This is a genomic window from Xanthocytophaga agilis, assembly GCF_030068605.1.
GTDB lineage: Bacteria > Bacteroidota > Bacteroidia > Cytophagales > 172606-1 > Xanthocytophaga > Xanthocytophaga agilis.
On the sequence record NZ_JASJOU010000011.1, the window covers coordinates 1 to 230,686 of the forward strand.

171 protein-coding genes (1 of these 171 cut by a window edge) are annotated in these 230,686 nt (G+C 39.1%); 60 read left to right on the forward strand and 111 right to left on the reverse strand.

All coding sequences use genetic code 11. From position 1 onward, the window contains the following. Both QNI22_RS26200 and QNI22_RS26205 read right to left on the reverse strand, forming a co-directional pair. Positions 1 to 7,939, reverse strand: a 7,939-nt coding sequence (locus QNI22_RS26200; protein WP_314515230.1) for an Ig-like domain-containing protein, incomplete at its 3' end; no start/stop codon positions are given. A 17-nt stretch (positions 7,940 to 7,956) separates the two neighbouring features. Beyond that, positions 7,957 to 8,322: a hypothetical protein gene (locus QNI22_RS26205; RefSeq protein ID WP_314515233.1), complete on the reverse strand. Its 366-nt coding sequence runs from the start codon at positions 8,320 to 8,322 to the stop codon at positions 7,957 to 7,959. 606 nt (positions 8,323 to 8,928) lie between these two features. Here QNI22_RS26205 and QNI22_RS26210 point away from each other — a divergent pair. Further along, positions 8,929 to 11,196 carry an aconitate hydratase gene (locus QNI22_RS26210; RefSeq protein WP_314515236.1) on the forward strand — a complete coding sequence of 756 codons (2,268 nt, stop codon included), beginning with the start codon at positions 8,929 to 8,931 and terminating at the stop codon, positions 11,194 to 11,196. Between the two features lie 146 nt (positions 11,197 to 11,342). Here QNI22_RS26210 and QNI22_RS26215 read toward each other — a convergent pair whose 3' ends face one another. Continuing rightward, complete coding sequence (locus QNI22_RS26215) at positions 11,343 to 15,935, reverse strand: T9SS type B sorting domain-containing protein (protein WP_314515237.1); 4,593 nt, start codon at positions 15,933 to 15,935, stop codon at positions 11,343 to 11,345. A gap of 553 nt (positions 15,936 to 16,488) precedes the next feature. Between QNI22_RS26215 and QNI22_RS26220 the strand changes: the two genes are divergently transcribed. From QNI22_RS26220 to ppk1, 5 genes are all read left to right on the forward strand, one after another. Beyond that, positions 16,489 to 17,526, forward strand: a complete 1,038-nt coding sequence (locus tag QNI22_RS26220; protein WP_314515240.1) for a PorP/SprF family type IX secretion system membrane protein — start codon at positions 16,489 to 16,491, stop codon at positions 17,524 to 17,526. Positions 17,527 to 17,747: 221 nt separating this feature from the next. Next, a complete protein-coding gene (locus QNI22_RS26225; RefSeq protein ID WP_314515242.1) occupies positions 17,748 to 18,476 on the forward strand; it encodes a head GIN domain-containing protein in 729 nt (242 codons plus the stop codon). A 383-nt stretch (positions 18,477 to 18,859) separates the two neighbouring features. Then, positions 18,860 to 20,884 (forward strand): alpha-ketoacid dehydrogenase subunit alpha/beta, encoded by a 2,025-nt coding sequence (locus tag QNI22_RS26230; RefSeq protein ID WP_314515244.1) that lies wholly within the window; start codon positions 18,860 to 18,862, stop codon positions 20,882 to 20,884. A 502-nt stretch (positions 20,885 to 21,386) separates the two neighbouring features. After that, positions 21,387 to 23,597 carry a sensor histidine kinase gene (locus QNI22_RS26235; RefSeq protein ID WP_314515246.1) on the forward strand — a complete coding sequence of 737 codons (2,211 nt, stop codon included), beginning with the start codon at positions 21,387 to 21,389 and terminating at the stop codon, positions 23,595 to 23,597. 129 nt (positions 23,598 to 23,726) lie between these two features. Beyond that, positions 23,727 to 25,820, forward strand: a complete 2,094-nt coding sequence (ppk1, locus tag QNI22_RS26240) for a polyphosphate kinase 1 (protein WP_314515248.1) — start codon at positions 23,727 to 23,729, stop codon at positions 25,818 to 25,820. Positions 25,821 to 25,861: 41 nt separating this feature from the next. Here ppk1 and QNI22_RS26245 read toward each other — a convergent pair whose 3' ends face one another. After that, the gene (locus tag QNI22_RS26245; protein ID WP_314515249.1) at positions 25,862 to 29,611 is read right to left on the reverse strand and encodes an ATP-binding protein; all 3,750 of its coding nucleotides are present in this window, start codon (positions 29,609 to 29,611) and stop codon (positions 25,862 to 25,864) included. 192 nt (positions 29,612 to 29,803) lie between these two features. On the opposite strand from QNI22_RS26245, the gene QNI22_RS26250 reads away from it, so the two are divergent. Continuing rightward, the gene (locus QNI22_RS26250) at positions 29,804 to 33,184 is read left to right on the forward strand and encodes a DEAD/DEAH box helicase (protein WP_314515252.1); all 3,381 of its coding nucleotides are present in this window, start codon (positions 29,804 to 29,806) and stop codon (positions 33,182 to 33,184) included. A gap of 54 nt (positions 33,185 to 33,238) precedes the next feature. Beyond that, positions 33,239 to 33,826, forward strand: a complete 588-nt coding sequence (locus QNI22_RS26255) for a Crp/Fnr family transcriptional regulator (RefSeq protein WP_314515254.1) — start codon at positions 33,239 to 33,241, stop codon at positions 33,824 to 33,826. A gap of 48 nt (positions 33,827 to 33,874) precedes the next feature. Here the strand turns inward: QNI22_RS26255 and QNI22_RS26260 are convergent, their stop codons facing one another. From QNI22_RS26260 to QNI22_RS26295, 8 genes are all read right to left on the reverse strand, one after another. After that, positions 33,875 to 34,327 (reverse strand): DsrE family protein, encoded by a 453-nt coding sequence (locus QNI22_RS26260; RefSeq protein WP_314515256.1) that lies wholly within the window; start codon positions 34,325 to 34,327, stop codon positions 33,875 to 33,877. Positions 34,328 to 34,395: 68 nt separating this feature from the next. Continuing rightward, entirely contained in the window at positions 34,396 to 35,466 is a 1,071-nt protein-coding gene (locus QNI22_RS26265) for a c-type cytochrome (RefSeq protein ID WP_314515259.1), read from the reverse strand. Between the two features lie 28 nt (positions 35,467 to 35,494). Beyond that, positions 35,495 to 36,037: a YeeE/YedE family protein gene (locus QNI22_RS26270; protein WP_314515261.1), complete on the reverse strand. Its 543-nt coding sequence runs from the start codon at positions 36,035 to 36,037 to the stop codon at positions 35,495 to 35,497. Between the two features lie 34 nt (positions 36,038 to 36,071). Beyond that, complete coding sequence (locus tag QNI22_RS26275) at positions 36,072 to 36,641, reverse strand: YeeE/YedE family protein (RefSeq protein WP_314515262.1); 570 nt, start codon at positions 36,639 to 36,641, stop codon at positions 36,072 to 36,074. Between the two features lie 69 nt (positions 36,642 to 36,710). After that, positions 36,711 to 38,117, reverse strand: coding sequence for an MBL fold metallo-hydrolase (locus tag QNI22_RS26280; RefSeq protein ID WP_314515265.1), 1,407 nt, complete (start codon positions 38,115 to 38,117; stop codon positions 36,711 to 36,713). Between the two features lie 100 nt (positions 38,118 to 38,217). Beyond that, a complete protein-coding gene (locus QNI22_RS26285; RefSeq protein WP_314515268.1) occupies positions 38,218 to 39,021 on the reverse strand; it encodes a sulfite exporter TauE/SafE family protein in 804 nt (267 codons plus the stop codon). Positions 39,022 to 39,107: 86 nt separating this feature from the next. Next, positions 39,108 to 39,752, reverse strand: coding sequence for a Crp/Fnr family transcriptional regulator (locus QNI22_RS26290; protein ID WP_314515271.1), 645 nt, complete (start codon positions 39,750 to 39,752; stop codon positions 39,108 to 39,110). A gap of 374 nt (positions 39,753 to 40,126) precedes the next feature. Then, positions 40,127 to 40,516 carry a winged helix-turn-helix transcriptional regulator gene (locus tag QNI22_RS26295; RefSeq protein WP_314515274.1) on the reverse strand — a complete coding sequence of 130 codons (390 nt, stop codon included), beginning with the start codon at positions 40,514 to 40,516 and terminating at the stop codon, positions 40,127 to 40,129. Between the two features lie 97 nt (positions 40,517 to 40,613). Between QNI22_RS26295 and QNI22_RS26300 the strand changes: the two genes are divergently transcribed. Further along, the gene (locus QNI22_RS26300) at positions 40,614 to 41,441 is read left to right on the forward strand and encodes an alpha/beta hydrolase (protein WP_314515276.1); all 828 of its coding nucleotides are present in this window, start codon (positions 40,614 to 40,616) and stop codon (positions 41,439 to 41,441) included. A gap of 376 nt (positions 41,442 to 41,817) precedes the next feature. Continuing rightward, positions 41,818 to 42,879 carry a DUF6340 family protein gene (locus QNI22_RS26305; RefSeq protein ID WP_314515278.1) on the forward strand — a complete coding sequence of 354 codons (1,062 nt, stop codon included), beginning with the start codon at positions 41,818 to 41,820 and terminating at the stop codon, positions 42,877 to 42,879. Between the two features lie 73 nt (positions 42,880 to 42,952). On the opposite strand, the gene QNI22_RS26310 is transcribed toward QNI22_RS26305, so the two are convergent. Together QNI22_RS26310 and QNI22_RS26315 are read right to left on the reverse strand one after the other, a co-directional pair. After that, on the reverse strand, positions 42,953 to 43,351 hold the full coding sequence (locus QNI22_RS26310; protein ID WP_314515280.1) for a hypothetical protein: 399 nt from the start codon (positions 43,349 to 43,351) through the stop codon (positions 42,953 to 42,955). Between the two features lie 14 nt (positions 43,352 to 43,365). Next, a complete protein-coding gene (locus tag QNI22_RS26315) occupies positions 43,366 to 43,719 on the reverse strand; it encodes a hypothetical protein (protein ID WP_314515282.1) in 354 nt (117 codons plus the stop codon). Between the two features lie 272 nt (positions 43,720 to 43,991). On the opposite strand from QNI22_RS26315, the gene QNI22_RS26320 reads away from it, so the two are divergent. Then, on the forward strand, positions 43,992 to 44,408 hold the full coding sequence (locus QNI22_RS26320) for a hypothetical protein (protein ID WP_314515285.1): 417 nt from the start codon (positions 43,992 to 43,994) through the stop codon (positions 44,406 to 44,408). 81 nt (positions 44,409 to 44,489) lie between these two features. Further along, the gene (locus QNI22_RS26325; RefSeq protein ID WP_314515288.1) at positions 44,490 to 45,308 is read left to right on the forward strand and encodes a hypothetical protein; all 819 of its coding nucleotides are present in this window, start codon (positions 44,490 to 44,492) and stop codon (positions 45,306 to 45,308) included. Here the strand turns inward: QNI22_RS26325 and arsN2 are convergent. The 6 genes from arsN2 to QNI22_RS26355 all read right to left on the reverse strand — a co-directional run bounded on the left by arsN2 (position 45,283) and on the right by QNI22_RS26355 (position 50,008). Beyond that, positions 45,283 to 46,227, reverse strand: a complete 945-nt coding sequence (gene arsN2, locus QNI22_RS26330) for an arsenic resistance N-acetyltransferase ArsN2 (protein WP_314515291.1) — start codon at positions 46,225 to 46,227, stop codon at positions 45,283 to 45,285. The two genes, QNI22_RS26325 and arsN2, sit on opposite strands and share 26 nt — an antisense overlap. 75 nt (positions 46,228 to 46,302) lie before the next feature. Continuing rightward, positions 46,303 to 47,175, reverse strand: coding sequence for an arsenite methyltransferase (locus tag QNI22_RS26335; RefSeq protein ID WP_314515293.1), 873 nt, complete (start codon positions 47,173 to 47,175; stop codon positions 46,303 to 46,305). 122 nt (positions 47,176 to 47,297) lie between these two features. Then, positions 47,298 to 47,984 (reverse strand): low molecular weight phosphatase family protein, encoded by a 687-nt coding sequence (locus QNI22_RS26340; protein ID WP_314515295.1) that lies wholly within the window; start codon positions 47,982 to 47,984, stop codon positions 47,298 to 47,300. A gap of 10 nt (positions 47,985 to 47,994) precedes the next feature. Then, positions 47,995 to 48,942: a thioredoxin-disulfide reductase gene (gene trxB / locus QNI22_RS26345; protein ID WP_314515297.1), complete on the reverse strand. Its 948-nt coding sequence runs from the start codon at positions 48,940 to 48,942 to the stop codon at positions 47,995 to 47,997. 43 nt (positions 48,943 to 48,985) lie between these two features. After that, on the reverse strand, positions 48,986 to 49,597 hold the full coding sequence (locus QNI22_RS26350; RefSeq protein WP_314515299.1) for a sigma-70 family RNA polymerase sigma factor: 612 nt from the start codon (positions 49,595 to 49,597) through the stop codon (positions 48,986 to 48,988). 78 nt (positions 49,598 to 49,675) lie between these two features. Continuing rightward, positions 49,676 to 50,008: an ArsR/SmtB family transcription factor gene (locus QNI22_RS26355; RefSeq protein WP_313982454.1), complete on the reverse strand. Its 333-nt coding sequence runs from the start codon at positions 50,006 to 50,008 to the stop codon at positions 49,676 to 49,678. A gap of 436 nt (positions 50,009 to 50,444) precedes the next feature. Here QNI22_RS26355 and QNI22_RS26360 point away from each other — a divergent pair, with 436 nt between their 5' ends. The 4 genes from QNI22_RS26360 to QNI22_RS26375 all read left to right on the forward strand — a co-directional run bounded on the left by QNI22_RS26360 (position 50,445) and on the right by QNI22_RS26375 (position 56,965). Then, on the forward strand, positions 50,445 to 50,900 hold the full coding sequence (locus QNI22_RS26360; RefSeq protein ID WP_314515301.1) for a response regulator: 456 nt from the start codon (positions 50,445 to 50,447) through the stop codon (positions 50,898 to 50,900). A 123-nt stretch (positions 50,901 to 51,023) separates the two neighbouring features. Next, positions 51,024 to 54,833 carry an ATP-binding protein gene (locus QNI22_RS26365; RefSeq protein WP_314515304.1) on the forward strand — a complete coding sequence of 1,270 codons (3,810 nt, stop codon included), beginning with the start codon at positions 51,024 to 51,026 and terminating at the stop codon, positions 54,831 to 54,833. A 10-nt stretch (positions 54,834 to 54,843) separates the two neighbouring features. Next, positions 54,844 to 55,290, forward strand: coding sequence for a response regulator (locus QNI22_RS26370; protein ID WP_314515306.1), 447 nt, complete (start codon positions 54,844 to 54,846; stop codon positions 55,288 to 55,290). Positions 55,291 to 55,405: 115 nt separating this feature from the next. Then, complete coding sequence (locus QNI22_RS26375) at positions 55,406 to 56,965, forward strand: GH3 family acyl-acid amido synthetase (protein ID WP_314515307.1); 1,560 nt, start codon at positions 55,406 to 55,408, stop codon at positions 56,963 to 56,965. On the opposite strand, the gene QNI22_RS26380 is transcribed toward QNI22_RS26375, so the two are convergent. Further along, positions 56,917 to 57,516: a hypothetical protein gene (locus tag QNI22_RS26380; protein WP_314515310.1), complete on the reverse strand. Its 600-nt coding sequence runs from the start codon at positions 57,514 to 57,516 to the stop codon at positions 56,917 to 56,919. The two genes, QNI22_RS26375 and QNI22_RS26380, sit on opposite strands and share 49 nt — an antisense overlap. 310 nt (positions 57,517 to 57,826) lie before the next feature. Between QNI22_RS26380 and QNI22_RS26385 the strand changes: the two genes are divergently transcribed. Continuing rightward, positions 57,827 to 60,223 (forward strand): ABC transporter permease, encoded by a 2,397-nt coding sequence (locus QNI22_RS26385; protein WP_314515313.1) that lies wholly within the window; start codon positions 57,827 to 57,829, stop codon positions 60,221 to 60,223. 115 nt (positions 60,224 to 60,338) lie between these two features. On the opposite strand, the gene QNI22_RS26390 is transcribed toward QNI22_RS26385, so the two are convergent. Then, positions 60,339 to 61,310 carry a phytanoyl-CoA dioxygenase family protein gene (locus tag QNI22_RS26390; RefSeq protein WP_314515314.1) on the reverse strand — a complete coding sequence of 324 codons (972 nt, stop codon included), beginning with the start codon at positions 61,308 to 61,310 and terminating at the stop codon, positions 60,339 to 60,341. Between the two features lie 151 nt (positions 61,311 to 61,461). Between QNI22_RS26390 and QNI22_RS26395 the strand changes: the two genes are divergently transcribed. After that, the gene (locus tag QNI22_RS26395) at positions 61,462 to 62,304 is read left to right on the forward strand and encodes an AraC family transcriptional regulator (RefSeq protein ID WP_314515317.1); all 843 of its coding nucleotides are present in this window, start codon (positions 61,462 to 61,464) and stop codon (positions 62,302 to 62,304) included. A 51-nt stretch (positions 62,305 to 62,355) separates the two neighbouring features. On the opposite strand, the gene bla is transcribed toward QNI22_RS26395, so the two are convergent. From bla to QNI22_RS26430, 7 genes are all read right to left on the reverse strand, one after another. Further along, complete coding sequence (gene bla / locus QNI22_RS26400; protein WP_419836246.1) at positions 62,356 to 63,099, reverse strand: subclass B1 metallo-beta-lactamase; 744 nt, start codon at positions 63,097 to 63,099, stop codon at positions 62,356 to 62,358. Positions 63,100 to 63,282: 183 nt separating this feature from the next. Further along, positions 63,283 to 64,137, reverse strand: coding sequence for a glycoside hydrolase family 16 protein (locus QNI22_RS26405; RefSeq protein WP_314515319.1), 855 nt, complete (start codon positions 64,135 to 64,137; stop codon positions 63,283 to 63,285). 87 nt (positions 64,138 to 64,224) lie between these two features. Beyond that, entirely contained in the window at positions 64,225 to 65,136 is a 912-nt protein-coding gene (locus QNI22_RS26410; protein WP_314515322.1) for a PKD domain-containing protein, read from the reverse strand. Between the two features lie 62 nt (positions 65,137 to 65,198). Beyond that, positions 65,199 to 66,704 carry a RagB/SusD family nutrient uptake outer membrane protein gene (locus QNI22_RS26415; protein ID WP_314515325.1) on the reverse strand — a complete coding sequence of 502 codons (1,506 nt, stop codon included), beginning with the start codon at positions 66,702 to 66,704 and terminating at the stop codon, positions 65,199 to 65,201. Positions 66,705 to 66,724: 20 nt separating this feature from the next. Further along, a complete protein-coding gene (locus tag QNI22_RS26420) occupies positions 66,725 to 70,141 on the reverse strand; it encodes a TonB-dependent receptor (RefSeq protein ID WP_314515328.1) in 3,417 nt (1,138 codons plus the stop codon). A 313-nt stretch (positions 70,142 to 70,454) separates the two neighbouring features. Beyond that, a complete protein-coding gene (locus QNI22_RS26425) occupies positions 70,455 to 71,549 on the reverse strand; it encodes a FecR family protein (RefSeq protein ID WP_314515330.1) in 1,095 nt (364 codons plus the stop codon). A gap of 222 nt (positions 71,550 to 71,771) precedes the next feature. Beyond that, positions 71,772 to 72,341 carry an RNA polymerase sigma factor gene (locus tag QNI22_RS26430; protein WP_314515333.1) on the reverse strand — a complete coding sequence of 190 codons (570 nt, stop codon included), beginning with the start codon at positions 72,339 to 72,341 and terminating at the stop codon, positions 71,772 to 71,774. A gap of 460 nt (positions 72,342 to 72,801) precedes the next feature. On the opposite strand from QNI22_RS26430, the gene QNI22_RS26435 reads away from it, so the two are divergent. Beyond that, positions 72,802 to 73,053, forward strand: a complete 252-nt coding sequence (locus QNI22_RS26435; protein ID WP_314515336.1) for a hypothetical protein — start codon at positions 72,802 to 72,804, stop codon at positions 73,051 to 73,053. A gap of 137 nt (positions 73,054 to 73,190) precedes the next feature. Here QNI22_RS26435 and QNI22_RS26440 read toward each other — a convergent pair whose 3' ends face one another. Next, a complete protein-coding gene (locus QNI22_RS26440) occupies positions 73,191 to 73,844 on the reverse strand; it encodes an NADPH-dependent F420 reductase (protein ID WP_314515339.1) in 654 nt (217 codons plus the stop codon). Between the two features lie 105 nt (positions 73,845 to 73,949). On the opposite strand from QNI22_RS26440, the gene QNI22_RS26445 reads away from it, so the two are divergent. Then, positions 73,950 to 74,324 (forward strand): winged helix-turn-helix transcriptional regulator, encoded by a 375-nt coding sequence (locus QNI22_RS26445; RefSeq protein WP_314515342.1) that lies wholly within the window; start codon positions 73,950 to 73,952, stop codon positions 74,322 to 74,324. A gap of 33 nt (positions 74,325 to 74,357) precedes the next feature. On the opposite strand, the gene QNI22_RS26450 is transcribed toward QNI22_RS26445, so the two are convergent. Next, positions 74,358 to 77,543, reverse strand: a complete 3,186-nt coding sequence (locus QNI22_RS26450; RefSeq protein WP_314515343.1) for a PAS domain S-box protein — start codon at positions 77,541 to 77,543, stop codon at positions 74,358 to 74,360. Positions 77,544 to 77,903: 360 nt separating this feature from the next. On the opposite strand from QNI22_RS26450, the gene QNI22_RS26455 reads away from it, so the two are divergent. Further along, on the forward strand, positions 77,904 to 79,886 hold the full coding sequence (locus QNI22_RS26455; protein ID WP_314515345.1) for a KUP/HAK/KT family potassium transporter: 1,983 nt from the start codon (positions 77,904 to 77,906) through the stop codon (positions 79,884 to 79,886). A 62-nt stretch (positions 79,887 to 79,948) separates the two neighbouring features. Here QNI22_RS26455 and QNI22_RS26460 read toward each other — a convergent pair whose 3' ends face one another. From QNI22_RS26460 to QNI22_RS26505, 10 genes are all read right to left on the reverse strand, one after another. Continuing rightward, positions 79,949 to 80,899: an arginase family protein gene (locus tag QNI22_RS26460; protein ID WP_314515347.1), complete on the reverse strand. Its 951-nt coding sequence runs from the start codon at positions 80,897 to 80,899 to the stop codon at positions 79,949 to 79,951. A 412-nt stretch (positions 80,900 to 81,311) separates the two neighbouring features. Then, the gene (locus QNI22_RS26465; protein ID WP_314515349.1) at positions 81,312 to 82,610 is read right to left on the reverse strand and encodes a T9SS type A sorting domain-containing protein; all 1,299 of its coding nucleotides are present in this window, start codon (positions 82,608 to 82,610) and stop codon (positions 81,312 to 81,314) included. A 455-nt stretch (positions 82,611 to 83,065) separates the two neighbouring features. Continuing rightward, the gene (locus QNI22_RS26470) at positions 83,066 to 84,157 is read right to left on the reverse strand and encodes a TlpA disulfide reductase family protein (RefSeq protein ID WP_314515352.1); all 1,092 of its coding nucleotides are present in this window, start codon (positions 84,155 to 84,157) and stop codon (positions 83,066 to 83,068) included. Between the two features lie 79 nt (positions 84,158 to 84,236). Then, the gene (locus tag QNI22_RS26475; protein WP_314515355.1) at positions 84,237 to 85,712 is read right to left on the reverse strand and encodes a basic secretory protein-like protein; all 1,476 of its coding nucleotides are present in this window, start codon (positions 85,710 to 85,712) and stop codon (positions 84,237 to 84,239) included. A gap of 100 nt (positions 85,713 to 85,812) precedes the next feature. Then, positions 85,813 to 87,207, reverse strand: a complete 1,395-nt coding sequence (locus tag QNI22_RS26480; protein ID WP_314515357.1) for a PKD-like family lipoprotein — start codon at positions 87,205 to 87,207, stop codon at positions 85,813 to 85,815. A gap of 86 nt (positions 87,208 to 87,293) precedes the next feature. After that, positions 87,294 to 88,145, reverse strand: a complete 852-nt coding sequence (locus QNI22_RS26485; protein WP_314515359.1) for a DUF4843 domain-containing protein — start codon at positions 88,143 to 88,145, stop codon at positions 87,294 to 87,296. 9 nt (positions 88,146 to 88,154) lie between these two features. After that, on the reverse strand, positions 88,155 to 89,642 hold the full coding sequence (locus QNI22_RS26490) for a RagB/SusD family nutrient uptake outer membrane protein (protein WP_314515361.1): 1,488 nt from the start codon (positions 89,640 to 89,642) through the stop codon (positions 88,155 to 88,157). An 11-nt stretch (positions 89,643 to 89,653) separates the two neighbouring features. Then, the gene (locus tag QNI22_RS26495) at positions 89,654 to 93,139 is read right to left on the reverse strand and encodes a SusC/RagA family TonB-linked outer membrane protein (protein WP_314515364.1); all 3,486 of its coding nucleotides are present in this window, start codon (positions 93,137 to 93,139) and stop codon (positions 89,654 to 89,656) included. 207 nt (positions 93,140 to 93,346) lie between these two features. After that, a complete protein-coding gene (locus tag QNI22_RS26500) occupies positions 93,347 to 94,378 on the reverse strand; it encodes a FecR family protein (protein ID WP_314515367.1) in 1,032 nt (343 codons plus the stop codon). Between the two features lie 703 nt (positions 94,379 to 95,081). Beyond that, positions 95,082 to 95,669: an RNA polymerase sigma factor gene (locus QNI22_RS26505; protein WP_313982409.1), complete on the reverse strand. Its 588-nt coding sequence runs from the start codon at positions 95,667 to 95,669 to the stop codon at positions 95,082 to 95,084. 737 nt (positions 95,670 to 96,406) lie between these two features. Here QNI22_RS26505 and QNI22_RS26510 point away from each other — a divergent pair. Beyond that, positions 96,407 to 97,636 carry a hypothetical protein gene (locus tag QNI22_RS26510; RefSeq protein ID WP_314515368.1) on the forward strand — a complete coding sequence of 410 codons (1,230 nt, stop codon included), beginning with the start codon at positions 96,407 to 96,409 and terminating at the stop codon, positions 97,634 to 97,636. Positions 97,637 to 97,875: 239 nt separating this feature from the next. Here QNI22_RS26510 and QNI22_RS26515 read toward each other — a convergent pair whose 3' ends face one another. From QNI22_RS26515 to QNI22_RS26525, 3 genes are all read right to left on the reverse strand, one after another. Further along, a complete protein-coding gene (locus QNI22_RS26515) occupies positions 97,876 to 98,343 on the reverse strand; it encodes a hypothetical protein (protein WP_314515370.1) in 468 nt (155 codons plus the stop codon). A 114-nt stretch (positions 98,344 to 98,457) separates the two neighbouring features. Next, positions 98,458 to 98,931 (reverse strand): hypothetical protein, encoded by a 474-nt coding sequence (locus QNI22_RS26520; protein WP_314515372.1) that lies wholly within the window; start codon positions 98,929 to 98,931, stop codon positions 98,458 to 98,460. Positions 98,932 to 99,027: 96 nt separating this feature from the next. Beyond that, positions 99,028 to 99,585, reverse strand: a complete 558-nt coding sequence (locus QNI22_RS26525; protein ID WP_314515373.1) for a GNAT family N-acetyltransferase — start codon at positions 99,583 to 99,585, stop codon at positions 99,028 to 99,030. Positions 99,586 to 99,783: 198 nt separating this feature from the next. On the opposite strand from QNI22_RS26525, the gene QNI22_RS26530 reads away from it, so the two are divergent. Both QNI22_RS26530 and QNI22_RS26535 read left to right on the forward strand, forming a co-directional pair. After that, the gene (locus tag QNI22_RS26530) at positions 99,784 to 100,077 is read left to right on the forward strand and encodes a hypothetical protein (RefSeq protein ID WP_313982385.1); all 294 of its coding nucleotides are present in this window, start codon (positions 99,784 to 99,786) and stop codon (positions 100,075 to 100,077) included. Positions 100,078 to 100,411: 334 nt separating this feature from the next. Continuing rightward, entirely contained in the window at positions 100,412 to 100,588 is a 177-nt protein-coding gene (locus QNI22_RS26535; RefSeq protein ID WP_314515377.1) for a hypothetical protein, read from the forward strand. A 133-nt stretch (positions 100,589 to 100,721) separates the two neighbouring features. Here the strand turns inward: QNI22_RS26535 and QNI22_RS26540 are convergent, their stop codons facing one another. From QNI22_RS26540 to QNI22_RS26550, 3 genes are all read right to left on the reverse strand, one after another. Then, positions 100,722 to 101,864 carry an efflux RND transporter periplasmic adaptor subunit gene (locus tag QNI22_RS26540; RefSeq protein ID WP_314515380.1) on the reverse strand — a complete coding sequence of 381 codons (1,143 nt, stop codon included), beginning with the start codon at positions 101,862 to 101,864 and terminating at the stop codon, positions 100,722 to 100,724. Positions 101,865 to 101,878: 14 nt separating this feature from the next. Then, positions 101,879 to 106,240 carry a CusA/CzcA family heavy metal efflux RND transporter gene (locus QNI22_RS26545; RefSeq protein ID WP_314515382.1) on the reverse strand — a complete coding sequence of 1,454 codons (4,362 nt, stop codon included), beginning with the start codon at positions 106,238 to 106,240 and terminating at the stop codon, positions 101,879 to 101,881. Between the two features lie 219 nt (positions 106,241 to 106,459). Beyond that, on the reverse strand, positions 106,460 to 106,801 hold the full coding sequence (locus QNI22_RS26550; protein ID WP_314515384.1) for a hypothetical protein: 342 nt from the start codon (positions 106,799 to 106,801) through the stop codon (positions 106,460 to 106,462). A 392-nt stretch (positions 106,802 to 107,193) separates the two neighbouring features. Here QNI22_RS26550 and QNI22_RS26555 point away from each other — a divergent pair, with 392 nt between their 5' ends. Next, positions 107,194 to 108,906: a PAS domain-containing sensor histidine kinase gene (locus QNI22_RS26555; protein ID WP_314515386.1), complete on the forward strand. Its 1,713-nt coding sequence runs from the start codon at positions 107,194 to 107,196 to the stop codon at positions 108,904 to 108,906. Between the two features lie 316 nt (positions 108,907 to 109,222). Next, positions 109,223 to 112,072 (forward strand): T9SS type B sorting domain-containing protein, encoded by a 2,850-nt coding sequence (locus tag QNI22_RS26560; RefSeq protein ID WP_314515387.1) that lies wholly within the window; start codon positions 109,223 to 109,225, stop codon positions 112,070 to 112,072. 6 nt (positions 112,073 to 112,078) lie between these two features. Here QNI22_RS26560 and QNI22_RS26565 read toward each other — a convergent pair whose 3' ends face one another. Next, a complete protein-coding gene (locus QNI22_RS26565; RefSeq protein ID WP_314515388.1) occupies positions 112,079 to 112,768 on the reverse strand; it encodes a response regulator transcription factor in 690 nt (229 codons plus the stop codon). Further along, positions 112,755 to 114,245, reverse strand: coding sequence for a sensor histidine kinase (locus QNI22_RS26570; protein ID WP_314515390.1), 1,491 nt, complete (start codon positions 114,243 to 114,245; stop codon positions 112,755 to 112,757). The genes QNI22_RS26565 and QNI22_RS26570 overlap by 14 nt, the downstream gene beginning before the upstream one ends. A 131-nt stretch (positions 114,246 to 114,376) precedes the next feature. Between QNI22_RS26570 and QNI22_RS26575 the strand changes: the two genes are divergently transcribed. Next, positions 114,377 to 115,096: a GLPGLI family protein gene (locus tag QNI22_RS26575; protein WP_314515392.1), complete on the forward strand. Its 720-nt coding sequence runs from the start codon at positions 114,377 to 114,379 to the stop codon at positions 115,094 to 115,096. Positions 115,097 to 116,433: 1,337 nt separating this feature from the next. Here QNI22_RS26575 and QNI22_RS26580 read toward each other — a convergent pair. From QNI22_RS26580 to QNI22_RS26595, 4 genes are all read right to left on the reverse strand, one after another. Continuing rightward, positions 116,434 to 119,217: an outer membrane beta-barrel protein gene (locus QNI22_RS26580; RefSeq protein ID WP_314515394.1), complete on the reverse strand. Its 2,784-nt coding sequence runs from the start codon at positions 119,215 to 119,217 to the stop codon at positions 116,434 to 116,436. Between the two features lie 188 nt (positions 119,218 to 119,405). Next, a complete protein-coding gene (locus QNI22_RS26585) occupies positions 119,406 to 119,732 on the reverse strand; it encodes a DUF1330 domain-containing protein (RefSeq protein ID WP_314515396.1) in 327 nt (108 codons plus the stop codon). A gap of 113 nt (positions 119,733 to 119,845) precedes the next feature. Further along, positions 119,846 to 120,715, reverse strand: a complete 870-nt coding sequence (locus QNI22_RS26590) for a Calx-beta domain-containing protein (RefSeq protein ID WP_314515398.1) — start codon at positions 120,713 to 120,715, stop codon at positions 119,846 to 119,848. 280 nt (positions 120,716 to 120,995) lie between these two features. Further along, on the reverse strand, positions 120,996 to 121,727 hold the full coding sequence (locus QNI22_RS26595) for an MBL fold metallo-hydrolase (protein WP_314515401.1): 732 nt from the start codon (positions 121,725 to 121,727) through the stop codon (positions 120,996 to 120,998). 168 nt (positions 121,728 to 121,895) lie between these two features. On the opposite strand from QNI22_RS26595, the gene QNI22_RS26600 reads away from it, so the two are divergent. Beyond that, the gene (locus tag QNI22_RS26600) at positions 121,896 to 122,588 is read left to right on the forward strand and encodes a YjjG family noncanonical pyrimidine nucleotidase (RefSeq protein WP_313974652.1); all 693 of its coding nucleotides are present in this window, start codon (positions 121,896 to 121,898) and stop codon (positions 122,586 to 122,588) included. Positions 122,589 to 122,648: 60 nt separating this feature from the next. Here QNI22_RS26600 and efp read toward each other — a convergent pair whose 3' ends face one another. Further along, positions 122,649 to 123,209 carry an elongation factor P gene (gene efp / locus QNI22_RS26605; RefSeq protein WP_314515404.1) on the reverse strand — a complete coding sequence of 187 codons (561 nt, stop codon included), beginning with the start codon at positions 123,207 to 123,209 and terminating at the stop codon, positions 122,649 to 122,651. Positions 123,210 to 123,333: 124 nt separating this feature from the next. Continuing rightward, the gene (locus QNI22_RS26610) at positions 123,334 to 124,092 is read right to left on the reverse strand and encodes an LOG family protein (protein WP_314515407.1); all 759 of its coding nucleotides are present in this window, start codon (positions 124,090 to 124,092) and stop codon (positions 123,334 to 123,336) included. 191 nt (positions 124,093 to 124,283) lie between these two features. Between QNI22_RS26610 and QNI22_RS26615 the strand changes: the two genes are divergently transcribed. Continuing rightward, complete coding sequence (locus QNI22_RS26615) at positions 124,284 to 126,182, forward strand: AAA domain-containing protein (protein WP_314515410.1); 1,899 nt, start codon at positions 124,284 to 124,286, stop codon at positions 126,180 to 126,182. A 143-nt stretch (positions 126,183 to 126,325) separates the two neighbouring features. Beyond that, positions 126,326 to 127,417, forward strand: coding sequence for a DKNYY domain-containing protein (locus QNI22_RS26620; protein WP_314515413.1), 1,092 nt, complete (start codon positions 126,326 to 126,328; stop codon positions 127,415 to 127,417). 5 nt (positions 127,418 to 127,422) lie between these two features. Here the strand turns inward: QNI22_RS26620 and QNI22_RS26625 are convergent, their stop codons facing one another. Then, entirely contained in the window at positions 127,423 to 128,427 is a 1,005-nt protein-coding gene (locus QNI22_RS26625; RefSeq protein WP_314515416.1) for a leucine-rich repeat domain-containing protein, read from the reverse strand. 408 nt (positions 128,428 to 128,835) lie between these two features. Between QNI22_RS26625 and QNI22_RS26630 the strand changes: the two genes are divergently transcribed. The 7 genes from QNI22_RS26630 to QNI22_RS26660 all read left to right on the forward strand — a co-directional run bounded on the left by QNI22_RS26630 (position 128,836) and on the right by QNI22_RS26660 (position 139,147). Further along, complete coding sequence (locus QNI22_RS26630; RefSeq protein ID WP_313974665.1) at positions 128,836 to 129,126, forward strand: GlsB/YeaQ/YmgE family stress response membrane protein; 291 nt, start codon at positions 128,836 to 128,838, stop codon at positions 129,124 to 129,126. A gap of 82 nt (positions 129,127 to 129,208) precedes the next feature. Continuing rightward, positions 129,209 to 130,033 (forward strand): aldo/keto reductase, encoded by an 825-nt coding sequence (locus tag QNI22_RS26635; RefSeq protein ID WP_314515419.1) that lies wholly within the window; start codon positions 129,209 to 129,211, stop codon positions 130,031 to 130,033. Between the two features lie 13 nt (positions 130,034 to 130,046). After that, the gene (locus QNI22_RS26640; RefSeq protein WP_314515421.1) at positions 130,047 to 131,387 is read left to right on the forward strand and encodes an amidohydrolase family protein; all 1,341 of its coding nucleotides are present in this window, start codon (positions 130,047 to 130,049) and stop codon (positions 131,385 to 131,387) included. A 326-nt stretch (positions 131,388 to 131,713) separates the two neighbouring features. Then, a complete protein-coding gene (locus QNI22_RS26645) occupies positions 131,714 to 132,829 on the forward strand; it encodes a sensor histidine kinase (protein WP_314515423.1) in 1,116 nt (371 codons plus the stop codon). Between the two features lie 390 nt (positions 132,830 to 133,219). Next, positions 133,220 to 134,452 (forward strand): efflux RND transporter periplasmic adaptor subunit, encoded by a 1,233-nt coding sequence (locus QNI22_RS26650; RefSeq protein WP_314515426.1) that lies wholly within the window; start codon positions 133,220 to 133,222, stop codon positions 134,450 to 134,452. Between the two features lie 55 nt (positions 134,453 to 134,507). Next, positions 134,508 to 137,663 (forward strand): efflux RND transporter permease subunit, encoded by a 3,156-nt coding sequence (locus QNI22_RS26655; RefSeq protein ID WP_314515428.1) that lies wholly within the window; start codon positions 134,508 to 134,510, stop codon positions 137,661 to 137,663. Between the two features lie 50 nt (positions 137,664 to 137,713). Next, positions 137,714 to 139,147, forward strand: a complete 1,434-nt coding sequence (locus tag QNI22_RS26660; RefSeq protein ID WP_314515431.1) for an efflux transporter outer membrane subunit — start codon at positions 137,714 to 137,716, stop codon at positions 139,145 to 139,147. 245 nt (positions 139,148 to 139,392) lie between these two features. On the opposite strand, the gene QNI22_RS26665 is transcribed toward QNI22_RS26660, so the two are convergent. Further along, positions 139,393 to 139,785 (reverse strand): hypothetical protein, encoded by a 393-nt coding sequence (locus QNI22_RS26665; protein ID WP_314515434.1) that lies wholly within the window; start codon positions 139,783 to 139,785, stop codon positions 139,393 to 139,395. A gap of 477 nt (positions 139,786 to 140,262) precedes the next feature. Between QNI22_RS26665 and QNI22_RS26670 the strand changes: the two genes are divergently transcribed. After that, a complete protein-coding gene (locus tag QNI22_RS26670; RefSeq protein ID WP_314515437.1) occupies positions 140,263 to 140,937 on the forward strand; it encodes a hypothetical protein in 675 nt (224 codons plus the stop codon). Between the two features lie 68 nt (positions 140,938 to 141,005). Here QNI22_RS26670 and QNI22_RS26675 read toward each other — a convergent pair whose 3' ends face one another. Further along, on the reverse strand, positions 141,006 to 141,878 hold the full coding sequence (locus QNI22_RS26675) for a pirin family protein (RefSeq protein ID WP_314515440.1): 873 nt from the start codon (positions 141,876 to 141,878) through the stop codon (positions 141,006 to 141,008). 141 nt (positions 141,879 to 142,019) lie between these two features. Here QNI22_RS26675 and QNI22_RS26680 point away from each other — a divergent pair, with 141 nt between their 5' ends. Beyond that, positions 142,020 to 142,373, forward strand: coding sequence for a winged helix-turn-helix transcriptional regulator (locus tag QNI22_RS26680; RefSeq protein ID WP_314001095.1), 354 nt, complete (start codon positions 142,020 to 142,022; stop codon positions 142,371 to 142,373). Positions 142,374 to 142,959: 586 nt separating this feature from the next. On the opposite strand, the gene QNI22_RS26685 is transcribed toward QNI22_RS26680, so the two are convergent. Next, a complete protein-coding gene (locus QNI22_RS26685) occupies positions 142,960 to 144,810 on the reverse strand; it encodes a HAMP domain-containing sensor histidine kinase (RefSeq protein WP_314515442.1) in 1,851 nt (616 codons plus the stop codon). Between the two features lie 1,071 nt (positions 144,811 to 145,881). On the opposite strand from QNI22_RS26685, the gene QNI22_RS26690 reads away from it, so the two are divergent. Beyond that, on the forward strand, positions 145,882 to 147,813 hold the full coding sequence (locus tag QNI22_RS26690; RefSeq protein ID WP_314515444.1) for a GAF domain-containing protein: 1,932 nt from the start codon (positions 145,882 to 145,884) through the stop codon (positions 147,811 to 147,813). 153 nt (positions 147,814 to 147,966) lie between these two features. Here the strand turns inward: QNI22_RS26690 and QNI22_RS26695 are convergent, their stop codons facing one another. After that, positions 147,967 to 151,887: a PAS domain S-box protein gene (locus QNI22_RS26695; RefSeq protein ID WP_314515447.1), complete on the reverse strand. Its 3,921-nt coding sequence runs from the start codon at positions 151,885 to 151,887 to the stop codon at positions 147,967 to 147,969. A gap of 641 nt (positions 151,888 to 152,528) precedes the next feature. Between QNI22_RS26695 and QNI22_RS26700 the strand changes: the two genes are divergently transcribed. From QNI22_RS26700 to QNI22_RS26710, 3 genes are read left to right on the forward strand one after another with little or no spacing between them, the layout of a single operon-like run. After that, a complete protein-coding gene (locus QNI22_RS26700; RefSeq protein ID WP_314515449.1) occupies positions 152,529 to 153,035 on the forward strand; it encodes a GNAT family N-acetyltransferase in 507 nt (168 codons plus the stop codon). Between the two features lie 10 nt (positions 153,036 to 153,045). Continuing rightward, positions 153,046 to 154,026: a hypothetical protein gene (locus QNI22_RS26705; protein ID WP_314515453.1), complete on the forward strand. Its 981-nt coding sequence runs from the start codon at positions 153,046 to 153,048 to the stop codon at positions 154,024 to 154,026. A gap of 21 nt (positions 154,027 to 154,047) precedes the next feature. Beyond that, on the forward strand, positions 154,048 to 154,845 hold the full coding sequence (locus QNI22_RS26710; protein ID WP_314515455.1) for a helix-turn-helix domain-containing protein: 798 nt from the start codon (positions 154,048 to 154,050) through the stop codon (positions 154,843 to 154,845). Between the two features lie 260 nt (positions 154,846 to 155,105). On the opposite strand, the gene QNI22_RS26715 is transcribed toward QNI22_RS26710, so the two are convergent. Together QNI22_RS26715 and QNI22_RS26720 are read right to left on the reverse strand one after the other, a co-directional pair. Beyond that, positions 155,106 to 156,182, reverse strand: a complete 1,077-nt coding sequence (locus tag QNI22_RS26715) for a lanthionine synthetase LanC family protein (protein WP_314030404.1) — start codon at positions 156,180 to 156,182, stop codon at positions 155,106 to 155,108. A gap of 130 nt (positions 156,183 to 156,312) precedes the next feature. Further along, positions 156,313 to 156,456, reverse strand: a complete 144-nt coding sequence (locus QNI22_RS26720) for a hypothetical protein (protein ID WP_314515457.1) — start codon at positions 156,454 to 156,456, stop codon at positions 156,313 to 156,315. Positions 156,457 to 156,595: 139 nt separating this feature from the next. Between QNI22_RS26720 and QNI22_RS26725 the strand changes: the two genes are divergently transcribed. The 3 genes from QNI22_RS26725 to QNI22_RS26735 all read left to right on the forward strand — a co-directional run bounded on the left by QNI22_RS26725 (position 156,596) and on the right by QNI22_RS26735 (position 161,770). Continuing rightward, entirely contained in the window at positions 156,596 to 157,669 is a 1,074-nt protein-coding gene (locus tag QNI22_RS26725) for a sensor histidine kinase (protein WP_314515459.1), read from the forward strand. A gap of 107 nt (positions 157,670 to 157,776) precedes the next feature. Then, on the forward strand, positions 157,777 to 158,517 hold the full coding sequence (locus QNI22_RS26730) for a LytR/AlgR family response regulator transcription factor (protein ID WP_314515460.1): 741 nt from the start codon (positions 157,777 to 157,779) through the stop codon (positions 158,515 to 158,517). Between the two features lie 112 nt (positions 158,518 to 158,629). Then, a complete protein-coding gene (locus tag QNI22_RS26735) occupies positions 158,630 to 161,770 on the forward strand; it encodes a lantibiotic dehydratase (protein ID WP_314515461.1) in 3,141 nt (1,046 codons plus the stop codon). An 84-nt stretch (positions 161,771 to 161,854) separates the two neighbouring features. Here the strand turns inward: QNI22_RS26735 and QNI22_RS26740 are convergent, their stop codons facing one another. Continuing rightward, complete coding sequence (locus tag QNI22_RS26740) at positions 161,855 to 162,241, reverse strand: thiol-disulfide oxidoreductase DCC family protein (protein WP_314515463.1); 387 nt, start codon at positions 162,239 to 162,241, stop codon at positions 161,855 to 161,857. Between the two features lie 260 nt (positions 162,242 to 162,501). On the opposite strand from QNI22_RS26740, the gene QNI22_RS26745 reads away from it, so the two are divergent. Next, positions 162,502 to 162,942 (forward strand): SRPBCC family protein, encoded by a 441-nt coding sequence (locus tag QNI22_RS26745; RefSeq protein ID WP_314515465.1) that lies wholly within the window; start codon positions 162,502 to 162,504, stop codon positions 162,940 to 162,942. 66 nt (positions 162,943 to 163,008) lie between these two features. Here QNI22_RS26745 and QNI22_RS26750 read toward each other — a convergent pair whose 3' ends face one another. After that, positions 163,009 to 164,061, reverse strand: a complete 1,053-nt coding sequence (locus QNI22_RS26750) for a threonine aldolase family protein (protein ID WP_314515468.1) — start codon at positions 164,059 to 164,061, stop codon at positions 163,009 to 163,011. Positions 164,062 to 164,186: 125 nt separating this feature from the next. On the opposite strand from QNI22_RS26750, the gene QNI22_RS26755 reads away from it, so the two are divergent. Next, the gene (locus tag QNI22_RS26755; protein ID WP_314515471.1) at positions 164,187 to 165,044 is read left to right on the forward strand and encodes a LysR family transcriptional regulator; all 858 of its coding nucleotides are present in this window, start codon (positions 164,187 to 164,189) and stop codon (positions 165,042 to 165,044) included. A 271-nt stretch (positions 165,045 to 165,315) separates the two neighbouring features. Here the strand turns inward: QNI22_RS26755 and QNI22_RS26760 are convergent, their stop codons facing one another. Together QNI22_RS26760 and QNI22_RS26765 are read right to left on the reverse strand one after the other, a co-directional pair. Continuing rightward, the gene (locus QNI22_RS26760; RefSeq protein ID WP_314515473.1) at positions 165,316 to 165,660 is read right to left on the reverse strand and encodes a hypothetical protein; all 345 of its coding nucleotides are present in this window, start codon (positions 165,658 to 165,660) and stop codon (positions 165,316 to 165,318) included. Positions 165,661 to 165,852: 192 nt separating this feature from the next. Next, the gene (locus tag QNI22_RS26765) at positions 165,853 to 166,260 is read right to left on the reverse strand and encodes a PRC-barrel domain-containing protein (protein WP_314515475.1); all 408 of its coding nucleotides are present in this window, start codon (positions 166,258 to 166,260) and stop codon (positions 165,853 to 165,855) included. Positions 166,261 to 166,824: 564 nt separating this feature from the next. Here QNI22_RS26765 and QNI22_RS26770 point away from each other — a divergent pair. Then, the gene (locus tag QNI22_RS26770; RefSeq protein WP_314515477.1) at positions 166,825 to 168,123 is read left to right on the forward strand and encodes a Kelch repeat-containing protein; all 1,299 of its coding nucleotides are present in this window, start codon (positions 166,825 to 166,827) and stop codon (positions 168,121 to 168,123) included. A 427-nt stretch (positions 168,124 to 168,550) separates the two neighbouring features. On the opposite strand, the gene QNI22_RS26775 is transcribed toward QNI22_RS26770, so the two are convergent. After that, positions 168,551 to 169,654: a sensor histidine kinase gene (locus QNI22_RS26775; protein ID WP_314515479.1), complete on the reverse strand. Its 1,104-nt coding sequence runs from the start codon at positions 169,652 to 169,654 to the stop codon at positions 168,551 to 168,553. A gap of 703 nt (positions 169,655 to 170,357) precedes the next feature. On the opposite strand from QNI22_RS26775, the gene msrB reads away from it, so the two are divergent. Beyond that, positions 170,358 to 170,807, forward strand: coding sequence for a peptide-methionine (R)-S-oxide reductase MsrB (msrB, locus tag QNI22_RS26780; protein ID WP_314515480.1), 450 nt, complete (start codon positions 170,358 to 170,360; stop codon positions 170,805 to 170,807). Between the two features lie 145 nt (positions 170,808 to 170,952). Here msrB and QNI22_RS26785 read toward each other — a convergent pair whose 3' ends face one another. Both QNI22_RS26785 and QNI22_RS26790 read right to left on the reverse strand, forming a co-directional pair. Beyond that, positions 170,953 to 173,148 (reverse strand): ATP-binding protein, encoded by a 2,196-nt coding sequence (locus QNI22_RS26785; protein ID WP_314515482.1) that lies wholly within the window; start codon positions 173,146 to 173,148, stop codon positions 170,953 to 170,955. A 205-nt stretch (positions 173,149 to 173,353) separates the two neighbouring features. Continuing rightward, positions 173,354 to 174,052, reverse strand: a complete 699-nt coding sequence (locus QNI22_RS26790) for a LytR/AlgR family response regulator transcription factor (protein WP_314515484.1) — start codon at positions 174,050 to 174,052, stop codon at positions 173,354 to 173,356. A 159-nt stretch (positions 174,053 to 174,211) separates the two neighbouring features. Here QNI22_RS26790 and QNI22_RS26795 point away from each other — a divergent pair, with 159 nt between their 5' ends. Then, a complete protein-coding gene (locus QNI22_RS26795) occupies positions 174,212 to 175,165 on the forward strand; it encodes an AraC family transcriptional regulator (protein WP_314515486.1) in 954 nt (317 codons plus the stop codon). 739 nt (positions 175,166 to 175,904) lie between these two features. Here QNI22_RS26795 and QNI22_RS26800 read toward each other — a convergent pair. The 19 genes from QNI22_RS26800 to QNI22_RS26890 all read right to left on the reverse strand — a co-directional run bounded on the left by QNI22_RS26800 (position 175,905) and on the right by QNI22_RS26890 (position 194,809). Continuing rightward, entirely contained in the window at positions 175,905 to 176,084 is a 180-nt protein-coding gene (locus QNI22_RS26800; RefSeq protein ID WP_314515488.1) for a hypothetical protein, read from the reverse strand. 428 nt (positions 176,085 to 176,512) lie between these two features. Beyond that, the gene (locus QNI22_RS26805) at positions 176,513 to 176,653 is read right to left on the reverse strand and encodes a hypothetical protein (RefSeq protein ID WP_314515490.1); all 141 of its coding nucleotides are present in this window, start codon (positions 176,651 to 176,653) and stop codon (positions 176,513 to 176,515) included. A 60-nt stretch (positions 176,654 to 176,713) separates the two neighbouring features. Next, positions 176,714 to 177,247, reverse strand: coding sequence for a hypothetical protein (locus QNI22_RS26810; protein WP_314515491.1), 534 nt, complete (start codon positions 177,245 to 177,247; stop codon positions 176,714 to 176,716). Between the two features lie 298 nt (positions 177,248 to 177,545). Then, positions 177,546 to 178,028, reverse strand: a complete 483-nt coding sequence (locus tag QNI22_RS26815) for a hypothetical protein (protein ID WP_314515493.1) — start codon at positions 178,026 to 178,028, stop codon at positions 177,546 to 177,548. A gap of 51 nt (positions 178,029 to 178,079) precedes the next feature. Continuing rightward, positions 178,080 to 178,613, reverse strand: coding sequence for a hypothetical protein (locus QNI22_RS26820; protein WP_314515495.1), 534 nt, complete (start codon positions 178,611 to 178,613; stop codon positions 178,080 to 178,082). A 31-nt stretch (positions 178,614 to 178,644) separates the two neighbouring features. After that, positions 178,645 to 179,217, reverse strand: coding sequence for a hypothetical protein (locus tag QNI22_RS26825; protein ID WP_314515497.1), 573 nt, complete (start codon positions 179,215 to 179,217; stop codon positions 178,645 to 178,647). A gap of 86 nt (positions 179,218 to 179,303) precedes the next feature. Further along, positions 179,304 to 180,578, reverse strand: coding sequence for a serine--tRNA ligase (gene serS / locus QNI22_RS26830; RefSeq protein ID WP_314515499.1), 1,275 nt, complete (start codon positions 180,576 to 180,578; stop codon positions 179,304 to 179,306). A gap of 219 nt (positions 180,579 to 180,797) precedes the next feature. Next, positions 180,798 to 182,153: an aspartate kinase gene (locus QNI22_RS26835; protein ID WP_313986875.1), complete on the reverse strand. Its 1,356-nt coding sequence runs from the start codon at positions 182,151 to 182,153 to the stop codon at positions 180,798 to 180,800. A gap of 90 nt (positions 182,154 to 182,243) precedes the next feature. Next, positions 182,244 to 182,720, reverse strand: a complete 477-nt coding sequence (gene ribH, locus QNI22_RS26840; RefSeq protein ID WP_314003064.1) for a 6,7-dimethyl-8-ribityllumazine synthase — start codon at positions 182,718 to 182,720, stop codon at positions 182,244 to 182,246. A gap of 129 nt (positions 182,721 to 182,849) precedes the next feature. Then, the gene (locus QNI22_RS26845) at positions 182,850 to 183,554 is read right to left on the reverse strand and encodes a tetratricopeptide repeat protein (RefSeq protein WP_314515501.1); all 705 of its coding nucleotides are present in this window, start codon (positions 183,552 to 183,554) and stop codon (positions 182,850 to 182,852) included. Between the two features lie 150 nt (positions 183,555 to 183,704). Next, entirely contained in the window at positions 183,705 to 185,837 is a 2,133-nt protein-coding gene (locus QNI22_RS26850) for a Gfo/Idh/MocA family oxidoreductase (RefSeq protein ID WP_314515502.1), read from the reverse strand. Beyond that, complete coding sequence (locus QNI22_RS26855; RefSeq protein WP_314515504.1) at positions 185,834 to 187,009, reverse strand: LTA synthase family protein; 1,176 nt, start codon at positions 187,007 to 187,009, stop codon at positions 185,834 to 185,836. The genes QNI22_RS26850 and QNI22_RS26855 overlap by 4 nt, the downstream gene beginning before the upstream one ends. A gap of 107 nt (positions 187,010 to 187,116) precedes the next feature. Next, on the reverse strand, positions 187,117 to 187,911 hold the full coding sequence (locus QNI22_RS26860) for a glycosyltransferase (RefSeq protein WP_314515507.1): 795 nt from the start codon (positions 187,909 to 187,911) through the stop codon (positions 187,117 to 187,119). 64 nt (positions 187,912 to 187,975) lie between these two features. Beyond that, positions 187,976 to 189,244 (reverse strand): O-antigen ligase family protein, encoded by a 1,269-nt coding sequence (locus tag QNI22_RS26865; RefSeq protein ID WP_314515509.1) that lies wholly within the window; start codon positions 189,242 to 189,244, stop codon positions 187,976 to 187,978. Next, entirely contained in the window at positions 189,186 to 190,346 is a 1,161-nt protein-coding gene (locus tag QNI22_RS26870) for a glycosyltransferase family 4 protein (protein ID WP_314515511.1), read from the reverse strand. Before QNI22_RS26870 ends, QNI22_RS26865 begins: the two co-directional genes overlap by 59 nt. Positions 190,347 to 190,383: 37 nt before the next feature. Continuing rightward, entirely contained in the window at positions 190,384 to 191,433 is a 1,050-nt protein-coding gene (locus QNI22_RS26875) for a glycosyltransferase (RefSeq protein WP_314515513.1), read from the reverse strand. Next, complete coding sequence (gene wecB, locus QNI22_RS26880) at positions 191,426 to 192,568, reverse strand: non-hydrolyzing UDP-N-acetylglucosamine 2-epimerase (protein ID WP_314515515.1); 1,143 nt, start codon at positions 192,566 to 192,568, stop codon at positions 191,426 to 191,428. The genes QNI22_RS26875 and wecB overlap by 8 nt, the downstream gene beginning before the upstream one ends. A 118-nt stretch (positions 192,569 to 192,686) precedes the next feature. Continuing rightward, positions 192,687 to 193,388 carry an NUDIX hydrolase gene (locus tag QNI22_RS26885; protein ID WP_314515518.1) on the reverse strand — a complete coding sequence of 234 codons (702 nt, stop codon included), beginning with the start codon at positions 193,386 to 193,388 and terminating at the stop codon, positions 192,687 to 192,689. 224 nt (positions 193,389 to 193,612) lie between these two features. Then, positions 193,613 to 194,809 carry a winged helix-turn-helix domain-containing protein gene (locus QNI22_RS26890; RefSeq protein ID WP_314515521.1) on the reverse strand — a complete coding sequence of 399 codons (1,197 nt, stop codon included), beginning with the start codon at positions 194,807 to 194,809 and terminating at the stop codon, positions 193,613 to 193,615. 572 nt (positions 194,810 to 195,381) lie between these two features. On the opposite strand from QNI22_RS26890, the gene QNI22_RS26895 reads away from it, so the two are divergent. Beyond that, complete coding sequence (locus QNI22_RS26895) at positions 195,382 to 195,846, forward strand: hypothetical protein (protein WP_314515523.1); 465 nt, start codon at positions 195,382 to 195,384, stop codon at positions 195,844 to 195,846. Between the two features lie 64 nt (positions 195,847 to 195,910). On the opposite strand, the gene QNI22_RS26900 is transcribed toward QNI22_RS26895, so the two are convergent. The 7 genes from QNI22_RS26900 to QNI22_RS26930 form a co-directional block, all read right to left on the reverse strand. Next, positions 195,911 to 198,220: a hypothetical protein gene (locus QNI22_RS26900; protein WP_314515525.1), complete on the reverse strand. Its 2,310-nt coding sequence runs from the start codon at positions 198,218 to 198,220 to the stop codon at positions 195,911 to 195,913. A gap of 58 nt (positions 198,221 to 198,278) precedes the next feature. After that, a complete protein-coding gene (locus QNI22_RS26905; RefSeq protein ID WP_314515528.1) occupies positions 198,279 to 199,211 on the reverse strand; it encodes an AraC family transcriptional regulator in 933 nt (310 codons plus the stop codon). 226 nt (positions 199,212 to 199,437) lie between these two features. Further along, positions 199,438 to 200,316 (reverse strand): SDR family oxidoreductase, encoded by an 879-nt coding sequence (locus tag QNI22_RS26910; protein ID WP_314515530.1) that lies wholly within the window; start codon positions 200,314 to 200,316, stop codon positions 199,438 to 199,440. A 78-nt stretch (positions 200,317 to 200,394) separates the two neighbouring features. Next, complete coding sequence (locus tag QNI22_RS26915; RefSeq protein WP_314515531.1) at positions 200,395 to 200,814, reverse strand: hypothetical protein; 420 nt, start codon at positions 200,812 to 200,814, stop codon at positions 200,395 to 200,397. 1 nt (position 200,815) lies between these two features. Further along, the gene (locus tag QNI22_RS26920) at positions 200,816 to 201,169 is read right to left on the reverse strand and encodes a hypothetical protein (protein ID WP_314515533.1); all 354 of its coding nucleotides are present in this window, start codon (positions 201,167 to 201,169) and stop codon (positions 200,816 to 200,818) included. A gap of 64 nt (positions 201,170 to 201,233) precedes the next feature. Then, positions 201,234 to 201,986: an SDR family oxidoreductase gene (locus QNI22_RS26925; protein ID WP_314515535.1), complete on the reverse strand. Its 753-nt coding sequence runs from the start codon at positions 201,984 to 201,986 to the stop codon at positions 201,234 to 201,236. 41 nt (positions 201,987 to 202,027) lie between these two features. After that, positions 202,028 to 202,768: an SDR family oxidoreductase gene (locus QNI22_RS26930; RefSeq protein WP_314515538.1), complete on the reverse strand. Its 741-nt coding sequence runs from the start codon at positions 202,766 to 202,768 to the stop codon at positions 202,028 to 202,030. 332 nt (positions 202,769 to 203,100) lie between these two features. On the opposite strand from QNI22_RS26930, the gene QNI22_RS26935 reads away from it, so the two are divergent. Continuing rightward, complete coding sequence (locus QNI22_RS26935; RefSeq protein WP_314003032.1) at positions 203,101 to 203,397, forward strand: hypothetical protein; 297 nt, start codon at positions 203,101 to 203,103, stop codon at positions 203,395 to 203,397. Between the two features lie 99 nt (positions 203,398 to 203,496). Here the strand turns inward: QNI22_RS26935 and QNI22_RS26940 are convergent, their stop codons facing one another. The 3 genes from QNI22_RS26940 to QNI22_RS26950 form a co-directional block, all read right to left on the reverse strand. Further along, positions 203,497 to 204,942, reverse strand: coding sequence for an HTTM domain-containing protein (locus QNI22_RS26940; protein ID WP_314515542.1), 1,446 nt, complete (start codon positions 204,940 to 204,942; stop codon positions 203,497 to 203,499). A 198-nt stretch (positions 204,943 to 205,140) separates the two neighbouring features. Beyond that, positions 205,141 to 206,562 carry a chloride channel protein gene (locus QNI22_RS26945; protein ID WP_314515545.1) on the reverse strand — a complete coding sequence of 474 codons (1,422 nt, stop codon included), beginning with the start codon at positions 206,560 to 206,562 and terminating at the stop codon, positions 205,141 to 205,143. Between the two features lie 122 nt (positions 206,563 to 206,684). Then, the gene (locus tag QNI22_RS26950; RefSeq protein WP_314515547.1) at positions 206,685 to 207,578 is read right to left on the reverse strand and encodes an OmpA family protein; all 894 of its coding nucleotides are present in this window, start codon (positions 207,576 to 207,578) and stop codon (positions 206,685 to 206,687) included. An 836-nt stretch (positions 207,579 to 208,414) separates the two neighbouring features. Between QNI22_RS26950 and QNI22_RS26955 the strand changes: the two genes are divergently transcribed. The 4 genes from QNI22_RS26955 (at position 208,415) to QNI22_RS26970 (ending at position 211,402) form a co-directional block, all read left to right on the forward strand. Beyond that, positions 208,415 to 209,173 (forward strand): 5'-nucleotidase C-terminal domain-containing protein, encoded by a 759-nt coding sequence (locus tag QNI22_RS26955; RefSeq protein ID WP_314515550.1) that lies wholly within the window; start codon positions 208,415 to 208,417, stop codon positions 209,171 to 209,173. Beyond that, positions 209,151 to 210,101 carry a metallophosphatase gene (locus QNI22_RS26960; RefSeq protein WP_314515552.1) on the forward strand — a complete coding sequence of 317 codons (951 nt, stop codon included), beginning with the start codon at positions 209,151 to 209,153 and terminating at the stop codon, positions 210,099 to 210,101. The genes QNI22_RS26955 and QNI22_RS26960 overlap by 23 nt, the downstream gene beginning before the upstream one ends. A 334-nt stretch (positions 210,102 to 210,435) precedes the next feature. After that, positions 210,436 to 210,828: a hypothetical protein gene (locus tag QNI22_RS26965; RefSeq protein ID WP_314515554.1), complete on the forward strand. Its 393-nt coding sequence runs from the start codon at positions 210,436 to 210,438 to the stop codon at positions 210,826 to 210,828. Positions 210,829 to 210,949: 121 nt separating this feature from the next. After that, positions 210,950 to 211,402 (forward strand): energy transducer TonB, encoded by a 453-nt coding sequence (locus QNI22_RS26970; RefSeq protein WP_314515555.1) that lies wholly within the window; start codon positions 210,950 to 210,952, stop codon positions 211,400 to 211,402. 64 nt (positions 211,403 to 211,466) lie between these two features. Here the strand turns inward: QNI22_RS26970 and QNI22_RS26975 are convergent, their stop codons facing one another. After that, positions 211,467 to 211,688 carry a hypothetical protein gene (locus QNI22_RS26975; protein WP_314515558.1) on the reverse strand — a complete coding sequence of 74 codons (222 nt, stop codon included), beginning with the start codon at positions 211,686 to 211,688 and terminating at the stop codon, positions 211,467 to 211,469. 17 nt (positions 211,689 to 211,705) lie between these two features. Then, a complete protein-coding gene (locus QNI22_RS26980) occupies positions 211,706 to 211,948 on the reverse strand; it encodes a hypothetical protein (protein ID WP_314515559.1) in 243 nt (80 codons plus the stop codon). 133 nt (positions 211,949 to 212,081) lie between these two features. Between QNI22_RS26980 and QNI22_RS26985 the strand changes: the two genes are divergently transcribed. Next, positions 212,082 to 212,978 carry a helix-turn-helix domain-containing protein gene (locus QNI22_RS26985; protein ID WP_314515560.1) on the forward strand — a complete coding sequence of 299 codons (897 nt, stop codon included), beginning with the start codon at positions 212,082 to 212,084 and terminating at the stop codon, positions 212,976 to 212,978. 79 nt (positions 212,979 to 213,057) lie between these two features. Further along, positions 213,058 to 213,861, forward strand: a complete 804-nt coding sequence (locus QNI22_RS26990) for an enoyl-CoA hydratase/isomerase family protein (protein ID WP_314515562.1) — start codon at positions 213,058 to 213,060, stop codon at positions 213,859 to 213,861. 348 nt (positions 213,862 to 214,209) lie between these two features. Here QNI22_RS26990 and QNI22_RS26995 read toward each other — a convergent pair whose 3' ends face one another. From QNI22_RS26995 to QNI22_RS27040, 10 genes are all read right to left on the reverse strand, one after another. Next, positions 214,210 to 214,920 (reverse strand): pirin family protein, encoded by a 711-nt coding sequence (locus QNI22_RS26995; protein WP_314515564.1) that lies wholly within the window; start codon positions 214,918 to 214,920, stop codon positions 214,210 to 214,212. Between the two features lie 318 nt (positions 214,921 to 215,238). Next, entirely contained in the window at positions 215,239 to 215,787 is a 549-nt protein-coding gene (locus tag QNI22_RS27000) for a hypothetical protein (RefSeq protein WP_314515566.1), read from the reverse strand. Positions 215,788 to 216,131: 344 nt separating this feature from the next. Beyond that, entirely contained in the window at positions 216,132 to 218,321 is a 2,190-nt protein-coding gene (locus QNI22_RS27005) for a glycoside hydrolase family 97 protein (RefSeq protein WP_314515567.1), read from the reverse strand. Between the two features lie 72 nt (positions 218,322 to 218,393). Further along, complete coding sequence (locus QNI22_RS27010) at positions 218,394 to 219,785, reverse strand: alpha-amylase family glycosyl hydrolase (protein WP_313986790.1); 1,392 nt, start codon at positions 219,783 to 219,785, stop codon at positions 218,394 to 218,396. 58 nt (positions 219,786 to 219,843) lie between these two features. Beyond that, positions 219,844 to 220,932: a SusE domain-containing protein gene (locus QNI22_RS27015; protein ID WP_314515569.1), complete on the reverse strand. Its 1,089-nt coding sequence runs from the start codon at positions 220,930 to 220,932 to the stop codon at positions 219,844 to 219,846. A 12-nt stretch (positions 220,933 to 220,944) separates the two neighbouring features. After that, on the reverse strand, positions 220,945 to 222,432 hold the full coding sequence (locus tag QNI22_RS27020; RefSeq protein ID WP_314515572.1) for a RagB/SusD family nutrient uptake outer membrane protein: 1,488 nt from the start codon (positions 222,430 to 222,432) through the stop codon (positions 220,945 to 220,947). A gap of 8 nt (positions 222,433 to 222,440) precedes the next feature. After that, on the reverse strand, positions 222,441 to 225,482 hold the full coding sequence (locus QNI22_RS27025) for a SusC/RagA family TonB-linked outer membrane protein (protein ID WP_314515573.1): 3,042 nt from the start codon (positions 225,480 to 225,482) through the stop codon (positions 222,441 to 222,443). Positions 225,483 to 226,141: 659 nt separating this feature from the next. Further along, entirely contained in the window at positions 226,142 to 227,800 is a 1,659-nt protein-coding gene (locus tag QNI22_RS27030; protein ID WP_314515576.1) for a DUF6377 domain-containing protein, read from the reverse strand. 336 nt (positions 227,801 to 228,136) lie between these two features. Further along, positions 228,137 to 228,358: a hypothetical protein gene (locus QNI22_RS27035; RefSeq protein ID WP_314515577.1), complete on the reverse strand. Its 222-nt coding sequence runs from the start codon at positions 228,356 to 228,358 to the stop codon at positions 228,137 to 228,139. A gap of 840 nt (positions 228,359 to 229,198) precedes the next feature. Next, a complete protein-coding gene (locus QNI22_RS27040) occupies positions 229,199 to 229,570 on the reverse strand; it encodes a DUF2493 domain-containing protein (protein WP_314002998.1) in 372 nt (123 codons plus the stop codon). Between the two features lie 245 nt (positions 229,571 to 229,815). Between QNI22_RS27040 and QNI22_RS27045 the strand changes: the two genes are divergently transcribed. Further along, positions 229,816 to 230,052 (forward strand): hypothetical protein, encoded by a 237-nt coding sequence (locus QNI22_RS27045; protein WP_313986773.1) that lies wholly within the window; start codon positions 229,816 to 229,818, stop codon positions 230,050 to 230,052. Positions 230,053 to 230,147: 95 nt separating this feature from the next. Here QNI22_RS27045 and QNI22_RS27050 read toward each other — a convergent pair whose 3' ends face one another. Further along, positions 230,148 to 230,686, reverse strand: partial view of a GlxA family transcriptional regulator gene (locus QNI22_RS27050; RefSeq protein ID WP_313986770.1) — the 3' portion only. The gene runs 442 nt beyond the window's last position; only the last 539 of its 981 coding nucleotides appear in the window; its start codon lies off the right edge, out of view — the gene reads right to left on this strand; its stop codon occupies positions 230,148 to 230,150.

The window sequence follows — 230,686 nt, forward strand, 5'->3', positions numbered from 1 at the left end:
GAGTAAGGCTGTTGATACATCCTTTGGCATCCTTCACCTGAACCGTATATGTACCTTCACCTAAGCCTGTAAAACTTGGATTAGATTGGAAGGTTGTGCCATTGATTGAATATTGATAGGGAGCTGTTCCGCCTGTTGTTCCACTTATGGTTAAAGAACCATCAGTAGCAGCACAAGTAGTCGGATTGGTTCCACTCACAGTACCAGTAATAGCTGCAGGTAAACTCAAAGTTACGGTACCAATAGTGGCACTACACCCTTTGCTGTCTGTAGCAGTGATAGTATAGGTTCCGGCTGCCAGTCCACTGAATACAGGTGAGTTGGTGGCACTTCCTCCATTGAGTGAGTATTGTAAACTTCCACTTCCTCCACTCACACTCACGGTGATTGATCCATCATTGTTCTGACAGGTTGGATCCACGCTGCTTGTAATCAAGCCTGTGATTGCGGGTGGATTAGTCAGTGTCACCGCATTGGTTACCACACACGATGGCTGATTTTTATCCCGTGTATAAACGGTATAGTTACCCGCTGTCAGATTATTGAATACTGCGATGTTCTGATACGTTGTTCCATCCAGTGAGTATTCATACAAACCCGTTCCCCCACTGGCACTTACAGTAATTCTGCCTGTTGTGCCATTGTGACAAACCAGATCGGTTACTGTACTTGCCGCTGCCAGTGTACATCCACCAGGACAGTTGGTCCCTACAGCGGCTGTGGTATTGAAGAAACATCCATCGGCTGTCACTACACGGATTGTATAAATCTGACCTGCCAGATTCGAGAATTCATTGTTATTGATTCCGGCAGGGTTGGCAGCACCATTGATATAATATTGATAAGGTGCTTTTCCACCTGTTACCGTTACGGTGATAGTTCCATCCAGGGTTGAACAACCTGATTCGGAAGTGGTGTTGACAGTTACAGCGGAAATACCATTTGGCGCGGTAATCACCTGAGTGTAACTCACTTTACAGTTGTTGGCATCCCGAACAGACACACTGTAACTGTTGCCTGCCAGACCGGTGAATGTATTCGATGTCTGGAAGTTGACTCCATCGATTGAGTACTGGTAAGGAGCTGTGCCACCCGATACATTGCTCACTGTGATGGTTCCATTGTTGACTCCACACGTTGTTGGATTACTACCACTTACGGTTGCGGTAATTGCCACAGGTGAAGTCAATGTAACTGTACCAACATTCACAATACAATTGTTAGCATCTTTTACGACGATAGTATATGTACCAGCAGTCAGATTGCTGAATACTGGATTTGTATTATAATTTGAACCGCCATCTATTGAATAGCTGATTGCACCTGTACCATTTGAAGCTGTCAATGTAATGCTTCCATCATTTCCGGCACAAGTTGGATTCACCTGTGAAGAAACACTTGCACTTAGCGTACAAGTTGGACAATCTGTACCTACAGCAGATGTTCTTGTAATTTCGCAACCATTGGCATCAACAATTCTGATTGTATAACTTCCAGTTACCAAACCAGCAAATACATTATTATTGATACCGGCAGGGTTAGCGCTTCCATTAATATAATATTGATACGGAGCAGTTCCACCAGTTACGCCACTCACTGTGATTGTTCCATCTGATGTAGAGCAACCTGTTTCATTCACAGCAGTTACTGTTACAGCGGTAATACTTGATGCAGCATTTAATGTTCTGGAGCTAGACACTACACAACCACTTGCATCTTTTGTATATACGATATAATTACCAGCGGTTAAACTTGTGAATACACCTGTTGTATTAGAGAATGTCACTCCATCCAGACTATAACTGTATGGACTTATACCGCCTGTTGCACTTACGGTCAAGGTACCTGCACTGGCATCTGCACAAGTTGGATTTGTGCTTGTAACTGTTGCAGCTAATGTTGATTGCGTTACAGTTACAGAACTTGATGTAGCTGAACAGCTTCCCGAAGTGACTCTTACTGTATAATCACCAGCCGTTGAAACTGTTAACGTTTGATTCGTTGCACCTGAAATAGCTGTTCCATTTAAGAACCACTGGTTTCCACTTACAGCACTAGATGTTAGAACTGTATTACTACCTGTACAGAAAGTAAGTGTTCCACTTATCGTTGGAGTGGCAGGTTTAGTATTGATAGTAACAGTAACAGCAGTCGCTGTGCTTGTACAGCCACTCACTGTTTGCGTTACATAAAATGTTGTTGTTCCTGCAACTGCATTATTGATAGTTGGGGTAAACGGACTGCCACTTCCAACCAGATTGGTTAAAGCCGCATCGCTATACCACTGAATATTTGTTCCACTTGCAGTTAAAGCTGGAATAGCATCTCCTGTACAGATTGCCGCTGGACTGCTTGCTACTGGGGCAGCTGTGTTGGTTACACTTACAGTTGCAACTGCAGATGTAGCCGAGCAGCTTCCAGAATTTACAGTTACAGAGTAATTACCTGCAGTTGTTACTGTCAATGTTTGATTGGTAGCACCTGAGATTGGGCTACCATTTAATAACCACTGATTTCCAGTGCTTGCACTAGAAGTCAATATTGTATTTCCGCCTGTACAGAAGGTTAATGTACCTGAAATTGTAGGTGTAGTTGCACTACCTTCAGTTACAGTAGCTGTGGCTGAAGTAGCAGAACAACCATTTGAAGTAACAGTAACTGTATAATTACCAGCTGTGGATACAGTCAACGTCTGATTTGTTGCTCCCGAAATGGCTGTTCCATTTAAGAACCATTGGTTGCCTGTTGCAGCACTAGAAGTTAGAACAGTGTTATTTCCAACACAGAATGTCAACGTTCCTGAAATAGTTGGCGTAGCAGGAGTTGCATTTATTGTGATTGTTACAGCAGTTGCTGTGCTGGTACATCCTGATACAGTTTGTGTTGCATAGAAAGTAAATGTACCAGCCGTTGAATTACTGATTGTTGGCGTAAATGAATTTCCACTTCCTACCAATGTAGCCAGTGAAGCATCACTATACCATTGTATGTTTGAGCCTGTTGCTGTTAATTGCGGAATTGTTCCGCCTGTACAGATTGCAGCCGGATTGTTAGCTACCGGAGCAGAAGCTGTTGTTTGTGTTACAGTAGCAACAGCAGAAGTAGCTGAACAGCCAGAAATAGTAACTCTTACAGAGTAATTACCCGCAGCTGTTACTGTCAGAGTTTGATTGGTAGCTCCAGAGATAGCTGTTCCATTCAATAGCCATTGATTACCTGTACTTGCACTAGAAGTCAACACTGTATTGCTTCCAGCACAGAAAGTAAGCGTTCCAGAAATTGTTGGAGTTGGTACACTGATTTGTGTTACTGTTGCAATAGCTGAAGTAGCCGAACAACTTCCCGAAGTAACTCTTACTGTATAATCACCAGCCGTTGAAACTGTCAATGTTTGATTCGTTGCGCCTGAAATGGCTGTTCCATTTAAGAACCATTGGTTTCCTGTACTTGCACTTGATGTTAGAACTGTATTATTTCCAGTACAGAATGTCAACGTTCCTGAAATAGTTGGTGTAGCAGGTTTAGCATTGATGGTAACAGTAACAGCAGTCGCTGTGCTTGTACAGCCACTCACTGTTTGCGTTACATAAAATGTTGTTGTTCCTGCAACTGCATTATTGATAGTTGGGGTAAACGGACTGCCGCTTCCAACCAGATTGGTTAAAGCCGCATCGCTATACCATTGAATATTTGTTCCACTTGCAGTTAAAGCTGGAATAGCATCTCCTGTACAGATTGCCGCCGGACTGCTTGCTATTGGAGCTGTTGCATTTGCCTGAGAAACCGCAACCGGATCGGAAGTAGTTGAGCAACCATTTGAAGTAACTCTTACAGAATAGTTACCTGCAGCTGTTACTGTCAGAGTTTGATTAGTAGCACCTGAGATTGGACTTCCATTCAATAGCCATTGGTTTCCAGTTGTTGCACTTGAAGTCAATACTGTATTACCTCCTGTACAAAATGTCAGTGTTCCGCTAATTGTTGGTTTTGCAGGAGCCGCATTTATTGTGATTGTAACCGATGTAGCAGGACTTTCGCAACTACTTACAGTTTGCGTTACATAGAAAGTAAACGTACCAGCAGTCGCATTACTGATCGATGGTGTAAATGGACTTCCCGTTCCGACTTGTGTTGTCAGAGCCGCATCACTATACCATTTTACACTAGAGCCAGTCGCTGTTAATTGCGGAATTGTTCCGCCTGTACAGATCGCACCTGGATTGTTAGCTACCGGAGCAGAAGCTGTTGTTTGACTTACAGTTACTGTTGCAGAAGTAGCCGAACAACCAGAAATGGTAACTCTTACAGAATAGTTACCTGCAGCTGTTACTGTCAGAGTTTGATTAGTAGCACCTGAGATTGGACTTCCATTCAATAGCCATTGGTTTCCAGTTGTTGCACTTGAAGTCAATACTGTATTGCTTCCAGCACAGAAAGTAAGCGTTCCAGAGATTGTTGGTGTTGGAACACTGATCTGTGTTACTGTTGCAATAACAGATGTAGCAGAACAACTTCCCGAAGTAACTCTTACTGTGTAATCGCCTGCCGTTGAAACAGTCAACGTTTGATTGGTTGCACCTGAAATGGCTGTTCCATTTAACAACCATTGGTTGCCAGATGTAGCACTTGACGTTAGAACTGTATTATTTCCAGCACAGAAGGTTAACGTTCCACTGATTGTTGGCGTAGCAGGAGTTGCGTTTATCGTTATTGTTACAGCAGTTGCTGTGCTTGTACATCCTGATACAGTCTGTGTTGCATAGAAAGTAAATGTACCAGCTGTTGAATTACTGATTGTTGGCGTAAATGAATTTCCACTTCCTACCAATGTAACCAGTGAAGCATCACTATACCATTGTATATTTGAGCCTGTTGCTGTTAAGGTTGGAATTGTTCCGCCTGTACAGATTGCAGCTGGATTACTTGCCACTGGAGCAGTAACTACTGCAGGTTGAGTAATAGTAACACTAGCCGTCTGTATACAACCATTCGCATCTGTTACCGTTACTGTATATGTGCCAGCAGCTAACCCTGAAACGGTAGCTGTTGTTCTTACTGGAGATGTATTCCAGCTATATGTATAAGCCGCAGTACCTCCACTTACAACTACTCCAGCCGTTCCATCAGATACACCATTACAAGATGCGTTAGTAGACGAGGTAGTCAATACTAAGGCTGTTGGCTGTCCGATAGTGGCAGTTGTAGTTGTTGTACAGTTTTTATTATCCCGAACTGTGATAGTATACGTACCTGCTGTTAACCCTGTAAATGTAGAAGAAGCCTGGAAGGTTATGCCATCTTTTGAATATTGGTAACCTGGAGTACCTCCGGTAGCTGCTACAGTTAATGAACCCGTATTACCTCCATTGCAACTAACATCTGTTGTAGAGGCTACAGACACCTGTAAAACAGCTGGTTCTATCAACGTCACAGGAGCCAGAGTTGTAGTACAACCATTGGCATCCTTTACAACGATAGTATAACTAGCCGCAGTTAAGCCAGTAAATAATCCGCCATTAGAAACGAATGTTGTACCATCTTTTGAGTATGTATAAGGTGCTGTACCGCCACTTACATTAACAGTAATGCTACCATTAGATCCACCATTACAACTAATATCCTGTTGTGCAGAAACTGTAGCAACAACTTTTGTAGGTTGTGTAAGTGTAGCATTGACAGTAGTCGTACAACCTTTTATATCCCGAACTGTAATAGTATAAGTTCCAGCTGTTAATCCTGTAAATGTGGGAGAAGCCTGGAAAGTCGTTCCATCTTTTGAATACTCATAAGCTGGCTGTCCTCCTGTTGCCGTTACTGTGATATCCCCTGTTGCATCTCCATTACATAATATATTAGTCTGAGAAACAAGAGAAGAAGCTAACTGAGTTGGTTGAGTCAAGGTTGCTGGAACAGTAGCAGTACAACCCTTAGCATCCTTTACAACGATAGTATAACTAGCCGCAGTTAAGCCAGTAAATAATCCGCCATTAGAAACGAATGTTGTACCATCTTTTGAGTATGTATAAGGTGCTGTACCGCCATTTGCTGTTACCTGAATTTGACCTGTTGCATCTCCATTACATCCTAATATATCAACTTGGCTTGTAAGGCTCAGTGTCAATAAAGTTGGCTGTGCAATAGTAACGCCAACACTTGTAACTGTACAGTTATGAGCATCTTTAACAATAATAGTATATGTACCCGCTCCAAGGTTTGAAAAAGTTGGAGAAGACTGATAGGTTGTACCTCCATCTATTGAATATTGATAATTGGTAGTGCCTCCGGTAGCAGCTACTGTTATTTGTCCGCTTTTATCTCCAAAACAGTTTTGAACATCTTGTTGAGAAGCAATTGTAACCGCCAGAACATTTGGTTCAGTCAATACTACATCAGGTAAGGTAATCTCACAACCCTTACTATCCCGTACCTTAATTGAATAGGTACCAGCAATAAGAGAAGAAAACACATTGCTTGTTTGATATGTACCTCCGTTGATAGAGTATTCATAAGCAGGCTGAGCACCTGAAGCTGTTACTGTGATAGATCCGTTTGCATCACCATTACACAATGGATTAGAGGTAACAACTGTAGCATTGAGTTGAGTAGGTTGGGTGAGTGTAGCATTGACAGTAGTCGTACAACCTTTTGTATCCCGAACTGTGATTGTATAGGTTCCGGCTGTTAATCCTGCAAATGTTGGTGAAGCCTGAAAAGTTGTACCATCTTTTGAATACTCATAAGCAGGCTGTCCTCCTGATGCTGTTACTGTAATATCCCCTGTTGCGTCTCCATAACAGCCCAAAATATTTGTCTGTGCTTGTAACGCTAACGTAAGTTTAGCAGGCTGGTCCAGAGTCACAGGAGCAAGAGTTACAGTACAACCCTTAGCATCTTTTACAACGATAGTATAAGTGCCAGCAATCAAACCAGTAAACAATCCACCATTCGAAACAAAGGTTGCTCCATTTATTGAATACGTATAAGGAGAAGTCCCTCCTGTTGCTGTTACCTGAATCTGACCTGTTGCATCTCCATTACAGCCTAATATATCAGTCTTTGAACCCAGATCAACTGTTAAAACAGCAGGATCAACTAAACTAATATTTGAAACCTGAGCAGTACAACCTTTGCTATCTTTTACAGTAATCGTATAATTACCACTTGCTAACCCTGAGAAGTTGCCCGTTGTATTTGAGAAATTAACGCCATCTGTTGAATAGGTATAAGGACCAGTACCCCCAGATGCAGAAACAGAAATAGTTCCATTTGAATTTCCATTACACAATGGATCAGTCTTGCTACTTAATGTTAACTGCAATAATGTCGGCTGAGTTAATGTAACTGTAGTGGTATTAATACACCCTTTTCCATCACGAACAGAAACAGTATAACTACCAGCCGCCAATCCCGAAAAAGTAGGTGAAGTCTGATAAGTTGTGCCATCGATAGAATATTCATATCCGGTGTTTCCTCCTGTAGCAGATACAGTAAAACTTCCTGTCTTATCTCCAAAACAACCTGTAATATTTGTCTGTGCAGTAACCGACAACAGAAGCTCATCGGGTTGGTTAATATTAACACCCGAGAAAACATTTATATTACAATTAGGACTCTTCCGGGTTACCTGCATGATATAGGAACTAGCGGTAAGTCCTTGAAAGGTAATAGTTTGACCGGAAACCGTTACTGTTACAGATCCTAGAGGAAACGTAACAATAGGAGTTCCAGGCTCAAGAATATCCCGGAGAATGAAATTATATAAAGCAGTATTAACTGTTCCTGAAGCTGTTACGACCATCTCTCCATCTGCACCACCGAAACAGGTTACATCTTTAGTAGATGTTACCGAAAAATCAGAAGCCACAGGGCATTGCGCATACAGCTGGCTTGCACTAAACAAGCTTAAAAACGCAATAAGTATATGTAAATATCTTTTCATAATTTTTTAGTATTGCATCATTTAATGATAAAACCGTTCATCCCTCCCAACATTAGCTTCTTTCCATCTTTTATCACCTGTATCACATAACCAGAAGCAGGTAATCCATTGAATATAAGCTCTTTCCTACCCGTTTGCATGGGATAATTCTGTATTACTTTCTTAAAATTCTTCTCATTATCATAGATGTCATACAGCTTAAAGGTATAGCTGCCAGCACCCTCTGATAAACTGATGTATATTTTTCCATTGGCCTTATTGGAAGTTGTATGCTGCACTTCTACTGAAAACTGATTCAGATTTTGTGCAGTACCTCTTTCAGATAGGATAATTAGTCCTGCTATCAGAAGAAATACCTGTAAGAATTTTTGTATCGTTTTCATTTCTTGAGCTGGTTTAAAAAACCGGGTTTATGGATAATCGTAATTTTTTAACTTTTCTATTCGTAATATTTTATTGTATGACTTTTTTAAATCCCCTACTTATTCTGCGTATAGTTGATAATTCTGTTTGTCTCAAAAAGAGATCATCCGTGTATTTTCTTCATTTCAAATTTCCTGTCAGAATATACGCCAGAGTCTTTTATTCACTTATCTGAGAGAAATCTGCTTTATTTTCGTAACCTGAGGGTTTTTCATATTCTGTCTCTCAGTCAGACTTCTTCTGAAACTGTATATACAATTTACAAGGGGTAACCACCCAAACCCATACAAGAAAAGGGTGTTTGGGTACGCATGTAACATTTGCACAGATTATTGAAGCAGGTCTGAAAGAAACTTACTGTAGTTGACAGGTAAGATTTTATAGGAAAAAGCATCTTTTAAGATGGGAATTACCGGTTACCTCAGAGATACCAGAAAAAGAGAGGAAATATCAGGTGGCATTAAAATTGAATAGGTTTTGGTATTTTCGTGACAGTCGTGTAATCTTGTATATATGAAGTCCAAACCTTCAGAATTTGATTCTTTTAACTTTATAACCTATTGAATATGGCTTTTGATATTGAAATGATTAAAGGTGTCTATGCCAGAATGGGAGAACGCATTAGTGCTGCCCGTCAGGCTGTAGGACGTCCGTTGACCTTAGCAGAAAAGATTTTATATGGTCACTTATTCGAAGGCAAACCAACTAAACCATATGAGCGGGGTAAAGATTATGTAGACTTTGCACCGGATCGTGTTGCGATGCAGGATGCAACAGCTCAGATGGCATTGCTTCAGTTTATGCAGGCAGGTCGTGCTCAGGTAGCCGTTCCAAGTACTGTACATTGTGATCACCTGATTCAGGCAAAAGTTGGTGCAGAGAAAGATCTGGCAGTAGCAAAAGATATTAATAAAGAGGTATATGATTTTTTGGCTTCCGTTTCAGATAAATATGGTATTGGTTTCTGGAAAGCAGGTGCCGGGATCATTCACCAGGTAGTGCTTGAGAACTATGCATTTCCAGGTGGTATGATGATCGGTACAGACTCACACACACCGAATGCAGGCGGTCTTGGAATGATTGCAATTGGTGTTGGTGGTGCAGATGCATGTGATGTTATGGCAGGTCTGGCATGGGAACTGAAGATGCCTAAACTGATTGGTGTTAAATTAACCGGAAAATTAAGTGGCTGGGTATCTGCGAAAGATGTTATTCTTTGGGTAGCAGGTCAGTTAACGGTAAAAGGTGGTACCGGATATATTGTAGAATATTTTGGAGAAGGAGCTGAAAGCTTGTCCGCAACGGGCAAAGCTACTATTTGTAACATGGGTGCAGAAATTGGTGCTACCACATCTGTATTTGCCTACGATGAAAAAATGAAGGCTTATCTGGAATCTACCAGTCGTGCAGATGTAGCAGCAGAAGCAGACAAAGTAAAAGATAATTTACGTTCAGATGCTGAAGTGTATGCCGACCCTGCTAAATTCTATGATCAGTTACTGGAACTGAACCTATCAGAACTGGAACCTTATGTAAACGGACCATATACTCCGGATCTGGCTTGGCCTATCTCTAAATTTGCTCAGGCGGTAAAAGAAAATAACTACCCTCAAAAACTGGAGGTAGGGCTGATTGGCTCTTGCACCAACTCCTCATATGAAGATATGACCCGTGCAGCATCTGTTGCAAAACAAGCTGCAACCAAAAAGCTAAAAGCAAAAGCTGAATTTACAGTTACTCCTGGTTCTGAACTGGTACGTTACACAGCTGAACGAGACGGTTTGCTAGGTATTTTTGAAAGCATTGGTGGAGTGGTAATGGCTAACGCCTGTGGACCTTGTATCGGACAGTGGGCCCGTCATATTGACGATCCGAATCGTGCCAACTCTATCATTACTTCATTTAACCGTAACTTTGCGAAACGGAATGATGGTTTATCTGCAACCCGTTCATTTGTAGCCTCTCCTGAGATTGTAACAGCCATGGTTATTGCAGGTGATCTGACTTTCAACCCAATGAAAGACAAGCTGATCAACGAAGATGGTCAGGAAGTTATGCTCGATGAGCCTGTTGGCTTGGAAGCTCCAACCAAAGGATATGCGGTAGAAGATGCTGGTTATCAAGCTCCAGCAGAAGACGGTAGCAAAGTACAGGTACTTGTTGATCCCAAATCAGATCGTTTACAATTACTGGATCCATTTGCCCCATGGGAAGGTGTGGATTTGAAAGGATTGAAATTGTTGATCAAAGCAAAAGGAAAATGTACTACTGACCATATCTCTATGGCAGGCCCTTGGTTAAAATACCGTGGTCACCTGGACAACATCTCCAATAATATGCTGATTGGCGCATTAAATTATTACAATGATGCTACCAACAAAGTAAAAAATCAGCTGGATGGCAGCTATGATGAAGTCCCCAAAGTACAACGTGCATACAAAGCCGCTGGTATTGGTTCTATTGTAGTAGGTGATGAAAACTATGGAGAAGGTTCTTCCCGTGAGCATGCAGCTATGGAGCCTCGTTTTCTGGGTGTACGTGTGATTCTGGTAAAATCATTTGCCCGTATCCATGAAACCAACCTGAAAAAGCAAGGCATGCTGGCGCTAACTTTTGCAAATCCTGCTGACTATGACAAAATTCAGGAAGATGACAGCATTGATATCCTGGGTCTGACTACTTTTGCTCCCGGTGTTCCATTGACTATCGTTCTGAATCACAAAGATGGTTCTAAAGACGAAATAAAAGCGAACCATACCTATAACGAGCAACAAATTGAATGGTTTAAAGCAGGTGCTGCATTGAACATCATTCGTCAGTCAGTAGCTCAATAAGCTTTAGATTGATATATAGCTATATATAAAGTCTGGTTTTAAACCAGGCTTTATTTTTTGATCAAACAAGCTTATATTCTCTAAAATACAGAAGCCTCTATGATATCATAGAGGCTTCTGTATTTTAGAGAACACTAATCAATAAATTATCTGATCAGCAGTATACCCCCTCTTCGCTCCACTGGAGCCTCTTCAGGATAATATCGGGATGTGTATACAGCACGCCATGAATAGGTACCAGTAGGAGCATCCTGTCCTCTATATTTACCATCCCATAGTGGAAAAGCATCACCTGTAGCCGCCTCATATAGATTAGTAGTTTCAAAAGCATATACAACTTCACCCCAGCGATTAAAAATCATAATCTTAAACGACCCCACATGCTTTGAAAATACTTCCAGCACATCATTGTGTCCATCAGAATTTGGGGAGAAAGCCTGTGGAAGTTCCAGTATAGGCCTACATATATTAACTACTCTTACAGTATCTCTACCTGGACATACACTACCATTATTGACAGTGACTACATATGTTCCTAATTGAGTAACTGTGAGCTTTTGTTCAGTTCCTAAAACTGTTGCACTACCTGCAAGTGTCCAGACATAGGTATAGTTGGTACCTGGTCCCGCATCCAATGTAACATTGTTTGCGCCCTCTTCCAGACACAGTGCTACTTGTCTTTGTACTACATTTACAACTGGAGCAGTCAAATACGTAATTTTAATTGTATCACTTATAGTACAAGATCCAGAAGTAACAGCAACGCTGTATGTACCTGCCGAGCTAACTGTAATAGTAGGCGTGGTAGCTCCTGTACTCCACTTGTATGTGACACCTGTACCTGAAACTGTAGCATTTAATACAACAGGATTGCCTGCACATACAGCGGTATCATTACCTAGATTTACTACAGGGGCCTCAATAATTGTTACTGTAACAGCAATTACAGGACTTTCACATCCAACAATTTGACTCACATAGTAGGTGGTAGTGCCTGGAGTATCAGTATTGAGCGTAGACAGATAAGTAGGTGAATCACTTAAGAACTGCGTTTTGTCAGCATCTGCATACCATCTAACTGATCCTGTTAATCCAACGCTTGGTATAGGATTTCCAGCACAAACTGGACCCGGAGGTGTAGGAGAAGGTGCATCAGGTGGTTTAACAAATGGAGTGGTAGATACAGTATCTACACAATTGGTAGCAGTATTACGTGCTATTAGCTTGTATTCACCTGAAATTGTTGCAGTAATTTGTGTTCCGGAAACACTTGTACCATCTGGACGAACCCAGGTGTAGCTATCAAAAGCTGGACTGGTATTTGCCGTCAATACTACACTACTACCTTCACATACAGGTGTATAATTTGCAATTGAAGCTGTACCTGGAGACCCCAAGGTAATAACTACAGTGTCTTTGGCTACACAGCCTGTAGACCCTGTAGCTGACAAAATATATGTTCCCGCTTGTGTTACAGTAGCAGTTCCATCTGCATTTGTAGTAATAGCAGTACCATCCAATCTATTCCATTGGAAAGAAGAAACATCACCCAGTACACCTGTTGCTGATAATTGAGCAGTCTGACAGTCTATAACAGTGCCCACACCTTGTACCTGAGGCTTACCTGGAGCAGCTTTTACTTCATATGTAAAAGAAAATGTACAGCCAGAACCGCCATAATTACCTGTCAGTAAATAAGATCCTGGGATTAAGCCAGCAATGGTAAGTTTGCTAGTTAAACTACTTCCACTGCTAACAACAGATCCATCTGTAGTTGCTAATTGATAAGAGGTAATGTTAGATGTAGAAGGAGTTAACTCTAATGTACCAGTAGTTTGATCACAAGTTAACTGCACAGGTGCGTTGCTTGTAAACTGAGGTGCATCTGCTGAATTATCTCCTATTGAGAATGGAATCGTAGTAAGACAGATCGTAGGACCCATAATTACCAAATAATAGGTACCTGGTGCTCTATTCTCTATACCTGTGATTTGTCCAATACCACTAGGAAATAAAGGACTACGATCACTATCCAACCATGTATAAATATAAGTACCCTTATCTGGATCTGTAGTCGTCAATTCAGCAGCACCATCTCCAGCAGTACAACTAGATGAAGGTTTAGTAGTTATTGTTACATTAGGATTCTTTCTCACACCAATAGAAATAGTATCACTATCAGTACAGCCGGTTACGGCATCCGTCACCTTTACCAGATAAGAAACATTGGCCGTAGGCGATACAGAAAAAGTCTGGGTAGTACTCAAAACTTGTGTATTACCCAATTGGTACCATTCATACTTAGCACCAGGATTGCCGGCATTCAGCACTAGTGTGCTCTGACTACACAAAAGCGTATCGTTACCTAAATTGACATCGATAGAACTATAGCTAACACGCATGCTATCCGTTACAGAGCATTGTCCCGTAGAAACAATCACCGTATACACTCCAGGCAATGTTGCACTAAATGTTCCACCTCCGGGAATACTATCTTTAGCTGGTGTAATCCAGGTATAAGAAACTGTTCCGGAAGGACCTGGTATATTCCGATAGGGATCTAATGTCACCACTGTTCCTGCACAAACGGAAGTATCCCGCATATTGGTAAGAGGTGGTTGAAGAGGAATAATAACTGTTTGTGGATCTATAACCTCAGACTGACAGTCGTTAGTAATAGTCAATGCAGCTTTGTAGCTTCCCGGGCCCGGAAAGGTAACAGCGATACTATCATTTACACCCAAGCCACCATCAGGTACTATCAGAGAAAAAGGCACATTGGAGACAGTAGCTCCTGTAAATGTCCAGGCATACGAAGATTTGGTTGGATCTCCGCCTGCCCTATCTGGACTAGCCTTAAATGTAATTGTCACAGGTTTACCTTCCAGCGTACAAGGTGCATCGGAAAAGGTAAAACGTTGTCCATATGCATCATTTTGTGGTGGACCCGTATTAGGTAAACCCAATTCGCTAGTAGCAGTTAATGTAACAGCATTCGCATTATAACCAGCACTAGCTAAAGTGGTATAGTTTGTAATCTGACCTAATGATGTCTGACCTTGTTGAGCCACATAGAGATTTTGACCATTGGGATCAAGTTGTAAGGCTCCAATTGTGTAGCTGGTAGTGGCAAAAATAGAACGTTTTGTCTTTTGGATCAAACTATCTACTCCTGAACGCAGATCAAACCCAAGAATACGGGAGCTGTCAGCACCACTCCCTGCCAATGATACATATAAAGTACTATCCTCCACAATCTCCACTCCATACGCTTTGGGAGGTGCAGTACCAAGATTGATTGTAATAGGAGGAGATTTTACTTCTCCAGTCTCACTATCAAATGGAAATACTTGTACAATATTTTCTTCACCATTTGCTCCAGGTATCACAACAACAACTTTATCTTCGTATGCTTTTAGATATCCTTCGCCATTTTCTGTACTGGCTCCATGTACATTTCCTACATTATAAGTTTTAGAAGAACCTAAACCACTGGCGGTTAATGGATACACCCGAAATGTATTGGTATTGAAATCATGAGTTACAATCCAGGTAGTAGCATCTCCTGTTGTTGCTGTAGACTTAACCGAAACTACACGTTCTGTACTGGAACTATACAAAATCACATTTTTTCGAGTCACCTGGCCAAGCCCACCATTTAAGCGCATATCCACAATACTATATTCTAATACTGAGCCCGTTGAGGAAATGTCTGTCGTTGTAAATACATAATACACAGGCTCACAATCATTACAACCGGGTTGGGCAACAATCAACACAGCCTGTGTCGAATTTTCACCTCCATGTAGTCCATTATTAGCAGCAACAGTGACATTGTTTCCATTAACATCTTTCATAGGAGCTCCGGTTTTATCATAGACATTTCTACCATCCGTATAAAACAGAAACTTTCCAGATGCATCTGAAATAGCAGAGGTACCTTCGGGAGTGTTTGCACTACCAGTAGTTGCTTCTGGTCCTGACGTGTTATAGAAAATTACTCCGGACCCATTACCAAAATACCAACGGGAAATTTCTTTCTTTTCCTGTTGGTCTTGTTCACTGGGTTTATATACCTTTAGATTGACTTTATTAGTTTTCGAGCAGCCTGTATTAGGATCTGTAATCGTTACGGAATAACAGCCAACAGTATCTACTGTAATGGTTGGAGTAGTTGCACCTGTAGACCATAAATAAGTAGCACCAGCAGGAGCACTTCCACCCTGCTGAAAGACGGCCTGTAATGTAATAGAGGTTCCCTTACAGATTTCCTCTTCCTGAGGTCCCATATTATTATCAGGACCTATAGTAAAATCACTGACACCCTGCTGCACAGTTGCGGCTTTGGTGCTACAAACCAAGGTATCAGTACCTCTGATCACTGAAAGGGAGATCTGATAAGAACCAGGATTTCCAAAGGAATAAACCAGATCTTTTGTCTGAACAGTATCCACATCTCCATCTGGAGCAGTAACATACCAGATATACCCTGCAATTCCTGAGGTATCCTGGCCTAAAGGAATGAGAGTACCTCCAGCACAATTACCTCCAGCACAAATTGTAGGTGGAATAGTGAAGTCCGGACACTGTGCATTGACTATTGAAATACTGGAAATAAATAGAATACACAATAAGCTCACTGAGCGCAGATACCTTGGTATCTTTTTGCAGGCCAGAACCATAGCAGTTGAAACGTGTAAAGTAGTCTTGTTATCAGAATAATTAAGTTGTATGATCACAGAGGATTTGTGTTTAACTAACGAATAATATCACAAAACATTTTATAAAATACCTGGAACCGAAAGTACAAGAACCCAAAATCTATAATTAACTCTCAGTATCAATTGTATTGAAACAGCCTAAGACATCATAAAGGCAATAACCTACTGACATGCACATCAATACATCTAAAGATTAAACCATTCGGGTTATGGTATATAAAAACTGGCTATCATAACATGTATACAGCAGTCAACAGACCATTTTCCACTAAACTCTATCTTTAGATATACGCAGCAAAATAACGGTAAAAAAGTAATTTTCCGCATGTTTATTACATGATTCTGTATGGTTTGATAACTGGAGACTGCTTCTGTAAATATATCAGGCTGATTGTGAAAACTTTCCTTTAAGACAACTGGTTGACTATGAACTACTACTTTTAAAACAAGCTAACTATATAAAATCATTTTTGAGCAACGCTCAATTTTTTTCTAATTTTAGCGTTGGAATCATACATTGGTCTATTTCTTTTACATTGGTGCTCTATAATCTCAACGTATACCAATATTCATGCGAAAGATTTTATCTATAATTTTGATTGTTTTCTGCAATCTTGTTGCCTGGGCTCAGGATCCTCAGTTCTCACAGTTTTATGCCAATCCTCTTTATTTGAATCCGGCGTTGGCAGGAGGGGCGCATGCAACACGCCTTACAGCAAACTATCGGCATCAGTGGCCAGCTTTGGATGCTAATTATCTTACGTATTCTGCAGGAGTAGATACCTATCTTCCCAGAATCAATAGTGGGATTGGTTTAATCATTATGCGGGATCAGCAAGCCTTTGCACGGTATAATTCGATTGATATAGGTGCACAATATGCTTATGAATTGCAGGTGAGTAATTTAATAGCTGTTCGGGCGGGCCTGCAATTCTCCTATGTAAACCGTAGTATCAACTATTTTGGTCTCACTTTCGGGGATCAGTTTGACGGAAAAGGAGGTTTTACACTTCCTAGCGACGATGATCTGGCCAATAATAAAAATCCTGCGGCACTAAATTACCTGAATGTTTCTGCAGGAGGTATGGTATATACCAGTCGGGCCTGGTTGGGCTTCTCTGCTCATAATCTGACACGCCCGAATCAAGCTTATACGGAGACAAACAGCCCTCTCCCTGTGCGGTTTACGGTACATGGAGGAATTAAAATCCCATTGGATGATAATACAAAACATGGTTTGGCAGAGGATAAAACAGCACCAGAACGCAGTATTAGTCCTGTATTCCTTTACAAAGCACAAGGCAAATACGATCAGTTTGATGTAGGTATGTATCTTACTTATGAACCAGTAGTATTTGGTATATGGTACAGAGGACTCCCTATCAAACGTTATGAAGTAGGTATTAACAATAATGACGCAATGGTATTTTTGGTTGGATTTAAACAGTCAGGATTGTCCATTGGCTATAGTTATGACCTCACAATTTCCAATCTGGGAACAGCTACTGGTGGTTCTCATGAACTATCTCTTTCGTACGAATTTCCACCAGCTGCCCCCAAAAAACATGTTAAGCGAAGAGTGAAACGATTGCCTTGTCCAAAATTTTAATCCAACTTTCACAGCCGCAACCAAAAGATTGCGGCTTTTTTTATGATTTATAAGGCACCTTCTCTTTATAGATCTTTAATCACTCTAGTCAGCTCTATTGCATTTTTTGTAGAAATGAGGTTTTCCATGCAACTTTCTATGTTGTATTCTCATCTTATAGGTGTTTTGCTACTACAACTATACATGTTCACTAATTATCAACCTGACAACACGCTCTATCTATGAAAACCAGAATAACTCTTCTCACATTCGTTTTAAATTGTATTGTGAATATCTACCTTACTTCCTTTGCACAGGACAGGATTAAAGGCAATGGTCACATTGTGGAAAAGACATTTTCAGTAAGTTCATTTGATGAGATTAAAATCGAAGGTGTATTTACTATACATCTTACTCAAGGAAATACAGAATCTGTAAAAATAGCTATTGATGATAATCTGCTTCAATATATTACTGTTGAAAATGAAAACGATCGGTTAATCGTAAAATGGACAAAAAACCAACATCAATCTATTAACAATGTAAAATCAGATCTCTATATCACTTTTAAGAATCTTCAGGAACTCAATCTTAATCATGTTGGAAAGCTTCAAACTACAAACACGTTGAAATTACAGGATCTGGTTGTAAATGTGAATAGTGTTGGCGAAACAAATTTGACTCTCAATGCACAATCGCTTACTATTCGCCATGATGGAGTTGGTAGTCTAAACCTCGACGGAACAGCCAAGGAGGCAACAATCAAATGTTCAGGAGTTGGCAGTCTAAAAGCGTTTGATCTTGTTGTTGATAAGCTCAACCTAAACTGTAGTGGTGTAGGTAGTGCCGAAGTGACTGCAGAAAAAGAAATCTCCATTAGTGCCAGTGGGGTTGGAGGAGTGCGGTATCAGGGAAATGCAAAAACACTTCAATTGAATGCATCTGGAATTGGCAAAGTAAAAAAAGTATAATCTAGAAATTCTATAAGGAGTTCATACTATACAGGCATCTTCTCTTGGTTTTTAGTTAACATTCTGATTAAATTTATTACACTTTGATACTTTCAGAATCCGGAGGATAAGCTCTCCGGATTTTTTTATTTAACCATTACTATATTATTGTCAATTAGTTGTATTTTCAAACCCATTTTTAGTATAGTGCAATACTCATACTATTTGCTATTTGACAAAAATGTATCTCTTTTGCAGATACATTTCAATGGATACCCTACATCCTGACAACAGACTATCAACCTGTATCGGGCTCCGGTACTCTTGTGCAGAGTCTGGAAAAACAATTTCTTGCACCTTAAAAATTTTATAATTATTACAGTTTTCAGCTGAGTCATTCGACGATGAGCAAATATTACACGACATTAAACGCAGATACCTTAAAGAAAGCCTACGAATTGATGTGTACAACCCAACACATCCAAAACGTATATAAAAAAAATGCGGATCACATTCCCTACCAGTATAGTTCGTCCCGTGGGCACGAAGCTATTCAGATTGCAGTAGCTATGCATCTGAAGCCCCATGATTTTCTTTTTCCCTATTATCGGGATGAATCCATGTTATTGACCATGGGGATACAGCCTTATGAGTTGATGCTTCAACTCCTTGCCCGTAAAGAAGATCCATTTTCTGGAGGAAAAATGCCCTATCTCCACCCTATCCTGCAACGTGAAGATATGCCACAAATCCCCGTACCGGGAAATTATACAGGATCACATAGCATTCCGGCTACAGGTCTTGCCCAAGGTTTAATGTACCTGTTATCACAAAACCTCCGCATGGATTTTGATCGTCCAGTTGTACTATGCTCTCTGGGAGATGCGGTTATTACAGAAGGAGAAATTAGTGAGGCATTTCATATTGCCATTTTGAAAAAGTTACCAGTTATTTATCTGGTACAGGACAACGACTGGGGAGGAACCGTAAAGTCAGATGAAATCCGGGCTGTAGATGCCTATGAACTCGCAGGTGGCTTTAAAGGTATGAAACGTGTACGTATCAATGGAGCCGACTTTGTGGATGCCTACGATAAAGTTCAGATTGCTATTGATTATGCTCGTCTGGAACGAATGCCAGTACTACTTCATGCCAAATGCCCTCTACTAGATGATCATATTGCCGGAGTTTCTCATACACTTTACCGTAGTGAAGAAAATTTTGCTTTACATCAGAGAGACGAGCCAATCGAGAGACTCAGACGCTATCTGCTCATTGAAGGAGAAACAGAAGAGAGCATCAACAAAATCGGACAGAACATTGAACAAACTATCAACGATAGCTTTGAATATGCTTCTATATCACAGCAACCAGACACAGGAAATATTATGCTGTACCGGTTTGCACCAACAAAAGTTATAGAAGAAGAGGGCAATCGGAATGCAGATGCACCAGAAAAAGTTACCATGATTCAGGCTGCGATACAAGCAATAGATGAGTTACTTACTGAAAATCCGGAAGCAATATATTCCGGAGTGGAAATAGGCAGTCCTTTGGGAGGTATTCATAGAGAAGCAATCGGACTGGCACAGAAACATGGCAATGAACGAGTTACAAGTATGCCTGCAGCAGAATCCTATCTGATAGGATCCATTATTGGTTTAGCTGCAGCAGGTTGCAAACCTATTGTCAGCATGCCTTCTACTAAAAGTATTTTCCTGGCAATGAACCAGCTGAACAGACTTTCTGAAGCATTCTACTTATCTAATGGAAAAACTATTGTTTCTTCTGTTATTCGAATTCCAATTGAATCAGTAGGCATTGAAACATTGTTATTACAGTTCAAAGGTATAAAAATCGCCTATCCATCCTCTGCAGCAGATATGAAAGGGATTTTAAAATCTGCGTTTATTGATCCAAACCCAGTTATCCTCCTTGAACATACAAGCTTGTATGATTTGACAGAAGCAGAATCGCCTGCTCCTGCCTCTGATTATGTACTACCTCTTGGAAAGTCCCGCGTTGCTCAATATTCTGATGAAGAATCCAGAAATGAAGGCAATTCGCTTGTTGTAATCACATATGGTCCAGGTGTCCATCGTACCATTGCAGCTTCAGTCCACTATCCTGGTTCTGTAGAAGTACTGGATTTACGAACATTAAGTCCTCTTGACTGGGATGCAATTATAGCAGCAGTCAAACGCCATGGTAAAGCAATGATTGTTACGTTGGAATCTCAACGGGGTTCTTTTGCCGAAATGCTGGCAGGCCGAATTACTCAACAATGTTTTCGTTTTCTGGATGCACCCGTATTTACTTGTGGGGCAGCCTCTCTTCCTGCTATTCCTGTAAATCAACAATTAGCAGAGACAGCAATCCCCTCAGCAGATAAAATTGCAGAAGTGATTGGTCAGTTATTAAGCTATTAACTAATGATCCAGATCAGCTATTTCTGTTTATAGCTGATCTGGATCATTAGTTACCATTCTTCTTTATATAAAAACCAAGCCTTCCCTTAAGACTTATAGATCTATCCTTTTTTCTACTTTTCTTACATTGAAAAATAGCCTAATTTACTCAACATTCTTAGGCATTAAGTACCTCAATTAATCTATCATCTTTCAATCCTATCGCTCTATTTTTATGGAGTAATAGTATCCAGAATACCGTTGTAATAAGGATTTTTTCTTTTACTAACCGGTAACCTTTTTCTGATACATTATAGTAAAGATATCTTGTCGGGGAGCACCCTATATATATCTAAATCAGGAATCTATAAAAATCAGATACTTTTCTTTCTTAATTATTGCATTGTAGTTTATGTCTGTAAGAAATCTTATTTTTTGTAAATAAATTCTGCTTCTTTAACATTCAATAAATTGATTGTATTCTATCGGATCTGTTAAAGTCTCACTTCAAACTGGAGATTCATTGAAAGCGTTTTTTCTCCTTTCGGAAGCTATTTATATTCGTACCTGGAGTTTGTGTATAGTCATCATTGCCACTATGGGAATGTCTGTGAATGCACAATATACTATATCTACCCTATCCCTTAAAGAACACCAAACACGTTACTTTATTGCTGACCATGTACAGATCCTAAGTCCTTCCATCAACCTATCTGACACAGTCTTAGACTTAAAAACACTTACCAATCAACGGTTTATATCATTTTCGTCTATCTCGGCGTCTGAGCAGACTGCATTATCCAGAAGAACTGTTCATTGGATACGCTTTCAGCTATATAATGCAGACTCATTGCATACAACCTTTGTACTGGATGTACCTTCAGCGCAAACTCTTTTGTATATCCCTATATCTGATCAAAAATATAAAATCAGCTACCCTCTTACTAAGGAAAATGCATCTATTGGCTTGGAAGACATGCATCGCTTTGAACTTCTTTATAGGGAGAAAACAACATTATACCTCCGTTTAGAAATTACAAAGCCATCATCCAAAAGTCTACTAGTCAGATCCATAAAAAACAGCAAGCTATATCCTGAAATAGAGTATCAGAACCGATATACTATAAGCATGGCACGCCAGGCCCTTTTTTATGGAGCAATGCTGGTAATGCTATTATATAACTTGTTTGTTTACGTTTCTCTTCGGCAATCTACTTATCTTCTCTTTGCATCATTCCTTTTGAGCTTATGTATCTATATCTCTGCCAATAGTGGTTATCTCTATATATTCTGGCTCGAAAATTTCCCCAAACTGGACACTTACCTAAAGTTTTGTTCAGCTCCGGTAACATTGTTTGTCTATATTGCTTTTAGCTGCTCCTATCTTGAAAGGAAATATGCAATATGCCTCCATAAGATTGCGAATGGTTTATTAATTGCGTTTGTTCTTAATATAGGCCTCATCCTGCTAGGATACTGGTATGAAGGAAGAATGATGTCTATAATTCTTACGCTTATAAGCATCCCTTTCCTTATTTATTTGTCAATCAATGCCCTGCTCAGAGGTTATTCACCAGCATGGTATTTTCTGACAGCCAATCTTATCTTTCTGATTAGTTGTCTGATCTATGCTGGACAACAATTACTGGAGACTACCCTACCCTGGGCATCCTATGGAATTCAGATTGGAGCGGTCCTACAGGTTTCTATTTTTTCAATGGGTCTGGTAAAGCGTATTGACTGGATACAAAATCAACTTTTATTACAGATAGCAGAAAATCAACGATTAGAGCAAAGTACTATTGATGAGAGGGAACAGTTGATCCTTCAAAAAAATAAAGAACTCGAAGAAAAGATTCTGAAGCGAACCGCTCAGATTACGGAACAGAAAGAAGAAATAGAAGCCCAGAATACTCAGCTTGCACAGGCCAATGAAACCTTGCTGGAATTACAAGGTACCATATCTCTTCAAAACCAACAACTGGCAGAAACTAACTCCCAACTGGAATACATTGTTGAGGAACGAACTAATAAGCTAAAACAAGCTGTTCAGGAGCTGGATACATTTATTTATCGTACCAGTCATGATATCCGGGGACCTCTCGCCCGGTTATTAGGCTTGTGCTTGGTTGCTAATATTGATGTCAAAGACACTACAGCACTTGATTATTTCGAGAAACTATATTACCAGGCTCTCCACCTGGATTCTATTTTGACCAGGTTGTCTGTAGCTTATGAGATTAATCAATCGGAAATACATATTATTCCCATTAACTTTAATAAGTTACAGGATGATCTCCTCAACAAAATAATCTTCGTTGATAACTTTGGACGTGTTGACTTCCAGATCGAAGTCGAAAATGACCTCTATTTTGAATCAGATTATAATGTCTTGCTCTTCATGCTGAGCCATCTGACAGAAAATGCTATTAAGTTTCAGGATCTGAAGCAAAAAGAGCCCTATGTCAAAATCTGTATTCAAGCAGTGGACCATAAATTGGTCATTCAGATCACAGATAATGGCATAGGCATTCCAGCCAGTGACGTTCCATATATTTTTGATATGTTCAGTAAGGCTGCTGATAAATATCGTAATACCGGAATGGGACTTTTTATGGTTAAACGTGCGGCTGCTAAGCTAAATGGAACTATTTCACTAGTGGAGTCATCCTCTGGTCTTACCCAATTTCAGGTTGTTATTCCCTGTAAAAATATCCCCACCCCCACTTTGTAATATCTTTATTGATCTTTTACAAGAAAAAGAACGTATTGTTATTATATTTTTATTTTTTCTTTTTCGCTATCTTCTGTAATCATTTGTTAGTACACTTGCTCTCTAATCAACGCATGTTCAAACCATTTTATGAATTCTTTTGCACACTATTTTAATAGGGACCTAAGCTGGTTAAGTTTTAATTATCGCGTACTGCAAGAAGCGAACAACTCCAAAGTCCCGTTATTTGAAAGAATTCGGTTTCTATCTATTTTCTCCTCTAATCTGGATGAGTTCTTTCGGGTCCGAATGCGTTCTCTGCAGGCGATTACTCAACTATCTGTCAATGATGAATTATCTTCTACCGTATTTAGTTCAGAAGAAGAGCTACTGAAAGAGGTGCAACATACCATTATCAAACAACAGGAAGAATTTGGTTTACTACTTACGCAGAAGATTCTACCAGAACTGCAACAACAATCCATTCATCTATATTACAAGGAAGACCTTTCAGATATTGATAAGCCATTTATTTCTGAGTATTTCTTTAGCCGGATATTATCTTTCCTTCAGCCAGAACAACTCACCCCTGAACACAAGGGCAAGATTCAACTTACTGACAATGTGTTATATTTTATACTAGCGTTCTCGACCCCATCGCAACCTGAAAAGATAAACTATAGTCTGCTTAATATCCCCCACTCTTCTTTACCCCGTTTCTTTAAGATTACTCATCGAAATGCAGATACGCATATTCTTTTCCTCGACGATATTATTCGGGAATATTTACCGCAGATATTTCCAAATCAAACGATTCATGGTTGTTATTGTATAAAGGTTAATCAGAATGCAGATATAGATATTGCAGATGAATTCTCTGGAGAAATTGACAAACAAATTGCTAAGATGCTGGAAGATCGTCAGGCAAGCTTCCCTACCCGCTTTTTATATGATGAAAGTATGCCTGTATCATTACAACAATTTCTGGCAGATTATTTTGTACTCAATCCTCAGGAGATGATTGCAGGTGGACGATACCATAATCTCAAAGATCTCTCTTCACTTCCACTTGCTGAACAAGCATATTTGAACTATCCCCCTCAACCCCCATTACATCATAAAGACATGGACTGGAATCAATCAATTTTTACTTCCATCGAGCAGGGTGATCAGCTATTACACTTTCCGTATCAGTCCTATAACTATGTATTACGATTTTTTAATGAAGCAGCAATAGATCCTGCCGTTGAGCAGATTATGATTACACTCTACAGAATAGCCTCAGATTCTTTTATTGCTAATGCATTAATTAGTGCTGCCAAAAATGGAAAGAAGGTAAATGTATTTGTAGAATTAAAGGCCCGGTTTGATGAGGCCAATAACCTGAAATGGGCAAAAAAGATGCAGGCTGCAGGAATTCATCTTGTATATAGTATTCCATCAATGAAAGTCCATGCTAAAATAGCTCTTGTTAAACGCAAAGCCTCAGCTATACAAACCCAATGTTATGGATTACTGGCAACCGGAAATTTCAATGAAAGCACAGCCCGCTTTTATACTGATCATGCGTTACTTACCTGCCATGAAGGCATAATGTCAGAGCTGGATACTTTATTTACCTATTTACAAAGCAGAGAGCAGCCAGTCAATCAATCATTTTCTTTTCAACATCTATTAGTAGCGCCTTTCAATTTACAAACTCGCTTTGAAAGCCTGATAGATCAGGAAATTGCTAATCATCAGGCAGGACTACCTGCCCGAATCACAATCAAACTCAATAATCTGCAGGAACGGCATATGATTGACAAACTATATGAAGCAAGTAAAGCAGGCGTACCTGTTGATTTGATTGTCAGGGGTATATGTTGTCTTATCCCACAAAGAAGCGACATAAGCCCAACCATTACTGCGCGTCGTATTGTGGATCGTTATCTGGAGCATGCGCGTGTCTTTATTTTTCATAACAATGGTCAGCCTCAAACATTTTTGGGCTCTGCAGACTGGATGAATCGGAACATACATAGACGAGTTGAGGTGTGTTTTCCATTATATAGTCTATCACTACAATCAGAAATCTACCAGATCATTCAATTACAGTTAGCAGACAATCAACAAGCCTGTAGTATTGATCAATACATGAAAATGCATCCTATAGTTAATTCACAATCACCTATTCAGGCACAACAAGCTATCTATTCTTTTCTAAAAGAAGCTCAGCAACCAGTTCCAGCAGATATAGATTGATTTAAGAGCCCCATGAGGAATAGAGTAAATGGGGCTCTTAGTTATTCTTTTTTGTATAAGGAAAGCTGAACATAAAAGGTTGTTCCTTTATCTGCTTCTGTTTCGAACCAGATCTGCCCACCAGCATGCTCTACTCCTCGTTTAGCGACAGCCAAGCCAATACCAGAACCAGAGGTTTTAGTACTAAAATGAGGCAAAAAAACTTTTCCCCGAATAGAATCCGGAATACCTGATCCATTATCTTTTACAGATACGATTACATGTCCATTAGGACAGACAAGAGATACCACAATACAAGGAGTACGTCCGTCTGGCACAGATTGTATACCATTTAATATTAAATTGCTAAATATACGCCCCATCAATTGGGAGTCTCCCTTTACAACAAAAACACCATCTGGAATAAAAATCTCAAAACAAATCTTAGGATCAGAAATATATAACTCTGTAATCTTCCGTAAAAGGGCGGCTACATCAAACTGTTCGTCTTTTGGTATAGGCATCTTGGCAAAGGCAGAGAAGGAAGTCGCAATATCACTGAGCGTATCTACCTGATCCAGCAATGTACCAATGGATTTTTCGGCACGCATCAATGCTTCAGGCTCTTGCCGGGAGAGGGTTCGCTGCAAATGCTGTAGGGTAAGCTTCATAGGTGTCAGAGGATTTTTGATCTCATGTGCTACCTGCTGTGCCATTTCTCTCCATGCAGACTCTTTTTCACTACGTCCTAGAGCCTCTTTGCTTTCTTCCAGGTTGCGTAACATGCGGTTGTATTCATGTACCAGTAATCCTATTTCATCTTCTGACTTCCACTCCAGGGGTTCGTTTTCTTCTTGTAACGATGTCTTTCCTAACTTTTGTGTAATCAGATTTAAGGGTACAGTAAGAATACGTGAGGCAAAATAGGAAAGCAATAAAAAGCCCAGGAAGATAAAGGTAAAAATGTTTAGAATGGTGGCTAGTACAGTTCCAATCTGCTGATCCAGTTCTGCTTTGGAATCAAAGAAAGGAATACTGAGAATACCTTGCAAGTCTTTTCCTGAAGCATCCCGAATAGCCACATAAACTGCATTATACTGCAAGTTACCCAGAGATTCACTCAGTTGCTGGCTCAGATAGTTTTGTCTGGCAATAGCATGCCAAGCCTGGCGATTGATATAAGGAGACAACAATTCATCATCATAGATCTGTCGCTGACTAGACAACATGAGTTCTCCGTCCCGATCAAAGATACTTACATCTGATCGGGTATAACGAGCTAGTTCATTGATTTCGGGCTCGTACGTATCTATATTCACCCCTTTTTGCCACAAATCATCTAGTCGGAAGCGAAGCTCTGTTGCAATATTCTGAGCTACATCCAGATAAGATTGTGTCAGATTCTCCCGATAGTTAGCACTTAACAGACTCACAGTAATCACACTTACTGTAATCAGTGGTAAAAAAAATGCCAGGTTCAGGTATATTTGTATACGGGTAGCAAACCCACTTCGGGCATAAGGTGTCTGGAAAAACAGAATGTAGAAAATAACATACACACCCACCATCAACACCAGTATCAGAAACAGAAAAGAGAAGTTACTGAATATGCTGGCATACTTGTATTTCAAAGCTGAAACTACAACCACTCTTCCATTGTCGTTCTTTACGCCAACATGCTGATAAACCTCTGTCACCAAACTACTTTCAAATAATTCTTTACTATGCAGACGTTTGGTATTAAAATACTTTTCATAGTTATAATCTCCTTCGTGGTATACCAGATTATCATGATCATAAATGGCGTAGCTATACGTACGAGCAGCAGGAGAAGCAACAAATCGCTTATCTAGTAGCAATCCGGGAAAAACATTGGTTGGAACCACTCTTTTTTGCTGAAGATCCAGTACGATAAACCCAATAATTGCACTTTGCCGGATAATAGTAATCAGACTCACATACTGTTTGATTACCGAACCTCCCATGGAAGGCATAAAATACAGATGGTCATAGGCTGTTCCATATACATATTTCCCATTCTCCATGCGTTGAAAATTCACCACATAGTCAGCATAACTCTGCGGGTAATCATCTCCTTTTAAATTTAAGCCATAGGGATCAAAGACACTGATCTTTACATCGTATCTGTCAAAATAACTACCCAGGTAGCGTTTTACTTTCTTTATAATATCATTTTTGGAGATAAATGGTCCAACAAAACGGGATTGTATAAATTCATCTTTGCGAACATCATCAGCTACACCATTCAATAAATATTCTCCCAACGGATCATTTTCAGACAATAATTGATTGGCAAAGTCTCTCTTATCTGTCAATCGCTTGTCCAGTTCCATTTCATATACGGCCCAGGCTCCCAGGGCAGCACATAAAGCTGCTGTCAGGAAAAAATACAACGAAATCTTGTAGGTTAGTTTTACCAGCAAACGGGATAACTGGAAATAATAACAGATAAGTAAGTACAAACTACCACCTATTAGTATCTCCGGATGCAATTCCCCCATAAACCAGGCAACAACATCGTATAGACTAACAGCAACTATCAGTGCCAAAAACAATGCATACCAGGATAACCGAAATGGCATCAGGATACGAACAATCAGATATGTCCCTAAGAAATATAGGATGCTATTCAATACAAAAGTAACCAGTGCCAGAATTCGTGGATCAGGGAAATGAATACTTTCTGTAATATCCAGACTAATCTGCGAGTAATGAGATAAAGTCCGAATAAATAAAAAATGAACAGTCAACAAACCAAAACTCACTACCATCAATCCTACAGTCAACATCCATTTGGTACGTTGAGGCAGTTGTAATATTATTTTACAAGTCTGAGATCGAAAAAAATACCGAATCAGATAGGTAACCAGTCCAATAGCTGTAAAGCAATTTAATAATAAGTCTCCCAATGAAGGAGTATAACGAGACGAGGCGTAGTACCTGGGATTAAAAAACTCTGTTTCAATCAATGCATTGGGAATAGAATATCGCAGCATCAAAAATCGGAGTAATAACAGATAACCGGCTAATAAGCCGAAACCTAACTCGTATCGGAAAGGCGATGGATGCAAATGTACTTTTGAGAGAAAATTTTTGAGCCACACGGCACCTGTTATAAATACCATCAGAGCCACGGAAAAAAGTATAAAAAATGTTTTTCTCTGAGATTCGGGTACTTGTTCGGGCAATTCGAGAGAAAACAGATATACTGCGTCCGGAGAATAAATATTAGCTCCGTTACGGGATAGCTCTGTTCCAAGCTGTACATTGGAATAAGGAATGATCCGGTGGTTGAATCCTTCCTGAAGATAATCGTTTTCTATTTTAAAACGACGTTGTAGAGGGATCAATGAAAATATCTCAATATCATCGTTTACCCACTTAAAAGCTCGCTTATTCACAAGAAACTTTCCTGTTTTCAAGCTCACCAGACGTGTCCGCTGATCACTCGCCAACTGGTTATACTGCGGTACCAAACGATTATCAGACCAATACACCAGATTACCTTCTTTAAAAATACAGAATGGATGAGTATGTGAAACATCAAGAATGGAAGGGCCAGGAAGCTTTTTCCGCATATATTCTTTTTCTATCTCTATCTGCTCCTGTTCGGTTCTGGCAATCTCCCGCCAAACCTGAATACGGAGTGTTTCTACTTTTTGTCGGGCATCGTCATGATAATAGGCTTTATAAAACCAACTTAGGCCAACAGCTATTATCAGCAGTACCAATAATAAACTATATCTTCGTAGGATATTCCAGAACTTTGTATGCATTCGAAGTATTTTCACAAAAGTAGGGGTTTTCCAAAATAAAACAGTATTCCCGATCTCTCCGCAGTCTGACACTCACTCTAGCATCTCTTTTGCACAAACCTCTTGCCAAATTACTCATCCTTCACCTTTTATACAGAAAAGATGCATGAAATGCATTAACTTTCCACATCAAATAACATTGACTGTTGCAGAAAAGGAAAAGACAACATGCTATCTGAAAACTTACAGGATTATTTACCTGATACTAATGAACCACATTTCTATATTCTAGAGGGATATTCACTGACTACACTTAGTCAAACAGTTATAGAAACACATAGTACTTCACACACTTCAACTGATACCCGAGGCTTTTTTGATCTTACTCCAACTTCAATATCATTGGATTCCGCTTCATTTTCTCATACATTAGTCGCTCAGGTAACTATTCATCAGCAAACGAATGCTCTCATTGCCCGTTGTACCTGTAATCACTCAGAGTCTTCATTGTGTGAATCGCAGAGACAAGTACTGTATAATCTAGTGAAGAGAGATGAACTTCGAATCTTCTTTGATGATAAACTACGTCACACTCGAATCCGGCAAATTGCTGTAGATTATGGTCTGGAACAAGTAACTAATCTGGATAAATTCTTCGAACTAGAATATACAGGCAGAGATGTTTCTATCAAACCACGCATGAAAGAACTCTTTCCAGTAAATGAAACCAGCCAGGCAAATATGCTGGAGCAGTTATTCTCCAATCCAAAATCTATTCTCTCTACTCCTGCTCATTCGACAGTTAACGCAAAATACATTGTTGTACTTCGTAAACACAAGTACTATGACCATCTGACTGTAGAATTACTTAAAACAGGAGTAACCCGTGAGGGTAAAGTAAAAAACCCTCTGGAAAGCATTAATCCTCTGGATCTGTTATGGACCACAAAGCAGACCGATGAGTTACGTTTTTATACAGCTATTGCTAAATTTCAACATAACTATGATTCCAGCAAATCAGAGACAGACATTGAAGGTCTGACAGCACTAATCAAGAATCCACTGGGACTAGATTTCTTTTACCATGATGTCAACATATCCAGTCAGATTAATGCTAGCTCGGTAGCGCCTGTCCAATTGAAAGTAATGTCATCTGAAATGCGCCTGTCAGTCGATCAGAAAGGAGAGTTTTTTGAGATTACGGGACAGCTTGTATTAGAAGAGAGAGCTTATGCATTAAAGACCCTCCAAATCAAATACGACTACTTTATTCAAATAGCTGATACACTCTATCTGATTAATAATCCGGATCTGTTACGACTAATCAGTTTTTTCAAAAAACACCATAATTCTCTGATTGTCCATCAATCCAGATATGAACGTTTTCGAGAGACTATTCTTTCCCGGTTGGAAAACCAGATTCAAATCATTTATTCGTATGTAAAACCAGCAACTCCTCAGCAACTGGCATTACATAATTTCACGAACGCACCTGAATACCTTATCTATCTGTCAGATTGGGAAAATTATGTACTCATTACTCCAGTGGTTAGATACGGAGAAGTAGAGGTGCCTGTACTTTCGAAAAAGCAAATCTATTCACTCGATTTGTTGGGTAAGCCGTTTATGGTTGACCGAAACGAGACAATTGAACGATGGTTTACTGCTATCATATTCCGACAACATCCTGACTTTATGACTCAGGCAGGGAAAGACTTTTTCTTTCTGCCCAAAAAAGACTTTCTCAATGAAGACTGGTTTTTGGATGTATTTGAAGAATGGACCAATCAGAATATTACAATATTTGGCTTTAATGACATAAAAAACAATTCCCTTAACCCCAATAAAGCCAAAATTTCCATCCTTGTAAACAGCGGTATTGATTGGTTTGATACAACTGTCACTATCCGATATGGTAAAGAAAAAGTCTCACTCAAGCATTTACTCCAAGCTGTTCGTAACAAAAGTAAATTTGTACAGTTGGGAGATGGCACTCAAGGAATTCTTCCTCAGGAATGGATTGAGAAGTTAGCTTCTTATTTTCAGGCAGGAGAAATTGTAGAAGAATCCATTCGAACAGCTAAAGTAAATTTCTCCCTGATAGACGAACTCTATGATGAGGATATGCTGTCTGCTGATGTGCAAAACCAGCTCAAAACATTACGATCTAGGATAGCTCATTTTGATACTATTGAAACAGTTCCTGTTCCCCATGATTTGCAAGCAACCCTTAGAAGCTATCAGCATCAGGGATTAAACTGGTTACACTTTCTGGATGAATTTGGATTTGGAGGTTGTCTGGCAGATGATATGGGATTGGGAAAGACAATTCAGGTTCTTGCCTTTATCTTATCTCAACGGAATAAAGTAAAGCAAAATACGAATCTGGTAGTAGTCCCGACTTCTCTTATCTTTAACTGGCAGGCAGAAATTGAAAAGTTTGCCCCATCCATTCAGGTATTGACATTGCATGGAGCATATCGTATCACAGATCCCCGGCAGTTTGATGCATATGAAATTGTTCTCACTACCTATGGGACTCTGCTGTCTGACATTCGTTTTCTGAAACAGTATTCATTCAACTATGTGATTCTGGATGAATCCCAAGCCATTAAGAATCCAGATTCGCAACGATATAAGGCAGTACGCATGCTGCAATCCCGAAACCGGATTGTACTGACAGGCACTCCTGTTGAAAATAATACCTTTGATCTATATAGCCAGTTGTCTTTTGCCTGCCCTGGATTATTGGGCACACGTCAACGCTTTAAAGATATCTATGCTATCCCTATCGACCGGTTTAAAGACAGTCAGCGAGCACGGGAGTTACAAAAACGAATTCATCCGTTTATATTACGGCGCACTAAAAAGCAAGTAGCCCATGAACTACCTGAAAAGACAGAAATGGTGATCTACTGTGAAATGGGAACTGAACAACGAAATCTGTACAATGCGTATACCGATGAGTTTCGGAACTTTCTTTTAACAAAAGACGAAGGCGATCTTACCCGGGAAACTATGCACATCTTACAGGGGCTAACCAAACTGCGCCAAATTTGCGACTCACCTGCACTTCTTAGTGATGAAGCCTATTATGGAACAGCCTCTGCAAAACTGGACGCATTATTGGAAGAGATTGAGAATAAATCCCCCTATCATAAGATACTTGTATTCTCGCAGTTTGTAACCATGCTCGACTTAATCCGAACAGAATTGCAAAGCAGAAATATTTCTTTTGCCTACCTTACCGGACAAACTCAAAACCGAGCTGAACAGGTAGAGACTTTTCAAACAGAGGACAATGTCCGTGTATTCCTGATCAGCATGAAGGCAGGTGGAATAGGTCTGAATCTGACTGAAGCTGACTATGTTTATCTTGTTGACCCGTGGTGGAATCCTGCTGTAGAGAATCAGGCTATTGACAGGTGTTATCGTATCGGACAGAAGAAAAATGTAGTGGCAGTGCGGCTGATTTGTCCCAATACCATCGAAGAAAAAATCATGAAATTACAAGAGACGAAAAAGGATCTGGTTGGTGATCTCATTAAAACAGACTCAGAGATGCTAAAATCCCTTTCACGTATGGATCTATTGGCCCTGCTTGGTTAATAGATCTGTGCTTCCTATTTTTCGGATCTTGCAGGTAATCACCGTCAAAAGAATATGTATAACGAACTTATCCTAAATAATATATCTAAACACATCCACTTGGAAGCGGATGAGCAGGCACATTTCATGAGTTTGCTTCAGCCACTGAAACTTAAGCGAAAACAAATTCATTTGTATCGGGGAGAGGTTTGTAAACACTCAACTTTTGTACTTAGCGGATGTATGCGTGGCTATACTACGGATTTCAATGGATTTGAACACATTCTCAACTTTGCTCCTCCTGACTGGTGGATAGCTGATATGTATAGCCTTATCAGTGGACAGCCAGGACATATTACCATTGATGCTATTGAAGAAACAGAGGTCCTTTTGTTAAGCAAAGCAGATCAGGAAAAGTTATACATTCAGATCCCTCAATTTGAACGATTCTTTCGAATCATTACAGAAAAATCTCTTGTCAGTTATCAGGAACGAACGCTGGAAAATCTCAGTATGACAGCTCAGGATCGTTACCTACGTTTTTGCAAGCGGTATCCAACCCTGATCAATCATATTCCGCAGAAATATATTGCCTCCTATATTGGAGTTACTCCTGAGTTTTTAAGCAAAATGCGGAATGATTTATTGAAACAGAGCAAGTAAGGTTAATTATAGTAAATCAGCATCATAGATAACAAATATAAAATGCTATTATAAACCACCTTTCAGGTAAGCCCATCCTTGCTCCTGCTTAAGGATTACTTCAACTACACCCGAAGGAACAGTTTGGCCAAAAGATAAAATGCTGGTTTTATCCAGTTTCCGGCTACGCAAGGTATTTTCACATACAGCAAGAGTAACCCCTTTTTTACTCAAGTCTTCCAGCAAATTAGCGTATTTACTACTTTGAGTAAGCATCATGTCAATGCCGGGTCCATGAAATACTACTTCAACCTGTGCATTTGGTAAGCCTTTCAATAGATTATTCAGGTTTTTAATCAATGCACCCTGCGATAAGGTATCCGGGGAACTAAATTGTACTACTACTTTATGTTGAGGATCTTTCGTGTGTGACATAGTACGTGTGGGTTGTTGTGCATATATTACACTACTTACTCCTGTAGCCAGAAGAACTATTACCAGACAAATAAAACGTATTTTCATATTCTGTGTGTTATAAAGATAAAAGGTTGTGAAGGTAGGAAATATATACCTGAGCAAGTACATTTTGATCACTTCGTTTTTTTATGGGCATCAATAATCGGTTCATAAGGCCCATATTTATGCTGCGTTTCTGAAAAACTATCCGTAAATGGACCAAATGGATGATCAAAAGGTTTACCTGAAATATCAGGCCAGTCATAAATCATAATACCATCCCGAATATCTGTTCTGGGCATTGTATTAATATAGGCTGCCAGGTCCCAGGCCTCTTCATCACTTAACAGAGGCTTATCAAAACTTGCGCCAAATGGCATATTAGCTTTTACATACCCTGCCAATCGTGATAACCGATACAAACCTGCACCATTGTTATAACTATGATTGCCCCATAGTGGAGGAAACTGATATTCTTTTCCGCTTTCAGTTAATACTCCCTGTCCTTCAACACCATGGCATACCAGGCAATGTTGCTTGTATAACCGTTTTCCTTTCTCAGGTTCAGCAGCCCGATGCATAGATACTAATTCTGGTAATCCAGCTTCTTTTGGTTTTACGCCCTTTTTTACACGAGTACCCAGCCATTGCATATAGGCTACCATTGCACGCATTTCGTGACTGGTAGTATCCAGCGACTGACCATTTAAGCTACGTTCAAAACAATCATTGATCCGTTTGGAAATAGTTTCTACAGAACCGGACCGCTGCCTGAACTTAGGATATGTAGAAGCCACAGCACTGTAATTATTTCCAAAAGGTTTTGTACCAGCTTCCAAATGACAGTTCTGACAATTCATGCCATTACTTATTTTTCTTACTGATCCTTTTGGCCCCAGATAAACGGATGTATGTACAATCAGTTCTTTCCCATAACGAATTAATTCTCCCTTCTTATTCTTTGGAATAGTCCGTTCGTCAGGAGGCCTCCAGGATTCCTGATAAACGGACGAAATATTGTCTTGCTTCAAACTATCTGGTGAATGCAGATATTCCTTTGCAATTAATCTACTACCTTCCTTTACATGTAGAAGCAAGGTTCCAACCCATATACTAATACTTAATGCAATGACAAAAATTCCCCATGCTGACCAATACAAAAGACTGGTAGCTCGTTGTATTATTTGTTGTAAGTGTTGCTCCATTGTATAGTAAACATAATGGCTTTTACTATTAGTGAGGAAGCTTCTCACGAAGTAAACCATATACCCACGTACCAGCAATAGCACTGAGTAATGTTACAATCACAACACCAAAACCTGCCCCGATCTGAGCAAACAATGGCCCTGGACAAGCTCCGGTAATTGCCCATCCCAAACCAAATATCAATCCACCAAAAATCTGTCCCTTGTTAAAAGTCTTAGGATGAAACTGTACTTTCTCTCCCTGCAAAGTTTTTATATTTAATCGCTTGATTAGCAGGACAGATAACATACCTGTTACCACTGCTGTACCTATCACCCCATACATATGAAAGGAGTCCAGACGAAACATTTCCTGAATACGGAACCAGGAAACAATCTCTGCTTTCACAAAGACAATTCCGAAGATAGCTCCAACAATAAGATATTTCAGATTAGAGAAAATAGTTTCTTTTTTCACCTGTTCATTAGGCGCTTCACATTCTACAGGATGAGGATTGACATATGCTTTTTCTCCTTTCTCAGGAAGAATTACAAACTCATCTGCGTGAGGTATTTTTACTGACTTTTCCATAATTTGCTATACAAAGTTGTAAGAGAGGATCTATTTAGTTTACCCAATGCATGATATATGGCAACAAAAGCTGAGTCATAGCAAAGCCACCCACCATAAAGGAGATGGTCGCTACCAGTGATGGCCATTGTAAATTGGATAGACCCATTATTGCATGTCCTGATGTACATCCACCCGCGTAACGTGTTCCAAATCCTACCATAAATCCTCCGATTACAAAAAATACCAAACCCTTTGCTGTCAGCAGATTATCAAAACTGAAAATATCTATAGGCATCAGTCCTGAAAAATCTTTCACTCCCAGTTGTTGTAAAGTTTCCTGTGTATAAGGAGCAACTACAATGGCTTCCGGGTTAGATAAAAAGTAGTTACCTATAAATCCACCAATCATTATCCCAGCCACAAAAAACAGATTCCAGACTTCTTTTTTCCAGTCATATTTAAAAAAAGGAATGTTTGCTGGTATACACGCCGCACAGATATGTCGCAACGAAGAAGAAATCCCAAAAGACTTATTGCCAATTAATAACAAAGCAGGCACAGTAAGTCCAATCAGAAATCCTGCAATGGACCAATGCCAGGGGTGACGAATTAACTCTAACATAATGAAAACAAAATTTTGGTTAAGTAAGAGGTTATACATTTACTTATGCTTTGCGCTATTCTGAATTTGTTATTTCAATGTGGACGGACACACGTACTCTGTTTTAGGTATGTTGGTTTGTGCAATGGCCTTAAACCCACCAGCCACATCAATGATATTTTCATATCCTCTAGCTTTGAGAATCGAAGCGGCAATCATAGACCGATATCCTCCTGCACAATGAATATAAACGGGCTCTGCTTTGGAAAACTCAGCCATATGTTCACTCAGATAGGCTAACGGTACATTCTCTGCTGCTTCCACATGCTCTGCTTCATACTCACTTTGTTTCCGTACATCTTTTACCTGTAAGTTACCGTTCTGAAGGCGGGAAGCAAATTCATCTGCAGAGATCGATTCAATCTGATCGATTTCTTTTCCAGCATCTTTCCATGCTTGTATACCTCCCTGCAAATATCCCAGTGTATGATCATACCCTACTCTGGACAAACGAGTAACCACTTCTTCTTCTCTGCCTGCTTCCACTACCAGCACAATGGGTTGATTGATATCAGTGATCAATGTGCCTACCCAGGGCGCAAAATCGCCATCAATGCCAATGTTGATCGAATTAGGAATGAAACCGTCTTTGAATACCTGAGGCTTTCGTGTATCGAGAATCAAGGCATGTTGTTCATTGACTACCTGTTCGAATGTATCTGCATTCAGAGGAGTCAATCCTCGCGATACAACCTTTTCTACACTTTCATACCCTTCTTTATTAAGCTGCACATTCTGTGGGAAATAGTAAGGAGGAGGCAATAATCCATCGGTTACTTCTTTGATAAACTGCTCCTTGTTAGTAGCTTTCAGAGCATAGTTGGTTTGTTTCTGATGGCCCAGCGTATCGGAAGTTTCCTTACTCATATTCTTACCACAGGCACTGCCTGCTCCATGGGCTGGATAGACAATCACGTCATCAGGTAAGGGCATCAGTTTAGTGTGTAATGAATCATATAGATACCCAGCCAGATCTTCCATGGTCAGAGTCGATTTTTGAGCCAGATCCGGGCGTCCTACATCCCCAATAAAAAGGGTATCTCCGGTAAAGACTGCCTGATAGTTGCCTTGAGCATCAATCAACAGAAAACAGCTCGATTCTAGGGTATGTCCAGGAGTGTGAAGGACACGAATGGTCAGTTCTCCGAGTTGAAACTGCTGATTATCTTTAGCAATGACGGCTTCAAAAGCAGGATTGGCATTAGGTCCATAGATGATAGAAGCTCCGGTTTGTTTGGCCAGATCCAGGTGACCGGAAACAAAGTCTGCATGAAAGTGAGTTTCAAAGATGTATTTGATGGTAGATCCATTCCGTTTGGCTCGTTGCAGATAGGGTTGCACCTCCCGCAAGGGATCGATTACAGCCGCTTCTCCCTTGCTTTCGATGTAGTAAGCTCCCTGGGCTAAACATCCTGTATATATTTGTTCTATTAGCATATTTTAAAGTTTTATAAGATTCGTGATACCTGATATAAAATTAGAATTTACTATATACTCTATCAGTGATAAATGTTACATAAAAGCATTATTTATAAAGTTATCTAAAAATCAGCTCTTTGGAAAGAATGTAAAATCCCATTACAAGGATAAACCATCCAAAAGTTCTTTTTAATTTTTCCCCGGCAATGAATCTGGACATATAGGACCCTACAAAGATACCCAGCACCGAAAGAGCAGTAAATTCGAAAAGAAAGGACCAGTTAATAGAGATAGATGCTACGCTACTGGTAAATCCAATCAAAGAGTTGGCCGCAATAATGAGTAATGAAGTTCCTACTGCCATTTTCATGGGAAGATGAGCAAACAAAACCAGAGCTGGAATAATCAAAAATCCACCTCCAGCTCCTACTATTCCAGTGAGTACACCAATGACAACACCAGATAACCCAATCAATGGATAATTAAAGGACAACGTTATAGGTTCAGTCGCCATCGTTTTACGCCCTTTGATCATGGATACAGATGCCAGCAACATAACTAAAGCAAACAACATCATAATAGTCAGATTTTTGGATACACTAAATCCTGAGATTTCAAACAATATATCCGGGATCAGAGACATCAGATAGTGACGGGTAAGCCAGACAGTTAGAAATGAAGGAATAGCAAAAATCACAGCAGCTCTGTAATCGACCAGAGAACGTCGCATGTAATTTAACGACCCTACCAATGAAGTGATGCCAACAACAAAGAGAGTATAGGAAGTAGAAAGGACAGGATTGATATGCAGTAGGTATACCAACACAGGAAGTGTAAGGATACTGCCGCCTCCTCCAATCAATCCAAGACTAATACCTATCAATATAGAAGATAAGAAACCGAAAAGATCTGTGATTTGCATACTCTTGTGCAGAAGAAAATTGATAGCACAAAAGTAGACAGGCTCAGATTCCGATTCAGTGATATATGTTACAAAGGCCCTTTTTATTACAGAAGTTCTATTCGGTTGCGTGCCAGCTTTACCTTACCTAATTTTTCCAGTTGTTTAAGTAATCGGGAAATTACTTCACGAGAAGTAGCGAGTTCATTTCCAAGCTCTTCGTGTGTTACATTAAATACATTGCAGTTATATTGTTCTGACTTTCTTTTTAGAAGTAGCAATAATCGTTCATCCAATTTATGAAAAGCAATCTGATCAATGGCGACCAACAAATCATCAAAACGCTGTTGATAAGTACTAAAAACAAATTGTTTCCAGGATCTGTATTTCCCCATCCATTCTTCTATTTTGTCAATAGGAACCAATATTAGACTGGATTTTTCGTCAACGATAGCAGTAATTTCACTCTGTTTATGATTCAGACAACATGTTAATGACATAGCACAAGAATCTTTTGCCCCCAAATAATATAACAAGGCTTCTCGTCCATCAGCATCTGACCGAAGAATCTTAATTGAACCACTAAGTAAAATAGGAACGAAACGGATATAGCCTCCTGCATGCATCAATACTGTACCGGCTTCTGCTTCCATAAACTTTCCTACCTGTGATAATTCCTGTAGAAGTTGCGCTTCAAATACACCTGTAAACTGTTGTTGCATTAACTGTGTTTCTGTAGAGGATAAGGACATTTATCTATAAGTAGTAGAATGAAATAATGATTATTATTACTTAAAATCTTTTACAAATTTGATAGTACAGAATAGAGATACACAGTATAACAATACTATCACAATAAATAATTCAAGATGTAACAACAAATCAGAAATCTGATAGCTCTTTTACTTTTATCAGAAGTCTGATAAAAGCAAGGAAAGCATTGATGTTGAATAAACATTTATCTGCTTACACTGGTAATCAGGAATTCAACCATTTTTAGTCATTATCAGAAAACTGATACTACTGTGATATTATTAATGTTCTGATAGGTGCAGCAAATTATCAGAGTTCTGATAAACACTCGTTGTTATCAATTTTCCGATAATCTGGTATTAGAAATCAAGTCCTAGTCGTTTATAATCTCCATCTGCAAAGGACATTTAGGTTTAGGAGAAGTATAGATCTTTCCCCATTGACAGAGACTTTCCAGTACAGGATATAGCAATATTCCCTGTTCTGTAAGAGAATAAACTATCCCAACAGGTATCAAATGCTCCAGCTTTTCCTTTACGATAATTTCCTGCTCTTCTAACTCCCGCAATTGTCGCCCCAATACCTGATCAGAAATATTGGATAGCTGCTCCTTTAGTAAGCTGAACCGATTCACACCTCTTCCAATCTCATAAATCAGTTGTGCTTTCCATCGCCCACCAATGATGTTCAAAGCAGTGTTTAACTCACAGGTTTGTGCCAGAAAGCGTTCATTCAGGCTGTTTGTAGAAGATTGTTTTCTCATTTCCAGGATAGTAAAAGGTTAGAACACTACTCACAATTTTGCGGGTTATTGCTAATCAAACAAGCATGTAGAATTTTTGTTCCCAAAAACAAATCATATGAAAATATCTTATTTATGGCTTACGGTCATTGCATATATGACCTTTATTCATTTAGTGACAGCACAGGAGCAATGGATTTTTAAATCACCTTACCTGTCTAAACCTGATACAGTACTGGTTTTCAAACCTGCTTCTTATCAGGCTACTAACAAATACCCATTGACGTATTTATTACATGGGTATAGTGCTAATTATAAACAATGGTCCCTAACCACCGATTGTCAGCAACTGGCCAACCAATATCAAATGATTATTGTCTGTCCGGATGGTTTTGTGTCCTGGTATGTCAACAGTCCTTTTGACAAAGGCTCCCGTATGGAAGACTTCTTCTTCAAAGAACTTGTTCCCTATGTACATCAACACTTACAAATAGACTCCAATAATGTCTTTATCAGCGGATTAAGTATGGGCGGATATGGTGCACTACGTTATTTCCTACTTCATCCGGATTATTTTAATACAGCAGGAAGTACCAGTGGTGGGTTGGAAGTAGATTATCCCCTATTAAAAAGTGCCAGTATGCTCTTTTTCAAGAATCCCCGTGTAACGGATGATTTGACTAAACTTCTGGGCAAACCTGGTAATACATGGCATATATACAATATTATATCATTATTGAAAGAGGCTAAAACGAAACCAAAATCTTTTCTGGTGGATTGTGGCACAGAAGATATTCTCTTTCCCGTACATCAGCGACTCAAAACTACTTGCGATCAGTTGAATATTCCTGTTACCTATATATCTCAACCCGGAAATCATAATACAGAATACTGGCATAACGCGATTCAACATCATTTTATTTATTTCAGTCAGCACATCCGATAAAGCATAGTAGTCTTTGCCACTGGAATATATTACTACAGTAGGCTGAACAGGCTTTACAAGTAGCCAAGGCGACTGCATCACGATATTATTTGACAAATCTCTCTTAATCTTAGTTGTTTGGGAAACAGAAAGAGAAGTGGTATAGTATGGTACCACTTCCTTTATTACAAGACTTTGATAAAGTAACAATCATATATTCTGAGATACAGTTAAGTACAAAAACATTCCCAATGAAAACCATACCTCTGTAATTTAGCCTTTCTCTTATCACAACATGAACTCTGTAGAATACTTATGTTTGTGTGGTTACTGTAGAGGTAGCCTATCTACCTTATCCTGTTTATAGGAATATTATTGTATCAGATCAAAAAAGGCAATGAATACTATAGTTAGAATCCTTATTTTACTAGCATGTATCCCTGCATGGATGGCTTGCAGATCTACCAATGGACTAACCTTAAATGTAAATGAACCTGCGCCTATTTGGATGCCACCTCATTTGAAGAAAGTAGGTATCATTGGTCGTACTCAACCATCAGACCAAACCAGAGCTATTGATAAGGTGGATCAGGTCTTGTCTATAGAAGGAACCAGACTAGATAAGGAGGGTGCGAGAGAAAGTATTCGTGGATTAGCAGCTGATCTGGAAAAAAATAATCGATTTCTTTCTGTGAAGCAATTGGATAAACCCGAACTCACAGGACCAGGCATGGATGTATTTCCCGCTCCTTTAGCATGGGAAACGGTTGCTCAAATATGCCAGGAAAATCAACTGGATGCACTGTTTGTACTGGAGTTTTTTGATACCAATTCCAAGATCAATTATTCTGCTATACCTATTACCATAAATGGCCCACTGGGAGTAAAAGTCCCTGCTGTTGAACATCAGGCTACTATGCTTACCTCCATAAAAACAGGCTGGCGCATCTATGATCCACAAAATAAAGTGATCATTGACCAGCATCCTATGTCACGGCAAATGACCAGTGTGGGCAAGGGCATTAATCCGGTAGCAGCTGCAACAGCACTGCTGGAGCGAAAAGAAGCTGTGAAACAAACCAGTTACCAGATTGGTCAGGTATATGCCAGTAGTTTACTTCCTTACCAGATCCGGGTATGGCGCGAATATTATGTACGGGGTACTGACTCATTTAAAGTAGGCAAACGCAGAGCACAAACCGGGAACTGGGCAGGAGCAGCAGAACTGTGGGAAAGAGAAACTCAGCATCCCAAAAACAAAGTAGCAGGCAGAGCCTGTTACAACATGGCAATCAGTAGTGAAATCAACGGCAATCTGGATCAGGCAATAGAATGGGCAGGGAGATCCTATACCGACTATAAAAACCGTTTAGCACTACGTTATCTGAATGTACTCAAACAAAGAAAAGCACATGTACAGGAAATAGAACGACGTCAGGCCGCTGATAGCCAGCAATAAGAAGATCTATATATACAGAAGCCACCTAAACTTACTAAAAGGTGGCTTTTGCACTTACAAGAGATATTACAAGTTAATGCCAGTCATATCCACAAAACCGACATTGTTGAGCCAAAGGAGTTCGTGTAAGTCTCCCACATCGAATACAACAGTTAAAATGAATTTTGTCCAACTCCTCGGTCACTATCCTCTTTATCCAGTTTTGAATGAAAGCATCATAGCCATCTTTCATTAATGCATTAACTTGTCGTATATTGATTGTTTCTCCATCAATTCTATACATATCAGGAAAAAAATATTTCTTAAATGGAAGAAACGACAGCCAGGGAGAATCTGTCGGCTGATAGGTCCTTCGTTTGCGATTCAGTGAAAAACTATCACTGGCTGCAGTTTCGCTCCGTGTCATCAGGTTGGTATAATTAGCTAACAGATAAGAAACAACTTCTTCTGTAGCCTCAAAGTTATCGTCCATGTTGTTATGTATACTTATAATCTAAATTGGGCAGGGATCTTTCGTTCTTTTAAAGCATAATGAAAATCATCCATTGTCTTTTCGGTTATGTCTTCATCAAACGTATCTACACATAAAGACCCACAGTAATATCGGAATCTATCTCCACCAATAGTTATTGTTACATAATTGCCAGACTGAAAGAATATCCAGCCAATTCCCTGTATACATAATGATCGATATATCTCTATATTCTCAATCTGATTCAGCTTATAGGTCACAACTTTGGTGAAAGGAAAGTTAGGATTGATAACCAAAAGTTTGTCAGTAGTAAATACAAATGTATTGTTTAGATATCCGCATACTACATACCCTAGTAAGAAATACATACAGAGATAGTGCCAGTACATGTCTATTCTTATTAACAAGAATATCGATAAAGGTAATAGCATAAGAAAGCCTAAAGCCAGATAATTTAAAGTTGATTGAATAGGGCTATAGAATATCTCACATTCTGCAAGTTGATACCCTTCTTTCTGAAGGATCTTATTAACTCTACGATCTTTTAATCTAAAAGAAATGCCGTTTAACATGTATGAACCTTTTGCAAATAGAAAATACAGTAAATTTACTGTTTTGCCAATCACTTCTATTTTAATCAATGAAATTTCCGCAAACACCAGAAGAGGTAGAAAATGAAATCCTGATTTCATCAGAGAAGGCAAAAGATTCTGGAGATCTTAGAATAAGACAATTAATTAAAATCTTACTTCTGGTAAAAGACCAGGAAATTATTGTAGAAGGAGTAATAAGGATCTTTGAAAATACGGATAACTTCCTAGCCCAGGAGTTTGCAGGAAAAGTTTTAGAAGAAATCAATCCTCAAACTCATAAAGACCTCAAAGAAGTATTAACACGTACAGTAAAAAAATGGAATGTAAGCGTTGAACAGCTACCTATCTGGTTACAAATCAATTATGGCTTACCTGAAGTACAAAGGGTACTTGAAGAGCCTGACACACTAAAACTTGACCCAAACAAGATTAGGACTATACGATACTGGTTAAATCTAAGATAGACCATTGTTTGAGGCCTGTAAAATAGATGAATATTTCTGACACCTCCAGTATTTGCATAACAAAATACTACTTAGTGACTTATGCTAAACAAATTTCTATTCTTTATATTATTCTGCATAGTATTACCATCATGTCATACCAGTACAGAACATACTGAATCCCTAAAAGATACAACCCATAAAAAAGAACCAGCAACGCAAGACTTATTTGCTAAGATAAATGAATCTATTTCCGATTCTGTAAAACCAATAGTTGGGTATCGATTTTGTATACAGGGAGATTTCAATGGAGACGGACACAAAGAAGTACTTACGGAACATTTTATCAATGGAATCACACATAAGGAGACCAACAAATTTTATCAGGGATTAAAAGACTATGATCAATTGGTTGCATTAACCATACAAAAGAATCCTGAGTCTTTTTTTACCTGTTCTGACCCACAAATCGACACTCTGGCTATTGCTTCAGGTGGGCAGTTGCTGGGAGTTGCTTTTGCCCGAAATGAAGGAGACCTGAATCAGGATGGTACAGATGAACTATCATATGTAGTAAACTGGGCTGATTGGTCTAACATAAATACCTATGTAATTATGACATACCAAAACGGAAAATGGGAAGAACTGTATACTTTTGGTATCTGGGATTGGCAGTTGCCCGATTTACCAGAAGTAAAGAACAACTATGGACTTTTTGGTCTCGTGTATAAAGAAATCGATGTATCCCATGATACAACCTATCAGAAGGCAGAACGCGATCTCAAAAGCTTTAAAGGATTTATCATCCAAAGAAGAAAGGGTAAAATAAGAATTATACAACGTAATCAGGAAGCAGAACTTGATACAATATGGGTAGATCTAAATAGAACATCAACTAAAGTCGATAATACATCACAGTAGCACTACTGGGGCACACACCTTGAAACTGTTGTGTTTCCTGAATCTCCTTTGGAACCACGTTTCTCTCAACCCGGTTATATCCTAGTCTTTCAAAATAACCTTCGGCTGTATTGGTGATCAGATATAATCCTTTTACACCTTGTTCACTCGCATATTTCTGGGCATGTTGCACCAACTGATAGCCTGTCTTCCTATTTCTGAATGTTGAATGTACTACCAGTGAACGAAGTAATGCATAGGGTCCATATAATTCCAGTCCTACCATTCCGGCGATCTGACCATCTTTATCAGGAATTGCTTTAAAGAAATGAGGCAATCCAGATGGAAGATCACGGATTGGAAGATGAGCATCCGTAAGCAACTGAGTTATATTTTCAAAATCGCCTGTTTCAAGCCGGGCTATTTCTAGTATGCTATCATTTGATGCATATCCGACTATATGGCTTCTTCGTTCCAGCAACACAGTATCATACCACTCTCCATGCAACTGTCCGATTTTTTCCCGATAGCCTACCATACGGAAACCTGCTTTTTCGTGAAGAGCAATGCTGGATTTATTGATAGCAAATATGCCAGCCTGAAGTGTCCAGAATCCATGCTGTTCACTTTCTTTAATCAGTTGTTGTACTAGTGCCTTACCAATTCCTTTTCCTCTATAGATAGGACTAATATAAATACTTACTTCTGCAACGCCTGCATATACATCTCGTGTAGATACCGCTGAAAGCATTGCCCATCCAACCACTTTATTATCCCACTCAGCTACTAATCTGCATACAGGTAAAAACTTCTTATCAAGGGTTTCTACATCAGGTGCCTGTGTTTCAAAAGTTGCTATATGTGTATCAATGCCTTGCTGGTAGATTTCCCTAACAACAGGCAAATCTTCAGATACGAGAGCTCGGATAGAAAATGTCATGGGAATATGTAGTTAACAGGATGTGAACAAACTACGTCTGACTGCCTGTTTTATAGGCAATCAGACGTAAGACACTTAACAACAACCAGAGCCAGGTTCACAACAAGGCACAGGCTTCTCTCCGTATACAGTAATGCTAAAGATTCCTTTTTGTCCGGTTGTATAGGCCTCCAATTCAGAAGAAGATAAGTATTGCTGCAATATTTCGACAGGAATATTTATCCGTCTTTGTTTTTGAATCTGTACGTTTTTAAATCCAACAATCTCAATCAATTGCATATAATCTTCTTTTTGAATTGCACCGGATACACACCCAGCATACATTTCGGCATCCTTCTGTAGACCTTCAGGCAGGTTTCCTTCCAGTACAATGTCTGATACAGAGAAATGACCACCTGGTTTGAGTATTCTCAGTGTCTCCGCAAATGCCTTTAACTTATTGGGAACCAGATTTAATACACAGTTGCTCACCACTACATCTGCTACATTTGCTGACAGAGGTATCTTTTCAATATCACCCTGACGAAATTCCACATTATTGAAGCCTAGCTTTTCAGCATTTTCACGCGCTTTTTCTATCATACGTTCTGTAAAGTCAATCCCTAGCACTTTACCTTTTTCTCCTACAAGAGAACGGGCTACAAAAGCATCGTTTCCAGCTCCACTTCCTAAATCAACAACTGTATCTCCTTCTTTAATATGGGCATATTCAGTAGGTAATCCACAACCCAATCCTAAATCAGCATCAGCCACATATCCTTCCAGTTGCTGGTAGTTCTCAGCCATGATAGCGCTATCGATGGTAGAACACCCGCATCCCGCTCCACAACAGGATGTCTCATTGGCTTCTTTCGACTGATCTGCTATCTGGGTATATTTATCCCGAACCAATTGTTTTAACACTTCTGATGTAGAAGCACTGCTGCCATTGTAAATCAAAGTTTCCATACTCATAATTAGATTAGATGAACAATAATAAAATTGATATAATGAATGCTTAATCAGTAAAATCACATTCATGACGGGGTCATCTTCCAAAAGATGCAAACTTTGAGAAATATTTTTTAAAATTATTCAGGTACCTTCACCAGACTAAAAGCAAAGAAGATTTCCCGTCCTATCTGACGTGTTCGCTCATCGTACTTAGCCTCTTCAAGAGGTGTATCATCAAAAGCCTTGGGATCATCAAATGGCAGAGAGATACGGGTAGCTTCCGGAATATAGGGACAATTTTCATCAGCATGCGTACAGGTCATTACCGCTCCAAAGTGTCTGACAGGATTGCCTCCCTGGTCATAGATCTTTGAAAATGCCTTTATAGGCGTTTGAGCTGTGGCAAACCGAACCAGATATACAGGATTATCGGCATCATCCTCTGTTTCTACCTGAAAACCAGCTTTTTTTATAGCTTTCACAGCTCTTGGATTAAATGCAGTAGCTTCTGTCCCTCCGGAATATGTGCTTACATTTGGAACAGCATAATAAAAGGCTGCTGTTTGTGCCCATATCTGGGAAAGATGGCTTCTGCGGGAGTTGTGTGTACAGATAAAGGTAAGTGCTACTTCTTTCCGCTGATTTATACAGGACTGTATGTAATGTGTTAGATTTGAGAGTAACACCTTGCGTTCGGCAGGGATCTGATCAAACTCTTGTATTAATCCATCAACATACAGTTGAAGGGAAGTAAATAATTGGGGCATAGGTACAAATAATAAAAATTCCCGAATCTCTGCTTTTACAGAAATCCGGGAATGCATGTGTGTATAGTTAGATAGTAACAACTACAGGTGTCTCAAGTGCAATCAGGAAACGTTCGGCTTCCAAGGCAGCCATACATCCTGTTCCAGCAGCAGTGATTGCCTGACGAAACTGGCGATCCTGTACATCTCCACAAGCAAAAACTCCTGGTATATTCGTCTTGGTAGATCCAGGCTTGGTAACCAGATAGTCAGCTTCATCCATATCTAATTGCCCCTTAAATAAAGAAGTATTGGGCTGATGACCAATAGCCACAAAAAATCCATCTACAGGTATTTCACTATATTCACCAGTTTGGTTATTCTTTACTTTTACACCTGTTACTACATTGTCTCCCAGAATTTCTTCTGTTTCAGTATTCCAGTGCACTTCAATATTGGCAGTTGCCTTCACACGTTCCTGCATTATTTTAGATGCTCTCATGGTATCTTTACGAACCAGCATATGAACTTTAGTACACAACTTTGCCAGATACAAGGCTTCTTCACAGGCAGTATCTCCAGCTCCTACAATTGCCACTTCTTTGCCTCTGTAAAAGAAACCATCACATACAGCACATGCAGAAACTCCAAAACCATTCAGCTTTTGCTCAGAAGGTAAACCCAGCCATTTGGCAGTTGCTCCAGTAGCAATAATTACCGTATCGGCTGTTATCTCTGTTGTATCATCAATAGTTAACCGATGGGGTGTTGAACTAAAATCTACTTTTGTGACCAGACCATAGCGAATATCTGTCCCAAAGCGTTCGGCTTGTTTACGAAACAGCTCCATCATTTCCGGACCTTCAATACCATCTGGAAATCCTGGAAAGTTTTCTACATCATTGGTAGTAGTTAGTTGTCCACCAGGTTGTAAACCTACATACATGACAGGTTTGAGATTAGCTCTTGCAGCATAAATAGCAGCCGTATACCCAGCAGGACCAGCCCCGATAATTACATTTTGAATATGTTCCATTTTCTTAAAAGATAAGGATACTTAGTATATATATTGGTAGGAATCAAACACAGGTCTTGGTAGTACATTTTCTTTCTTCCAGAAATCCTTGCAATGTCTCACAATCTGGTTTTACTTCAAAGAAATCAATCTGACCCAAATTATCTATTTTCAGGTAAAAACATTCATGCAATAATTCTTTCATCAGAACTCTTGATCGTTGAATGCGTGACTTGATAGCGGGCAAGCCCATTCCCAGTTTTACAGCGATTTCCTTTTGAGGTGTACCTTCCAGATCCATTGCCAGTGGGATACGATACATCTCAGGCAAACATGAAAGAAGTGGTTCCACATATTCGGACATGTCTCCATATGTATTTATATCGGAATTATTCACTGGAACAGCAACCGTTTCCAGATCAATGTACTTTCTATTACTTCGGTAATAGTCAGTAATAGTATTCTGAGCTATCTGAAAAATCCACGAACGGAGATTCTGGATACCTGCTTTTTCACAGGAAAATTCGTACCGTTGGCAATACGTATAGACCTTATAAAAGATCTCTTGTAAAAGATCTTTGGCATCGTCATGACAAGCAACCCTTTTACGCACAAAATTTGTCAACAGTTGGTTGTAGTCTTTCCAAAACTTAGGAGTATCATAGGGTCCGTACATACCTAATCCTTTTATATTGTAATATTACGATAAAACAGAATCAAAAAAAGCCCCATAACCGGGGGAACACTAAAATTCTTAGGAACAACATTTCTGATTAACAGATAAAGCTGTAAACAAATCATCGACCAGATGCTTCACTTGACTCCAGGTTTCCTGATTAATACAATAACAGATACTTGTTCCTTCGATTTCACCCTTGACAAGTCCTACACTTTTCAATTCTTTCAGATGTTGCGATACAGTAGGTTGAGCAAGAGGTAGTTCTTCCACAATGTCACCGCAGATACAAGTATCTTTTTCGATAAGAACCTGTAAGATTGCTATACGTGCAGGATGAGCCAAAGCTTTAAATATTGCGGCCAGTTGGTTCTGTTCTTGCGTAAAAAATTCTGTTTTAGTAAGTCCCATAACAACAAAGTTCAAACAAAGTCAATTGCTTCATTGCAATATTACGATTAATATATTTAGGGAACAAGATAATAGATGAAAAAGATCCTTTGTACAATAAATAGTGAGCAATCTTATTAGAGAAATCACAAGTTGAGATGTAAATATTTCTAACACTCAGCAGCTTTCTTATTTCCAACTACTTATGAAAATAGCCATTACTAAATATGACAGTTAATCTCAAGGAACACTTTTTTAGGGAAATATCATCCTGTGGTAGATTGATACTGTATGTAGATAATATAAAGATAAATATTTCACATAAACCAACAACTATACGACAACTTATTGCTGTGTTTTTCATATAAACAAGCTTTTTCTACTATCTTTCAAACGGTTAAAAAAGAAAATAATAGAGTAAATCAAAATTATTATTATTACTTAAGCTAATGAGCAGATGAGTATAAACATCGGAAAAAGATTTTTGATTGTCGATGATGACAGTGATGACAGAGAACTATTTAAAGAGGCATTAACAGCAGTCGAACCCGAAGTAATTCTTTATAGTGCAGCAAATGGACAAACTGCGATAGAGAAGTTAGCATCTCAGTCTATAGATCAGCCTGACATTATCTTTCTTGATTTGAATATGCCAGTTATGAATGGATGGGATTGTCTAAATCAATTAAAATCCATTCGGGAATATAAAAATATACCTGTTATTATTCACACAACATCATCTCATACTCAGGATAAACAACTTGCAAAGGAACGAGGTGCAATTTGCCTGTTTACCAAACCGGATGACTTCAAACGCTTAAAGGCAATACTGGAAATAGTTGTTGAAAAGATGAATAAAAAAGCTGTGGATTCTATTTGTGAGGCAGTATACAAATATTTACAGTTGCTTTGAAAAGAGATAACTATACCTATTATACTCAGAGCTTTCTTTTGTAATCAATCTATTGCATTGAAAAGATCTTACAGCAAATGATTACAAAAGTATGCTCTATTATTACCATTTTTCATTTGATTTATGGAGACATCTCCCCCTTTCAATACAATAACTAATACACCTGAATTTTTGTCAGGAGGAGGTGAGTTGGGGCAACTTATCAGAACATATGATTGGTCAAAAACCTCGCTTGGCCCTGTAGAAACCTGGCCACAAAGTCTGCGTACTTGTATACGGATTATGCTAACATCTCGCCAACCGATATGGATTGGCTGGGGTAAAGAACTTATTAAGTTTTACAATGATCCTTATAAAGCTATTGTAGGAGGAAAACATCCCTGGGCCCTGGGTTCTCCTGCTTCTGTTGTCTGGAAAGATATCTGGCGGGATATAGAACCTATGCTTAAACAAGTAATGGAAAAAGACGAAGGGACCTATGTCGAATCTCAATTACTTATCATGGTTCGTAATGGGTATCCTGAGGAAACATACTACACATTTTCCTATACTCCCATTCCTGGTGATGATGGAGGAACAGCCGGAATGATTTGTGCCAATACCGATGATACAGACAGAATCATCAGTGAACGTCAACTTAAAACTCTAACTCAACTGAGTTCAGGACTCACAGATGCCAAATCAAATAGGGAGGTTATCAGAGAGACGATATCCACACTTAGTGAAAACAAACATGATTTTCCTTTTGCGCTTTTTTATCTTCTGACAGATGACAAAGCCACATTTGTTTCGTCAACGGAATTAGGTGAATCTATAGAGATTGTACCTAAAGAGATCAATCTGAGTTTACAATCTCCTGTATCTGAGCTTTTACACGAAGTGGCCTTAAGTCGCAAGCCACAGGTTTTAGAGCAATTACAAGATGTTATAGGAGTAATGCCAACCGGAGCATGGGAAATTTCTTCGGATAAGGCAATTATTCTACCTATTGTACAACCTGGTGCGAAAGATCCTTATGGATTTTTGGTAGTAGGTTGTAATCCCTATAGGCTGTTAGATGAAAAATATAGTGGATTTTTTTCCCTTGTAACAGATCAGATTGCCACAAGCTTTAGTAATGTGCATATGCTGGAAGAGGAACGAAAAAGAGCAGAAGCTCTGGCAGAAATAGATCGTGCCAAAACTACATTCTTTTCCAATATCAGCCATGAGTTTCGTACACCGCTTACATTACTGTTAGGTCCTATTGAGGATACTCTCAATGACGAAGAAACCAATGCACGAAATAAGTCTCGCATGGAGGTTGCCTACCGGAACATACTGCGGATGCAGAAACTGGTCAATACGTTACTCGAATTTTCCAGGATTGAAGCAGGACGGGTAGAAGGTAAGTTTACGAAAGTAGACATTATAGCTCTTACTACTGACCTGGCAAGTACGTTTCGTTCAGCTATAGAAAAAGCAGGAATGGAATTGAAGATTACTTATGATTCCATTACGGATGAAGTCTATGTAGACATCGATATGTGGGAAAAGATTATTCTGAACCTGGTATCCAATGCATTCAAATATAGTCACAAGGGAACTATCAGCCTTCATATTGCACAAAGTGGCGATACTATTCAGGTGTCAGTTGCAGATACAGGGATTGGTATACCTGAGGAAGAACTGGAAAAAATCTTTAGCCGCTTTCATCGGATTGAAAATATTGAAGGGCGAAGTCAGGAAGGTACGGGTATTGGTTTAGCGATGGTTCAGGAACTGGTCAAAATACACAAAGGATCGATTTCTGTAAGAAGTACTCGTGGTGTTGGTTCTGCATTTACAATTGTCTTTCCAACCGGAAAAGATCATTTGCCGGAAGATAAGATAACTCAAAGTGTTACCTATGAGCTTGCTTCTCTACAAACAGAAGCATTTGTGCAAGAAGCCTTAAAATGGCTGCCTCAATCAGAATCTTCTTTAGAACAGATTACTAATCAATCTACATGGCATACAGAGTCAGAATCTGCGCCTACAGCCGAAACCTATAAAAACCAGATTTTGCTTGCTGATGATAATGCTGATATGCGGGATTATGTACAACGATTGTTATCAGATCAGTTTACAGTCATTACCGCTACTAACGGTGAAGATGCATTATATAAAATGCTTCAGTTTAGGCCAGAACTTCTCATTTCAGATATTATGATGCCTAAAATGGACGGTTTCGAATTACTAAAATGTATACGCAACCATCCGGATATAAAAAATACACCCGTTATCTTCTTATCTGCCCGAGCGGGCGAAGAAGCAAAAGTAGAAGGCTTGAATGCCGGGGCAGATGACTATCTGGTAAAACCATTCTCAGCCAAGGAATTACTTGTACGGGTTAGTAACCATATCCGTATCAATCAGATACGTCGTGCCACAGAGCAGCAATTCTACCTTCTTTTCAGACAAACGCCTGCTATCATTAATGTATTGAAGGGTCCTGAGCATCGGTATGAATTTTTTCATCCAAAAAACAAAGAACTTTTTGGTGATAAAGACTTTACCGGGCTTACTGTTAAAGAAGCCCTACCAGATCTGGGACAAGATGCACTCGAGCTTCTGGATGAAGTATATCGTACAGGAAAGACTATCAATCTACAGGAAGCGCCTTTGACAGTAATAAATGAACAGGGAGAATCTTCTACGAAATACCTGAACGTTATTTATCAGCCATGGTATGCTCTCAAAGGGGAGATACAAGGTATCCTGAATTTTGCGATGGATATCACCGAAACAGTTCAGAATCGCAAAAAGATAGAAGAAAGTGAACAATCACTGAATGAACTCGCCAATGCCATGCCTCAACTGGTATGGGTATCTACTCCTGATGGGGAAATTCAGTATTTTAATAACCGGATTTCAGAATTTGCAGGAGCACATAGACTGGAAAATGGCAATTGGTTATGGCAGGATTTAATTCATCCTGATGATCAATCCGAAACCAATCGTCTGTGGCAGGAAGCTGTTACACACCATACTACTTTTCAACACGAACACCGACTTCAGATGAGTAATGGAATCTATCGCTGGCATCTAAGTCGGGGCATTCCACAAAAAGATGAGCAAGGGAATGTAACGAAATGGTTTGGGACAACTACTGACATTCATGTGTCACGGGAACATGCCACCATACTCGAAGCTGAAGTCAAAAAACGCACATTGGAATTACAAATGTTAAATATATCTCTTCGAAAGTCAAATGAAGACCTGCAGCAGTTTGCCCATGTTGCCAGCCACGATCTAAAAGAACCGGTAAGAAAGATCAAAACTTTTAGTGGTAGACTTCAGGATGAATACAGCGATTCCCTTCCGGAACAAGGAAAACTCTTTCTTGAAAAAATACGCAATGCCACAAATCGGATGACGTCTATGATAGATGGAGTATTGGCCTATTCCAAGTTAAATGCAAATGAACAACACTCAAAACCTATTGATCTGAATGAAATATGCAGACATATTAAGACAGATCTTGAATTGTTAATTCAACAGAAAAATGCCATTATTAACTGGGAGTCCTTACCTGTTATTGAAGGAGCTGCAGTCTTGATTTATCAGTTGTTTTACAATCTTATTAATAACGCACTTAAATTTTCCAGCCCTGACAGGCAACCTGTTATTTCCATTTCTAGTATAATCGAGAAAGACAATAGTATCGATTTTGCCAATATACGAATTTCAGACAACGGAATTGGCTTTAATCAGGAGAGTGCAGAGGATATATTTAATATCTTTACCAGGTTACATTCCAAAGATGTATATGAAGGGACCGGACTTGGATTGGCACTTTGTAAAAAAATAGTAGAAAGGCATCATGGCCATATCCATGCTTCATCCGACAACGAAACAGGAGCTACCTTTACAGTATGTCTGCCTCTGAAACAAAATGAAGAAAGTATTTAATGAAAAAATTATGTCCAAAAGCTTTTTTTTAATAGATGACGATGCGGATGATAGGGAGTTGTTTGCAGAAGCATTATTGTTAGCAGATCCAACAGCAACCTGTTATACAGCTTCCAAAGCAGAAGAAGCACTCAAAAAACTGAAATCAGGTGATAGCTCTGTTCCTGATTTTATCTTTCTGGATATCAACCTACCCGATCTTAGTGGCTGGGAGTGTTTGATTCAGTTAAAAAGTATGGCAAAGTATAAACAGGTACCTGTTATAATGTATTCTACCTCTTCTCATGAAAGAGATGTAAAAATTGCTGAAGATCTTGGAGCCTTTTATTTCTTAACAAAGCCTGACGATTTCAAATATCTGCAGAACTTTCTGACTATTATAGTTCAAACACCACTTCCAACTTTAAAAGAATCTCTTCAGAGCGAATCTAGACGGATCAATCAGAACATAAATTAATCTTACATAAGGCTTGAGTATTATTTTCCCTACTCACTGATTATCAAATCTTAACCACTAGCAAGGCATTACTTTTGTTAAGGATTATAGTAAATAATTTAACAACTATAATCTTATGCCTGTTATTGGTGCACTATTAAAAAAACTGATTGAGTTTAGCGACACATTTGTCAATGAAGGCAACCCTGCTGAAGCACAGGAAAAAGTTTTACGTGCATTACTGGAAAAAGCCAAAGACACTGCATTTGGTCAGCATTATCAATTTGAAGCTATATTGGCAAGTCCATCTATTTCAGATGCATTTGCGGCAAGAGTACCCTTTCATAACTATGATAAAATGCATAGTGAATGGTGGCATAAGGTATTGGCTGGAGAAGCTGACATTACCTGGCCGGGAAAGCCTCATTATTTTGCATTAAGTTCAGGTACTACCAGTCATAGTAAGCATATTCCTGTAACAGATGAGATGCTGGCCTCCATCCGGACCTCTGCGATCAGACAAATCATGAGTCTGTCAGAATTTAATCTTCCACCTTCTTTTTTTGAGAAACAGATTATGATGCTTGGATCAAGCACACATCTTAAAGAGAAAGAAGATCATAAGGAGGGTGAAATCAGTGGAATCAGTGCCAGCAATATTCCTTTCTGGTTCAGGAGTTATTACAAGCCCGGTATTGAAATATCCAGTATTGATGATTGGGATACCCGAATTGAACAGATTGCTCAACATGCGAAAGAGTGGGATATTGGTAGTCTGTCAGGGATTCCGGCCTGGATAGAACTGATGCTTAAGCGTGTGATTGAATACCATAAAGTAGATACTATTCATGATATATGGCCTAACCTGATGGTATATGCCTCCGGTGGAGTGGCTTTAGGTCCATATAAAAGTAGTCTGGATAAACTATTTGGACGCCCGATGATTTATACAGATACCTATCTGGCATCAGAAGGGTTCCTGGCCTTTCAGCATCGTCCAGATACAGAAAGTATGCGTCCTGTTTTTGACAATGGCATCTATTTTGAGTTTGTACCTTTTGAAGAAAATATCATTCAGGAAGATGGAGGTATAGACCCTTCTGCTAAAGCTATCTCTATTGAATATGTTCAGGAAGGAATAGACTACGTTTTGCTTATATCAACAGTATCCGGAGCATGGCGCTATATGATTGGAGATACCGTGCGATTTACAGATAAAAGTCGCTATGAATTTATCATCAGTGGAAGAACGAAATTCTTCCTCAATGCTGTTGGTTGCCAACTGTCTGTTAATCAAATGGAACAAGGGATTCAGGAGCTGAATCAGCATTTTTCCATGGACATTACAGAATTTACAGTAGCAGAAGTACGTAGAGATGGACAATTTATTCACCAGTGGTATGTTGGAGCCAATACAGTTATAGACAATGAACAAATAGCAGTTCATTTGGATCATACATTGTGCGAAATCAATAAAAACTATGCAGTAGCTCGTAGTCGTGCATTGAAAGATGTGAAGGTCACTGTTATCCCTACACAGCTATTTCATGACTGGAATGCAGCTACCAAAAAGCTTGGAGGACAAACCAAAGTACCTCGAGTAATGAAGGAACAACAATTTAATGAATGGGAAGAATTTGTAAAGTCTCACTCAGAAGAAGTAACCAATGCCATGACATCATCCGGTGACAAATAAAGTCGCCGGATTTTGTTCTTATACCATGATGGCAGTTCGGCATGATCCAGAACAAAGTTTTTAGTAGCCAGAATATAGTTAAGTAGTCCCCTCTTTACGGCATAGGTGTCGGCAACCCGTTCAGCTTTACGAATATACTTTTTAGAGAATACATATCCGGCACCAAATCGGGCCATTCCCAGTCGACCCCGATACAGGTAGTCCATTACATGTCCAAGTTCATGTCCGATCCAGCCAATCAGAACGTCTTTGGGCAAGTCTTCGATCTTCATGTGGGTTTTGCTCAGATGAAAATATCGACTTATGCGGATGATATAATGCCGACGATGTTTTTTTCTGAATAACGTTCGTGCTTTAGGCTGTGCCTGCATAATTGACGAACGAATATTCTCAACATAAACAAAGTCGATCTGAGTATCTTTTAGTTCAGGAAAATACGACAATGCAATCAGTATCTCCTCTCTTAACTCATCAGGTATCAGCTTTTTATGAGTAAGAGATTCCCAGTCTATTGACTGAGAGTGAGATAAGTGTTTAGTAGGTTCCAACATACTCCATCAAATAAAAATCTAAACATCAAATCGCTTAAAGATACACAACAAATCCGATACCTACTGTTTATTTGTCAGCGAAGATACATATTTAACATTTTTTGAACGTCCTAAAGCGTACAGGTAGTGTTCGGTTTTGATACACATAACCTAAGGTATTGTTACTTCGATAGCTCTTAGTATCATTACACCCTATTTTTAATATTCTGGCAAGAGATTTGTGTTTGCGACTTTTAACAACTTGCTGTATTTCTTTCAGTAGCACAGACAACTATTTCTGAGTAAACATCCAAACCTATCTTCTATCTATATGGTAAAGAACTACTTTATTCTTTCCTTACGTAATCTTGTTCGTAACAGGGTATATAGCCTCATTAATATTGCAGGACTTACGATTGGTCTGGCAGCAGCTATGCTGATCGTATTGTATACCAAAGATGAAGTCAGTTATGACCGCTTTCACACTCATCAAGACCGTTTATACCGGATAGTCAGTGATGATGTCACACCTAATGGCGATGTAGCAGGTAAAAGTACAATTACGGGTTATCTGCAAGGACCAAAGTTTCAATTAAACATTCCTGAAGTGTTGTCTTATGTTCGATTTCATTCTACTCAACTGGATGTTAAACAAGGTACAAAGGTTAAGTCACAGGAGATCTATCTGACAGATAGCAGCTTTTTCAATGTATTTTCCTTTCCATTACTCAAAGGAAATCCAAAAACAGCACTGCAACATCCTAAGTCAATAGTATTGACGGAAGAAATGGCTCTCAAACAATTTGGCACCACTGATGCTCTGGGTAAAATAATGCAGATCAAAGACAAGGAGACCTTTGAACCCTATACAGTTACCGGCATTGCTCAAAAAAGTCCTCAAAACTCATCTATTAAGTTTGATATCCTGATGCCTATGATGGTAACTGCAGAGGAAATACAGGATAAAGAAAACTGGTTCAACATGTTTCTGAATACGTTTGTTCTGGTAGCACCCGGAACAAATATATCTACTCTTGAAGCCAAAATGAATAAAATATACTTAGGAGATGCAAAAAATGCAATCCAGAGTATACGTGAAAAATACAATGTAAAAAACACCACATATTACAGACTTCAACCTTTTACTGACATGCATCTCAGTAAGGAACTACCAGTGGTGAATGGATTGCAGGATGGTAGTAATCCCATGTTCTCTTATATTTTGTCTGGTATTGCCTTATTTATCTTACTCATCGCCTGTATCAACTTTGTGAACCTGACACTAGCCCGATCACTCAAACGAGCCAAAGAAATTGGAGTACGTAAAGTGGTAGGTGGTGGCAGAAAGCAACTGATTATGCAGTTTATGGGAGAATCGTTTGTCTTGTGTTTCATTGCGTTTGGACTAGCGATAGTATTGGTTCAGCTTACTCTTCCTACTTTCAATCAGTTAGCTAATAAAGCACTTTCTTTATCTTACTTGTTGGATATACAACTTATATTAACCTATATTCTATTATTTTTACTTACGGGAACACTAGCAGGCTTCTACCCTGCTCTAGTGTTGTCCAGCTACAATCCAGTACAAACATTGTACAACCGGTTTCAGATCTCAGGAAAGAATTATCTGCAGAAGTCGCTTGTAGTACTACAGTTTTCTCTTGCTTCTTTTCTAATAATTGCTACTCTCACAATCTTTGACCAATTTTCCTATCTGACTCATAAAGATCTTGGCTACGATGATCACAATCTGATTACTATTCCTAAAAACAGTTTGACTCGTACAGAAGGCAAACTGTTAAAAGAACAACTATTACTTAACCCTGCAATCGAAGATGTTGCTTTAAAAAACAGAGGTAGTTGGGGTACTAGTGCCAGAATCAATAAAGATCAAGACATTCAGTTTTCCTATGAGACAGTAGATGCGACCTATTTACCATTATTACACATTCCTGTTATTAAAGGACGTAACTTCTCAGGAGAACTATCTACAGATTCTACAAAGTCTGTGTTAGTCAATGAAAGTTTTGTAAAAGAGGCTGGCTGGAAAAATCCTATTGGCCAGGAAGTCAATTTTTGGTATAATAACAATGAGAGATATACAGTAGTAGGCGTTGTAAAAGATCATCACTTTAGCGCTCTAAATGAAAAGATCCGGCCTCAACTATTCACGATGAAGCCCAAGAATCAATATGGTATGGCATTTATTAAAATCCGACCACATACAGAAACTGCCAGTCTTCAGCATATTGAGAAAGTATTTAAAAAGCTATTTCCCATTAACCCTTATATATATACATTCAGGGAACAGGAGAACCTCAAAAACTATGAAACTGAAGCGAAGTGGAAACAAATTATGTTATTTGGAGCTATTCTCACCATATTTATCTCCTGTATAGGATTGTTTGGTCTGGCTACTCTATCTGCTGAAAAACGTACGAAAGAAATTGGTATCCGTAAGGTATTGGGTGCCAGTGTAGCCAGTATCGTTCAATTACTTTCCATGGATTTTATAAAACTGGTGGGGATTTCCTTTGTATTCGCCTTTCCAGTAGCATGGTTCGCTGCAAACAAATGGCTTGAAAACTATCCTTATCGAACAGATATTGGCTGGTCAATCTTCTTACTCACAGCAGTTCTGGCAATGACAATTGCACTGCTAACAGTAAGTTACCAGGCTATCAAAAGTGCATTAGCTAATCCAGTAAAATCACTACGTACAGAGTAAAAATCCGACTTGGTCAGAAATATAAGGACATCCTAACCTGTAAGATGTCCTTATATTTTTTAGGCACATTTGTACTTTCTAAACCATAGAAAAAATCAAAGTAGTTTACCCGACACTACCATTTATCTAGTCCCAGGAGTTTACGGCCTAAAGGAGATAATTCTGCAGTGCTGTATCTGGTTTGTTCCCAACCTCTGGGATCGCCAGGAAAGGCAAATCCTTCAGGAGCTTTTCGTTCTCTCCAGGAAGAAATACGCCATTGACGTAAAGCTTCATTTTCCTCTTCAGCGGGCATCATAGAAATATACTGTGCCATACGTACTTTATTTACACTTGTATTGGCCCGGATACCATGTGGCTGCGTACTGTTGAAGATCAGCAAATCACCGGCTTCCATAGGAACCTTTACAATTTCAAAACCTGTTACATCCGGCTTAAAGTGATCCCGGTCGGCAGGTTGAGTTAACTTCCAGGTATCGTAGGTACGATATAGTTCCGGTATACACTGAAATCCACCCATATTGGGATCTGTTTGGTCAGCTAATGCCAGTACGCCCTGTACATTCTGAGGTTTGGTTTCCGGATCATAATCCCAGTGAATAAATCCCTTGTACTCATGCCCAGGCCGGATAGGAAAATTCAGATTGGCTCTATCAATAGTTACCCATAGCTTTTCCGTTCCCCAGATGTCTGCGAAAGCCTCATGTACTTTTGGATATTGCCGGTTATCCCAGAGATATTGGTGATTATATACTTCTACCATACCTGTATTGGTCAATTCTTTCATTTTCATTTCTGACCGGGCTGGCGCATACCAGGTATCAGGGTTAGCAGGATCTTTTTCTTCAAATTCCCATAAGAAGTTTGCCAGTCTTTCTACCTGCTCTTTCGGTACGGCATTCTTAATTACTATATATCCATTGTGAATCCAGAATTGCCAGTCCTGTTCACTTAGTATCCGCAAAGGCTGACCATTACTTCTGTCATTAAGTTTTATCTTACTGGTAATTGCAGTAGATGGATTGCCTGGTATATCCTTGTGCGCATTATCAGGAACCATAGTAGGAACCATTGTCTGTATTTGCATATAACCTGATGTTTAGGAATGATAGAATAGTTCAAAGGTAGCCTTACTCCTATCTCTTTTCATCCACTCCTATGACCATCTTTTGCTCTCTATTGACTATCTTACAGAATCATGGCTACACAACAGTATGTTCACAGAAAAATACAGAGATATGAAGATACAGAAAGAAGTGGTTATACCTGATCCGGGTAAATCTTTCAAGCTATTTCAGCCAAGCCTGCGCAATTACTTTTACTGGCATTATCACCCCGAATACGAATTGGTATTAGTAGAAGCATCTACGGGTATACGCCATGTAGGACAGCATATTTCCAGCTACATGGAAAGTGATTTGGTACTGATTGGGCCTAATATACCACACTTAAACTTCGATTATGGCATAGAAACTGAGTATAAGCAAATAGTAATACAGCTAAAAGAAAACTTTCTGGGAGATGCCCTACAACATACCCCCGAGTTTGCCCCTATCCAGCATTTGTTTGCCAGAGCGTATAAGGGTTTGTCTTTTACAGGAGAGACAAAGAAAACTGTCACTGAAAAACTCAGAGAGATGCAAAATCTGAAACACTTTGATCAGTTGTTACATCTACTGGAAATCTTTCAGATTCTGGCTTTGTCTCAGGAAGTAACAGAACTCAACGATCAGGACACCAGTATCAAACTTTTCTTAAATGATAAGATTCGGATGGGAGCTATTTATAAATACATTCATAGTCACTACCATGAAGCCACAGATGTAAACGTAGTAGCATCTAGTGTAAATCTCAGTACAGCTGCCTTCTGTCGGTATTTCAAGAAACAAACACGAATGACATTTACAGACTTTGTCAATCACTATAGGATTACACAATCCAAAACGCTGTTGCTACAAGAAAAATCCATATCAGAAGTCTGCTTTGAGGTAGGATTTGAAAGTCTATCTTATTTTAATAAACTTTTCAATAAAATTGTTGGAGAGAATCCTTCTGCTTTTAAGAAGCGGTATAGTAAATGAGAGATGCTAGCTACTACTTACAATACCGCTTCTTCAGTATAACTATTTCTGTTACTTTTTCTCAAATAGTTTAATAGTATAATCCAACAGCTCTGTTCCGCCAGACTTACCATGTCCGGGAATAATAACTTTGGTGCCAGGATACTTTGCTTTAACCTGTGTTACTGTTTGAGACCACTCGTTTACATTTGCATCTGCCAGATTGCCTTTGCCTGCACCTACCTCCTTAATCAAACAACCACCAAACATGATCTTTTCATCAGGGAAATAACCAATTACATTATCTCTGGTATGTCCTTCGCCCAAAAACTCTGTAATTACCTTTCGGCTACCTACTTTTAGTTCAAGCTGTGAATCAAATCCATTTTGAGGAAGAGTTACATTCTGCCTCCGGGCAAACTGTATAGTCAGATTATTGGCAAAGGAAGGAATACCTTTTTTATGAAATGCGTCCAGTCCTCCTAAACAATCATCATGGAAATGAGTCGGGATAATAGCTTTGACCTTACAGTTCAGGCTATCTTCTATCCATTGTATCAGTTCTTCAGAAGATTTAGTATGGGCAGGTGTATCAAATATGATGGCTTCCTTTTTATCAACCACAATCATTCCATTGCAAGCTACCTTACCAAAACTCTCTGTATTCAGAAATGAGATATGCTGATATACATGTTCAGCAACTTTTTGGACAATCAAGGTTTCAGTAGTATGGATTGGCGAATTCTTTGCAACTTTGGTAGAATGGCAGGCCAGAAGACAAAACGTCAGAAGTATGCTCAGAATGTATTTTATCATGTGTATGGTGTAAGGGAAGAAAAAATTATTGTGCTCTAAAGATATAACTTTTCAGCATCATCCATTAGCTGAAATGATGCGGTTATACATGTCTGATAACAGTTTGTTGCAGAGCCTTCCTAAATAAAAAAGCACGGTAAATATACCGTGCCTTTCCATTTAAACAGCCAATAGAGAAAATCTCTACTTTTCAATCATTTTATATACCCGTACGTAATCTACTTCCATTGATGCAGGAAAAACATCCGGATCGACGCCCTGTGCTCCACCCCAGTTACCACCAACTGCCAGATTCAGCAACCAGTGAAATTTTTTGTCAAACGGCCATACCGAAGATCCTTTTCCTTCATTGACAAATTCAAAGATTAGCTGGTTATCGATATATCCGCGTACTGCATAGGGAGTCCAGTCAACACGATACAAATGAAATTCAGTACGGGCATTGTCTATTATTCTGGAACTTGTTCTCTGGGTACCGATGCTATGGTTATAAGCCTGCGTATGTACAGAAATATGCACACGGTCAGGGTCATATCCCACATGCTCCATAATATCAATCTCACCAGACTTAGGCCAATCGCCATAAGCCCAGTCTGTAGGCAACATCCATATAGCAGGCCAGGTACCTTTTCCAGAAGGAAGTTTAGCTTTAGCCTCAAATCTTCCATACAGAAAATCACCTTTTCCCCGGCTAACCAATCGGGTAGAGGTATACTCACGATTTTCCAAAGTTTCTTTTCGGGCAGTAATAGTCAGTTTCCCATCTGCTACACGGGCATTTGTTTCCTTATCTGTATAGTTTTGAAGCTCATTATTGCCCCAGCCACTACCTCCCAGATCATACCCCCATTTGGAAGCATCCGGTTTGCCTGTATAGTCAAACTCATCTGCCCAGACTGGATTTGTCTCAAACGTCCAGCCTTTGTCTACAGGTGTCGGTATTTCTGGAATCGTAATTACCGGAAAAGAATCATCTTTGGAGCCACAAGCCAGAATGCTAAGACATGCAGCTATAGTGAGTATACTTGCTACTTTCATTGCTTATTAAATTTCAGTCCAAATGATTTTAAGTATGTATAGAATATCCTGTATATGGTCACTCCAGACTTAGTAACTACAATTCGTTTACTTTGCTTTAAATGTAAATTTCCACTGACCCCAGCTATAGGCTTTGCGAAGGACCATTTTAGTCTCAGTCATTTCCAGAATGTCATAAGTAACTACATCGTTTGGAACTGCCGTGATCTCAGTCTCACCAACTTTATACAGTGCCATAAAAGCACCTTTACCATTTACCTGAAGCTTATTTCCTCCAACAATTTTAAATGTATGATTTCCAGACCCCCAGGCACTATACTTGGAGGGAATTTCAGACATTGCATGACAGCCAACAGGTAATCCCATATCATTTGGCCACACTTTACCACTTTCTTCATCCACACCAAAGGTATTCTGGTTGGCAAATACGAAACTTCCATCTTTGGAGAAAGTATATGTATCATCAAATACACATGCTCTGGAACCTGTTACCTCATTTGCGCCATTGGCCCACCACTGATTTCCACTGAGCTCTCCTACCCATAACGAACCCGCAGCAGGTTCAAGAATCCACGTTTTGTTTGCACATCCTGTAAGCAATGCTTTCTTACCTGCACAACCATCCGGATCGTCTTGGGTTACCTTAACAACCTGTTCCGTTTGGCCATGCCCACCTTTGCCTAGTACCATTAGTTTTATAGTATAATCTCCCATATCAGCAAAGTATGCCGTATCTACTTTGTTTCCTTCCACAAAATCTCCATCTCCTTTATCCCATTTGTAGTAAAAGGTATTATCAGAAGTGCTGGTTAATAAAAAAGTATTTGTTTTTCCTGCTATAGGTGTAACAGTAAATTCACCTGTAGGGGCAGGGCCAATGTCTTCTGTTGCAGAGTCAGGAACACAGCCGTTAAGTAAGCTTAGTATAGTCAATATACAAACTGGCTGATATAGTCCTGAAGTAAACCATTTGTAAAATTTGGATCTATATGTATTCATTGTGATTTCATATTAGGATTGTGAGAACACTCATGAAAATTATCCATGAGTGTCAGATACTATTAATTGTAGCCAGGGTTCTGTTCCAGCGTTTTGTTGGTTACATCGATCTCCTGTTGTGGAATAGGTAATACTTCATGTATACCTTCCTTAAATCCTGGCAGTACATCATCAGCTTTTCCTGTACGGACCAGATCAAAGAACCGATGGCCTTCCGTGGCTAATTCTAACCTACGTTCATTGTAGATATTATCCAATGTTGCTTCTACTTCGCCTAATCCTACCCGTTTACGCACTTCATTCAGATAGAACTTCGCTTTTGACAGATCTCCTCCCCCACGTACCAATGCTTCAGCTTCCATCAGATAGACGTCTGCCAGGCGAATTTCGATTTCATTGATAGGCCAGTTAAGTTCTGCTGTACCTACAGTAGAGCGAAACGCCTTTAAAGGTGCATATTTACGAATAAAATAGTCGGTATTCTGATAACGTTTGGTGTAGGTAGCTCCTTCTGCCTGAAGCTTCTTACCATCAATAATAGTAGCATCAAAACGGGGATCATCTTTTAGTGCCTGAGCCAATGACTCAGTAACCGGACAGAACCCCCAACCATTCGAATAGGTATTTCCATTGAAATCGGCAGGTCCAACAAATTGAGGAGCAACATTACCTTCACCACCATTGACCCATCCCCAATCACCCCAGGAAGCTTTTGTAGAATGTGGTATTTCAAGAATAGACTCTGAATTATACTGATTGTCAGGCCGGAAAATATCTTCAAATTTAGTCACCAGTGCATATACTCCCGAAGTATTTATTTCTTCAAACAAGGCAACAGCTTCAGCCATGCGACTGTTATTATTCTGATACAAGACAGCTTTGCCTAACAGGGCAGTTGCAGCCCCTTTTGTTAAACGGCCTTTTTCTGCAATTGGCAAGCTAACAGGTAAATCAACTCTTGCTTCTCCCAGATCTTTTTCGATCTGTGCATAGATAGCAGCTGGCTCTACCTGCTTCTGACCGTATAAGTCACTGGTAGGAATAGCTCCGGTAATCAGTGGAATACGTCCAAAGAAACGTACCAGATCAAAATAAAAATAAGCTCTCAAGGCTTTCGCTTCGGCAATTACTCTTTTTTTGAAATCAGCACTTAGCCCGGGGGCATTATCAATTTTAGATAAGAGCAGATTGGCACGATACACACCTGTATAATTCTTTTGCCATAAACCTGTTTGTGGCCCTAGATAAGGATTTAACGTAAACTTATCCCAGGCTACCCATCCTGGCTGATCAGAGGCATCACTCCCTCCTGCATAACAATCGTCTGAAGCGGTACTGAGCAAAGGCATTTTCATGGTATATCCACCAGAAGTACCCCATTGAATTACATCATATATAGCAATCAGCCCCTCCATAACCTGCTGCTGGTTCTGGTAAAAATTATCTTCCAATTGTGTTCCTCTGGGTTTTAATTCCAGAAATTCACCACAAGCAGTAAGGAAATATAAACCAGATATAAGCAAAATCGTATATAAGCGAGTTGAATATTTCATTTTCGTAAGTGTCATAATTACGCTAGAATTAAGAATTATAAACCAAGATTGAGACCTACCATGAATGCACGAGCTTGTGGATAAATACCTCTATCGACTCCCATACTACCTCCACCTATTTCAGGATCAAATCCGGTATATTTGGTAAATGTCAGCAAGTTGTTTCCGGTTATATAGATACGGACACGTTTCAAACCTGCTTTTCCAACAATGGCCTGAGGAAGAGAATAGCCAATCTGTAATACTTTAATACGGAAATAAGAACCGTTTTCAACAAAGAAGTCGGAACTACGGCTAAAGTTTTGGTTTACGTCGTTGATCGTCAAACGAGGGAAATGGTTAGATGTTCCTTCACCAGTCCAGCGTCCCAATGCTTCAGTAGTCCAATTGGCAGTTGGCAAATCAAATCGGCGAATGCCCTTGAAAACATCATTTCCGGCAACACCCTGCCCAAATACCATCAGATCAAACCCTTTCCAGCTGGCACTAGCTGTCAATCCAAAAGTCCAGTCAGGAGTAGGATTGCCAATCATGGTACGGTCATCGTTGTCTATTTTGCCATCTTTATTAACGTCTACAAAGCGAATATCTCCTGGTTTAGCATTGGATTGTAGCATTTGTCCTTCGCTGTTTACATAGCTTGCTATATCCTCAGTATTTTGGAAAAGTCCATCTGTCTTAAATCCAAACAGATAACCTACAGGCTTACCTACTTCCGTACGGGTGATCTCTACCTGTTGCGGACCAAAACGTTGTCCTTGTAAGTACTTTTTATCTGCTCCCAGATAAGTCACTTCATTTTTCAGATAAGAAACGTTTCCATTGATACGGAACTTGACATCTCCGAAATTGGTAGAATACCCCAGTTCTATTTCATATCCTTTGTTAACCATATCCGCTACGTTACCAACAGGACCATTATTACCAGCATACCAGGGAACTGCAATATCCAGCAGCATACCCGTAGTTTTCTTATGGTACATATCAAATGTAAAGGAAACCTTTCCAAATAACGTTGCATCGAAGCCGATATCAGTTTGTGATGTTTGTTCCCACTTCAAATCAGGGTTAGAGATAGCATTGGGGCTTACTCCATTGATCAGTGTAACACTTGATCCATTACCCAAGGTATAATTACGTCCTCCGCCTACAGTTGCCAGATAGCGAAAATCCTGAATGTTGTCATTTCCGGTGATACCATAGGAAGCTCTGAATTTCAGGAAATTTACAATATTGTTAGTAGGCCAGAAACGTTCGTTTGAAGCTACCCAGCCTACAGATACGGATGGAAACGTACCATATTTATTATTAGGTCCAAATCTGGAAGAACCATCCCGACGGATAATACCTGTGAACAGATACCGTTCTTCATAATTGTATATCACCCGGCCAAAAACGGATGCTAATGTATTTTGATATTCTCCCCCATTAAAATATTGATTGGTTTGTGGAACTGGGTATCCCAGAGAAGCATCATTTAAGTTGTTAACAGGCAGTCCGGTACGGGTTCCACCCTGCGTTTCGCCATAGTTACGTTGCGCAGTTGTTCCAACTAATGCTGTTAGATTGTGTTTTCCAAATGTACGTGTATACGAAGCTGTATTTTCCCATAACCAGAACAGGCCACGATTAATCCCTCGGTTATAATCATTTACATCATTCTGGTTTGTTGCATTCAGATAGTATACAGGCGAAAAACTCTGATCACCCCAAAATGCCAGATCAACTCCTGCACTTGATCGTAATTTTAAACCCTTTATAGGCTCTAATTCCAGAAAGGCATTACCAACTATTTTATCAGACCAGTTTCTACCCTGAGTTACTGCCAGCGCAGCTATAGGGTTCAATATCTCGGAAGTGACAATGTTGGAAATACCATAGGGTCGCCCCTGTGCATCTCTTACCACAGGCTTATCTGTATATGGACTGGTATTTAATACATCAGGATCTGTTACAATAATTGGAGTAATCGGATCGATGTTGATCGCTCTATTCAAAGGTGCTCCCCACTCACTATTCGGATCAATACCTTTGGAGTTAATACGGGTATAGCCAATATTGCTACCAAAAGTAACTGCCTTGGTTATTTTATGTGTAGAGTTAAACCGGGTTGTAAAACGTCTGTATTGAGAATTGGAAGGAGCGACAATACCATCCTGGCTTAAATACCCAAATGAAGCAAAGTAGGTGGATTTTTCACTTCCGGCAGACAAACTCAACTCATGATTCTGGATAGGTGCATTGTTGCTAAATACAGCATCCTGCCAATCTGTTCCTTTTCCCAGTTGTGCCGGATTTTGAAAACGAATTTGTCCGCCTCCAGCAACTGTTGCTTCATTTAACAAAGTGGCATATTGCTCAGCATTCAACAATTTTAATCTTCTCCAGGGAGCCTGTATCCCCATGTATCCATTATAGTTCACTTCCATCTGCCCACTTCTACCTTTCTTGGTGGTCACAATAATAACCCCATTAGCTGCCCGTGCACCATAAATAGAAGCAGAAGCTGCATCTTTTAGCACTTCAATAGACTCAATATCTGCCTGGTTCAGATAATCAATACCTCCACCAATCTGCACTCCATCCACAATATACAGCGGATCACTATTATTGATAGAGGTTGTCCCTCTGATTCGTACAGTTGAACCCGCACCTGGTTGTCCCGAGCTAGAAGTAATGGTAAGACCAGAAGTTCTACCCTGTAAAGATTGTTCAACACGGGTTACTGGCATATTCTCCAGATCTGAGGACTTTACAGAAGAAATAGCACCAGTCACAACGCTCTTTTTCTGAGAACCGTAACCTACTACCACAATCTCCTCAAGTGCCTTTACATCCGGAACCAGAGCCACGTTTACCTCTGAACGATTTCCAACTACTGTCTCCTCAGATAAGAAACCAATAAAACTTACTATCAGAACAGCTTCTGTTCCTTTTAGCGTCAGTGTGTATTTTCCTTCTATATCTGTTACAGTGCCATTGGTGGTTCCTTTCTCAAGCACGGTTGCTCCAACAACGGGCTCTCCATCCTGTTGAGATGTTATCTTACCTGTTATTTGCTGAGCAAGCATATCTGTTGTACCTTCTGTGATAGATGCCTGATCCATGAATGCAGAAGAATCCATTACAGAACCTATAGGGTTTAGTAAAATCCTACTACCATTCAGTTCATAAGAAATATCCAGGGGCGTCAATAATTTTTCCAGCACTTTAACCAGTTGTTCATCGGCAACCTTTATAGATATTTTTCGGTGTGCTCCAATCAACTGATGGCTGTATACGAAGTGCACGTTCGTCTGCTGTTCTATTTTTGAAAGAATTGTTTTGATAGTTTGCTGATTCATTTGCAAACTAACTTTTCGTTCCAAAATTCCTTGAGCAAGTCCACTATGGGCAAAGGCTACTATGGAAACTAGCGCAGCTATGAAAGTTTGTATAATTATTACTTTCATAGAAAACAAAATAAATTTTGTAAACTGTGAATGAATTTTCATAAATTGAATTGTCTTTGTTGAATTGTAAGGAAGTAGACAAAGTCGTCCCCTTATGTGAAGTTTTTTCACACAGAAGAAATTATTGCGGGGAGCAGTCCAATGGTGGTGGCACACTATTGGACTTTTTATTTGTATAAGGAAGTAGACATTTAGGTTATCATAGGTGGCTTAAGGGGTTATAATGAAATGATCGATTGATAGAAAGTAGATTATAATGAACGCTTAAAGAGGTTGCCTAATAGCTGGAAGTAACCTGAATCGAAATGTCAGCTTACTTATGGCATCCTTTACTAAATAATATTATCTGATTATCCACTCGCTCATAAGTAGCACCCAGTATTTTACATAATAGATCCAGTTTCTGTTCTAAGGTTTCGTTATAGAAAGTGACAGTAACCGTACATTCCTTCAGATGTTCCATATCATAAATCATCCCTACATTATGAATATTCCCTAAGGCTGTTAGTACTTCAGGCACTGTTTTCTCTTCAAATACCAGTTGTGAAGCAACAATTGGTTTAGAACTTAACACATTTTCTTTTGTGAGCATTTGAGTATCACGCAGATAAACAGCTTGTTGTTGGGGATTCAGAGTCATTACTTCCGCTGGTATTGCTTCATTCTGATTGCTCTGAGAAGAATCCGGCACTTGGACAGATACTTTACCAGTCTTCACGGCAACTACTACACTTTTAGCATTAGGATATGCTTTGATAATAAAACTGGTACCTAATACTGTGGTAATCGTTTTATCTGCCAAGACAATAAACGGACGATCTGACTCATGCTGAATCTTAAAGAAGGCCTCTCCAGACAACTGAACCTCCCGCTTTTTTGATGTAAACTGACGATTATATTTTAACCAGCTTCCTGGATATAAAAATATTTTACTACCATCAGTAAGGTCGATACGTTCAATCTGTCCGGAACGATTTGTATATAGGATATTGTCGTCATCTGAGGTACCTCTAAATACTATAGGGATATTCAGTGTATGATTAATTTCATGTTTATACTGATTATACACGATTCCCAGGACAATGATTATACTGGCAGCTATTCCTATCCGCAACAAAGTTCTCCATATAGGAATACTTCTTCCATCTAATGAACTCTCTAGTACAGAATCTCCTGCTTTTACCTGCGACACATTATCAACTGCTCTACCTTTTGCATGAATGGACTCAGGGAGAATCTCATTCCATAACTTGCTCTTCAATGCTTCTTCTTCTATCTTAGATAAGGCAGCAGGATACGGTCCTTTATCCAAACCTTCATACCATCGATTTAGTAAGTGTTGTTCTTCTGGCGTTATAGTTCCTATAAGATATTTATCAAGCAGTGATTGTAATTCTTCCTTTGTCATGAAGTATAGTGAATAGAGCCTTTACAATATAGGAGTCGCAAAAAAAGTGGCCTATCCCTAATTACAAATAAAAATTATTTGAAAGATTATATTAATAGAACCGAAAATCCCAAAATATATTAGAAAAATACTAATAACTTTCCTAGGACATACGAAAGTTCGGCATATATTCTGTTCTGAGTAGAACATAATATGCTCAGAAATCTTTTTGAAAAAGATTTCTTAATTCAGATAGAATAATAGGAGAGCTACAAAATCTTTCAAATGATCTTTCATAAGCTTTAAAGATTTTGTCAGATGATATTCTACTGCTTTTTCTGATATCTGCAACATAGCAGCAATTTCCTTTACAGAACGTTGTTCAATTCGGCTCAATCGAAAAACTTCTCTGGTCTTTTCTGGCAACTTCTCTATACTATCATGAAGGGCTAATGTAAGATCGTTGGCAGCAATATCCTCTTCAGTACTTTGAGTTGTAGAAACTAGTACTGACCGATAAGTATGACTGTAGTTTTCTTCTGTCAGATGAGCTCTTATGTGGTCAATAACTCTATATTTGACAGCGCCCATGAGGTAACGCTCCAAGTTATCAATTTGATTTACAATACGTTTATTCCAAAGACTTATAAATAAATCCTGTACAAGCTCTTCTGAAGCTTCCCTTACTTTAATTTTACGATAGATTACCCAAAATACCTTTGACCAGTATCTTTCATATATTTCCGTAAATGCACCTTCATCCCCACTTTGCAAAGCGGTAACCAAAGCTGCATCATCCCATTCTGCATACATACTGTTCTGTATATTACCCAACGTTATTGCCTGTCTATTACTCTCTAATTACAAAAATATATTCGCAATATACAAAATTACAGATGTTGTACACAACTAGATATGGCCTAAAAAGGGCAATTTTTTATCTGCATAAAAATATTATTTAATAACTATTTCCCTAAATCCTTCAATTATAAGATACTAAAACAGTTATACTATTAAGTATAATTGTTTTACCCTTATCAAAATAGTATGAATAACATAAAGCATTCCCAAAACAGCGCTCTTTTGTAGAGGTTCATCCTCAAACATTTGTTTTTGTTACCTGAGTTCTGTTAAAATTGACCAAATATATGATAGCCTAATTTATATCTAGATTTTGGCAGGAATTTTTACCGGTTATATCAAAACATACAGTCGCTATATGAGTTTATAAAAAGAGAAAGTACTATACAACCCAATACAAACTTCTATTCTCATGAAAAGTGCTCCTAACACTATCCATGCCGAACTTGCCAAGGCCAGAGAGGAAATTGAGCAATTACATATTCGCATGCATGAATTCAGTAAATTACCTCTTAAGATTCGACTAGTCAGATTTAGAGAAATTATACATACTAGTGGAAAAATATTCTTTCTGAATCATTTAATTCATGACCTGGAAGAAGAACTTTATAAACAAACGCCTACCACACAAGAACAGTCTCCCGACAATATGTCTGCCGGATAGAATAAAGATTCCCAGCATCCTGATTAGCTACAATTTCTATTTACTTTGATCAGAAAATACATATTTTTCTTACTGTCATCCCATCTTAACTGTACATTTCCCGATCATTTCTACAACTATCAGAATCACCTATTTACTTACCTGATTATTTTAAAAGCTAAAGTAGCATTCTGTGTAGTCAAATATATACTCAGCCAGACAGGTAACATCATCTCCGTACTGCGAGCGTGTCGTATATCTCCCAGATCCATTATATCATTCCAACCAAACTGATGTAATAACTCACTAACTTGTGATTTAGCTTCCAGATCATTACCCGCAACAAGCATTGTTGCATCTCCACCAGATGTATGTGCATTAACCATTACACTACAGGTTACAATATTCAACGTTTTAACAACTTTAGTATCAGGTAAAAGCTCTTGAATGGCTTCTCCCAACGAATAGGTATTACACAATTCAGGAATAAGTATAGGTGGCATTCCTTTACTAAAATCAAGCGGGTTACTCACATCAACCAAAATTTTGCCTGAAAAATGTTTTTTATCACAACTCTTCAGAATGTCCAGGGAGGCCTCACCCTTCGTACAGTTAAAAAGCATTTCGCCAAATGCAACTGTATCATTGAATGTTCCTTGTAAGGCGTTGGTACCATACTTGGTTACCCATTCCCCAGCTTTTTCGTTATCTGACGTCCGTGAACCTAACATAACTATATACCCTAGCTCCAATAACTTTGCACCAATGGTTTGTCCTACTATACCAGTGCCTAATACTCCTATCTTTTTCATCGTATTTGCTTTTTAATCAGTGATAAAATTATAGGAACAAACATACGATTACTACTTTTGCAAGTAAATAACTGTCAATTTTGACAGGTTGAAAAAAATACAATTATGATACTAAAAGGGGTAAATACAGCCTTCCGGCTAGATGAAAAATTATATCACTGCGCCATGGATATTACGATGGATTACATTGGCGGTAAATGGCGAACTGTTATTCTGTGGTATTTAAAAGAAAAGACAATGCGCTTTGCCGAAATAAAGAAGCATATTCCGGACATCACAGAAAAAATGTTGAGTATTCAGCTCAAACAACTAGAAAAAGATGGTCTGATCAAACGGGAAATGTTTGGCACCAAACCACCTGTTAGAGTGGAATACTCATTAACTGACTTTGGCAAAACATTAATACCTGTACTCAATGCAATTGCTAAATGGGGTAGAGATCTGGGCGAAAGCGAAGGAACGCTGGTTGAGCTAGATTAGCATTTGTACAAACTCACCACAGTATTTCCTTTTCTATTCAAAAGGTAGAAATATGGTAAATGTAGCTCCATTACCCAGTTGGCTGGTAGCGATTATAGCCCCGCCATGGTTAGTCACTACCTTTTCACAAATAGCAAGTCCAATACCTGTACCTGCGTATTCTACCCGGCTATGCAATCGTTGAAATATCTGAAAGATACGTTCTGCATATTCTTCTTCAAAGCCGATTCCATTATCAGATACTTTAATCTGATGATAGTAACGGGTATGTTTTATAACTTTAACAGAAGATGGCAGATTCTTAGAATCTATTTGCTGGTAACGAACTTCAACTATAGGAGCAACATCTTTCTTGTGAAACTTGAGTGCATTACTAAGCAAATTCTGAAATAATTGTTCCAACTGGGAGGCATCTCCAAAAACAGTAGGTAAAGGATCTGCCTGAATGATAGCCTTTGTTTCCTCTATACGCAATTCCAGTGCAGTCAGTACAGTACTTAAAACCTGAGTTAAAGAGACCGACTCTGACATATCTTTTTGGGATGACACTCTGGAAAAAGACAATAAGTCTCTGATAAGCACAGACATTCGTCCAGCAGCAGACTGCATACGTTCCAACAACTGTACTCCTTCTCCCAACTGATGAGCGTACTGTTTTTTAAGCAAATCGCCAAATGACTGCACTTTACGCAAAGGTTCCTGAAGATCATGGCTAGCGATGTATGCAAACTTTTCCAGATTATCATTAGACCGTAACAAAAGGGCATTCACTTCAAAAAGATCTTCATTGGCTGTAGCTAGCTCCTCATTGGTTGCAGCCAGCTCTTCATTGGTAACGGCCAATTCTTCTGTACGTTCCTGAACCTGTTGCTCAAGCTTTAGTTGTATCTGACGCTCTGCAGTTATATCGCGCACAGTACCAATCATTTTAACTGGTACACCTAGCTCATCAAAAAAAGTTAGTGCTTTGGCATGTAAAATATATTTTTTTCCATGTACAGGGTTTTGTATTGTATACTCTTCATCAAATACACCTCCTGATTCTATATTCATAGCCCAGTCCACTGCATCTTTGATTCGGTCTATATCATCTGGTGAAATAGAAGCATAAATCTCATTCAGGTCTGCATCTCCTTGTGTCAAATTGAACCATTCCTGAAAACGCTGTGAATAAAAAACATGGTTTGTGACCGGATCGAAACTCCAGGTACCCAGTTGAGCCAGATCTACAGCATTGCGCATGAAGGCTTCTGCTTCCTCTATTTTTTGACGGGCCTGTACCTGACCTGTAACTTCTGTAGCCGTAACAATAATACCATAGATGGCATTATCTGTATTACGCAAAGCTTTATAGATATAGTTGTAATAGCCAGTATAAGGCTGCCCATACCGTATCAATTCTATTCTCTCTTCTGGTTGATAAAATGTCTCTCCAGTATAAAATACCTTTGTAAGATTGTCCAGTAAGGCAGTAGTACGTAGTTCAGGAATAGCATCCATAAGAGGCAGACCCAATATAGGGTTGTCTCTGCCTATCATTTCCATCATATTCTCATTGACTGTCTGGACAATCATTTCCTCTCCTATCAATACCAGCTTAGCGACAGGGGAATTATAAATAATGCTTCGTGCAAATAAATCACTTTCTTCGAGTTGTTTTCTGGTTCTGACCTCTTCTGTAACATCAATGGCAACATCCAATATGGCATATACCTTACCACTAGTGTCAAATAAGGGTTGATAGGTAAAATTAAAATAGTATGTACCCAGTTTTCCATCTACAACCAGATCTGCTTTGGCTTCTCTTGCATGATAGGGTATACCTGTTGTGAAAACATCATCCAGAATTTGTAAAAAAGGTTGTCCTTCCAGTTCAGGCAAAGCATACCTTAAAGGTTTACCCATCACACTATCTCCTTTGCCCCAAAGCTTTATCATAGCCACATTTGACATTTCAATTACGAGATCCCGACCTGTAAACAATGACATAGCTACAGGCGAGTTTTCCACCAGGCTTCGTACTTTGGTTTCACTCTCTTCAAGCTTTTGTCTGGCTAGTACCTGTTCTGTCACATCAATAGCCATGATCATTACTCCACTAACAGAGCTATCTGTATTACGAAGAGGTGTATAAGTAAAATCAAAATAAGCATCTTCCTGTTTCCCTTGACGCTCCAGTTTTGCCAGCACACTACTCCCTATAACTGGTTTCCCTTCATCATACACCTGTTGCAGGAGTTCTATAAATCCCTGCCCTTCTATTTCAGGTAAGGCATCCATCAGCTTTAGCCCTTTAATGGAAGCATCTTTCCGCCAAAACTCAAATATTTTTTCATTACCCACTTCAATAACCATCTCCCGACCACTTAGCAGCCCAATTGCCATTGGCGCCTGCTGTATTATACTGCGAAAACGTTCTTCACTGGCTTCCAATTGCAGTTGAGCTTCCACCTCTACAGTAATATCCTGAGCAATTCCCGAAAAGAAGTACGGTTTCCCTTCTGCATCATATTGATACGTTCCAATAACCCGCACCCAGTGTACAGAGCCATCATCCCAAATAAAGCGGATCTGATACCGAAGCTTTCCTGTTTGCATAGACTCTTCATACGCAATATCCCGTAGCTTACGATCATCCGGATGAATATGCCCAATTAACTCTTCACGACTAAAACTTTTCCCTGAGCCTGTCATAATCCTGGCTAATTCAGACGAATACTCTAGTTCTCCACTATTCATCCGAATCGTGAACCAACCCGCATTGCCACCTTCCAATGCGAGTTCGGCCAATTGCTCAGAAGTAGCAGCCTGTTCTCTGAATTGCACTTGAGCCGTAATATCCTGAGCCACTCCAAAGAAGCGACGAGAGGTACTCTGTTCATCAAAATAAGTCTTTCCTCTGGCATGAATCCATCTCAATTGTCCATCAGATCTCAGAATACGAAAATGTATATCTACTATTGTTTGTCCAAGATCGAAAACTTGCACCATACTTTCCCGGACTTTTATCTGATCTTCAGAATATACATACTGGAAAACAGTTTTATACATAACCTCTTCATATTCAGAGAATCCATACAATTCTCTGCAACGTTTGTCCAGGTATACTTTCTGCTGAAGACTATCCAACTCCCACGTACCTACTCCTGCAAAATCCAACGCCAGCTGTAATCTATCGTTTCCAATTGGAAAAAGCTCATCAAAAGAATGTGTATCCATGTGTTATGATCTCTAAAAACTATTTCAGATCTAATTTTCTCTCAATATATAATTTTCCCAGCTAAAACTATTTTCGTGAAGTATTGCTATAAATAATACTATGCATTTTACATAGATAATACTATTGCTTTAAAAGAATGGGGACAGAATGGGTTACCGGACAATCGATTTATCATGAAAACTTACTTATCTTCAATGTATTAGTATATTATCAGCTTATGTGAAAAGTATTCATTTTTTTATTTTGGCAGAATATAGAATAGGTAACGCTAAAATTCCAACTGAATCAGGCATACACTTTTAGCTAACAAGTTTAAGAAACATATATTTTTAATCATAAATCAGTACATTTTTTTCCTCATGACAGGACACTCACATTCTCATCAGTCAGATTTTAACAAAGTCAGTGCAGCAGGTCTTCTTATAGCACTAGGCATTATTTATGGTGATATTGGAACCTCTCCCTTGTACGTAATGAAAGCCATTGTTGGAGAAGGCCATCAAATACAGGCACCATTGATACTGGGTGGACTTTCCTGCGTTTTCTGGACTATTACATTACAAACAACTGTCAAATATGTAATCCTCACATTACGAGCTGATAACAACGGGGAAGGAGGCATTTTTGCATTATATGCCCTGGTACGCAAACGTGCTACATGGCTGTATATTCCTGCGATTATCGGAGGTAGTACATTACTGGCTGATGGTATCATTACCCCACCAATTTCTGTAGCTTCTGCTATAGAAGGATTACGTATACTTTATCCGTCTATTGATACTATACCTATTATTCTGGCTATTCTATCCGGACTATTTTTGTTACAGGCATTTGGTACTAAAACAGTAGGGCGTTTGTTTGGCCCACTTATGCTTCTCTGGTTTGGAATGCTGGCGGTTCTGGGAATAACTCATTTGATTAAAATGCCTCAGGTACTTTCTGCATTAAATCCCTATTATGCATGGCAACTACTTACTCAGTATCCTGATGGCTTCTGGATTCTGGGGGCTGTCTTTTTGTGTACTACGGGTGCAGAAGCATTGTACTCAGATCTGGGACACTGCGGACGGGGTAATATCCGGGTAAGCTGGGTATTTGTAAAATCCTGTTTATTACTTAACTACTTTGGTCAGGGGGCTTGGCTTCTTAGCCAGGTAAATCAACCTCTCACTCATAATCCTTTTTATGCCTTAATGCCTGAGTGGTTTCTTTTACCAGGTATCTGTATTGCCACACTTGCTGCCATTATAGCTAGTCAGGCATTGATTTCGGGTTCGTTCACACTTATTGGAGAAGCCATGCGTCTTAGCTTCTGGCCACAGTCGCTTGTACGTTATCCAACTGAGGTGCGGGGACAACTTTACATTCCTTCTATAAACTGGCTTCTTTGGACAGGCTGCGTTGTGGTAGTTCTTTATTTCCGTGAGTCTTCCAGCATGGAAGCAGCTTATGGTCTGGCTATTACAGTAACTATGCTGGTTACTACCATCTTATTAAGCTGTTATTTATATAGTCAGAAGTTTCCTATCTGGGTTATTGGTTTGTTTCTACTGGTTTATTTAAGTCTGGAAGGATCGTTTCTGATTGCCAATCTGGACAAGTTTCCGCATGGAGGTTGGGTTAGTGTAGCCATTGGATTAATATTGGCAAGTATTATGTACATCTTTATTCGGGCACACCAAATCAAGAGTCGCTTGCTGGAATTTGTATCTCTACCAGAACAGATTCCAGGTTTACGCGAACTTAGCAATGATATAACTATCCCCAAATACGGAACACATTTGGTCTTTATGACTGCCGCAGGCAGTGAAGATCGTATAGAAAAAAATGCTATCGAATCCATATTCCTGCATGGACCTAAACGGGCAGATATCTATTGGTTTATCCATGTAGAAACCCTTGATGAACCCTATACCAAAGAATATAAAATTAATGTACTTGCTGCGGAAGATGTGATTAAGATAACATTCCGATTAGGATTCCGGGTTGAGCCTACTATTAATCTATTCTTCCGTCAGGTGCTGGAAGATATAGTTCAAAAAAAAGAGGTAGATATTATTTCACGCTATGAATCACTACACAATAAAAAGGTAACAGGTGATTTTACATTCATCATTTTTGAGCCTTTTCTTTCCTACGACAACGACTTACCGTTAATGGAGCAGGTTGTGATGAAAGGATATTTCTTTCTCAAACAATTCACTCTTTCCAAGCAACGCTGGTTCCAGTTGGAAGCTAATCGGGTAACTGTAGAGAAAGTCCCTATGGTGATTCGGCCACTGCCGGAAATGGATCTTGTTCGTGTAGAAGAACCTACACCTGAAAAGATAACAACACATTAAAAATTTTCTAGAATTCTCCTGCCCTGCTAAACTTGAGTCAGTAAGGCAGGAGAATAGAGTTACTATTTCTTCCTTGGCTTCACAACAGGTTCAAACAGAATCTGCTGTCCACATAAGGTATTCAGGCAAGTCACCAGATCGCTGGTATGAAGACTTAATACTGAGTTATAGTCATCTTTTCGATATCCTCCAAAAAGACATAAAACCAGTGGCAAAGGCTTCTGTCTTTTTTGGTCTATTTTCTGAACGAATTCATAAAACAGGCTGGAGCATTCCAACCACTCCTCTGTAGTACATTGCCCTCGGGTATCATCATCTTCATGGCTATCGGCTCCATGACAGAATACTACATAATCAATCCGTTTTTCCAGAATAGCATCCCGTAGCAGACCTAGCTCCCGACGCAGATTACTCATGTATTTCTGGTGGTTATCGCCTGGATTAATATTTCCAATCCCTCTGGGAACAGCCAGACTCAGATCTGAAACAAAACTACGGGAGTCTTCAATACTGTTTCCAAAATGTCCATCCAGATCTATGTATGCTCCTCTTAACCCTAGCTCCCTAAATAGTCTGACAGAGGCAATAACCTGTCCTGAAAACGTACAATACCCTACCCCAGCCTGAGGTATGGCATGGTGAAATCCACTCACCGGACTGAAACAAATCTCATCCGGATGGGTTACTGCATGTCTGATAGCATGATATAAACTTGCATTGGTGTATCGTATACTTTCAGCAAACTGAGGTGACCAATCAAGATTATTGCTTATAGCTAATGGCTTCTTTCCCGCAAAGAAACTATCTACATACTGTTCTGTATGTGCCAGATAGAAATCTTCCTGTGAAAATGGAAGAAAGTCGCCCTGTATGTTAATATAACTGCTAAGCTTATGTCTTTCCAGAAAGTTGAGCAACAGTTTGGGTTTCTGTGGAGAACGGGAAACATTTTTTCCGTTTTTATCCAGAACCATGTGAGGGGTATAAAAAGTATATAGTTGTGCTTTTCGCATAAGTAATCAGTGTAAAATATTCCAAAAGAGAAAACACCACGAAAAAGTGATGAGATAGTAGAATACTTTGCCTGACACAAGCAAAACCTGCATGTCAAATAAGACGACTATGACTGTTAAAAGAAATCAGAATGAGTCCTGCAAAGTATTAGTTGCAGAAGCTGTCGGGAGGGACACGGTGCGAGGTAACCCGCAAAATAATAGTGGTACGAATAGAGTGAGTCATTGTTATGGCTACCAAAACATTTTAGCCCACACAAAAGTATAAAATTTCCCTAGAAAGAAAAAAACAAATTTTTTTTACATAAAAACGCCAGTCTTTTCATAACCTACTTATCAGGTAGAAAAGACTGGCGTCCACTTATTTTTGTCAGCTACCTCTAACAGGTAGTCTAAGCTATTTTTTAGAAGCTTACTGCTTTACCACTTTAAACTGCTCCTTCTTTCCACTCTGATCTGTAATATGTACCAGATATAATCCAGGTGCCAGGAAATTATCTTTAAAGCGAACTGACTCTTCAGCAGATGCTTGTTGTGTAAAGACAACTCTACCATCCATTGCCAGCACCTTTACAGTCGCATTCTGAAAAGAAGGATTTAATTGGATAGATAGCTCTTCAACAAATGGGTTAGGAGATACTATGGACGCTCTGTCCAAATCATCACCTATAGTGGCTCCTGCTACACGGGAAGAAGAACTACCTCCTGTTGTAAAGGTGCTGGTAACGAAACTGCTACTGTAACACACCCACCCACCACGCACACGCACTTCGTATTTGGTATTAGGTTTTAAAGCTTTGGGAACAGTCCACTGATTTGCATTGGATGCTACTGGGGCAGAAATATAATCTTCACCTGCCCAATCAGCGGGATAACGATCAATCTCATAACTGGTGAAAATCCATTGTACACATTCTTTTGTTGAGTAATTTCCTGTTACAATAGTAGGTGTTAACGAAACTCCTGTTGCACCAGCAACCGGACTTATAAATTGAGGGCTAAGAGGACCACGAACAATAACAGGAATAGAATAGGTATTTTGGGATAACACACTTCCTTGTGAATCTGCACAGGTTAGTACCAGTTTTTTCAGCATCACCTGATTACGGGGTAGAGCTGCAGCATCAAAACTGTATGCAACCGCCAAGGGTTGAGTAGCCTGCTGAGTTGTTAATGCAAAAGTAGAAGAGACACTTTGAATAGCCCCCAATTCAAAATTAACAGTAATTTTCCGGGCATTAGGATTATTGGCATTTACACTCAGTTCAAATCCACGTGATAATTCATAGAGATTCAATGTATCTGCCGGGCTTATTAACAGAGGTTTGGTTTGTACAGGCAAAGGTTGAGAAATTGTAAAGATGGTATAATACTTCTGTGCAACCAGTTGACCTGAAGCGGTCACAGTTTTTACCTCAATAAGATATTGTTGTCCTGTGATCAATGCATTAGAAGGAACAGCGAAACTATTTGGTTGTCCGCTAACAACATTTTGATTCGTCTCATAGGCTAACTTACGTGGATCATTCAATAATATCTTCAGGTAGATTTTCTTTGCAGACACATCATTAGCTTGAACCTTAAGTACTACTGGTGCTAATATATTGACAGTGGAACGATCTGCTGGGGATACCAAAACCGGACTTGCTGCATAACTGGATAATGTTAAAAAGAAGCCCCACACAAGAAATAATCTGTAGAAGTAATTCATAAATTTATATTAATAGTTTAAGATATAATTTAACATATCGTTGTTTATTTATGACTTTTAGAACACATAGTAAACATTAAAAGACAATCTCAAAACTTACACAAAACGCTGAATATTAGACAAAAGACAGAATCCAGGTTCTGTAGGCTTCATGGATCAAACCTTAAAAGTATTAGAAAAAAAACACCTTTAGCACTCAGTATCAGCCTTCAACCTTATTCGCAACAACTTACTACAGAAACCTTATCATACAGGAAGTTTACAGGCTAAAAAAAATCAAAAAAAATTATCTATGGAAAATTCGCCAGATTAGTTATAAATCGTTCATCTCTACTTATTTACCAGCAATCTTATAAAAGAAAAGGGATAAAGCAATAAAATTGCGTTATCCCTTACACTACTATTACTACTGAATAGTATTCAGTAGTTTATAAATCCAATTACCTATTCACTTATCAATTAAAGATCTTGGCTAATTGCTCATTTAGCTTTTCGCCTCTTAGATCACGGGCAATAATCTTTCCCTGAGGATCTATCAGAAAATTAGCAGGTATGGCACGGATACCATATTGTACAGCTACTACATTCCGCCAACCTTTCAGATCTGACACTTGTGTCCAGGGTAATCCATCTTTTTCCAGAGCTTTACTCCATCTGTCTTTGTTATCATCCAGAGACACTCCCAGTATATCAAACCCTTTGTCCTTATATTTCAGATATGCCTCCCGCAGATTAGGATTTTCTTGTCGACAAGGTCCACACCAGCTAGCCCAGAACTCAAGTAATACATACCTGCCTTTGTAAGAAGCTAAATTTACTTCTTTACCATTCAGACTGTATTGGGTAAAGTCAATAGCAGCCTGTCCTACCTGAGCACGTTTAAGACTCTCCAGACGTTCAACTACCTCTCTGGCTTTGTGGGTCTGTTTGATTTTATCATCCAGTTTATCATAAATAGCCTGAGCCTCTGTATGATTTGCAGCATTTGCCCAGTTCATCAGTTCATTCAGACTAGTAAAACTTTGGGTATGAGTTACAATGAAGTTCTTTCTGATATCATCTTCCTTATTATACAATATATCAGATTGTGTCATAAGTTCTTTCATCAGAACTGAGTCACCTTTTTCTTTGGCCGCATTTGCTTGCTGATACAGATCTGTCACCTTTTTGCGATTTGCCCATATTTCTTTTTCAAAAGCCTCATAATCTGCCTGTACTGTTGATCCCGCAATACGCAGCTTGTCCAGTGAATCTGCACTTCCGGTTAGTGTCATAATTGTATTCTCTACATAGAATATTTTTTGCAGGCGTACATCCGTAGAGTAAATCATTGCCATTTCAGGTTCCTCTACTCTGCCTTTAAAAGCAAACTTCCCTGCTGTGACAATGGCTGTATCTGCCTTTTCTACACCATTGACCATATATTTCATATACAGTTTCTTTACTTTAAGCCCACGAACATTTCCGTTGATTGTAAAACCTGTTTTTGTGGGAAGCTGGCAGGCGAAGAAAACAATCGCCAGGAATAAAATCGGATAGTATTTCATAAAAGGATGAATATAGATAGATAAAAAATTATGTATCAATTGGAGATAAGCTCTTTTTCAGTTATTTCTCGTAGATATTTTACTTTATCAAAAGCTCTCTGATTGCATTTACCGGAATGGTTTCTTTCACAACCATCTGAACATGCTGATCCTGGTTGTATAGTGACCGTGTAGCCGAGACCACTCCTATTACATTACCTTTGCTATTTAAAACCGGTGCTCCACTAGACCCCTGAGAGAAATCAGCTGTCACACTCATTTTCTCACCCCCATCACGCCAATACATACGTGATACAAGACCCTGACTAAATGAATAATACAGCGAATGTGGATGACTGATTATATTTACTTCTTCACCAGCTAAAGCCTGCTCACCCAATGGTAAGGCTTTCAGCTTCTTTCCCTGAGTATCTAATTTGAATATGGCTACATCATTGGCTTTGCTGGCAGCCAGTACAGATGTAATAGGATATACATTGCCTGCATAATCCATAGCCACCAGTGCTACATCAGACTGCTCGTTTGTGGTTTGTCCTCTGAAGATATGGTAACTGGTCACGCCGATTCCATCTTCTGCAATCACAAATCCAGAGGCAGATCGGATATGGTCATTCGGGCAATGTGAGCACTTATACAAAGTTCCGATTATCAACACACTTTCTTTACCAGACTGATACAATGCAGTTTCTTCCTGGTTTGTGTTATAAGGAGCTATTGTATTGACCCGACATTGGGTATTTGCCAATTGATTTGTCAAATCTGTAAGTGGCACTGTTTTCTTCTCATTTACCAGTGTCCGGGCCTGCTGCTCAAGTACCTGATAAACTTTGTCATCTGAGATTACTCCGTTAGTAAAGGTAAAGCCACTTGTTTGTAACTGGGCAACCGATGGGCTTTGTGCATAGCTTTCCCAAAGTTGATCCAATGTTTTACCAGTTTGCTGGCTCCAAATCTGATCAGAATACGTTTTTGTACGCATGGCTTTGTCCAGTGTCTTCACCAGCCCTGACTTTACATTCGTCTCTAACCAAACAAGGAAACGCGCTGTGATGCGATAACTATTTGTATAATGCTGGCCTGAATCAAAAGCAGGCAGAAACAATTTTCGTCCTTCCGTATCAACACCAAACGTATATCGTACATAATCAGCGATGCCTTCAGTAAGCCATCCCGGACCTGAATCTCCCGGATATGCCTGTACCAGATGCATAACTTCATGTGTAACCACGTCGATATCTTCCGGATGAATACGCAACCAATTAGAACTATATCTTACTTCTCCATTACTGGCTTCTGCTACTCCTGCATAGGCTGTATCTACCAGAAAGCGGACATGTTTAATCGCTTTTGGATTGAAGGTTTTAACTAATACCGGATACACGTCAAAAAAAGCATTGACCATCCGATCCTTCATCTTTGCATCGAGTTCTGGGTCTTGGCTCACAAATGTGAGTGTGTATCCCTGGCGTTTATAGGTTTGGGTTTGTTGTGCACTTCCTTCTGAATAAACCAGACAGACCAGAAATGTCAGCAGATAAGCAAATTGTATTTTCATGTAAACAGGTGTTTTAATAAAGCATAGACAATGTTCGCCTGCACCAACTGGTCCAGTGGAGAAAGCAAGTCATTAGTGAAAAAAGAATATGGACAAGTCTTTATTTCCGGATGGCAATATCTACTGGAGCACCAGGAATCCCACCAACAGTTCTAAGTAGGTTCCCATTTTTGCCAGTACTTACATCCAGGTAGGACAAATTCCCTTCTGTACCGACCACCAGTGTATCCCCATCCGCGATCAGTTTTAACATGGATATAGCTTTTCCCGAGAATTGTGTATCCAGTATTTTTACCTCTTCATTTACAGGATTGTATCGGTAAATCTTATCTCCTGAAGAAAAGAAAATAACCTCTCTGGATGATCCCTCCCACTTTGTATCAGCCGTAATCAGATCGTTTGCTTTGAATACCCTCATGTAATTGGTATAAAAGATCTCAGAGGAATTGGAAAACTTCAGTTCATAAATCTTTCCGGTGGCGTCCTTCCCATAGGCATAACTGGCGCTGTTATTGATATACGTCAGATAGACCAGATCGAGCGGCACATTGGTAGGGTCAAAGCCTTTCCCTACAGGAATAACTGTGTAGTCTGTACCAAAATAGGCTCCGGCACCGTTAAAACGTACAAACTGTTTTTTCTTCAGATTAAAACCCAGGAAGTAATCATTGGTCATGATAAAATAAGGAGACAGTTCATAATCCCCAGAAGAACTGTTGCCATAGGTACCATAAACCGGACTCAGAGGAGAGGTCTGATTAGTACCCATATAAAGTTTTCCATTGATTACACCTACAGTTACTGCTGTTGGATGGACTTTCAGAGATCCTACTTTAACAGAGGGAGGAGTATCAAAAAAGTTATCATTAATATACTTTCCTTTCTGCATAGTATTGGCATCTATAATGACACCTGGCTTCTCGCCTTCCCCTAGAACCCAATAGGAAAAATCCAGACTCTGACGATTAATGTATAATAACTGAAATGGTTTGCCCGGCAGTTGTTCATGATTAACCCCCTCATATAAACGAGGCAAGATGGTATAATCCGGTTTTACAAAAGATAACTGAGTTACTCCTGACTCTACACTCAAGACAGCAGTACCTGAAGTAAATTCAGTTCGGGCTTCAATCTTGAAATCGTAGAAATACTTCATCTCGTTACTGTGATCTGTAACAATGAATAATGCTGTATATGTACCAGGCTTCTCACCAAATATGATCTTCAAGTCCTTCTCATTATAATTAAGTTTCCATGGCTCGTGTGGGACATTGATCTGCCATTGATAACTTAGTTTTTCTGTATTGGCCAGTGTATGTTTTACAACAGGAAAAATCCGCAGAGAATCTCCTATAACGGCCCGAAACAATGAATCCTTTACTCCTTCAACAACAGGTTTTTCGGGCGTTACATAATCATAGTTCCCTATATCTTTGTAACAGGAAGTAGTAACAATGAAAAGAAGAAATAAAATATAGACAAAAGACTTTTTCATATCAAAGGGTTGTATAATGTCAAACCATCAAGGGTGTTGTCTTTTAGAAGTTATAGTTTATAGGAAGAAGCTCAGAGAAACAGTTCCTAGTTCATAGTAACCCGTTGTCCATGCTCATTGACGAAGTAGTACTTCTTATCATCTTTATTAAACTGCAACAGAAACTTCTTTCCAGGATTAGCTGTATGATAAAAATCGTAATTACCATCACTACGTTTTGTAAGTACATAGTTCGTCTGATTAGCTGTCCACGTAAAAGGATCATTCAAAAACTTGCGTAGTTTATCAATCACATATAAGGTATACGGAATTTGCAGTGCATTATCGCCACTATAATCTGAAATAAGATCTACCCTCCCAACAGAAATCAGATACAAGTCATGTTTAACCCGTGAGTACTCTCCTAACTGCCCACTCCACATATCCCACCATATAGGTTTTTCGAGCCTGTTGGAAAACACTACTTTTGCCTGTATCATTTTGGCAAGCCCTACCCCAAAGTCTTCACTGGCAGCCAGCTTAAGAATTATGGATACACTCTTATTCTGCAAGGCAGGATCAGTATTATAAAGAATCAGAGGAAGATAGGCTTTACCCGAATCAGACGGCATGATGTAAGCACTCTGTAATGGTTCATAGTGAGTACCTTGTTGTGCGGTAGTTCCCTGCGCTACTACAGTTACATGAAACTGTCTCTCGCCAGTGGTTCTGATTCCTGATATCCGTACCGGAAGTAGTACCGTATCTCTTTCCATATCAGGTGTATAGGCAAATGTATACACCACACTATCCCGATCCTTTGTTTTTTCATCGTCAAAACCGAAATACACATTATCATGTGAATTATAGCTTTGGACTTCGTCTCTCTTACAAGCTGTATTCAGACACAGAATGATCCATATAAACAGTAGTATATTTTTATTCTTCATGTGCTTCATAATAGTAGATTATTGGCCAAAAGCGATCTCATCATCTGGCAGTGGTAATACAAAAAGAGCATCACTGCCAGTAAATATTTTGCCAGACTGTCCGATAATATTTCGGTTCAGGCGTTTGTATGTATAGAAGACTTGTCCTTCTCCAAAAAATTCTTTTCGCTCTTCCTTGATCAGTTCAGACAGAAAAGTCTCTTTGGATTGTTGACCTTCTATCTTTGTTCCAATTCCTCTATTAAACCGAACTGTATTAAAGTATTCCCATGCTTTGGCAGGATCGGTATCGAATACACATTCGGCAGCGATGTAATACATTTCACTTAGTCTCAGAGCAGGAGCCACCAGCCGATGCAGGTTTCGATCACCATCCCGGTTGTATTTGATTACATGCAGACTATTGGTACGTCCATCACTCTTCTCCTGGAGCCATTGCTTAAACCGGAAGTCTTCTGCCCCTACACCTCCTGTTTCATAGATAATATTCCCTTCATTGGTGCCTGTCATCAGGGTTGAGTTTTCATTTCGAAACCATCTTTCCAAATCTCCACCCCGTTTAGGTATATCCCAGGCAAACAACAACTCTTTGAAGAGAATACGATCTTTTTTCTCGTCATCATCATTCGTAAAATCAGCCTTTTTTGTCCAGGGAAACTTACCAGATTCTATTACCTCACGTGCCTGTAACAATGCATTCGCTTTATCATTCTGATACAGATAAACCCGGGCCAGTGCTCCACAAGCAGCATAGTAGTTCATACGCTGTCTACGGTTTTGCAGAAACAAAGGGCCCGATTCTTCAGTTGACCCATCATCAGGCAGGTCATTAGAATCATAGCTGGCGGTGTATCCAATAATGTATTTTTCTGTTACAATTGGGTCAGAATCTTTTAGTAATTCTTTCGCTGCTAATAAATCAGTTACAATCTTTTCTAGTACTTCCTTGACAGTAGACCGGGGAGTGGCCTGATTGGTAAACTTTGTTACGTAAGGAATTCCGGCAGCCTCCGGTTTAGTGGAAGTAAACATCCGCAACAAATCAAAATGAAGATAGGCTCTTAATGCCAATGCTTCTCCTTTGATTAGTTTATAGTTACTCTCGTCTCTGAATACAGACGTTCGGGTATCGATATTCTCCAGAATCAGGTTGCAATTGGAAATAGCATTATACAAACCTGCCCATAACTTATCTTTCTTCTCAATAAAAGTAGGAGTATTATAATTGTAGAGTGAAGCTTGCAGATATGAATATCCTCCACTACTTATATCGGAGGATATTGTATAATTCTGTGCTAAAACATCCAATAAGCCAAACGTGAGTTCATGACCATAGATATCATCTTTAGAACAACGTATATATACGCCGACCAAAGCCTCCATAAAACCTTCCTCTGATTCAAAAAGTACATCTTTGTCAATCTGTGAATTGGGCTTTACATCCAGATAGGATGAACAGGAAGTCAGTATAAATAATCCAATGAGTATTAGTATATATTTCTTCATCAGTAAGTAGCTTAGAATCTGGTTTGAATAGAGAAAGAAACCGTACGGGCAAAAGGGAAGTCTATTCCACGTTCCATTTTTACAGCTGACCATCTCCAGATATCATTTGTAGTAACCATAAAACGCAGGCTTTGCATATGCAATCGCTTAGCCAGAGAACGAGGCGTTTCATAGGTAAGGTTTACAGAACGCAACTCTACTACATTATCCTTTTGGATAAATCTGGAGCTGGCACGGGTTGAGTTCCAGTCAGTAATGTCCTTGAACAATGCATGATCACCTGGTTGCTTCCAGCGGCTTGTCAGAACCCGTTTGTCTACATTGTAGCGGGGATCCGCATTTTCGATACGATCTACCAATGTTTGATTGTACAGATCACCACCAAATTTGGTATAGAAATTAACAGTCAGAAAGAAGTTCTTTATGGAAAGTGTACCTCCAAAAAATCCCTCTGCATCGGGGGAGGTATCACCTACCCGAACGATATCTTTTACACTATAGATATAGGTAAGCGTACCGTCTTTCTTTACAAATATTTCTTTTCCATTTTCCGGGTCTATCCCTAGTGATTGAACTGCGTAGATTGAGTTTATAGATTCTCCTTCTTTATAGCGTAGCAAAGGGGTGCCCTGGTAGTCAGGTTTTTCCTGTTGCTTATCTATTTCATCGTTATACTTTTTCAGAGACTCTGAAATCTTTTTGATGGTATTGGTATTGTGTGTCATATTAACAAACAGACTCAGATCCCAGTTTTTCTTCTTCACCAATGTTGACCGTAAGTTCAGTTCCCATCCTTTGTTCTCCATAAAGCCCAGATTGGCTTTGTAGGAACTAAAGCCTGCTGATGGTGGCACAACAATATCAGCCAACAGATCCTGTGTCAGTTTGTAGTAATAGCGTGGAGAAATATAAATCATGCCCTTCAGCAACTGTAACTCCATCCCTAAATCATAGTTGCGCGTACGCTGCCATTTAAGCGATTCATTACCATAAGCTTTATACACCGCACCTGCTCCAGAAGAATACCAGTCACTATAGTATTCATAGGTTGTTCTTGCCAGAAACGGTTCAAAGGACACTTCACCTGTTAATCCGGTACTAGCCCGAAGTTTCAATTGGTTGATAATGGGTGACCCAATTAAAAATCCTTCTTTATGGAGATTCCAGCCAATTCCCGCTGCCCAGAATGGTGCAAACTTATTCTTTGTACCAAACTTGGAAGAACCATCCAGACGAGCATTTAAATCCAAAAGATATTTATCTGATAGCGAATAGTTTACAGCAGCAAATGAACCAAGCAATCGTTCGGTAGACTGATAACCTGTTGGTCTATACTTATCATCATCAGAATAGCGGTTTGCCAGTCCCACATTATCAAACTTATCATTGGCAAATCCCATCACTGTAAAATCTTTGTAATCATTGCTGTAATCTCTGAGATTGGTACCAAGCGAAGCATTCACAAAATGATTGGAAACAGCCTTGTTAAAGGACAATACCATATTTCCATCCAGTGTAGTCTCGTCTTTACCTCCATAGGTGTATCGGCCTCTCTTCTTCAGATCATCCCCCTTATAGGAATAGAACTCATTACTGAGAGGAGATTTGAAAATATCAGAAGCAGTACGTTGCTTGGCTATACTCAACTGTCCACGCAGATTGATTCCCGAGGCAATATTCCAGTTCACAGCAAACGAATTGATAATTTGCGTATACGCTGACTTATCAAAGCTGCTCAATGAGGCATCATAGGCAGGATTAAGAACAGACTTCACAACAAGTCCCTGATCTCCATCATTATTAACAATGCCCGAAGTGTTCCAGCTATCCACCTCCCGAATGAGATTTCCATTTGCATCCTTCTTGGCATAGTAAGGATTCATCCGTATGTAATCTTCAAATTTCCCATAAGGAGACTCATTTGCCACTACATTGGTAACGGAGAGGTTGTTTGTGAAGAAAAACTTATTATCAATATTATAAGCCAGATTTACATCTGCCCCAAAGCGATTTCTTCCAGAGCCTTTCATTACCCCTTTCAGTGTCTGATAACGGGCTGTCAGGTTATATTGCAGTACATTGGAACCACCTTCCAGCGATAAGGAATTATTGTGTTCTACAGCTGTTTTGACTGGTTCTGACAGCCAATAGGTATTTACCCCGCTCTCAACAGTATATTTCTTCTGATAGTACAGTTTAGCAGCTTCATCATCTGTCATCTGATAGGCTTGTTTACTTGTATACAACCCTGCCAACCGTTCATATTCCAGCTTGTCTCTTGCATCCAGGACATTGTATACTGTTAAATCAGGACCAGTTACAGACATATCGTAGTTGTAACTAAACCGTAGTTGTCCTTCCTTTGGTTTTTTGGTAGTAATAACAACAACCCCATTGGCAGCCCGTGAACCATAGACAGCTGTAGCCGCCGCATCTTTCAGCAAGGTTATGGATTCAACCCGGTTCCAGTCCAGATCATAAATAGTCTGGATACCTACCTGAAATCCATTCAGAATGAAAGTAGGCAGATTTGGATTTGTGGCCAGACTTCTTCGGCTCATGCTATTGTCGTCGGACTGTGTACCCGACGAGGAAGAGGGTAAACCAGATGCTCCTCTGACAGTAATGTCAGGCAGTTTGTTGGGATTAGAACCGAATGTATTATCCTGAGTAATCCGAAAAGAAGGATCGAAAGTTTGTAAACTCTGCAGAAAGTTCAGTGGATTTACTTTTTTGAGATCATCGCCACTTATTGTGATGGCAGTACCTGTGAAGCTTTCTTTCCGGATTTCCTGATAACCTGTCACTACTACCTCATTCAGTGATTTAACATTGGTTACCAATGCCACATTGATTGTAGTCTGGTTGTTGATGAGAACTTCACTGGAAGTAAAGCCTATGAATGAAAATACAAGTGCCCCCTTACTATGTTCTTCAGGAATGCTTAGCCGATAGTTACCTTCTCCATCTGTGGTTGTACCAATGGTAGTACCTTTTATTAAAACACTTACACCAGGCAAGGCATCTTTCTTATCATCGGTAACTTTTCCGGAAACCACAATAGGTGCTGCTTTTTGCCCGATCAGTGCACTTTCTTTTTGCTCAATTACGCTTATAATTTGTGCTTTTATAGCCGGTTCAGGATTTTTGGACAGTAATATTCTATCCTTTACCAGTTTAAACTGAATATCCAGTTCAGATAATAATTCTTTTAGAAAGATATCCAGTTTCTCATTGTTAGCCTGTACAGATACCTTCTGATCAACATTGATTGTATTTGGACTATACACAAACCGAACTCTTGTCTGCGCCTGAATCTGTTTTAAAACATCGCGTAGCTCGGCATTCTTTACCGACAAAGAAACAGATTGGTCCAGTGTTTGACCCAGTACAGTATTAGCAAATGTAGTACATGTAAATACTGTAACCAGTAAAGTTTGGGCAATAGCAATCCTCATTGTGGTTTGCAGAAAACCTACAATTCGTTTTTTCTTCATACATTTGAAAGGTTTGTTCGGATAAAATAGGTTGCGGACAAAATCCTACCCTGGCGGGTAGTAACCAGCTGCCAATGCCCCCACATTGTCAGCTGGTTTTTCAATCGCTGCGTACTCTCTCTTTTATTTTTACCTGAATGAGTATCTATTCTTCATAGGCAATGGTTTTAGTGTATTGATGAGTAATAAAATCTTTTCTACTGGTTCTTACCGGCAATTGCCCCCATAGAGTACAATATTTAATTCTTTGACTTCATAACTGGCACCTACTGACTGGCATATCATATCCAGACTTTCATACAGATCCAGATCACTCAGATCACCTGTAAATGTGCATCGGTATACACCTTTGTTTATTGTATGAATAGGAATAGCATATGTTTTTTCCAGTTGGTCAAACACTTGTAATAAGGTATTCTCGTTAAAGATCAGATTGGCTGCAGCAGCTTCTTTATTTATCACAACAGGATCTTCTACAATACTCACTGTCAAATCTTTGTCTTCATTAGTATAGGTAACCCGCTGATTAGGTGTCAGCACAACCTCTTCTTTTTCAGAAAGAAATTTCGGAAGTAGTCCTTTTTCAGCTTTGGCAACACGTACCTTCCCTGTTACCACTACTACTTCACTTTCTGTATTTTTTTCCTGTTCCCGCACCCAGAAACTTGTCCCAACTACATGTACAAGTAATTGCTGGCTATGTACATAAAATGGTCGTTTGGTATCTTTGGTTACATTGAAAAATGCTTGTCCTTTCAGATATACATCTCTTCTATCTTTATCAAAAGTTCGGGAATACATAAGGCTGGCTCCTGATTCCAGTAATACATTACTTCCATCTGCTAGTGCTACCCTTAGTGGTTTTCCTGTTGTATTCACTGTTTGTACCTTATCAGACTGAGCAACAGATCCATACTGAGAAGTTCTATTTGTATAGAACAAAAGTGCACCTGTTACCAATATCAATGCAATTACAGAAGCGGCTACCCATTGCAATCGCCGAAAGGGGTTGTAATCAGGCTTGGAAATAGGTATAACTGGCGTCTTAGGCTGATTGATTCTTTCCTTTACATCTTTCCACAATTTGTCGTCCATAGCATCCAGTGTATCATTGGTGATACCTGGCAGATCCTCCTTATCCAATATCCCATACCACTGTTCTACTACACCCTTTTCTTCTTCAGTAGCGTCTCCTTTCAGATATCGTTTCAGTAATTGATGAAAGACTTTATGATTCACAGCTATGGATGTTAAAATGTGCTTATGTATCTATGTCAACAAAGTCCCCTCCTATCCCTAAACAGATTATCATTTTTTTTCACTTTCTTTAAGAAACAAACTTAACTTACTGATTACCAATGCAAACCGAAATGAATATTTTTAATCAGCGAAGGAATAGTTAGAAGTGTCGAGAAAATACTTTCAGAGAAGATATGTTATAAATAGAGTTATTATCTTTTATTGGCATTAGATTAAGAGAGTTTTTGTTTACTTCTGGCCTATTTCATTGTCGTTCTGGCAGAGTATTTCCTTTCTGTCCTTCCGAAAATCAATCTACCTTTTGTATCTTTCTGAAAGACCCTCTTCCTCTTTGTCCTCCTGAAAGGAACTCGTGGCAAAACCGGCGGCCTTTGGATTGGAAATAATTCTTTTCTCAAAACCCAAGCATGACTCTATTTGTCACAAGTTTCTTTCAGAAGGACAAAAAAGAAATAAGAAACAGACTCTCTTACCTTGACAGCTCGGAACGGATGTTCTAACTAGTAGATTCCTTGTAAAAATTAAAAAAGCTATAGGAGAAGGAAAGATAGATTATCCTGGTAGATACAGTTGCATTGCCGGGAATTGCTTTTTTATATACCCCCGTCCTCATACGAAGATGAAGTCACAAGTCATCCTCCTAAAGGTAACCAGCAATTTGTGTATCTCTAACCACAACAATCTATCGGAATAAGAATAATAATACAAACAGAATATAATCCTTCAAATGGACACGGATCTGTTTTAGTGACTGTGTAATATGATACTCTACTGCTTTCTCTGATATGTTTAGCAGAGATGCGATCTCTTTTACAGAAAAATGCTCTACCCTACTTAGTTTAAATACCTCTCTGCTTTTGGGAGGTAGCAAAGCCATACCTTTTTCAATTGCCTGCGAAAGATCTGCAAGCATTACTAATTCTTCAGTGGTATGAGAAATAGAATCGTTATTGCCATGCTTGTAACTGACATACTTCTCATGCACCATTTGCGATTTATAATAATTAATAATCGTAAACTTTAGTGCCCCAAATAAATACGAAGGTAGTTGTCGGATAGTATTTTCGCTCCGCTTTTCCCATACATCTACAAATAAATTCTGTGTAAACTCTTCTGCTAGTTCTTTATCATGCAGTTTTTTATAAGCTACCAGAAACACACTTCTCCAGTGACGTTTGTAGACTTCGCGAAAGGCATCCTGATCGTCTTGCAACTTCATCAGTTCCAATAACTCACTATCAGACAAATGAGAATAGTTCAAACTTGGCATCCCGCAAGATAGTTTGGATAGTTTATTGAGAAATGTAATTTCAGTATATCAGGGAGTCAGCTCAGAAACCTGTCAGGTATACCCAACAAGCATATATCCAATCTTTTATGACATGTTTTGCGCGTTGCCTTGTACATTCGTATCGTAGCTTAATCAGTAGCTAAACAAGAGTAAAGACCTATTGGACAACAATTCTACGAAATGCTATTGAAAAAAGAAAGCCATTTGTATAAAATCGATATAAAATTTTACCAACAAACGTATTATCCCAATATTCATTATTGCTTTTACAATAAACACAAAATTAATTTCGCTATTTCTATAAACAGAATCACATATCTATACTGTATTAGTACAATTCTCTATTTTATATATAGACAATAGTAAAATGTTACTTATTTGTATTTTTCCATGCCTTTACATTACCTCTACGCCTCTGTATACAAGGCAATAGATAGAATAAAACATACACTTTCCGCTTATTCAAGTAAAATTTCCTGGTTAATACTATATAAAAATTCATTCAGGTTCTGCTGGTATTTCGAAAACACAAATAACAAATCAGACAGTCTTCGGCTACATCTGTTTACCTCATCTTATTTAATCCACTAACAGTAAAGCGCTTAGCAATAAGTATTTACTCCGAATATCAATTCAGTTGACTATTGCACATTCCAGTACTCTTTTGAATTCTTCTTTTGCTCATTCTGTTTTTTAACCTATCTCACAATCAGATCATGTCACGTTTCCTGCCTGTCTGTTATCTGTGTATTCTTGTATGCTTTACACAATGTGGTATCAAAAGTGCTATTGGAGATATATTGGGTACCGCCAATAATATCACTACCCAAGTGACATCTGTCATTGATAATGCCATTGGTGATTTATCCAGTGAATCTGCCAACTGGCGGGAAATCCTGCAAAAGGCGATTAACGATTTACCCAAAGATGTGCAATCTACCATTCGTACTGAGATGACCGATTTACTTAATCGTGCGGTTGCCGCATCTGGTGCTGAGATACGTTGTGATGCAGATTTTTTTCGCAACCGATTGATACAAGGGTTACAAAATATCAAGGCACAATTTCTGGGCAATCAGCCTCCATCACTGGAGCCTCAGCTCTGTACAGTGGTTCCTTTGGCTATTGATATGGAGCTGGACCCTTCACGAAGAAATAAGATTGAGTTTTACGGATACGATTTTGACAAAGCAAAGATCAAAGTTCTGCTCGAAAATGGAGGAGCTCTTACAGATATTTCGTCTTTTATGGATCAGCCTACTCATTACCATATGACGTTAAATCTGGGTGGTAATGGTGTCAATCTTACCGGAGCCAGTACACGGATTATCCTACAATGGAACGACCGAAATATTTCTTCCATAGGAATTCTACAAAAAACAACTCCTATCTGTGAAGTCAAGACTTCTCCCAATATTTCGATATCTCCAATCTCTTTTATGCCTCCACGTGTAGGTTCGGGAGATAAAGAATTTGACGGAAACGGTCCGGATATATATTGTACTGTAAAGCTGCTGAACCTGGGTAACCATGTAGATGCTGTTATCTATATGTCGGCCAAAGAAACAGAAGACGACTGGACAGAAGCTCGTGGCACTCAGCAATCAACTATTTATCAGGCAGATCCCGGCTGGCAAATAACAGAAATTGTAGGACCTGTAGAAAGCAGTTACTCCTATCGAGATAACGACCATGAACTGGATAAATTTGCCGGTACTGGGCCTGTTCAAACGTATACATTTATGGGTGATGGCAAAGGAGATGATGTCGGTAGCAATACAAATGTAACCGTCAAACTAAATACTCTGCGAGTCACACTAAAGCAGACAGGCAATTGTGTAACAGATGTAGCCATAAAAAATGCACTGAAGTTCAAGTTGCTTGCACCAAACCGGCTTAATCGTATCCGACAAATCAACCCACGATTGATTACGCCTACACAATAGAGCGAGCATATATGAGTGCTTTGCTTAAATTAAAAAACTATCAGAACCCTCATATCATTGAAGAGCCATCAAATTTCTGATAGCTTCAAAGAGATTAACAAGATTACACTCTCTTCACTTTCAATGACCGAAACATGTCTGAAACCATAAATAATATCCCAGAGGGACATATGTCAAGAATCATATTAAGTTGCCATACTATAAGTAGTGTATAGAATCATGTGATTTGTTTGTCAATTTTAAAGCTCCTGTTCCAACACAACTGACTGGGTAAGAGTTTTGTTATTCTTCATCCAGTCTAATAATAAGCTATAAAAGAGTTGTATACATAATCCCATCCAAGACGTAAATACAAATTGTAATCCATTTTGGCCATCACTTACATAACAGAGCGTTTTAGCATTACTAAATAACCACCCAATAGAACACTGCAAAAATATATACTCTAAAAGATTATAAAGCCAGATCTTTCCCTCACTAAACTTCTGAGATTGGCTATCTTTTAAAACAAAACAGGTAAAAATAAACGGAGTAATTATGGATCCACTTGCCATTAAAATGAATAGTAGTTTCCATGCTACCTCACAGCCCTGGGTAAAAGATTGCAATAACGTTTGCAAACCAAGAATACCGGTCATTGAAAAACCGGAAATGAAAAATCCAGCAACTGAAAACTTTAATGTGGGAATAGTGAACTGATATTTCATTTTATAATCACATTATTTGTCAATAATGAAAACAACTTGATTTATTACAACAAACATTTACACCTAAATAATACGGACAATCCAAATAATAAATATCCATTATAGCTAACTATTCTACAACTGGATACATTTATCCATACTCCCATATCCATCAATACACAACGCTATTCGACTAATCTTTTCTTTTCCATAGGTACTTAAATTCCAATTAAGAGTCTCACTAGAACTCTTTGTATACTGAAGTTTATCTGAATAGACATTAATTATTATTTTATCACTATAAATTAAAAGAAGATGACTTAAATGTCCAGGAGGTTCATCTGTCAAAACATAATATCTATATTCTTTAATTGTCGGACTTGCAATAAATGATTTGACTGTCTTTCCTTTAAAAACTTTCATATTAACTTTTAGTAGCTTTTTCAATAAGTTTTTTTCTTTGTTACTCAGCCCCGAAGTATCTATTGTCTGAATAGATTTTTGGGATTGAAGTTCAAACGAAGGCAATTTCTCGCTACCATTTACAAATCCACAATAGATAGTCAGAAATAAGACAGGGAGTATTATAAATGCTCTGGTAATACTCATAGTAGGTTAAAGGCTTGCGTTGTTTATAATAATTTAGTCTACTACTAAGAGAAGCTTTAGTTGCTTACTATTAATTTATCTTTTGATTTGCTCCGCTTACAAATAAGAGGAAGCAAACTGCTCCTTTGTTAGTTCATATAATACATGACGACAAAGCATACTATCCTTATCAACTTTCGGATGGTCAAAATCTTTGATGCAAGACATTCCAAGTCGTTGCATCACCTTCTCTGACCTGGTATTTAGTTTGGCGGTAAATGATACAATCTTATCCAGATTCAACGTTTCAAAACCAAATTTCAAACAAGCATTAGCAGCTTCTGTGGCTATTCCTTTTCCCCAGAATTCTTTTCGTAATCTCCAGCCAATCTCTACACAAGGAGTAAAGTCGCTTTCAAATGACGGGATCATCAAACCCGTAAAACCAATGAATTCTGTTGAGGCTTTGTCTTCGAGTGCAAACAATCCAAAGTGGTGTTTGCCAAAATGAGTTATGATTCTTTCTACAAAAGATAAGGTCTCTTCTTGTGACAGTGTTTTGGGAAAGTATTTCATTACGTCAGTATCCTGATTCATTTCCACAAATGGGTTGATATCCTTCTCCGTCCATTTTCTCAGAATTAGTCTATCTGTAACCAGTGAGTCCAAAATCATGATATAGTGTGTAAATAGTATCTTAATTTCATACAAATACCGATCTATGTGATCTGTTCTGTAAAAATACTAGTATGTATTGCCTGCACAAAATCATACACTTTCAACAACCTATCTTCAGATTAAATTGTTATCTTGTGAAACCCAGCCAGATGTCCCATGAGTCAGAGCCCGATTGATTTGATTATGATCAAATCTGTGAAACAGATCTTAAAAGATCCAGAGATTCATTCTCTTTTTTGCGATTACATGCGGAATGTACTGGCGTATAAACAGATTTTTATTCTACCCTCTGAAATAAAACAGATAACCGAATGGGAGTTGATTCGGGAACGGCTGGAAATAAGCCGTCAGCGACTGGACCTCACACTTCAGTTACATACGGAATTTTGCTCAATTTGTAAGTTTATTATGCAGTTGGGACGCTTACCGGTGTCAGAAATTGACCGAATTCTTGATATTGTAGACATACGAAGGCGTTACAGACCCTAACCTCTGATAGTCCTCACGCTGGTTTTTAAAGGATACCATCTGTACATTTCAAGTTGATCTGCTTCATTTTTTACCTAATAAAATTCCGTTCAACAAAAAAGTGTATACTTTCTGAGTTTGGCTCAGGAATTTCTGTAATTTACCACCATCTCTGCCATATGTATAGATAATCATACATTTTTGCAGGTCACTAAGTGGCTCTGGTATGTATCAAGGCTAAGATATGGTAACATCTCTGCAAGCATTCCAAATATGTAATAACAATCATTAGTCGCGGTATACTCACATCAATCCAACAGGATTTATTTACTATCACTAACAATATGCAACACCTATGAAAGGCCAAAAGAAAAAAAACGAGCAAACCCCGTCTAATTACTCGCGTGAACGCAATGCAGATTCACAATACGCAAAAATCAGGCGGCTAATTAACAAAGAAAAAGACAAAACCCCTCTGGATCAGGAAGACCTACCCGAAGATACAACTGATAGTGATGACAGTGATAACTAATACGGAAAACTCAGAAATTACTGTCTAATGGTGGTAGGAACATTTTCTATGTGAGCATTTACATAAAGCAAAATGTTCCTATAACCATTAATTAAAGCTGTATGGTTCTGTAATAACAAGTCATACGATTTTTTTAATCTTCTCCTTCTGCATTATTTTTCATTTTCATCAGTAAGGCATAGGCATTTTTAGTTACCAGTTTTGTGGCGGTGGTAATTCCTGGAGCATCTATCTGTTCAAGATCACCATTGGTATTACCTGGCACAACACGTTTCATATAAAATGTATTCTGCTCTTTTTCCTCAAATACATAAAAACTATTTTGCCAGCGTACCACAGCATCTTCATGTACAGTCAGAGCGGTTTTATTGTTAACCGCTACTTCTGCATTCATAAACATACCGGGCAAAAGAGTAGCATCAAACTGCTTAAAGTGGCAATGTATAGTAGCCATTCTATCCTGGTCCAGATGTTTACTAATCAGTAAAATTTCAGCTTCGTATTTTTTATCCGGATTCTCATTGTTGTAGGCTATCACTTTTTGTCCTACAGACAAATGATTGATGTCTTTCTCAAATACATTTAGTGCCAGGTGTATATCTTCAGGGTTAACCAGTTCAAAGAGAACATCTGTTGGAGAAGTATATTTTCCAATGTTCACATTGACCTTTGTTACAAAACCATTTATAGGTGATAGAATATTTACGGTTCTGGAAATGTTATCGGCGGTAAGCCGGCTAGGATTGAGTCCAATCAGTTCCAGCTTTTCAGCCAGAGCCCGTGTATTGATACGCTGGCTTTCCAATTCAGCTTTACTTTGCTGCAATACTTTATCACTACTTGCCTTACTGGCATTGAGCTCCTGCTGACGTGCATATTCAGTGCTTGCTAACTGGAATTTTTCCTTAGCAGATAAATAATCTTGTTGCAGTTGAATAAACTGCATATCTTCCAATACACCCAGTACCTGTCCTTTTCGTACATGCATTCCGGGTAGAAGATCTGTCTTTCTCAAATAGCCACCCAAGGGAAAACTTACACTTACTGCGCTTTGTGGAGGGACATCAATAGTACCTTGTAGCTGAAGTATACCATTTACCAGAGTGGTTTTGGGTGTACCTACTTCAATACCTGCATTTTTAATCTGTTCAGTGGTCAGTTTTACTATATTGGTATCAGCAGGTGCTTGTTCAGAAGCTGTTTCTTTTGCGTTCTCCTGATTCTGACAAGCGGCTATTGTCAAAACAGCAAGAAAGAAAATTATATATTTTTTCATAGTCTGTCTGTGTTTTATAAGTTCAGTAATTTTTGGGCCTGGATAACCGATTGATTATAGCTATTGAGCATATCCAGATACTCATTTTTAATTCCAATGGCCTGATCCACCAGAATTACCCATTGCAGGTAATCAATCTCCCCTCCGATAAACTGTGTGTCAGCGGTAGTAATGATAGTAGTAGCATTTTCTAGTGCCTGTTGCTGATAATATTCCAGACTGTTAGCATACTTCTGCACCTGTTCATAGGCAGTTTGCCATTCTGTCTGTAGTTGCGATAACCTGTAATTGCTTCGTTTCTGTGCCATCTCCCATTCTACTTTTGCAGCATTTATTTTAGCAGATTGCGCTCCAAAAAACAGAGGTATGCCAATACCTGCGCTGACATAGCTAAATCGTCTGTTTGTCGGGAAATAGGTATCTTGTCCATTCACAATCTGATAACCAGCTATACTCTGGTTATTATAACCGACAATAAAATCAGGCAGAAGTCTGGATTTTTCCATCCGCCATCTCCACTTAGCAGCTTCTGTCTGGTGTTGTGTAAGAGATACCTGAGGCAGTTGTTCCAGAGTAACCGATTGATTGAAAGCAAAAGAAATGCGAATACTGTCTGTTTCAGGGAGATACTGAGTATTGTCACCAAGCAACAGATTAAACTGGCGCATTGCGATAGTGATATCTGAAGAGATCATCCGCAACTGATTAGCAATCTGCTGACGATGAGATTGAGCAGTTGTTTTCTCCAAAATGTTGGTCTCACCCGTCTTGAATCGCAGACTGGCTTTGGACTCAAACAACAGATAAATGCTGTCAGCATAGTGCAACAGCTTTTGTTTTTCATGCAGCCAAACCAGTTCGTAAAATAGCTGTCGTACATTGGCTTTTAGGTCAAGTTCTATTAATCTGGTCTCCGCCTGTGCTGCCAGATAATTTTCACGTAATGATTTCTTTTGATTACTGTATACAGACGGAAAACTGATCGACTGGCTAATGCCAAACCGGGTATCATTCTGTATACTATTCATCTGCCCATAATCCGCAGATAGCTGTGTTTTGGCGAGTTCGAAAGAACTTCTTTGGCGTATGCTTTCAGCTTTTTCATTCAGCCGGGCACCCTGTGCCTGAAGATTATGCTCTAGTGCCAATGATACAGCCTGATTCAGACCTATTGGAGTGATTGAGTTATTCTGCCCATTAACAGCTATAATACTAAAAAACAATAGTATAGTCGCTGCTACTGTCTGGCTAGGCTTTGCTTTGGATTTGCCTTCAAACATCAGATACAAGGCAGGTAGTACAAATAAGGTCAGCAAAGTAGCAGTGATCAAACCACCTATCACCACGGTAGCCAACGGACGTTGTACCTCTGCTCCTGCTCCATTACTCAGTGCCATAGGCAAAAAACCCAGAGAAGCCACAGCCGCTGTCATAAGAACTGGTCTCAAACGGTTGCGCGTTCCCTGCATCACCAACTGTAAAGTGTCCAATATCCTGTCTTCTTTTTTGAGGCGATTAAACTCTGAGATCAATACGATACCATTTAATACAGCCACCCCAAACAAGGCAATAAAGCCCACCCCTGCTGAGATACTGAAAGGCATACCCCGCAACGCCAGTGCAAACACGCCACCTATAGCAGATAACGGTATGGCTGTATAAATTAAAGCTCCTTCTTTTACAGAAGAAAAAGCAAAGTAAAGCATCACAAAAATAAGCAGCAGGGCCACTGGCACCGCAATGCTCAAACGTTGTTTGGCTTGTTGCAGGTTCTCAAATGCGCCACCATACGTAATAGTATAACCGGGTTCCAGTTTCACTTTCTGATTTATTTTCCGCTGGAGTTCTTCGACAATAGATTGCACATCACGTCCTCTTACATTGAAGCCAACGGTAATTCGACGTTTGGCATTCTCTCGCTGAATCTGATTAGGTCCTTCTATTTCATCAATGGCGGCTACCTGATATAGTGGAATCTGATTTCCATGGGTAGTAGCAATCATCAGGTTTCTCACATCTGCAATATTCTTCCGGCCCTCACTACCTACACGTACTACCAGATCAAACCGTTTTTCACCTTCATAGATTTGTCCGGCAGCAGCTCCGGCAAAAGCAGCATTGACAGTACGGTTTATCTCTTCAATATTTAATCCATATTTGGCAATCTCTGCCCGGTTGTATCGAATAACCACCTGCGGCATACCTGTCACCTTTTCAACATACCAGTCTGCTGTTCCAGCTACCGTTTTGCTGATAGTACCAATCTGTTCTGCATAACGGGCTAGTGTGTTAAGGTCTTCGCCAAATACTTTACAAACTACATCCTGCTTAGCCCCTGTCATCAGTTCATTGAAACGCATCTGAACCGGAAACTGAAATCCTTGTGTCACCCCAGGAATAGCATTCTGTACTGCTTCAGACATTTTGGAAGCCAGTTCAGGAAAGCTGCTGGCACTTGTCCATTCAGATTTATCTTTCAGCACAATGATCATATCTCCTCCTTCGATAGGCATAGGATCAGTAGGGATTTCAGCACTCCCCACACGTGATACAATCTTTTCTATTTCCGGAAACTTTTTTTCCAGCACCTCTCCTATTTGCTGAAAACTCTTGATAGTAGTAGACAGATTGGTTCCTACCAGAAGACGTGTTTCCACTGCAAAATCACCTTCTTCCAGTTGGGGAATAAACTCTCCTCCCATGTTGGAAAAGACAACTACAGCCAATGCAAATAATCCAAATGCAGACAAAACTAATGTCTTCCGAAATCGTAGTGCTTTACCCAACAACCGTTGATACAGGTTTTCAATTTTGTCCATCACTCTATCCGAAATTGTTGGCTTATGAGATAGCTTTTTGCTGATGAAAAGTGAGCTAATCATGGGTACATAGGTAAGCGAAAGAATAAAAGCTCCCATAATAGCAAAAGCTACTGTCTGTGCCATGGGTTTAAACATCTTTCCTTCAATTCCTTCTAATGAAAGAATAGGGAGATACACTATCAGAATAATAATCTGTCCAAATACGGCAGCATTCATCATTCGCGAAGCGGAACCTGCTACCTCCTGATTAAGTTCCTCCTGAGAAAGTGTATTGACATGCTGGTATCTTTTTGAGAAATGCAGGTGATGCAGAATAGCCTCTACGATGATTACAGCGCCATCGACAATCAACCCAAAATCCAGTGCACCCAGACTCATCAGGTTGCCACTCACACCAAATGTATTCATCATGATAATGGCAAAGAGCATAGCCAGTGGAATCACCGAAGCTACAATCAATCCTGCCCGCAGATTACCCAGGAAGATTACCAGCACAAAAATCACAATCAACGCCCCTTCCATTAAATTATGTTCTACTGTGCCAATGGCGTTATTTACCATTTTGGTACGATCCAGAAAAGGCTCAATCACAAGTCCAGCAGGTAGTGTCTTCTGGATTTCCTCAATACGTTGTTTTACATTCTGGATTACCTCAGAGGAATTCTCTCCTTTCAGCATCATCACAATAGCACCCACTACTTCACCATTGGGATAAAAAGTTAAGGCACCATAGCGGGTAGCAGCCCCTAAACGTATAGCTGCTACATTTTTTATAAGTACAGGTGTCCCATCGGTTGTGTTTTTAACAACAATATTCTCAATATCAGCAATACTTCCGGCAAGTCCCTCACTGCGGATATACATAACTGCAGGTCCTTTTTCTATATAGGCGCCACCTGTATTCTGGTTATTCGTCTTCAGGGCATTGAATACATCAGAAATAGTCAATCCAAGTGATTTTAACTGATAGGGATTGATAGCTACCTCATATTGTTTTAGTTCACCTCCAAACGTTGAGACATCCGCAACCCCTTTTGTTCCCAGTAACTGCCGACGTACAATCCAATCCTGAATCGTACGCAGATCAGCCAATGAATACTTGTCTTCATATCCATTCTTTGGACGAAGTACATATTGATAGATCTCACCCAGGCCAGTAGACACAGGTGCTAGTTCGGGCTTGCGGGCGTTTTCATTGATCTCTATTTGTTGCAGGCGTTCTGTGACCTGCTGACGTGCCCAGTAAATATCTGCATCGTCCTCAAAGACCACACTAATCAGCGACAAGCCAAAACGGGACAAACTGCGACTTTCTTTCAGATGTGGGATATTACTGATGGCTTGTTCAATAGGAAATGTAATCAGTCGCTCTACATCTTGTGCTCCCAATGCAGGAGCCGTAGTAATAATCTGCACCTGATTATTGGTAATATCAGGTACGGCATCTATAGGCAATCGGCTCACTTCATATACACCATAGACAATCCAGAGTGCAATGAATAAGCCAACAATCAGTTTATTCTTAACTGAGAATTGAATGATCTTATCAAGCATGGTTTGATGAATAGTAAATTGCAGAAAAGCGTGTATAGCTATGCGACCTCTGCTCTCAGCTGAATGCTACAGAACAAATAGCCTACATAACCCAACACACGAAAATGGTTGGAGACAGAATGATTAAAGACTGAGAACAACAAAGCTGTAATCACAGTCAGTAGCCACTATCCTGAATACCAGAAAAGTACCTCTATCAAAGAGTACTAAAACTGCAATTTACGCACATGGAGGCCTGAATGGGGCAGGTAGGCTGGGATCTGGATGAAACTGGGACTTGTATGCAGGTTCATCTTTGGGGAGAATTTGTATAAATGTCTGATTATACGATATACGCACAGGAGGCATAAACAAGACCTGTTGCGAATGGGTATTGATCTTTTTAAAAGGCAATTGCATATCCCGATCATTGTCCTGATCATTCATATCTTCTCCCCAATAGTGCATAGACAGAAAATCAAACAAACTGATGTTTTGATCCCGTTGTTTATGCTCTTCATAATGCTGGAAGAAGACAGGAAGTTTCAGAAACTGATCTAATAACGAACTATCCGTTATCATTAAAAGGATCAATATGTGAAGACATAATTTTCTCACAAATGCAAAAATAACTTTTAATTCAGCTTAGGCAAATATTTATATACAAACTTCCTCTTTGGCTCCTATTGCCCATATTAACAAATATATAACTCAAAATAATTAAAACTCACACATATTTACACCCACACTCTTTACAGAATCAGATTTACAAAAAAGTAAAACAGTATGAGTAACTACTATCTTATATTCTCACAATGGCTAATTATATTAATTCTAAACAAATGGCTGACAATCAATATATATATTTTTATCTAAAAAAATCCTACGTAGATATTACATCTGTAAGGACTTATCGAAATCTCAGGTTACTCTCCATTATAGGAACCTATTAATAGTAACAGATCACCTTTCGTATGAATCCATTTCTGCATCACTTATTGTATTTTCTTAAACCAAAAGAAAAATACCAGGAACGTTCCCTGCGTGCAGTAATTGTTTATCAGTTTCTGGTTATATGTATGGGTGTTTTTTTTCTGGCAGCGAGTGTTGATTATATTCTAGGTATATACTGGTTGGGAGTGCTGAGTACAGGCTGGGTTTGCTTATTCCTCGGACTTTTGTATATGCACTATAAGGGATTCTATCATTGGATTACATCTATTGCCATTATAGCCATCAATTTCCTTATTTTTATTCATGATGCCTTTTATGGTGTTTTGGCAGGTGTTTCTTACTTCTTCTTTCCCCTTCTGTTTGCTGTATTCTCAACAATCACATTTAAAAACAAAAACTTCTTTTATTTCCATCTGCTTCTCACCATTATCTGCTGGTTTACAACAGAGATAACAGAACACTCTTTGCTTTTATATACTGGATTCTCAGTAGATATACTTCACAAAGTACATATATTCTGTATGGTGCTGGCGCTAATCGCTACATTGTGTTTTGTCTATTTCATTTTTGCCCAAATACGCCACAATGCAGTGATACAGGAACGGGAACGTCTGAAAAAAGTGGTAGACAACAATAACCAATATATTATTCTTGTTGATACCAATAGAAAAATAGAACTTTTCAATAAAAGGTTTTATGACTTTTATAGAGAAGAATACCAGACAACACTGGAAGTAGGAAAAGACTACATTTCCTATATCCATCCATATAATCTGGTGGGGTTTGAAGAAGGATTTAGAAATGCGATGACAGGAACTATTTTTCAGAAGGATATTCTCTTTCAGAAAAGTACGGAAACCACGTGGATGACTGCTCACTTTGTACCTATCTGTAACAAAGACAATGAGGTAGTCAGTGTAGCCATCTCGTTACTGGATATATCAGAAAGAAAGAACTTTGAAAGAAGTTTGCAGGAAACCAACAACAAACTACAACAGGCAAATCAGGAATTAGATCAGTTTATTTACAGATCTTCTCATGATATGAGAACACCCATTGCCTCTACTATGGGATTACTGGATCTGTTGGAGGAGGAAGCAGATGAAACCGAACAACAGGCATATATTGCTCTTATTCATAAAAACACCTACAAACTGGATCAGTTGCTGATTGACATTGCTCAGTATGTAAAAATAAAGCATCAAAAGATTGCATCTACCTCTATCCATTTTCGGGGACTCGTTCAGACTATTGTGACTGATATCAAGCAAAAAACAAAAGATGACTCTATTCACTTTCAGTTAGATATCAGGCAGAAAGATACATTTTATAGTGATGAGGAGCGTATACGGTCAATAATTACCCATCTGGTATCGAATGCTGTTGCTTACCGGAATACATCCATTCAGTCTCAGATATCCCTTACTGTTGATGTTTCGGATAAGGTTAAAATCTTTATCAAGGATAATGGGATTGGGATTGAAGAAGAGTACCAGCACAAAATTTTTGATATGTTCTTTAAGGCATCCATACAATCTACCGGCTCTGGTTTGGGGCTCTATACAGTAAAAGAAGCTGTACGAACACTTGGTGGGTTTATTCATATGCAATCTGTAGCAGGTGCGGGTACATCCTTTATGGTTGAAATTCCCAACCAGGAGGTTTCCAGACAACCCAGAAAGAAGGTAAAAAAGTCTCCCCAACCTGTATCGACTCTCTCTTATAATCTGTAGCTCTATCAGAGCTCACTCTATTAACTCTTCTTATTCTCACAAATGCAGTATCTATTTATTAACTGCGTTTATAGTGAAAAATATCAAGAGAATGTGATGCAACTATTCTGACACAACATGTGTCTTGAGAACATTACATAATACTCATAATAAGGTCTTTGCATCTTGTTGCTTTTCATTGCCCCTACAAAACTGAGCAGCTTCAGAACTTTATAGATCATTTGGAAGAGAAGATATCTTTTGTCGTTTTTCTATTTTTTAAAACAGAGGACAATACTCTCCGAACAAAATCACATGAGAGAGTCTACTTTTTACTATGGCAAAAATCTACTGTTTTCTATCCCTGCTATTTTCTTTTACCCACTGCTTTGCTCAAAAAGAATCTTCTTTCTGGCTTAGTCAATATTATGGATTGAACTTTGGGCAGTTTCCTCCTACTACTGTGCTACCTGCTCCAGGAAGCTTTTATCATGTAAATCGAGCTTCTGTGGCGGATGCATCTGGTAACTTGCTTTTTTCTACAGATGGGATGAGTTATTTTGATAAGACCGGACAGGTAATGCCTAACGGACAAGGCATTTCTGTAACCTGGGGAACTACGTATCTGCCTGTTATTATTGCTCCAGTACCAGGTAGTACTACTCAATATTATAGTTTTATGGTTCGGCAACCATTAAGTACTACACAGGCAGATTTTGACACCAAGCTACGGTATTCTCTCATCGATATGAGCCTTAATAATGGCAAAGGAGATGTAGTGCAAAAAGATATAGTGATTGCTGATAAACAACATGATGGTTTTACACTGATCAAAACACCTGATGATCCCAACTATTGGCTTATATCTCAAAGTATATTTGCTGATTCACTACTTGCTTTTAGGGTAACTCAACAAGGTATTGCAAAAACACCCGTTAGAACAGCAGAATTTCGTGGCGTTGGCAATGCAAACTTTGGGGGAATCTTATTAAGAGCTTCTCCTGATGGACGTTTTTTAACTCTTTCAGTAGCAGCTTTGCAAACAGGTACAGAAAACCAGAATATGTTAAAAATATTACGTTTCGATAACAAAACAGGGATATTCACCCCATTTCGACAGATTACACATTCAGGTGTCTCCAATCCGAATGCAAATCCATCCATCCAGACTTTTTTACAAAGTACAACAGAGTTTTCTGCAGACAGTCGGTTTTTGTATGTTGTGGAGGATAGTGTATATCAATATACGACCAGTCAGAACCTTCTTGAAATTACCAGTAACAAAACGCTTGTCTGTTATGATCTGGCAGCTTCTAATGCTACTTTTTTTGATCAGTCACGCCAGATTCTATTCAAATTTGCAGAAATGCCGTATTCTGTTTTAGCTTTTATGCAACTCACTCCACAACGAAAGATCGTCATATCAGATGTCACCAATATTGATTACGGAGTAGCGAAAGCATTTTCTGTCATACAAAATCCTGGCGCCTGTACAATAGCCCAAAAAGCATTTGTTTATCAAACAATTCCAGCAGGAAATAGCCTTGCAACTACACTTCCTGTATTTCCATCCTGGTATTTTTATGAACCTCCTGCTAAAAACGATTTTGCAGGACCTAATGCATCGGTATGTAATCACCAATCTGTAAAGCTAGGCACTACCCCTCGCCCTAATTATACATATAATTGGCAACCTGCCGGATTGGTAAGCAATGCCAATACGGCCAATCCAACCTATCAACCCTCTATTCCAACTACCAGTGCGAACGATACCGTTCAGTTTTATGCAAAGATGACTGATCCGACTGGCTGTGTTTACTATGACTCAGTACAGGTGATTGTCAAAGGAGTGAATACGTGGAAGATACAGGGGAGCCGATCTGTATGTCCGGGTGTGAAAGGAGTATCCTACTGGATTGAAGATAAATGGAAAGGAAAACAGATTACCTGGCAGGTACAAGGTGGCACGATTGTATCCGGACAAAATACAGATACCATACATGTGGACTGGAATACATCCAATCTGCAGGCCTCTGTTTCGGCTATCTCTATCAATACAAACGGATGTCTGGATAATATAAATCCGTTTCCGGTTAAGGTATTCAAGTATCTGGAAACCGAACAACCCAAAGGGCGTGATACGTTATTATGTAGCCAATGGATTGAAACGTATCATATCCTACCTACCAATGGCTCAGTTTATGACTGGCAGGTGATTAATGGACAGGTCATTGCCGGACAAGGATCGGCTCAGGTTACCATTCGCTGGAATTCAACAATGCAGACAGGAAAGGTCTGGATCAATGAAAGTGTGAATACAGCTTTGGAGATTTGCTTTGGACGTTCAGATACTCTGACAGTCATCAATCCGAAAACAGTTGGCAATGAAAATGTTCACTTGTACAATGTGAGTGGCGTGCTGAACCAACCTGATAGGCTGAAACTGCAATATGTAATTCAAAAACAGCCCTTTTATCTCCCTGAAGTGCTGATACAGACTAGAATTCTGGGGCAACTCAATTGGCAAGATGCAGGCAGAACTACTGTCCATGACCAAACAACATTCATTACTAATCAACCACTGGATAGCCTGGTTTCAGAATACCGACTGGTGGCATTTACTATCTGTGGAGACTCTGCTATATCCGAAATACACCGCAACATTCTGTTACAGGGAACAGGAATGGAAACAGACAAGAAAATAGTTCTTACCTGGAATCCGTATACAACCTGGTCAGGAGGAACCGCATCCTATGAGCTTTTCAGGAAACTGGATGAGGACTCTGACTTCCTATCTTTCAAAACATCTACTCTACCTCAGGCAACTCTACCCGGTACAACAGAAGGGTTCCAGTATTGTTTTTATGTGGCAGGTCAATCTACTAATGGAGTCTATCAGTCCTTATCCAATCAGTTATGCCTCACGTTTGAAAATCCACTGTTTATACCGAATGTCATCACTCCGGATGGTGATGGAAAAAATGACACCTGGCATCCTGAGCCGTTAAATCTCTATTCTGCTAACCAGGTACGTATTGTGAATCAGTGGGGTATCAAAGTTTTTGAAGCCAGAGACTATCAGGGTGACTGGGGCGCGGCCAATTTGCCATCTGGGGTATATTACTATGAGTTTATAGCTACTGAACGGAAGCAGGCTTTTAAAGGCTTTTTACAGGTATTTAAGTAAATTCTATCATCTACCTACCAAAAAGTTGTATCCTACTCCTTTAATAGTGATTATCTGAACAGAGGTGTCTTCTTTCAGGTAATCACGCAACTTCGTAATATATACATCCAGATTACGGGAATTGAAAAAAGAATCATCGTCCCATACCCGCAATAGAATATCTTTGCGGTTAACGGTAAAATTCTGATTTTCGGCCAGGATAGACAACAGTTCAGTTTCTCTATATGAAAGCTTCCTCAGCTTGTCGCCCAGCTTCAATTCGTATCGTTGTGGGTTAAACTCGTATCGGCCAATAGAGATAGTTTGAGAGGAAACCTGGCTTTTCCGGTAGGTTATCTGCAATAGATTTTGCATGCGAACAATCAACTCTTCCATACTGAATGGCTTTTTGATGTAATCGTTTCCTCCTGCCTGAAAGCCTTTCAGTAAGTCTTCTGTCTGTGTTTTAGCTGTCAGGAAGAGAATAGGGATCTGTGCATTCTTCTGGCGGATAGAGGTCGCCACTTCATAGCCATCTTTGTTTGGCAACATAATATCCAGCACACAAATATCAGGTTTGTATTCTTCAAACAAACCAGATACCAGTTGACCATCTGCCACCATACAGACATCAAACGACCGGCTTTCGAGGCTTTCTTTTACGATTTTACCCAGAAACGGCTCGTCTTCTACATATAACACCTTAGTTTTCTGCATATACTTTGGGTAGATAAATGGTAAAACAACTGCCTTTGTTGGGTTCGCTTTGTACTTTTATTTGTCCGTTGTGCTTTTCAATGACCTGATTCACATAATTTAGTCCCAGGCCGTACCCCTTGGCATTGTGTACATCACCTGTAGGAACACGAAAGAACTTTTCGAAGATCTTATGCTGAAATTCTGTTGCAATTCCGATACCATCATCCTGTACAGATACTTCAATCTTATCCCATAACTCCCGTAAAAGAATGGTAATAGAGGGCTGTTTAGCAGTATACTTTAATGCATTGTCGATCAGATTGTATACTACGTTAACCAAGTGAACGGTATCACCTCTCACTGAAAATTTGTTTCCTTCTCTGGTAAATACAACCTCTGCACCCAGCTTTTCATACTGCAACTGCATAGATTGTTGTACCTGTTCAATCAGTTTTTCCATATCTATGGTATCCCACTGAATATCAACTCCACTGTTTTCAAATACAGCCGTCTTCAATATCTTATCTACCATGATATTGAGTCGATTCAATTCCTGACGGGATATTTCCAGGTATTCTTTGGTTTGAGTAGGGTCTTGTAATACGTTAAAGTTTCTCAATGCCTCGATGGCAATACCTACTGTGGTAATAGGTGTTTTGAGTTCATGTGTAATATTACTGATGAAGTCATTTTTCAGCTGATTGAGGCGTTTCTGTCGTTGGAAGTTGCGGTAAATCAGAAAGAACGAGAAAGAGGTAATCAGTGTCAGAAAAACAGAAAATATCAGTTGAGGTAGACTATGGCGAAACAGATACATTCTGTATTCAGGAAAATAAGCCATGTAATTTGTTCGGCTTGGGAATCCTACAAATAATTCTGTTTGTATACCTCTGGCTTTGGTTGAAGGTATACCAGCAGGCAATCGGAGTACCTGAAAAGGTAAGTCAATATTGGCCTTAATCAGTGACTGCTGATAGGGTTTCGCAATAGCACCAACCGGAATAGAATCTATATCTAGTTTAACCAAAAAATTATAATTCCCATTTTTCTTTCGTAGTGCACCAATATTCTCTGCTATACTTCCCAATACTTTCTCTGAAGAGTCCAAACGCTGATCAGAACTGATAAAAATCTTTACCTGGGTCTTATCGGGTAATGTATCCATCACAGAACTGACGCCTCTCATACGATGATTTTGAATCAATACCCTTTCCGATCTGTGTTCAAATTCCAAAGAAGGCTGTCCTGCTGGTACCAGAGACGGGCTGACACGGTGAACAAGCGTATCTGCTTTAATGAGCTTCATATTTTTTCGAACCACAGAATCCTGAAGATCCATCATGGTAGTGCGAAAAAGAGTATTCGCGTCCTTGTACAGGATTTCGTATTGCTCGTTATAGACTTTCTGCAGCCAGATAACCTGAAACAGGAGCAACAGCACAAGACTACTGCTCATCAGCAAGATGGAAAGATATGACCGTTTGGAATGTTTCATACTATGACAAATGTACATGCTAATCATCAATATAAGGATTTCCTTTAACCTTAATTAACATTGTTTTCAGGTTCGTTAACCATACTTGTACTACAAGCAGAATAGCTTTGTCCAAACAAAACAAGTCCACTATGAAAAAGCTATTTCTTCTGATTACTCTTGGGATCACTCTAACCAGCTTTGGGCAGAACCAGGAGGGTGTTATTACCTATGCCGTCACTGTTAAAATCATGCTTCCTCCAGGACAGGCACCTGCCAATATGCCACCACCACCTGTATTTAAAAATCAGCTTCTGTTTACAGGTCAGGAATCACTTTACAAAACCCTTGAAGAAGATAATGAAGAGGAAGAAGAAAACAATGGAGGCATGAGAATCAAGATTAATCGCCCTCTAGTAGAAATATATACCAATCAAAAAAGCCATCAGAAGATTACTCAACGCGAATTTCTGGGCAAACAATATCTTATCTCAGATACTCTTAAGAACATACCCTGGCAACTAAGCGATCAGACCAAACAAATCCAGGGTATCACCTGCAAAAAAGCTACCTATTACAATGCTGAACGTAAACGTAACCTTACAGCCTGGTATGCGGAAAACATTTATCTGTCATCAGGTCCGGATGGATATTCAGGCTTACCCGGTCTGATTCTGGAACTGGATTCCAACAATGGTGAAATGCTTGCTACTGCAACTAAAATAGAATTACGAAAACTCACAAAAGATGAACTCGTGAAAGCACCTGTCAAAGGAAAGCCAATCACCGAAAATGAATTCCGGAAGATGCAGGATGACCGTATGCGGGAAATGGAACAACAGGGGGGCAATGTCCGTATCTTCCGGAATTAACAAACCTGTTACATCTGAATTAATACAAAGCAGCGTAATTCGCTGCTTTTTTGTTTGTAAGCCTATAGTATACCCATACTATTTTATAGGTAAAAAATCAGCATTGTGCATAGTTGTAGTCAAACCCACTGATTGAGTATACTTTCGTTCAGGCAGATTAATACATATAAATCTATACATGAATGGATCAAAAGCTTATCCATTACGTTATCTTGATAAGAAATAGTTTACTGTGAACTCACTCCAAGATTGCTGGTGGACAGATTTCATTACAAAAAAGTTTTTGCATAGAACAAACCGTAAGATTATTATTTTAGCGAAATTCCACCTTTTGAAGGTTTGTATTAATCAAAGAAAAACCTTGTACTACAGCCAGTAAAAACTGTATTTTACATACTATTTTTTAGCTCTTTTTAGTGCATACAATGAACTAAAAAATAAGCTAAAAAAACGGTATTTTCAGCTCACTTCTGGTTCATTTTTGGCTTACTTAGCCTCTCGCAAGAAGTTACACAACAAGCTATTAATCAATAAAATACTCAACGTTTTTTAGCTTATTTTTTAGTTCGTTTTTAGTGCACTCACTATTTTTTCGTTTTTTGGTTCACAGTTTCTCTCTCCTATAGGAGAGAGAAACTGTGAACCAAAAAAGTATCAGAGTAAACTATAAACAGGTAGGTATCTGTGATTTTATTTTGCTGTTACTTTTATATCAATAGATAGGTTTATATACTTGATAGCCACAATGGTAAAAGTTGATGATGCTTTATTATACTGTTTATAGGCTACTGATTCATTAAATCAGAAATTTATATTTTTTTCTGTAATACCTATCCTATTTCTAACCTTACAATCTATATACCATTTTATGAGACACCTCTCAATGTTCTTTAGCATTTGCAATAACAACATGAGTCATCCCGAATATTGAGGAAAAGAATAGCCTTTAGAAAAAGAGAAGCAAAGGAGTTACAAAGAGAGTTGCAATACCTTAAATCGCGAGTGGTGGTGTAGGTGTGTAGGAAATCTTTTCTCCGCGAGGTTGACCTTTGGCCTGCGGGGGGAAGGATCGGAGAAAAGTGTCCTTTTTTGGTTACTTTTTTGGGCAAGCAAAAAAAGTAACAGGTGGTAGGAAGAGTGATGTAAGAGACTATAAACCAATTTGGGAAAAGGTAAGCAAAAAATGAAGAGGTCAGTGGAAGAGTGATGAAAGTGACAATAAGCCAGCTAAAGAGATTGCTTAAAAATTAACCAACGCCTATACTCTTTTCAAAAGAATAGACGCTGGTAAAAATCACATCCCAAATTCGGGATGACTCATGTTATTTTCCTGTCATCTATCCCCTCCGTATCCGCATCATACCGCGCCCTCCGGCTGTAGGGTTGAAGGCCTTGTTTAAAGAGTACGTAAAGCTTAGCATAAAATATCTACCTAGCGAACTAATGCGTTCCTGTTCCAGATAGTTAACCGAAGATCGTTGATTTACGCCCAATGAACGATCCAGCAGGTTTATACAGGAGATTTTTAGTTCACCCCGTTTGTTCTTCAAAAATAATCGGGAAAGTGATACATTCCATACAGGGACCTGCTGATTAAAGGCATTGGTTAAACTATGATATATATAATAGTTCAATGTTGTATTCAGCTGAAAGTTCTTTAACAAGGTCGCATTAGCCTCAGCAGTGTAGGTTTCATTCAGGAAAGCCTGATTTTGGTCTTTGTTAAATTCATACTTAGTCTGCTGGTAGCTCACATTGGCACCCAGAGAAAGATCAAAGATTTCTTTAAAACGGTAGTCATAAAAAATATTCCCACCCTGTGTATACTGTTCTACTCCACTTTGCTGGTCATTCAACACATTCACGCCTTTGTTGTATGTCATGGAAGTACCGAGATTGATCCTGCTATTGATGGGTTTAATTCTAAAGCCAAAAGAAGCATCAGCCATTGCACTTAGGTACTCCTTTGTGTTCACAGGCATCACTGTTCTTACCAGATTTGCATCAATGCTCTGGGCATAGACAATCTTATTGGTTGTATAAACAATATTTGCCATTGAGAAAAAGCTGGAAAAGTTAGCCGGGTTAAAGGCTATATAGTTTGCCCGCCAGCGATGCGAATACTCCGGACGTAATCTCGGATTACCCATAGAAATATTAAGCGGATCAGAATTATCAATGACAGGTTGTAACTGAGTAAGAGAAGGTTCCTGTACATCGGTTTCATACCCAAAAGAAAGATGACGACTTGTCGAAAAATCATAATTCAGACGGGCTACTGGTAACAGATTCTGGAATGTACGATTAATGGAAGTATCTCTGGAAAGCAACTGTCCATTGAGTACAGACTGTTGTCCGTTAAGTCCGATAGCGAAGCTGTATTTCTTCTGGTTTACCCGGAAGTTCATCCCGATACGATTGTACGTAAAATCACTTTTAAAATGATTACTCAGTAAAGTATTCAGTGCTTCGTTCTCATTTTCAATATCATATACCTTACGATTGACAGCATTTTGCTTTTTCTGATAGGTATAATTGACTTCCAGGTATTTGCGTCGGGCAATAGGTTCTGTATAGGAGAAGTTCACACCATAATTGGTTGTCTGGCTGGTCTGGTCATTAGTTTGATGGATAGAAAACAGCTGTGTAGTATCCCCATAGAATGTATTCTGCGCCTGCAAATCACCTGTACTATTGCTTCCGGTATGTAACAGGTTCAGATTGCCGGAGATAGTTCTTCCTTTCTTACGAAAGCGATGGCGCAATAACAGATTGGTATTCAGATTCAATGCATCTCCATTCCGATAGTTGATACGGTTGCTTTCATTTTGCAGTGAATCCGATTCCTTAAAAGTCTGACTCTGGCTGTTTACACGACTGGTAGTCTGATTATAGCTTGCATAGGATGTCCATTTCAGCGAGTTTACAGAATCAAACTTGTGTTCAAGAGTCAGGTTCAGGCGGTGGTTGGTATTGTCATTATTCTGGTTGTTTTTCTGCAAGGATGTAAAGGTTGAACCCGGATAAAAATTCTGGCGGGTAAGGCTCTGTTCGAAGGTGTGATTGAGCAGATTAAAGAAATAGCTTCCATTGAGTTCTGTCTTTTTAGAAGGTTGATTGTTGAAATTAATCCCACTGGCCCAGTTTTTCATAACCCCATAGACATTATTTCCAAACGAAAGAGGTACTCCATCCGTATTGTCAGAGTTTACCTCAATCCGTACTGTCCCTCCCGATGCCATTCGCTGAGCAGCTCCTGTAAAGTTGAGATAATCGTCCATGGAGAAGCCTTGCTGGTTTGTATTGTTCCCCATTCCCAGAAACGAAAACTGAGCCTTCTTATCAAAATAATTATAGTTGGCCTTAGTTTCAAATCTCTGAGTAGTACCACCTCCAGCCATAAAGGTCCCAAAGTTGAGTTTTTTGTCCTTGTCTTTCAGTTCCAGGTTAATAGTCTTCTCCCGTTGTCCATCATCAATACCCGAAAAACTTGCCTGATCGGATTTCTTATCATATACCTGCACTTTGTCTATAGCATCAGCTGGCAGGTTACGGGTAGCAATTTTAGGATCACGCCCAAAAAACTCCTTCCCATTGACAGTGACCCGTTTCACTGTCTCACCCTGAGCTTTGACAGTTCCATCACTTTGCACTTCTATACCGGGCATTTTTTTAATCATGTCTTCCACTGTGCCATTGGGTTTGGTCTTAAACGACCCTGCATTGTACTCAATAGTATCTTTTTTGATAGTCACAGGTGTTCTCTCTCCTTTTATGGTCACTTCATCCAGTTCATTACTGACAGGTCGCATCCGGATTGACCCCAGATCCATGTCACTCGTACCATCCACTGCGATTTGCCGGATATAAGGCTTCAGACCAATAAATGTCACTTTGAAAAGATAACTTCCGGCAGGTACACTTTTCAGTTCAAAACTCCCATTTTCTTCACTTCGTGTAAAGGATACCAGGGAAGAGTCTGTAGGCTGCATCAACATAATAGTGGCAAATTCGAGTGATTTGCCTGTGGTGTCTGAGATATTTCCTTTGACGGTGATTTTCTGAGCAAGAGCAGCCTGTGCCATCCAGCAAAGTATACCCATACAAATAAGTTGTTTCATAGTTTGAAAGCGTTTTGTGTGCTTTCAAAAGTAGGATACTGGTTACAAGAGATAGGTTAATGGATATGGAAATAATGTTAATCAAGGTTAATGAAATGAATAGTAACGTTTTTGGTAAAAGAGCACACAATATAATGGCTGATCTTACCAGATATCTTTATGTGTCCAACAAATTCAAAATGCTTCAATTAACTCATTATATGGCCTTTAACAAGCACTATTTTTTCCACCGATTCCTGAAATAGAGGAGTATATTGCTGGCGTTCCGGATCTTGGCGATAGTTATCAAAGTCAGTATCGGAAGCAAAAGATACTAGATGTATTTCATAAGGTACATCCTCTTTAGGTTGTATGTAAGCCGTTTGCTCAGGCCTGATACGATAATGCAACATGCCATTATATTTAGGGAGTATTGGTAAAACAGCAGCTTCATACTCAAGAAATACATTTTCTTTCCCACCCTTAACAAAAAGTAGCAGAGTTATATATAGACGTTCGGATGTATTTGGTTCCATTTCTATGAGATAGAAGTATCAAAGAATTTATTTTTCTCAAGATAAAACAAAAGTACCTTATCGTATGGTCATGTAACCATATGATAAGGTACTTCTATTCAAAGTGCATATAATTACTTCGCTACTTTAGCAAATGGAGTCTTATTATAGACAGCTTTACTCAGTTTCACTTTGCCTGTTTTATCGGTTCTGCTGATAGTGCTGCCAGATTTGGTAAAAGGCCCATACACATAGAAGTATCCTACATCAGCAGTTGTAAATGATTCGGAGAAGGCAGTTGTATTGCTAAAGTCAAAACCATTTACAATACAGGTATAGGTTACAGATCTTGATCCTGACTCATATATAGGCGCCAGATAATACTCACCATCGGCTGCGGAAGAAGGAAGTTTTACACTTTCAAAACCAGTTGTATATTCACTTAAATCATATACGTCATATGAATCAATGCTATTGTTTGCAATAACGACATTATTTAAAATCGCAAAGTCCAGATTTACAAGAGTGCCGGCATCCCATAGTAAATCTGCCTGGAATGAATCATCTGGGGCACTATTATTATCCTGAATAGTAATTGTACTGGTAAGAGAGGCAGATGCACTTCCCAGTGTACCTGAAGAACTTACTGATATAAGTGTCAATTCAATTGTTTTATCATCCTCAATGGCTTCATCATCTATTATTTGCAAACTAATTGTTGCTGAGGTACTACCTTTGGCAATAGTCAATGTGGAATCTGTGGTCGTATTTAAAATGTAATCTCCATTTTTTACAGCAGTACCACCAATAGAAAAAGCTAGGGTCAAATCTTGTGTAGCGGCTGAGCCCAAAGATAGGGTTACAGATATGGTTCCTGCACTTTCGTCAACAGTTTTAGTTGTTTCTGAGAACTGCACGCTAGTTAGAGTAGAATCCGACTTGGAACAAGCCAAAGACATAAATAGTACTCCTCCGAATAGAAGTACTCTGGAAAATAAGTTCATAAGAAGTTAGCTTTAAAAGGTGTACGTATATAGGTTACTCACTTCAAATGAACGAAAATTATGAAGGATCAAGGGGTGGAATAGACCAAACCGGGAATTTCAGCTATTAAAAAGAGGGGTTTTGCTACAAGTGCTTATTCTATAAATATATGTAACAACAAAGGTTATACGAATGGGTTTTATTTTTTCATGGAAATATATCTTCGGATTGCATACATATTAATACAGGCTTACAATTATTTGCAAGCCTGTATTAAATTACTATATACTGGTTACGTTATTAGTTAATCTCAACCTTCATTCCGTCTTCCAGACAAAGTAACTGCAAGGAGGCTTTTTGTGTCAGCATACTTTCGCCCAGATGTGTTAATACAATTTTATGGGCATTTAATCGTGGTAACTGTGGTACCAATTGATGGTAACTAATGTGTGCAGGGCCTTCTTTATCGAAATAATTACATTCACAGATAAATAAATCAGCATTATCTGATACAGGCAACAAAGCATCTGTCCATTCCGTGTCTCCTGAAAAACTAACTACCTTATTATCCCATTGCAAACGTACAGCATGAGGCAATGAGTCTGGAGAGTGTATCACAGGTGTAGCAATTAAGGTAAAGTGTTCTGTTACAATATCCCCTCCAAATTCTTTGTATATGATGAAAAAAGTAGAGGCGATCTGCTGGAAAATGCCCGAATAAAGACACTCTGTTAGCTGAGCAATACGTTGTTTGCCTCCCGGCGGACTAATAATAGTCAAGGGTTTGGTACGTTTATTAACCAGAGCATCCAGGAGGATAAAAGGCACTCCGCCAAAATGATCTCCATGAAAATGTGTCAGAATAATATAATCAATTTCGGTTGAAAGCACTCCCTCCCGGCGCATGCCTACCAGAGAGGTTGCTCCACAATCCAGCAACACCTGTACATGGTTGTGTTGCAAATGAAAACACGTATTTAGTTGTCCCCCACTGGCAAAAGCATCTCCACATCCCAATACAGTCAGAATCATAGATATAAGGTTAGTTTTATGGATACTACAAAAGTAGCCAATACCTGCTTTTTTCCTACCTTTGTATCTGGAGAACAACAGTATTTCGTTTATCATGAGTTATGTGTGGAAAATCCAGACACAACTCATGTGGTACATCAGCATTCTCTCTCAAACTATTAACCAGTTATGCGCTATAAACATCTTTTCTTTGACCTGGATGATACATTGTGGGATTCTAAGCGCAACTCTACGGAAGCATTGCATGAGATCTTTATTCAGCATGCCTTGCAATCGGCCTTAGGAATTACAGAAGATGCATTCATTGAACAATTTCATCAGGTAAATTATGCACTCTGGGATCAGTACAGTGCCGGAGAAATAAATCAGCAACAACTTCGGCAAAGACGCTTTCCGCTAGTATTTGAAGGACTTGGTATTACTCAGTTGCCTGATACAGAAGCTATGCAAACAGATTATCTGGCTATTTGTCCCCGCAAGCCACATCTTATGCCGTATACAAAAGATCTACTGAATCATCTGAAAGGCAGATATGAATTGCATATCATCACCAACGGTTTCATGGATGTTCAATCGATAAAGATGGAATGTTCTGGCATTTCTCATTATTTTGAAGAAGTAGTAACCGCCGAACGGGCAGGCTGCCAAAAGCCTAATCGTCAGATCTTTGACTTTGCCCGTCAGTTGGTGAATGCCAATGATCCCGATTGCCTGATGATTGGAGATAATTTACTGGCGGATGTAGGAGGAGCCAAAAATGCAGAGATGGACCATGTATTTTATAATCATGGCCGGGTGTCACATCAATATTCCCCAACCTATGAAGTACACTGCCATCAGGATCTGATGCAACTATTGTAAAACGAAAGAGCAGCCTGAATATGATCTCTAGGCTGCTCTTTTCAATGCTATAGAAGTTGATTACTTTACACGTGACATATATTCACGTGTCCGAGTGTCAACTTTGATTTTATCACCAATGTTTACAAACAAAGGCACAGATACGATAGCACCTGTTTCAATGGTAGCAGGCTTCAGTGTTTTGGTAGCTGTATCCCCTTGAATACCTGGTTCGGTATAGGTTACTTCTACTTCAATGCTGGTCGGTAATTCTACAGATACAGGTGTATCAGCATCCATACTGATTTTTACCACCATACTCTCTTTTAATAAATCTGCATTGTCACCTACGGTAGCTTCAGGAACGTAAATCTGATCGTATGTTTCGTTATCCATAAATACCAGATTTTCACCATCACGATATAGATATTGATAATCACGGGTTTCTACACGAACAATTTCGCACTCCTCACTTGGGCGGAAACGGTTTTCAACTAGTTTTCCAGTACGCACATTCCGCATTTTTACCTGATAAAAAGCCCGCAGGTTGCCCGGTGTACGGTGTTCATATTCTACCACCTGCACTAACTCATTATTATAACGGATAAATGTACCTCTGGAAATATCAGATATTTGTGCCATATAATAGGTTTTGAATAGATAATAACTTTTGCCGCAAAGGTAAGAAAAAAACGATAGACAAAAGATTCCTGACAGAATACGTTGTTTGCAAAGGAATTGTTGCCAGACAGCAGACGCATAATTCTTACTTTTCGCCTAATATCCGGAAGCGTTTGAATGTCATCCGACGTTTGGTCTGGTATTTCTCCAATGCATGTTTTTGAATGTGAGCAACCGCTTCTTCTACAGAATCTGTAAACAGCATCAGGTTTAGATCAGCAGCATCAATCATATGGGAAGCCAGCATAGTTTCCATCATCTGGTGTACAGGTTGCCAGTAATCCTTTCCCATCACCACAACAGGAAAATCCAGAATTTTTCGGGTCTGAATCAACGTCAAGGCTTCAAAAAACTCATCCATAGTACCAATACCTCCCGGCATAATTACAAATGCCTGAGAATATTTAAACATTAACACCTTACGTACAAAGAAATATCTACACTCAAACCATCGGTCCAGGTACGGATTGGGTTGTTGCTCTTTAGGTAAAATGATATTACAGCCAATAGAAAAACCACCTACATCTTTAGCACCCCGGTTTGCTGCCTGCATAATACCGGGTCCACCACCTGTCATTATGGTAAATCCCAGCTTGCTGACCTCAGCTCCCATCCGACGTGCCAGAGCATAATAAGGTGATCCCTCAGCTACACGTGCCGAACCAAAAACAGCCACACAAGGCCCAACAAAATGCAGGACTCGAAAACCCCGGATAAATTCCAGCAGAACTTTAAATGAGAAGATCAACTCTTCCCATCGGGAACGGGGACCTTCCAGAAATATTTTTTCTTCTTTTACAGGAGTAGGATTACTAACAGGCGGCTTGCTTGTAGCTTCAGACATAATTCAGGTTATATTTTTAAGACAGTAGTTGAGATTTTCCAGACAGGTATTATCGCCTTACAGATCCACTCACATACTTTCGGGATGCAAGCTTACAGATTCCTCTCTTATAAGTAAAATAAAAGTATAGGCAGATATACTGATTTCTATCAGTGTTTTTTTCAACTTCAATAATACTGTACCTTTGCAGTATGGATTATTTCAAAAAACTACAGGAACTCCTTTCCATCGAACGCGAAGAAGATAAACTTCAATATCAAAGACTTACCGAACAGTCATCTGTCACCGAACGCAGAGCTAACGGACTCACATGGTATCCCATTGCCATTAAAGGAACTGAAATCAGCAGAGGTGACTATATAATGGTAGAAGTAGAACGCCCCACCAATCAGGATATCTCACATCAGTTTCGGACAGGTATCCCAGCTGCCTTATTCAGTAATCATGATCAAAAAAATGACCGGGCAGAAGGGACCATTTCCTATGTAGGCAACAATCGTCTGAAAATTACTTTACGTACTGATGAACTACCTGAATGGTCAAAAGATGGTAAGTTGGGAGTAGATGTACTCTTTGATGATAACAGCTATGATGAAATGCAGGCAGCTCTAAAACAAGCTACAACGCTAGCTGAAACAAAAGATGGTACTCTGGTTCAAATTCTGACAGGTAGTAAAAAACCTACCTTTAAAGCAGAGCCTATTCCTTTCAATCATCCCCGTCTTAACGTATCCCAGAATACAGCTGTTGAGAAGATACTTACAGCAAACGATCTGGCCATTGTACATGGTCCTCCCGGAACTGGAAAGACCACCACATTGGTACAGGCAATTAAAGCCCTGATCAAACAAGAAGGCAATAAAATACTGGTATGTGCACCCAGCAATGCAGCTGTAGATCTGCTAAGTGACAAGCTTTCACAGGAAGGTCTGAATGTAGTACGTATCGGTAATCCGGCACGGGTTAGTGAGAGACTTATGTCACTAACATTGGATCATAAAATGGCTGAACATGACCTGATGAAAGAAGCTAAAAAGCTCAAAAAACAGGCTCAGGAATATAAAAACATGGCTCATAAATACAAACGCAACTTTGGTCGTGAAGAGCGGGAGCAACGAAAGCTATTATTTGATGAAGCCCATAAGATCCTGAAAGAGATTGGCAAAACAGAACAATATATCATTGAAGATATCACTAATAAGGCTCAGGTTATCACAGCTACCCTGGTAGGAGCTAATCATTATACAATTGCTGATATGAAGTTTCATACAGCTATTATCGATGAAGCCGGACAAGCACTGGAACCTGCCTGCTGGATACCTATTCTGAAAGCCCAGAAGGTTATTCTGGCAGGAGATCATTGTCAGCTGCCTCCTACCATTAAATCAATTGAAGCAGCTCAACGTGGATTCAATCATACTCTTCTCGAAAAATGTGTGGCCCTGCATCCGGAAGCTGTAAGTCTGCTTACAGAACAATACCGTATGCATGAACACATTATGGGATATTCTTCCCGTGTGTTTTATCAGAACAGACTACAGGCTCATAGTTCAGTAGCCAATCATCTGTTGCATACCACAGACAAGCCAGTAGCTTTTATTGATACAGCAGGATGCGGATTTGATGAGAAACTTGATGGTACCAGCACAACCAACCCGGAAGAAGCCTCTCTGTTGATCAAACACCTGACCCAACTTGTTACGGAGCTCCAGAGTCATTATACACTCGATACATTTCCATCTATTGCCATTATTTCTCCCTATAAGCAGCAAGTCAATATCATTAAAGATTTACTGGATCATTCTCCTGACCTGGAACCCTATATGCCCCGTATTGCAGTCAATACAGTGGATAGTTTTCAGGGACAGGAACGAGACATTGTGTACATCAGTATGACTCGTAGTAATGAAAAGGGAGAAATCGGCTTCTTATCAGATATTCGCCGGATGAACGTAGCCATGACACGAGCACGTAAAAAACTGATTGTGATTGGCGATAGTGCTACACTGGCTCAGTTTCCGTTTTATGGTGACTTTATTTCCTATGCTGAAGGCATTGATGCCTATCAAAGTGCATGGGAATTTGTATAAATCCACATAAATTCAGGAATTCAAAAATCAGTCAATTCCTATCTATTTGGTAAAAGTGGGCAGTAACCTGTTCACTTTTATTTTTTTCCAACACTAACAAAACAATATAAAACACTGTCATTCAAGACAAATACATTCATATCATGTTCCGCACATTTTTCCGGGTACTAAAGTTTTTCCTGTTTCCCCTATCCCTATTATCACTATTCCGATGTGGGTCTGGCTACAAAGAGAAAGATGGAAAGGTGACATACAATGGCAAAGAGATTGATACTTCAACCATGCATGGCTTTGTGGTATTGAATGATGCATTTGCCAAAGACTCTGTTCAGGGATATTTCAGAGAAAGAGAAATCTCTGACAGTGACGGTCCTACATTTCAGGCATTAGATGAAAATTATGCCAAAGACAAGAAAAATGTTTTTTATTGCACCAAAACACGTGATAGTCAAACATACTTCACAACCAGTTCTATTTATATTCAACGTCTCTCATCAGCAGACCCAGTCAGTTTTGCTGTTCTGGAATATGGGTATGCTAAAGACAAGAAACGAGCTTATTATGAAGGCAAACCCTTTGATATAACAGATCCAGATTCTTTCTCTGCACTAAACAGCAATTTCTCCAAAGATCGCATACATGCCTATTATCGTTGTAATCCGGTTGCAAAAAGTAATGGAGAAAGCTTTGAAGTTCTTGATTATGATTTTGCCAAAGACAAAAATCATATTTATTACTATGGTGTACATGATGAAGGAGAGTATGACATACACATACTGGATTGTGATATGGCATCTTTTACCCGAATTGAACAATGGTATTCCAAAGATAAAATCTCTGCTTTTTACAAAACAGAACGTATTATAGGTTCTGATCCCGGTAGCTTTCAGAAACTAAACAGTGAATTTTCCAAAGACAAGTCTACAGTTTATTACCAGACAAAACCCATCAAGGGAGCAGATGCTTCAACGTTTCATTTGCTGGATGATTATTATGCCAAAGATACTACAGCTATATTCTGGACAAATATACTACTTCAAGGAGCAGATCCCTCCCATTTTCAGATTTTAGAACTCGGATATGCAACAGATGGAAAGAAAGTATTTTATAATGGTAAGATTATCAAAGGGGTGGATGCAGCCAGCTTTAAAGCCTATCCACACGGTGTAGGAGACGCAGATGCCGAAGACAAACACAATAAGTTCTATGAAGGTCAGATTGTGAAACCTGAATAAATTATTTATTTAAAGCTCTCAATGCCATACTTCACTTCACAAAAAGGCAACCAACTTTGGATATTTATTTTTTCATCTTTTGATAATGGATTATCCCACAAACCCAATACCTGTAACTTATCCAGCTGACCTATCTCAGAAGGTAGTCGAGCTAGTTGGTTCCCTGCCAGATAAAGTTTGTTTAATTGCATTAATGTCCCGATTTGTGATGGGATTGACTGTAATTGAGTATGACTCATATTGAGATAAGTGAGTTTCTTCAAAATACCAATCTTGTCTGGAAGCTTTTTCAGTGGATTGGTATCGAGAATCAGGACTATTAACTTCTGCAACCGTATAAGTGATTCGGGAAACTCCTGTAATAGGTTCTCTCCAACATCCAGTTGCGTAAGCTTCTTGAGATCTTTTATCTCTACTGGTAGCTGAGCCAACTGATTTGCACGGACAGATAAATGAGACAACGCCTCTAGTTTCCCGATCTCAATAGGTAGTTCTGTCAGTTGGTTTACATCCAGAAGCAGTTGTTTAAGTTTGATCAGATTTCCTATTTGTGGTGGTACTAACTGGAGGTGATTCTCCCTTACATCCAATAGGGTGAGCTGAGTAAGCAAGCCTATTTCGGCAGGCAATACAGTTAGATGATTGTTATCAACTTTTAACTCTGTCAACTTGGTCAGATTGCCAATCTCGTTGGGTATTTTATGAATAGAATTGTCTGACAACAGGAGCTTTTTCACATTAGTCAGATATTTAATCTGACTGGGTATAACTTTCAGATTTTTACCAGACAAATCTATAACTTCAACAGAATGTATTTTCAGCAGCTTGTGTTTAAATGTCAGGCGTGTATGTTTGGATAACCAGTTAAAAAGAATATCCATATCCTCTGCCACATCCTTCAGATCAACATGCAGCGATTCTGCGATCTGAATTCCTAACTCAATACTGTCCAAATGTCCGGACAGCAAAAATTCCATTATTTTTTCTTTATCACTTTTTAGATGTTTCATAACAAGCAATATACTTTGCCCAAAATTAGACATTATTATTTACGGATATTGGTCGGATAACAATCTCCATTTTCTTGTTCCGGTTTGCATTACCAGAACAACTGGTATGTCTGGAAGAACCAACAAGTTGTCCAACAGATTCCACAAAATAAAATAACCAAGCTACTGCTAAATCCTTCTATCACTAATCTCTGACAGCTGTACTATTCTAATAAAAGCATCAATAGTCTGTCTTATTTCTTTCACTCTTTAGATGAAAAACACAATTAATTCACTGAATAGCAAAAAGTTACAAATACACAGGCATATTAGTTTCTTTATGTTGATATAGCTATATAAGTGATTATCTGTTTAGATAGAGATTTTAGATGGCTAGTATAACTATGTTACAATTAAATAAATACCATTATGAGCATATTTGCATGGATTATTCTGGGGCTCATAGCTGGCGCGTTAGCAAAGCTTATTATGCCCGGAAACCAATCAAATAATTGGTTGTTGACGATTGTATTAGGTGTCGCGGGTGCTATACTTGGCGGATTTGTAAGTACACTACTGGGATGGGGCGGTATTAATGGATTTACATTACAAAGCATATTCCTTTCTATCTGTGGTTCATTGCTACTTCTTTGGATAGCTTCTTCAGGCTCCACGCATAGAAGGTATCATCACCGAAGGTATCGTCGTTATAGATACTAATAGGATTCAATTACACAAAAGCAGACTCATGGGTCTGCTTTTTTTATTACTTTACCATCATTTTTACGAAATACATAACTGTATGATACTTCGAAACATCCCTTCTACAGGTGAAACATTGCCTATAATTGGATTAGGCACCTGGTCTACTTTTGATGTGACACGTCCTGCAGAGCATACACCATTAGAACAAGTCTTACAAGCAGTGGTTCAAACAACAAAAGGGGCTCTTATTGATAGCTCACCTATGTATGGACGAGCAGAAGAGGTAGTAGGCAATCTGACTCAGTCTTCAAAATTGAATGAAGACTTCTTTTATGCAACCAAGGTATGGACTACAGGCAAGGAGGAAGGTATACAACAAATGGAGAGTTCATTAAAAAAGATGCAGCGTAAGCAAATGGATCTGATGCAAATTCACAATCTGACTGATTGGAAAACTCACCTGACCACTTTGAGAGATTGGAAAGAACAGGGAAAAATCCGCTATCTGGGCATTACACATTATACCGATTCCATGCATTCAGAACTGGAGAAAGTTATAATGACTGAAAAAATAGATTTTGTTCAGTTCAATTATTCCATTACTTCGCGAAATGCAGAGAAAAGATTGTTAGCTGCAGCAGCCGATAAAGGAGTGGCCACATTAATAAATCGCCCACTCGGGGAAGGTGCTTTGTTTACAATGGTACGAGGTAAAGCGCTTCCAGAATGGGCTAAAGACTATGATATTCATTCCTGGACACAATTTTTCTTAAAATTTATAGCTTCTCATCCTGCTGTAACCTGTATCATTCCTGCTACACGAAAACCTGCCCATGCAGCAGATAATATGCAGGCAGGTCAGGGAAAGTTACCAGATCAAACTATACGTGAAAAGATGGTAACATTTATTGAATCACTTTAACCACTTTTACTTCATGAAATTATTCTGTAAACCTATTTGGCTCTCTTTTCTGATAAGTGGTATTCTGTCACTTACAGCCTTAGGACAAACAACCGTTTTAAAGAATGTGACTGTTATAGATGGTACAGGTAATAAACCACATACCAATCAAAATGTGGAAATAAAAGCAGATAAAATTGTATCCATTACAAATGCCAGAGGTGCAACCCCCAAAGGTGCAACAATTATTGATATGACAGGCAAGAGTATTATGCCTATGATTATCAACTCTCATGGGCACCTTGGAAATCTGAAGGGAACCACAACCAAGCGCGAGAACTTTACCCATGAAAATATAGAGCGACAACTGGTTCAGTATGAAAAGTATGGTGTTAGTGCCATCTTATCACTGGGATCAGATCATGCAGCGATCTGGAGTTTACGAGATTCTTCACGCAATGGATTGTTGAAAGGTGCCACTATTTATACAGCAGGGTATGGGTTTGGTGTAGCCAATGGTGCACCTCCTGTAGATTATGGTATGGATGACGTACTCCGTCCCCAATCAGCAGATGAAGTTCCTGCCATAATGCAAAAGCTGGCATCCTTAAAACCAGATATAATAAAAATATGGGTAGATGATCTGGGTGGACGTTCTACCAAAATGGAACCTGCTATCTATGAAGCCATTATTCGGGAAGCACATAAACACAACATCCGGGTGGCAGCTCACCTCTACTATCTCGAAGATGCAAAGAAACTCGTAGCAGCCGGACTTGATGTTATAGCACATAGTATTCGGGATAAAGAAGTAGATGATGCACTATTGACAGAGATGAAAAAGAAAGGCATAATCTACATCCCCACCCTTTCACTAGATGAGTTTGCATTTAGCTATGGAGGCCAACCAGAATGGATAAATGATCCATTCTTTAAAAATGCACTTGAGCCTGGTGTCTATGAAATGATTACCAGCAAAGAATATCAGGATAAAACCGCAAATGCTCCTAACTACCAGAAAAATATTGCCGCATTCAAAACAGCTCTTATCAATGTCAAAAAAATATATAATGCAGGAATTATGATTGCATTAGGTACAGATTCCGGAGCCAACCCTATCCGACCGCAGGGATTTTCCGAACATTTTGAAATGGGTTTGCTGGTTCAGGCAGGTTTAACTCCTCTACAAGCTATTACCATAGCGACTCAGAATTCAGCTACTTTTCTAAAAGTAAATACACAAATGGGTACGTTAGCTCAAGGAAAAAAAGCGAATTTCATCGTACTGGATAAAGATCCTTCCGGAAATATCAAAAATACTCAATCTATTCAAAGTGTCTGGCGGAATGGCAAGAAGGTACAGGACTTTCAATAAGCACTCTTACCAATTGCTCTGTTTACTTAGGATCAAGAAAGGATATTGAGTCCTTATGTCTTACTTATAAATAACTACTGCTGGTTAAAATGCGTAAATTTAAAACACATTTTAACCAGCAGTAGTTATTTATTCCGACTCAGCAGCCCAAATCAGTCATTCGCACATTATTTTTTCAGAAGTACACCAAAAAATCGGAGATTTGAGAATCAGAACATACACATCCTATGCAAGGTATTCAGAGAGAGAGGACAGTGGTATGTTAACATTGCTCATATATTGAAAACCAGAGATACCGTGGTTTCAGTCAAATTTCTGGCCAACTTATGCTTCATCGTCTAACTATACAGCAAAAAGGGCAACTGGCACTGACAGTTCTGTTGCTGTATTATCCTATATTTCTCTATTTACTAGTACCATTGCTTGGTCAAACCTGGCAATCAATCCGTCCGCTATTGCCATTTCTTATTACAGAAGGAATAGCCATATTTCTGGTTTATTTTTTCTGGATCAGCGTTTCCGAATGGATTCTCGAACACCTGTTTAAAACCTTTGGACAAGATTTTTTGTCGGGATTTAACATACCCGCACTGGTGATTACTGTATTCATCTGCCTTTTGCAATCCATTGCATTTATAGCTGTATACCGCAGTTGTGTAGGGGGAATTGACAAACTATTACGCTGGTGGTTTACATATAATTCGTTTATTCCTTTCCCTCTTCAGGGTTCAGAAGAAACCTCTCTGTTTTTTAAGCGATCCAGCAATGGATTTTTCCTGATGCTGATGCTGGCGGGTTTTTATCTGATTGCCAACCGAAAAACTACCCTTCAGATGGAAGAGATCTCGCTTAAAGCAGAGCGACTGGAAAAAGAAAACGTTCAGTCCCAGTTTGAAGCACTTAAAAATCAGGTCAATCCACATTTCTTATTCAATAGCTTGAGTATTCTCTCCTCACTGGTATATGTCAGTGCCGATCTTTCCGAAAAGTTTATTGATCAGCTTTCTAAAGCCTATCGCTATATCCTGGAACAAAAAGACAAAGAACAGGTCCTGCTAAAAACAGAAATCGACTTCATCGAATCTTATGTCTTTCTGTTAAAAATCCGCTTTGAAGAAAAATTCAAAGTCACTTTTGCTGTTCCACCTGCTTACCTGACACATTATGCCATTGCTCCACTAACGCTGCAGTTATTGGTAGAAAATGCAGTCAAGCACAATCAGATGTCAGAGGAGACTCCACTTCAGGTCTATATAGAGGTTGATCAGAATGATTTGGTAGTAAGAAACAATCTCCGTCCCCGTCCCCTTACAGAAACTTCCACTGGAGTAGGCCTGCAAAACATCATCAACCGTTACGAATTGCTAAGTGAACGCAAAGTATGGGTAGGTGAATCAGAGAGCAATTTCATTGTCCGAATTCCACTTTTAATTCCTGAATAATATGTCGTTTCTGTAAGGTATCCATTTTACACACCTTATAATTTATGTAGTATATCAGCTAATAAAATTGCTTTCTGGCAATCAATACCCTCTCATTATCTGTACATTTCCAGAAGATATATACCTATAGTTACAATCCAATTTTAGAAGGCAGGTTGCCTGGTGGATCTAATTAGTATAAAACCTATCTACAGAAATTACTACTCTCATTGTTGTATAAGTATTCGGTCTGCAAAAAAAGGCATTTAGCTAGCCTAAATCGGGACTCAGCAAGATTCATTTAATCCTCCCCTCCCTCATCAGTACCTTTGTTCTGTCAGAAATAAAGATTTTATACCATCAGAAAACACACTCTTTTCCTGATAAAATCTGGCAATAGTACAGTTTTCTATGCCAATCAAACTGACACAAACAGTTCCTTCTATCAATCCATTACAAAACAATATGCTATTCAGTGTAAACAACGATAATAAAATACGAAATATACTTTTAAGTGTAATTTCAGGAAGCATTCTTTTATCTGCCTGTTCCGGAGAGCAGAAGAGTCAACAGGGAGCCAGTAATCAGGTATCTGCCTATCCGGTCCTAAAACTGGTACCCCAAACCGCCCAGTTACATACTGACTTTCCAGCTACCATCAAGGGTACGGAAGACATTGAGATCCGCCCCAAAATAGATGGGTATATTGAGAAAATCTATATTGACGAAGGAGCTACTGTACAGAGATCTCAGTTGCTCTTTACGATTAGTAATCCACAATATGCACAGGATGTACACAATGCAGAGGCAGCCGTGCTCAGTGCAGAAGCCCAGGTAAATACAGCCCAACTTCAGTATGACAAAACCAAACCTCTTGTACAACGGGAAATTGTGAGTCCACTTCAGCTGGAAACTGCGGAAAATACACTAAAAACCCAGAAAGCCCTATTGGCTCAGGCTAAAGCTACATTAGCAACAGCCAGAACCAATCAGGGATATACCCGTGTGGTAAGTCCGGTAAGTGGTGTAGTAGGCACTATTCCGTACAAAATAGGAAGCTATGTAAACAGCTCTACCAGTCAGCCGCTTACAATGGTTGCCAACATTTCAAAAGTCTATGCCTATTTCTCCATCAATGAGAAATGGGAGTTGTCATTTTTTCGCAATACCCCCGGAGAGACATTTGAGCAAAAACTCAAAAATATGCCTGTGGTGTCGCTGATTCTGTCAGATGGAACTACCTATCCACAAAGTGGGAGAATTGAAACTGTCAGTGGCTTGATCAACACAGAAACCGGATCGGCCAATGTACGTGCAGGTTTTGAAAACCCTACACGCATGTTACGCAGTGGCAGCAGTGCTACTATCCGCATTCCAACTGTACTGGAAAATGCAATTATGATTCCACAGAAAGCTACTTATGAAATTCAGGGAAAACGGTTTGTGTATGTGTTACAGCCAGACCAGACAGTGAAAAGTGTAGAGATTCATGTAAACTCATTAACAACGGCTGATGCCTACGTGGTAGAGGAAGGTCTGAAAGTAGGTGATACCATTGTATCTGATGGAGTAGCAACCCTTACCGATGGCACCAAAATACAACCACAGCTATCCTCTCAATCCGCTGTATCATCCAACAAGTAAGCTACAGCAGATTTTTTGCATACGATCAGCCATATAAAACTGTGAAAAGAAAAATATGTTAAAACGATTCATAGAAAGACCTGTATTATCCACAGTCATATCCGTCATTATTGTCATACTGGGAATACTGGGTCTGATAACGTTACCGGTGTCTCAATATCCGGAAATCGCCCCTCCTACTGTACAGGTATCAACCAGCTATCAGGGAGCCAATGCAGATGTGGTCATGAACAGCGTTATTATCCCGCTGGAAGAACAAATCAATGGGGTGGAGAATATGACCTATATGACGTCTACTGCCTCCAACGACGGAAGTGCCACTATTACTATTAATTTTAAGCTAGGCACCAATCCGGATATGGCAGCTGTAAACGTACAAAACCGGGTGGCACGTGCTAGCAGTTTGTTGCCAGCCGAAGTAACCAAAGCCGGTGTCATTACAGCCAAACGTCAGAGCAGTAATGTACTGATCTTTGGTTTAAAGAGTGACAACCCTGCTTATGACAATACGTTTTTGCAAAACTATGCCAACATCAATATTATCCCTCAAATCAAGCGGATCAATGGTGTAGGCGATGCCAGTGCATTTGGTAGCAGAGACTACGCCATGCGTATCTGGCTCAAACCGGATGTAATGGCTAGTTATGGCCTTGTCCCTAACGATATTAACTCTGCACTGGCAGAACAAAACGTAGAAGCAGCTCCTGGTCAGTTTGGTGAACTGGGAAAACAAGCATTCCAGTATACACTCAAATACAAAGGACGGCTCAAAAGTATCTCCGAGTTTGAGAATATCATTGTCCGATCCTCTTCTGGCGGTCAGGTTTTACGACTGAAAGACGTTGCTAAAATTGAACTCGGAGCACAGAGCTATTCCAGTTATAATAACATTGATGGTCAACCCGGTGTAGGGATTGCCATTAACCAGACAGCGGGCTCCAATGCACAGGAAGTAATTGAAGAGTCATTAAAAGTACTGGATGCAGCATCCAAAACCTTTCCGAAAGGAATCACTTATGTGCAAATGGTCAATGTAAACGACTTTCTGGATGCCTCTATTGAGAAAGTTATTCATACATTGATCGAGGCCTTTGTACTGGTATTTCTGGTCGTGTTTATCTTCCTGCAAGACTGGCGCTCTACCTTGATTCCTGCGATTTCTGTGCCTGTTGCCATTGTGGGTACCTTCTTCTTCCTGAGTCTGTTTGGCTTTACGATAAACCTGCTCACACTGTTTGCCCTGGTGCTGGCGATTGGTATTGTAGTGGATGATGCCATTGTGGTAGTGGAGGCTGTACACGCCAAACTGGATCAGGGATATTCTTCTGCTAAACGAGCCAGTATCGATGCAATGAGTGAAATTTCTGGTGCCATTATATCAATTACACTGGTCATGTCGGCAGTGTTTATTCCGGTGAGTTTTATCAGTGGTTCAGCCGGGGTATTTTACAAACAGTTTGGTCTTACACTAGCAATATCCATTGTCCTGTCTGCTATTAACGCATTAACGCTCAGTCCGGCCCTTTGTGCTATGTTTCTGAAACCTCATGCAAAGGATGGTCATGGCAAAACCAATTTCCTGGATCGATTCTATAAGGCGTTCAATACATCCTTTAATGCTCTTACAGGAAAGTACCGCAAATCAGTTGTATTCCTTGGTAAAAGAAAGTGGATACCCATAGGCACCATTGCAGTCTTTGCGGGTGTGTTTATCTATCTGATGAATACAACACCGAAAGGATTTGTGCCGAATGAAGACATGGGTGTTATTATGTCCGATATCAGCTTACCACCTTCTGCCTCTATGGAACGAACGGAGGAAGTATTGAGAAAGGTAGAGAAAATAGCCCAGTCCATGCCAGAAGTAGAACATGTGCTGAAAGTGACAGGTCGGGGCATGATCAGTGGAACAGGTAGTAACTATGGTATGGTGATTATGCGGTTGAAAAACTGGGATCAGCGTAAAGACAAGGGACAGGCTGTACAGGCACTGGTAGGACAGCTTTTTGGGAAAACATCGGGTATTAAGGAAGCCAGAATTATCTTCTTTGCTCCTCCCACTATACAGGGTTTTGGTACCACCAACGGATTTGAGTTTCAGTTGCAGGATAAAACAGGGGGTGATGTAGCTAATCTGTATAAAGTAGGTCAGAACTTCATTGCTGCATTAACCAAAAGATCAGAGATTCAATATGCCAGCACCTCTTTTAACCCCAATTTCCCACAATACAACATTGATGTGAATGTAGCAAAGGCAAAAGATGCAGGCCTTACAGTAGCTGATATTCTGAATACCATGCAGGGATATTATGGTGGGGTATATTCATCCAATTTTAACCAGTTTGGGAAACAATACCGGGTTATGTACCAGGCTGAACCTGCTTATCGTGACAATATGGAGAGTCTGAATAATATCCAGGTACGGAACTCCAATGGAACCATGGCTCCTATCAGTGAGTTTGTAACGCTGACTAAAGTATACGGACCTCAGGCAATCAACCGGTTCAACCTGTTTACATCACTTACTATCAATGGCTCACCGAATGCAGGATACAGTTCAGGGGATGCGATTCAGGCTATAGAGGAAGTAGCAGCCCAAACACTACCTGCCGGCTATGGCTATGAGTTCTCAGGTATGACGCGTGAAGAGATGTCAGCCGGAAGCCAGACCGTATATATATTCTTGCTCTGTCTGATCTTCGTGTACTTCCTGCTCAGTGCCCAATACGAAAGTTATATACTGCCCTTTGCGGTACTCTTATCCTTACCTATTGGTCTGGCAGGTACGTTCATCTTTGCGACCATCTTTGATGTGAGCAATAACATCTATGTTCAGATTACACTGATTATGTTGATTGGCTTGCTGGCTAAGAATGCCATTCTGATTGTAGAGTTTGCACTCGAACGCCGACGTCAGGGCAAAGGGTTGATTGAAGCGGCAGCCGAAGGTGCTTTCGCTCGGTTCCGCCCTATTCTGATGACTTCGTTTGCCTTTATTCTGGGTCTTGTGCCTCTGATGCTGGCAACCGGAGCAGGTGCAACCGGAAACAAGTCTATCGGTACAGGAGCTGTGGGAGGTATGCTGACAGGTACACTGCTGGGGGTATTTGTGATCCCTGTGCTATTTATCATCTTCCAGGCATTGCAGGAAAAGATCAGTGGAGCCCCGCAACCTGAACTATTCCTGGAAGATACTACCGAGCCTCACTAGTCTGACAAGTAACCGAGACAATCAGACCCATGAAACAAAACAGAAAAATCATGATAAAACATAGTATATATACCCTGCTGGCTGCCCTGTTATGGTTAGGGGTGGCTTCCTGCAGGATCACCAAAGAATACAAGACACCTGATCTGGAAGTAAATGCAGACAGCCTTTTTCGGAAAACAGATGCAGATTCCACCTATCAGAGTGCAGCGTCAGATACCACCTCTATGGCTGATATTGCCTGGACTTCTCTTTTTACAGATCCCAATCTGCAACATTTAATCAAAGAAGGACTGGACAAGAACCTGGATTTAAAAACAGCCATACAGGTTATTCAGGAGTCGGAAGCGAGTTTTTTGCAAAGTAAGTCAGCTTTGTTGCCCACATTGCAGGCAGATATAAATGCTACCAAAGCCAAACAGTCCAAAGCAGCATTGAACTTCCCTTCCAGTGTAAACATCAACCTGAATACTACTACCTACAAGGCACAGCTTTCTACCAGTTGGGAGGCGGATATATGGGGTAAATTGAGCAGTGCCAAACGGGCATCCTATGCTACGTTACTTCAAAGCGAAGCAGCCAAACGGGCAGTTCAGACACAGCTTATTGCCAACATTGCCCTAAACTATTATAGTCTGCTGGCTTTGGACAAGCAGCTGGCTATTACAAAGCAAACGCTGGAAAAACGGATTGAAGATGTGGATGCCATGAAAGCCCTGAAAGAATCAGCAACGGTTACAGGTGCAGCTGTAGTACAGAGTGAAGCCAACCGCTATGCAGCAGAGGTGTCGATTCCAGATATCAAACAAAGCATACGGGAAACCGAGAATGCATTAAGTATCCTGCTGGCAAGAGCACCCGGACATATCGAACGGTCTACGCTGGATGCACAGCAGGTACAGGTGGATCTGAAAACAGGTATTGCCACTCAATTGTTGAAAAACCGTCCGGATGTGCAACAAGCCGAATACACATTCAGAGCCTCGTTTGAAAACACCAATGTAGCAAGAGGTTATTTCTATCCATCGTTTACCATTACCGGTAGTGGTGGTCTGTCGACGTTAAAGCTGGAAAATTTCTTTGTTAGTTCGGTATTCTACAGCCTGGTAGGTGGACTTACCCAACCTATTTTTGCCCGGAATCAGAACAAGGCCCGCTTACGCATAGCTAAAGCTCAGCAGTTGGAGGCAATGTACAGCTTCCAGCAGTCTTTACTGGTAGCAGGTCAGGAAGTTTCCAATGCCCTGTATTCATACCAGGCGGCGGCTGACAAGAAAATCTCCCGTGCCAAACAACTGGAAGCACTCGAAAAGTCGGTAGAATTTACAAGAGCCTTGTTACAATACAGTTCCGAAACAAACTATACAGATGTACTTACGTCTGAGCAAAGTCTGTTAGCCGCTCAGTTGAGTGGCATCAATGACAACCTTCAGCAGTTGCAGGCGGTAGTAAATCTATACCGTGCCTTGGGTGGAGGATTGAAGTAAAATACAAAAGCTAGTCTTAGCTTATACAGATACGTTGTTGTGGAAAACAGCGAAGGGGCTATAAACGAATAGCGAAAACCAGAAAACGTTACAAGCACTGCCTGTAGCGTTTTTTATTATCTTTTTATTTATAGAATTTACCAATAACCTCTGTACCCCTGTGGGGTTAAGTGAACGGGATGTATTCTCATCAATCCAATTCTTCATAAATTTCTCCAAATGAACTGGGTTGTATCCTTTAAATGTCAAATAGTACTTGTAGATTTTGCTCCTGCATAACTAAAAGACTCAGGTTTAAGTTGAATTCTGTCCGTTGTATACAAATTAATTTTCTGTAAGCTACTGACTAAATGAATGGTATCTACGTATTTATTTACTGCCATTCGGAAATACATATCTACCCGAATTGTATGTAAATTCTCACTTCTTTTGCGGTTAGGTATCCAAACTTTAGCCTCAGTAAACAATTTCAAAGAATCTGTATTTACAAGATAAACTACTGTATCTCTTGTCAAACTGCCTTTATCATAATATTGAGTAGGTTCAAAATCATTAATAACCAGATAATCAACAAAAGGCCAGTATCTACAAGATTCTAAAAGTAGAGCTATAGTTAATAGTAGAAGTATATTTTTCATATATATTATTCTGTAAACCTGTAACCAAAAGTATCATAATTCAAAGTTGAATGGTTCCATTCCTTGCCTCGAAACTGCCACAAAACCATTTCTATGAAGTAAACTCAACTAGCTTTTAGCATTTTTTACACGCCCTTACATTCAGTATATTGTAATAATTTTTCAAATTACAGCTGTAAACCAACCAATTACATCAAAACAAATAAAATACATCTACATTTAAGAACGTTAAAGGTCAAAAACCCACAAACAATATACCAACCCTCGTATATAGTAGGCCTTCTAAAAATTCTACAGACAATAAATACACTAAATCGTAAATAAAATCATACATCTGTAAGTGTCTGTTCATTGTTCAAAATCATACCCCAAAACCCTCCTGTATCTTCGCATCCATAAACGTCTCCAAACTCTTTTAAAAAGAGGACAAGACAATAATCAATTTTACCAGTAACTCTATACACCAAACAGTTAATTATGAGAAAAATCTATCTTGTTCTTGCTTTTCTGGCAGTTAGTACTGCCTTGCTAGCTCAGCAGAAAAAGAGTACGGCAAGTGCCAAAAAAGCTCCTGCAAGTTCAGCGAAGAGTACAGCTAAAAAATCATCAGCATCCGCCAGTTATTCGTCGCATCCATCTTGGGGAATAGGTTTACGTCTGGGTACGCTTACCGGGCTTACAGTGAAGAAGTATTTTACAAAGTCTGCCTTGGAATTCAATCTGGGAACAATGTATAACTATGGATACAATTATGACAATCGCTTTAATAAAAACAATTACAAGTACATAGGATATGGCTCTTATAGAGCTTTAGGACTTCAGGCTCACTACATGGGGCAAAAGGCTATCAAAGGTGCTTCAGGATTGGATTGGTACTATGGTGGAGGGGTACAGTTCCGCTTTGACCGCACAACTTATACCTACGATTTCAAATCCTATTACGGACCTGGCAAAAATGACTATGTATGGGTGCGTACTACTGATCGCCCAGTATTCGTAGACTTTGGTCTGGATGGTATTATAGGTTTGGAGTACAAGTTTAAAAAGGCTCCATTGTCTGTTTTTGCAGATGCCAATCTATACATTGAACTATCTCACGATCCGGGTTGGGTAAATATGCAGGGAGGTCTTGGTATTCGTTATAATTTCTAATCTAGGTTATACATACTGTTATAAACTAAGAGTTATCCTGAAGGTAGGATAACTCTTAGTTTTCTTATTTACCACGTCATACGCTGAGATTCTTCTACCTCAGAGATATGTTCCATTTTACCACGCCAGTATTCGTTGTACAAGCGACGAATATCATCCTGTGTATCTCCGATGAACGGGCCATGCGAAACAATAGGATCACCCTGAGGAAGACCTGCATACAATACAAAACGAGCTCCCTGCTCTATTGACTCAAAAATCAGTTCACTGTCTGAATCTGCATCTTCTCTGTCAAACCAGCCTACCTGATTTTTGTGCAAAGTCTGTCCATCTGCCCCTACTTTCACACTTCCTTCCAGTACATAGATAAATGCATTATAAGCCACAGGTATATGCTGTACAGTTCTGGCATTGGGTTGCATATGTATATCGGCAACTATCAAAGGAACATAGTTTTTAACAGGAGATGTTACTCCAGCCAGTGATCCGCTATATACTTTGAGCAGCACTCCTTCTTCTATCGCTACCGGAACATGTGCAGCAGGTAGATCCTGTACACGAGGTGTAGTCCACCGATCTTTTTTAGGCAGTATTAGCCATAGTTGCAAAAGCCTCAGCTGTGTCTCTGTATCAATGGTCTCAGTATGGATAACACCGCTTCCGGCTGTCATCATCTGAAAGTCTCCACCTTTCATTTTATGGGCAGTATCTCCGATCTCTCCTTCCAATAACAAAGAAACCGTTTCAAAACCTGCATGCGGATGTGGACCACCAGCAGGTTCTCCATCTTTCTTGTCCAGCATATCATCCATCAAAATTACAAATGGATCTGATTGTATAAAGTTACCGTCAATAACGGCCCTTGCAGTATGGCCTTTTCCTAAAAAGCCTTGATGAGGAGCAGGAGTTTGTATGGTTACTAATTTTCGGCTAGTTGTCATAGTAATATAATTTATGTTGTTACCTGTTTTGTTATTTTTTACTATACAAAGTTACCTAACTTTACTATACCTTTGTAAGTACTATACCAGAGTATAGAGCTATACTCTGGTATAGTACCAACCACAACACACTGATATTACATGGACAATCTTCATTTGGATCATTCAGAATGCAAGGCGATTCTACGACCTGTACGGGATGCACTGGATATATTGAATGGAAAATGGAAGCTCCCCATTATTGTAGCACTAACGTTTGGAGAAAAACGGTTTGGAGAGATCGCCAAAGAAGTCAATGGGATTACAGATCGGATGTTATCTAAAGAACTCCGCGACCTGGAGTTAAACGGACTGGTAACCCGAATTGTACATGATACATATCCGGTTAAGGTGACTTATTCCTTAACACCTCATAGTCAGTCGCTCAATGAAGTGATTGAAGCCTTACGAAAATGGGGAGAGATTCATCGTAAAAATATTTTGCAAAATGCCTGATAGGTGTTGGTTCTGTCTCATCACTATTTATAAGGAAAAATATCTTTTGAGTGCTGTCTTACCTTTTTTGTACTCTTGAAAGAAATGTTCTTCTCAAAGAAACTCACCTTTTTGTCCTTCTGAAAGAATCTTTTGGCAAATAGAGCCATGCCTGGCTTCTGAGAGAAAGAATTATCTCCAGTCCGAAAAGCCGCCGGTCTTGCCACGAGTTCCTTTCAGGAGGACAGCAAGGGGGGCTTCGCAACTACAAAAAGTCCAACATACCTAACACTGCTACTTGATACTCAAGTAATCACAACACTTTTTGTAGCTCTAGCATAGCTTTTTTATAGTTATAGGCAAAGTGAACTAAACTCAGTTCAACGAAGAAAATGACCATTATTCGAATATTTCTGAAAAGTGATCGGAAGTATGGTCAGCACCGAAAGTGATTCGATTTCTGTTCACTTTTTATCTTTACCAACAAACAAATCTAAACTTTTTTTGAAACTACGTTGAACAGATTTCCAGTCATACTGAAAAAGTATCTGAAGTGTGGTTATCTGAGACACATGCTTGGTTTATAAGATGATTTCATCTCTGTTATTCAGGACCTCTTTTTTACATAACGATTCAATTTCAGTGTTGCTGTTGTACCTTTGCCTGGTTCACTATCAAAGGTCAGTACTCCTCCATTTCGGCGAACAAAATCCTGACAGATAATCAATCCCAGCCCTGTTCCTTTCTCTTTTAGTGTACCCAATGTAGAAACTGGATCAACAGACAAATCCTGTGATGACATAATCTTAGCTAGCATATGATGATCCATTCCTATACCTGTATCACAAATCGTAATGTCAGCAGTAGTCTCATCAGCCATTACCTTTATGATAACCTCTCCTTCCGGATGAGTAAACTTAATTGCGTTTGAGAGTAAATTTCGCAGGATAAAGTCAACCATATTATAATCGGCCCATAGTTTAATTGAGTCTTCTATCACTAACCGGAATCGGATCTTTTTTACTTCAAGAGACTGCATTACCAGTTCATGGTTCTTATTCAGTACCTCTGACAGATCTACTTTACCAGGCACATACCGGATGTGGTCTATTTGCATCAAAGCCCAACTCAACAGATTATCCAGTAAGTTAATCATCTGATTGATGGATGTAATACTACGGCGCTTCATCAACTGCAGTTCTTCAACCGAAAATAAAGTATAATCTTCCTCATACAATTGCATGAAGTTTTGCAAAGACACTAGTGGTCCTCTCAAATCATGAGAGATGATAGCAAAGAAACGATCTTTCACAGCATTCAACTGCCTCAACTGGAGTTCGGAAACGGTCAACCGCTGATTGTATTGGTGTAATTCTCCATTTTGCTGTGTCAGTAATTCGCTGCTTGCCTGCACCTCTTCCAAATGAAGTTGTATCTGACTTAGCATCTGATTAATGTGATCTGTCAGTGTACCTACTTCATCTTTTGAACGTACTGGCAGTGGAGAAGAAATTGATTCAAACCGGCTTGCTGCAATCTGATCTACTTGTTGCGTAAGCAGATTGACAGGTCGGGTAATGGAATATGAAAAAAGAAAACTCAAAATTATGCACAATACAAATGCTCCTCCCATGATGAGCAGGAAAGAAATAGTCAACTCATGGCGAATTCTTTTGGCCTCCAGCTCCGCTTTTATAATTAGCGTATCCAGATCTTTCTCCAGCTGTTGAGTCATCATCAGAATCTTGCCCCGCTTCCCAAGCAATGGAGTTAATCCCAGTTCTGCATCTATCTGAGTTAGGTTGCGAAATGATTCGCCATAATGCTTCAGCAACTCTACAACCTGTGCATCTTTTGAGTATTGACTCTGCAGAGACTGCAAAATACAGAAAAAATGAAATGCATATAGAGTATCTTTCCGGATAATATAATCTTTCTCATACCGTCTGAGTGTCAAAAGCTGAACCTTATTTATAGAAGTCCGTTCTAATGCATGGGCATAGTCACGCATCTTTCCTTCCTGCCCATAATCTTTGAAACCACGTTTAAGACATAGGTTTACTGTAGCATTGAAAAGCTTTGCATATTCATTCCACGAATGATTCAGTACGGCTAATGAGGTGTTAATAGCTAGTCGGTATGCATCTTCTGATTGCGTCAGCGAGACCGTTCGATTTGTAAGAGATGTGACAAGCTGATTATATTCTGTTAGTGAACTACATTGTTCAGATCTATAAAAAGCAGTATCAGTAAGATCGTAGGCATAGAAGTGTTTTTCCTGTCGTGTAGCTTGTAGAAACAAGCTACGTAAAGCATTCAACTCATTAATAGTCAAAGCCATTTGCTCTCGTTTCTGATAGAATGAAAAGCTTAACCATATAATCAGAAATAATAGGGTGACAAAGGCGAGATAGCTTACAAGGATTTTAGATCTAAGTGAAGTAAATGCAAAAGACATGGATACAAAAAATGCAAGTGGGTGTTGCAAGCAAAAGTATCCATTTATTTATAGGTAAAATCTAAAAATTACAAAAACAACGCCAGACGTAAGATTAGCCCTACTTCTACCTCCATTTCTTACTATTACTACACTCACCCACACAAATGAATGATTAATAAAGGGTTAAGTAAAAGAAAAATACTAATACCCACTATTTATACAAGTCTTTTATAAAAGAAAGACAATCAGTAGAAAAATACAATTAGCTATCTAACCCCAATTATACTTAGCAACTTTCTTAACACAAACAAAACAGTTTGTTAGTATTGAGATAATACAAAAAGTAATATGCACTTTGGATCATTTCAGCATTTTCCTTCTATTGGTATGTAAGATTTGTGAATATCTCTGTATTTTACGTCCTCTTTATTGGCACAAGCTTATTGTATTTATCACTGAATTTACCTATATCAGATATTAGTCTTACTGGTCACATCAAATGTATTGGCTGTCTGACTGAAATTTTTATTTAATACTATCCACAAATTGAAGAAAGCTATTTTTGTCTACTAAAAAGTTCAGAAGGTACTACTTCTGTTGGTTAGAATGCCTGTCCGAATCATTGCCTTTACCCTTTTAATTTGACTTGCTTCCAGTGACAAACCCTCCCGTTCCTTACATATAATCAATGTTAAGTTTTCTTTAACAAAAAGGAAATTCGCTATTATACTTATTACTAAATACATATCGCGCATTTATAAAGTCCTATTTCCTCCACTTTTTTGCCAGATACATCAATCTTACACATGTTTTTACCCTATTATCAGGATTTACATTTCCTGTTATCACAGTATTCAGGTATATGTAAGAAATATCAATTATTTAAAGCTGTACAGAAGGCAAGGATTCTTCAACGTATTCAGTAGCTGAACCTTCAACTTTCTGAGCTATTTATACATCTCTATGTTTTCAGTAAGATATGCATACTTTGTTTACATGATATCAGTCTAAATGGCTAATACTTGCCGGAAAATTACGTTTAAAACCACTTTTTTTACATCCGTCACTTTCTTACACCTAAGATCTGATATGTTTTCGCTTTATAAGATTAGATACAAGCTGCTGCTTACCTTTTTCGCTTTAGTCATAGCATCCTCTTTTATTGGAGGAATATCCATTTATTATTCCAAACAACTTTCCCAGTATCAGAAAATAAATAATCAAATTGATCACCTGCGCGTTTTACTCCTAGAGGCGAGAAAGTTTGAAAAAGACTTTCTTATCTATGATCCTGTCAATAGCACTTTTATGAAAACAGGGCAAAGTGCGAATCTGACAGGACATAAACAGGCACTGGACTCTATTCGGATTTTGCTCCAGGATATAGCACAGAACAGTCATATGTCCTCTATGGGTATTGCAGCCAGCATTATGCAGATTGAAGAACAGGAAAAGCAATACCAGAACTACTTCTATCAACTGGCAGAGAAAACACGGCAGAGAGGATTTAAAGATACAGGCTTGGAAGGTGATATGCGTAAAGTGGCACATGATCTGGAAAATACATCTTCCATCAATCAGACTCAGCTACTTACCCTACGGCGACACGAAAAGGACTTCTTTATACGAAAAGATGTCGCTTATGCTACCAAATTGCATCTCACTGCCGATCTGGTGTTACAAAGTCATTTGGACCCTGCCTCTGTAACTGCCTTGAAAAAGTATGTACAAATCTTTGATCAGATTGTAGCCCTTGAAACAGAAATTGGTTTGAAACCAGATAAAGGCATAAAGGGCAGTTTGAAAACCAGTGCAGATGCCATTGAACCACAAATTGCCTCTATCCAGCAACAGGTATACCAGCAAATCGAGAATCAGACATCAGCTTCCGAAGGCATTATATGGACAGTAGTAGGTATGTTGCTTATAGGTTCGGTTGCACTGGGATTTTACTTCTCAGATTCCATTTCCAGACCTATCATTTTATTGGATCAGATTGCCCAGTCTGTCGTTACAGGACTGAAAGATCAGGATAAAGAGCTGGAACAAATACAGTCCCCGGATGAGTTAGGCAGCCTGGCTAAAAACTTTAAGCAGATGTTGTTAACCTTAAAAGGCAGCTTCCAGGAAGTTTCAGCACAAAACCAGAAGCTTGTGGAAGCCTCCCAGGAAGAAAAGCTACGTCAATGGAGTGCAGAAGGTGTGGCTCATTTCAGTAATCTGCTGGGACAATCGTATCCAACGATGGAAGCATTGTGTATAGAAGCGACTTCACAGATTGTAAAATACCTGAAAGCAAATCAGGCAGGTCTGTTTCTGCTTAATGACAGCATCTCAGATCAGCCTTACCTGGAATTAGTTGCTTCTTATGCCTATAACCGCCGGAAATATCAGCATAAGCAAATACAACCAGGAGAAGGATTGGTAGGACAAGCGTTTCTGGAACGAGACATGATCTATATGACAGATGTTCCCAAAGATTATGTCACGATTACCTCCGGATTAGGTGAAGCCCTGCCTCGCTGTATTCTGATTATGCCTATTCAACTCAATGAAACTATTGTAGGGATACTGGAACTGGCAACTTTCCAACCTTTCCAGCCTCATGAACTGGACTTTTTGAAAAAGATAGGAGAGCGAATGGCAACAACCTTTTCAGCACTGAGCAATACAGAAAAGACCCGATTATTACTGAAGCAGTCGCAATTGCTGACAGAAGAACTACGTGCTCAGGAAGAAGAAATGCGTCAGAATATGGAAGAGATGCTTTCTACTCAAGAATATTATCAACGCATGGAAACCAGTTTGAAACAAAAAGAAGAAAAACTCGAAAAACAGATACAACTTCTTCAAAACGAGAAAACGGAAATCAGTACTTCTGAAAACTATTTTAAGAACGCCTATCAACAGAAAGAAAAAGAACTGGACGAACTGGTCAAAGAAATGGCAGATCTTAAACTTGAATTGGAAAGTCAGAAATTCAAAGCATTGCCATTCAAAAAAACACAGCATCAACTATAAAACATCCACTCTGCCGTACAGACTGGTTTAGTAACCATGCCTGTACGACAGAGTGGGTTCGTATCTTAAAGCTATTAAGCTGATAGTATCCTATCAACGCACCCACCACTACTAATGTCATCTTTATTTTCTTGTAACAAGAGATATCAGATACTATTGGGTAAACGAAAAATAAAAAGTAGTTCCTTCATTCACTTTGCTTTCGGCCCATATGCGACCACCATGACGCTGAATAATACGCTGCACAATAGCCATACCAACACCTGTTCCTTCAAACTCTGAGGCTTTGTGAAAGCGTTGGAATACACCGAACAACTTATCCATATATTTCATATCAAAACCTACTCCATTATCGCGAATAAAGTAAACAGACTCATTTCCCTCTTTAAACCAGCCAATATGAATCTGAGCCACATCTCTCTTGGAAGAGAATTTAACAGCATTTTCAATCAGATTCTGCCATACCTGCCGCATCAGAGATATATCACCGCGCATAGGAGGCAGTTCCTCCAACTGAAGATGAATACGATTCCGTTGAGTTTCTGTAGTCAGTGACAGAAATACATCTCTTACCATCTCGTTGAGGGCAATAGGAAATAATTCCATTTGAGAACGATTAAGCCGGGCAAATGCCAGCAGATCATCAATCAGTTGTCCCATGCGCCGGGATTCATCATTAATAATTTTGCAAAACCGTTTGCCTTCTGCATCCAGAATAGGAGCATAGTCTTCAGACAGGATAGCAGAATACCCATTAATAGCCCGTAATGGAGCCCGCAAGTCATGTGCTACCGTGTAGTTAAATGAATCCAGCTCTTTATTGGCTGCAACCAACTGAGCAGTTCTTTCTTCTACTCGTTTCTCAAGCTCCTGATTTAGCTGAGAAATCTGACGCTGAGCCTCTTTAATGTCTGTCACATCTATAGATACCAGCATGGCCAGTGTCACCTTATCCGTTTCATCTTTGATAGGCACATACCGGGTTATGATGTCTGTCCCAGCACTGCGGTTTTCAGTAGTAAAAATTTCCCCCTCAAAAACTCGTTTCAGATTAGTACTCAGTGTATTAGCAACATCTTTATCCAATAAATCCTTTGCTTTCCTTCCAATCAATAACTCTCTGTTATAGCCAAATACATTTAATAAGTCGCCTTCCACGAGCAGATAGCGGCCTTCCTGATCGAAAAGGCAAATAATAGACCCAGGAATGGTAGACGCAATAGTTTTATAAATTTTCTCACTCTGAACGAGTTTTTTTTCTGATTCTTTACGTTCAGTGACATCACGCAGCGTAAATAGTACCCCATTCACTCCCTGAATATGTTCCAGGTTCATTGCAATTCCCTCCATCCATCGCCATGTACCATCTTGGTGTCGCTTACGAAACAAAAGTTCTATAGTATCTCCCGGATAGTTCAATTCATTCCAGCGTAATGGCTGATCAGCCGGATGGACAAGATATTCTGGAGATAACTTCATATACTCTTCTGGAGTATACCCTAACACATGTTTTATACTTCGACTAACGAAGGATATATTGTTACGAGTAGACACAATAAATACATCATTACTATTTTCGATCAAAGCTCTGAACTGCTCTTCGCTAGCTTTTACTCTTTCTTCTGCAATTTTCTTTGCAGATACATCTCTCAGATTGATTACCAAACCACGCACAGCCTCATCTGTAAGCAAATTGGTAACATTACCATCCATAAAATGATAAGTACCTTTTTTATCGATCACCCGAATACTAATCTCTGATGAAGCACCTGGTATCTTAGCTATTTGCTGAATCAATTTTTGTACATGGGGTTGATCTTCCGGATGCAGGAGATTAAAACGAGGTGTGCGCCTGCCCTTTGTATTCCATTCGAATATGCGCTGCCAAGATGGACTCCGATATGTAATTTCCTGATTAGCATTTAGTACGGCAATAAAATCGCTACTATATTCAATCATACTCCGAAATCGACGTTCATTCAGATGCAGCTCCCGGTTTAGTTCAAGAATGGCCTGTGCATTGTGTGTTTTCTCTGTAATATCCCAAATAGAAACAAAATAAACAGTATTCCCATACAAATCGCAAAAGGAGCCTCCTCCATAAGAAAATATTCTCACCCACTCCTTTTTCAAATGACGTATCTGTATCTCCTCATTTTTAACCTTTTCGTTACGCAGCAAACGTGACATTGGCCACTCGCTAACTGGAATAACATCCCCATTTAAATAAGATAGTTCATAGATAGAGGTAAATTCCTGTATAGTATTTTTGCATTCCTCCATTGTCTCAAACCCATGCATTTGCAAAGCAACCGGATTCCAGTGCAGCAAGTTGCCATGCTCATCTGATATCACCAGCCCTTCTGAAAGATTTTCAATGATTTGCTTCAGATTATTCTCACTTTGCAGTAAGGCTTCTTCGACTCTTTTCTGCTCAGTAATGTCTTCTATTACAGAAATAAAATACAATGGATCTCCTGTCTCACCCCGTTGAAGAGCCACAGTTAAACGAACCCAGACAATGGAGTTGTTTTTGTGAAAATATCGTTTTTGCATTGTATAACCCTCTATTTCTCCATCCAATGTCTGTTGCAGCAAACGCAAATCTGTATGTATATCTTCCGGGTGAGTTATATCCTGAAAACTTTTTTGTAGCAGTTCGCTCCTGCTATAACCTAAGATGTCCAGCAACTTTTGATTGATATCCAGCCATTTGCCATTCAAAGCAACACGAGCGATTCCAATGGCAGCATTTTCAAAAACGGAACGATACAAATGTGCACTTTCAGTTAACTCTACCTCTGCCTTTTTCCGGTTGGTTATATCTGTCAATACTCCATACCATGTGACACCTCCGTCCGGATCTTTTTTAGGCATAGACCAACCTTCTACCCATATCTCACCTTTTTGCGGATTGATCACACGAAACTCATCATGCCATCTGGCCATATGCAGCTTTGAAAGCGAAATCTTCTCCAGAATCCGGGCACGATCCTCCTTATGCCATCGTTCTTCGGCCAATGAACCATTATTAGCCAGAACATCCGCAGTAAGATCATAAATATCTTCTATACCAGGACTTGCATAAGGAAAGCAAATCGAACCGTCTGGTTTCTCTCTAAAGGCAAGCACTACTCCTGGCACAGTACCTACTAATGTTTCAAAGCGGTCTCTTTCTTCACGTAACACTTCTTCTACTTTTTTTCTTTCTATAGCCATAGCCAATACATTGGCTATAGTTTGTACAAAGTGAAGATCATCTTCATCAAAATTGTAATGATGTTTACTATATAAGCTCAATACTCCAAAAGAATCTGAATTACTGGCTATTACAACACTTATTCCACTTGTAATGTGTTGCTCTTTCAGAGAAGGAGAAATAGTGAAACGGCTTTCAGCATTCCAGTCATTTGCGACCACCGTAGTACCAGAAAGAAATGCACACATAGCTTGAGAGACAAACTTGTCCGCTTCGGCTAGTTCATCGGCAGATTGCCATGTCTTAGGCCAGCCTGCTCCTGCACGAAATATCAACTTATTCCTACTGGCATCCCACTCCTGTATCTGAGCAAATTCCATACTTAGCAGATGAGAGGCAAGAAATGTAGAATGATCAAACAAAGTTCCGGTATCCATACCCTGCAAAGCCAGTTGGGTTAACTCAGTAACGGCAGACTGTTGCTGTAGCCGGATCTTAAGCTGAGCTTCGGTATCTTTTCTTTTTACAATACGGACAAAAGCAACCAGATTTCCATCCTGCAGTTTTCGGGAGTTAATCTCCACAGGAATAAACCGTCCATCCTTATGACGGATATGCCTTTTAGTAGATACAACACCTCCTGTCTCTAACTCTTCTTTGTGCAGAGGTTCCTTTTGCAACTCTTCCGGAGCTAGTATATCCATTACAGACATAGTCCGTAATTCTTCAAGTGTATACCCAAACATCTGACAACCAACCGGATTTGCATGGATATAATGAAAATTTGGATCGCTGACAAATATTCCATCTGCTGCCTGTTCAAAAATAGCATTTGCTATTTCTACGGATACTGGAGAAACAAGAGGTGCTCTCATTGTAAGGGATAGTATTGTGAAAATCTATTACTCACTTTGTATAAACCTTATGCATAAAATACTATTACTCCCTGATTGTTGACACAACTGCTCACAATAGAGTAGTTTTATTCTATCTCTTAAGACCTTGTTTCAGGTAATATCGGTCATAACAAGCCATTAGATATATAGGAAATTACCACAAGGAGCAGGTCTATCTGCAGAATGATCAAAAAAGGATTAAAGTAAGTGGTAACAGAAAAAATCTATTCATATCCAAACGTCTTTCTGTGGGTCTATTCATCAGAAGATTTCTTCACTAATAAAGCATACTCATTCCTGGAAATCGTACTGAGTCTGCTTTATGATACCTGATCTACTTATTAAAGTATGTATCAATAGCTATATCTGAAGGATAGCAAGAATAAGACAGGTATTTCTAATTCGTAAATACATTGATACACAAATATATAATAAATAAAACAAAGTAGTTACCTGATAGTAAGATGATATTAATCATCTTGTTGTGTTATTGACTAAATAGTAACATGAATATGTATCATATAGGAAAGGGAGCAATGATTAGGCTGAAAATTGGCAGATTTTTACACCAATCACCCGACAGTTATTTACGACCTTTACAAAATGATTGATCTGAAATTATGAATGATATACAATTATTACCACTCACATTACAAATGGCTCCGACACTGGCTGCTATTGCAAATGATAAAGATATCTGGCTTCAGGTGCGTGACCGACTCCCACATCCGTATCATTTACAGGATGCAGAAAGCTTCATCTCTATGGTCATCCGTCAGGAACAACCACTGATACGAGGGATCTTTTCTGAACAGGAATTATGTGGAATAATTAGTATTACACCACTGCATGATATTCACAGAGTTTCTGCAGAAATCGGGTATTTCTTAGGTAAATCATGGTGGGGGAAAGGAATTGCAACAACTGCTGTCAGCCAGATTACACAAATGGCATTTGCTACGTTTCCCATTGAACGCATCTTTGCAGGAGTTTTCTCCCGAAATAGATCTTCTATGCGTGTGTTGGAGAAAAATGGTTTTATTCAGGAAGGCATAGCCTGCCGTTCTGTAATCAAAGAAAACATACTGCTTGACGAACATATTTATGCTCTCTATAGACAAATCTAATTAGTGAAATATGAGCCAATCCCAGAAAGAACCTACTCAGCCAGATGCTGTTGCCTTACAAAAGATACTTCATAAACTGGGCTATCCGGATTTATTGGAAAAATTAGGTGAGAATATCTCAGGATCAGAGCTAAATACATTGTTGCTAACCCTTATGGCTCAACGTGCAGCTCAATCATCACCTCCTATGTTGCTACAACAATACCAGCATAGTCGTTTTGCCATGCCTTCACAGTTGCCTCTTGTTGCCTTTAGTGAGTTTGAACTTAGCCTGCAGAAAATTATTCATGCATTTGGATTTCAGGATATCATACTTTCTCCGGTAGCTCCATTGGGAAGTTGTTCAGTAGTAGGAACAGTACATCAAAACAAAATACTTTCAGCGATAAGAGGTATGGAAGTAATGGCAGATATAACCAATGCAATGGCGCTGGAAATTTGTCGTCGCAAACAAACAAGAGAATGGGTACCTGCCACTGATAAGGACACATTGCGGCTGTTTACCACACATCGGCATTTGCGAACACCTCCAATCCAAAATGCAAAATTCAGTCCACATTTTGCCATCCTGGGTTGTGTAGTATCAGGACGAGATCAGGGTGATTGTCAATTTGAGACATTTGTAATCCTAGAACAATTGAAATTATACAAAGCCCTGCTTGCAGATCATCTGCATTTATCAATAAAGGTAAAACTATATTTGCGTGAAGGGTACTCTGCGTTATCTTTACTACAGGAACGAATAGCAAAGGTATTAGAAGAATTGAATACATCTGTACCTGTTGAATGGCTGAAACCTGACACAGAGAATGCCTATTATCAGGGAATACAGTTTAAGATCATGGTAGTAACAAATGACCAAACATGGGAAGTAGCTGATGGAGGATTTGTAGACTGGTCACAAAAATTATTGCAAAACAAAAAAGAACGTATGTTGATTAGTGGGTTGGGAACAGAATTGCTTTATAAAATTCTGTTTTCTACTGAATAAGGTATGTAAATCAAAGATCAAATGAAAGGTCGTATTGTACTGGAAACTGAGAAGCAGGAATTTATCCGGATTGCCTGGCCCTCACCTGCCTTGCGTAAACTTATTGCTTATTATTTTGAGGTTAAAAGTCCAATAAATCAGACAACATCTACTCATCTATACTCTATACCCAGCTTACATGGCCTATTTTGTTTTTCACTCAACAATTCAACCTGGATCAGCACAGAACAACAATATCAAAAAGAGACTATCCTGAAAGGCACCCAATTACTTGGAGCGTTTACCTATCCTTTGTGTTCTGTTTTTCCATATCAGAAACACGCATTTTACATTAAGCTACAACCTGGAGTATTGGAAAAGCTTACAGGGTTCCTACCAGGAGAACTACTTAATGCACAAAGTACACCAGAAAATGTATGGAAAAATGAATTGACAGAACAGATAGGCAATACATCAACTTTTGAGCAACGGATAGCTTGTGCAGAAACTTATTTCAAGAACCATCAGTATTTTAGTTTTTCGTATGCATTTAATCTAATCCAGACAGCACTCTCATTATTTTCACACTACCCTACCCAAAGTATTGAAACAATAGCAGATAACTTATCTGTAAGCTATCGGACCCTTCATCGTCACTTTGATCATGAATTAGCACTTTCACCTAAATATTGTCAAAAACTCATACGATTTAGACAAGGCATATCTTTATATCGTACCAAAGGAAGTCAATGCGATTATAGTCATCTTGGGTACACAGATTTTTCTCATTTCTGTAGAGAAGCCCGACAAATAGCATTGAGAGCACCATCTGAGATTTGAGACATAAGGAAATAAGCTACCACCAATAACTTTTAAACGAGGCAATGTCACTATCTCACAAACAATATTTTGCTTACAGCTTCTTGATAAAGATACCATAAAAACACCAGCCTGATCCAACAGTTAGGTGCTGTAAGGATCAGGCTGGCAATTTGTAGTGAAGAGGAGCGTTGGCAATAATGTCTAAGCAATTTCAAAGCATTCTGGCGGAGAGAACTCAGATAAAAAATATAAAAAAGATATTAAAAAGTGCAAGATTACTATAGAAACAATAGACTAGTATTTAAATTACCCATTGTCCACTGTCTGATTGCAGCATATACACCTAAATTTCCTGTAAGCAAAGAATTATCTTCATTGCTTTGCTCACGTATATACCGCTGCCAAAGCTCTCCTAACCAGAAACTTCCTTCTTTAAAAAATCGCTCCTGCTGTGTAAGTGAATGTAAGTGTCGATAAAATAACACTAATCCGGCTATGCCATCAGTTAAACCCATACACAGAGAATCGGATTGCTTTTGCATATGCATCCGTTGACTGAGTATAAATCCAGCCAACCGATCAGCCCATTTTATTAACTCTCTTCTTTTCTGGAGCTGTCCTACCTCATACAAAACCAATATTTGTATCAGATCGCCAGCAGACCAGCTTAGTGTATCAGAAGTCACCCATTCTGAGTCACTTACTTGGACAGGAAAAAGAGCATTCTGATTCTGCATGGTATTTATATCCAGCTGATGAGCATACAGATAATATATATACTGGTCAATTATCTTCATCAACGTACCCTGATGCTGTGTCAAAGCGGGTGAAGCTTGTGACTTCATCAGTAAACGTACCAGAAGTAATATATATCCAGCATACCCACTTTCAAGAGTTAGGTCAGTAACCGGCTCACTCCCAATGGGTAACCAATGACGGCATAACTGGGAAAGCAAACGATGCTGCATTTCCTTTATATGTGGTGTCGATGTTTGGTTACTCAGAAAATAGTGCAAAATAGCCGTACTTCCCTGGCAATATCCAAGCTTCTGCTCCTGAATTCGTTGCATTACCTCCTGGTAAAGCTGTAGCTCAAAATCCAGTAACGTTTTTCGAATAGTTTCTTTTTTGTGTAACTGGTATTGATACAATGTCTGGCATCCTGTCAGAAGAGGAATCAACTGTGATGCGGGTCTCCAGTCTTCCGTATGAATAATATCCTGCAACAGATCAAGTTCGAGTTCCTGTTGCCAGATATGCCATAACCAGGTATCTGCCGTCGATAAATCTGAGTCAGGAATCAGGCTCAGACTTGTCAATTCTGAAGCCATTCTCTCTACTAATGGTGCTTGCATATTCATCAGTGTTTTTTGTGTAAGTTGAATAGATATTCCATTATTAAAGCGATTCCTAAAATACCTATCCCATTTACGCTAAGGACATCCATTACAGGTGGCTCTTCCCTGTATCATAGATATAAATTTCTTATATTCCCGTTGTCAATACAGTACCAATAGTTTGGTTGCTGAAAGGCTGGTTTTCGCCAGTCAGTGCAGGGATACTTGTCAAACGAGCTACTTTTTTAACACGGATTGAAGTCAAAGCAGAAGTGGTTGTATTTGTTTTCATAAAATTTTGTTTGTTTGTAACGTGATAAAACATGTTGCTTGTGCTATTTATTGAATGAAAGTTGCAGGTTTTCTTTCAATCCGGAAAATCAATTATACCAAGCTGCCTTTTTCCTATATCAGTACCTGAAAAGCCCTATATGAAACAACTACAACACTGGTTCCAGCAACACTGGAAAACAGTCTTGATTCATGCCAGTGTATGGATACTATATCTTCTGGTCAATAATTTTTTATTATTCATAAATCAGTTGCGACAAATAGAACTGGGGCAGATGTTTTACACCTATGCTTTGGTTGCTGTTCTGTTTTATGTAAATGTTTATTTTGTTATAATTCCCTGTATGCATAAACGCAAGTATATAAAACTGATGTTTTATACTGTACTGCTGATATGTGCGTATGTTATGATTCGGTACGTTCTCTTTACGTATGTATTTCCAATGCTTCATATTATTGATGCATATCGAAAAAACTATGTAATGATGGAGCAATTTTTACCAGACTCTATCTGGATAGCTTGCCAATACATATTGTTTAGCTATGGCTATTGGTTTGCCTTGCGTTCTGTTCAACTGGAACAACACAAACGCAAAATTGAGCAGGAATTTGCCACACTGGAGCGGGAAAGAGCACAGGCAGAACTTGCCTTTCTCCGATCACAGTTAAACCCTCACTTTCTCTATAATACACTTAATTTCTTTTTTTCTGATGCACTTCAGGTATCTCCCAGACTAGCTGATTCCATCATGGCCTTATCTACCATGCTACGAAATGTAACCGAAATAGGCAAGCAGTCACTGGTCCCTATCGGACAGGAACTTGATTATATTCGGAACTATATCAAAATACAATGTTATCGGTTTGGCGACCAGCTTCAGGTGCATCTTGACATTGAAGGCGAAGAATACGAAGATCAACACATGATTCCACCCTTATTGTTTATCTCTCTTGTCGAAAATATTTTCAAGTATGGTGATGTATATGACAACTCTCAACCTGTCCATATCCGTATATGTCTATCGGAGACTGAGATCTCCTTTTATTCCGGAAATCCTAAAAAGGCAACACCCAATTATACACAGGGAGGGTTGGGATTGAAAAACATTGAGAATCAATTGAGAATCATATATAAGAGTGATTTTAGCTTTGAAGTAACCGAAGAAAACAATATATTCTATGTAAATTTAAATCTTCCACTACTTGGTAATTAGCGAAACAGCCCTTATACTGTGTTGCAGTTTGAACGCCTTGGTAGATATTTTCAGTATAACAGTCTTTGTGCTATTTCTAAACCTTACTTAATTAAAATAACAGTACGATGATCAATTGTCTGATTTTAGATGATGAGCAGGCCGCAATTAATGTACTGACCAAGTATATCGAGGAAACTCCCTATCTCAAACTAGTAGATGGTACTACCTCTGTTTCCAAAGCTATTGAGATGTTGAGCCAGCAATCTATTGACCTGATTTTTCTGGATATCCAGATGCCTTTATTGAATGGACTCCAGTTTATTGACTTATATGGTCATCAGGTCAAAGTAATACTGACAACTGCCTATAGTGAATATGCACTGGAAGGATATGATCGTAATGTCATTGATTATTTACTCAAACCTATCCCCTTTAACCGTTTCCTCAAAGCTGCAGAAAAAGCGTTAAATTATTTTAACCGGAATAATGCAGTACTGACAACACAGGCGTCTCAGCCAGATATGGATTTTATTCTGGTTAAAACAGAACATAAAGGCAAACTGCGAAAGATTAATTTCAACGAGATTGTTTATGTAGAGGGGTTGAAAAACTATGTTTCTATCTATACTACTCAACACGAACGGATTGTAACGTATAGTGGCATCAGTGATCTGGAAGAGCGATTACCATCTCATTTGTTTGCACGTGTACATCGATCCTATATTGTTACTATACGCATGATTACAGCTATTGATGGCAATGAAGTTTTGCTGAAAGATGCACCACGTATTCCCATATCAGGAAAATTTAAAGATGATCTTTTATTAAAACTCCAGAAAGCGATACTCCAAAACAAATCAGAATAGAGTATCCATAACTATTTATAACCCATTATCATTTTTACCATCACCTGTAGCTACTGATTCTCCCGGATAGATTACCGGGTACTATGCGTCTCAGGCAAATTTTTATTTCAGTATGACCGAAAGTTTAACCAATCATGGTTTCCTGATTTTTCGATCTCCCCTACTACCTTACCATACCCTAACTCAACTAACAACCGAAAAGATTCGGGCTATTTATTTGAATCCGGTTTTACAAACGGCTTTATTCATTGCATCACCAGAAATGTATATTCAATGCTGTGCATGGCTGAATGATGAAGTAAAAAGTGAAAAAGACAGGAAAAAAATTGAGTTAACGCTAACAAAATATTTGCTCCGTGCTTCCTATCGTTGTACTCCTTTTGGGTTGTTTGCAGGGTTATCACTGGTGCATATGGATCACCATACAAGCATAGAATACACTCCGGCAACAGAATGGCATAGACATACCCGACTTGACATGGATTTTATACATGTCCTGTCTCTGCATATTGCTACCCTGCCAGCTATACAAGATGTAATTACCTACTATCCAAATAATACTATCTATCAGATTGGCGAAAAAATACGATATGTAATCTACGAGATCCACCAAAATATGCGGGATCATCACCTGGTGGATGTAGATGCATCTCTTTATCTGATACAATTACTGGATTATGCAAGGAAAGGAGCTACCCGTCAGCAACTAATCTTTATCTTACAAAATCAGGGAATAGAAAAGGTACCTTCAGCTGACTTTGTCGACCAAATGATAGAGAATCAATTACTGATAAGCGAACTAGAGACTACTATTACAGGAGAAGCTTATACAAGTCGTCTGGTCAGGATATTACAAAAATACAGTGAGGGACAACCCATAGCTGCTACTCTGGAAAAGCTATTGCTTAGCATAAAACAAACTGACAAACAAGATTTTCATACACTAATAGAAAGTTACAAAAACCTCTCTATTCATATAGCCCAGTTTGGATTGCCATTTGATACAACAAAACTCTTTCAGGTAGATGTCTATAAATCCTCTATTACTAACACACTCAATACTCTTGTAGCAGAACAACTACAAAAGGCAATTTATCTATTAAGTACCATACAGTCTGTAAATGAGCCTGTTCATCTTGTTAAATTTAGAGAAGCATTCAGAGATCGTTATGAGAATCAGTCAATACCATTATTACAGGCTCTGGATATTGAAACAGGTATAGGCTATCCTATTCGTGAAATCGGGGCACATGATTTTGTACCTCTTCTGGAAAATATTATGTTGCCTGCTACTACGACAGCCACACAATCCATTGAGTGGTCTCCCTGGCAGCAATTTCTATTCGATAATTACACCAACGCACTTCGTCATCACCAAGAAGTAATTTACCTCAGTGAAAAAGATCTGAAACCGTTTATGCAAGAGTACTCTCCTGCATTGCCAGCCTCTCTCTATTCAATAGGATACCTCCTGGCTCAATCTGCCAATGCTATCGATCAGGGAGACTTTACCATCTATCACCAAGCAACAACGGGTCCTTCGGCTGCAAATCTGTTAGGTCGATTCTGTTATATGAGTGATGAACTGACACAACATGTTAGACAAATTACACAGGAGGAGGAGAAACTCCATCCAGAAGCTGTTTTTGCAGAGATAGTCCATCTGAATCAGGCTCGGGTAGGTAATATTGCTGTTCGCCCACATCTTCGCAACTACGAAATTCCTATAGTAACACCTACAGGTACAGACAGTGAACATACAATTTTACTGGAAGACCTGGATATTTTTCTTCGCAATAACAGACTTGTTTTATATTCAAGAAGGTTGCAAAAAGAAGTCATTCCTCGTTTGAGTACAGCTCATCTATATTCAGCCAATACTATTTCAGCGTATCATTTCCTGTGTGACCTTCAGTTACAACAGCTACAGCGAGGGATAAGCTGGGATTGGGGAGTTGTAAAACATGCAGATTATCTGCCACGTGTACAATATGACAAAGTAATACTTAGTAAAGCCCAGTGGCGTCTGAACAAATCGGTTTTGGATCAAATTAAAATCCTCTCCGGTTATGCGCTCAAAGAATACATTCAACAACTTCGAGAATCAAAACATATTCCTCAACACATTACTATTAAACAGGCTGATGCACTTTTGCCACTTGATCTGCAAAATGATCTATGTCTGGAACTTTTGCAACAACATATAACTCAGATAGAGACTCCCCTTTTAGTGGAAGAGAACTTGCTTACACAAGACAATGTATGGGTAGAAGGTCCGGATGGAAAGTTTACACATGAATTTATTTTACCAATTCAGTATCCTGTATCAGTAAATTCAATCCCAAATACACCTCCAGCAACTACCATCACACGAAGTTTTCCTCCTGGTTCCGAATGGACATATGTCAAGATATATTGTGGAATCAATACAGCCGATGAACTATTGCTTACAGTTATTAAGCCTCTGTCAGAAGAGCTCCTAGAAGGAAAGTTGATTGATAAATGGTTCTTTATCCGCTATGCAGATCCAAACTTTCATCTGAGGATTCGTTTTCATGAAATACAAGCAGGAACAGGGCAGATCCTTCAAAAATTATATACCTATCTACAACCTTATTTAAGTAGTAATCTGATTTTCAATATACAGACAGATACATATCAACGGGAATTGGAGCGATATGGAGACTCATCTATAGAAGAAAGTGAAACTTTATTCTACCATGATAGCATAGCCACACTCGCATTGCTGGACACACTAGCAGTAGATCCGGAACCAGATGAAATTCGATGGCAGGCTGCACTCTGGGGAACAGACCAATGGCTTACAGATTTTGGATTGTATCTTCAAGAGAAACAGAAACTACTTTTTAACTTACAAACAAGCTTTAAGAACGAATTTAATCTGCATACATCATCTTCCAGAAAATCGTTGGGAGAGAAGTACAGACTAGAAAAAAACTACATACGAACTCTACTGGAAACTACACCAGATCAGAAACATTCCCTATTTCCCATTGCAGATATATGGAAAAACAGAAGTGAAATGACAAGAGAAACTATCAGCCAGTTAAAACCACATTTTTCATCCCAACATTGGGAAAGCCTGGTAGGAAGCCATATTCATATGTTTCTGAATCGTGTATTTCGTTCACAACCCCGAAAGCAGGAAATGGTTATTTATGATTTTCTATATCAATACTATCATTCCAAACTTATGCAGGAGAGTAAGATACGAACAACCAATCAGATCTAATCTAAGAAATAGCCTGGCCTGCAAGCACAAAGCCTGACGATAGAAGAGTATAAAATCTCAGTTATTGTCAGGCGTTTCATAAATTTATTCAATAAAACGAGCTCTTTCACCAGGAGTCAAGATAAGGCAATTAATATTTTCTCCCTGTAAATAACGTTGACGTGCAAACCATCTGTAAATCCCATCCCGAATCCAGCGTGGCAGATAGATTAATCCAAACAATATCGGCCATCCACCTTGCAGGTGACGACATATTCTGAGTGCAGCTTCAGACCCAACATACTTTCGATCCTCTTCAAATAGGACCAAGCCATCACTACAGCCAATACGAGCTACTTCCAGCAACCTCTCTCCTATTTCAGATCGTAAAGAGGCAAAATTAAAATAAGCCTGTTCGTCCCGATTCAGAACAAACTGAACATATTTGTTACAGAAGACACAGTCTCCATCAAATACAATAATTGCTTTCATGTGGGTTGTTTATGCAAAAGTTATCCAAATAATTTTCTGATGGTTTAGTATCTGCTACAACTTATAGAGGTAAGTACACAGCAAATCCATGATAAAAAATGAAAAGAAAAGTGTGGGTATAAAAATTAATTATACCAAATGAAGGTTTACAGATACCAATCTTCTTTTTCTCTATTTTGCTTTACGCATGGAACCAATGTTAATTGTATGGTTTTACAACTATAACCTACTGATAACATCCCATTTTAACACTTTGTGGTATGCAATCTGTAACCAAATCTGAAATCCATAAATCAATGAGAATCAATGCTACTACCTCAAAGGTCTGGCAAGTACTTACACAACCAGAATGGATTCGAAAATGGATATTGGATACAGAAGTTGAGGTTATTTCCAATTGGAAAACAGGCAAGCCAATTGTAATCAGGGGATATTTACATGACGAATACTTTGAAAACAAAGGGATAATCTTGCAGGCCGAACAAGAACGTATTCTTCAATATACTCATCTGAGTTCACTTTCCAAGCTTCCAGATACTCCTGAAAGTTACACTATTATTCAATTTGAGTTAATAGCCTCAGACGATCGAACAGAATTATATCTGACACTAACTAATTTTCCAACAGAAACTATTTACTGGCATCTCGAATTTTACTGGAATGTAACTCTTGGCTTATTAAAGAAGCTATGCGAAGAATAAAGAGGATATTAAAAAACCAGCCTTATAAAAAGCTGGTCTTTTGTATATTTAGAATTTATGCAGGTTTCATCGTACTTCACAAACTTCTTTTTTCTCAACTTCGCTGGCTATATATAAATCTTCAATAAACTGATTAATCATAGCCTCTTTTGTAGCCCAGCTGGTCACCAAACGAATGGCAGACTCCCGGCTATTCATTTTTTGCCAGATATAGAAGTCGTATTTTTTCTGTAGCTTCTCTATTACTGAAATAGGAAGTATTGGAAAAATCTGATTGGTTTGTGAATTTGTCAGAAAGGAATAACCTAGTTCTTGAAAAGCATTAGCCAGTTTAGCAGCCATCTGATTCATATGGTTTCCAATCTCTAAAAACAGATCATTGCTGAATAAAACCTTAAACTGAATACCCAATAATCTTCCCTTTGCAAGCAATGCTCCCCGCTGTTTAAGATTATAGATAAAGTTTTGCTGTAATACAGGATTATTGATCACAATAGCTTCACCTAGCAATGCACCACTTTTGGTACCTCCAATATAAAATACATCTGTATATCTTGCCAGATCCGGGAAAGTAATATCACTGGCACAAAGACCGGAAGCAAGCCGAGCTCCATCAATGAACAGATATAAACCATTTTCACGGCAGCATTGAGATAATGCAATTAATTCTTCTCTTCTATAGTGTGTTCCAATCTCAGTAGGATGTGAAATATACACCAACCGGGGAATCGGCTTATGAATTTCCTCAAACTTATCCAGCACAGCAATAATATCTGAAGATCTTAGTTTTCCATCTGTGCTTTGTACGGCTTCAATCTTGTGACCTGTAGCTTCGATAGCCCCAGTCTCATGTACCAGAATGTGTCCGGTTTCTACAGCAATTACCGATTCGTATGGTCGCAGTATAGAAGCAATAACCGTCAGGTTAGCCTGCGTGCCTCCAGAAATAAAATGAACAGCAGCAGACGGACTTTCGAGCTTTTCACGAATCAAATCAGCAGCCTGCTGAGAATACATATCAAAACCGTATCCACTATGCTGCTCTCCATTACTTTCCATCAATGCCTGTAGAATGGCTGGGTGGCACCCTTCACTGTAATCATTTTTGAAACTATACATTGTGATAATACCCGTTTAAAGTTTGTATGGTTGTTGATGATTTAGCAAATGTATCTTTTTAGGTAATGCAGAAAAATGCTATTTTTGGAAGCATTGATGCGTAAAATGCATTAATCATACAACTCATGGATATTCAACAAATTACCTCTTTTCTCACTTTAGCAGACGAATTACATTTCTGGCGGGCATCCTTTAAACTAAATATTACCCAGTCAGCTTTGAGCAGGCAAATACAATCACTTGAAAGTGAGCTCAATCTAGCATTATTCACCCGTAGTAAACGAAAGGTGGAGCTTACGGCAGCTGGAAAGTTCCTTTACCAGCAATGGGAGCCTCTTCTGCAACAACTAACGTATAGTACCCGTTATGCACAAAAAATTCACCGGGGTGAATATGGATCACTTACCATTAATCATCCCGGATCAATCAGCCACAATCTGTTGCCAGACTTACTAGCCCACATCTCTGAGCTTTATCCGGATGTAAAAGTGGAACTAGTGCAATTGAAGTACACTCAGGAGGAGGAATTTTTGAAAGCATTCAAAATTGATCTTGCTTACAGCCGATATGAGCACAAATCTGATTTTATTGAATCAAAACTGGTCTGGAAAGAAAACTTTGGATTTGCAGTTCCTATAAATCATCCTATTCAATCCGCAGAAGATCTGACTTCAGATCTTCTGAAACAACAACGGTTCGTACTTCCAACATTACAACATGGGTATGTTTTTCCGGAAACAATTTTTAGCATTTTTAACCATTACCAGATCAACCCCGTCATCTCCTATGAATCTGATTTTGGGTCAACTGTATTATCTCTGGTAGCGAAAGGACTGGGTATTGCTATTCTTCCTTTCTCATTTGCTCAGCAGGCTCCCCCTAATATCCGATTCATCAAAATTCCTTTTGAGATTCCGTTGTATCTATACTGGCGTAAAAACGAAGATAACCCACTTGTTATCAACATTTTGAAACTCACATAGCGAATAAAATCACCCTGTTCAATATACGATTACTTTTATAAGTTGTTCAAAATCTGCAGCTTCTGAGTCAAAACAACTTATAAAAGTAATAGAGTATGATTTGCTCTGTCTTTTATGATAACCTCATTCGTCTATTTTATTTGAGCAATCTCGCTTGATCTGTAACTACTAACAGACAATCCAGAATACTATGTCGATTCTAAAATACTTATTGTTTTATAACTTTTAGAAAAGCTGAATACACTAAAGAACGGTAGAGCTTTATCTATATTTATTCTTCCATCCTCCATTGTCCACTTCCTACATAGGATTTCAGTAATTCTGTGGATTTGGGGTCTCCATATAACCTGATAATACACTCAGAAGAACAATTGCCTACAAGGGATGTTTCTAGTTCATTGATATCTGTTTCATAAGCTTCATCCATAGGTTCTTCCAGTAAGTCATGCATAAGTCTATAAATATCCCAACGGGACCAACCTTGAGTAGAAAGTTTATATATGTACTCACCAAACCATCCATATATTTGTTTTTCATTTGAGAGACTGCACTGATAAATATGTTGCAGTACATGCTGTTTAACTTCTAAAAAATCAGTTGGTAATCTCCAGGCCATGGTATGTAGACTCTTAATTTGGGCGATTTACAATTTATGGGGATAATGTAACCAATAAAGGTATATGCTAAAAGTCTCCAACCTTGATTTGTTCCGATGAGTTGAAATAGCCACGACTTACAAACAGCAATAGCCTTGTTCTATAGAGTAAAACAAGGCTATTATCCACTACTGTAGATTCAGTAAGTTACTTTACCTATACACCCAATACTGATTCACCTCCGCATAGTAGGCTGTATCGCTGTTGGTGTCAGGCCAATGGTCTTTATCAAACCCAGGAGAGTTCTTTACATACTCTTTGGTTCTGTCCAGAACAAAACACCTACGAGGGCCATCCAGAATCAGTTCATTGTAAGGAATGGCAAACAGTTTACCTCCAATACCTAAGAATGATCCAGATTCCAGTACTACATATTCAATCTTTCCTGTCTGGATGTTGATCATCAGATTTTGGATGTTTCCCAGGTCTTCATCTGCCCGGTTAATCACTTTGTCACCTATAATAGAAGTCGCGGTGAGACGTTGTACCGGAATGTTGGCATCTGCTCCTTCATGATTGATGCCTGTTCGGTTATCAGCTTCATAAGTTCCTATAGCCATAAGTACCTCCTTATTTTAGTAAGACATTATACACTACAGCTTTCCAAAGAAAGCCTTTTTACTAAAAGCAAAAGGCTACCTATATGGGGTAGCCTTCGGTTAATCTTAGTCCTTTCGCTGGCATTACCCAGTTCAAGTAAATGAGGATATATTCTCAGGTCTGACTTAAGAAAATGGATCTTTTTCATTAGAAAATGAATCTTACTTTTAGATACATTTCTTCTTACTTCTACAAGATGAATAATCTTAAACCAGCCACTCCTTTTAAATTATCTCTCCTTTCTCAGACTAACGCTTACAATGAATAAACTTCTGTGCCTGAGTATAAAATGCGTCTGCTACACCATTTATTTATGTGGGCTTTGGTAAAATGTAGCATTTATTTCCTGGTCATGGAGAAAATATTTCTCTATATGAAAGAGGCATAGCCTATAAGCAGCTTCTGTGACAAAAGCAGACAAAACCGATCATTTTCTCACATCCGTAATAAGGTGCAATAAACAATAGTTATTTTCACTCATAAATCCTACTTATTTGCATTTTTTAATCAAATAAATTGCTGAGATGAAAATAAAACAGCTACTTTTTCTTTTTCTGGGTGCGTCAATCTTTCTTTTTTCCTGTAAAAAAGAAGACGATGTTCAATCCGACTCTACATCGTTAACTATTACGACTTCAGCACCTACCAATATCTCAACCCGAAAAGCATCCTTTCAGGGAGAAATATCTTTTACTGGTAACAATACGGTTAAAGTGAAAGAATATGGATTTGTATGGTCAAATACACCCAACCCTACTGTTGCTGCTAATAAGGTAGTGATGGGAAGTGGCCTGACTGAAATTACCTCTCCATTTATGTTGTTTGGTTCAGTAACAGAACTAGCCATGAACACAACCTATTATGTAAGAGGTTATGCCATTGCAGAGAATGGAACGGTTTCCTATAGTTCAGATGCTACCTTTCAAACATTAGGGGGCAATAACTGGGAAACACTGACAAACTTCCCAGGAAAGATGGATCAGTGGGCGCTTGGATTTTCTATTGGAGACAAGATTTATGTAGGTAACGGATTGGCAAATGAAACCTCTTCATCTTTTACCACCAAAGAATGGTGGAGTTACTCTATCACAACAGACACATGGACCCAGAAAGCTGATTTTCCAGGGACCAATTCTTCGTTGGCAACAAGTTTTGCGATTGGGAACAAAGGATATATTGTAACAGGAGGAGGAGACCAGACAAAAGCCTGTTGGGAGTACAGTCCTGATACCGATAGCTGGACAAAAAAATCAAGTTTTCCAGGAGATGATCGTATACAGGCAGTTAGCTTTGTATTAAATGGGAAAGGATATGTGTGTGGTGGTATGATCGTTAATGGTGCCAATATGTTATATGATTTATGGGAGTTTGATCCGGCAAATGCAACGGCAGGAACAGATGCAAATGGAAATCCATTAGGTAAGTGGACACAGAAAAAAAGTGCTCCAATTCAGTCTATTCAACAAGCTATGTCATTTACGTTGGGTACAAAGGGATACGTGCTGGCAGACAAGAATAATACATTAGGTGGACGTCCTCTGATGGAATATGATCCGGCACAGAATAACTGGACAATTAAAAGTGCTGTTTTACCTGTTAACTATGTAAACAAAGGATTTGCATTTGGTCTCTCTGACAAAGCCTATGCAGGTGGTCTGCCCAATGAAAGTAGTTATGGTACATTCTGGGAATATACGCTGCAAACAGATGCATGGACTCAGAAAACCAATGTTCCTTTTTATACTGGTGACGGATGGACTACTACTTACAATGGAAGAGGCTATTGCTTAATGCTAGCAGACTTCTATGAATATATTCCATAAGCTATAATTACGTTAGTTATCTCAAATCCAGTGATTATTTTATGTGATATAAATCGTAATAAAACAGTACCTGTGTTTTTGAAAAGAACATGGGTACTATTTTACATTAGATAATTTGTATATTTTGTTTTTCAGCTCTTTTCTTGTCCTCTCCCCCTTTTGTTCTAAAATGAGCACTCGTTTTCGAGATTCTTCCAGGAAGACATACAGAAGGTTTTTAAACCTATTTTCCCTAAGTTAATAGCATTGCCCACCTGCAAGACCAAAGCCAACCTCGTGGAGAAAAGATTGCCAACATATCTACACAACAACTCGCGATTGAAGGAAACTTGTCTCTCTTTATGACTTTTTATATCTTGTTTTTTAATGTCGTATGTAACCAGCAGGCAGGCTATAAGTGTATCTGGTTATTGGAGAATTGCACTTGCTATCGGGTATTAGGTAATGTAATGGTCAGCATGGTTCCTTCTCTTTCTCTTGTTTTAAGATCAATTTTTCCCTTAAGCTTCTCTACTACCTTCTTAACCAGATACAATCCTAAACCAGAACCTTCTGCCATATCTGAAGCACGAAAAAACATGTCAAATACCCTGTCAGTGTAATGCTCCATAATCCCAATGCCATTGTCTTTCACCTGAATAACAAACTCCTTTGTTTTGGGATTTTCCCATATCGAGATTCGGATATAAGGATCTTCTTTGCGCAGATCATGGTATTTGATGGAATTGGAGAGTAGATTGTTGAGAATGATACGCAACCGGGATATATCTGAATATATAGGATGATCCTGGCGGATGTCTATCTCAAAATCAATAGAAGAGAACTGAGGCAAAAACTTCTGTCCCTCCATTGCTTCCATTATTAACAGCGACATATCTATCTTTTCCGACTCAACCTTTGTGCGGTCGTTGCGCGAGTACTGTGTCAGATCAAAGATAAATTTGTCCAGACGTAGTACGCTACGTTTCATCATATCCATGTATTGCATAGCCTGTATCGGAAAGTCCCGTTGTGCAATGTCTATCAGTCCCAGAATGTTAACAAGTGGGGCTCTCATATCATGAGATGCTTTATATACAAAGCTATCCAGTTCAAAATTAAGACGACTGAGTTGTTCTTCTGATCTTTTGCGGTCTGTAATATTGTGTAGATAAAAGGCAAAGCCTGCGATAACAGGATCTTCCAGTAAATTGGTAATCGCGGCATCAAAGTGCATAGTACCTTCCTCTGTTTCAATAGAGAGTTCCTCTCTAAGAGAGGACGCTGTACTTCCGGGTTGCACCAGTGTATCCAACAGGTAGCTCAATCGCCGATGTTCTACAATGTTCAAGGCTTCAAACAGATTTCTTCCCAATAGTTCCGCAGGCTTTATTTTTAAAATGGATGTTACAGAGTCATAGACATACGTAATATTGAGTTCTCTGTCGACTAGCAAAATAACTACATAGGATCGCTCTAATGGATACCGGTATTTTTTTTCGTTGCGACAAAGTGCTTCCTGAAAATGAGGCCGAGCAGTTGACAAATCCATAGTATAACAGAGTTAAGTAATGGAGAATCAGGTTATAATCTTAATGTATCTTTGTATACACGTTGCATGGCTTATCAGTTAAAACTGACAGAATAAATAACGGACAGAGATAGCCTGCCCGTTATTCGCAACCTGGAAAAACACTCTACACAACTTCTGATTGTTGGTTCAAAAAAATGCTCCTTTTCCATGTAACTATATTCGCTGGTTGTAATATAAAGCTACTGTAGAATCACGGTTGTTGAATACCGGAATCGTTCAACAGGCAAAAGTGATCGTTGAAAAAGTGGATCAGAAAGATGCTACGTTACCGCATTATCCTGTTCTATAACTTTTTTGAAAAGGTGATTTGTACATAAAGAAAAAACACTCTTACTGTCCTTCTGAAAGGAACATTCACACTCTGTCCTTCTGTAAGAAACTTGTGACAAATAGAGCTATGTCTGGTTTCTGAAAAGCTTTTCTCCAAATCCATAGGCCGCCGGTCTTGCCACGCCTGTCCCGACAAGGGCGGGAAGATCCTTTCAGGAGGACATATAAAGAGAGTTTTTACTAAAACCTTCAAAATTGAAAAAGGTATGGGACACGATAAGCGTTACCGCTTGCCTGAAAGTCTCAACATTAACCAGCATACACCTTCATCCGAACCGAACTTTGTGTCATACTGTTCTTTGTGTAAAACCTTTTCTGGAATTTATTGCTTATGTTACGCTGGATGGATGTTCTCAAATATGCCCGGTATAGTAATCCAGAACCTTCTCGCAGAGTAGAGAAGACTGAAGACGAATGGAAACAGATACTCACTCCGGCTCAATACCATATTACACGCGAAAAAGGCACAGAGCCCCGATACCGCAATGCCTATTGCCGATCGTATGAACCTGGTGTCTATGCCTGTGTAGGATGTGGAAGTCTGTTATTTAACTGGACAGAAAAATACCATGCAATATCCGGTTGGCCCAGTTTTACCCAACCAATCTCCAGAGGGGCTATCAAATATGCTTTTGATGACAGCTACAAGATGGAGCGTATTGAGGCACTATGTAGTGTATGTGATTGTCACTTAGGACATGTATTTCCAGACGGCCCTGAGCCTTCCGGATTGCGGTATTGTATCAATTCGGAGAGTTTGGTGCGATTGGATGAGGTATAGAGAAGTTGGCTTAGTTTTGCGGGAGAAAGGTACTAGACTCCTTCATATTACAGAGAGATAGAAAAAAGATGTTTTATGGCTTTACCTACAATACTATTACCATACACAAAATAAAGCGATAAACTCATTCTACAACAACTGCTACCTAACTCAATGACTGATAAAAATGATTGGCTTCTTCTAATGCCTGGGTGCAAATTTGCTTGAGAATAGTAACGTGAGCCAGTTGCTGTTCCTCATCACCCATATTTTCCTCGAGTGCTGTGAGATAGTCACCTAGCTGATCGGTCAAGCCCATAATGGATACGGTGGTTTTCATATTGTGGGCTACACGACGTACAATTGCAAAATCCTTTTTTATCAGAGAGGATTCTATAATTTCCAGTTCTTTAGGAAGGATCTCCAGAAACTGCAGTGTCATCATTTTTTCATATTCTTTGTCACCTTTGCTGATCTCTGATAAGTACTGCAGATCAATACAGGAATAGGTATGAGATACAATGTTAATGGAGTCCGGAGCCGTTTGCGAGTTCTTATCGGTTATCAGAAACTGATTAATCAACCCATACAGATCCTGCTCACGGACAGGTTTGCTAAGGTATTCGTTCATGCCATAACTGAGGCATTTTTCACGTTCGCCTGCCATTGCATGTGCTGTCATGGCAATGATGGGCACATCCAGCTTTAGTTCTCCCCGGATATGCTGGCTGGTTGTATAGCCATCCATTCGCGGCATCTGAATATCCATCAGTACCAGATCGTATTTTCGATCCTGCAAGTATGCCAATGCTTCTACACCATTACTGGCAACGTCATAAGATAGTTTCCACTGATTGAGTAGATGTTTAATCAGACTTTGATTCATCGTATTGTCATCAACCAGTAACAGATGAGCCTGTGTCAATTCGGTGCTTTCAGAATAGATAACATCTCTTGGTTGGGGAGCAGTAAATTGTTCGGCGGAGATCTGGTAAGGAATACAGAAATAGAATGTTGTACCTTTACCAACTTCACTCTCTACACTAATTTCTCCGCCCTGTATTTCTATCAATTCTTTGACAATAGAGAGTCCTAACCCTGTACCTCCATAATTACGGGTAGTAGAGTCTTCTGCCTGCTGAAACCGTTCAAATATGGCTGCTAATTTCTTTGTATCAATGCCGATACCCGTATCTCGTATAGAAAATCCCAGCCGGATGGTTGTATCTGTGGCACTTTTAGTAATGACCCGCACCGAGATATGTCCCTTTTCTGTAAATTTCAATGCATTCCCAAGCAGATTTACCAGGATCTGAGTCAGACGAGTGGCATCTCCAATAAGTGTGTCTGGTACAGATGCCTCAATATCTGTTTGAAGCACTAGCCCTTTTTCCCGCATTCGTTCACCAAACAAGGTTTCCACAGAGTGTACTAAGCCCCGTACACTAAAAGGATTTGCCTCAATACGCACCATCCCAGCCTCTATCTTAGACAAATCCAGAATATCGTTGACAATAGAAAGTAGGTTTTCTCCTGCTTTCTGAATAGAATCTGTAAAATCTGCTTGTGCTGCATCTTGTTTGTGACTTTTCAGCAGGTTTGTAAAGCCCAGAATCGCATTGAGTGGCGTTCGTATTTCGTGGCTCATATTTGCCAGGAAATTTTCCTTGACTCGGGCAGCTTCTCTTGCCTTCTTTTCCGATTCATCCAGTTTTACAATCAATTGGTTTTGTCGGCGAATCCGGTTTACTATAAACCAGAACCAACCACTGGCACTCACTACAATAAACGCAATCAGTATCCCACCCCAGGTACGCACCCTTTTGCTGCTTTCCTCTATCGAGTCACTGAGTTGTGTCATCAGTTGCTGGCGACTGTTATAGATACGACGTGTAGCCATACTGATTTCATTGGAAACTTCTCTCGCATGTGGATTGGAAATCAGGGTAGTATCATCCATCTTACCTGTATGCTTGTAACGGAAGAGGAGAAGATCCTTAGTGCTCCGTTTATTTTCGGCAATGACATGAAGCCGGTCTATATACTGAATCACTGTCTTATCCTTATCCATTGCCCGAAGTGTATCCAGATATGCCTCAATTTGAGAGATCTTTTCATCCACCTCACTCAGATGGGATATATCACTGGTTGCAATGGCTCCTCTTATTCTGCTTTCTACCCAATACATATCCCGCTCCATCTCTCTCAGATGGCTACTCAAACGAAGTTCGGTCAGTAACTTTTCATTGCCATCAATCAGTTGGTTAATGTTTTGGGAAGAGTTATACTGAATACCTATCAGCAGCAATGTGCCTATAATAAAAGCAGATAAAATAAGAACTATAAAGCGATTGCCAATCATATATGTATGAAAAGGAGCTGGTAAGATGACAGAGAAGGGTATCAACCCTTTTCAGGAAAATGTATGACACTTCACAAAATTCCTTGGTCAGACACACTTCTGTATATTCTGTATACAAAGCTCTGCATAAAGTGATAGGTTTCGAGTCGTCAATCGCTGAAAAAAGAAAAACTATCGGTGAATAAGGAGAATGAATAGGCAGAAGTTACAGGATATTCATTCGCTTGTTGAGCGTTTTGCGATACGCATCTGCAATAGGAATAAACTTATGCGCTACTACCGCACCTCCATCTTCCAGTGTATCTATTTTGCTGACTGCTACGATATACGACCGATGAATACGAATAAACTTCCCGGCAGGCAATCGCTCCTCTACAGACTTCAGGGTTGTATGGATCGCATAAAATTTCTGAGGAGTATGTAGTTTTACATAGTCGCCCATGGCTTCTGCATACAAAATATCATCTACCTTTAACCGACGCACAATGTGTGCATCCCGTATAAATATAAATTCATCATCTGACCACTTTACCTCTTCCCGGTTGCTTTCCAGAATTTCTTTCGCCTTTGCCATTGCCTGTTCAAATCGGGCGGGTACAACGGGCTTGACCAGATAGTCGGCTACATTGAGTTCAAATGCTTCTGCTGCATACTCTTTTTTGGACGTTGTAAAAATAATAACCGGACGGGCATTGCCCAGATTTCGGGTGAGTTCCAGACCACTCATACCGGGCATCTCAATATCCAGGAGCAGCAGATCTACCGGATTGTCCATCATATACGTGTAGGCTTCCATCGCATCACTACATTCGCCTACAATAGTCAGATCATTAACAGCACTTGCCAGACGGCTTAAAATAGATCGGGCTATCTTATTGTCATCAATGATTAAGGCTCTTATCATTTTATACACGAATATGATCTGACTTGTTATGGAATTTAACTGCCAAATATACTAGTTATAGCGAACATCTTCTTAGATTTATGACAGATGGTTAGGCAATATGCCTGTAGTCTGTCTCTTTCTATTCTGTATATTTACCACCTATTAGCATGCATGTCTATGGAATCCATACAATCCCGTCAGGAATATATAGCCCGTATCAACAAAGTAATAGACTATATCAAAAGTCATTTGGACGAAGAACTATCCGTCGATCATCTGGCAGAGGTTTCCTGTTTTTCCAAATTTCACTTTCATCGTATCTTCCGGTCTGTAGTAGGCGAAACTGTGAACCAGTTTGTTAAACGATCCCGAATAGAGCGGGCTGCTTTTTATCTTCGGAATAATCCCGGAAAGTCTGTTTCTGAAGTAGCTACAGACAGTGGATTTATCAATCTGGCTTCCTTTGCCCGTACCTTTCGGGAAACGACAGGAGCCAGCGCAACTGAATGGAAACAGAAGCTAATTTTTGAGAATAGCAAGAATTGCAAAACGGATCGCACTGACGGCAAAGTCATTCACTTTTACCCTACCTACCTTGCTTCCTCTAGTATAAACCAGGAAGCAAATATGATTCACACACCCAACAAGATTCAGGTAGAGATCCGGGAATTACCTGCTATGCATGTAGCCTATGTACGTTCACTATCTATCTCTCCACAAGATGGTCCTGCTTTTGAGCAACTGTTTGACAAACTGTTTAAATGGGCTGGTCCCAGAGGGTTCATTTATTTTCCTCAAACGAAGGCCCTAACAGTCTATCGCAGTAATCCGGAACTCAGTACAGATGGTAAAATGCAGGCTGATGTTTGTATTACAGTACCCGAAGGCACAGCCGGAGAAGGAGAAATTGGCATTGCTCAGATTTCAGGTGGCCAGTACGCGGTTATTCATCTGGAAGGCGATATTCGGGAAAGCGGAGAAGCCTGGACATATGTCTACAAGGAATGGCTTTCGGACAATGGCTATCAGCCAGACAACCGTAACTTTTACATTAATCATCTGAACAATCCGAAAGAGCATCCACAGCAACTGCATATGGTAGATATGTGTATTCCTGTGAAGCCTTTGTAAGGGTATTTACAAAAAAGGAATGGCCTCGGATTTTGGTTGGGAGGTCATTCCTTTTTATTAAAAACAAGATTTCGTCCGAAGAACGAGGACGTCAAAAAAATACACCCCTTAAGCCTTCCTGAAAGGAGCTTCCCTGTCGCTGTTCTCCTAAAAGAATCAGTCCTCATTCTGTCCTCTAAGAGCTTCTTCCTCGCTGCCTTTCTGCAAGAATCTTCCCGCCACGGCGAGACACGTATGGCAAATAGAGTTGCGCTCGGTTTCTGAGAGAAAAATACACTCCAATCGGAAAGGTCGCCGGCCTTATCACACATGTCCTGACAATGGCGGGAAGATCCTTACAGGAGAACAGTGCGGATCAATTGTAGTATATGGTTGACTAGAATACCAGCCACTTTCAGTAGTGACCGGTATTCTAGTCACCTTAAAGCAATATCCGAAGTATGGTCAATATAGGTGACGGACTGGAATTATGGTCAAAATGGTAATCGATGGTCAAGTGACTGGAAAACTGTTCAGCAAGGAAAGTGAACAGAAATCGAATCACTTTTACTTTTGACTGGTATTCTGTTCACTTTTTATTTTGACCATAGTTCCAGTCGCTTTTTGTTTTGACTGGAATACCAGTCATGTTGAAGAAATATTCGAACTCTGTTCATTTTTATCTTTGACCGGAAGTATAGTCATCTTTCAGAATGACTGATATTCTGTTCACGACAACAAAGGTATGATCAGCTTAACCTTATTTAGGTTGTGAGGAAGAAGCGAGTGCGGGCTGTCTGACGCCTTTGTTAAGCTTCTGGATAATTACCCGTGTCGTTTTCCAGAATATACTTGAGTAGATCTTCATTTCCTGATAGGTCTTGTCTGTTTTCCGATCCTGGAAATAATACAGATAGGTAACATACGAAACATTGTCCATTGGTTTGTAGCGAAAGGTAGCAAACCGATCTACGATATAGCGATACTTCTCTTTGTTAGGATAGAGAGAATCTATCTTGCGGTATTTGACAATCTGAAAAGGATACTTTTAAAATCTTACGCTTTCTATCTCTTGTAGTTGCTTTTGCAACTGTTCCACTTTTTGCAAAATCTCACAAACTGAAACAAATTTCTCCTCTAAATTGGAGGGGGTCGATTGAGAGAACTGTTCATTTTTCCAACTATAGATTAGATTTCACTGATACCCGCCTGCTAGCAAGTTTTGGAAATACTTTGCACATTGATAATCATTTTTACTACTTAGCTTTTAAAGTCAGCACTATATTTTCGCCGTTTACTTGTTGTTTTTTTACCTTTCATTTACTTGCTAAGTTAAGCAAGTTTTGTGTCCCGATTTTTAGGACCACCTCAAGGGATCTTGTTTGTGTTTTTCGTCTGAGTAATAGTGGAGTCACTTACGGCTAGTTGTTCCTGTTTGCTTTCTTTTGGACCACAGCTACAACAACCCATAACTATACTATATAACAGAAAGGTAACGATGGTTTTCATGAAGAGGAAATATTTGCTGAAGTCAGTGAGTGAACCTTACTGTTGATGAAATATACATCCCTAGTAAGAATAGTTCTGAAAAACTATATTTATACTTCTGGTAAATTCTTCATTGGCATTTATCATAGCCAGTTGAGAATCTCTATATTCTTTGTAAAGGAGCATAACTTTTCTTCTAAAATTGTATACTTCAAAGTGTATAGGAACTCTGTAAAATTCGATGAGTGGGATAATTTCTGATTGACGGATAGAATATATAATGATTTCAGGTATAAAATAAGGTTCTACAAGTTCTTCCAGCTCCGAAAGATTCTTTGGTGCACCCTGAAATATGGATTGTTCGCTAGTCAAACTTATTGATATATGTATTCCAATACCAGTTAAATCAATATCAAGCTCTTGAAGCAACTCATCTATAATATCCATGAATATACAACAGGTTTGCAGCACCTCTTTTGGTTTAAGAGTTTTGTAGTATTCTTTGCCCAGCAACTCATCTATATGAATGTCACAGGTATCTTTGCTAGCTGCTACTTTAGTAATACTTTTTATTAACCACTCCCGTGTTTTGTATCTACTTACTATTCCATCCATTATTGTTTAAGTAATGTTTTTGTCACTAACCTTGTATTATTGTAAAGACTTACTCAACCATTCACTCAACTACTAGTCTGATATCTTCTTTAGATGGCCCATTATTCCTAATTGAAAACTCCCGCCCTATCAGATGATTTATTCCTTGGGTGATAAGAACCCCATTTAGTTCTACTAAAGTATAGGTATATTTCATTGTAATCTATTTAAAAAAATGCCTCAGGTATACGTACTATAAGCATTCCTATCAATTTAGAAATTACAACATAGTATACCTGCAAGCTTAACCAATAGCAGTTTACGAGCCATACTCAGGAGAAAAACTCAGTTCAGATTTATGCAACTTAAAGATATAAGAAAGCTTTTCTTTATCACTAAAACCAAATTGGATAATGACATTTCCTTCTGTTAGCAATGTAAGTTGATGGTTAAAACAATACCTTGGGTAAAACCGCCAGTTGATGGAGGATTGGTTTAGTATTTCTATGATTTGATATAGAGTAGTATTTGGAAATATAATTCTTTTTTCTCCTTTCTCTGTTTCCACATAAAATCGTTTTCTTCCATCCACATCAAGATTGATAATACATATCTTATCATCTAAAAAAGAAAATTCAATCCCTTTATAGAAATAGGCATAAGTGGTCTTATCAGTAGTATCATAGTACCATCGTTTACCTAATTTTTCTTCACCTATTATAGCAGAGAATTCTTCAAATGACAGCCCCAACCAAAACTTTGGTAATGCTCCATACTTTAGAAAATCATTCACCTTTCTCATATAATCCTATTCATAAGAAACCTGCATCCGAGCTGGAATACTAACGCACAATCATTCTAACAAATAAAAGCTATCCCAAAATATTAGATCATCAAGAGTTACACATGCTTCTACCTCTTTCCCAAATTCAGGATCATATCTTTTTATGGATGTAGATACCTGTAAATCTTCATACTGCACCCAAAAAAGATTAGCCTTTTCAAAATATGCTTTAATCTCTTTTTCAAATCTCTCTTCTTTATGTGAATATGGACTTCCCTTCCATACTGTAAAATTTTTTATGGGTTCAGCAAACGGGTTCCTAATTTCATATTTAAAATAATGGGTACACAGATCTGAAACTTTGCTGAATTGGATAGTATAACGCACTTCATTATTGTTATACGGAGGCAAAAATACCTGAACAGATGCATATGGCGACCCTGGACCTTGAAATATAGAATATCTTCTACCATATCGCCTTACTAATAAATCTAGCTCCTCTGAAGGAAACCACTCTTTATGAACAAGCTCTCGGTAAAGATGAGGAGAGTTTGTTGCCAATTCGATAATCTGTTTTATGGTCTCTGATAACTTCTCTGTCATGGCAAAATACTATTACTGCTTATCTTTATGTTCATTCAGGAATATACTTATTTATCCAATTATGAAATGCATCCTGATAAAGCCCTTGTGCTTGTTTTATACTATCATCTGCTTCATCATTGGTCTCGATAGAATTTAGTTGAAATGTATGTAATACCCACGCTTTATACTCATGAGCACATGAACTGGAAATACAATCGCTCCCATCTTTGTAATAAGAAACTTTTTCCCAGTCTACCAAGGGTTCAGTGTCTAACGTTAAGAGCCTAACCAGTTCAACTAAATTTTGTGCAACCACATGGTAGCCACCCTCACTACCCAAAACTACAATGGGCATTTCTTCAAGGCTTTTGGTAGATTCATTAATCCAAAGTACATAGGTCGACCCAGTCCAATCTGCCTGAGCAAATTCGATCAATGAAGCAAGAAACTCTTCATCCTCTGAGTACGAACGAATTCCTTCATTCTGTAGTAAACAGAGTTGAAATCCCTCGGCATAGAATGAGCCTTCAGGAATAGTATCCTGAAAAGTGAGTAGCTGAACCAACGTATCTGGTACAGGCAAAGTCCCAAAGTTCTTTTGAAATTCAGTGAGAGAAAGCACATACAGAGAACATATTTACAAAAGAAAAGCCCTTCCACACAAATCAGATAGAAGGGCCTTTATGGAAAAACAACTAAACAGATCTGTTAAGAGATCATATCAAATTTTGTATAAGGCTGCAATACTTTTGGAATGCGAATACCTTCTGGTGTCTGGTTATTTTCCAGAATAGATGCTACAATACGAGGCAGAGCCAATGCACTTCCGTTAAGTGTATGCAACAACTGCGTTTTCTTGTTTTCATCCCGATAACGTAATTTCAGACGGTTAGCCTGATACGTTTCAAAGTTACTTACAGAGCTAACTTCCAGCCAGCGTTGCTGTGCTCCAGAGTATACTTCCATGTCATAGGTAAGAGCAGATGTAAAGCCCATATCGCCTCCACACAACCGAAGTACCCGGTAAGGCAGTTCCAGCTTTTGCAGCAATCCCTGTACATACTTGCTCATCTCTTCCAACGCATTGTATGAGTTTTCAGGCAATTCAATTCGTACAATCTCTACCTTATCAAACTGATGCAGACGGTTCAGACCACGCACGTGGGCACCCCAGGCACCGGCTTCTCTACGGAAACAAGGTGTAAACCCGGCATTTTTGACAGGTAGGCTTTTAGGTTCCAGAATGACATCCCGATACAGGTTGGTAATCGGTACTTCAGCTGTTGGAATCAGATAGAGTTCGTCTTCTGTTGCATAATACATCTGACCTTCCTTGTCAGGTAGCTGCCCTGTACCAAACCCAGAGTCTTTATTGATCAGGATAGGCGGTTGTATCTCTGTATATCCGGCTGTCTCGGCTTCATCCAGGAAAAACTGAATTAAGGCACGTTGCAGTTTAGCTCCTTTGCCTTTGTATACAGGGAATCCTGCACCCGTAATTTTGTTACCCAGTTCAAAATCAATGATATCATATTTTTTGATCAGGTCCCAGTGAGGAACAGCCTCTGGCCCTAGTTCAGGAATAGCACCATGTGCATAGACCACTTCATTGTCTTCTGCACTGCGTCCTTCGGGTACACTGCTATGAGGCAGGTTAGGCAAGGTAACCAGTACATCCTGTTGCTTTTGTTCCAGTTCTTTGAGGCTTTCTTCCAACACTTTGCTTTTCTCACGTAAAGAAGTCGCTTCTGCTTTTGCTTTTTCAGCTTCTTCCTTTTGCCCGTTTTTCATCAGACCCCCAATCTCTTTTGCCAGGTTATTGGCTTTCGCCAATGTTTGATCCAGTTCGTTTTGAGCCTGACGACGACGTTGGTCCAGGTCCAGCAGGTCGGCAACAGTCTCTTCTGCCTGCTTGAAGTGTTTTTTGTGCAGGGCTTTAATGACCTGCTCTGTATTTTCACGTATAAAGTTGAGTTGCAGCATTTTTCAATTTGTTAATGAATAAGTCTGTATAGTAAAAGGCTTGTTCGTTTTGCAAATAAACATACTTTACAAAGGTGAAAGAAAATACTGTAGAGAAAAAAATATCTTCACCTCATCCTTATCACCCTATAAATAAATTACGGATGGTTCAGAGCTAACAGATGTATAAATCTGTAAAGGCAATCTGCACCATCCGTATATAGTTGTTGTGATGTTAGCTTATGGAGCTGTGAAGATATTTTTCATAGCCTCTTCATAAAAAAACAATCGCTCGTTTAGTGCATTCAATGCCTGTGTTTTGTATTCAGTAGGAATCAATACAGATGTATTGTGTTCACTACCTCCATAAGCAACCATACGAAGCGGAATATTGGACAGTGCATCCAGTACACGTGTCACTATACCATTTTTATTGAAGGTAAAGTCTCCAACAATACAGATAATCGTTTGCTCTTTATCAACGTACACTGTACTGAATCTTTCCAGTTCCTCCTGGATAGCCTCCAGATGAGTTATGTTATCAATAGTCAGTGATACAGCTACCTCCGAAGTGGTTACCATATCTACCGGCGTTTTGTGCTTTTCAAATACCTCAAACACTTTACGCAGGAATCCATACGCCAGCAACATACGCGACGATCGGATCTGAATACTGGTAATACCATCTTTCGCTGCAATCGCTTTGATATCCTTGTTTACCGTCTGATTGCTGATCAGTGTACCAGGCGCTTCAGGCTGCATTGTATTCAGTAGACGTACCGGAATGTTACGTAAACGAGCCGGACGTATAGTAAACGGGTGAAGGATTTTTGCTCCGAAGTATGCTAACTCAGCAGCCTCATCAAAGGATATTTCACGTACAGGGAATGTACGCTTCACAATGCGAGGGTCATTGTTGTGCATGCCATCAATATCTGTCCAGATCTGAATTTCTTCAGAATAGGCAGCTGCCCCTACCAGCGATGCTGTATAGTCACTGCCACCCCGTTTCAGATTGTCAACTTCTCCACGAGGGTTACGACAGATATAGCCTTGTGTTACAATGATTTCTTTGTCTGCATGATACTTTAGCATTTCTCCTAACTTCTCTTCTATAAAGTCCAGCATTGGCTCATCATCTGCATCAATCTTCATAAACTCCAATGCAGGCAATAATACCGATTTTACTCCTTCTTCTTCCAGATACACAGTAAACATCTGAGTTGAAAGAATTTCTCCTTCTGCAGCAATCTCTTTCTCCTGTTTAAGCGTGAAAGGCTTCACTTTTACCAGTGAACGAATAAAGTTGAATTCATTGTCAATGATTTCCTTTCCCTTCTTATATGCTTCGTCTGTTTTATATAGTTCTTTTATAAACAACTCATAGTGAGCATACAGATTGTCTATCTTCTGTGTTGCTTCAGCATCGTTGTTCTGATAAAGAGATTCTGCGATGGAAAGAAGGGCATTGGTTGTACCGGATAGTGCCGATAATACAACAATTTTTTGTTTGCCGTCTTTGGTAATCAGATTTTTGATGGAGTGCATCCGTTCAGGTTTGCCAACAGAGGTACCACCGAATTTCCAGACTTGCATATTCTAGAAGAAATTAAAAGTAAGAATGAGAAATGATTTTTTTATTTAACGGGTGTTGATGATTCAATTTTGAAAAATCCTGAAGATTGTTTAGAAACCAAGCATTTTGATAGCTGTAACTGCAGCTTCATCACCTTTATTTCCGTGCTTTCCTCCAGCTCTGTCCAAGGCTTGTTCCTGTGTATTGGGAGTTAACACACCAAAAATTACAGGCTTGCTATATTTGAGACTTACATTGGTTATTCCCTGTGCTACTGCCTGACAGATAAAATCAAAGTGTTTGGTATCTCCCTGAATTACACAACCCAGACAGATCACCGCATCAATCTCATTGCGGGCAGCCATCCATTGTGCGCCTAAACTTAGTTCGAAGCTGCCCGGTACATTTTTACGGATAATATTTTCTGGTTTTGCACCCTCTTTGATCAAAGTGGCATAAGCTCCTTCATATAGTTTTTCTGTTACATCAGCATTCCACTCTGCTACTACAATAGCAAAGGTTTTGCTTTCGATCTTGACAGAATTCTTTAATTCGTATTCACTCAGGTTTTTCAGAGCAGTTGCCATAAAAGTTACTATTGAACGTCAAACAGAAAAAGGTTAGATTCTAATGTTAAAATATAGATAAACAAAAAAGGATAAAGCAGGTGCTTTATCCTTTTTTGGGTTTGGCCGGATGTTTTTTATACACACTAATTACCCTGCCAAACCCTGTAGCTTGGATTTATATTTCTTGGCAGTAATAGTCTCAGCAGAATCTTCGTAATTTGTAATGATCTTGTCATACGTTTCGATTGCTTTGTCATTCTGCTTAGCTATTTCATACGCAATACCCAACTTCAGCAAATAAGCTGGAGTAAAGAATTTGTTAGGCTCATAGTTAGCTGCTTTTTCATAATAAGAAATAGCTTCTTCTGGCTGTTTTTTCTCCAGATAGGCATCTCCTACCAGACTATAAGCACGAGCCTGTAATAAAAGATCACTAGAACTAAAATCTTTCAGATGAGTGATAGCATCATCGTATTTTCCTTGTTTCAACAAAGCAACACCAGCATAAAAATGGGCCAGTTTACCTGCTTTGGTACCACTGTATTCATCTGCGATTTTCAATAAACCATCGTTTACCCCATCTCCATTAAGCGCTTTTGTCAGTGAATCTGCTTCAAAATAGAGCACTGCGCGAAACATGTACTTCTGAGCTTCGGTTTCTTTATTCTGTGTGTAATACCGATAGAAAAAGATACCGCCTACCAGCAACACAACTGCTGCCAGTCCGCCTAAAAAGAGGTTGCGATTCCGTTGTACAAAATCTTCTGCTTGCTCCAAATTTAATTCAGGAGTTTCTTTGATCGGTTGTTCAACAGGCTCATTAACAGTTGCCTCTGGTGTTTTTTTTGCCATTGTTTTTTAAACAGATTTCTATTTTGAGAACTCAGAAATGCAGGGTTTACTAAAAAAAGGATTGATTTTTCCTTACCGTTTCCGAATGGGCTGCAAAGTTAGAATAAAAAAGATCTTTTTCACAAGGATTTCACTTTTTTTACATATTACTTACAATATAATCTGTTTCTCCCCACTTTGCAAGGATTTCAGAGCGGCAAAAGTAGCTTGCGTAGAGTTTACTATCTCCTGAAACCCAATAGGTTGAGTGCCTCCTTCTTTCAGAAAACGGATGTATTGTTCAAACTGGGCAGCATGTCCTTTATCCTGTTTTCCAGAGGCAGAAGAGAACCCTTTAAATCCATATCCTTCCAGCTTTCTGAAGTTATCCAGAATCAGCACACGTCCCTGCGAGTAGATTTCTATTCGTTCTTTGGAATAGGATTTGTTCCCATTGGCAAAATAGTTAACCACCCCTTGAGAACCATTGAGGCATTTTAGTGTAATAGAGGTATTATCTGTATTTTGAGAAGGAGATGTCCCCAGTGCAGAAGCAAACACCTCTCTGATTTCACTCCCTGCAAAAAACTGTACCAGATCAATAAAGTGACAACCCTCTCCAATAATTCGTCCTCCCCCAATAGCCATGTTCTGAGTCCAGTGATTAGCCGGAATAAAGCCTGCATTGACTGTAATTACAATATTTACAGGCTCGGACGTATTTCCCAAAAGCTTTTTAGCTTTTTGAGATAATGGAGCAAATCGTCGATTAAAACCAACCATTACCGATAAGGTACTTTTCTCTTTTTCAGCTATAACCTGTTGAAGTTCTTCTTCTATCAATACCAGTGGTTTCTCTACAAATACATGTTTTCCCGCCTGTAATGCCTGCACAGTTTGAGAAGCGTGCAAATTATGCTGAGTCGTAATTATAACAGACTGCACTGCTGAGTCAGATAGTACATCCTCATAACGGGTAGTACTTTGAGCAATAGCATGTTTCTGTGCCAAATGGGTTCCACTTACACCCGATGCACTTACAATATGCCGGATATCTGCCTTTATTTTACCCAAAGCTGGCAACAATGTCATCTTGGTAAAGTTTCCTGCACCCACAATCGCAATGGTACCCGTACCCGATTTACTTTTTGTATCTGATGTGGACTGTCCTATCTTAACAGACGTTGACCAGTCCGAATTTTCAGGATATTGCAGAATAGACGCGATAGAACGGCTATCTCCTATGTTGTTATAGATCTTCTGATATTCAGACAGATCTACTGCTTCAGTAATCAGACGTTTCACATCCAGTTGCCCTTTGGCAATAGCCTGCAGGATAGTCTGGAAGTTTCTGTTCTCTGTCCACCGTACAAACGAAAGCGGATAATCTACCCCTCGTTTTTCGTATTCCTCATCATATCGTCCAGGACCATACGAGCATGATACCTGAAACGATAACTCCTTCTCATAAAAATCTGCCCGTTTAATATCTAATCCTATTACACCTACCAACACAATACGTCCGCGTTTACGGCTCATCTGTGCGGCCTGCGATATCAGTTCATCGCTTTTGGTTGAGGCAGTTATAATAACCGCATCTGCACCAATACCCTCTGTAAGTCCGGCCACTGTCTTTACAGGATCAGTACCATCTGCCAGATTAAAGGCATGTACGCCTTTGTCCTGAGCTAGTGCCACTTTTTGTGCATCAAAGTCGAAGCCTATCACGTTACAACCATTTGCCAGCAGCAACTCACAGGTAATTAACCCTATCAGTCCCAATCCGGATACAACGACTGTTTCTCCCAATGTTGGATTAACCAGACGTATGCCCTGCAAACCAATAGATCCGATAACTGTAAAGGCAGCTTCTTCATAGGATACTTTATCTGGAATTTTTGTTACCAGATTACGGGGTACACACACTATCTCTGCATGAGGACCATTGGAAGCCACTCTATCCCCAGGTTTGAGATCTGCAATACCTTCTCCTACCTCTACAACTTCACCTGCGTTACAATAGCCCAATGGTAAAGGTTCTCCCAATCGTGTAAAGACGGCTTCGAGAGTAGGGATTAAACCATCTGATTTTATTTTATCAAGTACCTGTTTTACCCGGTCAGGTTGTTGACGAGCTTTTTCAATAAGACTGGAACGTCCAAATTCGACCAGCATCTTCTCGGTTCCTAATGACACCAGTGAACGATGTGTACGAATTAAGACATGTCCTTTACGAATCAGAGGACGAGGAACATCCTCCAGTATGGTTTCACCTGTTTTAAAAGATTGAATGATTTGCTTCATGCTTTGTCAGCAGTATTCTGAATAATTGTTTTCTGATAAATTCGTTTTCCCAATTCGGTTTGTAAGAACAATTGTACTATTACACAGACAATCGCTACAAACGAGCCAAACATATAAGCTTGTATAGGCGGAAAATAGGGCGTAAATGATATTGAGCAAACAGCAATCAAAATTGCCCACCAGTAATATTTTCGATAGAATATCCAGACCAAGAGTACTAATCCAATAATAGCACTTACATAACTAAGCCATAAAGGTTGATCAATAAAATATCCAATTGAAAATGATTGAAAGAAGTTGAGAGTTGCATTTTTAATAAGCATCAAGGGAGACTCTTTTGCTATATGAATAAATTCACTACGGGAAATTTCCTGGTATTGAGTCGCAACAGTGTCATTGTAATAACTTCCTCCAAAACCCATATTCAATGTTTTACCAGTTTTGGTCTGATACAATAAATAGCCATTATTATCTGTTAGTCCGGACATATATGGGTTGGGATAACCTCCGATTCCAATATAGAAAGTATGCCAGGGATTCTTTTTTGTTGGCGTATTAAAAACGAAAATTGTTACAATAAAAACCAATAGTGCACCAATACTGTATATCCGTTTCTCCTTTAGAAGAAAAAATAAAAGAACAAAGAGGCACACAAAAAGTATAGTAGGTCTGGCAAGGAAAGCAAAAGCCATAAAAACAGCAATAAGGAACGTGCCATATCGGTATTTTTCATTTTTGTTTAGCAAATATCTCACAGCGAAGATTGTTGGGATAACTTGCAGGACATAGTAAAAAGGAAATGTCACAAAATAAATAATTAGTGGATTCACAACATACAGTACTGTATATATCCAAAATTCACTCCACGAACGTGCAGTCTGTAATAATAACAAGGAAACCAGTATATGTATCAAAATTTGCAATGATTCTGTAGCCTGAATATCACCCTGCCAGAAAAAGATTTTCTTTGCAACAATTATAAAATATACATATCCAATAGGGTTATGATTATAATTGTTTAAAGCATCTGACTTTTTAAAATGATAAGAATCTCTTTCACCAGCTGGCATATATTTAAAATGCCAACAATCACTTTCACTAATCCGGAATCCTTTGCCCATCTCAAAGTTTGTTGCAGCAGAAAAGAAAGGTGCTGTCCATATAGGTGACATTTGAGTGGGATTGTTAAAAAGATAACAAGCAAAACAGGTAAAGATCAATACAAGAACCGTGATGAGGCTTTTTTTTCCGAATAGGTTAGAATACATGTATATAAATTTCAAATAGATTCTTCAGATCTTTTACTGTTCAATGATTTCTCCACCTTGTATCTTTTAAAAAGATTATAATGGTTTGATATATGCAAAAGTTGTAGAGGTGTATAAAACACATCTTTCAAACCAATTTTTGACCCATCTGCATGTATCCATCGTTGTAAAGGATATTCATAGATTAATTGCTGCACATTTGCTGCACCATAGTGAATCTTCATTCGCAGAAAGATTTCTACGTCAAACAACCACTTACTTACAAATGGCTTAGAAAAACAGAACTCTGCCAAATTACGTGTAAACACTTTTGCACCACATTGTGTGTCATAAAAAGGCATCCTGAGTATGGTACTAATCAGTGTGGCAATAAAACGGCCTATATAATGACGATAAGTCTCTCTGCTTATGTCTGCACCCATACGTTTGATACGGGATCCGCATACAATCGAAAAAACAGAATTGTTAGACAAATAATCTACAACGTATGTGTATTCTTCCAGCGATGTTGAAAGATCAGCATCAAGATATCCTATATACTGAATATTTACCATATTCAATAAATTATTAATTCCAGTACGTACAGCTTCTGCTTTTCCTGAATTTTGAGATAATGTGACTATCTCTATCCTTTCAGGGTACCTACAAGCCTTTTTTAATGTTTCAAGTTGTTGTAAGGTATTATCTTTGCTCCCATCATTTACAAAGCAAAGAACATAATCCATATGTTCTTTATTAAACTGAACAAATTCTGTAACTTTTAGACGACTCGCTTCATTATAACAGGGTATTACTATACCTATCATGTATTCAGTATCTAGAGATTATTAATTTAAAATTCATAGTATATATTACACAGATCTGTTGTTTTTATTTTAGATAAATTGGAATCTGAGTCTCTGAGTAATGTAAATAATAGAACATGATAACAAACCAAGGAAAGAACATAAACTGTCCTGGATTAAAATTATTCTCAAAGAGTGGAATTAAAATCACAGGAGGCAAAAACACATATTTAGAAGAATGTTTAAGTGCAAAGATCCAAATAGTCCGCAAGGGAAAAAAGACCATAAAGAATACAAATATCAAATATCCGCTTCCAAAAAGAAGCTCATAATAAGAGTTATGCAGATTGATTTTTAACTTTCTCGGATTATAATTGGGATTAAGTCTTAACAAAGCTTCTTTGAATGAATAAAATCCGAATCCTGTAAGCATAGTTTCTGGATAATTACTCATAGATTCAAAACAAAGATTAGCTAATTTCTCTCGCGATTCTCCTTCCTTTAATTGTTTTTCTGTCTTATTTAATCGTTTATTTAATGCTGATTCCGGATCACCATAGAGTTGAAAAATTAGCAAGAAAACTAATAAAACGGAGAATAATTTGATGGCAAGATGTGTATTAGAGTTTCGCAATATAAAAATTAGAAATCCCAAAGAAAATGTAAGGTATCCACTCCTGGAGCCACTAATTGATAACAATATAATTGCAAGTGGAGTTAGAATACGAATAAACCAAAGATGTTTATTTGAAAGGGAAGAATCATTCCTGTAGAGGTCCAAACTTGTTAGCAAAAACATAGCACAAGCCCATCCATAATGGTTGTTAGCAAAACCACCAACAGAATCCCCATAAATATCTTTTTCGCCTAAACTGCCTGAGAATAAAAATGCAATAACTGGAAATCCATAAACAAGATTAAATACACGAAGAATCAGTATAAGTAAATCTTCTTTATCTATATTTCTATAGAGGTAAAGAATACTATAATTGATATATATCAGGAAAGGAATAAGGTTAAAGAATTTTTCAAAAGACGAGAAAAAATTGAAACTGAAGGGTATTACATATATATTCAGTAGAATAAAGACCCACATCTGCCAGGAGTTTCCTCCTTTAACACCAAAGATCTGCTTCCTTGTCATTGAAAACAAGTAATAAAGGGAACCTACCAACAACACAATACGCAAAGGCTTTGTAATACTATTGGATACCATCCCTGTGAGACCTGCAAGCCAATAAGAGATTACCACTGAACTAATATTTATAACAAAAAGCTTCCAATTCCAGTCATTCTTAGGAGCCTGAAGAAGTTCTTTCTGAGGCGTTTCTATAGGTATAGTGGCTGATAACATCTTGTAAAATGGCTAATAGTTCCTGATACATCACATATTTGGAAAACTTCTTAACAAAGCTTTCTCCATTACTCACTTTATCCTTACGCTGCTCAATAGCAGTAATACAATTCTCGATAACCTGTGATAATTCATTAGGGTTGCCCGGTGATACAAGCCAACCATTTTTTCCATGATCCAGTACTTCCGGAATACCACCAACAGCAGTACTTACAACAGGTAGGCCACATGCCAGAGCTTCTATGTTAGCAACACCTAGTGCTTCCTGCAGGGCAGGTACACAGAAGATATCACATTCATACATCAGCTGTTTGACATTGTCTGGTGATTGCTCTCCCTTCCAGTCTAGTTGCAGATTGCTTTTTCCAATAAAATAAGATTCAATCAATGGTTTAAATCTCTCTTCTGGTCCTACAACAGTAACCAGAAATCTAAATCTGTCCAGCAAAGCTAATGCATCTGTCAGTGTTTGTAAATTTCCTCGCTTAAAATCTGCCTTAACAAATAATATACGGATTGGCAGCAAAAACGGACGATCGGCCTGAAACTTATTTTTGGATAAATCAATCGATTTATATAAACGCGTCACTTTTTGAGGATGACCATAAGCAGCAATCACCTTCTCAGTCAAGAAATCAGAGTTGGTTAGGATATGCTGATGATACTTCACGGATAACTTTTCGCACTTCCGAAATAAAAACCGTTTCAACCACATTGAGTTAGCTTTGAAATTACTCCAACCAATAATGATGTTGTTATCATCATTGATCATCCCAACGGTAGGCTCTTTGGAAACTATCGCACTCCACAGGCCAATGAACGAATTATTATATAATAACACATCATAGGCAAACTCCTTTTGTATCTTTTGTGCAGCATTGTGATAAATAAACATCCGAAAGAACTGACTCAGCAACTTCAGAAAACGAGGCAACCGAACCTCAACAGGATAGACATTTGTATGTGGTTTTGTGATATCCTCTGTTACTATGCGTATCTCATGTTCCGGATACAATGTATTGATCTCCAGAATCAGGTTAGCAAACTTGGCAGGTCCATTAGTAACGTTTTCAAAAGAATTGGTACAAAGAAGAATCTTCATAATAGTAGGTAATTATACAAAGAAGGCGCTCTTTCTCTCATTTCATCCGGAAGTGGTGTGCTTTCAATAATTTGTCTTCAACGGCCTCCCATGTAAATTTCTCCAAAAGTTGTGTATCAAACACATAGGATTTTTTTAAGCGTAACCAATCATTCATTATCTGTTTGTAATCTGAGTCATAAAAGGATGACATAATGTATCCCAGATTATGGTCTTTTACAAAGCTTGATATTTTTACTTCCTGATTAATAATTACTGGTGTTCCAGCCTGGATAGCATCATATATTTTATTCGGGCTTGCATTAATATTATTCTCATTGATAGGCTCATACAGAGATAATATATAATCACACTGAGAAGCTACCTGCATAGTAGTACGTTGAGGTAATACACCCAGAAACTCAACCTGTGGATGTTGGGATAATTCTTTTGTCATTTCATCATATACCCATCCCGCCATTTTAACCTTTAATGCGGAATCAAGGCGCAGAAGCTGAAGTAGTAACTCTGTGCCACGCACTTTACTCATAGACCCATTATAAAAAACCAGTAATTCATCTGAGTTACTGATTTTCTTTACTTCTTCTCTAAACCGATAAGGATAATTCTCGACCACAACAGTCTTTCCATGAAAGGGTGTTGGCAATAACTGCTTTCTGTTATCATCTGTGACAATAATCACTTTAGGTGTTTTGTAACAGAGAGACGCCAGCCATGTATTTTTATTTTTGGCACGAAGAAAAATAGAATCAAACACATCCAGTACAATTTTTTTTCGACTCCACCACAGAAAAGGAAAAAATATTAATAAGAGATTCTCATTGATAACATGAATAGACTGGTATGGCCGAAAGAGAAATGCTCTCAAAAAGAGAAGATAATATTTCAGAAAAACAAAAGGACTTTTATGATGTCCTTTTACTACCAGAAACTGACGACAATACTCTTTTACAAATGACTGTTCTGTACTTTTGCCTATTCCAATGTAGATAATATCAAACTGTGAGGATAATGTCTTTACTTCTTTGTTAATGCGTGTGTCAGACCCATCGTTGATAGAAATGTATAGTAACCGGGGTTTAGTCATTCGATCCTTGTTTTTTTGAAGCTAGTGTTTCCAGGAATGTAATAATTCGTTCGGTGGCTTTGCCATCTCCATATGGATTTGTTGATTGAGCCATTCGTGTATAGGTAGTTTCATCTTCCAGTAATTCTGACACGCCGGCTATAATTCGCGTAGCATTAGCTCCTACCAGTTTTACCGTTCCGGCCTCCACAGCTTCAGGTCGTTCAGTAGTGTCACGCATTACTAATACAGGTTTACCAAGTCCTGGAGCTTCCTCCTGCACGCCGCCAGAATCTGTCAGAATTAGAAAAGCATTTTTCATAACAAAGATGAAATCTTCATACGAAAGCGATTCTACGAGATGAATATTCGGAAAGTTTCCGATAATCTCGTAAACAGGCTTCTGCACATTGGGATTCAGATGTACGGGATACAAAATTTCCAGATGAGGATACTTCTGCGCCAGTGTAGCCAATGCTTGACAAATTTCAATAAAGCCTTGTCCGAAATTTTCCCGGCGATGCCCTGTTACTAGGAGAATCTTCTGTTTTTCAAGAATACTTTTTTCTAACGCAGTGCCTTTCCACTTTTCGGAAAGTTGCGTAACCTGCCCTGCCATCTGTAGTAAAGCATCAATAACTGTATTGCCTGTCTGAAGTATATTATCGAAAGGAACTCCTTCTTTTTTTAGGACTTCTACATTACGGAGTGTTGGAGCAAAATGATAGGTTGCGAGTCGGGAAACCATTACCCGATTTGCCTCTTCTGGAAAAGGAGCTTGTAAATTTCCTGTGCGTAAGCCTGCTTCTACATGTCCTACAGGAATACCAGCATAAAAAGCAGCTAAAGTAGTCGCAAAACAGGTAGTTGTATCACCGTGTACCAATACCAGATCAGGACGAAATTCGGTAAACACAGAACGAATACTTAACAGAATGCGGCTCGTTATATCTGAAAGATCTTGTCCCGGCTGCATAATAGCCAGATCATAATCAGGTTTCAATTTGAAGATATCCAGAACCTGAGCAAGAAGTTCACGATGTTGGCCTGTTACACACAGTTTATGTGTAAAGTTTAGATTTGCATTGAGTTTTTGTACCAGCACAGCCATTTTAATGGCTTCAGGCCGAGTACCAAAAACGGAGAGTATTTTCATAAATGATTTATTACACAAAATGAGCTATATATCAGATACCACTCCGATACACTACCCTTTGATGGCTGATTGTGTTGCAAAATAGGACAAAACTCCTGATTTTCCTTTTTGTTTTCGTTTATACCTCAAAATTAAAGCCTTTGGCCTTTAGTTCTTCGTAACGTTTCTTATCAAATTTAAAAAGTTGAGCAGCTCTGTGAGCAACGCCTTCCTGCTTTTCATCAAGTCCGATAAGTAAATCCATTTTCAGGATTTTCTTCCGAAAGTTTCTCTTATCCAGTTCTACCCCCAGTACAGCCTCATACAGGTGCTGTAGTTCTGACAATGTAAATTTCTCCGGAAGTAATTCAAAGCCAATGGGCTGGTAACGAACTTTTCCTTTCAGGCGTTCTATAGCCATTGCCACAATTTTTTCATGATCAAAAGCCAGATCTTTAGGCACTTCAGATAATCCAAACCAACGTACATTGTCTGCATCTGTCCCTGCCTGCACTTTCTGATAATCCGATAATTTTAGCAATGCATAATAAGCAGCCGAAACAGTACGACCCCGAGGGTCACGCCCTGAATCTCCAAAGGTATATAACTGTTCCATAAATACATTTGTCAATCCTGTTTCTTCTTCCAGTTCACGCTTAGCCGCATATTCAAGAGAAGGATCTGAATCTATATCCAGAAAACCTCCTGGTAATGCCCACATTCCTTTAAAAGGTTCACCACCTCGCTGGATCAGCAAAATTTTCAACTCTCCTTCATCAAATCCAAACAGAATACAATCTACTGTTACAGATGGGCGAGGATATTCGTAGGTATATGGCATGGGTGTTTTGTCAGTTTTTATATTCCGCTTCAAAAATAGAGCATTTCTCAATATAAAAATGGTTATTGGAATGAAAACTATACTATTGCACACTCAGTAATGGCTGATAGTTCGTCCATTTATCATTAAAAAGAAATGCCTGTTCAAAGGAACAGGCAAAATGTGAAATAACGTATCATTGTATCTTACAGTTACATTACTCGGAAAAGTGATCTGCAAGATACCTATATAACTAATTTGGCCTCAATAGCCTTTCTATATAGTTCATCGTTTGCTTTGGCGATCACGATCTGTTTACATTGATTGAATGCAGCAAAAGCCTTGAGTGCCTCACTCATTCCTGAGATCATGGGATCAGTTAAGGTGACAGGCTCAAAATGGAGATTGTGAATCATCAAAATACGTTTTTTACGATCTGCTTTTGAATCCATTCTGGCTACAAATGTATCACCAATCAGCACAGGAAGAGAAAAGTATCCATACTTACGCTTTGCCTGGGGAACAAAACATTCTACCTGGTAGTCAAAGTTAAAAAAGCTTCGTAACCGATGTCTGTATACGTTCAATGTGTCAAATGGTGACAAAATAAAGGTATCTTCTGCTAGGTCGATACTCCTTTTCTTATATTCTGACAACATATAAAGAGTAGCACCTGTCACGCCCGAAACCTCTACTTCACATACTTCTCCTGATTCAATCAGCTTTTTTAATTCTGTTTTCATTGCGTTTTTCACATATCGTCCCCGATATGCAATATCTTTCAGATACGCAACACCTAACGCTTTCAATGAACGGAGAATAAGATGTATTGCGAATTCTTCTGCAGTAGGTGGTGTTGTATCAATGTCTGCCGGAAGTAAATTCTCTGGCAGGTCAAATACTTTCTGAAACTCTTTTCTCTTCATCACCATTAACTTTCCTTCCAGATGCAATCTTTCCAATGCCAGCTTTGACGGACGCCAGTCCCACCATCCCGAACTCTCCGTGACCCGGTCATTCTCAAAATCACGCGCCATCAAAGGGCCTTCTCTCCCAACTCTATCCAGCACTTTCTCCATCTGATATACGTCTGCTCTTGTCATATTGTCTCTTCTGGATGCAAAGCTTTCTTTTATGGGCAATGAAAATCTGAAATCATGCATAGGAATGTAACCAGCAGCGTATGTCCAGAACTCAAAGATCCGTCCTTCGGCCTGAAGTTCATCAAGCCATTCAAGCCTGTAGTCTGGCACACGTGCAGCAATGGCGTGGTGGTGAGCTCGTTCTACTACATAATTGGAATCCAGTTGAAGAAAGCCTAGGTGATCAATAAAATCATAAACCGCTTCTTTGCCTTTTCCAAATTGAGCCTGTTTGGATAGTCCCGCTGCATGAAGAATTATTTTTCGTGCTTCTGCTTGAGTAAGAGTGTGCTTGTTCATACGATGAAGTACCCACTTTTTGCCTTATTATCAAAATATCTGGCACATCTGGTTGTGAAAGCACCTTTAGCTAAAAAAGTACTCTCTCAAAGAAGACACTAATCTTTCTGTTATAATTTTTTCAATACCACTGGCTAAAGGCTTACAAGCCAGAGGGTATTTAAAAAAGGCCTGTCTTATTTCTTTTGTACAATTCTATTCTGCAGCTATTTTACAAGAAAATCACCTTGATTATCTCTGGCCTTTCCCATGATGTGGTTACCTCAGAAACTACCAGCTCTCCAACACTTTATAAATCTGATCAATACATATGTCCTATTATTTCCTCACTTCTGTTAAACTATTCCCACATCTCACAAAACAGTAGAGAGTAGTTTATAAACTTTATAAACCTATATATTACATCTATTATATTTTCTTTGTAGTTGGCAATACAAGGCTTTTAAATCCCTTCTACTGTACAGATGTTGTTATTTCGATAAAGAAAGTCAGTACAATTCTTGTAAACAGAAGAGTTAGAAGCAATCATTACAAACAAGCTGCTGTTCCCATTCCTCTCGGTGGTATAGATTTTGTTTAAATACGCTTTACCGACTCCTGTAACCAGCTGGAAACTATCACACAACAAACAAAAGAAAGAATATCGAATGAAAACCAATGATTACTTTTTTTGGGGAAGTGACCCTGCTATTGAAAAAGCATACACACATGGAAAGGTGTATGAAGAATTTATTCGATGGGCTTTTAAAAAGGAGAGTGAAAACAGACAAAACGGGGCTGACGCTTGTTATATGTGTGATTTGATCCGGGCTGAACATGAAGTTTCAGAAGGGCAAGCACATCGGTTACAGATTGTAAAGACACATGTTAACAGGGCACTGGATCAATTATTATTTAGAGTAGAAGGCAATTTTGTGCAAGACACGTTGATTCAGCTTAAAATACAGACCCATAAAGCGATTCACTCTGAACAACTTATCGAAATTATCCATGAAGCCTTAGGTTTACTGGGGCCTAAAAAGATGACATACAATTGACCAATCAAGCCATATAACTCGAATTATATGGCTTGATTGGCTTTATATACAACCGGGATAGATTTTACAATGATTCATTTGCATGAAGAATCGTAGCCCTCAGCATTTTTAATCCGGAAACTCCCTGCAAATCCTCTACCTCAAATTGTTCAATCTCCGCAGCCAGCATATTTCTAGCCTGCAGTGTTTTGATGTAATGTAAATATTCCTGCTCTTCTACATAATTTGAGTAGACAATTGTGATCTTACCAACCTGGGTAATGCGGTTAGTCGTACCTTTGATACAGGCTTTGTCAATTCGTTTCTTAATAATCTCAAATCGTGCATTATAACTTCCATCTACGTCAAACCGTTTTTCGTCCATTCGAAAACGAATGGAAATAGCTGAGTTATATACCAGTATCAGAGTAGTAACAGCCAACGGATAGGGTAACTCCCGCATTTGAGCATGATGAATAGACTCCATCTCACAAAGTACCTGAAGTTGCCATAACCGTAAAGCATATAACTTCTTTGTATCAAACTCCTGCCTGGGTGCGATTGAATGTCCGATGTACAGATTATGCTCAATACCATCTGTCTTAAAGCGTTCATAATAATGAGGAAACACATCCTGAGCCTCTACTTGTCTCATATCAATATGTTCGGCTAATGCCTGATTAATACGATGGATTGTATTCTCATACTTTCTGCGATAGATATGAAAACTACCTGTCTCTCTATCTGTCTTGCGAAAATACTCTGTAATCAAAGGCTTAGCTTCTGTCTCACTCATTAATCGTAAACGAGTATGTATACGGCTAATATATCCACTGATGTATTGTTCTGTGCTAGCCCGCAATGGCATAGACAAGTCAGTAAGATAGTCCTGTAGCTGTTGCTCTTCTTTAACAAAGGAATGGATAAACAAGGGATCATCCAGCTTTTTAAAAAGATTCAATAGTGTCTTAATCTGTTTGATCAAATCTTTTTGAACACTTGCATTACGTGCTTCTGATGAACCTTTGATATCGATCTGTCCATAGAGAGGATACACCTCCGGAAAAACAATCTCATTCAGAGCATGACTTATCCCTAACTGGCGTTTATAAATCAATGACTCGGCTTCAGCCCTGAATTTCCAGTATACACTTTTATGAATAGTGGTATAATTGGTCTGAATTACTGCTTGTATCTGATTCTGCCATTCCGCTGCCAGTCTCTCAATGGTATCTGTCAGAAAGGGCATGACCACATCCAGTTTATTGGCATTGATACTATTGAGTTGGCGGGGCTTAAATGCCACTACTTCCAGAATTCCCAGGAACAGACCATTTTTAATAACGGGGGTAAGAATAATGCTTTGAACTCCCTGAGTAATCAGATGATTAATCCAGCAAGCATGCGGATTAGCTATTCGAAAATCAGTGGTATTGGATATGGCAAAATACGATCTGTTTTCTAAAAAGTTTTGTACTATATCCTGGCCTAAGAGATCAGTTATCTCTCTGGGTTGGTTGTCTTCCAGTAAAAAGCTACCTATCTGCTGGCCAAAAGGATCTGTGTTCAGTGTATGTTCATCAGGGTTCAAAAAGGAAAATCCTATTTTGATATCCCAAAGACGGAAGATTGACCGAAAAACAGATTCCACGCTTTGCTGGAAACCAACAGAGTTGATACCCAGCAGTTTTTCCTTAAATATGGAAACTGCATTCTCAACTGTTGCATCAAACAGGGTCATGATACCGAAGCCTCTGATTTGCCAGGATTCCTGCGGAAATTTTTCTTTCCACAGAGATATATTATCATAGCTGTTTATCAACAGCTCAATGTCTTCCTGAGATAACAATACGGCATTTTCAGTGGGTGATACCTCCAGAAAATCTCCATTGTATAAGATTCGATAATGCTTGAGGATACCTTCTGCTGTAGGGATATCGTAAAACAAAGGTTTGCTAAAATCCAGTTGAGTACCATAAAACTCATTCAGAATCAAGCAGCAGCTCAGAATATAAAACTGATGTTCGTCAAAATCCCGGATGTTGATCTCAAAGTCAGGCCCTGCGGCTTTCAGAATATTCTTAAATCGCTCACTATGGTTAAAGACAATGTTTGTATAAGGAAGGCTAACAGCCTTAATCTCATTCAGCGTCAATTCGGGAGGAAAATAATCTGCCAGCAACCGCTGAATGAGTATCGTATTCTCAGTTATCTGAGTGATGTCTGTAAGTCCTGTTCGCAACTCCGGATAAGGGGCCAGATCTGCCAATAACCTTTTTGCCCGAACCGAATGATCATTTGTCGAATCCGCAGCTACTCTTTCCAGATGTTCAAAAGCCGGTTCAAAAGAAAGTTGTATCCGCAAAGGGGAATCAACAAAGGGTAGAAAATTCATGGCAGTGGTTTTCCAATGGTTATATTCACAGACATCACATTTTTATAGTTAGTTCCAGTTAGGTACTAGTGTGTTGCTTCCGATAAGCAACTGGGGATACCTGTGTGTATTTTTTAAAGTAATTACTAAAGTGTGTTGACTCCGAAAATCCTAACAAAAATGCAATTTCTTTAACAGACACAGATGAATTTTGTAGCAATGACTTAGCTTCGGTGATAGTCTTTTCCGTAATCCAGGTGCTGATAGATTTCCCCGTTTTCGTCTTTATTACATTACTGAGATAGTTGGGATGCAGATTTTGTGCATCTGCATAATCCTGCACTCTCAGCGGTTTATCGACCAGACCTTTGCTTAAGTCCCGAAAATGTTTTTCCAATGTCTGTTTAAAGGTCTTCACAATATAAGAGCTTCGATTGCCCTCATAAATAGGGTTGTAATCGTTCCAAAAGTAATCTTTGATTTTTAACAACAATACAACAAACAGATTACCGATCATCTTATTTCTATATGGTGAACCACCTGTATATTCTTTTAGAATTAACTGGTATAAGGTTTCAAATTCAGCAAACTGATCAAGAGGCAATACCCTTGGAGCAACGGTTTCTGCAAGCAGGAAAGGGAACTCTTCAAATATATCTGCATGCACATTTTCTTTCAGAAAAGCCTCGCTCAATGTAATCAGGTATACTTCTTCCAGTATTCGCCATTCAAATGACTTAAAATGTCCGGGATTGGTAAAATAAATGGTACCCGGTACTGTTACAAAAACCTGTTCATCTGTAGTATACTGACCTGCGCCTTCTTTCACAAAAACAAATGAGAAAAAATTAGTCCGGTATACAGGTGACTTATAGGGTAATTGATTGTGAATATCTTTTAGGTTATGTATGGTAAATTCAGATTGAGCATCTATAGAGTCTGTAGGCAGATCTAAAGAAATATATTGCTCTCTTAGTGTATTATATATCAGCTTTTGTTCTACTTCTTTCATTCCTAAAGTAAAGAATGTTTGTTTTACAATGACAGTCCAGCATACAAACTATTACCCAATGCCATTCCCAAACATATTGAGAAATGCTATATCGTTTGTAAGAGAAAGCCTTTTTGCAAAAAAAACATTTTTTCAAAAGTCTAATACAAAATATAAAAGATAAATCATCTTCTGCCCGGAGGTATCTCTGCCAACAGAAGATAATCACGAATGCATCACATTCTTTTCAGGAGAATAAGCTTGCATACTCCTTCACAAAGTTGTCAAAGCTCCGCGCAGACTTGCCTGTTATAACTTCTATATCTGAAGAAATAGCAGAAGCCTCTCCCCGGGCATAGTGTGCATAGTCTTCAATCAAACCATCGGCCTGCCATTCCGGAAAACCAACAGACAGCAGGGCATTTCGCATGTCTTCAGGGGAAACGTTAATAAACAGAATAGATCGTTTTAATTCATGAGAAAGATACTCCGCAATTTCTTGATGGGACAATGCCTGAGGACCTGTCAGGTTGTATATCTTACTTTCGTGTCTTGGGTTTGTTAACGCTTTAGCAGCAACAGCAGCAATGTCCCGTATATCTACCAGACTTATTTTAGACTCTCCGACTGATGCAAAAAATTTATTCTGTTTTGCAATAGATTCTCTGAAACCAAACAATCCCTGCATGAATAGGTTAGGCCGTAGAAAAGTATAGTCTATTCCAGACTCTTTGATTCTCTGCTCCACTGCAGCATGATACCGCAGAAAACGTACAGGAGAATTTACATCTGCAGCAAATTGAGACAGTTTGACAATGTGTCTTACACCTGCCCGCATGGCACTATCTACAAAATTGAGTTGTAGCTGTTCAGCCTGTTCGCTTGAGTTGGTAAGCAGAAATGCTTTTTCTATACCTGTTAGAGCCTTTTCAATACTTTTGTCGTTGCTCATATCACCAACTATTAGTTCGGCTCCAGCCAAGGAGGCAAGTTCCCGTGTATTTTCCAGAGATCGTACCAGTGCCCGAAAAGGTATACCTTGAGCAGATAATTGTCTGGCTAGTTCGCTACCAATGGTACCTGTAGCGCCTGTAATCAAAATCGAAGGGATGTTGGATGTCGTCATAATTTTTATTGTTTTAGTGATTCAAAATTAGACACACCCGATAACTAAAAATTGTAAGAAAACGAAATCACCTTCTGGTCAATACTGTGCCTGCCCAATGTCCAGACGATTGATCTTCCCATCTGCATTGATCCGGAACTTAAAATATGTCTTAAAATCACCCCATTGATCACTATGGAACTTTCCATAGATATCCAATCCATTATTTTCTACTTTGTCAATACTGGTAAAACGTTCATGCCCCAGCGCTTGCTCAAAAAAGTTTTTGAAATTCATGGAATGAACATCATCAAAAAGTTCAGCTTGTTCGGTAAACAAAGGAAACCATGCCATTTTATCTCCTGTCTGCAAAGCTTCTATGGCTTTTCGTACAATTGTATTTGTGAGTTTATCAGTATTCATAGCTATTTGTGTATGTTGAGACCTTTTCTCTACTTTTTGAGAATATCCTGTAACTGATATCAGGATACCAACCAGTGAACAAATCAATGCTTTCACATCAATGAATTTTGGCTAATGGATGTTGCAGATAGATAATTACCAGATTCAGCAGAAAAAAAGGTATTTCAATTCCTACCCCTTTCAGATTCCGATCCTGCAGATGCAGACTAATAAGCAACAGAATTGCTGCTGCCATCAGAAAATTTCCCCACAAAAACGTTTTGGGATAGAGGATAAGTAAGGCACTAAGTAATGTTATTCCCCCATATACCAATAATCCTGTTTCGTTAACGTTCCATTTTCTGAACATATCCAGCATTTCAGGCTTTCCTGTGAGCATAGCCCATCCCTGTTTTATTCCCATATATACAGCAAACAGGATCAGTATTGCATTAACTACTTTAAGTATCATGACTTTTGGGTTTATTACCCAGAGCAAAACAAGATTTGCTCTGGGTAAGGGTAAGATATAAAGGCTAATTGGTTGCCCCTCCATTCACCAGCAGGTGTTGTCCATTGACAAACGAAGAAAGATCGCTTGCAAAGAACTCTGCGACATTGGCTACATCTTCTACCTCCGCCAGTCGTCCCATCGGGCAGCTGTCCAGTAATTGTTTACGCAGAGCCGGGTAACTGTCTGCCTCCGCAAAAATTCCGGCATGATCTACAGCAAAGGGTATAATGGAGTTGACAGTAACTCCCCGATGTCCAATCTCTTTTGATAATATGTCAACCAGATAACGGGGTGTTGTTTTGCTGCCGCCATATACGGCCATACCTGGAACAGGAAAAGAGGTGGTACTGGAAGCGATGTAAATAATTCTTCCATGATCTTCTACATGGCGGGCAGCCTGTTGCAGCGTAAAATAAGAGCCTTTGGTATTGATTGAAAATACCCGGTCAAATTGCTCTTCTGTAAATTCAGTGACAGGAGTCTCAACCAGCTCAATACCTGCATTGGCTACTACGATGTCTATTTTCCCGAAAGCTTTTTTAGCTTCTTCAAACAGCCGTTCCAGTTCTGTTACTTTGCTTACATCGGCCTGCACAGCTATTACCTTTACTCCCATAGCAGCAATAGTACTTACGACTTCTTCAGCTGCTACTTTATCTTTTGAATAGTTGATTACAATATTAGCTCCCAGGGCTGCGTATCGCTCTGCAATAGCTTTTCCCAATCCCCGTGCGGATCCGGTTATCAGAGCCACTTTATTTTGTAAGGTATGCATAGTTTGTATGAATTGAATGTAAACGAGAATCAGCAGAGAAATTATGCCATAGCGCCGTTAGCCCCTATATTCTGAGCACTGATCCATTTGGCTTCATCACTTGCCAGAAACAATACAATAGGGACAATATCTTCTGGCTTGCCAATGCGATTAAATGCAGATAAGGATGCCAGGCGATTAATTAACTCTTCTGATTTGCCGTTGGTGAAGAGTTCTGTATCAGTAGGTCCGGGCGAAACAGAATTGACATTGATCCCTCTTGCTCCTACTTCTTTGGCAAAAATCCGGGTCAGTTGTTCTACAGCTGATTTGGTAGCTACATAGGTTCCATATCCCGGCAACATCAACCGGTTTACAGAGGTAGAAAAGTTGATGACACTTCCATTATCAGACAGCCGGGTAGCGGCTTCTCTCAGTGTATTAAAAACTCCTTTTACATTGATATCAAAGTGGCGGCCAAACTCTTCATCTGTTGTATCCTTGATCGTCTTTGTAATCATGATTCCTGCATTATTCACCAGGACATCAATTCTGCCATACTGTGCAATCGCTGTATCAAATAGGTTTTTAACATCCGCAGGCTTACTAACATCAGCCTGCACAGCCATAGCATCTCCACCTTTTTGTTTAATATTGGCTACTACTTTTTCTGCAGCGTCTTTACTTCCTGCATAGTTTACAATAACTTTTGCGCCGTTTTCAGCAAACGACTGGGCCAGGGAAGCGCCTATACCTCTGGAGGCTCCTGTAACCAAAACTACTTTTTCATTTAATGTGATCATGTTTCTTTGTGTTAAAATTGATAACACAAAGGTGCTATATAAAATCTGCTCAGAAAGTACAAGGATTACATGATAAGATATAAATATCTAAGATTGGGCAAAAAAATGTAAAATTCTATGATCTGAGCGACCTATTGTGAGGATTATTATTTTCAATTGCTCTGTATATCAATATTCTACTCAATATACTTACTACAGATTGTACTACAAACAAATACAGAGGCTTAAGGAGACAGGAAAAAATAATTGCATTTTATTGTTTTATATTTTAACTTTTCACACTTTTAAGAAAGAAATACGAAGATTTCCTTACCTGTTAAAATCAACATTCTATGTTCGCAACCTTACTAAATATTCTCAATAGCAGAAAAAATGCACTGGGTAATGCTTCTTCCAGCCGGGAGATCCAGAAAGAGATATTTCCTATCACCTCTGTATCAGCGACAGCCCTTAAACATATACTACACATTGGAGATAAGGTAAAGCTTATCTATGACTGCCCCGATTTTCCATGTCCGGAGATGCAGGTAAAAAGTATTGCATCCGATGAGATTACCTGTGTATGGTATGTGGATGATACACAACTGAAAGTGGCAGAATTCCGTCCTCAGGTACTGAAAATAGTCTAATCCCCTATCAATAGATTCTCTCATAAAAATAGGTGTGTTATAACTCATAACACACCTATTTTTATTTACTTGAGCTAAATGAAAAATCTAACTAGTCTATCAATGCTGACAGTAGCATGTATCTTTAAAAACAGGACGAAAGCGTATAAACTTATAGTTCAGTAAAGAAAGAGGCGTTGTCAATTCCGGATCAGAGCTTACCCCATTCTTTACAATCAGTTTTTTGGATTGATTGCCTTGTTTGTACTCAACAAAAAAATCCTGCTGATTTACACTGGCTAACCGATGTAATTCAAAATAGGTAAGCATCCTTCTGCCATCTGCAAAATCACACAGATTAGGGGCATCTGTCCGGGTAATCTGTACCAGATCATCCTGCCATTGATGGGTTACTATTGCATTAGGCATCAGTAGGTGATTGGTTTTTCCTCCTTCTGTACGGAGATTGCTGAACATTGAAAAGCTTGTCTGAGTCTTAAAACCCAGATAAGGTGATAAGCCATTCAAAAGTAAAAGTAGAAAGACCATAATAGCCCAACGACTCGGTAGCTTAAAGAAAGAAGGTGTGAACTCCCATTTGGCAGGTATAAAAACCAATATATAAACAAGTAATGTTACTATTGCCCAGGCACACCACAACACAAAACCTATCTGCATCACATTTTCATATCCATTGGTTACATGCATTCGCATATAACCCAGATAGGCTACAAACCCAGTTGGAATTCCCAAACCTATCAACCAACGTTGCCAGCCAGGCAAAAGCATATATCTGGCTTTGAAAGAAAGATAGCTTTCCTTCAGTAAAAGAGGGGCATTTTGAGGAAGAAACAAACTAAAATAACCGAGCATCAATGACGAAAAACTGTATATTCCCCTATGTGGATGAAAAGAAAGCATAAAGTGAAAGACGAGCCCAAGCAAAATCCCCCACTTTCGTGTTTTCGTGCCAATAAGAAGTACAGGAATAAGTGATTCAATAATCAGTGTTCCCCACATGGCAATAAGTTTGGGAACATCACCCACCGCCATCGGATACATTCTATCGGCAATCTCCTGTAAAAGCACAGCGCCACAAGAAATCGGAATCTTCAGGTAGTCAGTATTCAACTTATGAAATACGCCAAAGAAGTATAGAATACATATACTTATTCGTGCAATCGGTGCAAACGAATCGAATAGATCATTACGAAATGCTAATTCATTTTTCCTGTTCCTATTTTGTACAATTGCAAACAGGATACATATCAGAATTGCAGCATCCACAACCCATTCAAAGAGAATATGATTGGGATTAAAAGGCATCCAGATAAATGTTCGGACTAGACTGGTTGTTAATAATGCTATAAGTAGGGTGAGTGATTGCGGACGTACCAGACATAAAACCAATACCAACATCACTAACACTCCTTCCCACTCACGCTCGTAATACCATTCCGGAAAGGAGATCTGATGAAAAAAACGAACGACAGCCCACAAAAACGTAAAGATTGTCAGTCTGTCCAGATCAGATTTAGGTGTACTAAATGAAGGTTGCTGTTGCATACCAATAGGTGTCCGGAAAATGTTGAGGAGAATTTCTACTATTAATTCCCCAGCAGACAAAAAGTAACTCTGTAATCATCTGTCCTTCCTGAATTTACCTATTCTATTGGGTATTTAATTGCTAAATCTACGAAATCCTGTCAGTTCATATTCGCCTTTGCGTTTGCAAACATGATCGGACTACGGTAACGATTATAGTTATATCGTTTGCAGATATTGTTTTTTGATTCGTTCATAGAAAGATTCTTTGTCTATCAGCAAGGCGACCAAAGAAGCTACCATTCCTGCCAGCATAAGATGAAAAATAGCCGAATGCCGATCGGTCATTTCGAGCACAAGAATAGCAGATGTAAAAGGAGAGCGAGTTACACCTGTCAGAAAGCCTACCATACTTACCAGAATAATCAGATTATAGCTTTCCAGAGGCAAACCTAGTAATTCAGATAATACATATCCTATGGTAGCACCAGCAGAAAGTGAAGGAGCAAATATTCCTCCGGCTGCACCACTGGCATAGGTTAGAAGTGGCCCAATAAAGCGCACTAATGGCAACGTCCACTCTTTTTCTTTATGCCCTTCAAATAATAAGGTAGTCATTACCTCTTTGCCTGAACCCATACTTTGTATATTGCTCAGATAGACCATTCCTGCAAACGCCACTCCAGAAGCTAGTACCACCATAATCTGGGCAGATTTGGTCTTTAAGCTTCTTTTTGCTTTGGAAATAAGAAACGCAATTCGCCCGAACAATGCTCCTAATAATCCAGAAGCTATACTAGCTAGTAACACTATCCACACAAATGAAAAACCTGCAATGGGTACTTTGGGATATCCCAGATACAAATATGGCCCCAACAACCATTGTGCAGCCATACCAGCAATAATTACAGATGTAAATATTGCAGTCCGAAAATGGACCAGATGTGTACGAGTTAATTCTTCTACTACAAAGACAATCCCTCCCAATGGAGTATTGAATGCAGCTGCCAATCCGGCTGCCCCACCTGTAATCAGCATGAGTTTTTGAGAAAGATTAGGCCAGCGTTTGGGCAAATATGTATGGACCAGATTAAAGACAGAACCTGCGATCTGTAGGGTTGGCCCTTCCCGCCCGATTGCACCTCCACCCAATAATACACAAATACTACTCAATACCTTAACTACAATTACCCGAAAACTTACAAAACGTCCAGCCTCTTTATAACGTCGTGGGGTGGAAAGCTCAATAGCGGCCATCAGTTGCGGTATTCCACTTCCACTGGCAAAGGGAGCCCATCGTTGTACAATCCACCAACCAAGTAGAAATGCAACGGGAGCAAAAATAAATATCAGGTAAGGATATTGCTCTACCCAGCCACTACTCCAATGCTCTATCCAGGTAAACAATTTGGCATATCCAACAGCAATACATCCGATAAGCAAGGAAGCAATCCAAAGAGGAACGGCCTGCAATACTGGCTCACGCCACTTTTCAGAAGCTACATGTTTGGTTCTTGCTTCCAGGAAACTTATCAATCGGGTAAAAACAGATTTTTCTCTGAATGGTGTAGATTCTTCATCTGCAGCTGAGGCAGATTCGTCTGATGATAGACTCTCCGGGTGTTGATTTTCTTCGCTCACTAGGATTGTGTTAGGTAATCCCAAGCAAATAAAAAGATTGTTCCTCAAAAAAGTATAAGGATGAAACAAAAAATGCGGATCTATACCTGAGTATCCGCATTTCTCTACAATATCTGAATGATTTATTTTCCTTCCAATATCCGATAAAGTTCATCCAGCTTAGGAGAAAGAATGATTTCAGTACGGCGATTCTGACTTTTCCCTTCAGGTGTTGTATTGGCTGCTTTCGGGAAGTATTCACTACGTCCGGAAGGTGTCAATCTACGGGGATCTACATCGTACTCTTTGGTAAGTAATCGCACAATGGAAGTTGCCCGCATTACACTCAAATCCCAGTTGTCATTAAAAACAGCTGTTTTGATTGGTACATTGTCAGTGTGTCCTTCTATGGTAATCTGTATGTCCGGATTTTTATTAAGTTCTGTAGCCAATTGGCCAAGTGCCTGCTTTCCTTTAGCATCTACATCTGTTTTACCTGATTTAAACAATAATTTATCCGAAAGAGATACATAGACCAAACCATCTTTCAGCGTAATGGACAACTCGTCTGAGTTAAATCCACTGAGAGCACCCTTAATACGATCCAGCAATGCTTTTGAAGCTTCTTCCTTCTTACGGATGGCGTCCTGTAATTCCTGTACCAACTTTTCTCGTTCAGCTAAGGTTGCCTCCTTATCCTGTAGCTCCTTTTCCCTACGATTCAACTCAGTACGCAACTGGTCATTTGTCTTTTGTCGGTTAGCCAGTTGTTCGTTGGCTTGTTTGTATTTGGTTTCCAACTGCTGATAATTGTCCAGCAATCCTTTCAATTCCTGTCGTGCATACTGGAGCTGGTTATTTAACTGACTTGTATCAGACTGTAAGGCAGCAATTTTCTTTAAGGCATCATCCAGTTGCTGTTGTGCTGTTTTTTTCAGTGCAACCTCAGCATCATACTTTTTTTTACCTACCACACATGAACTTACAGATAGGAGCAATGCAATCAGAAAAGAAATTTTTCTAAAATGTACAAACATAGTAAAAGAACAAGGGTTAATGCTTATGCTCACAGATTGTCTGTGCTCTATTCGTTTGAACAGGCTACTGTGATACATACTAAGGTTAATAATGGTTGGAAATTTCGTTTATCTGTTCATGAATACATAAAAGGATCTGAACAACTAGTGCAGAGGTATATCCATACAGGAAAACGAAATTGCATAGATACACATTTTTGAATAGAAATTCTGTTGAAGCAGGTTTGCAGGAAAGAAGAGGCAAAAGTATAGCTGGAGGCAGTGCCCCCAACCATAACCATATCTTAAAACACCGTATTATAGAATAATCCTATTCTATACAAATCTAGATGCCACAAACATAAACCCACAACCTTAAAAAAAGCTTAAAAACAACCTTAAAATTTCCTTAAAATTCTATTTTGACAATACAGATATTTTACAAAAAAAAGAAATACCTCACCCAAACCTGATGATTGGGTTACTTCCCATATGCAGAACATCCAGCACATATGGTTTATAATTTTTACAAGATGTAGATTGTGCAATGCAGACATTTCTCTATTTTTGCATCTCCTTATGATGCCAACGCACAGTAAGATGCGTTTTTTACATTACTGTATAAAGTTAGAAGAAGAATGAGAGGAAATTGCAGATTTCCTGTGTACACTTTTTTCTGATTATTTATTCGTTAACGCTTAGCCTACCATTATTCAGTCACAGAATACTAAAGCAATAGTCAATAAACAAACCATACATGGTTTATCAGCTTGTGAAATATAGAAGAAATAGAGTATAAATCTGTTTTTCGGAATTTCAGCAACTATCAACCACCATTTTTAATCTAAATAACCCTAATGAAGATTGTAATTAAGTTAGAAACCATTCTAGTCCTGTACCTGCTTGCGATCCTCTGGTCTTGCAAGTCACACTATGCGTTGGTAAGCAGTGATCGAGGGAAGTATTCCATTGACTCACAAGTTCCTGTCGATTCATCTATTGTCAAAACCTACTGGCCCTATAAGGAGCAAATGGATGCAAAGATGAATCAGGTAATCGGACATTGTGCCAAGGAACTGACCAAAAGCTATGACTTACCAGAAACGTTACTGGGCAACTTTTTTTCGGATGCTGTTCTTGCAGAAGGAAAGAAAATAGATCCTTCCATTGATTTTGCGATTCCCAGCACCAAAGGTGGTATGCGTAACAGCCTTCCCAAAGGAGACATTCACTTGTCGAATGTATTTGAGTTAATGCCTTTTGAGAATGAAATGGTTGTACTGAAACTAAAAGGCTCAGATGTGGAAGAACTGTTAAACTTTATTGCCCGTTCGGGAGGGCAACCTGTAGCAGGTCTTCGAATGACAATCGAATCTCAAAAACCTGTTAATCCACTAATTAATGGACAGTCATTTGACAAGAACAGAACCTATTTGATACTAACATCTGACTATGTTGCCAATGGTGGTGATCATGTGGGTGGATTTAAAGATCCGCTTGAAAGAAGATCCTTAGGGCTAAAAATACGTGATGCCCTGATTAATTATATTAAAACAACCACTGACGCAGGTAAAGATATTAATGCAGAACTCGATGGAAGAATCACAAAAATTTGACAGAAGAAAATTCCTGAAAGCAGCAGGGGTTGCAGCAGCCTCTCTTGCCTTTAGTACACAGTCATTAGAAGCTCTTGCGAAAGAAGGAGATCTACACAAACTTACCATTTTGCATACCAATGATGTTCATAGCCGCATTGAACCTTTCCCTATGGATGGATCACGTAACCAGGGTTTGGGTGGGGTTGCCAGAAGAGCCGCGCTGATAAAAAAAATCCGGGAAGAACAGAAAAATGTATTGCTTCTGGATGCAGGTGATATTTTCCAGGGTACACCCTACTTTAATATGTTCAATGGTGAACTGGAAATGCGTATGATGACGGATATGGGGTATGATGCAGCCACTATGGGCAATCATGATTTTGATAATGGAATGGAAGGTTTTTATAAACAATTGCCTCATGCCAAATTCCCGATTCTGGTCAGCAACTACGATTTCTCTAATACCATTCTTAAAAGCTCAACCCAACCTTATAAGATCTTTAAGAAGGATGGATTGAAGATAGGAGTTTTTGGTCTGGGTATTGAACTGGCAGGATTGGTGGAAAAGAAAAATTATGGAGAAACCATCTATATTGACCCAATCAAAAAGGGCAATGAGATGGCTGCTATTCTTAAAAATGACCATGCCTGCGATCTGGTGATTTGTTTATCTCACTTAGGGTATAACTACAAAGAGTCAAAAGTATCGGATCAGATCTTAGCCAAAAACACCCGTAACATTGACTTGATCATAGGAGGGCATACGCATACGTTCCTGGACCAGCCTGAAGATGTAAAGAATTTGGATGGACATATTACTACCATCAATCAGGTAGGATGGGCAGGCATTAACTTGGGCCGGATTGATTATTACTTTGAAAAAGGCTCAGCCAAAAAGATTAAAGCCGCCACACAATATCAGATTAATAATCAGTTGCCGGGATAAGTAAAGTTTATTCGATAGTTACTAAAAACCAGAGTTTACGTTTAGTAGGCTCTGGTTTTGTTTTACTAGAGTTTTACCTTCGTTGTTTCTCCTTATTTTAGAGGTATCAATGGATGCAGATAATGAGAGGCATCTTTATGTTTAGCTGTACAGTAACCCTCCAATTTTCAGACCTTATGCAATTACAATTTCCTGCTCTAGAGTTATTAATGATTAGTATATAGAGTTCTGATAAAGTCAAACTTCAGTTATGAAGGAGCCTTTACATTTAAACTCAATTTGATGATTTAGGTATTACGTTTCTCTCTTGGCGCTTTGTGTAAGTTTTTCTTGTATGGCACAAACATATAAGCAAGTGGTTCATTCTGATAGTTTGGTTTTTTCTACCAAGCTGTGGAAAGAAGATACGTTGGGAAAATATGGTTATAGAATTAAAGCTATACAAAAAGGAAAAATTTTAAATAAAATCAAAGACGGAACTATTGAAGAAGTTGAGATATTATTGGGTGATCCTGACTTTTGCTGTGTAGATAATCAAGAACCTGCATATATAGCTTATGTCTATTGCTATGATTTTTTCAGATTTGTAAACAAGAGTAACTATAAATACCAACCGAGGCGTGATTGTGATGCCCCCTTAGATGTAGAGCTTGGATCTAGAGTAGTTATTCTTTTTGATAAAAGGACAAAAAAAGTTTTTGAAATTAGTAAAGCAATAGCCGATTAAACACAAAGCTCTCAGCTTTTTGGATAGGTCGCTCTTTTTTAGATAGCAGCTATAAATTAAACTGTGAAGCTGTTTAGTAAATAGCTCTACTCAAATAACAAAAATATATTTCAGGATACTTATGAACGATGTTCTATTCATTCTGCAATTCTGTATTAAAAAGCTCTTTACTTATTTCGTGTTTATGAGTTATCTTGTGTGTTCAACAGATCATTCCAAAGATTTGCCAGAAGATTGTCCAAACTATGTTGACAATATAACCAAAAGAAAGATTTATACTTTTGTTGACACTATGCCAGAATATCCTGGAGGACAAAGCGAACTCAGTCATTTTTTTACTATGAATTTCACCTATCCCAACGTAAAACAATTTCAGGGTTCTATTTTCATGGAGTTTGTAATAGATACAGATGGATGCGTTTTTAACGAAAGAATAGTCAATAAGGATATAAGGAACTTAACGCTTGTGGATCAGGAAGGTTTGCGAGTACTCAGAAAGATGCCAAACTGGAAGCCAGGCAAATGCAATGGAAAAGCAGTACCTGTCAGAATGATTTTTCCGGTACGGTTTTAAAATATCTCCTAAATACATAGAACAGTTAGAAACTATTCAGTGAGAACGAAGATGAAACAGAAAGTTAATTTAGCAGTGAATCTACCCATTTATATCGTTCTTTATCACAAATCTCCGCAGTCTGAAAACCATATCCCATCTCTGCATCATAATACGCATAACAAATTTCCACTTTGCTTCTAACCAGTTGAATATAAATCAACTTATCCCAACAACGGCTGAATACCCATTCAATATAGTTGTTGTTTAAAATTTTAATGAGTTTTGTAAGATCTGTGTCATTCAAAATGACATTTTCTTTCCCTATTTAAATAGGAGTTTCTGATCTTGTTTTGTTTCTTTTATAATGATATAAACAATAACCCCATTTTCGTCATTGCCAACATCAAAACAGATGGCATCTATGTGGGCTTGAAATCCTACTGACTGCCCATTTGCAAATGAAATGTTGATTCTGTTTACCGAAGCTGTGTCATCTGTAAATACAGTCCCTACCTTTAAGTTCTTATAGGTTCCTTCCAGCAAAAAATCAGTTATGTCAATCACGCTTTATCCAAAATATGTTTCTTTTATCAATATGATAGCTTTCTGAAATTAAAACAATAGTACTACAACATTTGCAATCTACTAAAACATCACCTACCCAAAAGCAAAACAAAATTTTCACATCTTTGCATTTGTGAAAGTATTCGATGACATAATAGGCTATAACAAGTATCTGAATCTGGCAAATCCTCCACATCCACTGATGGATAGCAGAGTCTGTAAGGAGTCTATCCCCAATTTTCCGCAATCGAGCAAAGAGATACAGGTTAATCTGTATAGAATTTCGTTGAAGAAAAACTTTACAGGTGATATTAAATATGGCAGTAAAAAATACAATACAAAAAACGGTCTGCTGTTATTTAGGGAACCTGCGCAGATTGTTTCCTGGGAAAGTCTCACATTCTGGGATGGGTATTCTTTTGTCTTTCATCCAGATCTGATTAGAAAACATCCGGTTGCTCATAAGGTTAAACAATACAAATATTTCAGTTATGAAGTGAAGGATGCATTGTTTCTTACACCAGAGGAAGAAGAAACCATAACCTGGCTATTTACCAAAATACATCAGGAATTGCTTACTCATAAAAGTAATGCCAATCAGGATGTAATCTTATCCTTGCTCAATGTTGTACTTACCTATGCCGAGCTATTCTACGAAAGACAGTTCCGGGAAGTAAGTACTCAATTTATTTCCATCGCGTCCAAAGTGAAGGTGTTATTGCAATCTCATTACAATAACCTGTCACAACCTGTACAAAACATACCTACCGTATCTTCTATTGCTCAGAAACTGCATCTGTCGCCAAACTATCTTACTGATCTGATAAGGTCAGAAACAGGAAAAAGTACTATAGCTCTGATACACGAGTTTGTCACTGAGCAAGCAGAGATCTTATTGCTGCAAACGGATATGAATATCAGCGATATTGCCTATCAGCTTGGTTTTGACAATGTACCCTATTTTTCAAGGTTGTTTAAGAAAGTAAAAGGCGTCTCACCCAACGAAATCCGAAATCAGGGAAAAGGATAAGCAATTCCGTACTTTGTGTTAACTGCCAGCAGGAAGTTGAATTTACTTTTGTCTTATCAAACTAATTCAATCTTCTACTATGATCTTCACAACACAAAAAATAAACCAGGGGTACTGGAAAGTACTGATAGACAACCCTCCTGTCAACATATTTGATGCAGAGTTCTCCAATCAATTACGGGTATTACTAGATCAAATGGAAGCAGATGAAAACCTAAAAGTTGTAGTTTTTGAAAGTGCCAATCCCGATTTCTTTGTTGCTCATGTTGAACTTATTGATATTGCAGCGTTTCCTAAAGGTCCAGGTAAGACAGGACTCTCTATTGCCTGGCCAGATCTCGCCAAACGCCTGGAACAGGCTCTCTTTGTAAGTATTGCCTCTATACGAGGCAGAGCAAGAGGGATAGGCAGCGAGTTTATACAGGCATTCGATATTCGGTTTGCCAGTAGGGAGAAAGCTATTTTTGCACAACCTGAAATTGGTATCGGTGCTTTTCCGGGTGGGGGTGGACTGGAACGCCTGCCGTTACTCATAGGAAGAGCGAAAGCATTAGAAGTAATCATGAGTGGAGATGATTACAATGCAGAAACAGCGGCTTCGTATGGTTGGATTAACCGGGCTATTCCTGATAATGAACTGGATGCGTTTGTAGACAATTTCGCCAAACGTGTTTCTTCCTTTGACAAGCAGGCTATTACTTCAATCAAAGCGACAATAAACCAAAGAGTCACACTTCCGCAAAACGAGCATTTGCAGGAAACACAACAACGTTTCTTTGCTTCACTGGAATGGCCAGAAAGCAGACAACGGGTGAAATCTTTGTTAGAGAAAGGACTGCAGCAATATAGTGATGTGGAGTTAAACCTTGCCAAATATCTGTAAATAAGCGAGCGATCAATATGAATGAGGATATCTGTCGAAATGCTGGTTATAATAAAAAATGACTGGAGTTACAGTCACTGTCAAAAGTGAACAGAACTCCAGTCATTCTGTAAAGTGAACAGAGATCGAATATTTCTGAAAAGCGACTGGTATTCGAATATTTTTTCAAAGTGACCATAGTTCCAGTCAAACGAGAAAGCGACCGGAACTATGGTCAAAACGAAAAGTGATTCGATTTCTGGTCACTTCTTTGTTTGATCAGTCAACAACATACGAAATACTTTTTGAGAGGATTTGACTGGAATTCGAATCATTCACTGGAAATGAACAGAATTCCAGCCATCTCTCTTATGCTGGGAATTCACCTGAAACTTCAAATAAGAGAAGAATAGCTCCTTCTGACAATGCTTCAAAATCTATACTTTCGGTTTCCCATAATGCCAGAGCATCTTTGGCATGCAACAATCTGTCCTGTACTTCAAAAGCTCCGGTAATAACAAAAACATAAATGCCATTACGGTTATCTGTCAATGTATATTCTCCCTTAACACGACCATCGTATTTGCCAATATAGCACAGATAGGGTTTGGTGGTGGCAGTAATCAATGGCAACAACTGATTTATTTCATCTAGGTTAAAGGTGATTTGCTCTGTTGGATCTGCTATATCTGTTGTCCTCCTAGTCAACCACATGTGCAGACAGATCACAGTTTCATCTTTCTCAAATGGATTGATAATCCGATAACTTGTTCCTTCTGATAACGAAGTTACATAGATTTGTCCCGCAGAAATGAAGTTTTCCGTACCCTTACTGTCTTTGTATTCGATCAACCCTGCCAATGGCACAAGTACTACCTCTACTGATTGAGGCACTGTTAGCTCAATACTCTTTTCTGCAGAAAGAATTTCTTCATTCCATAACTGAAGCACACCAAAAGGTTTCCGGTGTTCATTTTGATATTCACCAAAATTGAAGGTAACATAACTTTTCTGGCCTTCTGAACTCAGGAAGCCCCGTTGTTCGGCCAGATGGATCACGGCCTTATTTTGTACAATCATGTTGTATGTAGTTGGAGTGCAAACAATAGAAGAATCTATCTGTGTGGTGCTTTTATAAGCAAACGAATCTTTTACAAAACGCATTGCCCTACTAAACAATAACTCTTGTTACAGTTGATGCTTTCAGCAAAAATACATGAATAATTGGGGAAAGATAGAAAAAACAAAGCCCGGCACTCCCGCCGGGCTTCGGAGCTTAATGCTCTGAGAAAAGCCGCCCTAAATGCTGCTTTTATATTTTTGTATTGCAAAGAAATAATAGAATCGTTTTTTGCACAAGTCAAAAAATACAGATTTTCCTACTTGTGTAATAAGGTATTACCAGGTAATAATATAGGTACAGGTTTCTTTTCCTTCCTGGCGGGTTTCTTTCGTTTGATCAAGGTTAACTTCAGCTATGTAGGAATCTTTTGGTTTAAATTTGCGGAGCATTGTTGTGATAATACCTCTGTCAAACTCGCTGGGGTATGGGTTATGACACACCATAATTGCTTCTCTTTTAGCAGCATCAAAGCTTGTAAGTTTGTAGCTCCCAATTTCTCCCCCACGGTGATTCATATGATACGCAATATCAATACTGTTTAATGCCTTTTCCAAAGAGTCTATTTCAGGAGGAAACAGTGCATTTTCTGGAATGGCCTTTCCAATAACAAAAAGTGTAGGATCTCCCAGATGCTTACTAATATCGCGAAATGCATTCAACCACTTCTCCTGACTATACCATTGATCAGGTTGTATATTGCCTAGTCCATGTTTTTCCAGGATGCCCCATCGGGTATCTCTTCCTGCATGAAGGGCATATACTACTGCAAGAATGGTTTGTCCGTTTACTTCTACACCTTTTTCAAAAGGAACAAATTGAGTCATAGCCTTATGGATAATTAAAGGAGTCATTGACCTCTCCATATAGAGATCACACTCATAAATACTAAAGTTCTTAAAAGATATACAACTCTGCTGACGACTATAACCTGTGAAGTAACTTACACTTGTTAGTTCGGGTAGAAAAAATACTACTAACTTTTATTATGATTCATAAAATAAGGAATAAAATTACAAACAAAGAACTTCCAGACAACAGTTTATAGAAGTATACCTTCAATCTGCTTCTTTTAGATAAACAAAACGGAGGCTAAAAGTAACCCGACAGTTACCTATGGCCTCCGTTTATACAGTTCTTCTTTTCGAATATACTTAAGCCTTCAAAGTTATTATAACTTCTTTAGACCTTTTATCTCTCCTGATGTCCCTTCTTTTATACTCACTGCCACCCCACCACTGGAAGCAAGTACCTGCTTTAATACACTGGAAGAGGAAACCAATACCTTACGAATGGTGTAACTCTGGGGCTTCTTATCATAGCTAGCATCTGTACCATCGGCATAGATAGTCGCTATATAGGATTTTCCTTTCGGCAGGAAGCTAAATGAAATAGTAGCTGTACGGCGGTTCTCATCTGTAATGCCACCCACATACCATTCCTGTTTTCCTTTGGCTTTACGGGCTATGGTTATATAATCCCCCGGTTCCGCTTCCAATACATAGGTATCATCCCAGTCTACAGCTACATCTTTAATAAACTGAAAGGCATCTGGAAAACGGGCATAGTTTTCAGGCATATCAGCTGCCATCTGTAACGGACTGTACATAGTTACATAATAAGCTAGTTGCTTGACCAATGTTGTATTGACACGTTGTTTGCTTCCTGTGCCATAATAAGACAAATCTGTCTGGAAAATACCTGGCGTATAATCCATAGGTCCACCCATTAGTCGTGTAAACGGCAGGATGGTGCCATGTTCAGGAGCAAGTCCAGCCATTGCCTCAAACTCTGTTCCCCGCGCCGATTCCTGTGCAATCCAATTGGGATAGGTACGGTTTAATCCTGTAGGTCGTACCGCTTCGTGACTATTCACCATAATCTTATAGTCAGCAGCCCGATCCGCAACATGAATGTAGTGATTTACCATCCATTGTCCATCATGATGTTCTCCACGAGGGATGATATCTCCTACATAGCCTGTTTTTACAGCATTATATCCATTATCAACCATAAACTGAAAAGCTCTATCCAAACGCCGTTCGTAATTGGTAGCTGCTGCAGATGTCTCATGGTGCATGATTATTTTAATGCCTTTTGAGGCAGCATACTCTCTAAGCATCTTTACATCAAAATCCGGATAAGGGGTAACAAAGTCGAATACCTCTTCCTTCCAGTTTCCAATCCAGTCTTCCCAACCTACATTCCATCCTTCTACCAGTACTGCATCAAACCCATTGGCTGAGGCAAAGTCGATGTATTTCTTTACATTTTCGTTGGTAGCACCATGATGTCCGCTAGGTGGAAAGGCGGCAAAATTATCCGTCAGCTTCACATTGTTTACTGTGCTGTAGGCCCAATTGCTTTTGCCTGCTACAAAATATTCCCACCAAACTCCCATATACTTGACAGGTTTTATCCAGGAAACGTCTTTGTATTTGGTTGGTTCGTTCAGATTAAGAATAAGCCGTGATGCCAGAATGTCTGTTGCCTTATCACTTACCACAATAGTACGCCAGGGAGTCTGAGCATTGGTTTGCATGTAGGCAAGGTTTCCAACAGCGTCAGGAACCAGATGCGTTTTCATTTTTAATGTTGCAGCATCTACTTCTAGGTCCATAGCCGGATAGTTTATTAGTACTGCTTCATGGATATTAATGTACAACCCATCTGCTGATTTCATCATACAGGGTGTTTGTACAGAAGGAGCTTTGATAGGTTGCTGAGCTGTAATCGGAACTGTAGCCTTTTTTTGCAAAGAAGGTATTTCTGCAATCGTAGAAGTAGTATATGGATACTCATTGGTATCATAATCACCTGGAATCCAGAATATTTTATGATTACCAGCGAGATTAAACTCTGTTACCTCATCTTTTACAATAAAATAACTCAATCCTTTCTGCATCGGGAACTCATAACGGAATCCAAGGCCATCGTCAAACAAACGAAAACGGATACGCATAAATCGTCCCTGTTGTGCCTGCTGGGTAAGTGTTACCAGCAACTCATGGTAGTGATTGCGGATTGTTTTTTGCTCACCCAATACAGGGTCCCATGATTCATCAATGGAAGTTGTTTTCACATCAGTTACAGTAAATCCATCCAGAAACGAACCTCCCTGACGAGTAGCCAGTCCAAGTTTGCTGGATTTGATGACAGGTTTGTTTTTAAAGGTCAATTCATAAAACGGTACTCCATTTTCTTTTAGACTAAAGGTTAGACTGAAGTTCTTATTGGGAGAAGTAATCTGTTGTGCTTCTGCCAGACTTATGCTTCCGCACACAAGCATCACAACCAAAAGTCTCTTTATAGAAAGAAAAGAACGACACTGTATTTTGTTAAGTACTTTATCAACAATCATGGATACATAAATGAGAAATGAAACAAAACAGAAATGGTTATCACTTCAAGATAACTATTTCTGAATATATGTTTATTGATTTATTTTCAACACTTTATAACTATATGCAGGCAAGGATATTTGGTTGCTTACAGCTGTACTGGTATTGGTAAATACATCTGTCCAGGCAGTATTCACCAAAGCACCAGGCACAGAATAGGTAACTGCTTTATTACGCAGATTGGCTATTACCAGTATAGTTTCCCCTTCCACATGTTTGGTAAATACACATACATCATCACTACTAAAAGACCGTAATTCGCCCATACGTACTGTGTTACTTGCATTATAAAAAGCAAGCAGCTTTTTGTATTCAGCTACCATGCCATAATCTGCCGTGTTCCAGCTAATCGGTGTTCGGGTAAAGTATTGCAAGCGGGTTGCCTGTCCGATTTCCTGACCATTGTAGATCATAGGCACACCTTTCATATAGGCAGCTACAACAAAAGCCGACATAGATCCTTGTTTTCCGCCAAACAGTTCTAAAGGAGTACCATCACTCAGATTTACGTCATGATTAGTAGTGTAACGCACTACTCTTTGAGTACTTTCCGGAGTAATGGCATATTCAGCTGTATTGACATTTTGCAGCAATGTCACCGAACCCTTCTCTTCAAATACTTTATCAGACATGGTATAGAAGAAGTTAAAACCATACAGCAGATCAAAGCCAGCCTTAAAATGATCATTTCGTCCACCTTCTGCCAATATCAGTAATTTGTGGCTTTGGATGGTTCGTAGTGATTCAATCGCTTCTTTCCAGAAACTATAGGGTACATAATCAGCAGCATCACAACGAAATCCATCCACATTGGCTGTATACACCCAATAGGCCATTGCATCAATCATAGCTTTTCTAAGCTCTGTATTGGTATAGTTTAGCTGAGCGACATCCAACCATCCTGTGCCTGGAGGACTGATCACATTGCCTGCATTATCCTGTTGGTACCAGTCTTTGTGAGCAGTAATCCATTCATTATCCCAGGATGTATGATTGGCAACCCAGTCAAGAATCACTGCCATTCCTTTGCTATGGGCAGCATCTACTAAGGCACGAAGGTCTTCCAGTGTACCAAATTCCGGATTCACAGCCTTGTAATCCTTTATAGAATAGGGAGAGCCTAAACCACCCGCCGAGTTTACCACTCCTACCGGATAGATAGGCATCAGATAAAGAACATTTATCCCTAATGCCTTAACTGAGTCCAAACGGGCTTCCACCCCTTTGAAGGTTCCGGCTTCGCTAAAAGCCCTAAGATTTACCTGATAGATGGCAGCATTCTGACGTTCTGGCACTCCCTGAAAAGGACTTCCATATTGTTTATAGGAGAATGAAGGACCAGGACTATCTTTCTTGCACGCACCAGAAACGGTTATCAGTAGAAAGGCCCAGATAAGTCCTTTAAGCTTGTTATAATTTATCATGAGTAGTATTGGTAAAGTAAGCTACCTCTTTAGAAGTAGCTTACATTTTCAGGATTTGTTAGTTTTTCTGGAGTGTGTACTTGTAGTTACCCGCCTTGTGCAGATCCAGTGTAATCGTATAGTTACCATCATCGGGAACGGTGAACTGTGGTTGATCTACATAAGTTCTCCAGGGATGATTGGCATAGGCAGGCTTTCCATTGGCATCTATACCAAAGTCAAGCTGCCATGCATTGTTTGCCCGAAACTTAAATGATCCGTTGGCTTTCATAGCAGCCGTCACCTTCCAGGTTTGTGTGGCTGCATCATACGTCATGGGTGTATCAGCATCCCAACCACCCGGAGTAGCCGCGCCGATAATTCCCCAGGAAGTTTTCAACAACAGATAACTCATGGTATTCAGGTTTACTGCCAGCAGGTAATAGCCATCCGAAGGAGCTTTGAAGTTACCACCTGCATAGTTGGCTTCCATAATCTTGCTGCCTCCTGCATCTCCATAGGACATCGGTTCCCAGGCAGCCTGTGCATAAAGCTTAAACTCGTTGGTTCCGCCTTGAGGAATGTAAATGTAGCCTTCATAGATACCATCATTGTTTTCAGAAACCAATGTGGGAGCAGCAGTGACATTCCAGCCCTGAAAATCACCTGCTACCCACAAAGCAGAAGGAAACTGTGTTACTTCTGAATAAGGTGTTACGGCCACAACAAGAGCGGAGGAATAAACAGATCTGTCTAATGTAGACTGTACCCGCATCACCAACGTTCCTATCTGATCATCTACTAATCCTAATCCTTTCGCCAAATTGTTGAGGTCACTTCCCAGAAAAGATTTGCTCAGCACATCCTCTCCGGCAGTAACAGTTTTGGCATTAGTCCAGGCAGTGGTTCCGAGAGTATCGCCAGGTACATCAATCTGGACTGTATAGGTTACAGGAGCCTTTACTGGAAAAGATACCTCTGGCCAAGAAATAGTTAGTACAGATTCATTTTTATTTTGCTTATTCAGTACAATATCAGCAGCAGAAATCTGTGGAGTACCAGTGAAAGATACGGGTTTCAAAACGGTTAGTTCAGCATCCTTCTCGCAGGCAGTCCCCCCTATCAATATGGTACAGAATACAAGGAGTATATTTATATATTTTCTCATACGAATAGCTTATTAATAACCAGGGTTCTGTTTTAAAGCAGGATTAGTATTCAATGCATCAGTAGGAATAGGAAACAACTTTCTATGTTCCTCAGAAGCGCCTCTGAAATCATTGGGTTGCAGAAAGGTTCCAAACCGGATCATATCCTGCCTGTGATGTCCTTCCCAGTTGAGTTCCAGTGCCCGTTCGTTGTATATATCTGTCAGCGTTGGGTTAGCTGTAAGTGCATTTAATCCAGCCCGAATCCGCACAGCATCTACTAAAGACTTAGCTTGCAAAGCATTACCCAATCGTACATGGCACTCTGCCTGCATCAATAGAATATCAGCATAGCGGTAAATTGGGAAGTCGTTAGAGGCACCGCCACCATCCATAGGTGTAACAGGATAAAACTTGATATTTCGTACGCCTGCATTGCGATCAGCTCCTGGATTATCCAGAGAAGTTACTTCTGGCGTGTAGGTAACACCTCCAGGCTGAGCCCCTACAAGGAATTGTTTTTTGCGTATATCAGCATCAGAAAATTTCTCATAATAGGACTTGGGAACAATAGTCCCATTCCATCCATTAAAGCCAAACAATGCCAGAGCATGGGGCCCATTAAGAGAACGTATAGTGAAGATATTACGGGAAACTACGTTTGCCTGGACATAGATAGCCAGGATCGTTTCGTCATCAGGCAGTTTGTCGCCAAACAACTCATAATACTGATAGCCCAGCGGACTGGAAGCATTGGCGGTTCCAGGATGAAGAGAAAAACCTCCTTCTGCCAATTTTTCACAAGCCGCCAGACATTCATTCCATTTAGCAGTGCCAGTATACACTTCGGCATTCAGATAAACTTTAGCCAGTAAAGCATAGCCAGCCCATCGGTTAAATCGTCCATAATATTCTCCGCCTTTATTAGTAGACAGTTTGTCTACATTATTGGTTAATTCATCTACTACAAACTGATAGATCTCTGCACGACTAACCTGAGGTAATTTATCGACTGTAATGGTATTCTCTGTATAAAAGGGTACGTTGCCATAATCATCCATCAACAGATAATAGAAAAAGGCACGCAACACTCTTGCTTCTGCAATCTTTGCAGGATCAGCATTGGCATTTTCTAACTGTGCTACAGCCAGATTGGCAGAGAATATAGAACTGTATAGCCAGTTCCAGGTATTGGTAATAATATAGTCAGTAGGTAGCCACTGATGAAGATGGAGACGGGCGAAATCCAGTTGCCAGTCTCCTGTATTTCGATGAGGAATCACCTGCTCGTCAGTAGACATAGTATTCAGATCATACCATCCGTTATCCGCACCAGCATATCCTACACCGCCCCAGTTTCCCCCAATTTTGGCGTATACACCAGCCAGAGCTACATTGGCACCTTCTGCAGATCCATAGAAATCCTTTTCAGAATATTTATCATATACATGTTCATCTACATTGGTACAAGCAGAGAAGAACAGAAAGCTAAAACAGGTAAATAAAAATATCTTTCGCATATTCGTCATTATTTAAAAACTACGTTTAATCCCAAAGCAATGCTTCTTGTACGAGGATAAATTCCATTGTCTCCTCCAAATCCATTTCCACCACTCACATTCAATTCGGGATCAACCCCTGAATAGCGTGTAATTAAGGCAAGGTTGTTTGCAGTCAATGCAATTCGGAGATGATCAATGTATTTGAGGCTGGCAGAACGGATAGTGTACCCTACTGTTATGTTATCCAGTCGGAGATAAGAACCATTTTCCAGCCATAGATCCGAACCATATTGAGTTGTATAGATGCCGTCTGCAACCGCACTCTTCAGTACATTGGCCTTTCCGATGTTCTCCATCAAACTCAGATTTTGACGTAGCCCATTGTAAATCTTGTTTCCACCAGATCCACGCAATACCATAGTAACATCCAGCTTTTTGTGTCTTAGTGTTGGGGTAAATGCATAGGTATGTGTAGGCAATGCATTTCCGGCATATGCTCTGTCAGGACTTCTTACTCCCTGGTCTATAATACCATTGCCATCACGATCCGCTACTGTCTCAGCGTTGTTTTCAGTTTTTCCTGTATGCTGGAGGATAAAGAAGGTTCCAATGGGTTTTCCTTTAATCAGAAACGAATTGGGTCCCCAGGAAACATAGTCAGTATTTAAAGGCACTCCATTGATACTTCCACTCAGTTCCAGTACTTCATTTTTCAGCAATGACACATTGCCTGCCAGGGTTAAAGTAGTATTGTCCGTTTTGATCAGCTGATAGCTTAAACTAACTTCCAGACCTTTGTTTAGGATGCTACCCACATTGGCGATAATTGTTCCATATGGGAAGGGAGGCTGAGGAACAGAATAATTAAAAAGTAAATTATCTGTAGTGGCAGTAAAGGCATCAATAGATCCACTCAAACGACTATCCAATAAGGCAAAGTCAACACCTATGTTGGCTTGTTTACGGGTTTCCCAACGCAGATCTTCATTCACATTTTGTGTGATAGTAAAGTTGGTAATCTGTGATCCACCAAAATAAGTAACTCCGGCAGCACCTACCAATGAAAGCGAGTTTTGCGGATACAATCCCTGCTGATTACCGGTTACTCCATACCCTGCCCTTAGCTTTAACTGATCAAACAGCTTTTGTCCGGCCATGAATGACTCCTGAAGTAACTGCCAGGCAACGGATGCAGATGGAAAATTCCCCCATTTATTATTTTTACCAAATACAGAAGAACCATCTCTACGAAAACTAACTGTAAACAGATACCGATCAGCAAATGAATAATTAACACGTCCCAAAAAAGAAACCAATGTACGATCATTTTTATAGGATGACATATCGCCAGGTTGTACACGAGAGAGATCTCCCAACTGTAAGGCATTGTAAGTGGCAATATCATTTACAAATCCACGTGCCTGCGCATAGTTACCCTGATACGTCTGGTTTTGCCACTCATATACAGCAAGGCCATTTACTATATGCTGCCCAGCCTTTTTCTGGTAATTCAGACTGATATCCATTAATTTTTCATCCTGCCGGTTGTTAGTAATGTTGGCAATGCCTTTGTTATTGATAGCGCTTGCTACAGTAGAAGCAGCAGGTAGAAAATATCCCCAGGTATTATCTGTCTTGCGCCAGCTACCAAACCATCCGGCTGTGAGTCCATCTACAATCTCCAGATCAGCCCGAAGGCTACCAAACAGATTACTATTTTTCCCTTCATTTACTACAGTCTGAGAAATAGCATAGGGATTAAAGTATTCAAACACATTAGGATCTGTGTAATACGAACCATCTGTATTGTAAACCGGATCAGTAGGACGCATCAGGTAAGCATTAGTAATCAGGTTTGTAGAAAATGCAGCTCTGTTTACACTGGATGGACTTCCTGTTGTATTATTGATCGAGTTATTCAGATTGATAGTCAAAGTTAATTTATCATCCAGTGCACGTTGTGTAGCCTGTACCCGAGCAATATACTTTCGGTTGCTGGAATTAAGTACCACCCCATTTTGCAGAATTGCAGTCACGGAAGCTCTGTAGCTAAAAGTAGGCAGACCTCCACCAAACGAAAGTGTATGGTTCTGTGTATTTCCTGTGCGTGTCAGGATATTATACCAATCTGTAGAAGAACCATGATTGGCAGAGGCAGGCACGCCATTTAGTTGAGCTTGTTCCCACCACTCATCCGCACCTAAAACATCTAATTTTCTCGGAATAAAATCAGCAGATGCAGTTGCTGCATATTCTACAGTCGTCTTTCCTTCTTTTCCTTTTTTTGTAGTTACGATAATTACACCAGGAGCACCACGAGATCCATAAATAGCCGTAGCAGAAGCATCCTTAAGTATATCAATGGATTCGATTTCATTGGGTGGAACCTGATTCAACAGATCCATATTTCCCTGAATTCCGTCTACAACAACCAAAGGGTCATTTCCTCCTATCAGTGAAGTGATTCCACGTATCCGAACACTGGGTGCAGAGCCTGGTTCACTACCAGTCTGAGAAACGTTAACTCCGGCAGCACGACCAGCAATCTGTTGCAAAGGATTGGTTACAGCTCCCTGATTCAGGTTTTCAGACGAGATTGTAGCCACTGCTCCTGTAATATCTTTCTTCTGTTGGGTTCCATATCCTACTACAACAATTTCTCCCAATGTTTCGATATTGGGCAACAACTTAACATTGATTGTTGTCTGATTGGCAATATCCAGTTCTTCTGTATTATATCCGACATACGAAATAACCAGTTTGCCTCCCAGATATTCTTTAGGTACGGAAAGTTCATATTTACCATTTACATCTGTAACAGTTCCTATGCGTGCATTCTCTTTTATGCGAATGCTGGCCCCAGGTATTGTTTCTCCATTTTCATTGGTGATAGTACCACTGATTCTGATATCGTTTTGAGCTAGTACCGGGATAGCCGAAAATGTAATCAGAAGTAGAATAGATAAGATTCCAGGGATGTCTCGTCTTCTTCGCCGGGTCTTTCCATCAGGTTCTTCAGATGTTGTACAGCTGGCAAACTGTAACACTAGTAAGAATAAATCCTTCATTATGTAGTAAAGAAAATTTGAATAGTTATATTTTTTAAAGTGTAAGGAAATAGGTATGTCAACACATTTCCAGAATCAGAGTTTAGTTGGCTTAAACTCCATATTCCAGCCCAGTGCTGACATCGTGCATTCTGTCGTAATACATTTGTAAAAGGTAGACGGGTTGGTTATAAAAGTATCTGATGTGACTGATTACATTATTCTCTGGGTGAGATTAAAATCAACGAACATCCGTATCTCAAAGGTCTACAGATAGAGAGGCTAATTCAATTTTAAGATATAGAAAGTAAAAAAATCAGTTAGATAGATTATAACAAAACATTGATAATCTATCACTTACTCAAGTGACAGAAGTAAAAAAAAGTAAAGAAAAAGTAAAGATCTGGGAAGAAAAAACAGGGACTCTGTAAGCTTTTGTCAGTAAAATCAACGAGTGAAAGATACCAGAAAGTAATGTATAAAGTTGTACAAATACAGCTATACAAATTTAACTCTATAGGCAAAGCCTTCTTCCACAATAGGCCTGCGAAGTATAATTTCAGATATCAGAAAGAGTTAACCACTATATAAAACAATGAAAACAAAAGCCAGTAAACTATCTGATTTATATAATCAACATCCTGTTATAGTTATAAAAGCTATACTAGCTATGTATACTATCAGAAGGCTCTGATTTCCATAATCTTTTGTTCAAACTCTTCATTTGATAAAAACGACTTATTTTTCACCTTGGTTTTATAGTTATAAATAGTGCGGATCGAATAGCCTAATATTTTGGCTATTTGTTCAGGATCATGGATTCCCATACGAATTAGGGCAAAAATTCGAAATTCAATACTAAAGGAGCCTTTTTCTTTCGCTGTAAACTCATTCTCTTCTTCAAAATACGAATTAAAAACAGTAATAAAGTTGGGAAATAATGTAACAAATATCTGATCAAAGCTTTGAAACAGGTTTTCTCGTTCCTTTTTCAGATTAACAGAATCTATTACATGATTAATGTCTTCATATTTTTTAGAGAGCAGCTTTCGTTCAACCGACTGTTTGAGTTTTTCCAGTTTATTCAGATAGTCTGAATACATGTTAAACGAATAACCAATATATTCTTCCTTAATTTTATTTGCTTCTATCAGGTGGTCATTGGTTTGTTTTAATATCAAATTTACCTCAGTGAGCTTTTCATTTGCTTCCTGCAAACTTTGATTCGCCTCTGTTACTGTCTTTTTGGCTATCCGTAACTGTTTCAGCTGTTTAAAAATAATAATCGCAAATATGACTACCAATAACGATAGCAATGAAACAATACTGGCATATACAAACAGTTTACTTTTCTGACTTTCTGCTGTAACCAAACGTTCTCCTTCTATAATAGGAAGTATGGTACCTACCTGTGTTTGTCGCTGCCGGGCGCCATAGGCAATAGCATCAGCCAGCGCCCGTTTTATAAATAGATATGCATTTGTTTGATCGCCAGTTTGATAAAGTAGTTCTGCCAGATTCAACAATGCCAGATTCTCCTGTATTGCTGATTGTATATCTGCAATGGCCGCTTTACATAATAGTTCAATAGCCTTAGACGTATTTCCAGTATCTCTGTATACACCAGCTAATGAGGACGCTGTTTTTGCATAATCATGTGAGGAAGGTGGATATTTTCCTAAAACCAGTATAAATTCTCGGATAGCTTCATCGTATTTCTTTTCCTTAAAATATTTCAGTCCACTTAAATAAGCATATTCAGGTTTGCTTGTATCCAAATGTGTTATAGCCGAATCTAAATGCTTATTTCCTTTAATCAAATATGAGCTGGCATAATACTTATCCGCATTGTAAGTAGCCAGATCATGAAAGGCGCGAGCCTGGAGAACATGATATTCTACACTTATACTATCTGGCATATGTTGTATATGCACAGCATTTAATGAATCAAATGCTTCTTTATACATACCAGATGACAAGAGAGTAAAACTGATTTTAAGCTTAGCATATTCTATCTTCACAGGATCATTCAACTGACGAGCTTTTTGTTCAAGCCGTAAAGAATAGGCAAATGCCGAATCGTATTGAAATGACTGGTAATGTGTGTATAACTTGCTGTATAATTTAAATTGTTGTTGTGGAGATATATCCTCCTGTCTGAGTATATCCCGAAGCTGGTTAATCTGATGTTCTTTCTCTCTGATGTAAATTTCTCTTTCCTCTATCTGACGGGTTAATACATAAAGCAAGCTATCAGTAGCAGTAACCGAAAATGCAGAAGTAAACGTGAGACAAAAGAAAAGGGTAAGGCAGACAGACACTATATGGATATCCTTCATAAATAATTCAATTGGTGGCTGTATTAGCAAAGCCAAAAGCCTGACCGAATTGTTCAGATCAGATGGTAAATATACCATTTTGGTTTGTATTTTATTGAGTACTGTAATAACCCCGTAGGAAAAGAGAATGCCTATTCCGTAACTCTTAAGAATAGTTGCGTTACTGAATGTAAGCAATTTGAGAAAAAATCAAACCAATAGTTCAATATAATAAGGTTATGAAACAAAAGAAACAGGAATGAAATTCAGAATTTCATCCCTGTTTCTTTTGATATATTGCAATAGAAAATATGCTAATCTGATTTATTTTCGCTCAAGTCAGGCAAATTGCCTATATTAAAGATATTCAACAATACCCCCAATCAAAGCTGCCATAGGAAAACTGACTACCAGCAATAAAACAAACCAAATCAGTAATCTTTTACCTTCCAAAAATTCTTTCTTAACAAATCGAAATACAGAAAGACTTAATATAATAAAAGACAAAAACCATAACATAGTTAGCGTCACTAAACCAGCTACCATGCCAAATGTAAATCCTCCATGTAATAATAGCATATAGTATTAGTTTACAAATTTGTGAATAGTTGCTCTATAATTTTAATAGTATTCTCACCAATGGGACCAATTTATTCTATGATATATGTATGTATTACTTCTACGCTACATAAATGATACAGATTCTCTATGTTCAACCTGAAAATGTATTATTTATGTACTCTTGATCTGTTTTTATTACAGATATTCCCTTCTTAAAATTTTGTATTACATTTCCCTCAGTATCAGACCTATCATTTACTTTATGTGATTAGGTGGCTGATACTTCTCAAAATCACACGAAAATATCTGAGATAATTTTTGCTCCTCATAGGACATATATCTACACTTTGAATGATTTTTCTCAACATTGAAGCACAAACACAACGATCTCATTATCAACGAATACCTAATCAATTGTCAGACTTACTACCAATGTATATTCAGATAGTATAATACCTTGTAATTCATTGACAGGACATTAATCTCTTCATATATCTGATCCAGAAATAAATATAACTTTCACAGTAGTGGTATATCTTCTGATACAATAAAATACCTTACACAGGTATCAATAGTAGTAGTATTTAAATAATAGAAGGATTGCAAACACTGCGGGCAGGTGTCTTAGCACTTATATAGTATAGTATGGGAAAGTGAGAAGGATAGTATGAACATACTATTGGAGGTTTTTCCAGTTATGTGATGTCCTATTTTATAAGTCACTCAAGCAATGAAATAACAATAGGATGTTAGTACCTAGCATTAGGTATTAACATCCTATTGTTGCTATATTCAGAACCTTGCTTTCTACAAAAGTATCCCTTGTACAAAGCTGATTTCTCTGTTATGATATAACCTTTACTCCCATAAATTCAACTGAGCCTCCGAAGGTCCATCAGGCATAACAACCTGCAGCAGTTTACCAGCTTTTTGTGCCTTCTCAATAGTAGAAGCAGTTCCTTTGCTTTCACCATCCCAGAACGCAATCACACCATCGGCCATCTGTACCATTTCGGTGTTTCGTACATGTGTAGCAGTAGCTTTATGAGTATCATAATCAGGCTTTCGCTCAGTTACTTTGATGCTCCTTCCTCTGGCCCAGTTGGCAGCCATCAGATCTGCACCTATAGCTCCACCATGGATAAGTTCTGTGATGGTATACCGCTCCAGGGTTTGGATCAGTAGTTGTTCATCTGTCCAGTTACGGCTTCCTGTAATGGTTATTCTCATGATTCAGCAGTCTTTCAGCTATGAAAAATTGTTGTACAAACCATATAAAATGGCGTGCAAATATAGTGTAAAATCCGTGATTATTTAGTATATTTATATGGTGGGACATATACAACAAAACCCTTTTTTCACACTAAAACTACAGCTTTCCATCTAATTTTTAGCCGATTACGTTCTCAGTAGGATAAAACAAATAACCGATTTATTCTTTTGAAAAGACCCATATAGGGTCACAAACTAACACTATGAAAATTCTGGATATTACAGACACATTGTATTCTGAAAAGTATGAAGGATTAAGAGTAAAATTCTGGTTTGCTTATTGCCCAGGTGATCAGAATACCTCTCCCTGTGAAGATGTACAAATAGAGGGAATTTATTGTGAAGAGTCTCAGCATGATCTTTCTCCATTTATTGATTGCCATGTTATTCGGGGGTTGGAAGACGAAATCAGTGAGCATTGTCATAGGAATGCAGCCTAATGCATTTTATCATCATTACCAATATCATTTTTTTTCGCGGATATATGAAAATACCTCTGAATGTCAGAGGTATTTTTGCTTATAGCCTGTTTATTTTACAGAGTAACAGCCTCTTTATTATACTTGTTACGGTATTCTACAGGTGATAGTCCGGTAATCTTTTTAAATACTGTACGAAAGGCTTTCATATCAGAGTAGCCTACATCAAACATCAGCTCGTTGACACTTTTCCGGCTAGTTTCAAGATCTTTTTTAACTGCTTCTATTTTTACTCGTTGAATATATTCTACTACTGTGTTGGAAGTAGCCTTCTTGAATCTACGTTCAAAATTACGTCTTCCCAGAGCAAAGGTAGATGTGAGTTGTTCAATAGTGATTTTTTCCTGATAGTTTTGTTCAATAAATTCCTGCGCTTTCCGGATTGGTTCATCAGCATGCTCCTTTTGTCCCTGAAATATAGTAAACGACAATTGATTTTCTCTTTCTATTTCAATGGCAAATACCTTGGCAGAAAGTATAGCAATTTCTTTTCCTGCATATTTTTCAATCAGATGCAGAATAAGGTTCATATAGGAAAAAGCACCACCACTGGAATAAATGCCATATTCGTCTGTAATAATTTTCTCAGTAACAA

Excerpts from the sequence above, each read along its gene's own strand:
- QNI22_RS26205 (WP_314515233.1), bottom strand. The coding sequence starts at position 8,322 with ATGAAAACGATACAAAAATTCTTACAGGTATTTCTTCTGATAGCAGGA.
- QNI22_RS26210 (WP_314515236.1), top strand. The coding sequence starts at position 8,929 with ATGGCTTTTGATATTGAAATGATTAAAGGTGTCTATGCCAGAATGGGA.
- QNI22_RS26220 (WP_314515240.1), top strand. The coding sequence starts at position 16,489 with ATGCGAAAGATTTTATCTATAATTTTGATTGTTTTCTGCAATCTTGTT.
- QNI22_RS26225 (WP_314515242.1), top strand. The coding sequence starts at position 17,748 with ATGAAAACCAGAATAACTCTTCTCACATTCGTTTTAAATTGTATTGTG.
- QNI22_RS26230 (WP_314515244.1), top strand. The coding sequence starts at position 18,860 with ATGAGCAAATATTACACGACATTAAACGCAGATACCTTAAAGAAAGCC.
- ppk1 (WP_314515248.1), top strand. The coding sequence starts at position 23,727 with ATGAATTCTTTTGCACACTATTTTAATAGGGACCTAAGCTGGTTAAGT.
- QNI22_RS26250 (WP_314515252.1), top strand. The coding sequence starts at position 29,804 with ATGCTATCTGAAAACTTACAGGATTATTTACCTGATACTAATGAACCA.
- QNI22_RS26255 (WP_314515254.1), top strand. The coding sequence starts at position 33,239 with ATGTATAACGAACTTATCCTAAATAATATATCTAAACACATCCACTTG.
- QNI22_RS26260 (WP_314515256.1), bottom strand. The coding sequence starts at position 34,327 with ATGAAAATACGTTTTATTTGTCTGGTAATAGTTCTTCTGGCTACAGGA.
- QNI22_RS26265 (WP_314515259.1), bottom strand. The coding sequence starts at position 35,466 with ATGGAGCAACACTTACAACAAATAATACAACGAGCTACCAGTCTTTTG.
- QNI22_RS26270 (WP_314515261.1), bottom strand. The coding sequence starts at position 36,037 with ATGGAAAAGTCAGTAAAAATACCTCACGCAGATGAGTTTGTAATTCTT.
- QNI22_RS26275 (WP_314515262.1), bottom strand. The coding sequence starts at position 36,641 with ATGTTAGAGTTAATTCGTCACCCCTGGCATTGGTCCATTGCAGGATTT.
- QNI22_RS26280 (WP_314515265.1), bottom strand. The coding sequence starts at position 38,117 with ATGCTAATAGAACAAATATATACAGGATGTTTAGCCCAGGGAGCTTAC.
- QNI22_RS26285 (WP_314515268.1), bottom strand. The coding sequence starts at position 39,021 with ATGCAAATCACAGATCTTTTCGGTTTCTTATCTTCTATATTGATAGGT.
- QNI22_RS26290 (WP_314515271.1), bottom strand. The coding sequence starts at position 39,752 with ATGTCCTTATCCTCTACAGAAACACAGTTAATGCAACAACAGTTTACA.
- QNI22_RS26295 (WP_314515274.1), bottom strand. The coding sequence starts at position 40,516 with ATGAGAAAACAATCTTCTACAAACAGCCTGAATGAACGCTTTCTGGCA.
- QNI22_RS26300 (WP_314515276.1), top strand. The coding sequence starts at position 40,614 with ATGAAAATATCTTATTTATGGCTTACGGTCATTGCATATATGACCTTT.
- QNI22_RS26305 (WP_314515278.1), top strand. The coding sequence starts at position 41,818 with ATGAATACTATAGTTAGAATCCTTATTTTACTAGCATGTATCCCTGCA.
- QNI22_RS26310 (WP_314515280.1), bottom strand. The coding sequence starts at position 43,351 with ATGGACGATAACTTTGAGGCTACAGAAGAAGTTGTTTCTTATCTGTTA.
- QNI22_RS26315 (WP_314515282.1), bottom strand. The coding sequence starts at position 43,719 with ATGTATTTCTTACTAGGGTATGTAGTATGCGGATATCTAAACAATACA.
- QNI22_RS26320 (WP_314515285.1), top strand. The coding sequence starts at position 43,992 with ATGAAATTTCCGCAAACACCAGAAGAGGTAGAAAATGAAATCCTGATT.
- QNI22_RS26325 (WP_314515288.1), top strand. The coding sequence starts at position 44,490 with ATGCTAAACAAATTTCTATTCTTTATATTATTCTGCATAGTATTACCA.
- arsN2 (WP_314515291.1), bottom strand. The coding sequence starts at position 46,227 with ATGACATTTTCTATCCGAGCTCTCGTATCTGAAGATTTGCCTGTTGTT.
- QNI22_RS26335 (WP_314515293.1), bottom strand. The coding sequence starts at position 47,175 with ATGGAAACTTTGATTTACAATGGCAGCAGTGCTTCTACATCAGAAGTG.
- QNI22_RS26340 (WP_314515295.1), bottom strand. The coding sequence starts at position 47,984 with ATGCATTCCCGGATTTCTGTAAAAGCAGAGATTCGGGAATTTTTATTA.
- trxB (WP_314515297.1), bottom strand. The coding sequence starts at position 48,942 with ATGGAACATATTCAAAATGTAATTATCGGGGCTGGTCCTGCTGGGTAT.
- QNI22_RS26350 (WP_314515299.1), bottom strand. The coding sequence starts at position 49,597 with ATGTACGGACCCTATGATACTCCTAAGTTTTGGAAAGACTACAACCAA.
- QNI22_RS26355 (WP_313982454.1), bottom strand. The coding sequence starts at position 50,008 with ATGGGACTTACTAAAACAGAATTTTTTACGCAAGAACAGAACCAACTG.
- QNI22_RS26360 (WP_314515301.1), top strand. The coding sequence starts at position 50,445 with ATGAGTATAAACATCGGAAAAAGATTTTTGATTGTCGATGATGACAGT.
- QNI22_RS26365 (WP_314515304.1), top strand. The coding sequence starts at position 51,024 with ATGGAGACATCTCCCCCTTTCAATACAATAACTAATACACCTGAATTT.
- QNI22_RS26370 (WP_314515306.1), top strand. The coding sequence starts at position 54,844 with ATGTCCAAAAGCTTTTTTTTAATAGATGACGATGCGGATGATAGGGAG.
- QNI22_RS26375 (WP_314515307.1), top strand. The coding sequence starts at position 55,406 with ATGCCTGTTATTGGTGCACTATTAAAAAAACTGATTGAGTTTAGCGAC.
- QNI22_RS26380 (WP_314515310.1), bottom strand. The coding sequence starts at position 57,516 with ATGTTGGAACCTACTAAACACTTATCTCACTCTCAGTCAATAGACTGG.
- QNI22_RS26385 (WP_314515313.1), top strand. The coding sequence starts at position 57,827 with ATGGTAAAGAACTACTTTATTCTTTCCTTACGTAATCTTGTTCGTAAC.
- QNI22_RS26390 (WP_314515314.1), bottom strand. The coding sequence starts at position 61,310 with ATGCAAATACAGACAATGGTTCCTACTATGGTTCCTGATAATGCGCAC.
- QNI22_RS26395 (WP_314515317.1), top strand. The coding sequence starts at position 61,462 with ATGAAGATACAGAAAGAAGTGGTTATACCTGATCCGGGTAAATCTTTC.
- bla (WP_419836246.1), bottom strand. The coding sequence starts at position 63,099 with ATGATAAAATACATTCTGAGCATACTTCTGACGTTTTGTCTTCTGGCC.
- QNI22_RS26405 (WP_314515319.1), bottom strand. The coding sequence starts at position 64,137 with ATGAAAGTAGCAAGTATACTCACTATAGCTGCATGTCTTAGCATTCTG.
- QNI22_RS26410 (WP_314515322.1), bottom strand. The coding sequence starts at position 65,136 with ATGAATACATATAGATCCAAATTTTACAAATGGTTTACTTCAGGACTA.
- QNI22_RS26415 (WP_314515325.1), bottom strand. The coding sequence starts at position 66,704 with ATGACACTTACGAAAATGAAATATTCAACTCGCTTATATACGATTTTG.
- QNI22_RS26420 (WP_314515328.1), bottom strand. The coding sequence starts at position 70,141 with ATGAAAGTAATAATTATACAAACTTTCATAGCTGCGCTAGTTTCCATA.
- QNI22_RS26425 (WP_314515330.1), bottom strand. The coding sequence starts at position 71,549 with ATGACAAAGGAAGAATTACAATCACTGCTTGATAAATATCTTATAGGA.
- QNI22_RS26430 (WP_314515333.1), bottom strand. The coding sequence starts at position 72,341 with ATGTATGCAGAATGGGATGATGCAGCTTTGGTTACCGCTTTGCAAAGT.
- QNI22_RS26435 (WP_314515336.1), top strand. The coding sequence starts at position 72,802 with ATGAAAAGTGCTCCTAACACTATCCATGCCGAACTTGCCAAGGCCAGA.
- QNI22_RS26440 (WP_314515339.1), bottom strand. The coding sequence starts at position 73,844 with ATGAAAAAGATAGGAGTATTAGGCACTGGTATAGTAGGACAAACCATT.
- QNI22_RS26445 (WP_314515342.1), top strand. The coding sequence starts at position 73,950 with ATGATACTAAAAGGGGTAAATACAGCCTTCCGGCTAGATGAAAAATTA.
- QNI22_RS26450 (WP_314515343.1), bottom strand. The coding sequence starts at position 77,543 with ATGGATACACATTCTTTTGATGAGCTTTTTCCAATTGGAAACGATAGA.
- QNI22_RS26455 (WP_314515345.1), top strand. The coding sequence starts at position 77,904 with ATGACAGGACACTCACATTCTCATCAGTCAGATTTTAACAAAGTCAGT.
- QNI22_RS26460 (WP_314515347.1), bottom strand. The coding sequence starts at position 80,899 with ATGCGAAAAGCACAACTATATACTTTTTATACCCCTCACATGGTTCTG.
- QNI22_RS26465 (WP_314515349.1), bottom strand. The coding sequence starts at position 82,610 with ATGAATTACTTCTACAGATTATTTCTTGTGTGGGGCTTCTTTTTAACA.
- QNI22_RS26470 (WP_314515352.1), bottom strand. The coding sequence starts at position 84,157 with ATGAAATACTATCCGATTTTATTCCTGGCGATTGTTTTCTTCGCCTGC.
- QNI22_RS26475 (WP_314515355.1), bottom strand. The coding sequence starts at position 85,712 with ATGAAAATACAATTTGCTTATCTGCTGACATTTCTGGTCTGTCTGGTT.
- QNI22_RS26480 (WP_314515357.1), bottom strand. The coding sequence starts at position 87,207 with ATGAAAAAGTCTTTTGTCTATATTTTATTTCTTCTTTTCATTGTTACT.
- QNI22_RS26485 (WP_314515359.1), bottom strand. The coding sequence starts at position 88,145 with ATGAAGCACATGAAGAATAAAAATATACTACTGTTTATATGGATCATT.
- QNI22_RS26490 (WP_314515361.1), bottom strand. The coding sequence starts at position 89,642 with ATGAAGAAATATATACTAATACTCATTGGATTATTTATACTGACTTCC.
- QNI22_RS26495 (WP_314515364.1), bottom strand. The coding sequence starts at position 93,139 with ATGAAGAAAAAACGAATTGTAGGTTTTCTGCAAACCACAATGAGGATT.
- QNI22_RS26505 (WP_313982409.1), bottom strand. The coding sequence starts at position 95,669 with ATGCCAAGTTTGAACTATTCTCATTTGTCTGATAGTGAGTTATTGGAA.
- QNI22_RS26510 (WP_314515368.1), top strand. The coding sequence starts at position 96,407 with ATGTCACGTTTCCTGCCTGTCTGTTATCTGTGTATTCTTGTATGCTTT.
- QNI22_RS26515 (WP_314515370.1), bottom strand. The coding sequence starts at position 98,343 with ATGAAATATCAGTTCACTATTCCCACATTAAAGTTTTCAGTTGCTGGA.
- QNI22_RS26520 (WP_314515372.1), bottom strand. The coding sequence starts at position 98,931 with ATGAGTATTACCAGAGCATTTATAATACTCCCTGTCTTATTTCTGACT.
- QNI22_RS26525 (WP_314515373.1), bottom strand. The coding sequence starts at position 99,585 with ATGATTTTGGACTCACTGGTTACAGATAGACTAATTCTGAGAAAATGG.
- QNI22_RS26535 (WP_314515377.1), top strand. The coding sequence starts at position 100,412 with ATGAAAGGCCAAAAGAAAAAAAACGAGCAAACCCCGTCTAATTACTCG.
- QNI22_RS26540 (WP_314515380.1), bottom strand. The coding sequence starts at position 101,864 with ATGAAAAAATATATAATTTTCTTTCTTGCTGTTTTGACAATAGCCGCT.
- QNI22_RS26545 (WP_314515382.1), bottom strand. The coding sequence starts at position 106,240 with ATGCTTGATAAGATCATTCAATTCTCAGTTAAGAATAAACTGATTGTT.
- QNI22_RS26550 (WP_314515384.1), bottom strand. The coding sequence starts at position 106,801 with ATGATAACGGATAGTTCGTTATTAGATCAGTTTCTGAAACTTCCTGTC.
- QNI22_RS26555 (WP_314515386.1), top strand. The coding sequence starts at position 107,194 with ATGAATCCATTTCTGCATCACTTATTGTATTTTCTTAAACCAAAAGAA.
- QNI22_RS26560 (WP_314515387.1), top strand. The coding sequence starts at position 109,223 with ATGGCAAAAATCTACTGTTTTCTATCCCTGCTATTTTCTTTTACCCAC.
- QNI22_RS26565 (WP_314515388.1), bottom strand. The coding sequence starts at position 112,768 with ATGCAGAAAACTAAGGTGTTATATGTAGAAGACGAGCCGTTTCTGGGT.
- QNI22_RS26570 (WP_314515390.1), bottom strand. The coding sequence starts at position 114,245 with ATGAAACATTCCAAACGGTCATATCTTTCCATCTTGCTGATGAGCAGT.
- QNI22_RS26575 (WP_314515392.1), top strand. The coding sequence starts at position 114,377 with ATGAAAAAGCTATTTCTTCTGATTACTCTTGGGATCACTCTAACCAGC.
- QNI22_RS26580 (WP_314515394.1), bottom strand. The coding sequence starts at position 119,217 with ATGAAACAACTTATTTGTATGGGTATACTTTGCTGGATGGCACAGGCT.
- QNI22_RS26585 (WP_314515396.1), bottom strand. The coding sequence starts at position 119,732 with ATGGAACCAAATACATCCGAACGTCTATATATAACTCTGCTACTTTTT.
- QNI22_RS26590 (WP_314515398.1), bottom strand. The coding sequence starts at position 120,715 with ATGAACTTATTTTCCAGAGTACTTCTATTCGGAGGAGTACTATTTATG.
- QNI22_RS26595 (WP_314515401.1), bottom strand. The coding sequence starts at position 121,727 with ATGATTCTGACTGTATTGGGATGTGGAGATGCTTTTGCCAGTGGGGGA.
- QNI22_RS26600 (WP_313974652.1), top strand. The coding sequence starts at position 121,896 with ATGCGCTATAAACATCTTTTCTTTGACCTGGATGATACATTGTGGGAT.
- efp (WP_314515404.1), bottom strand. The coding sequence starts at position 123,209 with ATGGCACAAATATCTGATATTTCCAGAGGTACATTTATCCGTTATAAT.
- QNI22_RS26610 (WP_314515407.1), bottom strand. The coding sequence starts at position 124,092 with ATGTCTGAAGCTACAAGCAAGCCGCCTGTTAGTAATCCTACTCCTGTA.
- QNI22_RS26615 (WP_314515410.1), top strand. The coding sequence starts at position 124,284 with ATGGATTATTTCAAAAAACTACAGGAACTCCTTTCCATCGAACGCGAA.
- QNI22_RS26620 (WP_314515413.1), top strand. The coding sequence starts at position 126,326 with ATGTTCCGCACATTTTTCCGGGTACTAAAGTTTTTCCTGTTTCCCCTA.
- QNI22_RS26625 (WP_314515416.1), bottom strand. The coding sequence starts at position 128,427 with ATGAAACATCTAAAAAGTGATAAAGAAAAAATAATGGAATTTTTGCTG.
- QNI22_RS26630 (WP_313974665.1), top strand. The coding sequence starts at position 128,836 with ATGAGCATATTTGCATGGATTATTCTGGGGCTCATAGCTGGCGCGTTA.
- QNI22_RS26635 (WP_314515419.1), top strand. The coding sequence starts at position 129,209 with ATGATACTTCGAAACATCCCTTCTACAGGTGAAACATTGCCTATAATT.
- QNI22_RS26640 (WP_314515421.1), top strand. The coding sequence starts at position 130,047 with ATGAAATTATTCTGTAAACCTATTTGGCTCTCTTTTCTGATAAGTGGT.
- QNI22_RS26645 (WP_314515423.1), top strand. The coding sequence starts at position 131,714 with ATGCTTCATCGTCTAACTATACAGCAAAAAGGGCAACTGGCACTGACA.
- QNI22_RS26650 (WP_314515426.1), top strand. The coding sequence starts at position 133,220 with ATGCCAATCAAACTGACACAAACAGTTCCTTCTATCAATCCATTACAA.
- QNI22_RS26655 (WP_314515428.1), top strand. The coding sequence starts at position 134,508 with ATGTTAAAACGATTCATAGAAAGACCTGTATTATCCACAGTCATATCC.
- QNI22_RS26660 (WP_314515431.1), top strand. The coding sequence starts at position 137,714 with ATGATAAAACATAGTATATATACCCTGCTGGCTGCCCTGTTATGGTTA.
- QNI22_RS26665 (WP_314515434.1), bottom strand. The coding sequence starts at position 139,785 with ATGAAAAATATACTTCTACTATTAACTATAGCTCTACTTTTAGAATCT.
- QNI22_RS26670 (WP_314515437.1), top strand. The coding sequence starts at position 140,263 with ATGAGAAAAATCTATCTTGTTCTTGCTTTTCTGGCAGTTAGTACTGCC.
- QNI22_RS26675 (WP_314515440.1), bottom strand. The coding sequence starts at position 141,878 with ATGACAACTAGCCGAAAATTAGTAACCATACAAACTCCTGCTCCTCAT.
- QNI22_RS26680 (WP_314001095.1), top strand. The coding sequence starts at position 142,020 with ATGGACAATCTTCATTTGGATCATTCAGAATGCAAGGCGATTCTACGA.
- QNI22_RS26685 (WP_314515442.1), bottom strand. The coding sequence starts at position 144,810 with ATGTCTTTTGCATTTACTTCACTTAGATCTAAAATCCTTGTAAGCTAT.
- QNI22_RS26690 (WP_314515444.1), top strand. The coding sequence starts at position 145,882 with ATGTTTTCGCTTTATAAGATTAGATACAAGCTGCTGCTTACCTTTTTC.
- QNI22_RS26695 (WP_314515447.1), bottom strand. The coding sequence starts at position 151,887 with ATGAGAGCACCTCTTGTTTCTCCAGTATCCGTAGAAATAGCAAATGCT.
- QNI22_RS26700 (WP_314515449.1), top strand. The coding sequence starts at position 152,529 with ATGAATGATATACAATTATTACCACTCACATTACAAATGGCTCCGACA.
- QNI22_RS26705 (WP_314515453.1), top strand. The coding sequence starts at position 153,046 with ATGAGCCAATCCCAGAAAGAACCTACTCAGCCAGATGCTGTTGCCTTA.
- QNI22_RS26710 (WP_314515455.1), top strand. The coding sequence starts at position 154,048 with ATGAAAGGTCGTATTGTACTGGAAACTGAGAAGCAGGAATTTATCCGG.
- QNI22_RS26715 (WP_314030404.1), bottom strand. The coding sequence starts at position 156,182 with ATGCAAGCACCATTAGTAGAGAGAATGGCTTCAGAATTGACAAGTCTG.
- QNI22_RS26720 (WP_314515457.1), bottom strand. The coding sequence starts at position 156,456 with ATGAAAACAAATACAACCACTTCTGCTTTGACTTCAATCCGTGTTAAA.
- QNI22_RS26725 (WP_314515459.1), top strand. The coding sequence starts at position 156,596 with ATGAAACAACTACAACACTGGTTCCAGCAACACTGGAAAACAGTCTTG.
- QNI22_RS26730 (WP_314515460.1), top strand. The coding sequence starts at position 157,777 with ATGATCAATTGTCTGATTTTAGATGATGAGCAGGCCGCAATTAATGTA.
- QNI22_RS26735 (WP_314515461.1), top strand. The coding sequence starts at position 158,630 with ATGACCGAAAGTTTAACCAATCATGGTTTCCTGATTTTTCGATCTCCC.
- QNI22_RS26740 (WP_314515463.1), bottom strand. The coding sequence starts at position 162,241 with ATGAAAGCAATTATTGTATTTGATGGAGACTGTGTCTTCTGTAACAAA.
- QNI22_RS26745 (WP_314515465.1), top strand. The coding sequence starts at position 162,502 with ATGCAATCTGTAACCAAATCTGAAATCCATAAATCAATGAGAATCAAT.
- QNI22_RS26750 (WP_314515468.1), bottom strand. The coding sequence starts at position 164,061 with ATGTATAGTTTCAAAAATGATTACAGTGAAGGGTGCCACCCAGCCATT.
- QNI22_RS26755 (WP_314515471.1), top strand. The coding sequence starts at position 164,187 with ATGGATATTCAACAAATTACCTCTTTTCTCACTTTAGCAGACGAATTA.
- QNI22_RS26760 (WP_314515473.1), bottom strand. The coding sequence starts at position 165,660 with ATGGCCTGGAGATTACCAACTGATTTTTTAGAAGTTAAACAGCATGTA.
- QNI22_RS26765 (WP_314515475.1), bottom strand. The coding sequence starts at position 166,260 with ATGGCTATAGGAACTTATGAAGCTGATAACCGAACAGGCATCAATCAT.
- QNI22_RS26770 (WP_314515477.1), top strand. The coding sequence starts at position 166,825 with ATGAAAATAAAACAGCTACTTTTTCTTTTTCTGGGTGCGTCAATCTTT.
- QNI22_RS26775 (WP_314515479.1), bottom strand. The coding sequence starts at position 169,654 with ATGGATTTGTCAACTGCTCGGCCTCATTTTCAGGAAGCACTTTGTCGC.
- msrB (WP_314515480.1), top strand. The coding sequence starts at position 170,358 with ATGTTACGCTGGATGGATGTTCTCAAATATGCCCGGTATAGTAATCCA.
- QNI22_RS26785 (WP_314515482.1), bottom strand. The coding sequence starts at position 173,148 with ATGATTGGCAATCGCTTTATAGTTCTTATTTTATCTGCTTTTATTATA.
- QNI22_RS26790 (WP_314515484.1), bottom strand. The coding sequence starts at position 174,052 with ATGATAAGAGCCTTAATCATTGATGACAATAAGATAGCCCGATCTATT.
- QNI22_RS26795 (WP_314515486.1), top strand. The coding sequence starts at position 174,212 with ATGGAATCCATACAATCCCGTCAGGAATATATAGCCCGTATCAACAAA.
- QNI22_RS26800 (WP_314515488.1), bottom strand. The coding sequence starts at position 176,084 with ATGGACAATGTTTCGTATGTTACCTATCTGTATTATTTCCAGGATCGG.
- QNI22_RS26805 (WP_314515490.1), bottom strand. The coding sequence starts at position 176,653 with ATGAAAACCATCGTTACCTTTCTGTTATATAGTATAGTTATGGGTTGT.
- QNI22_RS26810 (WP_314515491.1), bottom strand. The coding sequence starts at position 177,247 with ATGGATGGAATAGTAAGTAGATACAAAACACGGGAGTGGTTAATAAAA.
- QNI22_RS26815 (WP_314515493.1), bottom strand. The coding sequence starts at position 178,028 with ATGAGAAAGGTGAATGATTTTCTAAAGTATGGAGCATTACCAAAGTTT.
- QNI22_RS26820 (WP_314515495.1), bottom strand. The coding sequence starts at position 178,613 with ATGACAGAGAAGTTATCAGAGACCATAAAACAGATTATCGAATTGGCA.
- serS (WP_314515499.1), bottom strand. The coding sequence starts at position 180,578 with ATGCTGCAACTCAACTTTATACGTGAAAATACAGAGCAGGTCATTAAA.
- QNI22_RS26835 (WP_313986875.1), bottom strand. The coding sequence starts at position 182,153 with ATGCAAGTCTGGAAATTCGGTGGTACCTCTGTTGGCAAACCTGAACGG.
- ribH (WP_314003064.1), bottom strand. The coding sequence starts at position 182,720 with ATGGCAACTGCTCTGAAAAACCTGAGTGAATACGAATTAAAGAATTCT.
- QNI22_RS26845 (WP_314515501.1), bottom strand. The coding sequence starts at position 183,554 with ATGGCAAAAAAAACACCAGAGGCAACTGTTAATGAGCCTGTTGAACAA.
- QNI22_RS26850 (WP_314515502.1), bottom strand. The coding sequence starts at position 185,837 with ATGAAGCAAATCATTCAATCTTTTAAAACAGGTGAAACCATACTGGAG.
- QNI22_RS26855 (WP_314515504.1), bottom strand. The coding sequence starts at position 187,009 with ATGTCACCTATATGGACAGCACCTTTCTTTTCTGCTGCAACAAACTTT.
- QNI22_RS26860 (WP_314515507.1), bottom strand. The coding sequence starts at position 187,911 with ATGATAGGTATAGTAATACCCTGTTATAATGAAGCGAGTCGTCTAAAA.
- QNI22_RS26865 (WP_314515509.1), bottom strand. The coding sequence starts at position 189,244 with ATGTTATCAGCCACTATACCTATAGAAACGCCTCAGAAAGAACTTCTT.
- QNI22_RS26870 (WP_314515511.1), bottom strand. The coding sequence starts at position 190,346 with ATGAAGATTCTTCTTTGTACCAATTCTTTTGAAAACGTTACTAATGGA.
- QNI22_RS26875 (WP_314515513.1), bottom strand. The coding sequence starts at position 191,433 with ATGACTAAACCCCGGTTACTATACATTTCTATCAACGATGGGTCTGAC.
- wecB (WP_314515515.1), bottom strand. The coding sequence starts at position 192,568 with ATGAAAATACTCTCCGTTTTTGGTACTCGGCCTGAAGCCATTAAAATG.
- QNI22_RS26885 (WP_314515518.1), bottom strand. The coding sequence starts at position 193,388 with ATGCCATATACCTACGAATATCCTCGCCCATCTGTAACAGTAGATTGT.
- QNI22_RS26890 (WP_314515521.1), bottom strand. The coding sequence starts at position 194,809 with ATGAACAAGCACACTCTTACTCAAGCAGAAGCACGAAAAATAATTCTT.
- QNI22_RS26900 (WP_314515525.1), bottom strand. The coding sequence starts at position 198,220 with ATGAATTTTCTACCCTTTGTTGATTCCCCTTTGCGGATACAACTTTCT.
- QNI22_RS26905 (WP_314515528.1), bottom strand. The coding sequence starts at position 199,211 with ATGAAAGAAGTAGAACAAAAGCTGATATATAATACACTAAGAGAGCAA.
- QNI22_RS26910 (WP_314515530.1), bottom strand. The coding sequence starts at position 200,316 with ATGACGACATCCAACATCCCTTCGATTTTGATTACAGGCGCTACAGGT.
- QNI22_RS26920 (WP_314515533.1), bottom strand. The coding sequence starts at position 201,169 with ATGATACTTAAAGTAGTTAATGCAATACTGATCCTGTTTGCTGTATAT.
- QNI22_RS26925 (WP_314515535.1), bottom strand. The coding sequence starts at position 201,986 with ATGCATACCTTACAAAATAAAGTGGCTCTGATAACCGGATCCGCACGG.
- QNI22_RS26930 (WP_314515538.1), bottom strand. The coding sequence starts at position 202,768 with ATGATCACATTAAATGAAAAAGTAGTTTTGGTTACAGGAGCCTCCAGA.
- QNI22_RS26935 (WP_314003032.1), top strand. The coding sequence starts at position 203,101 with ATGTTCGCAACCTTACTAAATATTCTCAATAGCAGAAAAAATGCACTG.
- QNI22_RS26940 (WP_314515542.1), bottom strand. The coding sequence starts at position 204,942 with ATGCAACAGCAACCTTCATTTAGTACACCTAAATCTGATCTGGACAGA.
- QNI22_RS26950 (WP_314515547.1), bottom strand. The coding sequence starts at position 207,578 with ATGTTTGTACATTTTAGAAAAATTTCTTTTCTGATTGCATTGCTCCTA.
- QNI22_RS26955 (WP_314515550.1), top strand. The coding sequence starts at position 208,415 with ATGAAGATTGTAATTAAGTTAGAAACCATTCTAGTCCTGTACCTGCTT.
- QNI22_RS26960 (WP_314515552.1), top strand. The coding sequence starts at position 209,151 with ATGGAAGAATCACAAAAATTTGACAGAAGAAAATTCCTGAAAGCAGCA.
- QNI22_RS26965 (WP_314515554.1), top strand. The coding sequence starts at position 210,436 with ATGGCACAAACATATAAGCAAGTGGTTCATTCTGATAGTTTGGTTTTT.
- QNI22_RS26970 (WP_314515555.1), top strand. The coding sequence starts at position 210,950 with ATGAACGATGTTCTATTCATTCTGCAATTCTGTATTAAAAAGCTCTTT.
- QNI22_RS26990 (WP_314515562.1), top strand. The coding sequence starts at position 213,058 with ATGATCTTCACAACACAAAAAATAAACCAGGGGTACTGGAAAGTACTG.
- QNI22_RS26995 (WP_314515564.1), bottom strand. The coding sequence starts at position 214,920 with ATGATTGTACAAAATAAGGCCGTGATCCATCTGGCCGAACAACGGGGC.
- QNI22_RS27000 (WP_314515566.1), bottom strand. The coding sequence starts at position 215,787 with ATGACTCAATTTGTTCCTTTTGAAAAAGGTGTAGAAGTAAACGGACAA.
- QNI22_RS27005 (WP_314515567.1), bottom strand. The coding sequence starts at position 218,321 with ATGATTGTTGATAAAGTACTTAACAAAATACAGTGTCGTTCTTTTCTT.
- QNI22_RS27010 (WP_313986790.1), bottom strand. The coding sequence starts at position 219,785 with ATGATAAATTATAACAAGCTTAAAGGACTTATCTGGGCCTTTCTACTG.
- QNI22_RS27015 (WP_314515569.1), bottom strand. The coding sequence starts at position 220,932 with ATGAGAAAATATATAAATATACTCCTTGTATTCTGTACCATATTGATA.
- QNI22_RS27020 (WP_314515572.1), bottom strand. The coding sequence starts at position 222,432 with ATGCGAAAGATATTTTTATTTACCTGTTTTAGCTTTCTGTTCTTCTCT.
- QNI22_RS27025 (WP_314515573.1), bottom strand. The coding sequence starts at position 225,482 with ATGAAGGATTTATTCTTACTAGTGTTACAGTTTGCCAGCTGTACAACA.
- QNI22_RS27030 (WP_314515576.1), bottom strand. The coding sequence starts at position 227,800 with ATGAAGGATATCCATATAGTGTCTGTCTGCCTTACCCTTTTCTTTTGT.
- QNI22_RS27035 (WP_314515577.1), bottom strand. The coding sequence starts at position 228,358 with ATGCTATTATTACATGGAGGATTTACATTTGGCATGGTAGCTGGTTTA.
- QNI22_RS27040 (WP_314002998.1), bottom strand. The coding sequence starts at position 229,570 with ATGAGAATAACCATTACAGGAAGCCGTAACTGGACAGATGAACAACTA.
- QNI22_RS27045 (WP_313986773.1), top strand. The coding sequence starts at position 229,816 with ATGAAAATTCTGGATATTACAGACACATTGTATTCTGAAAAGTATGAA.